This window comes from Paraburkholderia sp. SIMBA_053 (genome assembly GCF_046534895.1).
In the GTDB taxonomy this organism is placed as follows: Bacteria; Pseudomonadota; Gammaproteobacteria; order Burkholderiales; family Burkholderiaceae; genus Paraburkholderia; species Paraburkholderia caledonica.
The window spans coordinates 346,030-576,715 of the sequence record NZ_JAWRXU010000002.1; the positions used below are offsets into that span (position 1 = coordinate 346,030).

Below are 230,686 nucleotides of genomic sequence, written 5' to 3' on the forward strand. Positions count from 1 at the left end.
AAGCATATTCCGGGCAAACGCAGGCTCACACCGGCACACCCTGGCGCAGCAAACCCGTGCACACGTCCGCGACATGCACGGATAACTTCCCGCTGGTGCAGACGTCACTCTTCGAGTAGCGCGCGCATATCGGCGGTGCGTTCGTTGGCCGCGCTGCGCCGTTTCGCGAGCCACATCATGAACGTGATGAACGCGCCGAACACGACGATGATCCATTGCGCGGGCATCTTCGCGGTGAGCAGCAGCGCGTACGCGCCGAGCATCAGCAGCACGGCCAGGTTTTGATTGAAGTTCTGCACCGCAATCGAGTGGCCGGCAGACAGCAGCGTCGCGCCGCGATGCTGAAGAATCGCGTTCATCGGCACGATGAAAAAGCCGGACAGCGCGCCGAGCAGGATCATCAGCGGATAGGCGAGAAGGATATAGGCCGGTGCGACATATGACCCGATGTGGACGCCGGCGTCGGCGGGAAACAGGTTCTTGTTGTAGAACGCCATTGCAATCGCCACTGCGCCGGTGACGATGCCGACCGGCAGCACCTTGAGCGAACGGCGCAGCGGAATCAGCGCGGCCGCCGCTGCCGCGCCGACGGCAATGCCCAGACCGGTGACGCCCTGCATGACGGCCGCTTTCGAGAGCGACAAGCCGAGGTTCACATTGGCCCATTTCAGCACGAGCAATTGCAGCGTCACGGCTCCGCCCCACATGAGCGTCGTCACCCATAACGCGATCTGTGCGAGTTTGTCGGCCCACAGCACGTTAAAGCAATGATAGAAGTCGCCGACGAGCTTCGTCGGTTCTGACAGGCGGTTCGGATAACGGGCGCCGGTGTCGGGAATGAACACGTTGATGCCCGCGGCGATCGCATAGGTGAGCATCACGGCGAACATCGCAAGATCGGCCGATGAGCGGATCAGCGGCAGATGAGCATGTGCAACGAATTTATCGGCAAGTGTGCTGATGAGCGCACCGCCCACCATCGTGCCGACGATCGTCGACAGCACGGTCGCCGATTCCAGCCATGCGTTTGCCTTGACGAGTTTTTCGGCCGGCAGCAGCTCGGTGAGAATGCCGTACTTCGCGGGTGAATAGGCGGCCGCGCCGAAGCCGACCACGCCATAGGCGATCATCGGATGCACGCCTACGATCATCATCAGACAGCCGCTCGCCTTCAGCGCGTTCGAGATGAACATCACGTGGCGCTTTTGCATGGAGTCCGCAAACGCGCCGACGAAGGGCGCGAGCAGCACGTACGAGACGGTGAAAAAAATCTGCAGCAACGGCGTGACCCACGCGGCCGACCGGATCACCGACAACAATGCGATGGCGGCGATCAGCAGAGCATTGTCCGCCAGCGACGAAATGAACTGCGCCGCGATAATTGTGTAGAAGCCTTTTTTCATGAAGCGGATGGGAAGCTGCGCGCTAGCCTTAGGCGCAGAGAAAGGCGCAAACGAGGCGCGCATGCGGGCGCAGCGTGGAACGCGAAATGCAGCCGGCGAGAGAGGTGCGCCGGCGCGGCTTCCCGCTTTGTAGCACGAACGCTCGCACGATGCAGGCGCGCCAACGAAAAAGCGGCCGAAGCCGCTTGTCGTGATTCTGCTCGCTGCGATTTCTAGCTCGCTCGATTCGCTCCCTGCGTTGCCGCAGGATTCAAAGGACCGCGCGAGCCGGTTGCAACCTCTGTATGCCGCGAAACGGACAACGACCGAGCCTCGCTATGCGCTGTTAAGCCGCTTGCTGGCGCGTGCGGCTGTAGCGCGACAGGATCGGCACCATCTGCGCGTAGATCTTCGGATTGCCGGCGACAATTTCGCCAACGTGCAGGAATTCGGAGTCGCCGGTGTAATTGCCCACCAGACCGCCGGCTTCCGTAATCAGCAGGCTGCCCGCGGCGACGTCCCACGGGTTCAGGCCTTGCTCGAAGAAGCCGTCCATGCGGCCCGCGGCGACGTTCGCGAGATCGAGCGCGGCGGCGCCCGGACGGCGCAGGCCCGCGCACGCTTGCGTCATTTCCGCGAACTGGCGGCCATACGCTTCGAGGCCGTCGGTTTCGCGGAACGGAAAGCCGGTGCCGATCAGGCCGTCGGCCAGCCGGTCACGCTTGGCGACGCGAATGCGGCGGTCGTTCAGGAACGCGCCGCGGCCACGCGAAGCTGTGAAGAGGTCGTTGCGGGTCGGATCGTAGACCACGGCCTGCGTCACGATGCCCTTGTGAGCCAGCGCGATCGACACGCAGTAGTACGGGAAGCCGTGAATGAAGTTGGTGGTGCCGTCGAGCGGATCGATGATCCACTGGTACTCGGACTCGTTGTCCGACTTGCCGGATTCTTCGGCGAGGATCGCGTGATCGGGATAGGCGGTCTTCAGCGTGTCGATGATTGCAGCTTCAGACGCTTTGTCGATCTCCGTGACGAAATCGTTGTGCTGTTTCTTGCTGACCTGAATCAGATCGAGGTCGAGCGACGCGCGGTTGATGATTTGAGCTGCGCGGCGCGCGGCCTTGACAGCGATATTGAGCATGGGATGCATGGATTGATCCTTGTGCCGGGGCAGCACGGCTGCTTGCCGGTGAATGGCGCTACGCGCACACTAATTGACGCCCTCGATGAGGCGCAGAAACAGCACGGAATGCTCGCCCGGCACGTGACCGGTACGCATTCCGCCAACGGAGACGAATTGAATAAGAACGAAGCGCCCGGTTTTGCTGATTGCATGCACTGACCGTGCCGGACGCGAATCGCGATATTTTACCTCAGTCCGCAGGTCGCGGCAGCGTTCGAGGCGGGCAGGGCCGTCGTGCGCATTTCAATGGGCGAGCGGCGTGGGACGTGACAAGCGATGCGACGTGCCATATGACGGGCAACGCGGCGCATGCCATCACGTGCCATCGCGTGCAACATCGCAGGTATTTCGGTGTATCCCTGCGTTGGCGCTACCATACGCGTTCTTTCGTTAGCAGAATTTCACCGTGGACCACACCCACCATTCCTCCGATCCCGCCGTGGCAGACCTACGCGGCGGCTTCACCTCCACGCGCTTCGTGCTCGTCGAACCGAGCCATCCGGGCAACGTCGGTGCCGCCGCTCGGGCGCTCAAAACCATGGGTTTTTCGCGGCTCGTCCTGGTCTCGCCCCGTGTGCCGAATGTGCAGAGCGATCCGGAAGCCATCGCAATGGCAAGCGGCGCCGACGACGTGCTCGCCACGGCCCATGTCGTGCCGACGCTTGGCGATGCACTCTCCGGCGTGCATTGGTCGATCGCGCTGACCGCGCGGCAACGCGAATACGGTCCTCCACAATGGACGCCCCGCGCAGCCGCAAGTCTCGCGCGCGACGAGGCGTTGCACGGCGAGATCGCGCTCGTGTTCGGCAACGAGCGCACTGGCTTATCGAATGAAGACGTCGAGCGATGCAGCGCGCTTGCGCACATTCCCGCCAATCCCGCCTACAGTTCGCTCAACCTTGCACAAGCGGTGCAGGTGTTGGCGTACGAGTTACGCATGATCTATCTGACGAGCGGCGCCGACTCAACCGCGCCTGCCATGCGTGCGCCGCAAATGTCGGCCGCATCTGCCGAGCCGGCAGGCGCGCGTGCTGCGAGCAATGAAATTGAAAGCATGTTTGCGCACCTTGAAAGCGCGCTCGTCGCAATCGAGTTTCTCGACCCCGCGAATCCGAAGAAACTGATGTCGCGCTTGCGGCGGCTCTTTGCGCGCTCGGGCCTCGAGCGGGAGGAAGTCAATATCGTGCGCGGCATCGCCAAACACATCCTCCTGAAGACGGGCCACAAGGACGGTGGCTCGCAGTAGCGCGGCGCGCCAGCTGTACGAGCGGCAGGTTGGCGGCGCTCGACTAACACGACGACCTTTTGCGCTACATGGACTTCCGGCAGGTTTTCGGGAACCGTCCTACAATCCTCCAGACGTTCTAAGCAAAGCTGCCGCGCTGCTATGCGGCGCTCCTGCACGCGCAATGCGGTTAGCGCATGCGGTCTCTATCCCACACAACACAGTCCCTGCCATGTTCACGAGACTTCGCGAAGACATTGCCACGATCCGCGAGCGCGATCCCGCTGCCCGCAGTGCCTGGGAGGTGCTCACGTGTTATCCGGGCTTGCACGCGCTGGTGCTTCACAGGCTCGCGCACGCATGCTGGCAGGCGCGGCGCCGCTGGCTCGCGCGTTTCGTCTCGCAGATGGCGCGCTTCATGACGGGCATCGAAATTCATCCGGGGGCGACGGTCGGGCGTCGTGTGTTCATCGATCACGGCATGGGCGTGGTGATCGGCGAGACCGCACAGATCGGCGACGATTGCACGATCTATCAAGGCGTGACGCTCGGCGGCACATCGCTCACGCGCGGCGCAAAACGTCATCCCACGCTTGAGCGCGGCGTGATCGTCGGTGCGGGCGCGAAGGTTCTCGGCGGTTTTACGATCGGCGCGGACGCGAAGATTGGATCGAATGCAGTGGTGACTAAGCCCGTGCCGGCTGGCGGCACTGCTGTGGGCAATCCGGCGAGAGTCATCGTGCCTGCGGCGGCTTCGACTGCTGCCGCGGCCGCTGCGGCTTCGGTCGTCGCGAAAGCGGCCGCCAGTGCGGGGGGCAACGGGGTTGATAGCGCGGCTGTGAATGCGGCTGTCAATGCGCCTATCGACGGCGTCGCGAGTGCGGCTCTTGACCCTGCAACGAATGAACCTGCTTCCGCTAACGACACAACGCGTGAGAGCGGCAAGCTCGCTGTCGAGCGTAGCGGCTTCTGCGCATACGGGATCACGCCGAATGCCGACGATCCCGTGTCGCTGGCCATTCATGGGCTCATCGATCATGCGGCCACGCAAGCGAAACGCATCGACGAAATCGTGATGGCGCTCGAGCATCTCGGCACCAGTCTCGAAGGACTGCAAGGCGCCGACGCAGCACTGCTGGATTTGCGGCGCCTGTCCGCGGCCATTGCGGGCAAGCTTGATGGAGCAGTGGTGGGGCGTTGATCCGATCGGTGACGGATCAGTAGTGACGCCGCTGTGCGCAATGCGCGGCGGCCCTAATCTTGCATCGCGCTCAATCGAGCGGCAACGCGCGAATTCCCTCGGCGTCGATACGCAGATAGCCGCCGCGCCGTTCGCCATGATCCAGATCCCAGTCCGGCAGTACCCAGCGTATTCCGCCGGGCTCGCGATGACGAGCAGGGCGGTGCGTGTGCCCGTGAATCATCGTTGCCGCTTTCGACCATTTGAATAACGACGCGACGCCTTTCGGCGTCACGTCGTATTTCAGCGAGACAGGCCGCGAGCGGCCATGCTCGCTCTTCGACCGCATGTTTTCCGCGAGTGCCTGACGCCACGAAAACGGCGACGCGAGAAACAGCATCTGCGCGAGACGATTGCGCGCGAAGCCACGGAAGATCTGATAACCGCGATCGGCGGTGCACAGGCGATCGCCGTGCGCGAGCGCGATGCGCGTGCCGAATGCGGTGATTACGAAAGGATCGGGTAGCCAGATTGCGCCGGCCGCTCTCATGAAGCGCTTGCCGAGCAGAAAATCGCGATTGCCATGCATGATGTAAAGCGCAATACCGCGCTCGGTCAGCGTGTGCAAAAGAGCGGCCATGCGCGCGACGAACGGCTCGACGAGCATGTCGTCGCCTATCCAGTATTCGAACAGATCGCCGAGAATGAAAACGGAATCCGCCTGGTCGGCTGTGACCCGAATGAAGTGTTCGAACGCGGCGACCGTGCGCGGAATCGCCTCGCTCAAATGAATGTCGGAGAGAAACAAAAACGGGCGTGCGGCGTGCGGGCGTTTGCCCTCGCCAGGCACGCCCGCGGCGACGCTTCGCAGCGGCGTTTCTTGCAGCATTGAAGGTGCCTGAGTCTGGTCTTTATAGTGTGAGCGCGCCTGCGACCGGCAATCAGTCGACGATCACGGCCTTTTCGATCACGACGTCGTCAACCGGCACGTCCTGATGAAAACCCTTCGAACCCGTCTTGACCTTCTTGATCTTTTCGACGATGTCCATGCCTTCGACCACCTTGCCGAACACGGCATAGCCCCAGCCTTGCGGTGTGGGCGACGAGTGGTTCAGGAAGTCGTTGTCGTTCACGTTGATGAAGAATTGCGCGGTTGCCGAATGCGGGTCGTTGGTGCGAGCCATCGCGACGGAACCGTTCACGTTCTTCAGACCGTTGTTCGCTTCGTTGTTGATCGGCTCGGCCGTCGGCTTCTGCTTCATGCCCGGTTCGAAGCCGCCGCCCTGAATCATGAAGCCGTCGATCACGCGGTGGAACACCGTGTTGTCATAGTGGCCGGCCTTCACGTAGTTGAGGAAGTTCTCAACCGACTTCGGCGCTTTCTCGGCGTCCAGTTCGAGTTTGATGACGCCGTGGTTCGTATGCAGTTCAACCATGATGGAATCCTTTGATGAACAGGGTGGGTGAAAGAGGCGCGGTGAGCCGCCGTGTGCATTCATGCGCTTGCGTGCGTTTTGCGTACGTTTCATGCATTCGACTGCGGGCCGCGCCGGGGCGTGATCTGACGCTTGCGTGAGCGTACCGTGTTCCGTTAGTGCTGTTGTACTGTCGTTGTACTGCTATTTGCTGCTGACGACGCTAGCCGATTCGATCACCACCGGCTTCTGGGGTACGTCGCCCATCGGGCCGCGCGTGGTGGTCGGCGTGCCTTCGATCTTCTTCACGACCTCCATGCCGCTCGTGACCTTGCCGAACACTGCGTAGCCGTTGCCATCCGGATTCGGGTAGTCGAGGCCGGCGTTGTCCACCGTGTTGATGAAGAACTGCGCAGTGGCCGAATTCGGATCGCTGGTGCGCGCCATGGCCAGTGTGCCTGCCATGTTCTTCAGACCGTTGCGGCTTTCAAGCGGAATCGGCGCGCGCGTGGGCTTTTCAGCGAAGCTTTGCGTATAACCGCCGCCCTGAATCATGAAGCCGCGAATGACACGATGAAAGATCGTACCGCTGTACTGACCGGACTTCACATAGTCGAGAAAGTTAGCGACTGTCTTGGGCGCTTTCTCAGGATACAACTCGACGCGAATATCGCCTTCCGACGTCTTGAGGAGGACGGACGGATGCGCGGCTTGCGAACCGGACTGCGCAGACGCCGGTGCGTTTGCGATCAGGGCGGCGCTGCCGAGCGCCAACATCAACCATTTCATGAAGATCCTCAGGGTTGGAAAAAACGTATGGCCGCGAAGGTGGCGGCTTTATTGCGAGGGCGCCATGTAAGGCGGCATGGCGAGCGAGCCGTTTGCGCCGCCGTACTGGAAGCTCGGCGTTTGCGTCATGTTCGCGGTGGCCCGTTCCGTGTAGTTCTCTTGCACTGCAGCGGCTCGCTTGGTCGACTTGCCCGTTTTGGGCGGCGACACGATCTTCTGGATGTCGGCGAGGCGCTGCGTGGTCGTGGCGCTTGCCTTGCCGAGGCTCTGCGCGCGCCGGTACGCTTCGTTGGCCATGCGCAGGTAGAGGTCGCCCAGGTTCTCATAAGCGAGGCCGTAACCAGGGTTCACCTTGGTCGCGGTTTCGAGCGCCGCGCGCGCTTCCACATAACGGCCGTGCTTCGCGTACAGCGCGGCGAGATTGTTATACGGCTCGGGCAACTCGGGATACAGCTGCGTGAGCTCGGTGAACGCGGTGATCGCTTCTTCGTCGCGATTCAGATGCGCGAGCACCGTGGCGCGCTTGAACTTGGCCTGCGCGTCGCGCGGGTTCGTGGCGATGCGCGCGTCGAGCTGCGTCAGCGAGGCTTGCCAGTCTTTCTGTGCGATGGATGCGTCGATTTCCGGCGTGTTGTCGCGCACTGCGGGACCTTGCGACACGGTCGGCGTTTTCTGCGCGAACGCTGCGGCGCCCGGCACAATGCCGAGGGCGACAGCCACGGTAAAGCGCAGCGTGACGGCGCGTGCAAGGCTGCGTGCAACGTCACGCGCAATGCCGCGGCGGGCGCTGCCCACGGGGCTCTCGAAGGCCGTCGCGGCAAGGGTCGCAGCGCTGCGCGCGCGGCCGCTGGAAGGTTTCATAGGCTCGGGTCTGGATGTTATACTCCGAGCCATTCTAACAAAAGGTCTGCGCGTTCCGTCGAACCGCCGGCTGTCTTTTCACCACTCGTGGTCGTCTCCGCCTTGATAGCAGTCTGACCGCCGCACCAGGTGCACCGGTTTGCTGCCGTGCGTGTTTTAACAGTCGGGCGACAGCCGGACATAGCCAGACTCAGTCGGGTAATAGTCAAGCAGCAGTCAAGCAACAGCCCGGCTTGGAGTCAGGTAATAGTCAGGCAACAGTTCGTCCCGGCCGTCTTGTGTTTGCGGGACGGCACGCACGAAACACATTGCGGATTTCTTTCGGCCCACGCACCGTTCTCTATGGAATCACTGCGCATCTACAACACGCTCGCGCGTGACAAGCAAACTTTCGTGCCCCTGCAAGCAGGCGTCGTGCGGATGTACGTCTGCGGGATGACCGTGTACGACTATTGTCACATCGGTCATGCGCGCGTGATGGTCGTATTCGACATCGTGCAGCGGTGGTTGCGCACGCTCGGCTACGACGTAACGTACGTGCAAAATATCACGGACATCGACGACAAGATCATTCGCCGCGCCGTCGAAAACGGCGAGACGATCAAGTCGCTGACCGACCGCTTCATCCATGCATTGCATGAAGACGCGGACGCGCTCGGCATCGAGCGGCCCGACATCGAGCCACGCGCCACCGACTTCATTCCTCAGATGCTCGGCATGATCGAGAAGCTCGAAGCGAACGGCTACGCGTATCAGGCGAGCGATGGCGACGTGAATTACGCGGTGCGCAAGTTTGCGGGCTACGGCAAGCTTTCCGGCAAGTCGCTGGAAGATTTGCGCGCGGGCGAGCGCGTTGCCGCAAACGACGCGAAAGAAGACCCGCTCGACTTCGTGTTGTGGAAGCAGTCGAAGGCCGGCGAGCCCGCCGACACCGGCTGGGATTCGAAGTATGGCCGTGGCCGTCCCGGTTGGCATATCGAATGCTCGGCTATGGGTTGCACGTTGCTTGGCGAGCGCTTCGACATTCATGGCGGCGGGCAGGACTTGCAGTTTCCGCACCACGAAAACGAAATCGCGCAAAGCGAAGCGGCTACCGGTCAGACCTTCGTGAATTACTGGATGCACAACGGCTACGTGCAGATCGACAATGAGAAGATGTCGAAGTCGTTGAATAATTTCTTCACGATTCGCGAAGTATTGGCGCAGTACGATGCCGAGGTCGTGCGTTTTTTCATCGCACGCGCGCATTACCGCTCGCCGTTGAATTACAGCGACGTGCATATCGACGATGCCCGCAACGCCCTCGGCCGTTTGTACACCGCGCTCAAGGACGTCACGCCGGACGGCGCCGCGCTCGACTGGAACGAAATGCATGCCCAACGTTTCCAGGCAGCAATGAATGACGACTTCAACACGCCGGTTGCAGTGTCGGTGTTGTTCGAGTTGGCAACTGAAGTAAATCGCACGCGCGACCCCGCGCTGGCCCGTCAATTGCGCTCGCTCGGCGCGGTGCTCGGGTTGCTCGGGCGCGAGCCGCGTGCATACCTGCAGCAGGCAGCGGGCGCCGCGGTACAGGGCGCGCTGGACCCCGCCGCGATCGAAGCGAAGATCGCCGAGCGCGTGGCCGCCAAGCAGGCGAAAGACTATGCGGCAGCAGACCGGATCCGGGCCGAATTGCTCGAGGCCGGCGTTGCACTTGAAGACAAACCCGGCGGGTTGACCGAGTGGCGGCGCGTGTGAGCGCACCTCGTACTTCCCTCTGAACGACTCGCCAGGCAGGAGGCAGGATGGCAACGGCCACGAAGACGCCGGCTAAACGAGCCACGTCTCAAACAAACGCAGCAGCCGCACCGAAGTCGACTCGAACGTCGGCTCGCACGGCAAGCAGCGCGGTGAAAGCGGCATCGTCGAAAGGCGCGGCCGGCGCGTCGAAAAAGACCGCGGTCAAGCGTGCGCTCAACGGCACGTCCGCGCACGCGCCGGTTGCGAAACGCGGGAAAGCATCGTCCGGCAGAACGTCGCGCTCGAATAGCGGCAGCAGCAACGGCGCGTTGCCCGCAGAACTTGCAGGCGACGTGCAGGAAATCGCACGCGTCGCGAAGGCTCAAGAGGGTGAGGGAGGCGAGATCGTGCGCAAGACGCGTGCGTCGTCCGCGGCGGGCGGCGAAGCGGCGAGCGCAAGCGAAGTTGCGGTGCCGGTGCAGATCGGCGGCCTCGCGCCCGAAGTGACGCGTCCTGACTACTGGGACAAGGCGTGCGCCGATCTCGTCAAGCGCGATCGCATTTTGAAGAAGCTGATTCCGAAGTTCGGTCCGGTGCACCTTCTGAGTCGGGGCGACCCGTTCGTCACGCTCGCGCGCTCGGTCGTCGGTCAGCAGATTTCGGTGGCGTCCGCACAGGCCGTGTGGGCGAAAGTCGCGGCCGCATGTCCGAAGCTCGTGCCGCAGCAGTTCATCAAGCTGGGGCAGGAAAAGCTGACTGCCTGCGGCTTGTCGAGGCGCAAGGCGGAGTACGTGCTCGATCTCGCGCAGCACTTCGTTTCCGGTGCGCTGCACGTCGGCAAGTGGAGGTCGATGGAAGACGAGGCGGTGATCGCCGAACTCACGCAGATTCGCGGCATCGGCCGCTGGACCGCGGAGATGTTCCTGATCTTCAACCTGTCGCGTCCGGACGTTCTGCCGCTCGACGACCTCGGTCTGATTCGCGCGATCAGCGTCAATTATTTTAGCGGCGAGCCCGTCACGCGCAGTGAAGCGCGCGAGGTCGCAGCGAACTGGGAGCCGTGGCGCACCGTCGCCACCTGGTACATGTGGCGTAGTCTTGACCCATTGCCGGTCGACTACTGAAACAATAGAAGCGATGCCGCTTTGCAGCTATCAATTGTTGGATTTTGATAGTTGCGAAGTGGTTTAGACATCGGCGAGCGCGGTTAGAATACGCGCTGCCGGTAAGTCCAAGGATTAAAACCAATGAAGACCACCTTTCTGGATTTCGAACAGCCGATCGCTGAACTCGAAGCAAAGATCGAAGAATTGCGCTTCGTGCAGGACGATTCGGCCGTCGATATTTCGGAAGAGATCGAGCGGCTGTCCAAGAAAAGTCAGCAGCTCACCAAAGATCTGTACGCGAACCTCACGCCGTGGCAGGTTTCGCAAATCGCCCGACATCCGCAGCGCCCGTACACATTCGACTATGTGAACGAGCTCTTCACCGATTTCCACGAACTGCACGGCGACCGCCACTATGCGGACGACCTGTCGATCGTCGGCGGCCTCGCGCGTTTCAACGGCCAGGCCTGCATGGTGATCGGTCATCAGAAGGGTCGCGACACGAAAGAGCGCGCGCTGCGCAACTTCGGCATGCCGCGTCCTGAAGGCTATCGCAAGGCCGAGCGTCTGATGCGTCTCGCCGAAAAATTCAGCCTGCCGATCTTCACGTTCATCGATACGCCGGGCGCTTATCCTGGCATCGGTGCCGAGGAACGCGGGCAGTCGGAAGCCATCGGCCGCAACCTGTATGTGATGGCAGAACTGAAAACGCCGCTGATCGCCACGATCATCGGCGAAGGCGGTTCGGGCGGCGCACTTGCTATCGCGGTCGGCGACAGCGTGCTGATGCTGCAATTCTCGACCTATTCGGTGATCTCGCCGGAAGGCTGCGCGTCGATTCTGTGGAAGAGCGCGGCGAAAGCGCCGGAAGCAGCGGAAGCGCTCGGCCTCACCGCGCATCGTCTGAAAGCGCTCGGCCTGATCGACAAGATCGTCAACGAGCCGCTCGGCGGCGCGCATCGCGACCCGAAGGGCATGGCTGCCATGCTGCGCCGCGCGCTTGCCGATTCGCTGCGCCAGTTCCAGGGCATGAGCATCAACGACCTGCGTCAACGCCGTTTCGAACGCCTGATGTCATACGGCAAGTTCAAGGAAACGACGCCGGGCGCCTAAGCCCGCGCGTTCTCTCTTCGTCCATCGGCGCGTGACGCTTTAATACTGCGCTGAACGACGTGACTTCTCCCGCCGAATCGCCCGCTGATCGCCTCGTTTTCGAGGCGATCAGCGTTGCGCTTGCCGCTTTGCCTTCTCATGCCCGGATTGCGGTCGCGTTCAGCGGCGGCGTCGATTCGAGCGTGCTGCTCGATGCGGCCGTGCGTGTTGCGGGCGTGTCGCGTTGCGTGGCGCTTCATGTGCATCACGGCTTGAGTGCTAACGCCGATGCGTGGCTTGCGCATTGTGATGCATTCGCGCAGGAACGCGGCGTCGAGTTCGCGGTGCGGCGCGTCGAGGTGTCGCGCGATGCAGGTGTCAGCGTGGAGGCCGCCGCGCGCGATGCCCGCTATCGCGCGCTAGACGCGCTTTGCGCAGAGCATGACGTTCATTCGCTATGGCTCGCGCAGCACGCGGACGATCAGGCTGAAACCGTGCTGCTGCAACTGCTGCGCGGCGCCGGCCTCGCAGGTCTGGCGGCCATGGCGCGGGAGTCTTCGCCTTCGGGTTCAGCGGCGGTGCGCGTGCGGCCTTTGCTTCATCTGCTGCGCGCGCAACTCGAACAGTACGCGAGCGCACGCCATCTGCGCTGGATCGACGACGAATCGAACGCGGACACGCGCTACGCACGCAACGCGCTGCGCCACCACGTCACGCCTGCGTTGGCCGTGCACTTTCCCGGCTTCCGCGATGCGCTCGCCCGCACCGCGTCGCACGCCGCTGCAGCGCAACGCTTGCTGGACGAACTGGCGCGTATCGACCTCGCCATCGTCTCGCGCGACGACGGCCGTACGCTCTCTCACGACGCGCTCATCGCGCTCGATGACGACCGCGCGCTCAACCTGATGCGCTACTGGATGCGCGCGCAGGGCTTCGTCGCCGCATCGAGCGCGCGTCTTGGCGACGCGCTGCGTCAACTGCGTGAAGTAGGCGCGGGCGGCGACGGGCACCGCTTGCGTATCGACCACGCAGGGCACACGTTGCGCAGCTATCGAGGACTCGTGTACTGGGAAGCCGGCGATAGCGGCGACCCCGCCGACGAGTCTGCGCTTGTCGAACGCGAGGTTAGCGAACTTGCCTGGCACGGCGAAGCGACGTGGCGTTTGCCACAATGGCGCGGCACGTTCGTGTTCGAAGCGGTAGAGGCGGCTTCATCGGCTAGCACTGCTTCATCCGATGCGATTCCCGTTAATGTCTTACAGCGTGAGTTGCTCAGCGCGCGTGCGCGCAGCGGCGGCGAACGCATGCGCACGAGCGATGCGCCCGGCGCGCCCAGTCGGACGCTCAAAAACCTGTTCCAGGAACGCGGGATTCCCGCATGGAAGCGTGAAGTGCCGCTGCTGTATATTGGCGAAGAACTGCTCTTCGTGCCGTTGCTCGGCGTGAATCGCGCCGCGTTGTCGGCAACGTTGCCGCCCGGCGAGGCCTGCGTAACGATCGTCTGGCGCGAGGATCTGCTGATCGCCTGACCGGCCGGTCGGTCGCACGGTGATCAACTTTGAGTCTTCAAATAGGGCGCGAGTACCGGTTCGAACGAGGCGACGAAAAAAGGTGCTGAGGTGCGCGCTGCAAGCGTTTGCCGGCGGCGTTGCAAGCGGCGCCGCGGGCTGTGCGGCTTGTCTTTTTGCGTACGATCGGGTACGTTAACTTGTTTGCCCGACCCGCTTTTGCCGTCGCTTTTGTCGGTTTTCCGATCGTGATCCGAATTTTCCGGTAAGCCATTAGCGATCAATCACGGGCAAATCCGCGCGTGCTGCACGCGCGCTGCATTTACGCCGCCACACACTTTGCCGCCGTTCACGAGACGTTGCGCCCCTGTGCTTTTGTGCGGTCGTCGCGAGCGCGCCAGCGCGGTTTCTCCTCCAGTTCAGAACGACAATGGCACTCATCGTACATAAATACGGCGGCACTTCGATGGGCTCGGTCGAGCGCATCAAGAACGTCGCCAAGCGCGTCGCGAAATGGCATAAGGCCGGTCACAAGATGGTAGTCGTGCCGTCGGCAATGTCCGGCGAAACGAACCGTCTGCTCGGCCTCGCGAAAGAGATCACGACCCAGCCCAGCCCGCGCGAACTCGACATGATCGCCGCCACGGGCGAGCAGGTCAGTTCGGGTCTACTCGCCATCGCGTTGCAGGAAGCCGGCGTCGACGCGGTCAGTTACGCCGGCTGGCAAGTGCCGGTCAGGACAGACAGTGCGTTCACTAAAGCGCGCATCAGCGAGATCGACGGCGAACGCGTTCTGCGCGATCTCGACGCGGGCAAGGTGGTGGTGATCACGGGCTTCCAGGGTATCGATCCCGACGGCAACATCACCACGCTCGGCCGCGGCGGTTCCGACACCTCGGCGGTCGCGGTTGCGGCTGCGTTGAAGGCGGACGAGTGCCTGATTTATACGGACGTCGACGGCGTGTACACGACCGACCCGCGCGTGGTCGAAGAGGCGCGCCGCCTCGACCGCGTGACGTTCGAAGAAATGCTGGAAATGGCAAGCCTGGGTTCCAAGGTGTTGCAGATCCGCTCGGTGGAATTCGCCGGCAAATATCAGGTCAAGACGCGCGTGCTGTCGAGCCTGACCGATCCGCTCATCCCGCTCGACGCCGAAATGAAGTCGGGCACCCTGATTACTTTTGAAGAAGACGAGACCATGGAAAAAGCAGTCATCTCGGGTATCGCGTTTCAGCGCGACGAAGCTCGCATCGCCGTGATGGGTGTGCCCGACAAGCCGGGCATTGCGTATCAGATTCTCGGCCCGGTGGCGGACGCGAACATCGACGTCGACATGATCATCCAGAACCAGAGCGTCGAAGGCAAAACGGCTTTCACGTTCACGGTGGGCCGCGGCGATTATCAGCGCGCCATGGACATTCTCACGAACCAGGTGAAGGGCCACGTCCAGGCCGAGCAGGTGCTGGGCGATCCGAAGGTGTCGAAGGTCTCGGTGGTAGGCGTGGGTATGCGTTCGCACGTGGGCATCGCGAGCACGATGTTCCGCACGCTGTCGGAAGAGGGCATCAATATCCAGATGATCTCTACGTCCGAAATCAAGATCTCGGTGCTGATCGACGAGAAGTATATGGAGCTCGCGGTGCGCGCGCTGCATAAGGCGTTCGAACTGGATCAGGCGTAGCTCGACGCAAACGGCGGGCGTACACAAGCGCTACGGTCGTTGGTGTCTGTTTGTGCGGCTGCGCGAACAAAATGGCAATTCAATGACGAGATTGGCACAAAAAGCGTTCGTCAGACATTGACCTTGGCTGTTCGGCCCGCTATTATCTTGGCTTCGTCGCGCTGACTCCCTGCGCGACCGAAAGTTTGGGAGACGTGGCCGAGAGGTCGAAGGCACTCCCCTGCTAAGGGAGCATCTGGGCCAAAACCTGGATCGAGGGTTCGAATCCCTCCGTCTCCGCCAGTGATGGTGGCGAAACCCCGTAAGTCGGAAGACTTACGGGGTTTTTGTTTTGTCGGTCGCATAATGCGCGGCTTATCGTAAGAGACGTGCCCGTATGCGTTATGCCAACGTTTCGTAACCTCGTCCACGCCACGCCAGCGTGAAGAGCGCAGAATAAGCATCCACGGGTGCCTGCATTCCAGGTGTGAAGGTCCGCATCACTCGCCAGCGTATGGTCGGAGAAATCGCCCGACACAGTGGCGCGGACATAGCAGCCGGTGTAACGCCCGGCCGCCCGTGGCACGTTCCCAGCCCCACGTCGTCCAACCGCGCGAATACGGCGTCTAAGAGCCGCTTTTTTGCTAGGTGCGCCTGATTGGAGCCAGTTCAAAGGCAAGGCAGACGATCCGGCAAACCCGTCGAAACAAGGCACTGTCAATGCTCGTCAAGGTCAGTGGCACCGAAGGCTATGCGCAGGCAGCGGAAAGTCTTATCCGGCGATGGCAGAGCATCTCGTTCGCCGATCAGCACTCTCAGGTTGTACATCTGTTGCCGGACGCCCCGTCGCGCGTCCTCGACATCGGTGCGGGAATCGGAACGGATGCGGCTGCGCTAGCGGCGATGGGGCACACGGTGGTAGCCGTCGAACCGGTCGGCGAACTGCGGACTGCAGCCATCAATTTGCATCGGTCATCGCGCATCGAATGGATTGACGACAGTCTTCCCGATCTGCGCATTATTACTTCGATGAACGAAACGTTTGACGTGGTAATGCTGACCGCGGTGTGGATGCATCTCGATTATCAACAGCGGTGCCGCGCTATGCCCAACGTAAGTTCTCTTCTGCGAGACGATGGCGTGTTGATTATGTCGCTGCGTCATGGGCCCGTTCCACGCGGGCGACGCATGTTCGACGTGGCGCCAGAAGAAACCATCGAGCTTGCACGCGTTGCGGGTTTGCAAGCCGTGCTTTGTGTTGCCACTCCGTCGATCCAACAGACAAACCGCAATAGCGGAGTGACATGGACGCGACTCGCCTTCAGGAAGCGCATCACGCTTACGAAGTAGATGTGTGAGAGGTTTTTCTCCCTTACACCACGACCGCGCAGTTCATCGCGCTCAGCAAAGTCGCCGCATTGCAGGCCAATCGCCAAAGCGCCGGGTGGCAAGTCAACGCCTGCGCGCGCGTTCGCTCAATGCTGCACATAGAGCACCACAGGAACCCTTTTCGCGACACGCCGCAAGCGTTGCGGACAGCGCTTGTTCGCCCAGAGGATGCGTGTAGTTGGCTGTCAGAAGATCGTCGAATCGATGTGGTGATGGCAAGTAGTCGTCCGCAGTGGCCTGGTTGTCGGAGAGTCTGGTTGCAATCTGCAGAACCTCACGTTCGATCTCCTGAAGCAACGCTTCCGAACACTCAAGTTCAGGTGCATGACGCGAGAGCCAAAGCTGCACCGACTCTGTGAAATGCGCAAACGAGAGCCACTTCTGATCGATCTGCATGGACACCAGTTCGTGAGCGACGAGGTCGCTCAACAAAAACACTTTCATTGCCTGTCTCGTCGTTATGTGCGCCGGTGCGCCTGTCTGATCGACGAGTATCTGTGCACGAGTGCGTCGCAAAAATGGGAGGATTCTCATTTAACCGAGTGCGCACGCTATAGCGCTCTCGACTCCTGATGATCAGCCGCAGTCTGCTGATCCCTTGCGAGCCGCTTCAGATAAATCCACGGGAAGATTCCGCGCTCATGTCCGTCGTCGAACACCAGTTGCAGACCGTAGCCCGACGGCCGCGCGTCGACCAGCTTCACGTCGGGTGACGATAACGGCGTCTCTCCATCGAGCTTGCGCTTGCGACACTGTGCACACATGCACGCCGAGCGCAGCAACGCAAACGGCAACTCGCAGACCGCACCGTCCGGCCAGAGCATGAAAAGGCTCGCGCTAGCCGCGTCGATCGCCACCAGCTCAGGCGCGTTCATCATCGGCGCCCGGCGATCTGGGTCAGCGCGATACGCACTGCCTTGCGTACTTCCGGGTCCGCGTCGATTTCTGCGGCTTCAAGTGCGGTGAGCATCTGTGCATCGCTCATTTCGCCCATTTCACCGAGCGCAAGCGCGGCTTCCTTGCGCACGTTGCTAATCGGATGAGAGAGCAGGGCGGCGACGTGCGTCGCGCTCGCGGCGTCGCCGATCTGACCCAACGCGCGCAGTGCTCGCAAACGGACTTGCCAGTAGGCGTCGTCGAGTGTTTCGATCAGCGCATCGCGCGATTCGGCGGCACGCAGCTTGCCGAGCGTCGTGGCAGCTTCTTCGCGCACCTGCCAGGCGTCGTCGTGCAGGGCGGTGAGGAGCGCTGCGGTTGTCTCGGCGTGGGCCGGCGGCGCGAAGCCGAGCGCTCCTGTCGCAGCGCGCCGGATCGATGCATCCGCGTCGCCGGTCGCAATGGATGCCAACGGGCTAAGCGCAATGGAATTTTTCAACCATCCCAACACGCCGACGGCTTCGGCGCGCACGTTGGCGTCCGCGTCGGCGAGTGCCTGCAGCGCGGGTGCAAGCGCGTCCGTCACCCGGAGTTCGCGCAGCGCGCGCAACAACGCCGATCGCACGAATGGGTCCGGTTCCTTCAACCAGTCGAGCAGTATCGCGCCAGAGGACGCCTGCTTGAGTTCCGACAGGCTCTGCGCGGCGCTCGCGCGAACCTGTGTGTCACGATCGAGCAATGCGTTGCATAGGGCGTTCACCACGTCGTCGCGCTCCCATGAAGCGAGCAAACGGGCCGCCTCGGCGCGCACCTCGGGCGAGGTGTCGCGCTGCAATGCTGCGACGATGGGCGCTATCACGCAGGCATCCTCGAGATCAGCGAGTTCGATCAGCGCAATGCGGCGCACGACGGCATCGTTGTCGGCGAGCCGTGACAGCAGGGCGGCTGCTTCCCCGGCGATAGTATTCAGCGTATCGCCCAAGTGGATTGGGTCTGTCGGATTGGTCGCGTGGGACATGGATTGACGTGAATGAGGAGGAGGAACTTCGCGCATCGCTCAACGCAGAAGATACGGAATGGACACTTTCACGGCGCCCGTCGGACAATCCTGTTCGCAAGGCATGCAGTACCAGCACTCGTCGAACTGCATATACGCCTTGCCCTTTTTCATGTCGATTGCAAGCAGATCGAGTGGGCAAACATCGACGCATACAGTGCAGCCTTTTTCAGCAATGCACTTGCTTTCATCGATCGTGACGGGGGCTGAACTGCGCTGGAAAATATCGTGCGGCGTAAAAGACATCGGATTACTCCGTCAGGCGGTTGCGGGGTCGAGGGCGGGCTCGCCGATACGCAGGCTGCGATAGGCGTTGCGTTCGTTTTCGTCGAGCGCGACGATATACGGCTCGACCGCACGCTTTTCGCTCGTCATGCGGCCATTGGCGTCCTTGCGCAGATGCGTATGGCAGAACCATTGCTCATCGTCGCGCTGTGGATAGTCCACACGATGGTGGTAAAGACCCCAGCGGCTCTCGGTTCGAAAAAGCGACGCACGTGCGGCCATTTCCGCGCAATCCCGTATGGCGCGAACTTCTGCCGCGCGCATCAGTTCGTGCGGATGTGTGGCCGATATCGATTCGATATCCTCAGTGATTTCTGCAAAGCGTTGCAGGCCGATTTCCATCTTGCGTGTAACCTTCGGCGGTTGCAGGTAATCGTTGACCATGCGGCGCAACTTGTATTCGACCTGCGCTGGCGCAATACCTTTCTCGCACTTGAGCGGTGCATAAATGCGCGCGCGTTCGGCGTCGATCTGTTCTTCGTCGACGGTGCCGTGTTCGCGGCCCAATACGTACTCTGCCGCGTTGTGACCCGCGAACCATCCGTAGGTAAACGCACCGAGCATGTAGTTGTGCGGCACTGCGGCCATGTCGCCGGCTGCATAGAGGCCGGGCACGGTCGTCTCCGCGCGCGCGTTGACGTACACGCCCGACGCGCTGTGTCCGCTGCAAAAGCCGATTTCCGAAATGTGCATCTCGATCATCTGCGTGCGGTAATCGGTGCCTCGTCCTTCATGAAAGCGGCCGCGGCTCGGACGCTCGTTCGTGTGCAGAATCTCCTCGATCGTCTGGATCGTTTCTTCCGCAAGATGGTCGAGTTTCAGAAACACAGGCCCGTTGCCGCTTTGCAGTTCCTGATAGAACTCCCACATCATCTGGCCGCTCCAGTAATCGCATTCGATAAAGCGTTCGCCTTTGCCATTCGCGGTGAAGCCGCCGAGTGGGCCGGTCACATATGCGCAAGCGGGGCCGTTATAGTCCTTGATGAGCGGGTTGATCTGGAAGCACTCGAGGTTCGCGAGTGCGGCGCCCGCGTGATAGGCCATGGCGTAGCCGTCGCCGGCATTCGTCGGGTTTTCGTATGTGCCCATCAGATAGCCCGATGCCGGCAGCCCGAGCCTTCCGGCGGCGCCGCAACTCAGAATGACGGCTTTGGCACGCACCACGTAGAAGTCGGCCGTGCGGCAATCGAAGCCCAGCACGCCGCTAACGCGCCCTTGTGAGTCGGTTAATAGCCGCGTGGCGACAATGCGGTTGGTGATCGCCACGCGTGCGCGTTTAAGCTGCCTGTACAGCACTTTCTTGATGTCGTGACCCTCGGGCATCGGCAGCACGTACGAACCCATGTGATGCACTTTCTTCACCGCATAGTCGCCATTGCCGTCCCTTTCGAACTTGACGCCCCAGCGGTCCAGTTCCTCGATCGTCGTGAAACTATGGCGCGCATATGCGTACACGGCTTCCTGGTCCACGATGCCATCGTTTGCGATCGTGATCTCGCGTGTGTACTGTTCGGGCGTTGCGTGACCCGGAATCACGGCGTTGTTCAGACCGTCCATGCCCATCGAGATCGCGCCGCTGCGCTTCACGTTGGCCTTCTCGAGCAGCAAGACCTTTAACGACGGATCGCGCTCCTTCGCCTTGATCGCGGCCATCGGGCCCGCCGTTCCACCGCCGACCACTACGACGTCATAGTCGAGTACATGTGTGTTCATCGCGCCTCCATTGCGCTTTTGCTGCTCTTTTTCGGGTCTCTTTTCAGATCTTTTTTCAGGTCGTTTGCGCGGTCGATACGCAGCCGGTACTGGAAGGCGTCGCCGCGGAAGTACAGGTATTCGAAATCGACCGGCCGACCCGACGCGTCATGCGTAAGACGCTCGATACGCAACACGGGGCTGCCTTCTTCGACGCGCAATGCATCGACGATGTCGTCGTGGGCAAGTATTGCGTCGATGGACACATCGGCATGACCTAGCGGCACACCGCAGTCGTTCTCGAGGATCAGAAATATGTCGCGTGTCGTAAGGTCCGCGTTCGCGAGGCGCTTGCCGAGCGTCAGCGGAACCCAGGTCAGTTCGAGCGATACGGGCTCGCGATTGAGCAGCCGGACACGATGGATCTCGGTGACCGGCGCGCCCTCCGCGATGTTCAGGCGCGCGGCAATGTGGCGTCCGGCTTCGACGGTTCTGCAACTGCGCAGCTGGTTGACGATTTCATGGCCCATCGACGACATGGCTTCCGCAAAACCCTGCAGCGAAGCGACGTTCTGATACGCCTTGGGCTTCGAGACGAACGTGCCCTTGCCATGCACCTTGAACAGCAAGCCTTCCTTGTGCAGATCGCCGAGTGCCTGACGCACGGTGATGCGGCTCACGTCGAACATGCGGCACAGTTCGTGTTCCGACGGCATCTGCGAATGCGGCGCATAGCTGCCGTCGAGAATGCGTTCGCGCAGCACGTCCTTGATCTGCGCGTAAAGCGGACGAGGCGCGGCAGATAAGGTTGGCGAATCAGCTTGCACCGGCACGAGGGTCGTTTGCGACATTGCTCAACTTGTTATTACAAGACGATGTGCAGTCTAGTAAGACGTCGTCTCGCTTCAAACCAAGTTTTTCTGCTATGTATTTCTGGCCGCGCGGCCAGGTTATCGCGTTGGTGCGGCAGAGAAGGCGGGAAGCCGCAAAGGGCGAGGGCGCTCTGTGCTTCCGACATTTCGACATTTCGACCTTTATCGGCTCAGAAGCGTCTCGAATGTAACGACACGTAACGTCATGACGTGGCTGCGATCTTATGCATCAGTTATTACAAAGTTGAAATACGCCGCTGGCGAGCTTGCGTTATATTTCCGCCAACAACACATTCTTCCAAGGGTAATCCATGAAGTCCGCTCGTTTTGTTCCACTTGTGATCGGGGTTATCGCGTTGGGCGCGTCGAGTGCCGCCATGGCCGGCGGGGTCAACATCGGGGTCAATATCGGCATTCCCGCGCCGGTTTATGTGGCGCCGGCGCCTGTGTATGCGCCGCCGCCGCCCCCTCCGCCGCCCGTCGTGTATCAGCCCGCGCCCGTCTATTACGGCGCTCCGGCTGTCGTGATCGGCTGGCACGGGGACCGCTACTGGGACGGCCGTCGCTACTGGGCGCGCGACGACTGGTATCGTCATCATCCCCCCGGCCGTTACGACTACGGCCGCGATCACTACGATCATCGTCGCGGCTGGCATTGAACGCTGCAGGAACAGCAGTGACAACAGAAACCGCCCCAATGGGCGGTTTTTTCATGCTCGCGCGCATCGCTTGACCGGATCTGCGGAGTTGCCGTAAGCGCACAACGCTGCGCGTCAGAGGACGCTCTGAGAATGCGCCGCGCTTGCGCGGGAAAATACCGTCGCGAAGTAAATCGCGGCATATTCACAAATCGCGCGTCGGTCGCTCAAGGTGACGGTCGCGACGTCGGTTTGCTCAGGTTTATTGGGTAGAATTCCGTGACAACGCAATTGCCCACTGATCACCAAGGCGCTTATGACAACTGGCTCGCGACGGGTTTCATCGCCTCGTGCATATGAATGCGCGATTTTCAGGCCCTCGTGTGTCGGTCCCGCGCTCGCGTCCCGTTCTGTGCGCAAGGCCCGCGTCGCAATTCTGTGTGGCGCGCTGGCCGCTGCCGGCTGGTTCGCAGCGCCAGAGGCGCACGCGGTGTATGCGATCGCTCAGTACGGCGAGCCGAAATATCCAGCCGACTTCAAGCATTTCGACTACGTCAATCCGGATGCGCCGAAGGGCGGCACACTCGTGCTGGCCAATCCGAGCCGCCTCACCAGCTTCGACAAATTCAATCCGTTCACTTTGCGCGGCAACACCGCGCCCGGCGTCGACCTGCTGTTCGAGAGTCTGACGACCGGCAGCAGCGACGAAGTGGCTTCCGCGTATGGGCTGCTCGCCGACGATATCAAGGTCGCGCCGGACGGCTTGTCGACCACGTTCCATATCAATCCGCGCGCGCGGTTCGCGAACGGCGACCCGGTCACCGCGGACGACGTCAAGTATTCGCTCGACACACTGAAAAGCCCGCAGGCCGCGCCGCAATTCATGTCGATCTTCGGACAGATCGTCCGCGCGGTGGTTGTCGATCCGCACACCGTGCGGTTCGAGTTTCAGCACCGCAATCGCGAGTTGCCGTTGCTCGCCGGCGGCATGCCCGTGTTCTCGCACAAGTGGGGAATGAAGCCGGACGGCAGCCATATTCCGTTCGATCAGTTGGCGTTCGAAAAGCCGGTCACGAGCGGCCCGTATCTAATCGAGCGTTACGACAACGGACGCACGATCACATACCGGCGCAACCCGGAGTATTGGGGCGCGGCACTGCCGGTGCGTGCGGGCACATACAACTTCGATCGCATCGTCTACAAGCTGTATTCCGATAACGTCGCGCGGCTGGAGGCGTTCAAGGCCGGCGAATACGATGCCCTCGTCGAGTATGTCGCACGAAACTGGGTGCGGCGTGACGTCGGCAAGAAGTTCGACAGCGGCGAACTGATCAAGAAGGTGTTCGCGCAACACAACGGCACCGGCATGCAGGGCTTCATGTTGAACACGCGGCGACCGTTGTTCAAGGACGTGCGCGTGCGCAAAGCGCTCGATCTCGCACTCGACTTCCAATGGTTGAATCGGCAGTTGTTCTTCAATCAGTACACACGTATCGACAGTTTCTTTGCCAACACCGATCTGCAGGCCAAGGGCCTGCCGTCGCCAGGTGAACTGGCGCTGCTCGAACCGTGGCGCGCGAAGCTCGATCCGGCGGTTTTCGGACCGCCGCCGAAGCAGCCCGACACTGACCCGCCAGGCTCTCTACGTGCGAATCTGCTGCAAGCCCGCGCATTGTTGCAGCAAGCGGGATGGACGTACCGCGACGGTGCGCTGCGCAACGCAAAGGGCGAGCCGTTCGAGTTCGAGATACTCGACGACTCGGGATCGGCCGCGCAAATGGAGCCGATCGTCGCGACGTTCATTCGAAACCTGAAAAAGCTCGGCATTACCGCAACGTTTCGCGTCGCCGACTATGCCGTGTACCAGAAGCGGCTCGATGCATACGACTTCGACACGACGACGATCCGCATGCCCGACGTACAGGTGCCCGGCTCCGAGCAGATCGAGCGCTTCGGCAGCAAGGCGGCGGACACGAACGGCTCTGACAACATGATCGGACTGAAGTCACCCGCGGTCGACGCAATCCTGCGCGCGCTCGTGCAGGCGCAGACGCGCGAGCAACTGCTCGACGCGACGCATGCGCTCGATCGCGTTCTGATGCATGGCTACTACGTCGTGCCGCACTGGTACAGCGCGACGCATCGCGTGGCGTTCAAGCGCGGGCTTGCGTGGCCGTCCACGCTGCCCCTGTACTATGGAGCCGAAGGCTGGATTACGTCGACGTGGTGGTTCGCGCAACCGCAAGCAGCAACGCCGGCGCCACCGCAGTAACGCAGCCGGTCGATCTGGTCATCCGCTTCCGGCTATCGCTATTCATACCTCGCCCTCGCAACGGAAACACCCGCCATGTGGAGCTACATCCTCAAACGCCTGCTGCTGATGATCCCGACACTGCTCGGCGTGCTGACGCTCACTTTCGTCGTGATCCAGTTCGTGCCCGGCGGCCCCGTCGAACAGATGCAGCACGAACTGCGCAAGGGCGCAGAGGGCGCTGTGCCGTTCGGTCTGCGCGCGCATAACGGCGTCGACGCGCAGCAGGTCGCGCAACTGAAAGCCTTATACGGTTTCGACAAACCTCCGCTCGAGCGCTACGTGTTGATGCTCAAGCGTTTCTCGACGTTCGACCTTGGACAGAGCTATTTCCGCCATCAGAGCGTGTGGTCGCTGATCGTATCGAAGCTGCCGGTGTCCATCAGCATCGGCTTATGGACGTTCTTTCTCACGTATCTGATTTCGGTGCCGCTCGGCATCGCGAAAGCGGTGCGCAACGGCTCGCGCTTCGACATCGCGACGAGCCTCGTGGTGCTGATCGGTTACGCGATTCCGGGCTTTGTGCTCGGCGTGTTGCTGCTCGTGCTGTTTGGCGGCGGCACATTCCTGCAGCTCTTTCCGTTGCGCAATCTCACGTCGGATAACTGGGCGCAACTGAGCGTCGTGGGCAAGATCCTCGACTATTTATGGCATATCGCGTTGCCGATCACGGCATCTGTCGTCGGCAGTTTTGCGGTAATCACGATGCTCACGAAAAATGCGTTTCTGGACGAGATTCGAAAGCAGTATGTGCTGACCGCGCGGGCGAAGGGTCTCTCCGAAAAACGCGTGCTGTGGAAGCATGTGTTTCGCAACGCGATGCTGCCGCTGATCGTCGGCTTTCCGGCTGCGTTTATCGGCGCTTTTTTCACCGGCAGTCTGCTGATCGAAACGCTTTTTTCGCTCGACGGTCTCGGCTTGCTGTCGTATGAATCGGTCGTGCGGCGCGATTACCCGGTCGTACTCGGCACGCTGTACCTGTTCACGTTGATCGGTCTCGCGACGAAGCTGGTTTCCGATCTTTGCTATGTGTGGGTCGATCCCCGCATCCAATTCGAACAACTGGAGCGCTGATGAATCGAGCCCGCCTTTCAGCCGATGCAGCGGCGCGCGTCGAACCCGCGCGTGCATTCGTCTCGCCTTCGCCTGCGCGCCGTGTATGGCGGCGGTTCCGCCAGCAACGTCTGGGTTACTGGAGCCTCATCATCTTCGTGGTGGCCTTTGCCGCGAGCCTTGCGGGCCCGCTCTGGTCGAACGACAAGCCGCTCGTGGTGCGCTATGACGGCCACCTTTATTTCCCGCTCTTCAGGACCTACGCGGAGAGCACGTTCGGCGGCGATTTCCCAACGCCTGCCGACTATCTGGATCCGTACATCAAGCAGCGTTTCGACGCGCCGGGCAGCTTCGCCGTGTATCCGCCGAACCACTACTACTACGACACGCTGAACTATTTCTCAAAGGCGCCGAACCCGGCGCCGCCTTCGCGTGAAAACTGGCTCGGCACCGACGACCGCGGCCGCGATGTTTTCGCGCGACTGCTGTACGGTTTTCGCGTTTCCGTGGAGTTCGGTCTCGTGCTCACTTTCATTGGAACGATACTCGGCATTGCTGCCGGCGCCGTGCAAGGATATTTCGGAGGACGTACCGATATCGTGGGGCAGCGTCTGATCGAAATCTGGAGCGCGTTGCCGGAGCTCTATCTGCTGATCATTTTTTCATCGATCTTCGAGCCGGGTTTCATTCTGCTGATCGTGCTGCTTTCCCTGTTCGGCTGGATCGGCTTATCCGACTATGTGCGGGCGGAATTTCTACGTAACCGGCAGCAGGATTACGTGCGCGCGGCGAGGGCGATGGGTCTGTCGAACTGGCAAATTATGTGGCGGCATCTTTTGCCCAACAGCCTTACGCCGGTAATCACGTTCCTTCCGTTTCGCATGAGCGGTGCGATTCTCGCGCTAACCAGTCTCGACTTTCTCGGCCTCGGCGTGCCTTCGCCGACGCCGAGTCTCGGCGAGCTGCTCGTGCAGGGCAAGGCGAATCTCGACGCGTGGTGGATCTCGTTGTCCACTTTCGGCGTGCTGGTCGCGATGCTGTTGCTGCTCACGTTCATGGGCGACGCGCTGCGTAATGCGCTCGATACCCGCATCTCCGATGCAATGCGCGCTGGAGGCAATCAGTGACCGCTCAAACGCAAGCGCCAGGACAGCGCAAGGGGCGAGGGCACGATGGCGCCGAAGCACCGAATGCCGTGCCGTTGCTGGAACTCGATCATCTGCATGTAAGTTTCGGCGATACGGTGGCGGTGAACGACGTCACGCTGGCGATCCAGCGCGGCGAACGCGTTGCGCTCGTCGGCGAATCGGGCTCGGGAAAAAGCGTCACCGCGCTGTCGATCTTGCGTCTGCTGAGCGACGCGCAGGTCAGCGGCTCGATCCGGTTCGACGGTGAGGATCTGCTTGCGAAAAGCGAGCGTGAGATGCGCGGCATGCGCGGCTCGGACATCGCGATGATCTTTCAGGAGCCGATGACCGCGCTCAATCCGCTCTACACGGTCGGCGCGCAGATCGCGGAGACGATCGTCGTGCACGACGGCGTGTCGCCGGCGGAAGCCCGCAAGCGCGCGGTCGCGTTGCTGGGCCGCACGGGCATTCCCGAGCCGGGCAAGCGCGTGAACAGCTACCCGCACCAGCTTTCGGGCGGACAGCGCCAGCGGGCGATGATCGCGATGGCGCTGGCGTGCCGTCCGCGTCTGCTGCTTGCCGACGAACCGACTACCGCGCTCGACGTGACGATTCGCGCGCAGATCGTGGAACTGCTCCTTGAACTGCAACGCGACGAAGCGCAAAAGCGCGGCATGGCGGTGCTGCTGATCACGCACGACCTGAATCTCGTGCGCCATTTCGCCCAGCGCATCGCGGTGATGGAGAAGGGCGTGCTCGTGGAAAGCGGGCCGGTCGAGCAGGTTTTCGAGTCGCCGCAACATCCTTACACACAACGGCTGCTGGAAAGCCGGCCTCAGCGCACGGTCGTGCCGGTGCTGCCCATTTCGCCGGTGCTGCTGCAGGCCCGCGACGTTTCCGTCGATTTCAAAACCAAGGTGCCGGGGTTTGCGGGCTGGTTCCGGGCCGGGCGGTTCCGCGCGGTCGCAAACGCGAGCGTCTCGGTGCGTCAAGGCGAAACGCTCGGCATCGTTGGGGAATCGGGTTCGGGCAAGTCGACGCTCGCCATGGCCTTGCTCGGGCTGCAGCGGACCGCGCACGGCGAGATCGAGTTTCAGGGCAGGGCGCTCTCCACCTACCGCGGCGCGCAGCAGACCGCGTTGCGCTCGAACATGCAGGTTGTGTTTCAGGACCCGTTCAGTTCGCTTTCACCTCGTCAGACGATCGAGCGAATCGTCGGCGAAGGGCTGGCGCTGCACCGGCCGCAAATGACGCCGCAAGCGCGGCGCGACAGAGTGGTTGCGGTGCTGCGCGAGGTCGGAATCGACCGGACCGCGCTGCTGCGCTATCCGCATGAGTTTTCCGGTGGGCAGCGCCAGCGCATCGCCATCGCGCGGGCGCTCGTGGTCGAGCCCCAGATTCTGATCCTCGATGAACCGACCAGCGCACTCGACGTTTCGATCCAGCAGCAAGTCCTCAAACTGCTCGCCGGGTTGCAACAGAAATACAACTTGGGCTTCGTTTTCATCAGCCACGATCTGGCGGTGATCGGGGCGATGGCGCACCGCGTGGCGGTGATGCAAAACGGTTCTATCGTGGAAAGTGGAGAGGTTGAGAGAATCTTTGCGACGCCCGAGCACCCCTACACTCGAAAGCTCCTGAAAGCAGCATTGGACCGCTGATTTTTCACCCTTTCACCAATTGGGTGCGGGTCTCGATTGTATTTTTCTATTTGTTTTGACACGTGAATACTTACTGGCTAGTATCGACCAAACTTTTTTCCTTATCCCACTGATTCTTTAGCAAAAAATACCGACCAATGCAGCACAGAAATTTGACCCAGGCTTGCACGCGCGCCGTCGCCGGGATGTTCATTGGCGTCTTGATCGCAGCAGCTCCCGGCGCTTTCGCCGACGAAGTCAGCAGTTTCAATCAGAATGCCTCATTTTCGCCGAGCAACCCGGCGAATTCCTCGTCCTCCTCCAATTCGCAAACGCTCAGCAGCAACACTGACGGCGGCGCCCGTTCGTTCCTTTCCGGCATGGCCGGCAAGGCAGGCGACGTGGTTGTCGGCGCGCTGAACATGATCGGCGTTCGCTACCGCTGGGGCGGCAATACGCCTGACTCCGGGCTGGATTGCAGCGGTTTCGTGCGTTATGTGTTCCAGGACACGCTGGGCATGGCGCTGCCGCGCCGCGCTGAGGAAATGAGCCGTGTGGGCGAAAAGGTCCGCGTAAGCGACCTGAAGCCGGGCGATCTGGTGTTTTTTAACACCATGCGCCGCACGTTCTCGCATGTCGGCATCTATATCGGCGACAACAAGTTCGTGCATTCGCCGTCCACGGGCAGCACGATCCGCGTGGACGACATGGATAGCGGCTACTGGGAAAAGCGTTTCACCGGTGCACGCCGGATCGAAACGTCGTACCAGGAGGGCGAAGATCTGCGCAAACGTGTGAATGCCACGCTTGGCGGCAACAACTAATTCAGTTGCAGCGGCGCTTCAGGCAATAACAAAAAAGCCTGCTTCGTTTGAAGCAGGCTTTTGCGTTTTGGCGGGTCTGATCTCTGAGCTTACTGCGCGTGAGTAACCCTAAGCCTGCGCGCGGCTCGCGGCCAGCTTGCGTTGCAACTCCGGCATGATCTTGGAGACGGCTTCCTCACCGGCCAGAATTGCGGCATTGCGCTGCGAGAAGTCGCTGCCGCTCATGGCCGCGAGATTCGGCCGGATGACGATGTCGGCGTATTTGTCGAGCTCGTATGCCTTGATGGTCTGGCCCATGATCGTGAAGGTTTGCATGAGCACGTCGAACGAGCTGGCCGTCAGGCCGCTTTCGGGGCGCTGCGAGATATCCACGGCGATCACGAAGTCCGCACCCATCTTGCGTGCGAACGACGCCGGCACGGGGCTCACCAACCCGCCGTCCACATACTCATGCCCGCCGATTTTGACGGGCTCGAAGATCGACGGCACGCTGCACGACGCCCGCACTGCGACGCCGGTATTGCCGCGCTGAAAGAGGATCGGCTGGCCGGTTTTCAGGTCGGTCGCGACTACGCCGAGCGGCTTCGCCATCTTCTCGATCGGGCGATTGTTGAGCGTTGTGTTCAGATAATTCTGCAGCGCGATGCCTTGCAGAAAACCGCGCGTGCGAAACGGCATGGCCCAGTCGCTAATGGAGGCTTCGTCCATGTTCAGCGCCAGTTTGTTGAGCGCGAACCCGTTCATGCCTGACGCGTAGAGCGCGCCGACCACCGACCCGGCGCTCGTGCCGGCCACCAGATCGACCTGAACATTGCGCGCCTCTAGCGCCTTGATCACGCCGATATGCGCGAAGCCGCGCGCAGCGCCGCCGCCTAGCGCAAGGGCGACCCGAATGGGCCGTTGCGGCTTGTCGAGCGGCGGCGTGTTCGTGGTAGGCGTGGCGGTGGCCGGGCTCGACGACGACACGCCGTCGATTTTGCTGCCCGCGGTGGTACAGGCGGCGAGTACCGCGGAGGCGGCCGCAAACGAAAAATTGCGACGGCCGTAACGAGGCGACGAAGGTTTCAACGAGTTCTCCAGCAACGGCGCGTGGGGCACGCGGGGCGCGTACGGCGCGAGTAGCCACTTTTCGCCGCGCTCAGGCAAAGGTCAGGGCAAATGCAAATACCGGTTCAATGCGCGGATGGCGGCGTCTCCGCTCCAGCGCGCGCACATCATAAATCAAAGCGGCGCGCGCGCGGCGACCGGTAATGAAACGTTGCACAGCCACTGGCCGTGGCCGTCAATAGCCCGTTCGGACGAGGGCGGGCCCCGCGCTCACGAAAGGTATAATTCGACATTCGCTTCAATTCCTTCGTGTCCATGCACGGCAGCTGTCCTGCCGTATGGGCGCGGTTCGCTGCCGCGCTTTACGGGCGATGCTTGTCCTGCGTCGGCGCCAGTTTTCGAGTAACCGCTAATGACCACCTCCGTTCGTACCCGTTTCGCACCGAGTCCCACCGGCTTCATTCACCTCGGCAACATTCGCTCCGCGCTCTACCCGTGGGCGTTCGCGCGCAAGATGAAAGGGACCTTCGTGCTGCGGATCGAGGACACCGACGTGGAGCGTTCCACGAGCGAATCCGTGGATGCGATTCTCGAAGGCATGGAATGGCTCGGCCTCGATTTCGACGAAGGTCCGTACTACCAGATGCAGCGCATGGACCGTTATCGCGAAGTGCTGAAACAGATGCAGGACGCGGGGCTCGTCTACCCGTGCTACATGTCGACGGAAGAACTCGACGCGTTGCGTGAGCGTCAGCGCGAAGCCGGCGAAAAGCCGCGCTACGACGGCACATGGCGCCCGGAGCCGGGCAAGGTGTTGCCTGAGCCGCCGGCCGGCGTGCAGCCGGTGCTGCGCTTCCGTAATCCGCTCACTGGCGTGGTGGCCTGGGACGATGCGGTGAAAGGGCGCATCGAGATATCGAACGAGGAGCTGGACGACCTCGTCATCGCGCGGCCGGACGGCACGCCGACCTATAACTTCTGTGTGGTGGTCGACGATCTGGACATGCGCATTACGCATGTGATTCGCGGCGACGACCACGTGAATAACACGCCGCGGCAGATCAACATTCTGCGGGCGCTCGGCGGCGAAACGCCGGTGTACGCGCACTTGCCGACCGTGCTCAACGAGCAGGGCGAGAAGATGAGCAAGCGTCATGGCGCGATGAGCGTGATGGGTTACCGCGACGCCGGCTATCTGCCGGAGGCGGTGGTCAATTATCTGGCGCGCCTTGGCTGGTCGCATGGCGACGCTGAAATTTTCTCGCGCGAGCAGTTCGTCGAATGGTTCGATCTCGAGCATCTGGGCAAATCCCCGGCGCAATACGACCACGACAAGCTGAACTGGCTGAACGCGCATTACATCAAGGAAGCGGATAACGGGCGCCTCGCCGGACTTGCACGGCCGTTCCTCGCGGAACTGGGTATCGACGAGGCCACCATCGCTCAAGGCGCCGATCTGACGGCAGTCGTGGGCTTGTTGAAGGACCGCGCGTCGACAGTCAAGGAGATCGCGGAGAACGCGGCGATGTTCTATCGCACGCCCACTCCCGACGCCGACGCATTAGCGCAGCATGTGACGGACGCAGTGCGCCCGGCGCTCGCCGACCTCGCGGCCGCGCTGAAGACGGTGGAGTGGACCAAGGAGGCGATCGCCGCTGCGCTCAAAACGACGCTCGGCACGCACAAGCTGAAGATGCCCCAACTGGCAATGCCGGTCCGACTGCTCGTGGCCGGCACGACGCATACACCGTCGATTGACATGGTTCTGATGCTGTTCGGTCGCGACGTGGTCGTCAGTCGTATCGAAAAGGCGTTGGCATGAGGCGCGGTAGGGCCAACAAGTGGTCCTGAGTGCATTCGCGGATGCATTGAGATTGTTTGCATGCGACTTCGGAAAAAGTCGCATGCAATTGCTCAAAGGGTATTTACAAAGCGCAGAATGGCCTCTAGAATCTCGTTTCTGTTCTGCAAGGGGGTATAGCTCAGCTGGGAGAGCGCTTGCATGGCATGCAAGAGGTCAGCGGTTCGATCCCGCTTACCTCCACCATCAGAGCAGAAGAGCAGAGTGAAGTCGTTCCGAAGCGTGGAACCTGTAGCAAAAAAGACTTCACAAGCAGCAGTATCGTAGTTAAAATAGCGGTCTTCGCAGTTGACGGAACAACTATCTAGCAGTTAGCGTTGCGCTAGTTAGTCCGAATCAGCGGCGAGTAAAAGACATGTCTGAAAAGATTATGTCCCCTTCGTCTAGAGGCCTAGGACATCACCCTTTCACGGTGAGTACAGGGGTTCGAATCCCCTAGGGGACGCCAAACATCAGCGTCGCTTTAGTGTTCGGGTTAATCCCCGATTTGCAGTAAAGCAGCGCAGCTTGCAGAGAAATAACCGACGCTCGCAAGCCAGGGTGTGAAGACTGGAGTGGTAGTTCAGTCGGTTAGAATACCGGCCTGTCACGCCGGGGGTCGCGGGTTCGAGTCCCGTCCACTCCGCCAGACAAAGCCCGTTCATAAACACTTGAACGGGCTTTTTCATTAAAGGTGTAAGCAGTACGTTGTCCCCTTCGTCTAGAGGCCTAGGACATCACCCTTTCACGGTGAGTACAGGGGTTCGAATCCCCTAGGGGACGCCAAAAAATCGGCGTCGTTCGGTTAGAAGTTGAACGGTGCTGCCGGTAAGCGAGTGCAGCTTGTTTGCCTGGTGTCAAAATCTGGAGCGGTAGTTCAGTTGGTTAGAATACCGGCCTGTCACGCCGGGGGTCGCGGGTTCGAGTCCCGTCCGCTCCGCCAGATTTAAAAAGCCCACTTCGTAAGAAGTGGGCTTTTTTGTTTCCGCTGACGGTCCCGCCTGGATATGCTCGGGACAAACAGCCATTGCCAGCGTGCGCGGCCTGTTTTACCGTTGATCCGACTTCTCTTCGCCGTGCTGCCATGTTCGATCCAACCGAAGCTCCGTCATCGTTCCATCTGCGTAAAGCCAGCATGGATGATTTCGAGTTCGCCGAGGCGCTGACTCACAGCAACATGGGTGGCTATTATCAGCGCCATCATCTCGTCTGGCGCGGCGATCTGTTTCTGGGCAGTTGGCGCGAGTCGGAGAATTTCATCCTCGAAATGGACGGCAAGCCGATTGGCGTGCTGCGCATCACGCAGGAAGGCGATTCGCTTCATATCCGCGACGTGCAGATTGCCGAGGGATACCGGCGGCTCGGCGCGGGCACCTATCTGCTGGATATGTCGCACCAATGGGCGCGCGAGCGCGGCCTGCGCGAACTGCAATTGCGTGTGTTCGTCGACAATCCCGCGGCGCGGCTCTATCAGCGCAAAGGCTACAAGTTGGCCGGCCCGCGGCTTGCCCAGTTGGGCGCGATCCGTCATCTCGCTCGGCGAGTTTGAGCCGCCAGGCGGCGGTTTAGCGATCCGCGTCGCTCGCCGCGTCCGCGCGGTTCCGTGCGACCGGACCGTCTACGTCGTTGATTTGCGGATCGTCGCGGTCTCCTCCGTTTTCCAGCCGATGCTCCGAGCCCCGCTCGATAAACGCGCGCGGGCTTTCGCCAAACGCCCGCCTGAACATCGCGGAAAAGGCGCTCTGACTCTGATAGCCCAACTCCTGCGCGACATGCGACAGTGGCCGTCCCTGACTCAGCAGCGGAATCGCCCGCGCGAGAATCGCCTGTTGCCGCCATTGAGAGAAACTCACGCCAAGCTCCTGACGAAAGAGACGCGCGATCGTTCGCGTACTCGCTCCTACGCTCGCCGCCCACTGTTCGAGTGATTCGCCCGGCGCCGGATCCGCGATTACCGCCTCGCATAGCGCGCGCAGCCGCTTTTCGTTCGGCATTGGCACCGATAGCGGCAGTGGCTCCGAACGGGTTAGCTCATCAATCGCAAGCGCGCCGAGCAACTGCTCGCGCGCGGGCGAGATGCCGGGCGTGTCCAGCGCGGCAATCACTTCGCGCAGCAGATTCGAGACTTCGACCACGCGTGGGGCGTCGAGCCCGGCAGGCGCCGTGCTTTCGGTGATGTACAACGTGCGCAGGAACGCGTCTTCGACGGCCACGACTTCATGCGTGACATGCGGCGGCACCCAGATCGCGCGAGAGGGCGGCACCATCCACGTCGTGCCAGTTGTCGCCACCCGCAGCACGCCGCGCGATGCATACGCAACCTGCGCCCACGCATGCGTATGACGCGCGAAGTGAGAACCCATCGGCATGGGTCGCGAGCGCACGCGAATCGGATGCGTGTCGTTCGGCTGAAACTCTGGCGGAGTGTCGGTCAAGCTGACGAAGCTGGACCGGTCCGAGCCGGCGTACGGAGTCATGGCAAAAGTCGATCCACGGAACAAAACGCTGCGGGTACGAGGCCCGAACCCGAGCGGATTCTCATTGTAGAGCGTGCATGGTGTTGGACGTTGCATAATGTCCGATCGACCGACGACCTATTCGAGGAGCACCAACCACGATGCAAACCGTCTTTGTATATGGCACGCTGCGGGCGGGCGAAGTGAACGACATCCGCGAAGCCGCGGCTCGCAACGAAATAGCGGAGCCGAATCTGCTTGGCACGGCCACGGTTCGCGGCCATCTGTTCGACTTCGGTTCGTACCCGGGACTCGTTGTCGATGAACAGGGCGTAGACGTAACCGGCGATGTCTACGAAATTGACGACGAACTCGTCGCCGTGCTCGACGAGATCGAAGCGGTGTATCCCGGCGTCGAAGATCGCTTTCTGGCCCGGGAAGTGATGGTGAAAGTGGACGGCAACGTCGTGAACTGTCGCTTCTATCCGGTCACGCCTCACGCGGTGAAGGGCCTGCCGGAAATCAAGTCCGGCGATTGGGTCGAGTATCGCGCCACGCGCTGACGCGGCCGCCGCGCTCTCGCATGTGCTGATGCGCCCGTATGCGCGTTCCCGCGCATAAGAAACGGCCCGCCAGGCATGCGCCTGACGGGCCGTTCGCTCGATCAATCGTCGCACGCACTCGTCGTTACAACACGACAAGCGTTCGCGCTCAGATTTCTTCGTAAAGCGGCAGCGTCAGAAAGTCGGTGAACTGCTCGGACGTCGACATCTCTTCGAAGATCTGAGCCGCGCGTTCATACGGTTTCGTATCGCCACCGACCGCCTGCTTCACCTTGTCGAGTTCTTGCACGGCGAGTTCACGCACCAGCTCGGCCGTTACCTTGCGGCCATCGTCGAGCGTGCCCTTCGGCGAGCGAATCCACTGCCATACCTGCGAGCGCGAAATTTCCGCGGTAGCGGCATCTTCCATCAGATTGTGGATCGGCACGCAGCCGTTGCCAGCGAGCCACGAGCCGAGGTAGTGAATGCCGACGTTGATGTTGTTGCGCAGACCGGCTTCGGTGATCGGCGCTTCCGGACGGAAGTCCATCAGGTCCGTGGCAGTGACGAGCACGTCGACGCGTTGCTTGCCGATCTGGTTCGGCTTGTCGCCGAGCACCTTGACGAATTCTTCCATCGCGATCGGCACGAGACCCGGGTGAGCGACCCAGCCGCCGTCATAGCCGTCGCCAGCATCGCGCGCCTTGTCCGAGCGCACGCCGGCCATTGCCTTGTCGTTCGCGGCCGCATCGTTCTTGATCGGAATCAGCGCGCTCATGCCGCCAATGGCCGGCGCATTGCGGCGATGGCACGTCTTCAGCAGCAACAGCGCATACGCGCGCATGAACGGCGCGGTCATCGTGATCTGCGAGCGGTCTGCGAGACAGAAATCGCGGTCGGACTTGAACTTCTTGATCGCGGAGAAGATGTAGTCCCAGCGGCCTGCGTTCAGCCCCGAGCTATGTTCCCGCAGCTCGTACAGAATTTCGTCCATCTCGAACGCGGCAAGAATGGTTTCGATCAGCACCGTCGCGCGAATCGTGCCGCGCGGCACGCCGACCGCTTCCTGCGCCGCGACGAAGATGTCGTTCCACAGGCGCGCTTCGAGATGGCTTTCCATCTTCGGCAGATAAAAGTACGGGCCCGAGCCGCGCGCGACCAGCTCCTTTGCGTTGTGCACCATGAAGAGCGCGAAATCGAAGATGCCGCCCGACACGCGCTTGCCGTCCACCTTCACGTGCTTTTCGTCGAGATGCCAGCCGCGCGGACGCAGGATCAGCGTGGCAACCTTGTCGTTCAACTTATAGCTCTTGCCGTTCTGCTCGAGCGAGATGGTGCGGCGCACGGCATCTTTCAGGTTCACATGGCCGGTGATCTGGTTGTCCCAGCTGGGCGCGTTCGAATCCTCGAAATCGGTCATGTACGAATCCGCGCCCGAGTTCAGCGCGTTGATGATCATCTTGCGCTCGACCGGACCGGTGATCTCCACGCGGCGGCATTTCAGATCTTCAGGCAGCGGCGCAATGGTCCAGTCGCCGTCGCGTACGCTCTTCGTCGCGGCGAGAAAGTCGGGACGCTCGCCGGCGTCGAGCCGTTTCGTGCGTTCCGTCCGCGCCTGCAACAACTGCTGACGACGCGGCTCGAACGTGCGATGCAATGCGGCGACGAGTTCGAGCGCTTCGCGTGTGAGGATCGTTTCATAGCCCGGCTTGATTTCAGCGGTGATTTCCATGCCCTGCGGCAGCGACAACGATGACAGCGGATTCGCCATGTTTTCTCCTTGGTCGGTCAGATTGCAAGATGCAAAGTTGAAATGCAGCGGTAGTTGATTCAGTAGATTCAGTTGATTCAATGAGTTGCGACAGGGGAGCTTCATGCGCCGGGGCTGTGGCGTATGCGGCTCGCTGTGGTGTGGGCGCGTCCGGCAGATGTGACGGTCTTCAAAAAAGCCAATAGATCGCTCATGCCCGCGCCCGTGCCGTGCGGCGTCACGCCCAGTTCTTCGAGGGGAGCGTTTTGCCGGTTGAGCCAGAACGTCGTGAAGCCGAACCACGTTGCGCCGGCGACGTCCCAGCCATTCGACGACACGAAGACGATCTCGCGCGGAAGCACGTCGAAGGCCTGAGGGCCGAGCGCATAGGCGGCGGGCGCGGGTTTGTATGCGCGTACGGCATCGACGGAAAGCACATGGTCGAACAGGCCGCTCATGCCCGCGCTCTTCACCGCGACGTCGAGCATTTGAGGGTTACCGTTCGACAGAATCGCGAGGCCGGGGCGCGAACCGCCTGACGTGCCTACTGCAGAGGCCGGCCCGCGTGAGGCTCGGGATGCGGATGCCGGCGACAGCCCGGAGGTAGTGGCAGACGTAGACACAGACGCCGAGTCCCTTAGCAAACGCAGCGTTGGCACCGCGTCGGGGAACGCGGACAGGCACGCGTACTCATCCATCAGACGCTTTTCAGCAGTACGGCCGAGCGTGAGTTGAAGTTTTTTCGCAGAGAAGCGCAGCGCGTCGAGCGTGATGTCCCAGAACGGCCGGTAGTGCGCAGCGTCGCCGCCGGCATCGGCCAGCGTGCGCAACTGCGTGTATTCGATCTGTTTCTGACGCCACAACTGCGAGAGTGCGTCGCCGTGTCCGGGGAACAACTGCTCCGCGGCAGCGATCACCGAATGCACGTCGAAAAGCGTGCCGTAGGCGTCGAAAATCACTGCTTTGGGAGAGAGTGTCGTTGTGGCCGACATTGCCGTGCGCTCCTGTCAGAGGTCAGGACGGATTGTATTAGGGCTGCTGTGCGCTAAAAAAGAGGGCAAAGATCACTTGATCTTTTACTTTCATCCACCTAATCTGACGCGCTCCGGCCAACTTCGCCGCGCTAGCGGCGTCCTTCCATGGACCGTTTCAAGCAGATCGAGACCTTCGTCACTGTCGCCGCGAAAGGCAGCCTGTCTGCCGCGGCGCTTGCAGAAGGCGTGGCGCCCGCGATCATCGGACGGCGAATCGATGCGCTCGAAGAACGCCTTGGCGTCAAATTGCTGGTGCGCACGACACGCAAGATCACGCTGACCTTCGAAGGCTCGGCATTTCTCGAAGATTGTCAGCGCATCATTCATGACATGCAGAACGCCGAGGCGAGCGTGTCGGCGGGCGGCGTCAAGGCGAGCGGCCACTTGCGGCTCTCCGCGCCGGCCGGTTTCGGGCGCCGCCACGTCGCGCCGCTGGTGCCGGCGTTCACGGTCGCGCATCCGGATGTTTCGATCACGCTCGATCTGTCGGACCGGCTCGTCGATCTGGTCAACGAAGGTTTCGATTGCGCAGTGCGGCTCGGCGAATTGCCCGATTCGTCGCTGGTGTCGCTCAAACTCGGCGAAAACCGGCGTGTGTGCGTGGCATCGCCTTCGTATCTGAGCCGGCGCGGCGCGCCGCATAGCCTTGCGGATCTTGCTCGGCACAATTGTCTCGCGCTCGGTGCAAGCGCCAACCAGCAGCGCGGCTGGATGTTCCAGCAGGCCGATAAGGTCGTATCGATCAAGGTGTCCGGCACGATGGAATGCTCGGACGGCGCCGTGCTGCACGAGTGGTGTCTCGAAGGCCACGGCCTCGCATGGCGTTCGTGGTGGGAAGTGGGCGCGGACATCGCGGCAGGGCGCCTCGTAAGCGTGCTCGACGAGTTTGCCGCGCCGCCCATTGGCATTCATGCGGTGTTTCCTCAGCGCCGCCATTTGCCGTTGCGAGTGCGGCTTTTCCTGGATTTTCTCAAGCATACGTATGGCCTTCCGGAGTACTGGGGCTGACGCGTCGCAACGGGTTTTCCATACTCGGACAGACCCTCAATAACGGTTGGCGACAGGTATCCACGACCTACAATTCTTTTGAGGCCAGCACGCGAAGCCTCGGCCGGCGCTGACGCATGGTCCATTCACGAGCCTGAAAAGTGTGGCAATGCCGCGCCGAACGAAGGCGAGAGGGCAGCCGGACACGGATACGGAGGGCACATGTTCAAGCACATTCTCGTTCCGACCGATGGTTCAGATCTCTCGCGCAAGGCGATGGCCGGCGCGATCGACCTCGCGCAGGCGGTCGGCGCGCGCATCACCGCCTACGCATGTCTGCCGCAATATCCGTATGCGCCGTTCTCCGACATCGTTGTCGAACCGCCGTCCGAGTTTCTCGAACGCAGCGAACGCGAAGCGCAACAACATCTGCGCGAAGTGGAGCTTGCCGCGAGCCGTGTCGGAGTAGTCGTCGACAGGCGCACCAGCGTGCATCCGGCGCCTTATCTCGGCATAATCGAAGCGGCGGAGCGGGGCGCATGCGACGTGATCTTCATGGCCTCCCACGGACGTCGCGGTCTCGGCAGCCTGCTGATCGGCAGTGAAACGCAACGGGTGCTCACGCATACCAAAATCCCGGTGCTGGTGTACCGCTGAACTTCGGAGACGTTACGGTTTCGCAGCCTTGCGGCTCGCAGCTCCAGCGGAAAACGCGCCGGCAGTCAGCCGGCGCGTCGTCCCATTCGCCGCACAATGATTTGTGCTGGCTTTCTGTCTAGCCCCCGCCTTGCGAGAACCCGCCATCGCCCCGCATTGATATGCGGATACGGCGATGGCGAGACTCCTCCCTGTCGACGGCGACCCCCCGGCAAAACCGCTTCGCCGTTGTTCCGCCGTCTGTCTGCCTTACGTTTCGCGATCGGGCCGCGAGGCCGTTACGCGACTTTCTTGTCGAAGAACTGTTCGTCTTCCGTCGAGCCGTGCAACGCGGTGGTCGATGCTTCGCGCTCGACCGTTTGCGTGACCGCGTCGAAGTAGCCGGTGCCCACTTCGCGCTGATGCTTGACCGCGGTGAAGCCCTTTTCCGCTGCCGCGAATTCGGCCTGCTGCATCTCGACGAACGCCGTCATCTGATTGCGGGCATAGCCGTGCGCGAGGTTGAACATCGAGTAGTTCAGCGCGTGGAAGCCGGCCAGCGTGATGAACTGGAACTTGTAGCCCATCGCGCCCAGTTCGCGCTGGAACTTGGCGATGGTCGCGTCGTCCAGGTTCTTCTTCCAGTTGAACGACGGCGAGCAGTTGTACGACAGGAGTTGATCCGGGTACTCCTTGTGGATGGCGTCGGCGAATTTCTTCGCGAACTCGAGGTCCGGCTTGCCCGTCTCGCACCAGATCATGTCGGCGTAAGGAGCGTAAGCGAGGCCACGCGAAATGGCCTGTTCGAGGCCCGGCTTCGTGCGGTAGAAACCTTCGACAGTGCGCTCGCCGGTCAGGAACGGCTTGTCGTTTTCGTCGACGTCCGACGTAATCAGGTCGGCTGCTTCCGCGTCAGTGCGAGCGAGCAGCACGGTCGGCACGCCCGACACGTCCGCGGCGAGACGCGCAGCTGTCAGCTTGGCGACGTTTTCGCGCGTCGGCACCAGCACCTTGCCGCCCATGTGACCGCACTTCTTGACCGACGCGAGCTGATCTTCGAAGTGCACACCTGCCGCACCGGCTTCGATCATCGCCTTCATCAGTTCAAACGCGTTCAGCACGCCGCCGAAACCGGCTTCGGCGTCCGCGACGATCGGCGCGAAGTAGTCGATGTAGCCTTCGTCGCCCGGGTTCTTGCCTTCCGACCACTGGATCTGATCGGCACGCGTCAACGTGTTGTTGATGCGCTTGACGACGAGCGGCACGGAGTTCGCCGGGTAAAGCGACTGATCCGGGTACATTTCGCCGGCCACGTTCGCATCGCCCGCGACCTGCCAGCCCGACAGGTAGATGGCTTTCAGACCCGCCTTCACCTGCTGCATTGCCTGGTTGCCGGTCAGCGCGCCGAGGGAATTGACGAACGGCTCCGTATTCACGCTATGCCAGAGCTTTTCCGCGCCGCGCTTGGCGAGCGTGTGCTCGACCTGCACCGAGCCGCGCAGACGGATCACGTCCTCGGCGGTGTAGCTGCGCTTGACGCCTTTCCAGCGCGGATCGGTTTCCCATTGCTGCTGAAGTTGGCGGGCTTGTTCTTCGCGCGTCGTCATAATATTCTCCTTGGTTGCCTGAAATGGATGATCAAATCTGTCTTCGTCGAAGCGGTTGGCCTTGAAGGCGTTCCGTTTCCCGAACTCTTATATAAGAGTCTAGGCAAATCCATGGAGACACAACAGCGGCCTGCGCGCGATTTTCCGATATTTATTCCTTATAAAAATCAAAAACTTATATGTTTCGTTCCGCATTAAGAAACGATTTTTCCCATCTTGCAATTGCCATGTTGTGCCGTGCAGCACGATTTTTTACGACGCAAAAAATTTTTGCACATCGTGAAATTTGGGAGGTGATGGGAGTGCGGGCGAAAAAAAACCGGTGCATGAGCACCGGTTTTTCGTTTGACCCGACGACAGCGCAAGGCTGCGGGGTCTGTAAAACTAGGTCTAGCTGCTGCCAGACAGGCGCGCCCGTCGCATTGAAGCGGCCAAAGGAGCTTGCTGGCCGCGCGCGCTAGCGCGCTTTAGCTGCCGCGACGCGCGGTACGCGGGCCGTCGCTGCGGCGTGCGCCGTAGCCGCCGTCACGGGAGCCGCCGTAGCCTTCACGCGAACCGCCGCCGAAGCCGCCGTCACGCGAACCGCCGCCAGCCGACTTGCCGGCCCAACCGCCGCCGGTGCCGCTGCGCGAGCTGCTGCCGTTACCGGCCGGCTTGCCCGAGCCGCTGCCAAAGCGGCGTCCGCCGCCATTGCCGCCGCCCGGACGGCCACGGCCGCCAAAGCCAGGACGGCCGTTACCAGACGGAGCCGACTTGCGCGGCTCGAAGCCAGCGACGACGTTGACCGGCAGCGGAGTACGGACGAAGCGCTCGATGCGCTTCAGTGCGCCCTGTTCGGCGTGATGCACGAGGCTCACGGCGATACCCGAGCGACCGGCACGGCCAGTGCGGCCGATACGGTGCACGTAGTCTTCGGCGAACTTCGGCAGGTCGTAATTGAACACGTGCGTGATGCCCGGAATGTCGATACCGCGAGCGGCGACGTCCGTTGCGACCAGCACGCGAACGCGACGCTCGCGCAGTGCCTTGATCGTGCGATTACGCGCGCCTTGCGGCAGATCGCCGTGCAGTGCCGCCGATTCGAAACCAGCGTCAGCAAGACGGCCGGCCAGTTGGTCCGCGTCCATCTTGGTCGCCGTGAAGACGATAGCCTGGTCGAGGCCCGCGTCGCGCAGCAGATGGTCGAGCAGACGGTCCTTGTGATCGCGGTCGTCGACGTAATGAACGGTTTGCGCGATGTTGGTGCGCTGTTCGAGGCGCTGGACGATCTCGATACGCTCCGGATCCTTCAACAGGCGGCCGGTCAGCGAACCGATCTTGCCGTCGAGCGTGGCCGAGAAGAGCATGGTCTGACGCGTGGCCGGCGTGGCCGCGACGATCGTCTCGATGTCTTCGATGAAGCCCATGTCGAGCATGCGGTCAGCTTCGTCGAGCACGAGAATCTGCAATTGCGACAGATCGATACGGCCGCGTTCCAGGTGGTCGATCAGACGGCCCGGCGTGGCAACCAGGATTTCCGGGTTCTTTGCAAGCAGCATCAGCTGCTGGCCATAGGCGACGCCGCCCAGAATGCTGACGGTGCGCAGGCGCTTCAGATGCTTGCCGTACGTAGCAGCGGCGGTGGTGACCTGCATCGCGAGTTCGCGGGTCGGCGTCAGAACCAGCATGGTCGGACGGGCAACCGGTTGCGGGCGGCGCGTGCGTGCGCCGTCGGCCGGACGCGGTTCGCGCGGCTGGCTGGCTTGCGCCTTCTGCAATTGCGAGAAACGTTCGATGGCCGGCAGCATGAAAGCGGCGGTCTTGCCCGAACCGGTCGGGCTCGAAACCAGCAGGTCGCGACCGGCGATGCCAGCAGGAACTGCGCGTTGCTGAACCGGCGTCGGGTTCTGGTAGCCAGCGGCGGTCAGCGCGGAGACGACATCCGCGGACAGGCCGAGCGACGCGAACGTCGGACCGGCGGGCGCGGCGGCTTCAGCGGCGACGGCCGGCGCGGCAGCGACGGCTTGCACGGGTGCGTCGGCGAGACCGAGGGCTTGGTCGGCGATGGCGTTCAACGGGCTGCTGGGGGTATTGCTCGAAGTCATGAGAATCCTTGAAACACAGGGAATTAAAACGTCGGCGCCAATCGGCATACCCAAGTCGTCGGATTCAGCGAGCAAAGAAGCAGCGAGCAAATCGAAAAACGGGGGCAACTCGCAACAATAAAGGCGAGTTTTTCGTTAGAAGCTGTATCGGATGCGACAGGCCAACATTGGCTTGCCGCCAGCCTGGGACATGATCGCCCGTAGGGGGCTAGGCAGGAGGGGACAGGTTCTAAACTGGATTGGAGCTAAACGCTACGAGGCGCTGCGCCGCAAAGGCCGATAATGAAAAACCGGGCAAAGCAGTGAAGCGCAGGCAACATTGTATAGGTATTTGTTGCACTGCGCCACTGTTAAGACATTTCCTGGCGCGACTCTCGCGCTTGAGATCGCGCGACGCTCCGCTGCGAGCGGCTCGGCGTCAATTGCACTTTACGCGGACGCGCCGCTCTTCAGCGATTCGACCAGTTCCACGTACTGTTGCTTGGCGGCGTCCTGCGCAGTGCCCTTGAGCGCCGCCCACGCGTCGTACTTGTATTTGCCGACGATATCCGTGAAACCCGGCTTGTCGCCTTGAACGTCGCCTTCGCTGGCTTGCTTGTAGAGGGCGTAGAGGCGCAGCAGTGTGAGGTTGCCCGGACGCTCCGGCAGTTGTTTGACGTCTTCCTGGGCTTGGGTGAATTGCGTGTCGAGGTCCGTCATCGTCGTGCTCTCCGGCGGGATGGTTAGGTGGCCGACGATCATAGCAATTGCATGCCACGGCGTGGCCGAGGGCTTATTCCAAACGCGAGCCACGTGCGAGCAGAGGGAGTGCGCACCAGTTTTGTATCGGTGGTCGCGCTAGCGTGGACCTCGTCATCACAACGCGCGTTGCAGCCGAGCCCAAACCGCATCCGCGCGCGGCGCCGATTACAATACGGTCCATGACTCAAACAGTGCTTCTTGCCCTCGATACTTCCACCGAATTCTGCTCGGTAGCGCTTCTGTCTGCCGCCGACGCCGGTGCAGCGGGCCACGCGCGCGCCGAGTCGCGTGTGTGGGTCCGTCACGAGCAGACGGGCGCCGTGTCCACCACCCGCCTGCTGCCTGCAATCCGCGAACTTTTCGACGAAGCCCGCCTGACCCTCGCCGACTGCAACGCCATTGCGTTCGGTTCAGGTCCCGGCTCGTTCACCGGCCTTCGCACGGCGACTGGCGCCGCGCAGGGGCTGTCGTTCGGCCTCGATCTGCCGGTGGTGCCGGTCAGCACGCTGCTGGTTTGCGCGGAGAGTGCGCGGCGCCGCAATCCGGCCGCTACGCGCGTGCTGGCGGCGCTCGACGCCCGCATGGACGAAATCTACTGGGCCGACTACGCGTGGGACGAGGTTGACGGCGAATGGCGCACCGTTCAACCTGCCTCGCTCGATACGCCCGAGCGGCTCGTGTTGCCCGACGAACCGTTCACGCTCGCAGGCAACGCCGCCGCGGCCTTCGGCGCGCGGCTGCCGGCGCTCGCAGCCGCCCGGACCGTCGATCATGAAGCATTGCCGCATGCGCTGCCGCTCGCGTACGCCGCGTTGCGTGCGTTCCACGCGGGCCGCACGGTCCCGGCCGATCAGGCCGCGCCCGAGTACATCCGCAACAAGGTCGCGCAAACAACGGCCGAGCGCACCGCGGAAAAGGCCGCCAAGGCGGAGCAGGCCGCGGCGCTCGCTCATCACGCCGAGCCTCGCGAGGGACGGCAATGAGCGGCGTGCTGCTGGCGGACCGCTACATGTCGCCCATGACCGAAGGCGACCTCGACGAAGTGGCCGCCATTGAAAAGCTCGCCTATGAATCCCCCTGGAGCCGCGTCAATTTCGGCGACTCCCTGCGCAACGGCTATTTCGGTGTCTGTCTGCGGCATGTGACGGGTACGCTGATCGGCTATTGCGTGCTGATGCCGGTCGTCGACGAAATGCATCTGCTGAATCTGTGCGTGACGCCCGCCGCTCAAGGGGCGGGCGCAGGACTCGCGCTACTGCGGGAAGCCGTGCGCATTACCCGCGCCGAGAAACTCGACGGTTTGCTGCTGGAGGTGAGGCCGTCGAATCATCGCGCCATCCGGCTCTATGAGCGTTTCGGCTTCGCGTCGATCGGCCGGCGCAAAAACTATTATCCGGCGCGGCATCGCAGCCGGGAGGACGCCATCGTGATGCGTTTATCGTTTGTCAGGGAGGGCGCGGATGGCGCTGCATGAATCAGTACTGGAAGAGTTCGGGCTCGCGCCGCGCTGGGTGCGTCGCGGGATGGCCGCGACGCCGGAAGCCGCTGACGAACCCGGCGCGGAGCAGGGCGCCGACGCGCCGCGCCCGCACGGTGCAAGCGACCTCACGCGGCTCGATGCGCGCGAGCCTTCTTCGGTCGGATTGACGCCGCAGACGTCGCACACGCCGGCTATGCGCGCGGCAGAGCCGTCGCGACAAGCCGACGACGAGCAGATGCAGACGCCGACGCAGACGCGGATTGGAAACGATGCGCGAGGTCTCGAAACACAGCGGTCCCAGCCGGAAGCGCAACTGAATGATTCGCAGCAGGCCGAGCCGCTTGAGCGTGCTGAACAGTCCGCGCGCCGCTCAGATCAATCGGCAAATGGCGCGGAGCCGGCGCAGCAGCGCGCGCCACGTGCCGCCGAAAGCCGCAATCCGGCTAGCGCGAGCGCCGAGCCGCACATGCCGGAGTCGTCGTCATTCGACGCTCCTCCCGCCGACGACTTCGCCTGGTTCGACGATCTCCCTCTTCATCCGCCGGGCGACGCTGGCGCACCGATGCACGCGCTCGGCGACACGCCTCAACCTCCCGCGATCCACACGCTCGACTGGGACGCGCTGAGCGAGCGGGTGTCAACCTGCGAGCGTTGCCGGCTGTGCGAGAAACGCACCAGGACGGTTTTCGGCGTAGGCGATCGGAACGCCGACTGGATGCTGATCGGCGAAGCGCCCGGCGAGAACGAAGACCGCGTGGGCGAGCCGTTCGTCGGCCAGGCCGGCAAGCTGCTCGACAACATGCTGCGCTCACTCACGCTGGCGCGCGACGCGAACGTATATATCGCGAACGTCATCAAGTGCCGGCCGCCCGGCAACCGCAATCCCGAGCCTGATGAAGTCGCGCGCTGCGAACCCTATCTGCAACGCCAGGTGGGGCTCGTAAAGCCGAAGCTGATCGTAGCGCTCGGTCGCTTCGCCGCGCAAAGCCTGCTCAAGACCGACGCGAGCATTTCGTCGTTGCGCGGCCGCGTCCACGAGTACGAGGGTGTGCCGGTGATCGTCACCTATCACCCGGCCTATCTGCTGCGTAGCCTGCCGGACAAGGCCAAAGCATGGGCCGATTTGTGCCTCGCGCGAGATACGTGGCGTGCGGCCGGCGGCGCAGCGTCGAACGCGGCAAAACAGTGAGCGCGGATGAGCCGGCGGCGCGCAAAAACGTCGCCGGCGCTTACTCTGTCGGAGTGGCTGTTGGGAGCGGAGATTCCGTCCCAGCCGATGCCGCCAGCGCGCACGCCGTTCTTCCCACATTGCTCGACAAGCTGCGCGACTGCGCAGTTCGCGATCTCGCCTGGCTGTTGTTGAGCGCCGATTTGTTGCGTCCGCAACCGCCGATGGGCGAACTCGCTACTCCATTCGCGTCCTTGCGGCAACTCGACGACATCGTCGACTGGCTGTGCGCGCTCGATGCAGCGCCCGCTCCGCTGCATGACGATCTCGCCGCAACGCGCACGACTCGCCTCGGCCGCTACGCCGAACGCTTGCTCGGCTGGTTCCTGCAACATGGCCCCACGGCCAGGTTGGTCGCGGCGGGCGTGCCGCTGCGGCGTGCGGGGGTGACGCTGGGCGAATGCGATTTCCTGCTGCACACGCAAGAGGGTGCGCGGCTTCATTGGGAGCTTGCGGTGAAATGCTATCTGCATGCCGGCAATGTCGACGCGCGAACCGCGCCGCTATCACCGTCCGCATCATCGCTCACGTCATCGCTCACGTCATCGCAGTTATCGGACTATGTCGGCCCGAACCTCAAGGACCGCTTCGACCTCAAGCTCGCCCATCTGCTCAGTCATCAATTGCCCTTGAGCGCGCGCGAAGATTTTGCATCGACGGGTTATCCGGGACCGTGGACGCCGCAAATGTTCGTCAAAGGATGGTTGTTCTATCGGCATGGCGAGACGCCGGCAGATGCGGCCGAACTCGACCCCGCGCATGGCCGCGGCTGGTGGGTGACACGCAGTGAGTGGCCGGACTTTGCAGCGGCGCACGCGCAGCATTGGCGCGTCTTGCCGCGGCTCGAATGGCTGGCGCCGCGACGTTATGCTCAAGACGCGGAGCAGACCGCCAGCAGGGCGTTGATCGATCCGCTAACGCTCACCGCTCGAAGCGCCCAGCCAACCGGCCCGACCATGATCGCCGCATTGGCAGAAGACGCGGCGGGCAGCCTGGTTGAACGCTCGCGTGGCTTCGTCGTACCCGACGAGTGGCCTGAGCAGGCTCAGGCCTACGCAAAGCAGTAGCGCGGCCGCGTTACCACCATCGATAAAAATGATGCACGGGGCCGACGCCGTTGCCGACGTCGAGCCGATCGCTCGCCTGCAATGCGCCGGTCAGGTACTCCTTGGCATCCGCGACCGCGCTCGCCAGATCGTCGCGTTGCGGCATCAGTGCTGCGATCGCCGACGACAGCGTGCAGCCCGTTCCATGCGTGTTTTTCACCGGCACACGTGGGCCACCCAGCCGCAGCGTGCCGCTTTCCTGGATCAGCCAGTCCGGACTGTCGGTTGCGCTCAAATGACCGCCTTTCATCAGCACCGCGCGGGCGCCGAGCGCGCGCAGCGCTTCGCCTTGCTCGACCATGCCCGCTTCGTCGGCAGCCGGTTGCACGCCGTCGAGCAGTGCGGCGGCTTCGGGAAGATTGGGCGTCAGCAGATCGGCAAGCGGCAGTAGTTCTTCGCGCAATGCGGCGACCGCATCCGGCAGCAAGAGCGCGTGGTTGCTCTTCGAAATCATCACCGTATCGAGCACGATGTACGTGGGCTTGTGCCGCCGCAACGCGTCGGCAACTGCACGGACAATCGACGCGTTGGCGAGCATGCCGATCTTCACCGCGTCGATGCGGATGTCGTCGAACACGGCGTCGAGTTGCGCGGTAATGAAGCCCGCGTCCGGCGCGTGGATCGCGGTGACTCCGCGCGTGTTCTGCGCGGTGAGCGCGGTAATCGCGCTCGCGCCGTAAGCGCCGAGCGCCGAGAAAGCCTTCAGATCGGCCTGAATGCCGGCGCCGCCGCCCGAATCGGAACCGGCGATGGTCAGCACATTGGGAATCGGTTGAGTCATCGCAAAGCGGGAAAAGGTGAAGGCGCGAGGGCGGCGGCAGAAGCGGACGCGCCCCGGCGCGTTAGTGCTTGACTTCGCCGATCAGCGCGACGGAGTCGAACGCACGCTGGTTCGCCTGGTGACGCCGCATCACGAGCCACATCATCAGGCAGACGAAGGTGCCGAACAGCACGATGACCGCCGTGACCGGCACGTCGAGCCAGACGAGCACCGCGTACAGGCACAGCATGACGAGCACGGAGAGGTTCTCGTTGAAGTTCTGCACGGCGATCGAGTGACCCGCCGACAGCAACACGTGGCCGCGATGCTGGAGCAGCGCATTCATCGGTACGACGAAGAAGCCCGACAGGCCGCCGACGATCATCAGGAAGACATAAGCGACGATCAGATAACCCGGCACGTGCATCCGGCCGAAGTACAGCCCCCAGTGCGAAGGGAACAGGTTGCGCGTATAGAAGGCCATGAGCATGACGGCAAGCCCCATCATGATGCCCACCGGCAGCACCGACAGCGACTTCTTCAGCGGCACGCGCGAGGCCGCGAAGATCGCGCCGCCCGCGACGCCGACGGCCACCACCGCCTGCAGGATTGCCGCTTCCGAGAGCGACATGTTGAGCGACACTTCGGCCCACTTCAGCACGATGAATTGCAGTGTCGCGCCCGCGCCCCAGAACAGCGTTGTGACCGCGAGCGAGATTTGCCCGAGCTTGTCGCGCCACAGCACGAGAAAACAGTCGGCGAAATCGGTGACGAGTTTGATCGGGCCGCGTTCCTGCTTCGGGTAGCGCGCGCCGGTGTCGGGAATGCGCAGATTGAAGAGCGCAGCGATGACGTAGATCACCATGATGACCAGCATCGCCGCTTCAGCGGGCGTGTTGACCGTGGGGATATGGTGCCGCAGGATCGGCGCAGCAATATGCGGACTGATCAGCGCTCCACCGAGCACCGTACCGAGAATGATCGAGCCGACCGTGGTGCCTTCAATCCAGCCGTTTGCGGCGACGAGCCTGTCAGGCGGCAGCAGTTCGGTCAGAATTCCGTATTTGGCGGGCGAATACGCAGCCGCGCCAAAACCCACGATTCCATACGCAAGAAGCGGATGCGCGCCGACCAGCATCGTGATGCAGCCGAGCACCTTGATAGTGTTCGTGATGAACATCACGCGTCCTTTGGGACGCGAATCGGCGAAGGCGCCCACGAAGGCGGCTAGAACGACGTACGACAGCACAAAGAACAACTTGAGCAGCGGCGTCATCCAGTTCGGGGCGTGTAGATCTTTCAGCAGTGCGATAGCAGCGATCAGAAGCGCATTGTCGGCCAGCGACGAAAAAAACTGCGCGGCCATGATGGTGTAAAAACCTTTTTTCATCTGATGCGATGCTGTCCTCGCTGCGGTCTGTCCGCCCCGGCCGTTTGTTATGCGTCCGGGCTTATGCCGTTCGAAATGGGTTGTGCGCACGGCTTTATATCATGAAAATAGCTGCATTCAGACTAGCAGAATCCTTGATCGCACCGCCCAGCGGGCTGCCGCGCGTTGAAAACGCCCTGTAAGCCGCTGATTCGCAAGCGTCTTTACGAAAATACTCCATGCCGCGCCCCCTCTCAGCCACGATTCACACCTCCGCCCTCGCCAATAACCTCGCCGTCGCGCGCCGCTATGCGCCTAAATCGAAGATCTGGGCGGTCGTGAAGGCCAATGCGTACGGCCATGGCCTCGCGCGCGCTTTCCCAGGTTTGCGTGCAACGGACGGCTTTGGGTTGCTGGACCTCGAAGAAGCCGTGAAGTTGCGTGAATTGGGTTGGGCCGGCCCGATTCTTTTGCTCGAGGGCTTTTTTCGTCCGACGGATATCGACGTCATCGACCGCTATAGCCTGACCACGGCGCTCCACTCGGACGAGCAGTTGCGCATGCTGGAAATGGCGCGGCTTTCGAAGCCTGTGAACATCCAGTTGAAGATGAATAGCGGCATGAACCGGCTCGGCTACACGCCGGAGAAATTCCGCGCGGCGTGGGAGCGGGCGCGCGCCTGTCAGGGCGTCGGTCAGATCACGCTAATGACCCATTTTTCCGACGCCGACAGCGAGCGTGGCGTGGCTCACCAGATGGAAGCGTTCGAGCGCGGTGCGCAGGGCATCGCCGGCATGCGCAGCCTTGCCAATTCGGCGGCCACGCTGTGGCATCCGCAATCGCACTTCGACTGGGTGCGCCCGGGCATCATTCTGTACGGCGCGTCGCCGTCGGGCATGTCCGCGGCAATCCAGGGCACCGGCTTGCAGCCTGCCATGACGCTCACGTCCGAACTGATCGCCGTGCAGAACATCGCGGAAGGCCACACGGTCGGATACGGTTCGCTCTTCAAGGCGCGCGGGCCGATGCGCATCGGCGTGGTGGCGTGCGGTTACGCGGACGGTTATCCGCGAGTCGCGCCGGAAGGCACGCCGGTGATCGTCGAGGGCGTGCGCACGCGGGTCGTGGGACGCGTGTCCATGGACATGCTCACCGTCGACCTCACGCCGGTTCCCACTGCGAACGTGGGCTCGCGCGTCGAGTTGTGGGGTGCGTCGCTGCCGATTGACGACGTTGCGCGCGCCTGCGGCACGATCGGCTACGAGCTGATGTGCGCGGTCGCGCCGCGCGTGCCGGTGCGTGCCGAGTAGTGTCCGGCAATGCGTATTGACGCGGGGCAATAGCGGAGCGCGCTGCTTCATCGAACGGCGCGCTCGAGACAGGAACACCAAACAACAGTAACCAGGCAAGAACGCGTGGCAAAAGCAAAAACGTTGTACGTATGCAGTGAATGCGGCGGTCAAACGCCAAAGTGGGCGGGTCAGTGCCCGTCCTGTCAGGCTTGGAACACACTCGTCGAATCGGTCGCCGAAACACCTTCCACCCATCGTTTCCAGTCGCTCGCAAAGAGTGCGCCGGTGCGGCGTCTCGCCGATATCGAAGCCTCCGACGTGCCGCGCTTTTCCACCGGCGTGGGCGAATTCGACCGGGTGCTCGGCGGCGGCCTCGTACCGGGCGGCGTGGTGCTGATCGGCGGCGATCCAGGCATCGGCAAATCGACGCTTCTTCTGCAGTCGCTCGCCGAGATTGCCGCCGACAAACGCGCGCTTTACATCAGCGGTGAAGAGTCGGCCGCGCAGATTGCGTTGCGCGCGCAACGGTTGTCGCTGCTGGAACCAGGCTCGAAAGCGAGCGAACTGCAATTGCTCGCCGAAATCCAGCTTGAGAAAATTCAGGCGACGATTGCGGAGCAGCAGCCCGACGTCGCGGTCATCGACTCGATCCAGACCGTCTATTCCGACGCGCTGACGTCGGCGCCGGGCTCGGTCGCGCAGGTGCGCGAGTGCGCCGCGCAATTGACGCGCATCGCGAAGCAGTCGGGCACCACGATCATCATGGTCGGCCACGTGACCAAGGAAGGCGCCCTCGCGGGACCGCGCGTGCTGGAGCACATTGTCGATACGGTGTTGTACTTCGAGGGCGACACGCACTCGTCGTTTCGCCTCGTACGCGCGATCAAGAACCGCTTCGGCGCGGTCAACGAACTCGGCGTGTTCGCAATGACCGAGCGCGGCTTGCGCGGCGTCGCGAACCCGTCGGCGCTCTTTCTGTCGCAGCACGAGCAGTCGGTGCCGGGCTCGTGCGTGCTGGTCACGCAGGAAGGTACGCGGCCGTTGCTGGTGGAAGTTCAGGCGCTGGTGGATTCCGCCAATGCGCCGAATCCACGGCGCCTCGCCGTCGGCCTGGAGCAGAACCGGCTCGCGATGCTGCTCGCCGTGCTGCATCGGCACGCGGGCATCGCATGTTTCGATCAGGATGTGTTCCTGAACGCGGTGGGCGGCGTGAAAATCACCGAGCCGGCCGCGGATCTCGCGGTGCTGCTCGCCATTCATTCGTCGATGCGCAACAAGCCGCTGCCGAAAGGGCTCGTGGTATTCGGCGAAGTAGGTCTTGCCGGCGAAATCCGGCCGTCGCCGCGCGGCCAGGAGCGCTTGAAGGAAGCCGCCAAGCTCGGCTTCTCGGTCGCCGTCATTCCAAAGGCCAACGCGCCCAAGCAGCCGATAGAAGGCTTACAGGTTGTTGCGGTCGAACGTATCGAACAGGCTATCGACCGGGTCCGCACCCTTGAATAGACGCCGATAGCGCGCGTGGTGCGCCACGCGCGCGCCGTAATGCGCCGTAAATATCTCCAGGTTGGTTGTAACCAACAAGCCCTTCCTTTTTCCTTAAGCTGCAAAGCTATTGCATCCCTTCCGATGCCCGAAAAAGGATCGCGCCTTGAAACACTCACATGAAACCATCGCCGAAGGGCCGATACAGGTGCGCGGCTGCCGGGTCTCAGCGCCCATTCACCAGCCGTGGGGCGGCACTTGCCGGATTGTCGAGTGGATCGACAGAACGGGGCAGATTTCGCGCCGCGTGGTAGCCGGCGACGCGACCGCCGCCGAGGTGCGCGCCACCATCAATCGCCATGTGGAAGGCCGCAAGCATCTGCTGTACGACGACGAAAAGACGCCGCGTCAGACGTTGCCGCGGCAGACGGTGGCGCGCCGGTGAAGCTGCGGGCCGGCGCGAGGTGTTGAAGAGCGTTGCGCCTGGCTCGGGCTTCGATTGCGCTTTGCCGGCGCTCTGGTCACGTTTCGCGCAGGTGTTGAGGTGCGGTTCAATCGTGCTCCGGTCGCGCTTTAGGGCGCGCGTCGCTTCGGGTCTTCAGATCCGTTTATGAGTTCATCCGGCTCGTCGTGCTCGTCAAGCTCGTCGTGCTCGTCCTGCGCTTGCGGATTGAACAGTGGATGCTGGGCCGCTTCGGCCGCCGTCAAGACTGGCGAGACGCAGCAATCGAGCGGCTCCAGCAACGCGACCCATTCATCGAGCGCACGCGAACCGATGACGTCGGCGAGTTCCCGTGTGATCGCAACGGCGTCCGGTCCACCGATCGCCTGGCCGAGACTCCAGTGGCGCGTGGCCCATTCGGGGCGGTCGAGCGCCATGCACAGGCTTTCCCAGAACTTCAGCTCCAGCGCGCCCACCGCGAGCCAGCGGCCGTCCAGCGTACGGTACAAGTTGTAGCAGGGCACGCCGCCGTTCAGCAGGCCCGCGCCTGGCCCTGTGTGTTCCGTTGCGTTTCGCGCCGTGTTCCCGGCGGCGCTGGCCGCGCTATCTCTCGCGGCATCTCCCGCGGAATCGCCATTAGCGAGCGCGACCTGCGCGATCACGTTGTGCGCGTGAGTGGCGTGTGTCATCGAAACGTCGACGAAACGGCCTTCGCCGCCGCGCGACACATGCCATAACGCAGCAAGGATCTGCGTAACCGCGCTGAGCGCGCCGCCGAGCAGGTCGGCAATCTGGAAATTCGGCACGATCGGCGCGCCGTCGCGGTCGGTGAGTTGATCGAGAACGCCCGCGTAGCCGATGTAATTCAGATCGTGCCCGGCATGATCGGCGAACGGGCCGCGTGCGCCGTAGCCGCTGATCGCGCAGTACACAAGCCGCGGATTGGCCGCACGCAGCGTCGCGTAGCCCACGCCGAGCCGATCCATCACCCCCGGCCGGAAGCTTTCGATCAACACGTCCGCTTCGGCCGCGAGCGCTCGCAGCACGTTGCGTCCTGCTTCCGACTTGAGGTCGAGCCGCGTCTCGCGCTTACCGCGATTCACCAGCCGGTAAAACGCGCCGGGCCGTCCGGCCACGCGGTCGCTCGACGATTGCATCATTGTTCGCGTCGGGTCTCCGGCGCCCGGCGCTTCGATTTTCAGCACTTCGGCGCCGAGTTCGGCAAGCCGCAGCGCGGCGACCGGTCCGGGCAACAGACGCGTGAGGTCGAGCACGCGCAGGCCTCTTAACGGAGGCGGGGCGGACGCCGCGTTCGAAGCCGAGTTGGCGGCGGATACGGAAGATGCAGCGGAGGACATCGCAGATGACAAAGCCAACCTCTCGTCGATGCCGGCGCGGATCGCGGACAGCGTCCCGCTAGCCGATTTGTTCGAGTTCCTCGTGTGTCTCTAGCCATTCGGCTTCGAGTGCTTCAAGGCGCGCGTTCACGTCTGCCTGACGGCGAATTGCGTCCGTCAGTTTGCTCTTTTGAGCCGGCTCGTAGCTGGCAGGATCGGCGACGAATGCATCGAGCGTCGCTTTTTCCGCGTTGAGCGCGTCCATCTCCTTCTCGATCTTCGTGATACGGCTTTGCAGCGGCTTTTTCAGGTGCGCTAGCTTCTGACGGGTTTCCGCTTCCAGCCGGCGCTGTTCCTTGCGATTCACGCCGCCGTCCGCGCCGTTGTCGCCATTGAACGCGCCGTTCGCCGCATTGCCCGCTTTCAACGCTGCGCGTTGCTCGGCCGCATGTTGCAGCAGCCAGTCGCGGTAATCGTCGAGATCGCCGTCGAATTCCTGCAAACGGTGCTTTGCGACCAGCATGAACTGATCTGTCGTGGCGCGCAGCAAATGCCGGTCGTGCGACACGAGGATCAGTGTGCCTTCGAACTGAGCGAGCGCCATGGTCAGCGCGTGCCGTGTTTCGAGATCCAGGTGGTTGGTTGGCTCGTCGAGCAGGAGCAGGTTCGGCTTCTGCCAGATGATCAGCGCAAGTGCCAGCCGCGCCTTTTCGCCGCCGGAGAAAGGAGCGATCTTCGACGTCGCCATTTCGCCGGAAAAGTTGAAGCTGCCGAGGAAGTCGCGCAATTCCTGCTCGCGCGTATCCGGCGCAAGGCGCGCGAGGTGCTGCAACGGCGTGTCGTCCGCGCGCAGCGTTTCGAGCTGATGCTGCGCGAAGTAGCCGATGCGCAGACCTTTGCCTTCGCGCACGTGCCCGCCGAGCGGCGCGAGCGTGCCGGCCAGCGTCTTGATCAGCGTGGACTTGCCCTGGCCGTTTGCGCCGAGCAGCCCGATGCGCTGGCCGTTCTGGATAGACAGCATCACGCGCTCGACGATCGGAATTTCAACGCCTTCTTCGCTGTGATAGCCGCAGCGCACGTCCTCCATCACCATCATCGGGTTCGGCGCGGAATCGGGCGTGCGAAATTCGAAGGTGAACGGCGACGCAGCGTGCGCCGGCGCGATCAGTTCCATCTTCTCGAGCGCCTTCACGCGGCTTTGCGCCTGGCGCGCCTTGGTGGCCTGTGCCTTGAAGCGGTTGATGTAGCTCTGCAGATGCTCGACCGTGCGCTGCTGCTTTTCGTACGCGCTCTGTTGCAACGCGATCTGCTGCGCCCGCAGCACTTCGAACTGCGAGTAGTTGCCGCCGTAACGCTTGATCTGCTGCTGTTCGAGATGCAGCGTAACGTTGCAGACCGAATCGAGAAATTCGCGGTCATGCGAGATCACGATCAAGGTGCCCGGATAACGGTGCAGCCAGTCTTCGAGCCAGACGATTGCGTCGAGATCCAGGTGGTTGGTCGGTTCGTCGAGCAGCAGCAGATCCGAACGGCACATGAGCGCCTGCGCGAGATTGAGTCGCATGCGCCAGCCGCCCGAGAAACTGCTCACCGGTTCGCGGGTCTGGTCGAGCGTGAAACCGAGACCGAGCAGCAGCGCTTCAGCGCGCGCGGGCGCGGTGTAGCCGTCGGCGTCTGCAAAGGCTGCATGCGCGTTGGCTTCGGCCGCGCCGTCGTGCGCGGCGGAGGCGGCCGCGATCTGCGCTTCGATTGCGCGCAATGCCGCGTCGCCGTCGAGCGTATAGGCGAGGGCGGTCTTGTCCGCAGCGGGTGTTTCCTGCGCGACGTGCGCGATCTGCCACGTTGGCGGGATCGAAAAATCGCCGCCGTCCGCATGCAGTTCGCCGAGCAGCACGGCGAACAGTGTCGACTTGCCAGCGCCGTTTGCTCCCACGAGGCCCGCCTTTTCGCCGGGATTCAGGGTGAACGTGGTGTTGTCGAAGAGCGGCTTGGTGCCGCGCGCGAGGCTGAACTGGTTAAAGCGGATCACGAAGAGGCCGGCTTGAGAAAAACGCTATTTTAGACTGCCGGGGATGACACCGGGCGCTCAGCCGGCATCAGCCATTCGGCCGACTGTATCCGCCGCGCTTTTGGCATAGACTGACGGCTTTCCTGGGGAGAGCACATGACATCGATTTATTCTTTTTCGGCCCGCACGCTAGGCGGCGAGGAAGTGAGCCTCGGGCAGTACGAAGGCAAGGTCTTGCTGATCGTCAATACGGCGAGCGAATGCGGTTTCACGCCGCAGTATGCGGGCTTGCAGAAGCTGTATGAGGGCTACGCCGCGCGCGGGCTTGCGGTGCTGGGCTTCCCATGCAACCAGTTCGGCAAGCAGGAGCCGGGCGACGCGGCGCAAATCGGCAGCTTCTGCGAAAAGAACTACGGCGTTACTTTCCCGATGTTCGACAAGGTCGACGTGAACGGTGCCAACGCGCATCCGCTGTTCCGCTATCTGACCGGCGAGGCGCCCGGTCTGCTGGGTCTCGAAGCGATCAAGTGGAACTTCACGAAGTTTCTTATTGGCCGTGACGGCAACGTGGTCAAGCGCTACGCGCCTTTGACCAAGCCCGAGGCGATTGTCGAAGACATTGAAAAACTGCTGTAACCGCGCCGCGCGTGCCGCGACGGCTCACAGAATTGGCGAAAACAGTCGGGCCACATGCATCAGCACGCGCCGTAATGCGCTCGCGTGGCGGTACTCGTTACGATCTATCTCACGAGATTCGGCGAAATCGGCGAGCAGCATTGCCTCGACTTCTTTCGCAAAATCGCGGTCGACCGTCATCACCATGATCTCGAAGTTCAGGCGGAACGAACGGTTGTCGAGATTGGCGCTGCCGACCGCCGCCGCCACGCTGTCGATCAGCACGACCTTCTGATGCAGGAAGCCCGGCTGATAGCGAAAAATGCGGATGCCCGCGCGCAGGGAATCGTACGCATATAGTTTCGACGCTTCGAACACCACCACGTGATCGCGCCGGCTGGGAATCAGAATGCGGACGTCCACGCCGCGCAGCGCTGCGAGCCGTAGCGCCGAGAACACGGCTTCGTCGGGCACCAGGTAGGGCGTCGTGATCCAGATGCGCTCGCGCGCGGCATTGATCGCTTCGACGAAAAAGAGCGAGCAGGTTTCCTGCTTGTCGGCCGGGCCGCTCGGCACGACGAGGCAGTGCATGTCGTGGCCCGTTGCCGGGTGCGCGGAGTTGGCCTCGTCCGACGGCGCCGTCGGCAGATGGAGTTCAGGCAACTGCTGCGTTGCCCAGTACCAGTCTTCGGTGAACACGAACTGGATGCTGGCGACCGCCGGTCCGCGCACTTCGATATGAGTGTCGCGCCACGGCGAGAGCGGCGGCTTGCCGCCAAGATATTCCACGCCGACATTGTGGCCGCCGACAAACGCGCGTTCGCCGTCGACAGAAACGATCTTGCGATGGTTGCGAAAGTTCAGTTGCAGCCGGTTGACGAACCGCCGATTGGTGGCGAACGGATGCGTGTCCACGCCGCCCGCGCGCAGCGACGCGACATAGCGGTGCGGCAGATCGAAGCTGCCGATGCTGTCGTAGAGGAAATACACGCGCACGCCTTGCTTGGCTTTCGCTATCAGTGCGTCTTTGAACATTTCGCCGAGCGCATCGTCGCGCACGATGAAGAACTGCACGATCACGTAATGGCGTGCGTTTTCGATGGCCTGGAAAATTGCCTCGAATGTCGCAGTGCCGTTCACCAGCGTGCGCACGGAATTGCCCGGCAGAAACGGCATGCCGCCCAGCCGTGTGAGCGAGTGGACGAGCCTGCCGCCAAGTGCATGCGCGGGGAGTTGCGCCGAGGAAGCGAGCCTGTCCCACTCTGGAGGATGCGCGTGCGCGCGCAGCAATTCGTTTTCGACGCGGCGCGCGTCGGCGTAACCCGCAAACTTGCTGCGCCCGAGAAAGAGGTATGGGACGAGCGTGAGATACGGCATCGTGACCAGCGACACGGCCCACGCTATCGCGCCTTGTGACGTGCGGGTATTGAGAATCGCGTGACATGCCGCGACCACGCCGAGTATGTGGGCGAGGGCCACCAGCGTGCCGACGTGAAGCAGGTCGAATTGCATAGGCAAGCGAAGGGATGGGCGAAGCGCTGCACGGCTCGCTGGACGAACACAGGCAGCTAAGCTAACAAGCTAAGGAACTAACGAGCTAACGAGCTAACGGCGCCCATCTTACAGAACGCGCGCGGGTTGGGGGCGGGTTGGTATTGCCTGAAACGACGGCAAGTGCTTGCACGGCGTCGCAACGACTGCGGGGAAGCTAACCGTGACCGACGGCTCAGGCATCCGATGTAATCGAGTTTTTTACCGGATCAGAGCAAGCACTTTGCATGAAGTCGCAGTGAGCAGCGGAATCACTCACTGCGACTTCACAACCACGCCTCGACTCCGGCCCGGTATCTACCCGGTTCAGACAGGCAGGTCGGCGGCCTGGATCAGGAACACGTTGTCGTCGCCGGCGCTCGTGGACAGCCACACGAGATTCAACCCGCCGAATGCCGCTTCGACATGCTGACGTTCGTTGCCGATTTCGATCACGAGCACGCCGTCTTCGGTCAGCCAGTTGCGCGCCTCGGCAATGATCCGCCGCACGATGTCCATGCCGTCGCTGCCGCCCGCGAGTGCCATTTCCGGCTCGTGCTTATATTCGGCGGGCAACTCCTGCATCGACGCGGCGTTCACATACGGAGGGTTGCTGATGATCACGTCGTAGCGGCGCTCCGCGAGCGGCGCATACAGGTCGCCTTCGAAGAGAGCGATGCGCTCTTCGAGTTTGTAGTCGTCCACGTTGCGCGCGGCGACTTCGAGAGCCGGCGCGGACAGGTCGACCGCGTCGATATCGGCATTCGGAAACGCATGCGCCGCAAGAATCGCGAGGCAGCCCGAGCCCGTGCAAAGTTCGAGCACGGCGCTGACCTGTTCGGGATCTTCAACGTAAGGTTGCAGCCCGTCCTGCAGCAACTCGCCGATGAACGAACGCGGCACGATCGCGCGTTCGTCGACGTAGAAGCGAAAGCCGTGCATCCACGCTTCCTGGGTGATGTACGCAGCCGGCACCCGCTCGGTGGCGCGACGTTCGATCACGTTGAGAACCGCGTCGATCTCAGCCGCGCTCAAGCGTGCGTCCATGAACGGATCGAGCAGGTCGAGCGGCAGATGCAGCGTGTGCAGCACCAGATAGGCGGCTTCGTCGTACGCATTGGCCGAGCCGTGGCCGAACGAGAGCCCGGACTGGTTAAAGCGCGACACCGCGAAACGCAGCAGGTCGCGGACAGTGGAAAAGGGCAGCGTCATCGCAATAGTCCTTGGATATTTCCCGGTTAAGCGATCAGTTGTTCGAGCACGCGGCGGTACACGTTTTTAAGCGGCTCGATGTGGGCGACGTCGATATGTTCGTCGATCTTATGAATGCTGGCGTTCAGCGGGCCGAACTCGACCACCTGTTGGCAGATCCGCGCGATGAAGCGGCCGTCCGAGGTGCCGCCGGTCGTCGACAGTTCGGTGCTCACGCCGGTTTCGTCCTTGATCGCTTTGGCCAGCGCGTTCGACAGATCGCCGTGGGGCGTGAGGAACGGCAAGCCGCTCACGGTCCACTGCAGGTCGTATTCGAGACCATGCCGGTCGAGGATCGCATGCACGCGTTGCTGCAACCCTTCCACGGTGCTGGCTGTCGAGAAGCGGAAGTTGAACATCACGTCCGCGTGGCCGGGAATCACGTTGGTGGCGCCCGTGCCGCTATGGATATTCGACACCTGCCACGTGGTGGGCGGGAAGTATTCGTTGCCGTCGTCCCAGCGCTCGGCGACGAGTTCTGCGAGCGCGGGCGCGAGCAGATGCACTGGATTCCTGGCCAGATGCGGATAAGCGATATGGCCTTGCACGCCCTTGACGATGAGCTTGCCCGACATCGAACCGCGCCGGCCGTTTTTCACCGTGTCGCCGAACTGCGTGCTCGAAGTCGGTTCGCCGACGATGCAATAGTCCATGCGCTCGCCGCGCGCTTGCAGCGCCTCGACGACTTTGACGGTGCCGTCGGTGGCGGGGCCTTCTTCGTCGCTGGTGATCAGAAACGCGATCGAGCCGCGATGCCGCGGGTGCGCCGCGACGAACTCCTCGCTCGCGACCACGAAGCCGGCGATCGAGGTTTTCATGTCGGCTGCGCCGCGACCGTACAGCTTGCCGTCGCGATGCGTCGGTTCGAACGGCGCGGACTGCCATTGCTCCAGCGGGCCGGTGGGCACCACGTCGGTGTGACCGGCAAACGCGAGCAGCTTGCCCGCGCGGCCGTCAACGCCGCGTTTGACGGCCCACAGGTTCGTCACGCCGTTGGATTCAATGGTTTCGTGCTCGAAGCCGAGCGCGGACAGGCGTTCGATCAGGAGGCGCTGGCAATGCTGATCGTCGGGCGTGACGGAGGCGCGCGCGATCAGTTGTTCGGTAAGGGCGAGGGTGCCGGACATGGATTCGATACAAGCCACTTTGGGATGAAAAAATGCCGGCTGGCGGTGACGCACCGCAGCCGGCAACAGCTTTGACGCAACGCGGCGACGCCGCGTTCAAGTAACACAATGCAGCAGCAGGGCACGCGGCGCAGCGCTCACGCGAACGCCGCCATGCTCACGCAAACAGCGCTGCATATTCTTCGGGCGAAAAACCAAGCGACTTCACGCGCCCATTGATCACCAGCACGGGCCGCTTGATGACCGACGGCTTGTGGATCATCAACGCGATCGCTCCCGGCTGGGTGTCCGCCGCCGCCTTCATGTCGTCGGACAGACCACGCCACGTCGTGCCGCGGCGGTTCAGCAATGCGTCGAGCTTGACGTCTTTCAACCAGTCCTGCACGAGCGGCTCGGTCACGCCGGCTTTCTTGAAGTCATGAAACTCGAACTCCACGCCGTGCTCTTCGAGCCACACACGCGCTTTCTTCACGGTGTCGCAGTTCGGAATTCCGTAGACGACAGTCTTGGTGCCGCGCGCCATTAGTCGCCTCGCAGGAGCTCATTCAAGCCGACCTTCGCACGTGTCTTTGCGTCGACCTTCTTGACGATCACGGCGCAATAGAGGCTGTGCGAGCCGTCCTTCGACGGCAGGTTGCCCGCCACCACGACCGAGCCGGCCGGAATGCGACCGTATGTGACTTCGCCGGTTTCGCGGTCGTAGATCTTGGTGCTCTGCCCCAGGTACACGCCCATCGAAATCACCGAATTCTCTTCGACGATCACGCCTTCCACCACTTCCGAACGCGCGCCGATAAAGCAGTTGTCTTCGATGATGACCGGGTTCGCCTGCAGCGGCTCCAGCACGCCGCCGATGCCTACGCCGCCCGACAGGTGCACGTTCTTGCCGATCTGCGCGCAGGAACCGACGGTGGCCCACGTGTCGACCATCGAGCCTTCGTCGACATAGGCGCCGATGTTGGTGTACGACGGCATCAGCACGACGTTTTTCGCGATGAACGAGCCGCGGCGCGCGATGGCGGGCGGCACGACGCGAAAGCCGCCGGCGGCGAAGTCTTCAGCGGTGTAGTTGGCGAACTTCGACGGCACCTTGTCGTAGAACTGGCTGTAGCCGCCCGCCGGCATCGGCGCGTTGTCTTCGAGGCGGAACGACAGCAGCACGGCTTTCTTCAACCATTGATTGACGACCCAGTCGCCGTCTTTCTTCTCGGCGACGCGCAGCGCGCCCTTGTCCAGTTGCTCGATGGCGTGGGCGACGGCTTCACGCACGTCGGCCGGCGCGGCTTTGGGCGACAGCTCGGCGCGGTTGTCCCAGGCGGTGTCGATGATTTGCTGAAGTTGTTGCGACATATGCGTGCTTTCTGAAGAGTTGAAGTCTGAAGAAGGGAGGCGGTGCGCAAGGCGTTCGCCGGGAAAACGGAACAGGAACAATCAGCGGCAGGCCGCGCGACGAATCTGACGACGTGCCGGCCTGGGACCCGGCAAACTCAGCCCGCCAGCCCGCGGCAAAAATCGACGATGCGTTGCGCGCCCTGCGTGCATTCGTCGACGTCGGCGACGAGCGCGAGGCGCACGAAATTGCGGCCGGGGTTCACACCATGCGCGGTGCGCGCGAGGAACGAGCCCGGCAGAACCGTCACATTATAGTCGGCGTAAAGACGCTGGGCGAACTCCGTGTCCGTGAGGCCGGTGCGCGAGACGTCGGCCCACAGATAGAACGCGGCGTCGGGCAGGCGCACGTCGAGCACCGCGGCAAGCATCGGCGTGACGGTGGAAAACTTCTGCACGTATTTCGCGCGGTTCTCGCGCACGTGCGCTTCGTCGTTCCAGGCTGCGATGCTCGCGCTTTGAAACACCGTCGACAACGCCGCGCCGTGGTAAGTCCGGTACAACAGGAAGTCTTTGAGAATCGCCGCGTCGCCCGCGACGAAGCCCGAGCGCATGCCGGGCACATTCGAGCGCTTCGACAGGCTCGACAGCATGATGAGTCTGTCATAGCCGCGGCCGAGCTTGTGCGCGGCTTCGAGGCCGCCGAGCGGCGCGTTGGCTTCGTCGAAATAGATCTCGGAGTAGCACTCGTCGGAGGCGATCACGAAGCCGTGGCGGTCCGAGAGCGCGAAGAGTTCGCGCCAGTCTTCGAGCGTCAGCACCGCGCCGGTCGGGTTGCCCGGCGAGCAGACATAGAGCAGTTGCGTGCGAGCCCAGACGTCGGCCGGCACCGCCGAGTAATCGCACGCGAAGTTGCGCGCCGGGTCGCTATTGACGAAATAGGGCTCTGCTCCCGCGAGAATCGCCGCGCCTTCGTAGATTTGGTAGAACGGGTTCGGACAGAGTACGATCGCAGGCTCGCCTTTCGCGTTGCGCTTCGGGTCGATGACCGTTTGTGCGAGCGCAAACAGCGCCTCGCGCGAACCCGAGACCGGCAGCACCTGGGTCGCGGGATCCACCGGCGGCAGGCCGTAGCGCTGCGTAACCCACTTCGCGATCGACTCGCGCAACGGCAGCGACCCTACGGTGGCCGGATACGCGGACAGACCGCCGAGCGAAGCGATCACGGCGTCGGTTATCAACGTGGGCGTCGGATGTTTCGGCTCGCCAATGCCGAAGCTGATATGCGGGAAGCCGGCGGCCGGCGCGACGTCTTTGAAAAGCGCGCGCAGCTTTTCGAACGGATAGGGCTGGAGGGAGTCGAGTAGCGGATTCACTGGGCGGATCGAGCCTGATCGAAGAGGGCGCGGAAAGATGCACGACGGCGCATGCGCTGGGTCGCGCCGCGCGAAAATAGCAGCGGCGGCGAGCAGGGGATTATAGCGTGCGTGAGGGCTGGCGTTGGGCGGCTGGCGGGCCGTGGTCCACGGTTGAGCCTGCGGCAAGCGGGCATTGGCCACGCCGACCGGACGCCAACGAATCTTCAACTAGAAGTAACCTGGCATCAACCAAAACACCACCACCCGCCAGGCGGGGCAGTTAATGCGCTGCAGCGGGAACGACGCGGAACGTAACAGTCAGCGCAGAAACAAGGCAGGAGCAGCAATGTACGCAGCAATTGAGGAGACGTCCGGACGAGGAGCGCGCGAAAACGCCGCAGTCCGTGACACGAACAGCACCGTCTCGCGGAGAGCGTCGCCATGACAAACTGGCTTCGCACAGGGTGGCCGACACTCGCGATCATGCTGGGCGCGTCGGTGTGGGGAATGATCTGGTATCCGCTGCGGATGCTCGCATCGCTCGGCGTGACCGGCACGGCCGCGAGCGCGCTCACGAGCGGCGCCGGTTGCCTGTTCGTGCTGCTGGTGCGTCATCGGGCGCTGAAAACCGTGCGCTGGCACTGGCTGCTGCCGGCGCTCGCGCTCGCCGCGGGCATCACGAATCTCGGCTTCGTGTGGGGATCGATCCACGGGCAGGTGATGCGCGTGCTTCTGCTCTTCTATCTGACACCTGCATGGACCGCGCTCTTCGCGCACTTCATCCTGCATGAACGCCTGACGTGGGCCGGCGCGGGGCTCGCCGCGCTGTCGCTGGCCGGCGCGATGACGATGCTGTGGTCGCCGCAGCTCGGCATTCCGCTGCCGGGCAACCTCGCAGAATGGGCGGGCCTCGCGGGCGGCATGGGTTTCGCAATGAGCAACGTGCTGATCCTCAAGACAAGCCGTGTATTGCCGCAGATGAAACCGGAGATGCGCACCGCGACCATCTTCGGCGGCGCGGCGATTTTTGGCGCCTGCGCGTCGCTATTCGAAGCGATGCCCGCGCCGCCCACCGGCGCACATCTGGCTACTGCCGCCTGGCTGGTGCTCGGCCTCGGTTTTCTGCTCGCGTCCAACAACATGCTCGTGCAATACGGGCTGTCGCGCGTGCCGGCCAACCGGGCGTCGATCATCATGCTGTTCGAACTCGTGGTCACGGCAATGTCCGCGTGGCTCTTTGCCGGCGAGACGCCCGGTCCGCGCGAATGGGCGGGCGGCGCGTGCATCGTGCTCGCTTCGGCGCTGTCGAGCTGGATGCATCGCACGAAGGCAATGCCGCCCGATCCCGCCAATCAGGACGCAGGCGAGGACCCGGGCGACGACCCGGGCGTCAGGAGCGCCGCGAGCACATGCTCGGCCGACATCCACCAGCGCGACGGCCATAAGGACGGCAAGAACCGCCCACGCGCGATGGTATGATTGCCCCTCATTAGCCGGCGCATGCGCGGTACGCGTGCAGCCGGCGCCCATGTCTCGAGGGCTGGCAAGGAGCGCGGGCCGCATCGCTGCAGCGGCACACGGCTCATGCGGCCTTCGTGAGCCACCTATTTTTTCTCCCTTTCAAACAGCGAAATCGCCGTGCGTCTGACCTCGATCAAACTCGCTGGATTCAAGTCATTCGTCGATCCCACGCATTTCCAGGTTCCGGGCCAGCTAGTCGGCGTGGTCGGACCCAACGGATGCGGCAAGTCCAACATCATCGACGCCGTGCGCTGGGTGCTCGGCGAGTCGCGCGCCTCGGAGCTGCGCGGCGAGTCGATGCAGGACGTGATCTTCAACGGCTCGACTGCGCGCAAACCGGGCAGCCGCGCCAGCGTCGAACTCGTGTTCGACAACGCCGACGGGCGTGCCGCCGGGCAGTGGGGCCAGTATGCCGAGATCGCCGTCAAGCGCGTGCTCACGCGCGACGGCACATCTAGCTACTACATCAACAACCTGCCGGCGCGTCGCCGCGACATTCAGGACATTTTCCTCGGCACCGGTCTCGGCCCGCGCGCCTACGCGATCATCGGGCAGGGCATGATCGCGCGCCTGATCGAAGCGAAGCCCGAAGAACTGCGCGTCTTTCTCGAAGAAGCCGCGGGTGTCTCCAAGTACAAGGAACGCCGCCGCGAGACGGAGAACCGCCTGCACGACACGCGTGAGAATCTGACGCGGGTCGAAGACATCGTCCGTGAACTGGGCACGAACCTCGAGAAGCTCGAAGCGCAAGCGGTCGTTGCCACGCGCTACAAGGAATTGCAAACCGACGGCGAAGAGAAGCAACGCCTGTTGTGGCTGCTGCGCAAGAACGAGGCGGGCAGCGAGCAGGAACGTCAGCAGCGCGCCATCGAACAGGCGCAAATCGACCTCGAAGCGCAGACCGCCAAGCTGCGCGAAGTCGAAGCGCAACTCGAAACGCTGCGCGTCGCGCATTACTCGGCGAGCGACGCGATGCAGGGCGCACAAGGCGCGCTATACGAAGCGAACGCCGAAGTGAGCCGGCTCGAAGCCGAAATCAAGTTCATCGTCGAATCGCGCAACCGCGTGCAGGCGCAAATCGCTGCGCTGACCGCGCAGCGTGAACAGTGGCAATCGCAGGCTGAAAAAGCGCAAGGCGATCTCGAAGACGCCGAAGAGCAACTCGCCGTCGCCGAAGAAAAGGCCGCGCTCGCCGAAGAAGAAGCCGCCGCGAAGCACGACGCAATGCCCGCCCTCGAAGCGCGCTGGCGCGATGCGCAAGCCGAACTGAATGCGGAGCGCGGCGGCATTGCGCAGACCGAACAGGCGCTCAAGCTCGAAGCCGCGCATCAGCGCAATGCCGATCAGCAATTGCAGCAGTTGCAGCAGCGTCACGAGCGGCTGAAGGCGGAAGCAGGCGGCCTCGACGCACCCGACGAAGCACAGCTCGAAGAGCTGCGCATGCAACTCGCCGAACACGAAGAGATTCTGCACGACGCGCAGACGCGTCTTGCCGATGCGCAGGAAACCCTGCCGCGTCTGGATTCCGAGCGCCGTGCCGCACAGGAGCGCGTGCAGGCGGAAAGCGCGCAGATTCATCAGCTCGACGCACGCCTTGCCGCGCTCAAGCAGTTGCAGGAAAACGTCCAGACCGAAGGCAAGATTCAGCCGTGGCTCGAAAAGCACGAACTCGGCGGCCTGCCGCGACTCTGGAAGAAGCTGCACGTCGAGTCCGGTTGGGAAGCCGCGCTCGAAGCCGTGCTGCGCGAGCGGCTCGCCGCGCTCGAAGTATCGAATCTCGACTGGGTCAAGGCGTTCGCTACCGACGCGCCGCCCGCCAAGCTCGCGTTTTACGCACCGCCCGTCGCCGGTCAGCCGGCCGCGGCGTCGTCCGCGCTTCGGCCGCTGCTGTCGCTGGTTCGTATCGACGACGCGGGCATCCGCGCGGTGTTGAACGACTGGCTCGGCCTTGCGTTCGTCGCCGACGATCTGCAGCAGGCGCTCAGTTTGCGCTCGCAATTGCCCGAAGGCGGCTCGTTCGTCGTGAAGGCGGGGCACGTGGTGACGCGCGTCGGCGTGCAGTTGTATGCCGCCGATTCGGAACAGGCCGGCATGCTGGCCCGTCAGCAGGAAATCGAAAATCTCGCGCGTCAGGTGCGCGCGCAGGCCCTGCTCGCCGACGAAGCGAAGGCCGCCGCGATCCGCGCCGAAGCCGCGCACACGCAAGCGGCGCAGGCGCTGACCGACGTGCGTCAGCAGGCCGAGCGGGCGACCCAGCGCGTGCACGCGTTGCAACTCGACGTGCTCAAACTCACGCAGGCGCACGAGCGTTACACGCAGCGCAGCACGCAGATTCGTGAAGAACTCGAAGAGATCAACGCACAGATCGAAGAGCAGCGCGCGATGCGTGCGGAATCCGAAGCGAACTTCGAGCGTTACGACGGCGAACTCGCGGAATTGCAGGCGCGATTCGAAGATCACCAACTGGCTTTCGAGGCGCTCGACGAAGCGCTTACCGCTGCACGCGGCGAGGCACGCGATCTCGACCGCGCCGCGACCGACGCGCGCTTCGCCGCGCGCAACATGGCGAACCGCATCGACGAATTGAAGCGCAGCATTCAGGTGGCGCACGAGCAGAGCGAGCGGGTCGCGGCGTCGCTCGAAGATGCACGCGCCGAACTCGAAACCATCAACGAGCAGACCGCTCATACGGGCTTGCAGGACGCGCTCGACATTCGCGCGGTCAAGGAAGAGGCGTTGCACGCCGCGCGTCTCGAACTGGACGACCTGACTGCGAAGCTGCGCGCCGCGGACGAAACGCGTCTCACCGCCGAGCGCGCGCTGCAACCGCTGCGCGACCGCATCAACGAATTGCAACTGAAAGAACAGGCCGCGCGGCTGAACGGCGAGCAGTTCATCGAGCAACTGGCGGCAGCGGGCGTCGACGAGGCGGAGCTGCAGGCCAAGCTCACGCCGGACATGAAGCCGTCGTATCTGCAGGGCGAAGTCACGCGCATCAACAACGCGATCACCGCGCTCGGTCCGGTCAACATGGCCGCGCTCGACGAACTCAAGGCGGCCACCGAGCGCAAGTCGTTCCTCGACTCGCAATCGGCCGACTTGACGAGCGCGATCGAGACGCTCGAAGACGCAATCCGCAAGATCGACGCGGAAACGCGCACGCTGTTGCAAGGCACGTTCGACGAAGTGAACCGTCATTTCGGCGAACTGTTCCCGCGTCTCTTCGGCGGCGGCCAGGCGAAGCTGATCATGACCGGCGACGAGATTCTCGACGCCGGCGTACAGGTGATGGCGCAGCCTCCGGGCAAGAAAAATTCGACGATCCACTTGCTGTCGGGCGGCGAAAAAGCGCTGACCGCAACCGCGCTCGTGTTCGCGATGTTCCAGTTGAATCCGGCGCCCTTCTGTCTGCTCGACGAAGTGGACGCGCCGCTAGACGACGCGAACACCGAACGTTTCGCCAACCTGGTACGCGCGATGTCGGACAAAACCCAGTTCCTTTTCATCTCGCACAACAAGATCGCGATGGAAATGGCGCAGCAACTGATCGGCGTGACAATGCAGGAGCAGGGCGTGTCGCGCATCGTTGCCGTCGACATGGAAACGGCTGCGGGTTTCGCCCAGAATATCGTTTAAGTTTTCGTTTGAATCAAGGAAGCGCGGGCGCCCGCGTTCAGCGCTGCGGCACTCGCCGCGCGATACGTGGGGCGGGCGTCAGGACGCGCAGATAAAGAATTGCTGATGGAGCATGCATGGACGAGTTGACACTCGGTTTGATCGGCGCGGGTGCCGTGGTGGTCGGGGGCGTGGTGGTGTACAACGCGTGGCAGGGCGCCAAGGTGCGCCGCAAGATGCCGCGGCCCATGCCCGCGGACGCCGCGGAGAATTTCGCGCGCGACGACCATCAGGAACAGAGCCCGTTTATCGAACCGGCTCGGCCCACAACGCGTCGCGAGCCGGTAGTGGGTGCAGAGGCATCCGCCGACACGGCGTCGGCCCGCGTCGAACCGACTTTTGGCGCGCCGGTAGGCGCGGCACCGCTTGATACGCCGGCCGACATTCAGGCAGAGACGACCACACCGAACGGCTATCTGTCGGACGGCGATGATGCCGAGGCCGAGGGTGGCGCAAAGGCGAGCTCCGGTGCCGACGCCGGCAAGGACGCGGCGGCGGCTGGTCAACAACCCGCGAGCAACGCGTCGCGCGAAGCGGACGAACAGATCGAGCCGATTCTGCCGGCTGCCACGACGATCTCGTCCGCGCCGCCGGCTATCGTCGATCGCCGCATCGACTGCATCGTGCCGATTCGTCTGAACGGACCGGTTGCGGGCGACAAGGTGATTCCGCTCGCGCAGCGTCCGCGCCGCGCCGGCAGCAAGCCGGTACATATCGAAGGCAAACTCGAGGGCGGCGCGTGGGAGTTGCTGCAAAACGGCGCGCGTTATGAAGAGCTGCGCGCGGCCGCGCAACTGGCCAATCGCAGCGGTGCGTTGAACGAACTTGAGTTCTCCGAGTTCGTGACGGGCGTACAGCAGTTCGCCGATGCAATCGACGCATCGCCGGAATTTCCCGACATGCTCGAAACAGTTGCGATGGCGCGTGAGCTCGACGGTTTCGCCGCGCAGTGCGACGCGCAGTTGTCGATCAACGTGCTCTCCGACGGCGCGCCTTGGTCGGCCAACTACGTGCAAGCGGTGGCCTCGCAAGATGGCTTGCTGCTTTCGCGCGACGGCACGCGCTTCGTCAAGCTCGACGCGCGCCAGAGCCCGGTGTTCATGCTGCAGTTCGGCGACACGAACTTCCTGCGCGACGACCTCACGTACAAGGGCGGTCAGATGATCACGCTGGTGCTCGACGTGCCGGTGGCCGACGAAGACATCTTGCCGTTCCGTCTGATGTGCGACTACGCGAAGTCGCTGGCCGAGCGCATTGGCGGGCGGGTGGTGGACGACGGCCGTCGCCCGTTGCCGGAGACCGCTTTGCTCGCAATCGAAAAGCAGTTGATGACGCTTTACGCGAAGCTCGAACAGGCCGGCATTCCGGCAGGATCGCCGGCCACTCGGCGTCTGTTCAGTCAATAACCCGCCGCGTTTCAAAACGCCTCGAACGGCCGCGCAATGCGCGGCCGTTATCGTTTTGAAGAGCGACGCCGCCGACTTTCGCATACTCGCGTTCAGGTCTGCAAGCTGGCCATTCGGCCGATGTAAAGGGGCACGCTTCCTGCGATAATCCAGTGTCCAATTTCACTGAAGAAGCGCCTACAGCATGGCTCGAACTCCCGCCTCAGATCCAGCAACCAGCGCTCCGGCCGAGCGGGCCGCGTGGCTGCGCGCGGAACTCGAACGCGCCAATTACGCGTACTACGTTCTCGACCAGCCGGACTTGCCGGACGCGGAATACGACAAGCTGTTCAAGGAACTGGAGAGCATCGAGGCGCGGCATCCCGATCTGATCGTCCCTGATTCGCCTACGCAGCGCGTTGGTGGCGAGGCGGCAAGCGGGTTTGAGCCGGTCGTTCACGACCAGCCCATGCTGTCACTGAATAACGGTTTCGCAGACGAAGACATCCTCGCGTTCGACAAGCGCGTGGGCGATGCACTCGGCAACAATGCGAAGGAACCGCCGGTGCCGGTCGACTACGCGGCCGAGTTGAAGTTCGACGGCCTCGCGATCTCGCTGCGCTATGTCGACGGCGTCTTCGTGCAGGCCGCCACGCGCGGCGACGGCACGACTGGCGAGAACGTCACGGAGAACGTCCGCACGATCCGCTCTATTCCTCTCAAGCTGAAGGGCAAGCGCGTGCCGCACATACTCGACGTGCGCGGCGAAGTGCTGATGTTCAAGCGCGACTTCGAGCGTCTCAACGAACGTCAGCGCGCCGCGGGTCACAAGGAGTTTGCCAATCCGCGCAACGCCGCAGCGGGCAGCTTGCGTCAGCTCGATTCGAAAATCACCGCGCAAAGGCCGCTGTCGTTTTTTGCGTATGGCATCGGCGTGCTCGAAGGCGTCGAGATGCCGGCCACGCATAGCGAACTGCTCGACTGGTACAAGGAACTCGGCTTGCCCGTCAATGCGGAGCGCGCGGTCGTGAAGGGTGCCGAAGGTCTGCTTGCGTTTTTTCATGCGGTCGGCGAGAAGCGCGACAAGTTGCCGTACGACATCGACGGCGTCGTGTACAAGGTCAACCGGCGCGACGAGCAGGACGCGCTCGGCTTCGTGTCGCGTGCGCCCCGTTTCGCGCTCGCGCACAAGTTCCCGGCGCAGGAAGCGTTGACTAAACTGGTCGCGATCGACGTGCAAGTGGGGCGCACCGGCGCGATCACGCCCGTGGCGCGCCTTGAGCCCGTGTTCGTCGGCGGCGCGACTGTCACGAACGCCACGCTGCATAACGAAGACGAAGTGCGTCGCAAGGACATCCGTATTGGCGACACGGTGATCGTGCGGCGCGCGGGCGATGTCATTCCGGAAGTGGTGAGCGCGCTCATCGACCGCCGCCCGGCTGACGCGCATGAATTCGTGATGCCCACGCATTGTCCGGTGTGCGGCTCGAACATCGAGCGCCTACCCGACGAGGCGATTGCGCGTTGCACCGGCGGCCTGTTCTGTCCGGCCCAGCGCAAGCAGGCGCTGTGGCATTTCGCGCAGCGGCGCGCGTTGGACATCGACGGGCTGGGCGAGAAGATCATCGACCAACTGGTAGAACAGAACCTGGTGCGCACGCCCGCCGATCTGTTCAACCTCGGCTTCTCGACGCTCGCCGAGCTCGACCGTTTCGCAGACAAGTCCGCGCAGAACCTGCTCGACTCGCTTGAAAAGGCCAAGCACACTACGCTTGCCCGTTTTATTTACGCGCTCGGCATTCGCCATGTCGGCGAATCCACGGCGAAAGATCTGGCGAAGCACTTCGGCTCGCTTGATCCGATCATGGAGGCCTCGGTGGAAGCATTGCTCGAGGTCAACGACGTCGGGCCGGTCGTCGCCGAATCCATTCACCAGTTTTTCGCCGAAGAGCATAACCGCACGGTGATCGAGCAACTGCGCGCGCCGGGCAAGGTCACGTGGCCTGAGGGCCCGCCCGCGCCGAAGGCGCCGCAGGGCGTGCTGGCCGGCAAGACCGTTGTGTTGACGGGCACCTTGCCGAGCCTCGCTCGCGAGGAGGCGAAGGAAATGCTCGAAGCGGCCGGCGCGAAAGTGGCCGGCTCGGTGTCCAAGAAAACAGACTATGTGGTGGCGGGGGCCGAAGCAGGCAGCAAGTTAGCGAAGGCCGAGGAACTCGGCATTCCCGTACTCGACGAAGATGGTATGCGTAAGCTCCTGGAGGGGCAGTTATGATCCGCGAAATTCTCAAGATGGGCGATCCGCGCCTGCTGCGCATTGCCGATCCGGTCGATCACTTCGACACGCCGCAATTGCATGAGCTCGTGAAAGACATGTTCGAGACCATGCACCATGCGAACGGAGCGGGGCTGGCCGCGCCGCAGATCGGCGTCAATCTGCAGGTGGTGATCTTCGGGTTCGGCAGCAACGAACGGTATCCGGATGCACCGCCGGTGCCGGAAACGGTGTTGATCAATCCGACTATCACGCCGGTTTCGCTGGATATGGAAGAGGGCTGGGAGGGTTGCCTTTCCGTTCCGGGCCTGCGCGGCGCGGTCAGCCGCTTTTCGATGATCAAGTATCACGGCTTCGACCAGTACGGCACGCCGATCGACCGCGTCGCCGAAGGTTTTCATGCGCGCGTCGTACAGCACGAATGCGATCACCTGATCGGCAAGCTGTATCCAATGCGGATTACCGACTTCGCCAAGTTTGGCTTTACAGAAGTGCTGTTTCCGGACATGGATCCGAATAGCGACGATTGATGCGGCCCGTTGGCCGTTGGCCCTTGGCCGGCACCGCGCGTTGATAATAAAAAACCCACGCAAATGCGTGGGTTTTTTATCGGGCTGCTGCGGCGCTCGATGCGCTTCAAGATCCCATGAAGCGGTCGATCTCGCAGCCTCTGAGCTTGCCGGATGACGTCAGAACGACTCGTCCGGTGCGAGGTAACGCCACTGGCCAGGCGGTAGCGCGCCAAGCATCACACGGCCCATCCGCACGCGTTTCAGGCCAAGAACCTCGAGGCCGACCAGTTCGCACATCCGGCGAATCTGGCGCTTCTTTCCTTCGCGCAGCACGAAGCGCAACTGCTCGCCGTTTTGCCAGTTGACTTGCGCCGGCTTGAGCGGAACGTCGTCGAGCGAGAGACCGTGACACAAGAGCGCGAGGCTTTCCGGCGGGAAGTGACTTTCGACGTCGACCGTGTGCTCGCCGTAGGCGACGCGCACCAGATATTCCTTGTCGATGTCGGAATGGCCGCCGATCAGCTGCTTCGCGATGCGGCCGTCCTGCGTCAACACCAGCAAGCCTGTTGAATCGATGTCGAGACGCCCGGCCGGCGCGAGTTGCCGCAAATGTGCGACGGAGAAGCGAATGTCCGAGCGGTCGCCTTCCCAGCGATTCTCCGGCGTGACGAGCGTGATGGCCGGCTGGTAGCCGTCTTCCGCCTGGCCCGACACGTAGCCGACAGTCTTATGGATCAGCACGGTGACCTGGCTTGCTTGCACGGCCTCGGCAGCAGGATCGATCTCGATCCGCTGATCGGGGCGAACCTTCGTGCCTAACGTGTCGATCCGCTCGCCGTCGACGAGCACCCAGCCTTTCTCGATCCATTCGTCGGCTTCGCGGCGCGAGCACAGGCCCAGTTCGGACATGAGCTTGGAGAGGCGCAGGGTGCCGGGCGCGTCCTCGATATCCCGACGCGGCGTGCGCGGGGCAGCCTCAGCGTGCGGGCGATGTTCGGCCGGAGCGGCGCCGCGCGCCTTGCTGGCTCGCGCGGGGCGGTCGTCGGTGAAACGGCGTTCGGCCGCCGGCGCCTTGTCGAAGCTGCGTGCCGGGCGTTCCGCACGGTCGGTGCGCGGGGCCGCGCGGTCACCGAATTCGCGGCGAGCCGGTGCGCGGTCGCCTCGGTCGCCTCGGTCCCCTCGTGCGTCGCCAGTTGCGCGGGCCGGGCGATCGGCGCGGTCGCCATAGCTGCTCTTGACGGGCTTGGCAAAGCTGCGCTCGCCGCGCTCGCTTTCTGCGCGTCGAGGCGCGCTGTCGCTGCGCGGTCCGCGCTCGCCGCCGCGGCGGTCTTGCGAGGCGCCGCGGTCTGCGCTGATGCGGGGGCGGTCGGAAGCGTCGCGTTCACCGCGCGTCGGACGCTCGCCACGCTGGCCGCCTTCCGCGGGACGGCTTGCTCCCGTCCGCGGGCCGCTGGTCGGACGGCGTTCGCCGTCGAAGCCGCGCGAGGCGCCGCGGTCTGCGTTTCCTTCGAAACGGCGAGGCGCGCGGTCGGTGCTGCTGGTGCGGTCTTCGAAACGGCGTGGGGCGCGTTCGTCGCGTTCAGCACTTGGGCCACGGGGCGACCGCTCGCTGTTACCAGCACGGTCTTCGAAACGGCGGGGCGCACGGTCGGTGCTGCCCGAGCGATCTTCAACGCGGCGCGGTGTGCGTTCGCCGCGTTCAGTATTTGGGCCACGCGGCGACCGTTCGCTGTTACCAGCACGGTCTTCGAAGCGGCGGGGCGCACGGTCGGTGCTGCCCGCGCGATCCTCGAAACGGCGTGGGGCGCGTTCAGCACTTGGCCCACGCGGCGGCCGCTCGCTGTTACCAGCACGGTCTTCAAAGCGGCGGGGCGCACGGTCGGTGCTGCCCGTGCGATCCTCAAAACGGCGCGGTGCGCGTTCACCGCCAGGGCCACGAGGTGCACGCTCGCCACCACCTGTCCTATCCTCAAACCGACGCGGTGCGCGCTCGCTGCGTTCACGGCCAGCGCCGCGCGGCGCCCGCTCGTCGCCAGCCGCGCGATTTTCAAACCTGCGCGGCGCGCGCTCACCACCCTCACGCCGCGGACCACGCTCGCCGCTTCCTTCGAAACGCCGCGCCGGTGCGCCCGCACTCTCGCTGCGCGGCGGCCGGTCAGACGTCGCACGTCGTGCGCCGCCGGCTCCGCCCGCTTCGCGTTCGCGCGAGAACGAGCCTTCCGCGCGGGGCGCACGCGGTCCGCGCGCGCCTGCGCCAGCCGGACGCTTCCCACCGGACGACGTGCCCGCGCCTTCGCCTCGCGGGCCACTCGGGTCCGCCATCGACGATTTCGGTCCTGCCGGCCGTGTCGGCTTACGTGCCGACGTGCTGCCGCTACGGACAGGGGCGCGTTCGGACGAAGCCGGCCGCGGGTGCTTGGCTGTTAATTTGTCTCGCATGAAATCTCACACTGCGATCGCGCGCAGCAGTTCGGTCTCGACCTGAATTTGCAGGCGGCTGTCCGACAGACCGTGTCCGTCCAGCAGAAACACGTCCTCGACGCGTTCGCCGAGCGTGTTGATCCGCGCCGACGCGACGCCGACCCGATGTTCGGCCAGCACGCGCGCGATCGAATAAAGAAGGCCTGGCCGGTCGTTCGCCGACACGGACAGGATGTAGTACTGGCCGCGCTCGTCGGCCCGAAGATCGACGCGCGGTGTAACAGGGAAGGTTCGCGAAAGCCGCGACAAGCGGCCCTTCGACGGCCCCGGGAGCCAGGTGCCGTCGCCGGTTAGGCGCGCGGTCAGTTCCTGCTCGACGAGATTGGCAATGTCGCGATAATGCACGTCTTCTTCGGTATGCGCGACGAGGAAATTATCCAGCGCATAGCCGTGACGCGTGGTGCTGACCCGGGCATCGAGCACCGACAGGCCGTTGCGGTCGAAATACGCACAAATGCCGGCGAACAGATCCGGCTGGTCCTTCACATACACGAGCACCTGAAGCGCTTCGCCGATCGGAGACGGGCGGGCGCGAACGATCGGCGTGGGCGTCTCGACGTAACGGTAGAGCACGCGCGTTTGCCATGCGATGTCCGCCGCGTCGTGGCGTAGGAAGTAGCCGACGTCGAGCTTGTCCCACAGCGCTTTCTGCGCGCCTTCAGGCACCGTTTCGAGGCGCAGGAGCGCGAGCGCCTCTTCCTGACGCGACTCCAGTTCCGAATGCGCGTCCGGACGCGCGCCGCCGAGCACTGCGAGCGTCGCGCGGTACAGGTCTTCCAGCAGCTTGCCCTTCCACGTGTTCCAGACTTTAGGACTGGTCCCGCGGATGTCGGCCACGGTCAGCAGATACAGCGCGGTCAAACGGCGTTCGTTGCCGACCAGTTCGGCGAAACGCTTGATGACCTCCGGGTCGCTCGTGTCCTGCTTCTGCGCGACCTGGCTCATGGTCAGGTGCTGCTGCACGAGCCAGACCACCAGGTCGCCGTCTTCGCCCTCGATGCCATGATTGCGGCAGAAGCGCCGCGCGTCGGCCATACCGAGCGTGGAATGGTCGCCGCCGCGGCCCTTGGCGATATCGTGAAACAGCGCCGCGACGTACAGCACCCATGGCCGGTCGAAGCCGACGATCAACTGGCTGCAGAACGGATACTCATGCGCGTGTTCCGCGACCGCGAAGCGCCGCAGATTGCGCAGCACCATCAGAATGTGCTGGTCGACCGTGTAGACGTGATACAGGTCGTGCTGCATCTGTCCGACGATGCGCCGGAAGTTGAGCAGATAGCGCCCGAGCACGCTCGTCTGGTTCATCAGGCGCAACGCGTGCGTGATGCCGGCTGGCTGCTTCAGGATGTCCATGAAGAGGCGCCGGTTTTCCGGATCGCGCCGCCAGTGCTGGTCCATCACCTCGCGCGCGTTGTAGATGGCGCGCAGCGTGCGCGCCGACAGGCCTTTGACGCCCGGCGTCTGCTCGTACAGCAGGAACGCTTCGAGGATCGCGTTCGGCTCGCGCTGAAACACATCGTCGCTCGCAATTTCGAGCATGCCCTGCTTTTCGACGAAGCGGTCCGACAGCACCCGCGTGATGCCGCTCGTGCTCGGGAAAAGCTGCGCCTCGATGTTCTGGATCAGGATGGTGGCAAGCTGCGTGACCGCCTTGGCGGCCCAGTAATAACGGCGCATCAGCTGTTCGCTTGCGCGCTTGGTGGCGGTGGGCTTGTAGCCGAAACTTTCCGCCACCGCAGTTTGCAGGTCGAACACCAGAATGTCCTGACGACGGCCGGCGGTGACGTGCAACCGGGCGCGCAGCGACTTCAGGAAGCCTTCGTTGCGCCGCAGTTCCTGCGCTTCGCGCTCTGTAATGAGACCGCGCGCTTCGAGTTCGCGCCAACTGCTGCCGAACCCGGCCGCCTGGGTGATCCATAGAATCAGCTGCAGATCCCGCAGCCCGCCCGGGCTTTCCTTGATGTTCGGCTCGAGCGCGTAAGGCGTGTCCTGAAATTTGGCGTGGCGCTGGCGCATTTCCAGTACTTTGGCCTGGAAAAACGCTTTCGGGTCGAGCGCCTCGCGATAACGCTTTGCGAAGTCGTCGAACAGCGCCGCGCTGCCCGTAATGCGCCGCGCTTCCAGCAGCGACGTGCGCACGGTCACGTCGTTCGCGGCTTCTTCGAGACACTGCGAAACGCTGCGTACGCTGCTGCCGAGTTCCAGTCCCAGATCCCATGCCAGGCTGATGAAACGCTCGACACGCGCTTCGAGGTGCTCGAGCGGCGCATCGGGCAGCAGCACCAGAATGTCGATGTCGGAGTGCGGCGCCAGTTCGCCACGGCCATAACCGCCCACTGCGAGGAGCGCAAGATCCGCGGGCAGTTCGCAGGTGTTCCAGGCGGCGCGCAGCGAGTCGTCGGTGGTGCGCGAAAGCGCCGCCATCAACGCTTCCACGTTGGTGGCGGTCTTGAAGCGTTCCAGCAACTGGGCTTTGGCCACTTTGTAGTCCGCCTTGAGCGACTTGGCATGGGACGGGGCGACGGCTGGAACACTACTCATGGGCGGCTGAAGGTCGGGGAGCGAAATCGGTCAGGCCGTGGCGGCGACCATCGGCGGGCGCGCGGGCGTGCCGGCGGAAACGGTCAGTACGTCGTGGCCGGATTCCGTCACGAGCACTGTGTGCTCCCATTGCGCCGAGAGGCTGCGGTCTTTGGTCTTGACCGTCCACTGATCAGGCATGGTGCGGATGTCGCGGCGGCCGGCGTTGATCATCGGCTCGATCGTGAAAATCATGCCGGCTTGCAGTTCGAGCCCTGTGCCGGGACGGCCATAGTGCAGAATCTGCGGATCTTCATGAAACACCGTGCCGATGCCGTGGCCGCAATACTCGCGCACCACGCTGTAGCCTTGCGCCTCGGCGTGTTTCTGGATTGCGTAGCCGATGTCACCCAGATGCGCGCCCGGGCGCACCTGGTCGATGCCGAGCCACATGCATTCGAAAGTGGTCTGAACGAGCCGTTTGGCAAGAATCGAACCCTCGCCCACGATGAACATCCGGCTCGTATCGCCGAAATAGCCGTTCTTGATCACCGTTATGTCGATGTTCAGCGCATCGCCATTCTTGAGTGTCTTGTCGCCGGGAATGCCGTGGCAGATCACGTCGTTGACAGAAATGCAGGTGGCCTTGGGGTAGGGCGGATAGCCGGGCGGCTGATAGTTCAGCGGCGCGGGGACCGTGCCCTGTTCCTTCAGCATGTATTCGTGACACAGGCGGTCGAGTTCGCCGGTCGTGACGCCGGCGGTGACGAACGGCGTGATGTAATCGAGCACTTCGCTCGCCAGTTTGCAGGCGACGCGCATTTGCGCGATATCGTGTTCGTTTTTTAGCGTGATAGCCATGAGTCGGGCCTGAAATGCGATTTATCCCGGGATTATCGCACCATATTCCCGGTGCCGCAGCGTTTTGGCGGTCGCCGGACGGCTTTTGCGCTGGGACCGGTGCCCCGTCCTTCATGGCCTTGCGGTGGGACGCGAAGCGGCGGGAAGCGTCGGGGTGCAACCAGCGGCAGCAAAGACGGGCAACCGGGCAGGTTGAGTCGGCCGATAGTCGCATGCTATAATCTTTGGCTAAGTCGGTCCTTCTCTTGTCGCCGCTGGCTACCCGTCTGGGCAGTCAGTAGTGTCAGGCAGATGTGAGCGACGCTTCCCGTGGCGCTGGCTGCCCGAGCCATGGGAAAAGCTGTACCGGGCAGCAGACTCGCAAGCCGGCGCACCCAGGGTGTCCGCGGCGCGTAGCCAGGCAAGACTTGACCTGGCAGCGCGGCGGATACGGCAGCCGGCTTAAGACCCAACCCTCGCGGAGATTTTCATGGCAGTTACCATGCGTCAAATGCTGGAAGCCGGTGTCCACTTCGGTCACCAAACGCGCTTCTGGAACCCGAAGATGGCCCCCTTCATTTTCGGTCATCGCAACAAGATTCACATCATCAACCTCGAAAAGACGCTGCCGATGTACAACGACGCGCTGAAGTACGCGCGTCAGCTGGCAGCAAACCGCGGCACGATCCTGTTCGTCGGCACGAAGCGTCAATCGCGCGACACGATCGCTCAGGAAGCGCAGCGTGCGGGTATGCCGTACGTCAACGCGCGCTGGCTCGGCGGCATGCTGACCAACTTCAAGACGCTGAAGGTTTCGATCAAGCGCCTGAAGGACATGGAAGCAGCGCTGGAAGCAGGTGAAACGGAACGCATGAGCAAGAAGGAAGCGCTCCTGTTCGAACGCGAAATGGCCAAGCTGCAAAAGTCGATTGGCGGCGTGAAGGACATGGGCGGAATTCCGGACGCGATTTTCGTGGTCGACGTCGGCTATCACAAGATCGCTGTTACCGAAGCTAACAAGCTCGGCGTGCCGGTCATCGCAGTGGTCGATACGAACCACTCGCCGGAAGGCATCGACTACGTGATCCCGGGTAACGACGACGCCAGCAAGGCCGTCGCTCTGTACGCGGCTGGCGTGGCTGACGCGATCCTCGAAGGCCGCGCCAACGCGGTCAACGAAGTGGTGCAGGCGGCACGCGGCGACGACGGCGACGAGTTCGTCGAGGTCAACGCGGAAGCGTAAAGCTGCCCTGTGTCCGGCAAAAAAGGGGGCTTTCTACAGGCCCCCTTTTTTTAAGCCGCGACGCCGTAGTGGGGCGCTGTCTCCGGCTGGGGCTGTGTCCGACGCGTTATCCGTAAAAAATGCGCATAACGCTGAAACGAATTCTTGCCGCCGGTATCGAAGTCCGGGCGGCGTGTGACAGATCGAACTCAAGGAGCAAATGATGGCGGCAATTACCGCAAGCATGGTTGCAGAACTGCGCGCAAAGACCGACGCGCCGATGATGGAATGCAAGAAAGCGCTGACGGAAGCCGACGGCGACATGGCGCGCGCTGAAGAGCTGCTGCGCGTGAAGCTGGGCAACAAGGCTAGCAAGGCTGCATCGCGCGTCACGGCTGAAGGCGTGGTTGCCTCGTTCATTGGCGGCAATGCGGGTTCGTTGGTCGAACTGAACTGCGAAACCGACTTCGTCTCGAAGAACGACGACTTCCTGGCTTTCTCGAAGAAGATCGCCGAGCTGGTCGCAACACAAAACCCGGCTGACGTCGCCGCGCTGTCGGCTCTGCCGCTCGACGGCCAGACCGTCGACGCAGTGCGTCTCGCGCTGGTCGGCAAGATCGGTGAAAACCTGTCGATCCGCCGTTTCGTGCGTTTCGAGACGTCGAACAAGCTGGCTGCGTATCTGCACGGCACGCGCATCGGCGTGCTGGTCGAGTACACGGGTGCAGACGAGCAGGTCGGCAAGGACGTGGCTATGCACATCGCCGCCATGAAGCCGGTCTCGCTGTCGTCGGACGACGTGCCGGCGGATCTGATCGCCAAGGAACGCAGCATCGCTGAGCAGAAGGCCGCCGAATCGGGCAAGCCGGCTGAAATCGTCGCCAAGATGGTCGACGGCAGCGTGCAGAAGTACCTGAAGGAGGTGTCGCTGCTGAACCAGACGTTCGTTAAGAACGACAAGCAGACGATCGAGCAGATGCTGAAGGCTGGCAACGCGAGCGTCCAGAAGTTCGCGCTGTTCGTGGTCGGCGAAGGCATTGAGAAGAAGCAGGACGACTTCGCTGCTGAAGTCGCCGCTCAAGTGGCTGCTGCAAAGCAACAATAAGCTTCACCTAAGCTTCAGCTAGTACCGTTGTACCCGCGGCAGAGCAAGACTGTGCCGCGGTCGGCAGCGCCGCAAGGCTGCGCGCGGGTCGACCCCCGCTGTGCAGCCGCCATTGACGAGCCTCATGTGTCGATCAATTTGGCGGCGCTTGCCCGAATCAGCATTTCACCCCTACATTAGTCCCTTGTTGTTGCCCTGTTCTGCGCGATCTGGATACCCCTATGCCCACTGCCTACAAACGCGTTCTGCTCAAACTCTCCGGTGAAGCTCTGATGGGCGATGATGCCTTCGGCATCAATCGCGCGACCATCGAACGAATGGTGGCGGACGTGGCCGAAGTGGTCCGTCTCGGAACGCAGTTGGCCGTGGTGATCGGCGGCGGCAATATTTTTCGCGGCGTAGCAGGCGGCGCGGCCGGTATGGACCGCGCCACGGCCGACTACATGGGCATGCTGGCCACCATGATGAACGCGCTGGCACTGCAGGACGCCATGCGGCATGCAGGCATCGAGGCGCGTGTGCAGTCCGCGCTGCGTATGGACCAGGTGGTCGAGCCGTATATCCGCCCGCGGGCGATTCGCCAGCTCGAAGAAGGTAAAGTCGTGATTTTCGCGGCCGGAACGGGCAACCCGTTCTTCACGACCGACACGGCCGCCGCGCTGCGCGGCTCGGAAATCGGCGCTGAAGTCGTGCTGAAAGCCACCAAGGTGGACGGCGTCTACTCCGCCGACCCGAAGAAAGATCCGAGCGCGACGCGCTACACGACGATCAGCTTCGACGAGGCAATCGGCCGCAATCTGCAGGTCATGGACGCCACCGCGTTCGCGCTGTGCCGCGACCAGAAGCTGCCGATCCGCGTGTTTTCGATCGTCAAGCCGGGCGCGCTCAAGCGTATCGTGCTCGGCGAGGACGAGGGCACCCTCGTCCACGTGTAAACTCTCGTTCACATAACGTGGGCTTCGACGCGGGCCCGGGCCGCCGCATATCGCGCGTGCTGGCCGGCTCGCACAGTTTTGAAGGTTCGGAGGTTTAAAAATGTCTGTGGCTGATATCAGGAAGGGCGCTGAGCAAAAGATGCAGCGTTCCATCGACGCGTTCAAGAACGATCTGTCGAAAATCCGTACGGGCCGTGCGCACACGGGCCTGCTCGATCACATCCAGTGCGACTACTACGGCTCGCCGGTGCCTATTTCTCAGGTCGCGAACCTGACGCTGATCGACGCACGCACGATCGGCGTTCAGCCGTGGGAAAAGAAGATGGTTCAAGTCGTCGAAAAGGCGATCCGCGAGTCGGACCTCGGTCTGAACCCGGCTACGCAGGGCGATGTGATCCGCGTACCGATGCCCGCGCTGACCGAAGAACGCCGCCGCGAGCTGACGAAAGTGGTCAAGAGCGAAGCCGAAACGGCCAAGATCGCCGTCCGCAATCTGCGCCGCGACGCTAACGAGCAACTGAAAAAGCTCGTCAAAGACAAAGAAATTTCGGAAGACGACGAGCGCCGTGCAGGTGACGACATTCAGAAGCTGACGGACAAATTCGTCGCTGAAATCGACAAGCTCGTCGTGACCAAAGAAGCAGAGATCATGACGGTGTGATGTTGCTCGGCTCCGTGCAGACACGGAGCCGGCACGGGTTTTCCTGCCCCTACAGGGGCCGGCGCGAAATGTCAGTCATGCAGCGCCAGGTCTGGGAGCATTCACCAATTCAAGGTTTGCACTTCTTCATTTGCAGTTATTGTCCCGACGGCCATGACCTACACCAGTTCAACCGTGCGCGTGCCTGATGTCGCTGCGGTGCCGCGACACATCGCGATCATCATGGACGGCAATGGCCGTTGGGCCACCCAGCGCCGCTTGCCGCGCGTGGCCGGTCATACGCGCGGCGTCGACGCTGTGCGTGCAGCCGTCGAGGCGTGCGCCCGTCAGGGCGTCGAATATCTGACGCTGTTTGCCTTCAGTTCCGAAAACTGGCGTCGGCCGAACGAGGAAGTGTCGTTCCTCATGCGCCTGTTCGTCACCGCGCTCGAGCGCGAAATCGGCAAGCTGCACGCGAACGGCATCCGTTTGCGGGTGGTCGGCGATCTCGAACGTTTCGATACGCGCATCCGCGATCTGATCAAGCGCGCCGAGACCAAGACCGCGCGCAATACGCGCCTCACGCTGACCATCGCAGCCAATTACGGCGGTCGCTGGGACATCATGCAGGCCACCCGCAAGCTCGCCGAGCAGTCGGCGCTGGCAGGCAAGGCGGTCGAGGTGAACGAGGAATCGTTCGCCGAACATCTGTCCATGGCATATGCGCCCGAGCCCGATCTGTTCATCCGCACGGGCGGCGAGCGGCGCGTCAGCAATTTCCTGCTGTGGCAACTCGCCTACACCGAGTTCTACTTCACCGACATCTTCTGGCCGGATTTCGACGCCGACGCCCTCGGCCACGCAATCGCGTCATATGCGGAGCGCGAGCGCCGTTTCGGCCGCACGAGTGCTCAGCTCGAGCCGCAATCGCAAAACGTCGATTCGCTTCCATGCTAAAAACCCGTGTCATCACGGCGGTCGTCCTCCTGGCGGTGTTCCTGCCCGTCACGTTGTTCGCGCCGGTCGGCGCGTTCGGCGCGCTGATTGCGTTCGTCGTCGTGTTCGCTGCGTGGGAGTGGGCGCGCCTGCTCAAGCTGGGCGGCGCGGGCCCGGTCATTTACGCGCTGGTGGCGGCAGTGGCGCTAGTGGCCAGCACGCGTCTCGGCACCGGCGTCGACGATGCGCGGCCGTTTTACAAAGCGGCCGCCATTTTCTGGGTGATCGCCGGCCCGTTCGTGCTGCTGCGCAAACCGACGCTCGCGCAGGGCGCGTGGCGTAACTTCCTGTTTCTTGCCGGGATTGTGATATTCGTCGCGTGCTGGCATGCTCTCGTCGCCGCGCGCATGCAGGGTGTGCCGTTTGTGCTGTCACTGCTGCTATTGGTATGGCTCGCCGATATCGGCGCATACTTCTCGGGGAAGGCGTTCGGCAAGCACAAGCTCGCGCCCGCCATCAGCCCGGGCAAGACGTGGGAGGGCGCGATCGGCGGCTGGCTCGTCGTCATGATTGTCGCGCTGGCGGCGGTCGTTTTGCATGCGTTCGAGCCGACCCTGTATTCCAGCTTGTGGGCGCATTGGGGCGCCCCGCGTGCGCTGCTTGCGCTGACCCTGCTGGTGGTGTTCAGCGTGGTGGGCGACCTTTTTGAATCCATGATGAAGCGCCAGGCCGGCGTGAAAGATTCGAGCGGCCTGTTGCCGGGGCACGGTGGCGTGCTCGACCGCATCGACGCATTGTTGCCGGTGCTGCCGCTTGCCATGCTGCTGCTCGGCTAGAGAAAGAGATATGCAAAAACGTCTGACATTGCTCGGTTCCACGGGCTCGATTGGAGACAGCACGCTCGACGTCGTCGCGCGTCATCCGGAGCGTTTTTCGGTTTATGCGCTCACTGCACACCGCAACGGCGACAAACTCGTCGAGCAATGCCTGCGCTTCCGGCCGGAAGTCGCGGTGGTCGGCGACGCCGACACGGCAGCGCGCGTCGCGGCCAGGTTGCGCGAGGCGGGCTGCAAGACCGAGGTGACTTACGGCGCTCAGGCGCTCGTCGACGTGTCGAAGGCGAGTGGCTGCGACACGGTCGTGGCGGCCATCGTGGGCGCGGCAGGCCTCGCGCCGAGCCTCGCCGCCGCGCGCGCCGGCAAACGGATTCTGCTTGCCAACAAGGAAGCGCTGGTCATGTCGGGCGCGATCTTCATGGACGCGGTCCACGACAACGGCGCGGTTCTGCTGCCGGTCGACAGCGAACACAACGCTATTTTCCAGTGCTTGCCGCGCGAAGCCGCGCTGCATGGCGGCGTGTCCAAGATCATTCTGACCGCGTCGGGCGGCCCGTTCCGTACGCGCGAACCGGCCACACTCGCGGGCGTCACGCCCGAAGAAGCCTGCAAGCACCCGAACTGGGTGATGGGCCGCAAGATTTCGGTCGACTCCGCCACGATGATGAACAAAGGCCTCGAAGTGATCGAGGCTCATTGGCTGTTCGGCTTGCCGGGCGAGCGCATCGACGTGCTGATTCATCCGCAAAGCGTGATCCATTCGCTGGTTTCGTACGCCGACGGCTCGGTGCTCGCGCAACTCGGCAACCCGGACATGCGTACGCCCATCGCTCATGCGCTCGCGTTCCCGGATCGTGTCGATTCGGGCGTCGCGCAACTGGACCTCGCGGAAATCGCGTCGCTGTCGTTCGAGAAACCGGACTACGCGCGTTTCCCCTGTCTGGCTCTGGCGATGAAGGCACTTGCCGAAGGCGGCCTCGCCAGTGCGGCGCTCAACGCCGCTAACGAAATTGCTGTTGAAGCGTTCCTGTCGCGCCAGATCGGTTTCATGGCGATCGCGCAAGTGGTCGACTCGGTGCTCAACGGGTTGCCGAACGGCAGCGCGCACGCGCTTGAAGACGTGATCGAAGCAGACGCCGCAGCGCGTCGCGCCGCTGCCGAATTCATCGCGCGTCTGCCTGACGCCGCCCGCCGCACGGAACGCGCCGTCCAGTGAGGCGCTTATGAATCTGCTGATCGAAGTGCTCGCCTTCGCGGTTGCGATTGGCGTGCTCGTGGTCGTCCACGAATATGGGCATTACAGCGTGGCGCGGCTGTGCGGCGTCAAGGTGCTGCGCTTTTCGATCGGCTTCGGCAAGCCGCTCTTCCAGTGGGTCAGTCCTAAGAGCGGCACTGAATGGACCGTGGCCGCGCTGCCGCTCGGCGGCTATGTGAAGATGCTCGACGAGCGCGAGACCGGCAGCGCTCCGATCCCTGCCGAAGCGTTGCCGCATGCGTTCAACCGGCAGTCGGTGTGGCGGCGTATCGCGATCGTGGCGGCCGGGCCGGTCGCCAATTTCCTGCTCGCCATCGTGCTGTTCGGCCTCGTGTTCGCCACCGGCGTCACAGAGCCTGCGGCCATTCTGGCCGTGCCCGCGCCGAACACGGCCGCTGCCGTCGCCGGGTTCGAAGGTGGCGAGACGGTGGTGGCGGTGCGCACGGAGAACGCCGCCGACTCCGAGCCGGTGCGGTCCTGGTCTGACTTGCGCTGGAAGTTGCTCGGCGCAGCTTTCGATCACAAGCGCGTCGTGCTGAGCGCGAAAGGCCCGGGCGGCACGTCGGACTTCCAACTCGATCTGCGCGGTGTCGGTGAAAAGGACGTAGACGACGACTTCATGTCGCGCCTCGGCTTCGAGCCCGGCGGCGGCAAGCTGACCGTTGCAGGTGTGCAGCCGGGCAGCGCGGCGCAGAAAGCCGGGCTTGTTCCGGGCGACCGTTTGCGCGCGATCAACGGCATGGCAACCGACAACGCCACGGCCTTCATCGCGTATGTAAAATCGCACGCCGGCAAACCTTTGACGCTGCAAGTGGAGCGCGCGGCCGGCGGCAAAGTGCAGGATCAAACGCAGGGCAAGCTCGAAGACATCACCATTGTTCCGCAGGCACAGCGCGACGCGGCAACGGGACAGCAGGTCGGCCGCATCGGCGCGGAACTCGCGACCCAGGTGCCGTCGATCAACGTGCGCTATGGACCTTTCGAAAGCCTTCAACTTGGCGCACGCCGTACGTGGGACCTGGCGGTTTATTCGGTGCGGATGTTCGGCCGCATGATCGTCGGCGACGCTTCGCTGAAAAATCTTTCGGGTCCGGTGACGATCGCCGATTACGCGGGAAAGAGTGCACGTCTCGGTCCTTCTGCATTTCTGTCGTTCCTTGCCCTCGTCAGTATTAGCCTCGGTGTACTGAACCTGCTACCAATTCCGGTATTGGACGGGGGTCATCTGTTATATTATTTGGTTGAAGCTGTGACCGGTAAAGTTGTCTCCGATCGCTGGCAACTCGTTTTTCAGAGGGCGGGTCTCGCCTGCATCGTCGCTTTGTCGGCGATTGCACTGTTCAACGATCTCGCTCGTTTAATCCACTTTTAAAGTGTCCGGCGGCGCTAACAATGGCGACCGTCCGACCTGATGCAGCTATACACACTGGGGAAGCACGTTGTTTAAACCTCATCGCTTTGTTCCGAAGACGGTTATAACCGCGGCATTCGCCGCGCATGGGCTGGTCGCCCACGCAACCACGCCCTTCGTGGTGCAAGACATCCGGATCGAGGGATTGCAACGCGTCGAACCTGGTACCGTGTTCGCCTATCTGCCTATCAAGCAGGGCGACACGTTCAGCGACGACAAGGCATCGGAAGCCATTCGCGCACTGTACGCAACGGGCTTCTTCAACGACGTCAAGATCGCGACCGAAGGCAATGTGGTCATCGTGCAGGTGCTGGAGCGTCCGGCCATTGGCACGATCGACTTCGCGGGCATTCACGAGTTCGACAAGGAAAACCTGACCAAGGCGCTGCGCGCCGTGGGTTTGTCGCAAGGCCGTTACTACGACAAGGCACTCGTCGACAAGGCCGAACAGGAGCTGAAGCGTCAGTACCTGACGCGCGGTTACTATGCAGCCGAGGTCACGACCACGATCACGCCGATCGACCGCAATCGCGTCTCGGTGCTGTTCTCGGTGGCCGAAGGGCCGAGCGCCAAGATCCGCCAGATCAACTTCATCGGCAACAAGGCGTTCAGCACGGGCACGCTGCGCGACGAAATGCAGCTGTCCACGCCGAACTGGTTCTCGTGGTACACGAAGAACGACCTGTACGCGAAAGACAAGCTCACCGGCGACCTCGAAAATGTCCGCTCGTATTACCTGAACCGCGGCTACCTCGAGTTCAATATCGAGTCGACTCAGGTGTCGATCACGCCGGACAAGAAGGACATGTATTTGACGGTCACGCTGCATGAAGGCGAGCCGTACACGATCTCGAGCATCAAGCTGGCCGGTAATCTACTCGACCGCGAGCCGGAGCTCGCCAAGCTCATCAAGATCAAACCGGGCGATCGTTTTTCGGCCGAAAAGCTGCAGGCCACCACGAAGTCGATCGTCGACAAACTGGGCGAATACGGTTATGCGTTCGCGACCGTCAACGCGCAGCCGCAGATCGATCAGTCGAACCACAAGGTCGACCTGACGTTGCAGGTGGACCCGAGCCGCCGCGTCTATGTGCGCCGTATCAATGTGGTCGGCAATACACGCACGCGCGACGAAGTGGTGCGCCGCGAAATGCGTCAGCTCGAAAGCTCGTGGTTCGACTCTAACCGCCTCGCACTGTCGAAAGACCGTATCAACCGTCTTGGCTATTTCACAGACGTCGACGTGACCACCATTCCTGTGGAAGGCACGCCTGACCAGGTCGATGTGGACGTCAAGGTCGCTGAAAAGCCGACGGGCGCGATCACGCTGGGCGCGGGCTTTTCGTCGACCGACAAGGTGGTGCTGTCGGCCGGTGTCTCGCAAGACAACGTGTTCGGCTCGGGCACGAGCCTCGCGGTGAACGTCAATACCGCGAAGACCTACCGGACGTTGACGGTTACGCAGGTCGATCCGTACTTCACGGTCGACGGCATCAAGCGTATTACCGACGTCTATTACCGTACGTATCAGCCGCTATATTACTCGACCGACTCGAGCTTCAAGATCGTTACGATCGGTGGCGACCTGAAGTTCGGTATTCCGTTCTCCGAAGTGGATACGGTGTACTTCGGCGCGGGTCTCGAGCAGAACCAGCTGGACGTCGACGCGAACACGCCTGCGTCGTATAAGCAATACGTTCAGGACTTTGGCCGCGTGTCGAACAACGTACCGCTTACTGTCGGCTGGTCGCGCGATGCGCGAGATAGCGCGCTGGTACCAAGCCGCGGTTACTTCACGCAGGCAAACGCCGAATACGGCACGCCGATCGGCGGCACCCAGTATTACAAGGCCGACATCAACGCGCAGTACTATTACTCGTTCTCGCGTGGCTTCGTGCTCGGTTTCAACTTCCAGGGCGGCTACGGCAAGGGCATGGGCGGCAAGCCGTACCCGATTTTCAAGAACTACTACGCGGGCGGTATCGGTTCGGTCCGTGGCTACGAGCCGAGTTCGCTTGGTCCTCGCGACGCCACCACGGGCGACCCGATCGGCGGCTCGAAGCTGCTCGTCGGCAATATCGAGTTGACGTTCCCGTTGCCGGGCACCGGCTATGATCGAACCCTGCGCGTGTTCACGTTCCTCGACGCAGGTAACGTGTGGGCGGACGCGAGCAGCGCCGCCACGTCGAATGGCGCTAACGGTCTGCGTTACGGCTACGGTGTCGGCCTCGCATGGATTTCGCCAATCGGACCGCTCAAGCTGAGCTTGGGCTTCCCGCTGACCAAGCATACGGGCGACCAGTATCAGAAGTTCCAGTTCCAGATCGGAACGGCGTTCTGATCCGCGTTGCGGACAGCTCGCCAAACAACAGTATCGAGAGGATCACTTTGCTAACCGGTATGTTTTCGAAACGTGTGGCTTGCGCGCTGGCGCTGGCAATGACGCTGGGCGTCGGAGTAGCGCACGCGCAGGAAGCCAGGATTGCCGCGGTGAATTCGGACCGGATTCTGCGGGAATCGGCTGCGGCAAAGGCGGCCCAGGTCAAGCTCGAGGCCGAGTTCGCGAAGCGCGACAAGGACCTCGCGGACATGGCCCAGAAGCTGAAGTCGATGTCCGATTCGCTCGACAAGAGCGGTGCGTCGATGTCGTCGGCGGATCGCGCGCAAAAGCAGCGAGATCTGTCACAACTCGACACGGACTTTCAGCGCAAGCAACGCGAGTTTCGCGAGGACCTGAACCAGCGCCGCAATGAAGAACTGGCGGCGGTGCTGGACCGCGCGAACAAGGTGATCAAGCAGATCGCCGAGGCGCAGCATTACGACCTGATCGTTCAGGAAGCGGTGTATGTGAGCCCGCGCATCGACATCACGGATCAGGTGCTCAAGGCTCTCGCGGCCTCGGGCAACTAAGAGCACAGGCAGGAGCGTTGCAAGCAGCGGTTGAAGGGCGGCCTCGGCCTGGGCGTTGATTGCAAACGCCGCGCACGACGCGCGCCGTCTGGTGAGCTGCAGATCAGCTTTACGCGAACCGAAGTACGCCGCCGCGCTTGAACTGCGGAAGGCGAGCCGGGGCGGGGCTCTCACCGGCGACTCTGACAAGACGCACTGAACAGCAGGAGACAGGACAGGCATGGCATTTACGCTCGAGGACATCGTCCAACGGTTCGGCGGTGAAGTAGTAGGAGACGGTTCGCAGCGCGTCGGCAGCCTCGCGCCGCTCGACCAGGCAGGTCCGGACCAGCTGGCGTTCCTCGCGAACCCCAAGTACCTGTCGCAAGTGGAAACGACCCAGGCTGGCGCCGTGCTGATCAATGTCGACGACCTGGCGAAGCTCACGTCCCGCAGCGCCCGTAACTTCATCGTCACGCCGAATCCGTACGCTTACTTCGCGCGCGTCGCGCAAACTTTCATCGACCTCGCTACGCCAAAGGTCGCGCCCGGCATTCATCCGAGCGCGACGATCGACCCGTCTGCGCAGATCGCTGCGAGCGCGGTGATCGGACCGCACGTTACGGTCGAAGCCGGCGCTGTCATCGGCGAAAACGTGCGGCTCGACGCGAATGTCGTCATTGGCCGCGGCACGCGCATCGGCGCGGGTTCGCATCTGTATCCGAATGTGGCCGTGTATCACGGCTGCAAGCTCGCCGAGCGCGTGATCGTGCACGCGGGCGCGGTAATCGGCTCCGACGGTTTCGGATTCGCGCCGGATTTCGTCGGCGAAGGCGAGGCGCGTACCGGTAGCTGGGTGAAGATTCCGCAAGTTGGCGGCGTATCGATTGCAGCGGATGTCGAAATCGGCGCGAACACCACGATCGATCGTGGCGCAATGGCCGATACGATCATTGAAGAGTGCGTGAAGATCGACAACCTCGTGCAGATCGGCCACAACTGCAAGGTGGGCGCTTACACGGTAATCGCCGGTTGCGCGGGTATCGCGGGCAGCACCACCATCGGCCGTCATTGCATGATCGGCGGCGCTGTGGGGATTGCCGGGCACGTGACGCTCGCCGATTACGTGATCGTCACCGCGAAGTCCGGCGTGTCGAAGTCGCTGCTCAAGCCCGGCATGTACACGAGCGCATTCCCGGCCGTGAACCACGCTGACTGGAACAAAAGCGCAGCTTTGCTGCGCAATATCGACAAGCTCCGCGACCGTATCAAAGCGCTGGAAACTGCCTCGGCTGACCGGACGGACGCGAAGCCGGCCAACACGCCAGCGCCTTTGGCATCGGGCGCGACGGGCAATTCACAGAGCGACAAAAGCTAGATTTCTGGGCGGCCCGCCAGTACCGCGTAAAATGGCGGGCGAATATCAGGAAGCAAAGACGGTTGCCGTGACCCGGTGGCACGGCAATCAGGTCACGGCGAGCGCCGGCAGCATGCGTTACCAACCCACCTGCACCAGCATCCGCAGTCATCATCGCGCAGTCAATGCGTGAGCAGAAACACCATGAGCACCGAAAAAATCAATCTCGACATTCATAAGATTCTCACGCTGCTGCCACATCGTTACCCGATCCTGCTGGTCGACCGGGTGCTCGAACTCGAGCCGCACAAAAGCATCAAAGCGTTGAAGAACGTGTCGATCAATGAGCCGTATTTCCAGGGGCACTTCCCGACGCGTCCCGTCATGCCTGGCGTGCTGATCCTCGAAGCGCTCGCACAAACGGCAGCGCTCCTCACGTTCTCGGAAGAGCCGAGCGACCCGTCGAACACGCTGTACCTGTTCGTCGGTATCGACAACGCGCGCTTCAAGCGCGTCGTGGAGCCCGGCGATCAGCTCATCCTGAACTGCACGTTCGAGCGGCATATGCGCGGCATCTGGAAGTTCAAGGCGCGTGCCGAAGTGGACGGCGCGGTGGCGGCGGAAGCAGACCTGATGTGCGCGGTGCGTCACACGGACAAGGACGCCTGAGTCAATGTTCGGGCAGCCGGCGCCTCATGACGCTGCCGGCTCGACCCAGCCCATCCAGACAACGCAACAGAATCAGAAGCGAGGACGCATGAGCAGGATTCATCCCACTGCGATCGTCGAACCGGGCGCTCAACTCGACGAATCCGTCGAAGTCGGACCGTATGCGGTGATCGGCGCCCACGTGACGATCGGCGCCCGGACCACCGTCGGTTCGCATAGCGTGATCGAAGGCCACACCACGATCGGCGAAGACAACCGGATCGGCCACTATGCATCGGTCGGCGGCCGTCCGCAGGACATGAAGTACAAAGACGAGCCCACCCGGCTCGAAATCGGCAACCGCAACACGATCCGCGAGTTCACGACGATCCACACCGGCACGGTGCAGGACGCGGGCGTGACTACGCTCGGCGACGACAACTGGATCATGGCGTACGTGCACATCGGGCACGACTGCCACGTCGGCAACAACATAATTCTTTCGAGCAACGCACAGATGGCGGGCCACGTGACGATCGGCGACCATGCGATCGTCGGCGGCATGTCGGGCGTGCATCAGTTCGTGCGCATCGGCGCTCATTCCATGTTGGGCGGCGCTTCCGCGCTCGTGCAGGACATTCCGCCGTTCGTGATCGCGGCCGGCAACAAGGCCGAGCCGCACGGCATCAACGTCGAAGGTCTGCGCCGCCGCGGTTTTTCGCCGGACGCGATTTCGGCGCTGCGCTCCGCATACCGCCTGCTGTACAAGAACAGCCTGTCGCTCGAAGAAGCGAAAGTGCAGTTGCGTGAACTGGCGTCGGCCGGCGGCGACGGCGACGAGCCGGTGCGAACGCTGCTGGCATTTGTCGAAGCGTCGCAGCGCGGCATCATCCGCTAAACGATGGCATTGCAACCCAGTCCGCTACGCATCGCGATGGTGGCCGGCGAGCCGTCCGGCGACCTGCTGGCGTCATCGCTGCTGAACGGCCTCGCGAGCCGCCTGCCTGCCGCCACGCACTATTACGGAATCGGCGGCCCGCGCATGATTGCCACGGGTTTCGACGCGCACTGGCCAATGGAAAAGCTGTCCGTGCGCGGCTATGTCGAAGCGCTGCGGCACATTCCCGAGATCCTGCGTGTTCGCAACGACCTCAAGCGCCAGCTGCTGGCCGAGCCGCCAGCGGTGTTCGTAGGCGTCGACGCGCCCGACTTCAACTTCGGGCTCGAGCATCCGTTGCGCGAGGCGGGCATTCCGACGATTCACTTCGTGTGCCCGTCGATCTGGGCGTGGCGCGGTGGGCGCATCAAAAAGATCGCGAAGGCCGTCGACCATATGCTGTGCGTGTTCCCGTTCGAAACGGCGCTGCTTGAAAAAGCGGGCGTCGCGGCTTCGTACGTGGGTCATCCGCTAGCGGACGAAATTCCGCTCGAACCCGACACGCTCGGCGCGCGCCGGACGCTCGGTCTCGCGGAAAGCGGTCCTGTCATCGCGGTGCTGCCGGGTAGCCGCCGCTCGGAGATCGACCTGATCGGGCCGACGTTCTTCGCGGCGATGGAAATGATGCAGCATCAGGAGCCCGGTCTTCGCTTCGTGATGCCGGCGGCGACGCCCGCGTTGCGAGAGATGCTGCGCCCGCTGGTCGACTCGCACCCCGGCCTCGCGCTGACCATTACCGACGGCCAGTCCCAACTCGCCATGACGGCCGCCGACGCGATCCTCGTGAAAAGCGGCACCGTCACGCTCGAGGCGGCGCTCCTGAAAAAGCCGATGGTCATCTCGTACAAGGTGCCGTGGCTGACCGGCCAGATCATGCGCCGGCAGGGCTATCTGCCGTATGTCGGTTTGCCGAACATTCTGGCGGGGCGCTTCGTGGTACCGGAAATCCTCCAGCATTTCGCGACGCCGCAGGCGCTGGCCGAAGCCACGCTGAAACAGTTGCGCGATGAAGCCAACCGGCGCACGCTGACGGAAATCTTCACGGAGATGCACCACGTGCTGAAGCAAAACACTGCGCAGCGTGCGGCGGAAGTCGTCGCGAGCGTTGTCGAAAAACGCAAGGCGCGGCCGTGAAGAACGGACGCACCGACGGACGCACCATCGCACCCGCGCCTCGCCGCAAGACCGCGGCCGTCGCAGGCGCGGCGGGGTCGGCCGGCCTGCAGGTCGGCTTGAACTTCGAGACGCCCGACGACATTATTTGCGGCGTCGACGAAGCAGGGCGCGGACCGCTGGCCGGTCCGGTCGTGGCTGCGGCGGTGATTTTCGATCCGTCGAAGCCGATGATTCGCGGCCTCGACGATTCCAAAGCGCTGAGCGCCAAAAAGCGTGACGAGCTGTACGACAAGATCGTCGACCGCGCGCTCGCGTACTGCATTGCATCGGCAACCGTCGAAGAGATCGATTCGCTGAACATCCTCCATGCAACCATGCTGGCGATGAAGCGCGCGGTGGAAGGGCTGTCCGTCACGCCCACGCTGGTGAAGATCGACGGTAATCGCTGCCCCACATTGAGCGTGCGTAGCGAAGCAGTGATTGGTGGCGACGCGCTCGTGAAATGCATTTCGGCGGCGTCGATTCTTGCCAAGGTCACGCGCGACCGGATGCTGCTGGAACTGCACCAGACGTATCCGCTTTACGGCTTCAATGCGCATGCGGGCTACGGCACGCCGCAACACCTCGCGGCGTTGCGGGAGCACGGTCCCTGCGAACATCATCGGCGATCGTTCGCGCCCGTGCGCGAGGCCCATTTGCGATTTGGCACCGGCGTGCCGCTGCCCGCGGGCGAAGTCATCGTCGTGCCGGATATGCTGGCGAACGGCATGCTGGACGACGCAATGCTCGATCGCGACGCGTTCGGCGAACACAGCGGCGCTTGAATATCGCGCGGATTTGGCGGGCGGCCCGATCTACACCCGGTGCGTGATTGCATCCAGCATGACGCTTTACCCCCGCTAACCTTTTTCCTTACCTCACCGTCTTCGCTGCCTGTGAAAGCCATCACCTCGCGGGACAATCCGCTCTATAAACGCCTGAAGGCGCTCGCCGGTTCGACGCATCAACAGCGCCGCAGCGGCCATGCGCTGCTGGAAGGTTTCCATCTCGCGAGCGCTTATCTCGATGTAGCCGGGCAGCCGGAAATGTGCGTCGTCACCGACGGCGCACTGCGTCACGACGAAGCTCAGGCGATCGTTTCGCGCATCGACGAACATCGCATCGTCACGTTGCCGGATGCGCTTTTCGGACAGCTGTCGAATGTCGTGCACGGCGTCGGGATTCTGCTGCTCGTGGAAAAGCTGGCCATGCCGCTGCCGGAGAAGGTCGCGCAGACATGCGTCGTGCTCGACGGCGTGCAGGACGCAGGCAACGTCGGCTCGATCTTGCGCAGCGCAGCCGCGGCGGGTATCCAGCATGTGTTCTGCTCGCCGGGCACCGCCTACGCGTGGTCATCCAAGGTGTTGCGCTCCGGCATGGGCGCACACTTCCTGCTGCGGATCTACGAAGACGTCGAAGCGCAGACGTTGATCGATCGCCTCGCGGTGCCTGTCGTGATCACCGACTCGCACGGCGCGGCGGCGATCTACGACTGTGACCTGAGCGGACAACTTGCGTGGGTGTTCGGCAACGAGGGGGCCGGCGTATCGCAAATCTGGCGTGAGGCCGTCTCATTGCGGGTGACGATTCCCCAGCCGGGCGGCATGGAGTCGCTCAATGTCGCGGCCGCGGCCGCTGTATGCGTCTTCGAGCAATGCAGACAACAGCGCGCCGCAAACATGCTCAGCGACGCGCGTTCGTCTGCACGTTTCCCCGCTCAATAAGACGGACGATCCAGCTTGATCTCCTGCAGGATCGTGGTCGCAATCTCTTCGATCGACTTGTGCGTCGACGACAACCACTTGATCCCTTCGCGACGCATCATCGTTTCGGCTTCGTTGATCTCGTAACGGCAGTTCTCCGGTGCGGCGTACTTGCTGCCCGGCCGGCGCTCGTTACGGATCTCCGATAACCGCTGAGGATCGATCGACAACCCAAACATTTTCTGCCGATGCGCCAATAACGGCGTAGGCAGTTTGCCTCGCTCGAAATCTTCCGGAATCAGCGGATAGTTGGCCGCTTTGACGCCGTACTGCATGGCCAGATACAGGCTCGTCGGCGTTTTTCCGCTGCGCGACACGCCAACCAGTATCACGTCCGCATCGGCGAGATTGCGGTTCGACTGGCCGTCGTCGTGCGCAAGCGAGAAGTTGATCGCCTCGATCCGGTTCTTGTATTCCTCGGTGTCCGCGTTCTGGTGACCGCGCCCCATCGCGTGGCTCGACTTCAGTTCCAGTTCCTGTTCCAGCGGCTCGACGAAGGTCTGGAACATGTCCAGCACGAGCGCATTCGAGCCCTTGACGATCTGATTCGAGGCGCTGTCCACGAGCGTCGTGAACACGATCGGACGGCGGCCGTCCTGCTGGATCGCTTCGTTGATCTTTTCGAGCGTGGCGTAGGCCTTTTCCGTCGAGTCGACGAAAGGCACGCGAACCAGGCGGAATTTCTGGTCGAACTGGGAGAGGATCGAATGCGCGAAGGTTTCGGCAGTGATCCCGGTACCGTCGGAGACGATGAATACGGTGGGCGGCATCAGTGGGGCAGGGAACGTGAGCGGCAAAAAGCGCTCGAATGGAACATCGCTGCGTTGATTTCGCTGCGCGGTGGCTGACCGCAAAGCAGCGGCGTCAAACAACGCGCCGTGGGCACCGCTACTGCGCCGGGAAGCACCTGCAGACTCTTCGGAAAAGATTGAAAGAGCCGCGCAGGCGGTCCGGGCGCGGTTGGAGGCGCAATTCTCGTCCGACAGTCACATTTCGAGAGTCGGCACGGTAGAATAGCGGCAACCTGTTGGATAAGCAATTGCAGGCGATTGGCGCCTAACTCGCCGCGAACGGTCGTTCAACGCTCCGCTATCGGACGTCAAACGCCACGGAACGCGGCGCATCGATCGCTAAATCCGGGCATTCGCGCTCTTCGTCGCCCTGGTTGGCTTCGTTGGCTTCGTTGGCGTTGCCGGCGTGATGCATTGCACAAGCGCGTTGCATCGGCGTGGTACGCAAGCGCCGGAAGCTCCGTAAGCGATTGCTTCTCCAACAGGTTGTGCAAGACGCGAGGTCACGCTCCCAATGGGCGTCTCGCGTTCGAGCCCACTTGCACAGCCGTGAATTTCTTTCACACTTAGGGGCTTGTATGATTAACGCAGTTACCGTCGCAAAGGATAGGGCATATGTAGTTCCGTTCGAGCAGTTGCGGATGACCGATGTGGAGATTGTCGGCGGCAAGAACGCGTCGCTAGGCGAGATGATCAGTCAGCTCGCTGAAGCAGGCGTGCGCGTGCCGACCGGTTTCGCCACGACGGCGCTGGCTTTCCGCGACTTCCTGCATCACAACAACCTGACCGAACGCATCGCCAAACGTCTGGAGACGCTCGACGTCGACGACGTGAAGGCGCTCGCCGAAGCGGGCAAGGAGATCCGTCAATGGATCGTCGAAGCGCCGTTGCAGCCGCAACTCGAGGCTGACATCCGCGCAGGTTTCGAGACCTTGCAAAACAGCTCGCCTGAAGAGCTTTCCTTTGCCGTGCGTTCGTCGGCAACGGCGGAAGACTTGCCGGACGCATCGTTCGCGGGTCAGCAGGAAAGCTATCTCAACGTGGTCGGCATCGAGGAAGTGCTCGATCGCATGAAGCACGTGTTCGCGTCGCTGTATAACGACCGCGCTATTTCCTATCGCGTACACAAGGGCTTCACGCACGCTGAAGTCGCGTTGTCGGCTGGTGTGCAGCGCATGGTGCGCTCGGACGTCGGCGCGGCCGGCGTGATGTTCACGCTCGATACCGAGTCCGGCTTCAAAGACGCGGTCTTCATCACGTCGAGCTATGGTCTGGGCGAAACCGTCGTGCAAGGCGCGGTGAATCCGGACGAGTTCTACGTCTACAAGACCACGCTGGCGCAAGGCAAGTATCCGATCATCCGCCGTTCGATCGGCTCCAAGCTGATCAAGATGGAATTCACGAAGGCCGGCGAAGAAGGCCGCGTGAAGACTGTCGACGTGCCGCACGAACAGCGCAACCGCTTCTCGATTACTGACGAAGACGTGATCGAACTCGCGAAGTACGCGGTCATCATCGAAAAACACTACGAGCGTCCGATGGACATCGAGTGGGGCAAAGACGGCCGCGACGGCAAGATCTTTATCCTGCAGGCACGTCCCGAAACGGTGAAGAGCCAGGCGACCGGCAAGGCGGAGCAGCGCTTCAAGCTGAAGGGACAATCGAACGTGCTGGCCACCGGCCGGGCGATCGGCCAGAAGATCGGCGCGGGTCCGGTGCGCGTGATTCACGATCCGTCGGAAATGGACCGTGTGCAGCCGGGCGACGTGCTGGTCGCCGACATGACCGACCCGAACTGGGAGCCGGTGATGAAGCGCGCATCCGCGATCGTTACGAACCGGGGCGGGCGCACCTGCCACGCGGCGATCATCGCGCGCGAACTGGGCGTGCCGGCCGTGGTGGGCTGCGGCGACGCGACCGACGTGCTGAAAGAGGGCTCGCTCGTCACCGTCTCGTGTGCTGAGGGCGACGAAGGCAAGATCTACGACGGCCTGCTCGAAACCGAAATCACCGAAGTGCAGCGCGGCGACCTGCCGCCGATTCCGGTGAAGATCATGATGAACGTCGGCAACCCGCAACTGGCTTTCGACTTCTCGCAACTGCCGAATGCCGGCGTGGGTCTCGCGCGGCTCGAGTTCATCATCAACAACAACATCGGCGTTCATCCGAAGGCGATTCTCGAATATCCGAACATCGATCAGGACCTGAAGAAGGCCGTGGAAAGCGTCGCTCGCGGTCACGCCTCGCCGCGCGCGTTCTACGTCGACAAGCTGACCGAAGGTATCGCGACGATCGCTGCAGCGTTCTATCCGAAGCCCGTGATCGTGCGTCTGTCGGACTTCAAGTCGAACGAGTACAAGAAGCTGATTGGCGGTTCGCGTTACGAGCCGGACGAAGAAAACCCGATGCTGGGCTTCCGCGGCGCGTCGCGCTACATCGCTGAAGACTTCGCCGAAGCGTTCCAGATGGAATGCGTCGCGCTGAAGAAGGTGCGCGAAGAGATGGGCCTCGACAACGTCGAGATCATGGTGCCGTTCGTGCGTACGCTCAAGCAGGCCGAGCGCGTGGTCGGGCTGCTCGAAAAGTTCGGCCTGAAGCGCGGCGAGAACGGCCTGCGTCTCATCATGATGTGCGAAGTGCCGTCGAACGCGATTCTGGCGGAGGAATTCCTCCAGTTCTTCGACGGTTTCTCGATTGGCTCGAACGACCTGACGCAACTCACGCTCGGCCTCGACCGCGACTCCGGTATGGAGTTGCTGGCCGTCGATTTCGACGAACGCGACCCGGCGGTCAAGTTCATGCTCAAGCGCGCGATCGAAACGTGCCTGCGCCTCGACAAGTATGTCGGTATCTGCGGTCAGGGTCCTTCGGATCATCCGGACTTTGCTCAATGGCTGACGGACGAAGGCATCAAGTCGATCTCGCTGAACCCGGACACGATCATCGAGACCTGGCAACAGCTGGCAAAGACGTCGACGAAGTAAGCGTTGCGCGTGCCGCGTCGTAAGCGGCACGCATGACGAAAGGCGTGGGATATCAGAGGCACATCGAACGCGCATCAAAGGCAGGCTCAACCGCACGTTCGATGCCGGTAATCCGCATCCGCTTCGTGCTATAAACACCCCGGTAGATCCGGGGTGTTTTGCTTTGTGGAGGTCGAAGTGGCGCCAGGTGGACTGTTCTGGTGGGTCGGGGCCGGTGTGCTGGTCGTGCTGGAGTTGCTCAGCGGCACTTTCTATTTGCTGATGATCGCGCTCGGTTGCGTCGCTGCAGCCATTGCGCATATCGCGGGCGCTGCAGCAGACATGCAGTTCGCGGTCGCGGCGATCGTCGCGCTCGCCGCGGTGCTCGTGCTGAGGCGTTCGCGTTTCGGCCGCAGAACGCGCAAGGAGGCGTCCAGGAATCCGGACGTCAATCTCGACATCGGTCAGACGGTGAGCGTGCCGGCATGGCACGAGCGTCGTGCGCGAGTGAGTTATCGCGGTGCGGAATGGGACGTCGAACTCGCGCCCGGAGAGCCGGACGATGCGCGCATTTACGAGATCAAAGAGTTGCGCGGCAGTTGCCTCGTGGTGGCCGCGGCGCAGCACGCACGGTCCAATGCGGCGCATCTTTGATATTGACCGGTAGGCTCGCAGCAATTAATTAAACCAACTAACGGTTCTGGAGTGCAGATATGGATTCGACCATCATCGGGGCGGTGTTCCTGGTCATCGTGATCGTGCTGGCGGCGCAGACCATCAAGATCGTGCCGCAGCAGCACGCGTGGGTGCTCGAGCGCCTTGGCCGCTATCACAGCACGTTGACGCCGGGTTTGAGCTTCGTGTTTCCTTTCGTCGACCGGATCGCTTACAAGCACATTCTCAAGGAGATCCCGCTCGAAGTGCCGAGCCAGGTCTGTATCACGCGCGACAATACGCAGTTGCAGGTCGATGGCGTGCTGTACTTCCAGGTCACGGATCCAATGAAGGCGTCATACGGGTCGAGCAACTTCGTGTTTGCGATCACGCAGTTATCGCAGACCACGCTGCGCTCTGTGATCGGCAAGCTCGAACTCGACAAGACTTTCGAAGAGCGCGATTTCATCAATCACAGCATTGTTTCCGCGCTCGACGAAGCTGCGGCGAACTGGGGCGTCAAGGTCTTACGCTACGAGATTAAAGATCTGACGCCGCCAAAGGAAATTCTTCACGCGATGCAGGCGCAGATCACCGCGGAGCGTGAGAAGCGCGCGTTGATCGCGGCGTCGGAAGGGCGCAAGCAGGAGCAGATCAATATCGCGTCGGGCGGCCGCGAAGCGGCGATCCAGAAATCGGAAGGCGAGCGGCAGGCGGCGATCAACCAGGCGCAAGGTCAGGCCGCGGCGATTCTTGCCGTTGCGGACGCAAATTCGCAGGCTATCCAGAAGATTGCCGCTGCGATTCAGTCGAACGGCGGCATGGAGGCGGTGAATCTGAAGGTCGCCGAGCAATACGTGAACGCGTTCGGCAATCTGGCAAAGCAGGGCACCACGCTGATCGTGCCGGGCAATCTGTCGGACATGAGTTCGATGATCGCGTCGGCGCTCGCCATCGTGAACAAAGGCAAGGGTGTGGCGGACGCGCGCTGACCAATCCGGGCGAGGCGCGGGCGAGTCGGCCGTGAGCGCCTTCCGATATTGGCTCAGCAAAAAACAATGGCCCGCATCAGTGCGGGCCATTTTTGTTAGATCAGGTGAAAAAAGATGCGGCGGCCTCGGGGGCAAGGTGCGGCATATCCGCGCGATAGTTCTTTCGCGTCGCGTAAAGCGAACGACGCAGACCGTGCAAGAGCTCAGCCCGGCGAGCGCATCAGACGCGCCTTTTCGCGCTCCCAATCGCGCTTTTTCTCGGTTTCGCGTTTGTCGTGCTGCTTCTTGCCCTTGGCGAGACCGATTTCGCATTTGACGCGGCCGCCCTTGTAATGGAAGTTCAACGGCACGAGCGTATAGCCGCGCTGCTCGACCTTGCCGATCAGTTTGCTGATTTCCTCGCTATGCAAGAGAAGTTTGCGTGTGCGGACCGGATCGGGCGTGATGTGGGTCGAGGCCTCGGGCAGCGGGCTGATATGCGTGCCGATCAGGAACAGTTCGTTGTTACGGATTACGACGTAACCTTCCTTGATCTGACCACGGCCGGCGCGCAAGGCCTTGACCTCCCATCCTTCGAGCACGAGCCCTGCTTCGTAGCGTTCTTCGACCGAATAGTCGTAGAAGGCTTTTCTGTTGTCGATAATGCTCATGAATGGAAAGTGCCCAACTCGTTTAAAATCACGATTTTAGCAAAGCGGGGCAAGGAAAGCCCGCCGCGCTTGTCCACCCTCGCCGCGCGCTGTTCAATTTATGGCAGATGTCCAGAAAACCGTGTTGATCCGCCATTCGGCGGAACAGATGTTCGACCTCGTCACCGACGTCGCCGATTACCCCAACTTCCTGCCCTGGTGCGGAGGAGTGGAGGTCCGCCACCGGGACGACACCAGCATGGAGGCGAAGATCGACATCAACTTCAAGGGTATCAAGCAGCACTTTGCCACGCGCAACAGCATGGAGCGGCCCACACGTATCGACATGGAGTTCGCTGACGGCCCGTTTCGCAAATTCACCGGTTTCTGGCGCTTCACGCCGTTGCGCGCGGACGCCTGCAAGATCGAATTCGCGCTGCACTACGAGTTCACCAACATCATTCTCGAGAAGATCATTGGGCCGGTGTTCAATCACATCGCCAATACTTTCGTCGAATCGTTCGTGAAGCGCGCCGATCAGCGCTACGGCAAGGCATGAGCGAACGTCTGTCCGTTCAGGTCTGTTATGCGCTCGCCACCGAGCAGGCGCTGATCGACGTCGAACTGCCCGCGGGCGCCACACTCATGCAGGCGATCGAGGCTAGCGGCGTTTTGCAGCGTTATCCTCAGATCGATCTGCGCACGCAGAAGGTCGGTGTGTTCGGCAAGCTCAAGCCACTCGATACGGCGCTGGCCGATCACGACCGCGTCGAGATCTACCGGCCGCTGCTGGTGGACCCGAAGGTTTCTCGCCAACGCCGCGTCGAAAAAACCCGGAAGGCGGGCTCCATTGAAGGCCGCCGCTGGCAGAACAAGGATTCGCGGTAGGCGCCGGCTCACAGGCGCATCGCCCACTTCAAGGTGCCGAACCGTGCGCCTTTTTCCCGATAGGCGTGGCGCCCCCGGAATCGTCATCCGCATGTTGACGCACCGACCAGCACACACCCGCCACCAGTAACAGGATTGCCGCGATCTCCAGCGGCCGGGGCAGCCGTTCGTCGTAAATGAACGCGTAGAGCAGCGCGAACAGCGTTTCGAAGACGATCAACTGGCCGGAAAGCGTGAGGGGCAGCCGCTTCGACGCCGCGTTCCACAGCCCGTTGCCGAGCCACGACGCGCCAATCGCGAGACCGAGGTTGAGCATCCAGAAGCTGTGCCAGCGGCCTGACGCCAGTTCGCCTTGCGGGCCGCCCGGCGGCAGCGCGGCGGCCGCGAGCCAGAGCGCGGCGCCGAGCATGCCCGTCACCACGCCCCACAACACGGACCACTCGTTGCCGGTGAAACGCGTCTGCCGCTGAAGGTAGCGAGCGTTTTCGACTGCGAACCACGTCCAGCAGCCGAGCGCGCCGACCGCGCAGGCGAGGCCGAGCATTTTGGTGAGAACGCTGACCGGCGTGCCTTCGGCGACCGTGAAGACGTCGATATTGATGCAGGCGATGCCGGCCATCACCATCGCGAGCGGCCAGCCCAAGCGGGAAAGCGGCACCGCGCCGTGGTCGCCGCGGCCCATCAGCGTCACCGTGACGGGCAGCACGCCGACGATCAGCGACGCCGGCGCAATGCCGACCAGATGCACAGCGGCCGTCAGCAGCAGGTAATACAGCAGATTGCCGGCCAGCGCGAGCTTGACGAGCGCGACCAGGTCCTCGCGAGTCAGGCGTTTGAGGAGCGAGCGCGCCATTGGCAGCGCCGCTGCCAGCGAGACGACGCCGTACATGGTGTACCGGCCGGCGGACAGCAGAAGCGGTGAAAAGTCCGGCAGCACCCGCGGGACCAGAAAAACCATGCCCCACAAGGCTCCAGCTATCACTCCATATGCGACACCGCGCTGCATCGACTGCTCCTGCAAGAAAACCGGGATGGGCCGCAGATTAGCCGTTGGGCGCCGCGCGCGTCTTGTTTGATTCTGCATTCGAGGCGAGCAAACGAAACGCGATCGAACCCGAGGCGAAAGACGAAGCGAAATAGCGGACGCGAAGCCACGAAAAAAAGCACCCGAAATTCGCTAAGCTGCTGTTCGCGCAGTGAAAAGCGGGGAGGTATCGCGTATAATTCGCTTTTGCGCCTATAGGATTTGCCATGCGTCTGATCCAAACAGCACTCACGTTCGATGACGTGCTCCTCGTCCCGGCCTTCTCCGATGTTCTGCCGCGCGACACCAGCCTCAAGACCCGGCTGACCCGCAATATTTCCCTGAATATGCCGCTCGTGTCCGCCGCTATGGACACGGTCACCGAAGCCCGCCTCGCTATCGCCATGGCGCAAATGGGCGGCGTCGGCATCATCCACAAGAACCTCACGGCGGCCGAGCAGGCCCGTGAAGTGGCCAAGGTCAAGCGTTTCGAGTCGGGCGTCGTCCGCGATCCGATCACGGTGCCGCCGCAAATGAAGGTGCGCGACGTCATTGCACTGTCGCAACAGCATGGCATCTCCGGTTTCCCGGTTGTGGAAGGCGCGCAGCTGATCGGCATCGTCACCAATCGCGACCTGCGCTTCGAAGAGCGTCTGGACGAGCCGGTGCGCAACATCATGACGCCGCGTGAACGGCTCGTGACCGTCAAGGAAGGCACCTCGCTCGCCGAGGCCAAGGCGCTGATGCACAGCCACCGGCTGGAGCGCGTGCTCGTCATCAACGACGCATTCGAACTGCGCGGCCTGATGACGGTGAAAGACATCACCAAGCAGACCGAGCACCCGGACGCCTGTAAAGACGAACACGGCAAGCTGCGCGCGGGCGCGGCGGTCGGCGTCGGCGCGGACAATGAAGAGCGCGTCGAACTGCTGGTTCAGGCGGGCGTAGACGTGATCGTCGTCGACACCGCGCACGGTCACAGCAAGGGCGTGCTCGAGCGCGTGCGCTGGGTCAAGCAGAACTTCCCGCACGTCGAGGTGATCGGCGGCAACATCGCCACCGCGGCGGCGGCCAAGGCGCTCGTCGAATACGGCGCAGACGGCGTGAAGGTCGGTATCGGCCCGGGCTCGATCTGCACGACGCGAATCGTCGCGGGCGTCGGGGTGCCGCAAGTCACCGCGATCTCGAACGTATCTGAAGCGCTGAAGGGCACCGGCGTGCCGGTTATCGCAGACGGCGGCGTGCGTTTTTCGGGCGACGTCAGCAAGGCGCTTGCAGCGGGCGCAAATGCCGTGATGATGGGCAGCATGTTCGCGGGCACCGAAGAAGCACCGGGCGACGTGTTCCTGTATCAGGGCCGCCAGTACAAGTCCTACCGTGGCATGGGTTCGGTCGGCGCGATGAAGGACGGCGCGGCGGACCGCTACTTCCAGGACAACTCGGCAAACATCGACAAGCTCGTGCCGGAAGGTATCGAAGGCCGTGTCGCCTACAAGGGCTCGGTCAACGCGATCCTGTTCCAGCTGATCGGCGGCGTGCGTGCCAGCATGGGCTACTGCGGTTGCCGCACGATTGCCGAGATGAACGACAAGGCCGAGTTCGTGCAGATCACGGGCGCGGGCTTGCGCGAGTCGCATGTGCACGACGTGCAAATCACCAAGGAAGCGCCCAACTACCACGTGGACTAAACGCCAATGAAGCCATTGCTGCGCGCTGTACTGATCGTCGACGCGTTGTTGCTGCTCGCGTTCGGCCTGTTGTTCCTGCTGACGCCGTGGACTTCGTTGTACAACGCGCTGCTGCTGGTGCAAACGCAGCCGGCGCTGGTCGGCCAGGCGTTTGGCATTGCGTTGATCGGGCTCGCGTGGCTCGCGTTGCATGCGTCGATCGACGGCGGGCTGACATCTTCGGTTGCAAGGGCTGTGGGCCACGTGAACTGGTTGACCGGCGTGCTGATGCTGGTCTGGCTGCTCGGTTTGCACACGCCGGCGCTGACCGGCTTCGGGCAGATCGTCGCGGTGCTCACGGGTGTGGTTTTGCTGGTGCTGGGTCTGGGCGGCGTGCGGTTGTCGGGCGCGGTGCGGCGGCGCGAGAAGTTGCGCCTCGCTGAAGCCACTGCCGCGGAGCGTGCCGAAAGGCAGGCTGCGAAAGACGCCGCCAAAAACGCAGCCAACAGGGCGGCGAACGAAGCGGCAATCAACACTGCAACCAACACGGCAAGCACGGACGGCCGGCGCGAGCCCGTGGTGCCTGCTACGGCGGGCTTCCCGGGGTATCGCGCGGAGCCGCTCGTCGAGCCGGCCATGCCTGCTGCGACGGTTGTACCTGCGACGGCCGTGCCTGCTGCTCCGGACACGCGGCCGCTCGGCTCGGCATCTACCGCGCCGTTGCATCCGGCGGTCGACGAGCCCGGCCTGAGCGCATCCGAACGCGCTGCACGCGTGCAAGCTGCTGCCGCTCGCGACGAGGCCCGCAATGCCGCTGCCGATGCGCCCAATGCGCCCCGGCCCCCGTTTCATGGCTGACGCGCCGCGCGCCACTGCATTCGCCGAAGCAACCGCAATCCGTACGCGCGCGCCGCAGGCAGTTCTCTGCAGCAGTGGCGGACCAGGCGCACACAGGCTTCATCATCGCGTTTCGCCATCGCATCCGCGGGCCCGCATGTCCGCGTGGACCGCTTTGAATTCAACGCCGCGCTTCGTGCGCGGCATTCCGTATCCGCTCACTTTTGACTCCGTCCGCTGCCATGCATGACAAGATCCTGATCCTCGACTTCGGTTCGCAAGTCACCCAACTGATTGCACGTCGCGTTCGCGAAGCCAACGTGTATTCGGAAATCCATCCCTACGACGTCGATGCTTCGTTCATCCGCGACTTCGCGCCGAAGGGCGTGATCCTGTCCGGCGGCCCGAGCTCCGTCACCGAAACGGACACGCCGCGCGTGCCGCAAGCGGTGTTCGAACTCGGCGTGCCGGTGCTCGGCATCTGCTACGGCATGCAGGCCATGGCCGAGCAACTGGGCGGCAAGGTCGACATCGGCCATCTGCGCGAATTCGGCTATGCCGAAGTGCGCGCGCGCAATCACACGAGCCTGCTCGAAGGCATCAGCGACTTCACTACGCCGGAAGGTCACGGCATGCTGAAGGTGTGGATGAGCCACGGCGACAAGGTGCTCGAAATGCCGCCCGGCTTCGCGCTGATGGCATCGACGGAATCGTGCCCGATCGCCGCAATGGCCGACGAGACGCGCCGCTTCTACGGCCTGCAATGGCACCCGGAAGTCACGCATACCGTGCAAGGCCGTGCGATGCTCGAGCGCTTCGTGCTGCAGATTTGCGGCGCGCGGCCCGACTGGGAAATGGGCCACTATATCGACGAAGCAGTCGCGAAGATTCGCGAGCAGGTCGGCAACGAACATGTGATTCTCGGCTTGTCGGGCGGCGTGGATTCGTCGGTGGCGGCGGCGCTGCTGCACCGCGCGATCGGCGATCAGCTCACCTGCGTATTCGTCGATCATGGCCTTTTGCGCCTGAACGAAGCCGAGCAGGTCATGGCTACGTTCGCGGATCACCTGGGCGTCAAGGTGATTCATGTCGACGCAAGCGACGTGTTCCTGCGCAAGCTGGAAGGCGTGACCGACCCGGAGGCGAAGCGCAAGATCATCGGCGCGGAGTTCGTCGAGGTGTTCCAGACGGAAGCCGGCAAGCTCACCGACGCGAAGTGGCTCGCGCAAGGCACGATCTATCCAGACGTGATCGAATCGGCGGGCAAGGGCAAGAAGGCGACGCAGACTATCAAGAGCCACCACAACGTGGGCGGCCTGCCTGAGACGTTGAATCTGAAGCTGCTCGAACCGCTGCGCGAACTGTTCAAGGACGAAGTGCGCGAGCTCGGCGTGAAGCTCGGTCTGCCGCCGGCTATGGTATATCGCCATCCGTTCCCGGGCCCGGGTTTGGGCGTGCGGATTCTCGGCGAAGTGAAGCGCGATTTCGCGGACCTGCTGCGTCGCGCAGACGCCATTTTCATCGAGACGCTGCGCACGTTCATCGACAAGGAAACCGGCAAGTCCTGGTACGACCTGACGAGCCAGGCGTTCGCGGTGTTTCTGCCGGTGAAGAGCGTCGGTGTGATGGGCGACGGCCGCACTTACGAGTACGTGGTCGCGTTGCGCGCCGTGCAGACGCTGGACTTCATGACCGCGCACTGGGCGCATCTGCCGCATGAGCTGCTCGGTCATGTGTCGAACCGCATCATCAATGAAGTGCGCGGGATCAACCGGGTGGTGTATGACATCTCGGGCAAGCCGCCGGCGACAATCGAGTGGGAGTAAGCGGTAACAACCGGCGTGCAGATCGAGCACGTCCGGTCCATTAACCGACGCAAAAGACCAAAGCCGACTAGCTGCTACCAAGCGCGACCCAAGCCATCGTCGACGTAAAAAGTCTCCCAAAGGAACGCTGCTCCCGCAGCCTTCCCGCCGTCAGCATCTCGCAAGGCCCGCTTCCCCGCGGGCCTTTTTCTTGTCGGTGCCACATCTAGCTGCTAAACCCAGCGGCATCACCACGCCGCATAGGCCCGGACTTTGCTGCGCCTACAAGCATGACCCATTCGACGCATCGCGAGACTCGTCCCACCGCATCGCCGATACTTATCGGCTGTGCAGGCTGGGCGCTGTCATCCAATGTCGCGGCGCAATTTCCCACGGATGGCAGCCATCTCGAGCGGTATGCGCGGGTGTTCCCGGCAGTAGAAATCAACTCGTCGTTCTATCGCCCGCATCAGCCGAAAACCTACGCCCGCTGGGCGGAAACCGTACCCGAAGCATTCCGGTTTTCCGTGAAGATTCCGAAGGCGGTCTCGCACGAACTCAGGTTGCGCGACGCCGATGCCGCCATAAGCGCATTTCTCGCGCAGGTCGCGCCCCTAGGCGAGAAAATGGCCTGCCTGTTGCTGCAGTTGCCTCCGAGCCTCGCATTCGATAAATCCGTCGCAAGCGACTTCTTTGCGCTGCTGCGCGACCTCACAAACGTGCGCGTTGTGTGCGAACCGCGTCATGCATCGTGGTTCACCGACGAAGCCGCGCAAACGCTAATAGATGGCAGGGTCGCCTGCGTGCGCGCGCATCCACCGCCCGTCGCCGGCGCCGAGCCGGTGGGCGATCCGCGCACCTTGTACATCCGTTTGCACGGCTCGCCTCGAATCTACTATTCGGCCTACGACGAGCCGTTCATCGAAGCGGTCGCGGCGCGCATTGTCGAAGCCCGCGAATCCGGAGCCGACGTCTGGTGTATTTTCGACAACACCGCGCACGGCGAGGCGGTGCCGAACGCCTTGATGCTGGTGGAAAAACTGCAAGAAGCGGCTGCTTAGGCGGCCCTTCACAAGATACATATCGTTCGAAAGCTTAGCCGGCTGCCCCGACCAGGTGTTGCAACTCGTTAGGCGCACTCTTGAGCCAAAGCCTCGCAGCATCTCGACACATTGCTACTCGCGCTCTCATTGCGCCGCTATGATTGGTGCAGGGTGCAGCACGCGAAACGCCCTTGCATTGTGTCGAAGATGCGGAAAATGGCTTCGCCGTGCTGGCGGTGCCACGGTTGAAGAAACACTTGTCGCAGGTCCTGAAAAACTTGAACAAAGGGGAATGCCGTGGCCAGATGCAACCGCAATAACGAGGGACTTTCCAGCGAAGGGCGGCGGCAGTTTCTCGGCTACACGGGCGCCGGGGTGCTCGCGGCCGTGCTGCCCGGCTGCGGCAACGACGAGCTCCATTCGACGCCTTATCAGCAGACCATTGCACTTGGTCAACAGGTGATCCAGCAGGCCGTCAGTGATCCGTCGAATGGCGTCGCCGCGATTTCAGTCGCGATGGTCAAAGGCAACGCGGTGGTCTGGCAGCAGGCCTTCGGGTTGGCATCGGTGCCGGGGCAGATCAAGGCGACGCCGCAGACGCGCTTCAACATCGGCTCGGTCAGTAAGTTGTTCCCGGCGCTGGCGGCGACGATCCTCGTCGATCGTGGGCTAATCGCGCTCGACACGCCGATCGTCAAATATCTGCCGGCCTTCACGATGCTGTCGCCGCAATACGCGCAGATCACCATGCGTCATCTGCTGTCGCATGCATCCGGTCTGCCCGGCACAAATGGGCGCAATCTCTTCACGTTCGAGCCGGTTGCCGGCTACGCCGCTGACACGCAAGCCGAACTCGCCAACTCGCACCTGAAGCATTTGCCCGGTGAACTGGCCGTGTATTGCAACGACGGCTTCACGATGGTCGAGCAGGTCGTGCTCGCGGTGACGGGGCAGAGCTTCGTGAGCTTCGTCCAGTCGGAGATTCTCGCGCCGCTGAAGATGACGAACTCCAGCTATCTGACGAGCGTGCCTTCCAGCGGATCGTTCTCGCTGCCCTACGTGAACGGCACGCAGCGCCAGGAATTCGTCAATGCGTACGCGACCGGAGGACTAAGCTCCACGCCCGCCGACATGATGAACCTCGCGCAGATGATCTACGGCGGCGGCGTGTTCGAAGGACGGCGCATCGTCTCCGCGGCAGGCATCGCGGAGATGGGCGCGGACCAGACGAAAAGCCTGACGATCAACCCATCGCCCGAATGGCGCTGGGGTCTTGGCTGGGACACCGTGGTGCAGCCGGCGCTCAACGCTGCAGGCGTGCTCGGGTGGGAAAAAGACGGCGGCACTGCGTTCTATTCGACCGAATTTTTCGTTGTGCCCAACTCGCATTTCGCGCTGCTGGTGACCGGCAATGCGGGATACGACGCTCGCGGGATTGCTGAAACGCTGGTGCTGTCGGCGTTGAAAGAAGACGGCACGATTTCGTCGCTGCCGGCGAGGATCGGTACGACGCCCGCGCCGGTTGCATCGGGGCCGGACATTGCGAGCGGCGCGGGCATCTACGGCAATTCGGATTCGCCGTATCAGGTGCTTGCCAACGCGGACGGTAGTCTGCAGATCAACCAGTGGGACGCCCACACGCGAGGCTGGGCGCAGATTGGCGCATACCGGTATCGCAGCGACGGCTGGTGGGCAAGCGATACCGACACGGCGTCGTACCGCTTCGCAGTCGTGTCGGGCAGCGACAGCGGGGGAAATGCGTTCAACTATCGCTATCTGATGAAGCGCGTCGTGCCGGGCGCGGGCTATGCCTATCTGACGTTGCCGGTCGGTCAGCAAATGACACCGCTGGCGGCGCTCGACAGCGCGTGGCAGCAACGCGTCGGTACGCAATGGACGTTGACCAACGATTCGCCGAGCGCCGTGCCGATCGTCGTTCTTGGCAATCCGCCGGGATTTTTCGCGACACTGAACGAACTTCCGGGCTACGTGCTATACGGCAACGAAGACCTTCGCTACCAGCTATTCGTGCCGTTGAGCGACACGCTCGGTGGCATGTCGGTCAAGGTGCCGGGCAATTTCGGGCGCGACCTCTACGAGATCCGTTTCGCGTCGACCAGTGCGACGACGCTCACAATCGGCAGTTCGATTTACGCGCGGATCTGAAGGTAAAGCTTTTCATGCACTCGGGTCGCGTGAGTTCCCGCTAACAGTATCTGCGTTCGAAGAGCACATTAACGTTCGCAGTACTGCCATTCAATCGCAGGCACAGGGCTTTGGAAACGCGCTCACCGCCGCAGTTCGCCAGGCCCTTTTCCTGTCCACCGCTTCAAGGCGCGGCGAAAGTTTGCAGCGTCGCTGAAGCCTAAAAGCATCGCGACATCTTCGGTGCTCATTCTTGTCGACTGCAGATATTCGATAGCGAGCGAGCAGCGCACATCGTCGACGATTGCCACGAACGAGGTTCCCTCTGTTTCAAGGTGGCGCCGCAAGGTCCGGCTCGTAAGGTTCAGCCTTGTCGCCACTTCCTCCATGCCTGGAAAAACACCGGGCGTGCTCATCAGAATCTGGTACACCTCGCCGGATGTGCCCACCGAGGTCTTCGCCTGCCCGATCAGGCGATCGCACGTTTCCTGCAGCAGCGTTGCCGTGAGCTTGTGCGCGAGTTGCGGCTTCTGGTTCAGAATCGCGCTGTCGTAGATGAGCTCGCATTGCGGCGCGTCGAAAAAGCACGGGCAGCCGAGGTACTGCGAATAGATGCCGGCATGCGGCGGAGCAGGGTACGAAAAACAGGCCTTGAGCGGCGGGCAGCTATGGCCGGCCACGTCCTGCAGATGCGTGACATGCTGCGTGAACTGCTGCTCGATGATGAACTCGCGCAGTTCGCGCGACGGGCTCGAAACGAACGCGTCCGGAAACGACCAGACAGCCTTGTCCGGATACTCCGTCCAGTCGATTGTCACCGTAGGTGTTGCGAGGCGATGGTACTTCACGCCGAGACGGAAGTAATCGCGCAACGACAGGCACGACATCAACGCATAGCCGTACATGCCGTACGCCGACAGGTGCAGACGCGAGCCGACCTTGAACGGCGTCGCCGGGTCGCGCGAGAGCAGCACCGCGTTGCGGGCCACCACTGCATATTGACGCACCGAGGTCATCACGGACGCGTCGTTGAGTTGATCCACTGTCAGGCCGCTTCCCTTCAGACTGGTTTCGGCCGCAATGCCTTGCTCCGCGAGGACTTCGACCAGCGCGGCGATTTTGTACGGCGCGTAGATACGCTCGTTAAGCAATGGGCGGGTCGATGCCAAAGAAAGCTCCGCAAATTGTCCTCGGGGGACATCTCCATGTCCGGAAATGACCTTACCACTGCGATCGTATCGAAATAAGATTGACTACACAAGACGATGCGCCCGCACAGCGGTCGCGGCATCTGCAGACAATGGGGACAACGTGGACGTGTGATCCGGTCGGGTACGACAGTGCGCCGGATCATGTCCGCAATCGAGGATATTTCAATGAGCGACACCAGCCGAAAGGTCATCATTTCATGCGCCATCACGGGGGCAACGCATGTCCCGTCGATGTCCGAATTCCTGCCGATCACGCCTGGGCAAATCAGGGATCAGGCGATCGAAGCGGCTCAGGCGGGCGCCGCGATCATCCACTTGCATGCTCGCGATCCGGTTGACGGCCGCCCGACACCGAGTCCGGAAATCTTCAAGGCCTTCGTACCTGCGATCGCCGAAGCGACCGACGCCGTCATCAACATCACGACAGGCGGCAGCACGCGCATGACGCTCGAAGAACGTCTCGCGTATCCGCGACTGGCGAGACCTGAGATGTGTTCGCTCAATATGGGCTCGATGAACTTTTCGATCCATCCGGTCGCCGCAAAAATCTCATCGTGGCGCTACGGCTGGGAGAAGGACTACATCGAAGGAATGGAAGACATGATCTTCCGCAACACCTTCAGGGACATCCGCAACATTCTTCTGGAACTGGGCGAAAGCGGCACGCGTTTCGAATTCGAATGCTACGACGTGGGCCACCTCTATAACCTTGCGCATTTCGTCGATCAGGGCCTCGTTAAACCGCCGTTCTTCATCCAATCGGTGTTCGGGATTCTGGGCGGTCTGGGCGCCGACCCTGAAAACATGCTGCTGATGCGTTCCACGGCAGACCGGCTGTTCGGCCGCGAGAATTATCACTTCTCGGTGCTCGGCGCAGGTCGGCATCAAATGCCGCTCGTGACCATGAGCGCGATCATGGGCGGCAATGTGCGCGTGGGTCTGGAAGACAGTGTGTATCTCGCGAAGGGCGTGAAGGCGGAGACCAACGCGCAACAGGTCCGCAAAATCCGGCGCATTCTGGAAGAGCTGTCTCTGGAAATCGCCACGCCCGCCGACGCGCGAAAAATGCTGGGCCTCAAGGGCGCCGATCAGGTCAATCTGTAGCCGCTCTGTACCTGCTACGGGACTCATCACCCGATGAGTCCTGGTTTGCCTCGCAACAACAAAAAAATAGAGCTGTTTCAAATATTGGAGACAACGTTATGGATACCGCTTCCGCCGATCAGCGGGTCGGGCAGTTGCATCGCATCGCCACGCGCAAAGCAATGGCCAGACTCATCCCGTTGATGTGCGCCATCTACTTCATGTCCTTCCTCGATCGCACCAACGTGGCGCTCGCGAAGCTTCAGCTTGCGGCGGATGTAGGCATCAGCGCCGCCGCATACGGTTTCGGCTCGGGCATTTTCTTTCTCGGCTATGCATTGCTCGAAGTTCCGAGCAACCTCGCAGCCCACAAGGTCGGGCCGCGCCGCTGGATCGCACGCATCGCGGTGACGTGGGGCATTCTGTCGACGGCGATGATGTTCGTGCAGGGAACGTCCTCGTTCTACGTGTTGCGTGTTCTGTTGGGCATTGCGGAAGCGGGCCTTTTCCCCGCGCTGATGTATATGGTGACGCTCTGGTTCGCACCGCACGACCGGCCTGTCGTGGTCGGCTGGATCTACATTGCGCCGGCGCTCGCGCTCATGCTCGGCAATCCGTTGGGCGGCGCGCTGATGCAACTCGACGGCTTCGGCGGCCTGCACGGCTGGCAATGGATGTTCATGCTCGAAGGCATTCCGAGCGTGATCGTCGGCATCGTATTGTTCTTCAAGATGCCCGAGCGGCCGCGCGACGCACGATGGCTTTCGGCCGCCGAGCGCGATGTGCTTGAGACGCATGCGGTGATCGACGGGCACGGCCGCGCCGACTATTCGTCCGCGAACTGGATCGCCGCTCTGAAACGGCCGACGACGGTGCTGATTGGCCTCATCTACTTTCTGAATCAGGTCGCGTTCGTCGGACTCTATTTCTTTACGCCCGCCATCATTCATCAGATGCATGTCGATTCGTCGCTCGTGGTAGGTTTTCTCTCGGCGAGCGTCGGTCTCGGCTTTCTGCTTGGCGTGCTGGTTCTTCCGCGTATTCACCGCCGCACGGATCGCGACTGTGTGTTTCTCGGTATCCTGACCGCAGGGCTTATCCTGGGTGCTTGTGCGTACCTTGCAGTGACGAATCCCGCCGCGCGCATTGCGCTGCTCACGGTGACTGCGTTCTTCGCGGGCGGTGTGCTGCCTTCTTACTGGGCGATCGCGATGAAGCGTCTGCAAGGCATTCAGGCAGCCGCCGGCCTTGCGTTCGTCAACACGATCGGTTTGGTTGGCGGCTTCGTCGGACCGTATCTGTTCGGTATTGCAGAAACATCCTCCGGTCGAAGCGATGCCGGTTTCACGGTGATCCTGATTGCCGGGGTGCTCGGTCTCGCACTGGTTCCTGTGCTGGCGCGAGCAATGCGCAGCGAGGCCGGTGTGCTTGCGTCGTCGGGGCCGGCTGCACAGATGAAACCATAGCGGGCATGTTCGAGCTTGGGCTTTTACAGTAAGGATATTCAACGATGAAGCTGAACGGAAAAGTCGCGATTATTACCGGCGCGGGGCAGGGGATCGGCGCGGCAACAGCATTGAAGTTCGCACGCGAAGGGGCGGTCGTGATCGCGTGCGACATGAATCTCGATGCGGTGGCGACGGTCGCGCACCTGTGTCGCGAAGCGGGCGGGAAGGCGGACGCATTTGCCGTCGATGTCACCAATCGCACGCAGGTCGATGAAATGGTCGCCAAAGTGCGCGGCACATATGGGCGCATCGATGTGGTGGTGAACAACGCGGGCATCACGCGCGACGCCCGTTTGCAAAAAATGACGCTGCAGCAATTCGACGACGTGATAGACGTGAACCTTCGCGGCGTTTTCCATACCGCCCAGGCCGTTGTCGATACCATGATCGAACAGGGTTCCGGCGTCATCCTGAACGCGAGTTCCGTGGTGGGCGTCTACGGCAACTACGGACAGACGAACTATGCCGCAGCCAAGTTCGGCGTGATTGGCTTCACGAAGACATGGAGTCGCGAGCTGGGTCCGAAAGGCATTCGCGTCAATGCGGTTGCGCCGGGTTTCATCGACACGCCTATCCTCAAAACGATCCCTGAAGATGTATTGACGAAGATGCGCGACCAGGTGCCGCTGCGCCGTCTCGGCAAGCCCGAGGAAATCGCCAGCATCTACGCGTTCCTCGCGAGCGACGAAGCAAGCTATGTCAACGGCGCGGTTATCGAGGCCACCGGAGGACTCACGCTGTGAGCGGCTTTATTAGCCACGCTACTAGCCGCGCTACAGGCCGCAAAACGAGCCATATCAAGAACATCGGAGAGACACGAGCATGAGCATCATTGATCTTTTGAAGCCGAGGCCCGGGCTGCGGGTATTCGTATCAGCAGGTGCTGCGGGAATCGGCCTGGCGATCGCCGAAGCCTTCATCGAGGCGCAAGCAGAGGTTTATATCTGCGATGTGAACCAGCCCGCCATCGATGCGGCCACGTCGCGATTCCCCAAACTGCACGCGGGCATCGCCGACGTGTCGAAGCAGGCACAGGTCGATCAGATCATCGACGATGCGCGGCGCAAGCTCGGCGGACTCGATGTTCTGGTCAATAACGCCGGCATAGCGGGACCTACGGGTGCCGTGGAGGAACTCGATCCCGCGCAATGGGAGAGTACTGTCTCCACTAATCTCAACAGTCAGTTCTATTTCTTGCGCAAGGCGGTGCCGGTACTCAAGGAGACATCGGACTGCGCGAGCATCATCGCGATGTCTTCTGTTGCGGGACGCCTTGGGTATCCGTTCCGAACGCCATACGCGTCGACGAAATGGGCGATCGTGGGGCTGGTCAAATCGCTCGCTGCGGAGCTCGGACCGAGCAATGTGCGCGTCAACGCGATTCTGCCCGGCGTGGTGGAAGGCGAACGAATGGACCGCGTGATCTCCGCTCGTGCCGACGCCCTTGGAATCCCGTTTAACGCGATGCGCGAAGAGTATCTGAAGAAGATCTCGCTGCGCCGCATGGTGACTGTCGACGACATCGCGGCAATGGCACTGTTTCTCGCGTCGCCGGCGGGCAGCAACGTGACGGGGCAGGCAATCAGTGTGGATGGCAACGTCGAGTACTTATGAAGCGGTGCCGGTTCGCTACGTGCGGGACGGCGAGGCGGCGAGGCGGCCAAGCGGCACCGGACACGCCGACGCGATTACCTTGCTCTCGAAGCCGCGTTGGACGGACTCAGCTGCGCCGCCGCCGCGAACATCTGCGTGAACTGATCCAACGCGGGCAGCGTATCGCGGCCGCTGCGCGTGATCCGATAGAACGAAAATTCGACTTCCGGCCGGATCACGTCGATGCGTACCTCGTAGTGACGGCAGATGTGTTCGCAGAACGACGGCATGATCGCGACGCCAAGTCCTTCGTGAGCCATGGCGACGGCGGTCTGCAGATGACCCACGACCGTCCGCCGTCCCGCGGTGACTTCTTCTTTCGACAGCGAAGCTTCTATCAGCCGCTGCAGGGGGTTGTCCTTCGGCAAGGTGATGAGCGGCAGCCCTTCGAGCGCGCGCCATTGCACACCGTCGCGCGGCACCTTGCCGATTCCGTGCGCGCCTTCCATTGTCGACGACACGACGACGAGCCGCGTCGGAAAGATAGGCACGCGATCTATACCCGACAGTTGCGAAAAGAAGATGCCGAACGCCGCGTCGAGATCGCCTTCCTCGACCATCTTCAGAAGCTCGCCCGGAGGTCGATCGACCAGTTCGAGTTGTGCTTGCGGACTCGTCTCGGCGAAACGCGCAAGCACTTGCGGCATGAGGCTCGCTGCGATCATCGGCGTGCAGCCGAGCAGCAACGACGCCTTCTTCTGCCGGCCAAGCTCGTTCAGTTCGATAACGGACTTCTCGAGCGTGTCGACGATTTTCATGGCCGTCGGATAGAACAGGCGGCCGGCTTCCGTTAATGCGACCGTGCGCGTGGTGCGCTCGAACAGCCGACAATTGAGTTGCGTCTCCAGCTCGCGGATGATCGCGCTCAGCGCTGCCTGACTCAGGTGCATGCTCTGTGCGGTCTTTGTAAAGCTCGACGCGTTGGCGACGCCAAGAAACACCTTGAGTTGCTTCAGGGACAGATTCATCTGCGACGATCCTTGGTGGCAGGGCACGAGAGGGCTGCCTGGATTCTATCGCCGTGCACGGATGTCCGCGACCGGGACAACACCCGATCGCGGCTCATGTGCGGAGTGACGCGGATCTCACGCGACCTGTCATGCAAATCCGTATCGTCCCTCGTCGTCGCGAACAATGGCGCGGCGCGCGGCCGTATCTTCGAGCCAGCGCACCACTTCGCGCCCGTCGCGCGTTCCTGCCGCCGACATCAGTTCCGTGAATCGCTTGGGGCCGTGTTCGAGCGCGGCTTCCAGCGAGTCGAAACGCGCGCCGATGAGTGCGGGCGGTGTCGGCACACGATGTTCGAGATCGCGCTCTTCGCCCGGACGCAGCAGCGGCAGCGTAAGGTCGAAGCCGAGCTTCGCCGTGACCGTCGCACCGGCAAGGGAAGGGTCGAGCGGCATCGCACGCATGCCGCTATGCATCACCAGGTCGCGGTCGGCCTGGAAGCGAGTGGCGAGTGCCCAATCCATCTGTTCGTCGGAAAAGATATCGATGTCTGGGTCGGCCACGAACACGTGTTTGACGTTGGCGAGCGACGCGAACACGGCCGCGATCGCGTTGCGCGCTTCGCCTGGCACGCGCTGTTGCATCGCGATACGCACGTTGAACATGCCGCCCGTTGCCGGGCTCGCATACACCGCCTTGATTTCGCGCACAGCCGTTTCGAGCGCACGCCATACGGTCACTTCCGTGCGCAGCGCGGCCAGTTGGGCCGTATCGGTGCGCGCCATCGTGCGGCCTCCAATCGTGCACGTCTGAAACACGGCGTCCTTGCGGTGCGTGATCGCAGTCAGATGAAACACGGGGTTGGTTTTGATGCCGCCGTAATAGCCCAGGAATTCGCCATAGGGCCCTTCGGGTTCCGCGTGGCCGCGCTCGTCGAGATAGCCTTCGAGGATGAACTCCGCGTCGGCAGGCACGAGCAGGTCGTTGGTGACGCATTTGACGACACCCATCGGCGCGCCGCGCAACGCTGCAACGAGTTCGAGTTCGTCGGCGGGAATCCGCATCGTCGCGCCGACGTGATCGATTGGATGCGAGCCCACGGCGAACGCTATCGGCAAGCGCTCGCCGCGCTTCGAATGCGCAATGGAGATCGCGCGCAAATCGGACGGCGCCACCAGATCAACGCCGGCAATGCGCCGCCCCCGCAGCATCAGCCGGCGAATGCCGACATTGGTCCAGCCGGTGTCGGGATCGACAGCGAAATCGATCGACGCCGAGATATACGGCGCGCCGTCCAGATCGTGCTGCAAATGCACGGGGAGCGCGGTGAAGTCGCAATCGTCGCCGGTCAGCACGACCTGTTGCACGGGCGCCTGCTCGCGGCTCACTTCGACGAGCTTGCCTTTCGTGCGCAGACGTTCGCGCACGACTTCGAGCAGTTGCTCAGGCGTCGTGTCGAATGCCCGAGCAAGGCGCGAGCGGCTGGCCGCCACGCTGCCCGCGAGCGACACGTTGCCGCCCGCCGGTTTCGCGAACCACACGGCGCGCGGGTTGCCTTCCATGATGCCGGCGATATCCGCGAGATCGACAGGCTCGTTGCGCCGCTCGAGTTCGGTCTCGTCGAGCGATTCGAGAAAGCGCCGCAGCCGGAAACGCTCCAGGTCGGGCAATTGCGCGCCTTGCGCGGTGGAAGTAATGGTGGTCTTGGGTCTCAATGTAGTGTCCATGTGCAAAGGGCGGCGCGCGGCCCTCAGAAGCGTGCTGACAGCGCGGTGGCTGCAAGATGAGCGGCAAAGCCGCTCGAAGCCGCGGCGGGCATCTCCGGAGCGAGGTGCAGGAACTGCTTGACCGCGCGCAGCGTGACCGCACTGCAACCGAGCAGCATTTCAGTGAGCGCATCGGCTTCGGCGTCGAGGGACGCGGCGGCAACGACGCGGCTCACGAGTCCCGCTACCAGGGCTTCATGAGCAGTAAGCCGCGCGCGGCTCAGCACCATATGCGCAACCGTCTTCAGCGGCACGCGTCCGAGCAGTGCCGACATGACGAGCGTCGGGGGAATATCGCGTTCCATCTCCGGAATCTGGAACACCGCGTCGTCGGCGGCGAGCGCGACGTCACACACTCCCGCGAGCGCGCAACCCACGCCGATCGCCTCGCCGCGCACGACGGACAGCACCGGCACGCGCACGGCCTTCAGCGCATCGTACAGCGCGAGCGGCGGTGCGGCGACCACGCGGCGCAGCGTTTCCGCGGACGGCTTGGCGCCGGCCGGCGGCATCGGCGATTGACGTCCTTTGCAGAAGTCCTTGCCGCTCGTGACAATGCGCACGAGCTTCGTGTCGTCGTCGATCGTGGTGACGGCGGCGATGATCGCATCGCTCATCGGCTGGTCGATCAGGTTGCCGTTTTCCGGCCGGTCGAGCAACACTTCGAGCAACGCGCCCTGACGGCGAATAGTCACGGAATCAGTTGACATGAGCGCCTCCTTGCGCGCGGTGAATGTATTCCCAGACGACCTTCGGCGTGGCCGGCATCGCCAGTTCGTCGTTGCCGTACTCGCGCAGCGCGTCGGCCAGCGCGTTGAAAATGGTGGCCGTGGCAGGCGTGATGCCGCTTTCGCCGCCGCCTTTTACGCGCAGCGGATTGCCGTGCGTCGGATCTTCCGTCAACTCGACGTTAAGCGGTGGAATCGCGCCGGCGCGCGGCATGCCGTAGTCCATGTAAGAGCCGGTCAACACCTGTCCGGTCTCGCGGTCCATATAAAAGCCCTCGGACAGCGCCTGGCCGATGCCTTGCGCGAGGCCGCCGTGCACCTGGCCTTCGACGATCAATGGATTGATCGGCTGGCCCACGTCGTCCACCGATGTGTAGTTCACGAGTTCCACCATGCCGGTGTCCGGGTCGATCTCGAGCTCGCAGACGGCTGCGCCCGTCGGATGCGCTGGCACGCGTGTGCTGACCTCCGCGTGGGCGCGCAGCGTCTTCGTGGAGGGATCGCCGGGCAGTCCGTCTTTCGAGACGTGTAGCGCGATGTCGGCTAGACTCGCTTGCTGGCCGCTAGCCGGCGCCGTGAACTGCGCATCGGCGAATTCGACGCTTTGCGGGTCAACGTCGAACAGCGCCGCGGCCACGCGCTTGCCCGTTGCGATGATCTGGTTTGCCGTATCGACAAGCAGCATACCGCCGAGGCGCATGGTGCGATCCGAGTGGCTGCCGCCTCCCACGCTCACGAACGCGGTGTCGCCCGTGCGCAGCTTCACGGCTTCCATCGGCACGCCGAGGTGATGCGCGATCACCTGCGCAAACGTCGTTTCGTGGCCCTGACCGGTCGATTGAGTGCCCGAAACGATATCGACACTGCCGTCCACGCGCACCGTGAGTTCGATGCGCTCGCGTGGCGCACCGACCGGCGACTCGATGTAGTTGGCGAGACCGATGCCGCGCAACCGCCCATTGGCGCGGGACTGCGCCCGGCGCTCCTCGAAGGTGTCCCATTGGGCAAGCGTCAGGGCGCGCGCCATGTTGCGCCCAAAGTCGCCGCTGTCGTACGTGAGGCCCATGGGGCTCCGGTAGGGCAGCTTGTCGCGCGGCACGAGATTGCGTCGGCGAATCTCCGCGCGATCGATGTGCAGTTCCGCCGCGGCGAGGTCGAGCATGCGTTCGATCACATGGGTCGCCTCGGGACGGCCCGCGCCGCGATAAGGTGCCGTCGGCACCGTGTTGGTCAGTACCGCACTCACGTGCACGGCGGCCACGGGCACATCGTAGACGGTCGTCATGATGCGCGTGCCGTTGGACATCGGCACATACGAGACCGTGTGCGCGCCGACGTTGCCGATCCACTCGTTGTCGATTGCGAGAATACGGCCGTCTTTCGAAAAGCCGATGGTCGAGCGGATGATCGCATCGCGCCCCTGATAATCCGAGAGAAACGCTTCGCTGCGATCGCTCGTCCATTTCACGGGCCGGCCGATGCGTCGGGCGGCCCATACAACGGCCAGCTGTTCGACGTAGATGAAAGAGCGCGGCCCGAAGCCGCCGCCGGTGTCCGGGCACACAACGCGCATGCGCGCGGGCGGCACCTTCAGCGCGAGCGCGAGGCAAAGCTGCTGGCGCACGGCGCCCTGGCTGCCGGAGATCAGTGTGTAGACGTCGGTTGCCGCGTCATAAACGCCTATTGCGCTTCGCGGCTCCATCTGGCAATTGACTAGCCGGCTGTGATGGAACTCGCGGCGCACCACATGATCGGCTCCCGCGATGATCTTGCGCGCTGCTTCGCGCTCGCCGATCTGCGTCTGGAAGCACAGGTTGCCGTGCGCGCCGTCCCACAATTGCGGCGCATCGGGCTGCATCGCGTCGTCGCCATTGACGACCGCGTCGAGCACCTCGAGATCGACCTCGATCAGCTCTGTTGCGTTGCGTGCTTGCAGCGGCGTCTGTGCGATCACCATGGCGATCGCCTCGCCCACGTAGCGCACGCGATCTGTCGGCAGAGGGATATGCGGCTGATTGAAAATCGAGCCGGTTAGCGACGTGAGGAAGGCCTTCCTGGTCGCGTCGACCGCGTCGACCGGGTTCGGCACATGATCCACGCCCTGGAAGCCGTCGTCGAGATAATCCTGGCCGACGAGCACTGCAATGACGCCGGGCGCTTCACGCGCGGCGGCGATGTCGACCGAACGCAATACGGCGTGTGCATGCGGCGAGCGCAAAAAGGCCGCGTGCAACTGTCCGTCGACGTGGATATCGTCCGTGTACTGGCCGCGGCCAGTCACGAAGCGCCGGTCTTCGACGCGAGGTATCGGTTTGCCGATCATGACGTGGGCGCCTCCGTCTTCGCGAACGGTGCATCGGGGTACATTTCGCGCGCCGCATGACGAACCGCTTCGATAATGTTCACATAGCCCGTGCAACGGCAGATGTTGCCCTCCAGCGCATGACTGATGCTCGCCTCGTCGAGCGCCGGCTCCTCGCGCAGATAGAACGCGCTCGACATGATCATGCCCGGCGTGCAGAAGCCGCATTGCAACCCGTGGCATTGAACGAAGGCATCCTGCACCGGGTGCAGCTTGCCGCCGCACTTCGCATTGAGACCTTCTACCGTGACGACCTGGCCTCCGCTCGCCTGCGCCGCGAGCACGGTGCAGGATTTGACGGCCTGACCGTCGAGATGCACCGTGCACGCGCCGCACTGGCTCGTATCGCAACCGACGTGCGTGCCCGTCAGGCGTAAATGCTCGCGCAGGAACTCGACGAGCAGTGTGTTATCCGGTACGTCGCGCGTGACGTCCGCGCCGTTCACCTGCAATTGGACTTCAACCATGTTTCACCCGTGTTTCCCGTTCTTGCGGTTCATTGCGCGGTGCTCTGGCTCGCTGCAGTGAGCGTCGCGTTAAAGCGCTTGAAGAATTCAGCGGCGAGTTTATTGGCCACCGAAGAGACAAGACGCGAGCCGATCTGCGCAAGCTTGCCGCCGACCTGCGCTTGTGCCACATAGGTGAGCAGCGTGCCGTCTTCGGCGTCGGCGAGCGTCACGGTTGCCGTCATCTTGCCGAACCCGGCAATGCCGCCTTCGCCCTGGCCGACGATCCGGTAGCCGTTCGGCGCGTCGCGATCGGACAGATCGAGCGTGCCCTTGAAGCGCGCTTTCACGGGTCCGACCGAAGCCACCACGACCGCCATGAAGCGGTCTTCGCTTTCTGCCTCGAAGGATTCGCATCCAGGCACGCAGCCCTGCAGCACGGATGCGTCGTTGAGTCCTTGCCATACCTGTTCGCGCGACGCGGCGATGGTTTGCGATCCAGTGAATTCCATTCTTTGTCTCCTCGATGAGCGCGCGCCGTTACGTTGCGAGCAACGCGTGCAACGCGCGGCGGGTATAGGTTTCGATCAGATGGGCGCGATAGGCCGCCGACGCATGGTCGTCGTCGGGAAGCGTATCGCGGTCGATGCACAGCGACGCGAGCGCCGCATGCGAAAGGTCGTCGTGTAATGCGTTTTCCGCATCGAACCAGCGGAACACCGACGCGCCCGCGCCCGTCACCGCGACGCGAACCGCGTCGTCGTACTGGGCGATGAATACGCCGGCCACCGCATAGCCGGACGCCGGATGCCGGTACTTCGCATAGGCCGCACGCGCCGGAATCGCGAACTCGATCGCGGTAATGAGTTCGTCCGTGCTGAGCGCGGTCTCGAACGTGTCGACGAAAAATTCGTCGGCCGCAATGCGGCGTTGCGACGACGTGACGACGTGCGCGTTCAGGCCGAGCACGGCGGCGGGGTAGTCAGCGGCGGGATCGTTGTTCGCGACCGAGCCGCCCAGCGTGCCGCGGTTGCGTACCTGCGGATCGGCGATGACACCCGCCAGATACGCGAGCGCGGGAATCGCGCCGCGCACGATCGTGGAGGCCGCGACTTCCGCGTGTTTCGTCAGCGCGCCAATGCGCAAAACGCCGCCGCGCACTTCGATGCCGCGAAGTGCGTCGATCCGCGTGAGATCGACCAGGTGCGACGGTGCGGCGAGGCGCTGCTTGAGTGTGGGAATGAGCGTCATGCCGCCCGATAGCGGACGCGCCTCTTCATGCTCGCGCAGCCAGCCGACAGCCTCGTCCAGCGATGCCGCGCGCAAATAAGTGGTTTCGTACATGGTGTCTCCTGCGGCATGTGCGTCGTCCTCGCGCGCATGCCCGACTGCTGGATGCGGTCCGTTACGGCTTCGAGAGCCAGTTTTCGAGTGCGGTGGCAAGCGCCACCGGCACTTCGTACATTGCATAGTGCCCAGCATTGGGCAACGTTTCCATCGCGGCATTGGGATACCACTTTAGCCACGTGCCCGTTGTCAGATCCGCGGTGATAGCCGGATCATGTTCGCCTATGAAGAGCTTGACCGGCGTCGGCTTGCCTGCCACCTGCGCAGCGAAATCGCCCGTTGCCCAATGCGGCAGATACGCTGCGAACGCTTCGCGCCGCGACTCGCGCTGCGATTGCTGCGCGAGGTGCGCGCTCCATCGCGCAGCAAGCCGGCTACCCGTCGAAAAGTGAATGATGCCTGCGCGCTTCGCCACGTCGTCGATTGCGGCGGAAAACATCGCGAGACGCGCTTCGTCCATTCGCGAGCCGCATGCGGGCACAGCCGATATGCCTGCCATTTTCACGATGCGCTCCGGTGCCGCGAGCAGCACGCATTGCATCGCCATGCCGCCCATCGAATGGCCGACCAGGCTGAAGCGCCGCCAGTCGAGATGGTCAGCGAGGGCGAGCACATCGCTTGCCACTTCGTCGAACGTGAATGCGCCTTGAATGTCGCGCGAAAGCCCGTAGCCGCGATAGTCGAAGAACGCGTAGGTGAAGCGGTCAGGATCGAGCGCCGGCGTGAGCGCGCTCCAGTCGGCAGAGCTGCCGAACCAGCCGTTCAACACGAAGACCTTGTGCGGACCGTTTCCGAACTGCGAGAAGCCGTTGAGGGTCGTCATGGTTCACTGCTCTCCGTGCGCTGATGCATTGAACGGTGGCGGGTACGGCAAAGCGGGCGCGATGTATCCACGGCATTCGCCGAAGCCGATCGAGACGGCGCCCGGCGCGCTCGCTCGCGCGCTCAGCACGACTTCGTCGCCGTCTTCGAGCGCGATGCGCGATTCGCCGCCTGGCAGCGTCAGCGGATTCTTGCCGGCATGGGTCAATTCGGTCAGACACGCGCGCGATTCATCGCTCGCACCGGAAATCGTGCCGCTGCCGAGCAGGTCGCCCGTGCGCAGATTGCAACCGTTGCTCGTGTGATGCGCGACCATCTGCGCGAACGTCCAGTACAGATTGTCGAGATGCGTATACGTGATCCGCACCGGATCGATGCGCACGCGCCGCATCGCGGCCGTGGACAGATGGGCGAAAAGCTGCAGATTCAGACCACCGTTTCGCTGGTCTTCTTTGCCGAACAGATGCGGGAGGATGGAAGGATCGGTCGCCTCGCGCTGAGGTGCTGGCTTGCGAAACGGTGCGAGCGCTTCCTCGGTGACGATCCACGGCGAGATGCTCGAGTGAAAGCTTTTTCCAAGGAACGGCCCGAGCACCTGCTCGAACCATTGAATGCTTTTCGCCGACCAGTCGTTGAGCAAACAATAGCCGAAGATATGTGCACGAGCGTGCTCGATTGGAACGGCTTGCGTGAGTTCATTGCCGCGACCGATCACGGCAGCGAGTTCGAGTTCGAAATCCAGCATCGGCGCGGGGCCGAAGCAGACGTTGCCCTCCGCGTCGCGATATTGACCGTGGGGACGCCGCACTGCGCCGCCACTCACGCGAAGCGATGAAGCGCGCCCATGGTATGCGATCGGCAGCGACTTGAACGCGGGGGGAAGCGGGTCGGCGAGACCCTTGTAGCGCCCATGCCGCTCGGTGTGATGGAGCGACGTCAGAAAGTCGGTGTAATCGCCGATCGTGCAGGGCAGTGTGAGTTCCACATCGCTCATGCGTGGCAGCACGGCGTCGATTGACGACTCGAGCCGCGAACGTGCGGGCGCGTCGCATTGGAGCAGCGCCGACAGCGCGGCGCGCAAGGCGCTCACATGGCGCGTGTCGAGCGCCATCAACGCGTTCAGCGTGCCGTCGCGGGCCGCCGCGCACGCAAGCGCCGCGTCGCCGTCGAGCAGCGCCATGTCGTGCAGCGCGCGCAGATCCACAATGCGATCGCCAATTGCGACGCCGCTGCGCGCCTCGCCGTCGCGCACGAATGCGCCGAACGGCAGGTTCTGAATGGGGAAATCCGCGTTACCGGCGTTCGCCGATTCGATCCAGCTGCGCCGCGCCGGATCGTGCGTGGAATTGAGCGCGCTCATGCGGGGCGTGTCTCCGATGCTTTGCCTTTTTCTGCGGTCCACGCGTCGAGTGCCGGCCGGGCCTGCTTCTTATAACCCGCGAGTTCTTCGGCGGGTGCAACGGGAACCGTCAATTCGACTCGCAAGCCATTCGGGTCGAAGAAGTAGATCGAGCGCACGAAGTGATGATCCGTGACGCCGAGCACTTCGACGCCGTTGCCGATCAGACGTGCTTTCATCGATTCGAGTTGATCGACTGTTCCCAGGCGCAGCGCAATGTGATTGACCCACGCGGGCGTGTTCGGCGACGCAAGCGCGGCCGTGGCGTCACCCAGATCGAAGAACGCGATATTCGAACCGTCGGCCATTTCAAAGAACAGGTGCACGTAAGGGCAGTATTCGCCGGTGCTCGGCACGCGGTCGAGCCGGATCACGTGCACGAGCGGCAGCCCCAGAATGTCTTCATAGAAGTGACGCGTTTCTTCCGCGTCGCGGCAGCGCCACGCAAAGTGATGCAGGCCTAGCACCGGCGCCGCAGGGTTAAGAGCGATGGACACAGTGTCTCCTTGTATTGCTGGGTCGTACGGGGGCGTCGAATGAGGGGTCGGTGCGAATCAGACCTCGACCGCGTCGACGTTGTATTCGAAAAGCCAGTTGTAGCGCTCTTTCACGCGTTCCTCGCTCCATTCCCGATCCACGTAGGCGGCGGCGCCTTCCGCATGGGCCAGTTGCGGGTTGTGAAAGCGCGTTGCGTTGGCCGCCGATCCGCGCACAACCTTCGAGGTGCGTTCGAGCCGCAGCGCTTCATAGCGCTGCAGCGCACGGGGCACGTCGTGCGCATGGCGTTCGACGCAGCGCGCGAGCAGATAGCCGTCTTCGATCGCCATGCCGGCGCCTTGCGCGAGAAACGGCAGAGTAGGGTGGCATGCATCGCCGAGCAGTGTGGCGTGGCCGTGGCTCCAGCGGGTCATCGGCTCGCGCACCATCAGCGCCCACTTGTAAGGGATATCGATCGCGGAAATCAGCGTGCGCACGTCTTCGTGCCAACCTTCGAAATCGGCGAGACATTCTTCGAGCGTGCCACGTTCGGACCATGATTCGACCTGCCAGCCCGACTTTTCGATCGCGCCGACAAAGTTGATCAGGCCGTTACCGCGCAGCGGATAGTGGATCACGTGCGCGCCCGGGCCGACCCAGTTCGCGCCATACGGCGAACGCAAATGCTCGGGAAGCCTGCTCGCGTCGATCACGCCGCGCCACGCCATCACGCCCGAGAACACCGGCTCGTCGGGACCGAAGAGCGCGTGCCGCACACGCGAATGGACACCGTCCGCACCGATCAGAAGATCGCCTTCGCACGTTTCGCCGTTGACGGCCTGCACCAGCACCTTGCCGTTGTGCTGCGAAAAGCTCTCCACCTTATGGTTGAGACGAATCGCGTCCGGCTTCATCGCGCGCACTACGTCGGCGAGTTTTTCATGCAGATCCGCACGATGCAGCGTGAAGTAAGGGTAACCGTACGTTTCCCGCGATTCGGCGCCCAGATCGAACAGCCGCCAGGTCTGCCCCGTGTTCCAAAGACGCACGCGCTTGCCGAGCGGTTCGCACGCGAGACCCTGGAGCGCGTCTCCCACGCCGAGCTGATAGAGCACGCGAGTTGCGTTCGGACTCAGTTGCACGCCGGCTCCGATTTCCTTGAGCGCCTGCGCCTGCTCGAAGACCGTGACATCGAAACCTTTTTTCAACAACGCGGCAGCGGCCGTCAATCCGCCGATACCGGCGCCTGCAATAACTATCTTCATTCGACGATTCGACCTCTTTCGTAATGGGCGCTTTTATCGATCCTGTTTATCAATCAATCGATAATATTTGTCAGTGGTAAACCCGGTGAAATCGGGAATTACTTTAATTCAGCGCGTCATGCGAAAGAAGCAAATTAATCCGAATGGCTTATCACTGAATTTTGATAATCGGGAAAGAGTTGGGAGAAACCCTCGGTTGTAGAAACGTGATGGATAATTGAAAGGCAATTCAAGGCCAATGTGAGGAAACCTCAAAGGTAACCGCGGCGTGGCGGCGGGCTTACATGCCCCAGCGCTGCACGGTCGCCGTGTCGAGCCCAAAGAGGTCGAGCACGCGGCCAAGCGTGTGGTCGACCATGTCGGTCAGCGACTCGGGGTTGGCATAGAAGGCGGGTACCGGCGGGTAGACGATTGCGCCCGCTTCGGTAACGGCTGCCATGGTGCGCAGATGTCCGAGATGCAGCGGCGTCTCGCGCACCATCAGCACGAGCCGGCGGCGCTCTTTCAGCGTAACGTCGGCGGCGCGCGAGAGCAGGCCGCTCGTCATGCCAGTGGAGATTTCCGAGAGCGTCTTGATCGAACAGGGCGCGACGATCATGCCCATGGTCGGAAACGAGCCGCTCGAAATCGACGCTCCGATGTCGGTGTTCGAGTGACAGACGCTGGCCATCGCGCGGATGTCGGCGACGCTGTAGTCCGACTCGTGCGCGAGCGTGACTTGCGCCGAGCGGCTCATCACCAGGTGCGTTTCAATCTCCAGCTTGCGCAGCAACTGCAGCAGCCGCACGCCGTAAATGACGCCCGACGCGCCGCTAATACCGACCACCATGCGTCGCGGCGGCATGCCTCTCATATCCATATGGTTCTCCCGAATGCAAATCCATAATCTCGACGCGGCGGATGTTAGCACCGGGTTCCCGCTAATAGAAGCGCGGCTGCCAATTAATCCCGTCTACCTGGTGTTTTTACCGATCATTGAGGACTTTATTCGTTTTGTTCGATGGGTTGATAAATAATTTCCGATTCAAAACGCTAAATCCATTGGCTACACTCTCGCCAACATCTGGCAAAAGCGCAGCGAAACGCGAAGCGAAGTCGCTCGCATCCGCCACATGCGGATCGGCACGTGCACATGCGGCCGGCGAAAAAAAACATTGGAGACATTTGTTGAGAACGACGAGTCTGTTATTAGGCGGCTGCGCCTTTGTACTGGGGAGTCCCGCGTTCGCGCAGTCATCGGTGACGCTCTACGGGAGCGTCGACGTGGGTGTCGATCTGGTTTCGAACTCGCGCGGGGCGCATCTGTATCAGGAGTCGGCAGGCAAGCGCACGCCAGACCGCTTCGGCTTCCTGATCAAGGAGGACATCGGCGGGGGCAACACGGTTTTTGCGCGGCTCGAATCGGGCTTCTTGACGAACACCGGCGCACAGATCAATCCGACGAGCTTCTTCAACCGTGACGCGTACGTGGGCATTGCGAACAGCCGGTTCGGCTCGCTGAGTCTCGGCCACATTCCCGACTACGTGTACGAATACGTGGGTGCATTGAACAACTCGGTGCCGGGCATCTCGTCGTTCTACACCGTGGGTAACCTGGACGGACTGGCCAACACGCGAGCGCTCGACAACTCGGTGAAGTACGAGTCGATCGATTATCGCGGCTTTCAGGCCGGTGCGATGAACAGCTTCGGCAACCAGACGAATTTCAGCGAAGGACGGCAGTACAGCGTCGGTGCGCGTTATCAGAACGGCATGGTGAAGCTGGGCGCGGCGTACTCGATGTCGCACAACCGCACCGCCGACCTGTTCGGTGTCTTCGGCGTGACCTCGGTGCTCGGTCAGCAGCTCAAACAGGGCACCCTGTTCAACGCCGACCGCTATAGCACCATTGCGGTTGGCGGCTCCGTTACGGCGGGCAACTTCATTCCGCACGCGACGTTTACCGACGTGAAGCTCGAAGACACGCATGGCTCGGTGACGGAGCGCAACTACCAGGTCGGCGTCAACATCGACTTGAGCGGGGGCGCGCGCTTCTACGTGATGGGCATTTCGTACAACCGTTCGATGTTCGAAGGTCTGACGTACAACCAGTACAACCTGTTCCTCACGCACTATCTGTCCAAACGCACGCAGATTTACGCAGGTGTCGGTTTGCAGCGCGCTTCGGGCACGAATGCGAAAGCGGAGCAGTTCGGTTATCAGCCGTCGAGTTCCAGCGCGCAGACGGTTGCGCGCATCGGTATCAATCAGATGTTTTGACGCGACGCGCCTGCCGGGACATAAGGCGCGAAGACGGCGGGCGGACATGAACCACGCAGCGGATTTGCAGCAGGGCACGCACAGCAGGCTTTCTTCACCTTTTTCGATTTCATGATCGGGATTTTTTGATTCTGTAGCACGCTGGCCAGCCGTATATTGAGGCTCCTCCGGCGGCGCCAACGGCAAGTAGAAAGAAGCGGGGCGCGCAGCCACAGCACGCCACCGTCTGATCGGCACTTTGGGACGCATATGCAAGCAGACCGCACATTCGACATCTCGACACTCATAGAAGAGCAGAAGACAGGACGTTTCGCCATTGGCCTGCTGTTCTGGTGCTTCCTCATCATGCTGATGGACGGCTACGATCAGACGGCGGTTTCCTTCGCTGCGCCCGCGATCATCAAGGAGTGGCATGTCGCGCGCGGCGGCTTTGGGCCGGTGTTCGGCGCAGGGCTCTTCGGCACGCTGATCGGCTCCTTCATCTTCGGCTATCTCGGCGACCGGTTCGGCCGCAAGCGCGCGATCGTGTCGGGCAGCCTGTTTTTTGGCCTGCTCACGCTTGTATCGGTGTGGGCTACTTCGTTGCATGAACTGATGCTGCTGCGGTTCATCGCCGGTCTCGGCATGGGCGGCGTGGTGCCGAATTCGGTGGCGCTGGTCGCCGAATACGCGCCCAAACGGCTGCGCGCGACGTGGGTGACCTTGATGTTTTCAGGGTTTTCCATTGGCGCGGGTTCGGGTGGACTCGTTTCGTCGGCCCTTATTCACCGCTATGGCTGGCCGGTGATGTTCGTCGTAGGCGGCATCGGCTCGCTCGCGGTCGCGATCGTGCTGATGCTGACGCTGCCGGAATCCGCGAAGCTGCTGGTGGTGCGCCAACGCAGTGTCGAAACGGTGCGCAAGCTGGTTGCGCGCCTGCGTCCGGAACTTGCAATTCCGGCCGACGCGCAATTCGTGCCCGGCGAAGTCCAGGAGAAGAAGCGCTTCGTCCTCAAGCTGATTTTTTCCGACGGCCTGCGTGGCATTACGCCGTTGCTGTGGATTGTGTTCATCGTGAACTCAATGGCGCTGTACTTCCTGCAGAACTGGCTACCCATTCTGATGGAAGGCGTCGGTATCAATCCGCAGAGCGCCGGGCTCATCACCACCATGTTCTCCGTAGGCGGCGTGCTGGGCGGACTGGTTCTGTGCCGCTTCGTCGATCGTCACGGCGTGCTCGCGATCATCTCGCTGCCGGCGATTGGCTGCCCCGTCGTTGCTTTCCTCGGGCATGGCATGTCCGAGGCGTGGCTGATGTTTGCCGTGTTCGCAACCGGCTTCTGCGTGGTCGGTGCGCAGTACGGGCTCTACGCCGTCGCGGGCATGATCTACCCGACGTCGTTCCGCTCGGCCGGGGTGGGCAGCGCGATCTCGGTCGGCAAGATCGGCTCAGTGTCGGGGCCGGTGGTCGGCGGGATTCTGCTGTCGATGCATCTGCCTTTCTCACAGATGTTCTATGCGGCGTCCGGTCTCTTCCTGCTCGCCACTATCTTCTCGACGGTGCTCGCGGTACTGTACAAGGCGCGATTCGGCGACCAGCACAAACAGGACGACGCCCGCCTCAAGGAGATGCGCTCGGCGTTGGGCGATTCGTGAGGTGCACGCGATGAATGTGCTCCCTAAGGACGATCGCGCCGTTGCACCCGCAGTCGACATAACCGCGTTGATCGAGGGGCAAAAGCTGCGCGGCTTTTCTTTGTGTCTGATTGCATGGTGCTTTGTGATCGTGCTGATCGACGGCTACGATCAGGTTGCCGCTGCGTATGCGGCGCCAACCCTGATACACGCGTGGCACGTCAAGGCCACTGACTTCGGCCATGTGTTCGGCTACGGCCTTCTCGGCGTGCTGGTGGGTTCGTTGCTGCTCGGCTTTATGGGCGATCGCATCGGACGGCGTTTGACGATTATTTATGGCGTCTTCTGGTTCGGAATACTAACGTTCGTCTGCAGCCTTGCAACGTCACTGGATCAATTGACAACGCTCCGTTTTCTCGCCGGAATTGGCATGGGCGGGGTGGTGCCCAACACCGTCGCGCTCGTCTCCGAATATGCGCCGAAGGCGCGCCGCGCGACGTGGATCACGCTGATGTTCTCGGGCTTTTCGATTGGCGCCGGCGGTGGCGGCGCGATCGCGTCGTGGATGCTGCCGCGCTTCGGGTGGCCCGTCCTTTTTCAGGTGGGCGGCGTGGCGGCCGTCGCGGTAGCCATTGTGTCGTTGGCCGTGTTGCCCGAATCTGTCCGTTTCCTGATCCTCAAAGGGCGTGCGCCAGAGCAGATCGCGCGCATCGCGAGCCGCCTGGGGGCGGCAGCGCGATTCGGAGGCGCTTCGGTGGCCGCCGGTAATCAGCAAGCCGTTCGCTATATCGTCGACGACGAACAGCGTGTCCGCGCCACGCCATTCGCGTTGTTCGGCAACGGCCTTGTCCGCGTGACGCCTTTGCTGTGGGCGCTTTTCGTGCTGAATTCGCTGGCGCTTCACTTCCTGCAGAACTGGCTTCCTATTCTGTTCAACATGAGCGCGCTGCCACCGGCGCAAGCGGCAAAAGCCGCCATGATGTTTCCGGTTGGCGGAACAGTCGGCGCACTCGCGCTATGCCGCTGCGTGGACCGTTATGGCGTCGCGGTGATCCTGTTGCTCGCATTGCTCGGCCTCCCGGTTTGCGTCTCGCTCGGCATGCCGATGCCGGCACTGTGGCTTTATGGCGCGTCGTTCATGAGCGGCGTATGCGTGATCGGCAGTCAGTTCGCGCTCTATGCGGTGGCCGGCATGCTCTATCCGACCATTTTGCGCTCCGCGGGAGTCGGCTCGGCTATCGGCGTCGGCAAGCTTGGCTCGGTGGTCGGCTCGGTGCTGGGTGGCGTGTTGCTGGCGATGCATTTGCCGGTTGCGGACCTTTTCACGAACGTGTCGAGCGTCTTCGTTTTCATCGCGCTGTTATCGGTCTGGCTGGGCTGGAACCGGCGGCGAGAGGCACGCGAGTCGATGGCGCGAACGCATACCGCGTAAGCAGGGCAGCACTTCGGCGCGAGCCGTCGCAGCAGGCGTTCGTCGGGTCGGATTCGAATGAGACAGGCACTGCACGACAAGATCCATGTATTCACAAAGCAAAAGGTTTGAATCATGCTGTCCATTTCCACCGTCGGGGCCGTCGCACCGGCTCCTGATTCACAGCGCGTGAACGAGGCCGATGAGTCCGGTGCTGGTGATCCCGTGGCTGCAGTTGTCGGGCGGCGCAAAGCTATCTCGTTGCAGCAGCGCATTGCGCTGACCATGGCGTTGCTCGCCGCGCTGATGACGGCCATCGGCGTGCTTGGCCTCGCAGGCACATGGCGCGCGAACGAGGCGACACGCGATACCTATGAGAACAAGCTGACAGCGGCGGTGCACATCGGCAACGCAGAGCTGCTGATCGCCCGCACCCGCCTTGTGCTCGGCGGTGCGATGGCGAGCGCCGACAGCGCCCACGCACGGGAGCAGATCGGCCACGCGGGTGAGTTCTTTGCCCAGTCGGACGATGAGTGGCGCAATTTCGTTGCCGAGCCGCACGAAGCGGGCGAAGCCGCGCTCATCGCCGCCGCTGGGCAGCGCCGCGACGCAATGCGTGCCGCCATGCGGACGTTCATCGACGCTCTCAAGGCGGGCGACCGGTCCGCCGCCGAGCGGATCGGTACATCGCAGCTAAGCAAGCTGTTTAATGACATGAGCAGCGCAAACGACACGCTCAAGCGCGCGCTCTATGCCAACGCAAAGCGCAGCTACGACCAGGCGGAACGCTATTTCAGGCTGTTTTTTGCGGGATCGACGGCGATGCTCGCGTTCGGCATTGCCGCGGCGGCGTTCAGTTGGCTAGCGCTACGCCGTGCGATCGTTGCGCCGCTTCGCGATGCGCTCGCGCACTTCGATGCCATTGCGGCGGGCGATCTGAGCCGTCCCGTTGCCCGTCATCGTGCCGATGAAATGGGACAACTGCTCGACGGACTGCAACAGATGCAGGCGCGGCTCGCGCGAACGGTCACGACGGTGCGTGAGAGTTGCGAGTCGATCGGCTCCGCCGCCGGTGAGATCGCTGCCGGTACGCTCGACCTGTCCTCGCGTACCGAGGAGCAGGCTGCCTCGCTCGAAGAGACAGCCGCGAGCATGCGCGGGCTGACCGAGACGGTCCGGCGCAACGCGCTGCGCGCGCAAGAAGCGCATACCGTCGCGCACGAGGCGGCGTCCGCCGCAAACGAAGGCAACCGTGCCGTCGACGAGGTGAGCAGCACGATGGCGCGCATCGACGCGAGTTCGCGAAAGATCGCGGACATCACCGGGATCATTGAAGGCATCGCGTTCCAGACCAACATCCTCGCATTGAATGCCGCCGTCGAGGCGGCGCGGGCTGGCGTGCACGGGCGAGGCTTCGCGGTCGTTGCCGCAGAGGTGCGTTCTCTCGCGCAACATGCGTCGACGGCGGCGAAGGAAATCGGTGTGCTGGTAGCGGATTCCGTGGGGGCCGCCGCCGACGGCTCGACGCTGGTCATACACGCCGAACGGGCGATCCGGGTTGTACTGGACGCAGCGGGACGCTTTCGGGAAGTGATGAGCGAAATGGCCACCGCAGCCGAAGAGCAGCGCACCGGCATCGAGCAGGTGGACGCGGCACTCACCATGATGGATTCGATCACGCAGCAAAACGCGGCGCTTGTCGAGCAGGCGAGCGCGTGCGCGCAACTGCTCGACGAGCAGTCCCGGCAGTTGAGCCGGCAGGTCGCGGTGTTTCGTATTGGCTGAGGGCGGCGCGCGTGGTCCTCCCGGTGCCCGGCGCTCGCGCCGACTCACGAGTGCAATTTCAGCCCTTTCACCGTTTTGTCGATGGCCTTTTTGGACCCATGCAGCGCGAGACCCACGAGGTCCAGGTTCGCCACATCCTGCGCACGAAATGCCTCGCGGTTCGCCGCGTCGTGGCCGGTTGAAAACATTGCGTGCACGTAGGGCACGATCGTGAGTTCGCGCGTGACGGCTTGCCGATGCGCAGCTTGCAGCCCGGAAAGATCGGTGGCGAACACCAGCATCGGTTGACCTAGCATGCGGCCATATCGGCGCCCGGCGGCATCCTCGTAAGGCTCGCCCAGCGCGTCCGGTATCGCGGCGGCGACACCCGTCGCGAGAAACGCGGCTACATTGAGTTTTTGCCAGACTGCGAGATCGTCGCGCACGATCAGCGCTACTTTCGTATCGAACATGTTTGCTCCTCGGTGAGGCGCTCATGATCGGCGAGCCTGCGCAATCAGTCTGGAACGTTCGTGCACATGCGCCGGTACGCGGCTGGGGTCATCCGGTACGCACGGCGAAACCAGCGGCCAAGATGGCTTTGATCCGCGAATCCGACTTCCGCGGCAACCTCCGCGGGTGTGCGGCCGATTGCGAGCAGCCTGCGCGCCGCGCGCAGGCGCAGGCGGACCAGATACGCGTGCGGCGACGTGCCGAACGCCTGCTGAAACAGACGCGTCAGCCGGAACCTGTCGATCCCCGCAATACTGGCCAGTTCATCGAGTCCGACGTTGCCGTCCATGTGGTCGTGCAAGAAGTCGCGGACTCGGGCGATCGTCGCCGACATAGCCATGCTATCCGTCATCGGCATATCGCCCAGGTGACCGCCGAGCCGCCTGACGAGGCGATCCAACGTCTGGTCGCGCGCCAGTCGACCTTCGTTGCCGTAGATCGCGAGAAACGCTTGCCGGATGGCGTCGACAAGGCCGCTGTCGTCGACCAGCGTATGCGCGAAAGCCGCGTCGACCCGCTGGAGACCGGGAACGTTCAGGCGGCGCGTCGCGCGTTCGACCCAGGTCTGCGGCAGATACAACATTGCGTAAGTGAACCCGCCTGCTTCCGGCGCATGGCCGTCGTGCAACGCGCCTGGCTCGATCAGGATCGCGCGGCCCGGGACGCTCGTATGCAGCGAGCGGCGGCACCGGAAGCGCTGTACACCTTGTTCCGTGTAGCCGACCAGCATGTCGTCGTGGTCGTGTGGATCGTAGGCGTGGCCGCTGAAATGCGCGCGCAGGCTTTCGATTCCCGTCTCCGGATCGCGCCGCGCCTCTAGCCAGTTGTCAGAACCTGCAGGGGAGAACGCCGCGCTCGTCATTGCTTACCTCGCTCCTTTTGATTGCCGTTGCTGACCGCAGTGTACGTGGTCAGCATAGGTTTCGCGCCGTCGGCGCGGGCAGTTCCAGCTGGTTAGCGAGATGCGCAACAACGCGTTGGGCGCGCGCGCCGGGTCTCTGTCTGCTCACATCGATCACACAAATGATTGATTTGCGCAAGTTTCGCGGAAGAAGTACACTGCAATCTGATTGTTTCAATCAAATCAGTGACCAAATCAATCAGGTCGGATCAGACTGGAGACTCGTATGGCCCAAATACACATAAAGCGCGGCATTGAACGCGTACCCGGCGGCATGATGATCGTCCCGTTGCTGCTAGGCGCGCTCGTCGCGACCTTCCTGCCGGGCATGCCGAAATTCTTCGGCTCGTTCACAAACGCGTTGTTCACCGGCGCGCTGCCGATTCTCGCGGTGTTTTACGTCTGCATGGGCGCGAGCATCGACGTCAAAGCCACGCCTTATCTGCTGAAAAAAGGCGGCGCGCTGTTCGTCACCAAGGTTGGCGCCGCGATCGTAATTGGCGTCGTGATGGGGCATTTCCTCGGCGAACAGCCCATTTCGTCCGGACTCTTCGCCGGTCTGTCGACGCTTGCCGTCGTCGCGGCGATGAACGACACCAACGGCGGGCTCTACATGGCGTTGATGGGCCAATACGGCCGCTCGGAAGACGTGGGCGCCTACACCATCATGTCGCTCGAATCCGGCCCCTTCCTGACCATGGTCACGCTCGGCGTCGCCGGTCTGTCGGCGTTCCCGTGGCCTACGCTCGTCGGCAGCATCCTGCCGCTGGTTTTCGGCATGCTGCTGGGTAACCTGGACCGCGAAATGCGCGCGTTCCTCGGCAAAGCCGTACCAGTCATGATTCCATTCTTCGCTCTGGCGCTCGGCGCGAGCCTCGATCTGCACAAGGTGTGGCAGGCCGGCATCCTCGGCATCGGGCTCGGCATTGCGGTTGTGATCGTCACAGGCATTCCGCTTTATCTGGCCGATCGTCTGACGGGCGGCACCGGTGTGGCGGGCGTCGCGGCAGCGAATACCGCAGGTAATGCGGCCGCTGTGCCGGCGCTGATCGCCGCGGCGAACCCGGTCTACTCAGAGGCTGCTAAAAGCGCGACACTGCTCGTGGCTGCGTGCGTCGTGGTGACCGCGATCCTTTCTCCGATCCTCACTGCCGCCGTCGCGAAACGCGTGCAGCTTCGCCGCGAAGCAGGAGAGCTGGCGCGATGAGCATACTGATCATCGCCGACGATCTGTCCGGCGCCGCAGATTGCGCGATCGGCTTTGCAAGCGCCGGCCACCGCACCATCGTGACGCTCGACGTGCCGGCGCATGGGCTCGACGCACAGGCGGCTGACGTGATCGCCGCGGACACCGACACCCGCCGTCTCACGCCAGCCGAGGCCGCGCAACGCAGCGCGGCGGCGTGGCAGACATTGCGCGGTCCGGGCCGGCGTCTGTACAAGAAAATCGACTCGACGCTGCGCGGCAACTGGTCGGCCGAGGTCGCCGCGTTGCAGCCGCTAGCCGGCCTCGCGATCGTCGCGCCTGCGTTCCCGGCGACGGGTCGCACGTTGCGCGGCGGCCGCGTGTTCGTGCACGGCGAACCGCTCGAATCGACGGACACCTGGCAGCTCGACAATCCCGGTCGCGCCGCCGACCTGCACGCGATGCTGGCGGAAGCCGGCTTGTCGACTGCGCAACTCGAAGTCGACGCGTTGCGCGAAGGTGCTGACACGCTCGCCGCGCGGATCGCGGCCGTGGCAGCGAGCGGCACGCAGGCACTGGTGGTGGACGCCGAGACAAGGCAGGATTTAGCGACGCTCGCTCAGGTCACGACGCAGATGAGCGAGGCGCTGTTCTGGGTCGGCTCAGGCGGCCTCGCGCGCGAGATCGCGGGCCTCGCTGGTCTGTTCGACGCCCGACCCGCGGCACAGACTCAATGCCCACCGCAATCGCGCGATGAAAACGCGCCGGTGCTGGTCCTCGTGGGCAGTCTTTCGGCGGTGTCGGAGCGGCAGTGTGCGATGCTGCGCGAACGCGCGGGCATGGCGGAACTGACCGTACCGCCCGCGATGCTGCGCGACGGAGAGCGTCATCCCGACTGGCCCGCATGGCGGGCACGGATCGGCGAGGTGATCGCGACGCGCGCGGATCTGTTGCTGCGCATCGGCCGCGACGACGCGTTCGATCCCGCCGAAGGCGCGCTGCTGTCCACGGCACTTGCGGCGCTCGTCGAGCCGCACTTCGATGCGCTCGGCGGACTGATCGCAACGGGCGGCGAGACCGCGCGCGCGATGCTGAGTGCCGTCGGTGTCAGCGGTGTAGAACTGATTGCGGAGATCGAACCGGGCGTGGCGATAGGCAAGCCCGTCGAAGCCCGCGCGTCGCAACCGCATTTGCGTATCGTCACGAAGGCGGGCGCCTTCGGCACGGATCACGCGCTGTTCGCCGCGTGGCGCTATCTGCACGAAGCGCCGGCAACGTCGGCGGTCGCGGGAACCGGCTCACACGCTCCAGCCTGAGCGCCGCATCGGCGCAATCAGGCGGGCAGGTTAGGCAGACATCAAGGACCAGGCAAAACATCATGAGCAATTACCTTCCAGTCATCGGTATCACGATGGGCGACGCAGCGGGCGTCGGCCCGGAGATCATCGTCAAGAGCCTTGCGCACGACATCGTCTACAAGCAGTGCCGTCCGCTCGTGATCGGCGACGCGCGGCGGCTGGAGCGCGCGAACGAGATCGTCGGCGGCAACGCCCGGATCCGCCGTATCAAGGAAGCGGCCGAGGCGCGCTACGAGCCGGGCACGATCGACTGCATCGACCTCGACCTGATTCCCGCCGACATGCCGTTCGGCCAGTTGTCGGCAGTCGCGGGCGACGCCGCCTATCAGTTCATCGCGCGCGCGGTTCAACTCGCCGAGGCGAAGCAGATCGACGCGATCTGCACGGCGCCGCTGAATAAAGAAGCGCTGCACGCGGGCGGCCACAAGTTTCCCGGCCACACGGAAATGCTCGCTTATCTCACGGGTGTGGACGAGGTGTCGATGATGCTGGTCGCGCCGCAACTGCGCGTGATTCACGTGACCACGCATATCGGCATCATCGACGCGATCCGCAAGATCGAGCCGGGTCTCGTACAACGCACCATCGAACGGGGTAACGCGACGCTCGTGAAGGCCGGCATTGCGAAGCCGCGCATCGGCGTGTGCGGCATCAATCCGCACGCCGGCGAAAACGGCCTGTTCGGTTACGGCGAGGAAGAAGAGAAGATCGTGCCGGCGGTGAAAGTGCTGCAGGAACGCGGGCTCGATGTGACGGGGCCGCTGCCCGCCGACACGCTGTTTTTCCGCGCCGGCCGCGGCGATTTCGACCTCGTGGTCGCGATGTATCACGATCAGGGCCACGGCCCCGTGAAGGTGCTCGGCCTCGAAGCCGGCGTGAACGTGACCGTGGGCCTCGAAGTGATCCGCACGTCGGTCGATCACGGCACCGCATTCGACATCGCGGGCAAGGGCATCGCCGACGAGCGCAGCTTGCTCGAGGCACTTCGCCAGGGCGCGGAACTCGCCACGCGGCGCGGCTGAAGCAGGGCAAATAGCGGGCGGCCGTGGTGTAAGATCGGCAGCCTCTTTACTGCAGATGACAGCCATGAAAGCGTCCGAGCGCCATCGCGCGATTCTCGATCTCGTTGTGACCGGCGACGCCAATGTCGAACAGCTCAGCGCCGCGCTCGGCGTGTCCGAGGCAACGGTCCGGCGCGATCTCACGACGCTTGCGAATCAGCGCCGTCTCGTGCGCACCTATGGCGGCGCGACCGCGCTGATCGGCTCGCATGAGCCGGAGGCGTCGCTGGAGGAACGCAAGGCGACGCAGCGCGAGCAGAAGGAAGCGATTGCGCGGGCGGCTGCCGCGCATGTGCACGACGGCGATACGGTGCTGCTCGACGGCGGCACGACTTGCGCCGCGCTCGCGCGGCATCTCGGCTCGCGCGTCGATCTTCACGTGGTCACCAATAATCTGCTTGCCGTGATGACACTCGCGAACGCTCCGGGTGTGCATCTGACGCTGATCGGCGGCGACTTGCGCAGTTCGAGCATGAGCACGCTCGGGCCGCTTGCCGAACTTTCGCTGAGCCGTTTGAGCGTCGACAAGGCGTTTCTCGGCGCGGATGGCGTGGTCGCCGAATTCGGGCTGTGCGAAGCCAGCGCGCAGCAGGCATATCTGAAAGACTGCATCATCCGGCGCGCGGCGCAGGTTCTCGTGCTTGCCGACGCCGACAAACTCGGCCGCTCGCGGCAACAACACTGGACTCCTCTCGAACGCGACTGGCGGCTCATTACATCGAGCGTCGCGGACGAGGCGCTACTCGCGCCGTTCAGAGCGCTGGAACGCGTGGTCGTGGAAACAGCGGATGTGGATAGTTCGCCGCTTGCGGCGACGCCCGTCGAAGCCGCGCTTCGACGTACGGCCGCTGCCTCGGACTGAAGTACGAATCGCAGTGACGCGTGTCGCGCATGGCGTGGGTAGAACAACCAACGAGCATCGCGCGAATCGCCAGGTAGCCTGGCCTACGGCTTTATTCGCCGAGTCGTGCTGATTGGCCCCGGTCACCGCTTTGTTCGCGCGGCTTGTCGGCGCCCGTATTGGGCGACGTCGTGGGCGGCGTCGAGCCGGCGCAGGCTTCGAGCGCGACGACTGCCCGTTTCGCAAGTTCAACCGTTTCCTCGCATGCGGCCACGTCTCGGAGCATGCTGCAGCGGCTTCCCCAGCCGAGCTTCGACAACACCGAGCGCAGCTTCGCGAGCGCCGCTGCCGGCGAACCGTTGTCCGAAATGAGCGAGGCCATGTCGAATGCGCTGCCGCCCGGCGTCGTGATCACTGTCGGACAGCTCGACGCCGCGCCCGCGGTGGAAACGACGAAAGCCAGAGTCAGCCCGACGGTGCCCGTGCGCAAGCCGCCGGGAACGTCGAAATACGTATTCATCGATCCGATCATACGAAACTCCCGGTCGGCAGGGTGCGATCCTGGGCAGATCGCACGGTTCAGTGTGGGCGGCGGCTTTTCATTCTGCTCTCACGCGCCGATAGAAAAAAGCATCTCAACGATTTGCATTGAGTTGCACGAGCGCTTTGCGATACTTTCGCCGCGTATAGGACGAAGCGTAAAGCGCGAGGGTTAGGCCGATGCGACCGTCGCGGACATTGCCTTTGCGGATGTACCACTTCAGGAATGCGCCCAAAGGGCTGAACCAGCTTTTGAGCCACAGAACGCGAGCCGGGTCTCTTCTGTCCAGCAGGTCGGTTGCGGCGAGGTCCGTGTACAGATCGAGCTTGGTCTTCATCTCACTCGCGGTCTCAAACGTACGATGAACCACCGGCGATTCGATTCGCCCACAGTTCTCGTAACCGGTCAGCGTTTCGTGAACGCTATGGTCGGTGAAACGCAGCGTGGCGCGCCGATAGATGCGGATCGGGTAGTCCGGCGACGAGATCGGCATCAGCGCGTGAATGACCTTGCCCATGACAACCCAATCGCGCCTGACGGCATACGCTTCGTGATCGAAACCGCGGGCTTTCAGTGCGAGTACTTCGTCGATTAACGCGTCGCTCGCGATTTCGTCGCTATCGAAAAACATCACGGTTTCGTGCAGGCAAAGCCCGTTGGCGAACTGCCGTTGCGTTCGAAAATTATCGAACGGCCGATGCACGGTTCGTGCGCCGTGTCTGGCCGCAATCGACAGCGTCGCGTCGGTGCTGCCGCTATCCACGACCAGCAGGTCATCCGCGACACGCTTCGCGGCCGCCAGAACCTTGTCCAGATAACGCTCGCTGTTGTATGTGAGAACGTAGACGGAAAGTGGAGTCAAATTGAAACCTGAGTAATAAGTTGAACCGGCTGGCGTTTTACCAACCGGTGCGAGCACGTTGGTCGTCGCGCCGAATCAATTTCGTGCTGAACTCGGAATCGTCCGCAGTCTTGCGAACGGGATGGAAGCCAAAGACGCCACGCGGGAACCGTGCTGCACGTTCGCACAGCGTGGCCTGGTGACGAAGCGATACACGCGCATCGCGGTGACTGCGCGAATAAGGGTTGCAGCGGGGTTGCAGCATTCGACCGGCGTGTGATTTTACATTGTTGCGCGGACGTCCACCGGCGATCGCTTCCATCGCCTGCCATGTATGGGGCGGACCGTCGTGCGCTTCGCGTTGTTTTTTCGCGACTTGACGAAGAGCCAGTTGCGCCGACACGCACGTGCCACAAGCTTCTGACGCGCGCAGCGCATGCTTTCATACAAAACACCCGATGTTCATGCCCCGCAAACGTGGCTACGATTCAACAGGCGTCAGCGTTCCCAAACGTTCGGCGTGTGTGTTTGTTCGCCGCAGCTTGTCTGCGGCTTTTTTCTGCGCGTCGATTTTGTCATCGATGCGGGCCTCTGTTGTTCCGTGCTCCGCGATCCGCGATCTGTCGTGATCGTTTCCAGCGACGCAATGCCGTTCGGTGTCAGCGCCGCGGTTCCAATCCTCCCTCTAAAGAACCGGGCTTGACCGCGCACCTCGACGCGGTTGTGTCCGATCGTCCAACTAACTATTAAGCGCTCGAAACCCGCAGAGCGTGCGCTAGGAGCTTCACCGATCATCTCTCTGGTAAACCCGCTTGCACCTTAATTTTGATGCGCCTATATTGCATTACACCATCAACTATTGCGATGCGATAACCCATGAGCAATGACGTGCTGTTCTCGAATCACGGCCGCGTCGCGGTCATCACTCTCAATCGTCCTGAGCGTTTGAACGCGTGGACCACGCCGATGCGCGAAATGATCATCGAGGCGTTGGAGCGCTTTAACAACGATCCCGACGTCGCCGCGATCATCATGACGGGGGCGGGCAACCGGGCGTTCTCTGCGGGCCAGGACCTGTCGGAAGCACATGATTTCGACGGCGAACGCGCGGTGGCGTGGGTCAAGGAATGGCAGCGCTACTACACGGCGCTGCGCAGCCTTGCGAAGCCGCTCGTCATGGCGCTGAACGGCACAGCCGCGGGCTCGGCATTTCAGGTGGCGCTGCTCGGCGATATTCGCGTCGCACATAGAGGTGTGCGCATGGGCCAGCCGGAAATCAATGCGGGCATTGCCAGCACGACCGGCCCCTGGATCATGAACTCGATGCTCGGCATGTCGCGCACCATCGAACTTACGCTGACGGGTCGTCTGATGGACGCGGACGAGTGTCATCGCATCGGCCTCATCCATCATCTGGTCGACGAAGACAAGGTGTTCGACAAGGCGCTGGAAATCGCCACCGAACTCGCCGCGAAGCCGCCCGTCGCGATGCGTCTGGACAAGCAGCGCTTTCGTGAGATGACAGAGCCGGGGTTCGTCGACTGCATCGAAGCGGGGGAGCGCATTCAGCGCGAAGCGTACGACTCGGGCGAACCCGCTCGCATGATGGAAGAGTTCTTCCGTAAGCGCGGAAAGTAGCCGGCCGCGAGCGGGGCCGAATGCGGAGCCCGAGGCCGCCAGAATCGAGTCAAAGTCGCACCGTTCCAATCTCAACCCATGTGCGGGAGACCTGAACAATGACGCAAGACTTCAACGCAACGCGCCGTCGCATTCTTCATGGCGCGGGCGCGCTTGCCGTCGCGAGCGCGATGCCGCTCGCCGCGCGAGCCCAATCGAAGCAGATCGTGGTGTCGGACCCGGGCGGCCCCTATACGACCGCTTATCGCGAAGCGTTCTACGACCCGTTCGAGAAAGCAACCGGTATCAAGGTCGTGAGCGTCGCGCGTGAATCGCAGCCGGTCGCACAGTTCGCGGCGATGGTTCAGACGAAGAACTATGTGTGGGACGTCACCACGCTCACGCTGTCGGCCGATATTCCGTACCTTGAATCGAAAGGGCTGCTGGAACCCATCGGCCTGAAGACGAGCGACTATCCGGACATCATGCCCGACGCGATCACGCCGAACTGGCTCGGCGTCGACGTGTATTCGACGGTGCTCGCGTATCGCGCGGACAAGTTCAAGGACAACGGCCCGAAATCGTGGGCGGACTTCTGGGACGTAAAGAAATTCCCCGGCCGCCGCTGCCTGCGGCGCAGTCCGCTCGACACGCTCGAACAGGCGCTGCTCGCCGACGGCGTGCCGCTCGACAAGCTCTATCCGCTCGACGTGGACCGCGCGTTCAGGAGCCTCGACAAGATCAAACCGCACGTCAACATCTGGTGGACCTCGGGCGCGCAAGCCATGCAGGCGATCCAGAGCGGCGACGTCGACATGATCTCGGCGTGGAACGGCCGCGCGCAAGCCGCGAAGGACGGCGGCGCGCCGGTCACGATCGTATGGAACCAGGGTCTTTATTCGATCGAAGGGTGGGGCATTCCGAAGGGCACGCCGCGCGCGGACGCCGCAAAGCAGTTCGTGCGCTTTTGCGCCGACGCGAAGCGTCAGGCGCTGCTCACACGCACGCTCGCCTACGGTCCGACCAACAAGAAAGCGTTCGAGACGATCTCCAAAGACCGCGCGACGTTGTTGCCCACGGCGCCCGACAACATTCGCGATATGCGGCTGCCGAGCCCTCAATGGTGGGAAGCGAACCGTCAGAAAGTCACTGAGCGGTTCAATTCGTGGATCATTTCGTAAGGACCGCATCATGAGTTCGAAGCTCGAGGCGATCGGCATTGCAAAGCGCTACGGCGATGCGGTCGCGCTGGAACCGACGGACCTCGCCGTGCAGGCCGGCGAGTTCCTGACGCTGCTCGGTCCGTCGGGCTCGGGCAAGACCACGCTGTTGCAGATGATCTCGGGCCTCGTCGCGCCGAGCGCGGGCCGTATCGAGATCGACGGGCGCGACGTCACGCATGTCGAGCCCGGCAAGCGCGGCATCGGCATGGTGTTTCAGAGCTACGCGCTCTTTCCGCACATGAGCGTGTGGGACAACGTCGCGTACGGTTTGCGCATGCGACGCAAGTCGCGCGACGAAGTGCGCGGGGCCGTCGACGACGCGCTCGCGATGGTTCGCATGACCGAATACGCCAAGCGCTTTCCCAAGGAGTTGTCGGGCGGGCAACAGCAGCGGATCGCGCTTGCGCGCTGCTTTGCGTACCGGCCTTCGGTAATCCTGCTTGACGAGCCGCTCGGCGCGCTCGACAAGAAACTGCGCGAGCATATGCAGTCGGAGATTCGCCGCTTGCATAAGGAACTCGGCGCAACGTTCGTATATGTCACGCACGATCAGGACGAAGCCCTCACGCTGTCCGACCGCATCTGCCTGATGAATCAGGCGCGCATCGAGCAGGTGGGCACGCCTGCCGATCTGTACGACCGTCCCGCGACGCGCTTCGCGGCCGGCTTCATCGGTCATTCGAACCTCCTCGAAGGCGCGCTCGACGACACGCGCGGCGCAAGCGGCGAGGCGATTCTGCTCGCGGCGGGCGGCCGCATTCCGCTGCCAATGAACGCAATGAACGCATCCGCTGCATCCGGCGCGGCCGGCACCCGTCACACGCTGCTGGTCCGCCCGGAAGCGCCGCGACTTGTCGAACCCGAACGCGGCTTTGTCGACGGCACGATTGCGGACATCGTGTTCTTCGGCAGCGATACGCGCGTGCAACTCGCGATGAACGACGGCAGCGAACTCACCGTGCGCTGCGAGCGCAGCCTCTCGCCGCGCATCGGCGACAAGGTCGGCCTCGTGTGGGACCCATATCGCACGACGCTTCTGCAGGCCTGAGAGGACCACGATGACCATCGCTCTTCATGCGCACCGCGAGAACGAAGCCTCGCGCCGCGGCCGCTCCGTGTGGCTCGCGCGCTGCATGCGCTTTTTGCCGATCGTGCCGACGCTAGTGTTCCTGCTGGTGTTCTTCATCGTGCCGGTCGGCGAAATCCTGCAAGGCGGACTTGTCAGCGCCGAAGGGCAGGTCGGCTTCGCGCAGTTCGAGCGCATTGCACGCACGCCGGTCTACGCCAAGGTGTTGTGGATCACCTTCGCCATTTCGTTCATGACGGCGGCGCTATCCATTCTGCTCGGCTATCCGGTTGCCTACATGCTGAGCCGCCTGTCTGAGCGAGCACGAGAACGCTGGCTGCTGTGGATCATGCTGCCGTTCTGGACCAGTTATCTGGTGAAGACTTACGCATGGATGCTGCTGCTTTCGAAGACCGGCGTGCTGTCGACCATCGCGTTATCGCTCGGCCTCGTGCGCGAGACGAGCGGCACGATTCCATCGCTCACCGGCGTGCTGATCGGCATGGTGCATTCGATGCTGCCGCTCGCCGTGATGACCATGCTGCCTGTCATGCGCGGCATCGACGATCGGCTCACGCAAGCCGCCGAAACGCTCGGCGCCGAACGCAGCACGAGCTTTTTCACGGTGTTTCTGCCGCTGTCCTCGCCGGGTGTCGCGGCGGCCGGCCTGCTCGTGTTTATCTCGAGCCTCGGCTTCTTCATCGTGCCGGCGCTGCTCGGCTCGCCGAAGGAAACGATGATCGCGCAACTCGTGATCTCGTCGGTGCTGGAGCTTTTCGACATGCGCTTTGCCGGCGCGTTGTCGACCGTGTTGCTGGTCTGCTCGATCGTGATCTTTTTGGTGTACGACCGCATGGTAGGTCTCACGTCGCTCACCGGCGAAGTTGCGGAACGCCAGCGCGGTTCACGTGCGCAAGGCATCAAACTCGCGCTTCTGATCGCGGCGGGCCGGGTGTTCGCGCCGTTCATGATGCGCCGCAAGACGCACGCCGAAGAGGGCGCGCGCGCGGTGAGTCCGCTCGGTTTCTATACGTGCGCGATCATGATCGTGCTCGTCGTGCCGGTACTTTCCGTGATCCCCTATGCGTTCACGAAGAGCGACTACATTTCTTTTCCGCCGAAGCTTTTCAGCGTGCGCTGGTTCGGCACGTTCATGGATTCGCCGGTGTGGCAAAGTGCGATCGTCCGCTCGTTCGAAGTCGGTCTCGGCACCGCGCTGCTGTCGCTGCTGCTCGGCTTCGGCGCCACACTCGCGATGACGCGCATGCCGCGCCGCGCGAGCAAGCCGATTTTCGCGCTGCTGGTCGCACCGCTTATCGTGCCGCGTATCGTGGTGGCAGTCGGCCTGCTCTATCTGTTCGGACGTTTCGGCCTCACCGGCACCAACCTCGGCCTCGTGATCGGCCATACGGTGTTGGCGATTCCGTATGTGGTCGTCACGCTCGCTGCCGGCTTCCAGCGCTTCGACTGGCGTCTTGACGACGCTGCGCGCGTGATGGGCGCGTCGCCATTGCGGCGCATCACCTCGGTCGTGTTGCCGCTTCTCATGGCAAGCGTGACGGCCGCGTTCCTGTTCGCATTCCTCGTTTCGTTCGACGACCTCACGATTGCGATCTTCGTTTCCGGCGGCATCAACTCGACGTTGCCCAAGCAGATGTGGGACGACATCCAGCTTGCGATTACGCCGACACTTGCAGCCGTGTCGACAACACTCGTCATTCTGATCGCGCTCGTCGTCGCGGTTTCCTCCTGGCTCAAGCACAAGACGCGCTGAGTCTTCGTATTTCGACCGGTTCACACATGCATCGTTATCCAGAATATTTCGCTCACCGGCACACCAACGACGAACTCGACTGCGTACCGCTGCTCGCGGCGGGATTGCGCCGCGACCCCGCGCGCACCATCGTGCACTTCGAGGATCGCGCGATTTCGTGCGAAGACGCCGCGCGCCACGTCGTGCAATTGCAGCGCTGGTTTGCCGCGCAAGGTCTGAAGCAGGGCGACCGTGTTGCCGTGATGCTCGGCAACAGTCCTGAGCATATCCATCTGATCTACGCGCTGCATCTGAGCGGTCTGGTGTGGGTGCCTGTCAACACGAAGCTGCGCGCGGCGGGCCTCGAATATCTGCTGCAGCATGCAGAGCCCGAGCTCTTCGTTGTCGACGATGAATTCGACGCGGTGACGGCGCAGCTCGATTGCGGCGCGGCGCGCCGCACGCATCTGCCGGCATTCGAAGCGCACGATACGAGCGCGGAATTCGCGACGCCGGCTATCGGCGTGCACGATCCGCTGTGCGTCATCTACACGTCCGGTACGACCGGCGCGCCGAAAGGTGTCGTCTTCACGCACCGGATGATGCGTATCGCGAGCGAGGCGGCACTTCGCGTGGCGGACGTGCGCGACAGCGACAGGCTCTTTCTGTGGGAGCCGTTGTGCCACATCGGCGGTGCTCAGATGCTGCTGCTGCCGTTTCTTGCAAACGTGACGCTGCACGCCGTGCCGCGCTTCTCCGCATCGCAGTTTTGGACGCAGATCGAGCGCGCGGGCGCGACGCAACTCCATTATCTCGGCGGCGTGCTCGATATCCTGATGCAGTTGCCCGAGAGGGAACAACCCGTAAAGCACACGTTGCGCGTTGCGTGGGGCGCGGGCGTGAGCGCATCATCGTGGGAGCCGATTCAGACGCGGTTGAAGGTGTCGCTGCGCGAGTGCTACGGCATGACCGAATGTTCGAGCTTCGCTACGGCGAACGTGACGGGCAAGGCCGGTTCGATCGGCCGTGCGTTGCCGTGGATCGACATCGCATTGCTCGATGAAAATGGCCGTCCGGTGAAAGAGGGCGAGGCGGGCGAGATCGTGCTGACAAGCAAGGTAGAGGGCACGTTTTTGCCGGCGTATCTAAAGAATCCCGATGCAACCGAAGCCGCTTTGCGCAACGGCCGGCTTCATACCGGCGACCGCGCGCGGCGCGATGCGGACGGCGATCTGTTTTTTATCGGCCGGCAGACGGACAGCATGCGCGTGCGCGGCGAGAACGTGTCCGCCTGGGAAATCGAACGCATTTTTGCGGCGCATCCGGCGATCCGCGCGAGCGCGGCAATTGGTGTCGCGTCGGCGATCGGCGAGCAGGACATCCTGCTTGACGTGCAGTTCAAGGACGAACCGGTGGAGTGGCCAGCATTGCACGCGTGGGCGTGCGAGCGCCTCGCAAGTTTCCAGTTGCCGCGCTATTACCGCGCGGTGGCCGGCTTCGAGATGACGGCGAGCGAGCGCGTGAAGAAACACCTGCTGTCCCGCGACACTGGGAACGCGTGGGACCGGCTCGCCACCGCAAAGCAGTAGCTATCGTATATAGATAGCGTTTTAGGGCTATGCGATAATTCTCCGTTCAAACCGGATATGAACTGACCTGATGAGCGACGAGCCCAAAGCCCCGCGCAAGCGCAAGACTTCTGCGGCAAAGCCGTCGGCCGAAGCCGTCGACCCGACCGCGTCTTCGCTTTACGTGCAGTCCGTGGAAAAGGCGATGAAGGTGCTCACCGCGTTCGACGGCAGCAAGCGTCAGTTGTCGCTCTCGGAAATCTCGTCGTTCACGGGTTTCGACATGAGCGCGACGCAGCGCTTCACTTATACGCTCGCTGCGCTCGGTTATCTCTTCAAGGACCCGGACAGTCGCAAGTACGAATTGTCGCCGCGGCTTCTCGACTTCACGTATCACTATCTCACGTCGAACGATCTCGTGAGCCGTGCGACGCCTTATCTGCAGCAACTCGGCTCCGAGACGGAAGAGGCAACCAACCTCACCGTGCTGGACGATACGGACATCGTGTTCGTGCTGCGGATCGTGAGCCGCAACGTGTTCAACGCACACGTCATCACGGGCTCGCGGCTGCCCGCCTATTGCACGGCGCCCGGCCTCGCTATTCTGGCGACGCTCGCCGACGGCGAGATCGACGACATTCTGTCGCGCACGAATCTCGTGGCGTACACGGCGTCCACCGTCTACCAGCCGCGCAAGATCAGGGAGCGGATCGCGCAGATCCGCAAGCAGGGCTACGCGCATACCGAAGACGAATACTTCGTGAGCGATATTTCGACGGCGGCGGCGATCACGAACGCGCACGGGCGCGGCATCGGCGCGGTCAATATTGCGGTGGCCCGCTCGCGCTGGCAGGCGGATCGCGACGAAAAGCGCTTCGCCGATCTGGTCATTTCAACGGCCTCTGCAATTTCCACACGGCGGCGCGTCGAATAGCGGCGCTGCCCTTAGTTCCCCCGGTTGTGCCGGGCTTTGCGCGCCGTAATCCGGTTCGCGGCACGCGCCATGCTGGATTCCTTGAAAACGGCAAGCGCCGTGAAATCGGGAGACAGTCATGAGTATGCTGAAAGTGGCAGGTGTCGCGTTGGTGCTGTGCGTGAGTAGCACGGTCTATGCGCAACAAAGCGGTAACGCGCCGGCGAACAGTGGCACGCAGAGCGGCACGCAGGCGCAGCCTGGACAGGCCGGGCACACCGTCGACGAGCCCGCGGCGATGGGCGCGCCCGGCAACAAACCGGGAACGCTGATGGATAAGCGCGCAAACGCGCTGTCGCCGCAAGGAGCGTCCGGGACGGGCCGAACGGGTGAGGTCAAGCAGTAAAGGCTGAGAACGCTGGCGCGCCCCCCATGACAAGGCACGCGACGATCGCAGTCAGCGTCGTCATGTAGCTGCGCGCGCGGTCGCCGATGCTTCCGGTCCCGGAGGCCGTTGGCGCATACAGAGTCGCGTGAGCGAGGGCGCTGCGTCAGCGCGGCACGAGGTGTCTGCTCTCGTTGGCTTCTTTCCGATTGCCACGCGCGCCGTGAGTCGGTAGTTCGCGGTGGCAGCGCCTTGGTGCCTGACCGAGCGCGCGGGGACGTATCGGACGGATAGCGAAGCGCTTGATTGCCGCTTGATTGCCCGCTTGATTGCCTATAATCGGCTCCGGTGGAGCGGCGGAGTCGATGCGTTATCCGGGGGCGGCTCGCGAGCCGTATTTTTCTTCCCGGCGTGTCGATTTTGATGGTCTTCTTTCGTCGTCCCCATAGCGGCATGCGGCCTCGCCGCTCATCTGGCCGATACTGACAGGAGACGCTCAATGACGATTCAGAAGATCACCCCCTTTCTCTGGTATTCCACCGAAGCCGAGGAGGCTGCGGCCTTCTACACAAGCATCTTCCCGGACTCGCGCATAGTCCGCGTCACGCCGGTGCCGAGCGCCGGTTCGACGAAGGTCGTCGAGTTCGTTCTGTTCGGACAGCCGTTCATTGCCATGAGCTCCCCCGGCAACGAACCGTTCAACCATGCCGTTTCGCTCCTTGTGAATTGCGCCGATCAGGCGGAAGTCGACCGCTACTGGGACGCGCTTCTCGAAGGCGGCGGCTCGCCCGACGCGTGCGGCTGGCTGAAAGACCGCTTCGGCGTGTCGTGGCAGATTGCGCCGGCCGATGTCATCGCCATGATGGCCGATCCGGATCCGGAAAAAGCGCGGCGCACCGCCGAGGCCATGATGAAGATGGTGAAGTTCGACGTCGCCGCGCTAAAGGCGGCGTACGCAGGCACTGCGGGCTAGCACGTGGCACCGAGTCGGGCGCGAGTCGGGGCGCGAACCGGGCGCGAACTGGGCGCGAACCGAGCGGACCGAGCGGACCGAGCCGGGGCTCGCGCGGTGCTGGCCTGTCTACGGTCCTGGCGGGCGCGTGTAGCCAGCGAACGCAATTCAAGTGGCGGCGCGTTGAACGATGGCGCGACCGTCCGCGTCAATGCGAAGAGACAAACTCCGAACCGGCGTGCGCGGGCGGTATGGCAAAACTTGCCCGCATGCGCCGCGCTTCCGCGGCAGGCGTGAGCCCGAAAAGCCGCTTGAACTCGCGATTGAACTGCGACGTGCTCGCATAACCGACCGCATTGCTTGCGGCCTCGGCCGTCATGTCCTGTCGCAACATCAGCAAGCGGGCCTGGTGCAGGCGCGTCGACTTCACGTACTGCATCGGCGATGTACGCGTGATCGCCTTGAAGTGCGTATGAAACGTGGGAACGCTCATGCCGGCTTCGCTCGCGAGTTCCGCGAGGTCGAGCGCGCCGGCGTAGTCGGAATGAATGCGGCGCAGCGCTTTGCCAATCTTGCCGAACTGCCCGTTCATGCCGAGCGCGGCGCGCATCACGCTGCCCTGCGCACCTGTGAGAACCCGAAAGTACAGCTCGCGCAATAACCCTGGGCCAAGAACCGCTGCATCGAGCGGGCGGTTCATCGCTTCCAGGAAGCGCAGCACCGAGTCTCGCAGCGCCTCGTCCATTGGGCTCGACATCATGCTCTGCGGCGCTTGCACGTGGTTGGGCATTTCATGACGCTCGATCTGGGCCATCAGTTCGGCGGCCAGCTTGAAGTCGAGGTGCATGTAGATAGCGAGGAGCGGGTGCTCCGGCGTCGCGTCGGTCTCCATTGTGAAGGGCACAGGCACCGACACCGCGAGATAGTGCTGCTCGTCGTACACGTAAAGCTGATCGCCGAAATAGCCGCGCTTGCGTCCCTGGCAGACGATCACGATGCCGGGGTCGTACAGCACGGGCGTGGACGACAACGGCCGATCGGAGCGCAGGATGCGAACGCCGGGCAGCGCAGTCAGGTTGTAGCCCTCCTGGGGCGCCAGTGCGCGCAGTAGGGCCGCCATTTTCTGCTGCTCCTGACCAGCAGGTCGGCGAGCAGGTCGGCTGGCAGCGCGCGCCTCCGGGGGCGTTTTTTCGGTCGTCATAAGAATAGGCAAGAAAAATCGACGATTCGGCCTCAAACCGGCGGGTTGAAGAGAATAGTATGCACTTTCTGTTCAACTTGAGAAAGGAGGCATCATGGCATCGACCAAGACTTTGCTGATCACCGGCGTGAGCAGCGGCTTCGGCCGCGCGCTCGCTCAGGAAGCGCTTGCGGCGGGTCATCGTGTGATTGGCACGGTGCGCAGCGAAGCGTCGAAAAGAGAGTTCGAGGCGCTTGCACCTGACAGCGCATGGGGCCGCGTGCTGGACGTGACTGACTTCGACGCCATCGACGGCGTCGTGGCTGAAGTGGAGGCCAATGTCGGCCCAGTGGATGTCCTCGTGAACAATGCCGGTTATGGCCACGAAGGCGTCCTGGAAGAGTCGCCGCTCGGCGAAATGCGGCGGCAGTTCGACGTGAACGTGTTCGGCGCAGTGGCAATGATCAAAGCAGTACTGCCGTACATGCGCAAACGCCGCCGTGGCCACATCCTCAACATCACGTCGATGGGCGGCTACATCACGATGCCGGGCATCGCCTATTACTGCGGCAGCAAATTTGCGCTCGAGGGCATTTCGGAAGCGCTCGGCAAGGAAGTCGAGCCGTTCGGCATCGCGGTGACTGCCGTGGCGCCGGGCTCGTTCCGCACCGACTGGGCAGGCCGTTCGATGGCGCGCACGCCGCGCTCCATCCCGGATTACGACGCCTTGTTCGATCCGGTGCGCAAGGCTCGCGAAGAGAAGAGCGGCAAGCAGACCGGCGACCCGGTCAAGGCTGCACGCGCCATGCTGGCCGCGATCTCTGCCGAGCGGCCGCCCGCGCACCTGCTGTTGGGCAGCGATGCGCTCAGCCTCGTGCGCGCGAAACTGTCGGCATTGTCCGATGAAATCGCCGCGTGGGAATCCGTCACGCTGTCTACCGACGTCTGAACGTAGTGCTGGATGAGGAGTGTGATCGCCTTGTGCCTAACAAAGAAGCAAGGCGGTCCTTTCTGATTGCGCTTCATGGCAGCACCGTCACAAGCACGGCGACACCCGGCAGACGCCGGGGCGCTGTGCGCGTGGGCCATGCGCTTTAGCGGCGAACATAAGGCTCGCCAAGCGGCCCTCGGACAGCCCGCGCTCGCCGCCGCAATCAGGCAGAGCGTCGTCAGTCAGCACACGCGTCCCGCGTGCGGCTCGTTGCACCTCGCCACGATGCGCTGCACGCAGACGGTGCTGCGTCGCACCATTGTTGCGCGTTCATGCCTTGCAATGCGTCTGCTCCGGTCGAGCGGTCCGGCGCGGCGACTTGTGCGGTGGCTTAACCGGCGGGCGTTGCGCGCCGTGACTGTGTTGCTGTTCTCCGATGGCATGGGCTTTGCATTAAGAAGGCAGCGGATCAATGACGATCCGGCCCGCACGCAGCAAGAAGTCCCTTCGTAGATTACTGGTTCGGACAACGGCGTCCCACGAATACAGTCGCTCTGGCGATTGCATCCGCGGGACGTTTTTTATTTGCCGTCCGGATTGTGTCGCGAACCGCGTCGCGAGCGGATGAAACCGAATGACGCCGTATGAACCGCCTGACAACTACCTACATGAGTGAGGAACCCAGCATGAGCAACGAACAGACTTCGGCTTCCTGGATGCCCGTATGCGCGCTCGATGACATCGTTCCGAATACGGGCGTCTGCGCGCTCGTCAACGGCGAGCAGGTAGCGGTATTTCACGTCGCGGACGGCGAGGGCGGCGTGTTCGCAATCGACAATTTCGATCCGGGCTCGCGCGCGGCGGTACTTTCGCGCGGGCTGATCGGTAGCCTCGGGGAGCGCATCGTGGTCGCTTCGCCGATCTACAAGCATCACTTCGACCTGCGCACCGGCGAGTGCCTCGAAGCACCCGAGAATTCGGTGAGTGCGTATCCCGTGCGCGTCGAGGGCGGCAAGGTGTGGGTCGCGGCATGAAAGCGGAAATCGATGCGCGCTTGCCGCGAGGCATACCGTTGGCAACGCCCTCACGCTCGCGTCTCGTCGTGATCGGCAACGGCATGGCCGGCATGCGCACGGTCGAGGAACTGCTCAAGCTCGCGCCGGATCTCTACGACATCACCGTGTTCGGTGCGGAGCCATACGGCAACTACAACCGCATCATGCTTTCGCCGGTGCTGGCGGGCGAGAAGAGCGTCGACGACATCATTCTCAATTCGCGTAGCTGGTATGAAGAGAACGGGATTCGTCTGCATGCCGGCGATCCGGTGGTTGCAATCGACCGCACGCGCCGCATCGTGCGCTCCAGGAATGGCGTCGAAGCGGATTATGACCGGCTGCTGATCGCAACCGGATCGAAGCCGTTTCTCATTCCCGTGCCCGGTCACACTCTGCCTGGCGTAATCGCGTTCCGCGATATTCAGGATGTCGAAACGATGCTCGACGCGGCACGCAGTCATCGTCACGCGGTCGTGATCGGCGGAGGTTTGCTCGGTCTCGAAGCGGCGAACGGGCTCATGCGCCAGGGCATGTCGGTCACGGTCGTGCACGTCACGGACAGCCTGATGGACCGCCAGCTCGACCGAAGCGCGTCGGCCTTGTTGCAGCAGGCGCTGGAGCGCAAGGGTTTGCGTTTCCTGCTGAAGGCGAATACTGCGGAAATCGTCGGACCGGATCGCGTCACCGCGGTGCGTTTTGACGACGGCACGGAGGTCCCCGCGGATCTCGTGGTGATGACGGCCGGTGTGCGGCCGAACATCGACCTCGCGAAACAGGCGGGGCTGCATTGCGAGCGCGCGATCGTCGTCGACGACACGTTGCAGACCTACGATCCGCGCATCTATGCGGTCGGCGAATGTGTGCAGCATCGCACCGCGACGTTCGGCCTCGTCGCGCCGATCTGGGACCAGGCGCGCGTGTGCGGCGCACATCTCGCCGGCGCGGGTCATCGCCGTTATGTGCAACGTGCGACGGCGACGAAGCTGAAGGTCACCGGCGTCGAACTGTATTCGGCCGGCGATTTCATCGGCGGTCCGGACAGCGAAGACCTCGTGCTGCGCGATCCGCGCCGCGGCGTCTATAAGCGTCTGGTGATCGAAGATAACCGCGTGATAGGCGCGGTGCTATACGGCGACGTGAAAGAAGGCGCGTGGTATTTCGACCTGATCCAGAGCCGCACCGACATCTCTTCGCTGCGCAGCCATTTGCTGTTCGGCAAAACGCTCTGCGAAACGCAGGCTGCCTGACCTGGAAGACACCGTGAGTTTCCCCATCGCTATTTCGAGCGCGGCTGACGACAGCCGTAACACTGTCAGGACCACCTGCCCGTATTGCGGCGTCGGTTGCGGCGTGCGCGTCAGCGCGCGGCCAGACGGCGGACATGACATGGCAGGCGACGAACTGCATCCCGCGAACTTCGGCCGCCTGTGCGTGAAAGGCTCGGCGCTCGGCGAAACGATCGGACTCGACGGACGGTTGCTTCATCCGAAGATGCGCGAGCCCGGGAGCGGCGTCTTGCGCGACGTCTCGTGGGACGATGCGCTCGATGCGGTGGCCGACGGCTTTCGCAAGGTCGTTGAAGAGCACGGGCCGGATGCGGTCGCGCTTTACGTATCGGGGCAGTTGCTGACCGAGGACTACTACGTCGCGAACAAGCTGATGAAGGGCTATGTCGGCAGCGCGAACATCGACACCAATTCGCGGCTGTGCATGTCGTCATCGGTTGCCGGACACAAGCGGGCTTTCGGCGAGGACATCGTGCCGGTCTGCTACGAAGATCTCGAACTGGCCGATCTCGTCGTGCTGGTGGGTTCGAACACGGCGTGGTGTCATCCGATCCTGTTCCAGCGGATTGTCAAGATCAAGGAAGCGCGGCCCGACATGAAGATCGTCGTGATCGATCCGCGCTACACCGCGACCTGCGAGATGGCCGATCTGCATCTGCCGCTGGGCGCGGGCACCGACGTGCGGCTCTTCAACGGCTTGCTTGGCTTTCTCGCGGAACACGGCGCGACAGATGCGCAGTTCGTCGATGCGCATACGAGCGGATTTGCCGACGCGTTAGCCGCCGCTTCAGCCAGTGATGTGAACGATGATTCGAACGGCGCGGCGACCCGCTTCGACCCCGCCCAATGCGCGAAAGCATGCAAGCTCGATCCTCACGATCTGCTCGAGTTCTACCGCCTGTTCGCGCGGACCGAGCGCGTGGTGACCGTGTATTCGCAAGGCGTGAACCAGTCGAGCGCCGGCACTGACAAGGTTAATAGCATCATCAATTGCCATTTGCTGACGGGGCGCATCGGCAAGCCCGGAATGGGTCCGTTCTCGTTCACCGGACAGCCAAATGCAATGGGCGGGCGCGAGGTGGGCGGTCTCGCAAACACGCTCGCCGCGCACCTGGAACTCGACAACGCGAAGCATCGCGAAATCGTTCAGCAGTTCTGGGACGCACCTGCGATTGCATCGCGGCCTGGACTCAAAGCGGTCGAACTGTTCGAGGCGATCGAGCAAGGCCGGATCAAGGCGGTCTGGATCATGGGTACCAACCCCGTGGTGAGCCTGCCCGACAGCGACCAGGCGAAACGCGCGCTCGCCCGCTGCGATCTCGTGGTCTGCTCCGACATTGTGGAGCGCACGGACACCAATGCGTTTGCTCACGTTCTTCTGCCCGCGCTCGGCTGGGGAGAGAAGGACGGCACCGTCACCAATTCCGAGCGCAGGATTTCGCGGCAGCGCGCATTTCTGCCCGCGCCGGGAGAAGCGCGCGCGGACTGGAAAATCATCTGCGACGTGGCGCGGCGCATGGGCTATGCAGGTTTCGAGTTCGCGAGCCAGCAGGAGATCTTCGACGAGCATGCGCGGTTAAGTGCATGGCGTAACGGGAGCAGCACGGGCCGTGAAGATGCAGGCGTTGAAGACGAAGGTGTTGATGAAGGCGGCGTGCATCGCGCGTTCAATCTCGCTGGGCTAGTGGGTCTCGGTAGCGACGGCTATGCCGGTTTGCAACCCGTGCAGTGGCCTGTGCGCGCGGACAACCATCCTGCCGCTCCGGGCACCGTGCGTCTGTTCGACGATCGCCGCTTCAGCCATGCGGACGGCAAGGCGCGCTTCATTGCTACGCCGCCGCGCGCGCCGGCTAACGCGCCCGACGACGACTATCCGCTGACGCTGAACACGGGCCGCGTGCGCGACCAGTGGCACACCATGACCCGCACGGGCAAGTCGGAGAAACTCGCGGGTCATGTCACGGAGGCATTCGTCGACATGCATCCGCAGGACGCGCTGTTGTGCGGCGTGCGCGAAGGCGACCTTGCACGCGTATCGAGCCGCTGGGGTGCGATGGTCGCGCGCGTGCAATATGGCGGCGGCATGGCGCGCGGCAGTGTGTTCGTGCCGATTCACTGGAACGATCAGGTGGCTTCCGACGCGCGTGTGGGCGCCGTGGTCAATCCATCGGTCGATCCGTTATCCGGCGAGCCCGAGTTCAAACATACGCCGGTGCGGGTCGACAAGTTTCACGTCGCGTGGCACGGCTTCTCGCTGAGCCGCCGCGCTCCGGCGCTCACCGGCATCACGTACTGGACCCGCATTCACGGCACGCAGTTCGTGCGCTATGAACTCGCGGGCCGCAACCCGCTCTCGGAGCAGGGCGATCGCGGCGCCTGGGCGCGGGCGCTGTTCGAAGTCGACGATGCACATGCCGACTGGCTCGAATACGAGGACCGCACCGCCGGTGTTTATCGCGCGGTTCATGTGGTTGACGACCGCATCGAGAACTGTGTTTTCCTGTCGGCGCGTCCCGACTTGCCGGCGCGCGAATGGCTTGCAAGCCTGTTTGCGAAGGACAAGCTCGTCGAAGCCGACCGGATTGCCGTGCTAGCGGGCCAACCCATAGGCAAGGGCGCCGATACCGGGCCGACGGTCTGCTCGTGCTTCGGCGTGGGGCGCAATACGATCTGTACGGCGATACGCGAGCAGGGCTTGAAGACCGCCGCGCAGATCACCGCGTGTCTGAAGGCCGGCGGCAACTGCGGGTCGTGCGTGCCGGAGTTGAAGAAGCTGCTGGTCGATACGGAACTGGCGCGCTTGAGTGCGGCTTGAATCGCCGTTGCGCGTGAGGCGTTACGCGTGACTGGCAACACTGCGTCACGATGAGCTGGCCGCGAGTGCGATGCCTGATGAGGACTCTGTGCTGTGATGCTGAAAAAACTTCAAGCGATGCTTCGTGCAATCGAGCTGAACGGTGTATTCAACGACGATCATAACGCCGGCGTCGTTGTGTCTCCCGGTCCCAACGGCGAAGCTGCCGATGGTGGCGCAGCGCAGCGGCATGCGGCGAATCCGCGGCCGGCGCGCTTGCGTGGCCCATGGCGCGCCGAGCGTTCGCGGCGGCGCAGAACCATGCAAGCGACAACGCGTGCCGCTGCTGTCTTCAGGTGATCACGCCTAACTGCCAGGGCACGAACTCGCTTTGCCCGTAGCCGTTCACTTCGCTTTTCGAAGGCACACCCGACGCGCATTCGAGCATCTGCGCGAAAATAGCTTCCCCGAGTTCTTCGATCGAAGCGGACCCGTCTATCACCCCGCCGCAGTTAATGTCCATGTCGTCTTCCTGCCGTTCCCACAGCGCGGTATTCGTCGCCAGCTTTAACGAAGGAGAGGGCGCGCAGCCGTAGGCCGAACCGCGCCCTGTCGTGAAGCAGATCAGGTTGGCACCCGCCGCGACCTGGCCCGTTGCGGACACCGGGTCGTAACCGGGCGAATCCATGAAGACGAATCCCTTCGCGTCGATGCGCTCGGCGTACTGATACACGTCGACGAGATTTGTTGTACCGCCTTTGGCCACCGCGCCGAGCGACTTCTCGAGTATCGTCGTCAGGCCGCCGACCTTGTTTCCCGCAGAGGGATTGTTGTCGAGCGCCGCACCGTTTCTCGCGCAATACTCTTCCCACCACGCAATACGTGCCAGCAGTTTTTCGCCGACCGCGCGACTGACGGCGCGCCGCGTGAGCAGATGTTCCGCGCCGTACACTTCCGGCGTCTCCGAGAGAATCGCCGTGCCGCCATGCTGCACCAGACGATCGACCGCAGCACCCAGCGCGGGATTGGCCGAAATGCCGGAATATCCGTCGGACCCGCCGCATTGCAGACCCACGATCAGATGCGATGCCGGCAACGGCTCGCGCATCACACGGTTAGCGTCGGCAAGCATCTCGTTGACCATCGCGATGCCGCGCTCGATTGTCTTCTTCGACCCGCCGGAATCCTGAATCGTGAAGCTGCGCAACTGTTCCGTATCCTTCAATCCCGCAGACTCGAGCACGCCTGCAATCTGGTTCGTCTCGCAGCCAAGCCCGACGAACAGCACCGAGTGGAAGTTCGGATGAACCGCATATCCTGCGAGCGTGCGGCGCAGAACCGCAAGCCCTTCGCCAAGTGTGTCGATGCCGCAGCCTAGCCCGTGCGTCAATGCGACGACGCCGTCGACATTGGGATAGTCGGCGAGCGCATGCGGATTCACGTCGCGCCGGAAGTGATCGGCGATGGCACGCGCGACGGTGGCCGAACAGTTCACACTCGTCAACACGCCGATGTAGTTGCGTGTTGCAACTCGTCCATCGGCGCGACGAATGCCCATGAAGGTCGCGGGCTCGGCGGCGTATTGCGTTGCATGCACCGCCACGCCGAACTCGTGAGCGCGTGAAAACTCGGCCATGCCGAGATTCTGAACGTGGACGTGCTGGCCGCGCTGGATCGGCTGCGTTGCTACTCCGATGATCTGGTTGTAGCGTTTGACCGGCTCGCCTGCAGCGATAGCGCGTGTCGCGATCTTGTGGCCGGGCGGAATCAGTCCGGCGATGACGAGATCTTCCGACGCGATGCGCGCGCCCGACATCAACTGCCGGGTTGCGATGACGACGTCGTCGTTTGCATGCAGGCGAATGACTGCAGGATCGGATTGCGTTGATTGACTGGACATGATGTTCATACCGTTGAATGAGCGTGGCTGCGTTCGGCGTCGTAAGCATCGCCTTCGACGGGCAACGGCTCGATTTTTTGCACAATGACGAGGTAGCTGAACGCGCCGAGTACGCAAAATCCTCCCGCCACGCACAGTGGGATCGTGAACGAGCCGTGCGTCAACGAAACCATCAGGCCCGTGAACGTGGTGATCACAATGCCGGCGCAATTAGACGCGAAATTCTGGATGCCGCCGATAGAGGCGACGTGATCGGGCGTAGGAGCGACGTCGGCGGGCAGCGACCAGATGCTCGCAGCGGCAAAAGCGAGGCTTCCATAAGCAATGCCGAAGAAGGCGAGCATCAGGTAGATGTTCGTCGTGAACGCGCATAGCGTGATGACCGACGACAGCAGCATACCCGCGACCATGCAGGTCTTGCGGGCCTTGGTGAGGCTCCAGCCGCGGCGATACAGCGCGTCGGATACGAAGCCGCCGAGCCAGCCGCTAGGAATCGCCATCAACGCCGGAATCATGCCGAGCGTGCCGAGCGACTTCAGCGAAAAACCGCGCGTCTGGACGAGATAGCTGGGAAACCAGGTAATGAAGAAATAGATGACGAAGTTCAGGCAGAAGAAGCCAAGCATCATGCCCCACAGCGTGCGGTGCCTGAAGAGCGAGAGCCACGGAACCTTCCGCCCGGGGACTGCGGTTTGCGGGACATCTCCATCGGACTCGCCGGTCAGATCGCCGCGCGAAGGATTCCGGTAAACCAGGAACCATCCGAGAACCCACACGAAGCCGACCACGCCCGTGATGACGAACGACGCTTCCCATCCAAGCCCACTGATGATGAGCGCCACCACCGGAATGGACAGTGCGGACCCGACCCGCGATCCGCTGTCGAAGATGCTTGTTGCGAGCGCGCGTTGTGCGGGCTTGAACCATTGACTCACGAGCTTCGCGCACGAAGGATAGGCGCCGGCTTCGCCGATGCCTAGCAGCAGACGGCAACCGAACATGGCGCCGACGCTGGTCGCTGCCGCGGTCAGCGCCGTGAACAGCGACCACCAGCCCACCGCGAGCGGCAATGCGATGCGCGCACCAATGCGATCGACGAACCAGCCGAACGGCATCTGCATCAACGCGTAGGTCCAGAAGAAGCCGCTCAGGATAAGACCCATTTGAGCGGGGCCGATATCCAGAGCCTTCTGGATGGCGGGCGCCGCCACGGCCATGTTCGCGCGGTCGATGTAGTTGATCGCGATCGCAAGAAAGCACAGCAGTATCACTATCCAACGCATGTTGCGCATATTGTCTCCTTTACTTCTTCATGACGGCCTCGTGCGTGGAACCGGGCCGCCTGTTTTGATCAAGACCAGTGCCAACGATTATGAACGACTATGCACCGGCTAGTGCGGCCTTGAGATGCTTTTGCTCGACCCGCACGCCGAGTTCGCTGGCGAGTTCGACAACGGGTTTGAGCCGGCGCTGCTTCTTTTCCTGGTGGTTGTTGGCGATATCGGCAAGACGGTGCGCCAGAAACGGATTGCTGAAGCGGTCTCGCACATCGTCGAGATACTTCGTTGCAATCTCACTTTGGCCCAGTGCTTCGAACACGGGAAGCACCTCGTCGGTCCATGTCGATTCGAGCGTTGCGCGCCACGATTCGTTTCGCATGCCGTCGAGGACGGTGGTGGCCGGATCGCCTTGCGAATCGAGCCAGCATTGCGCCAGCATCGTATGACCGAGGTTCAGCAGGAAAAGCTTCAGGCGTTCATAGTGCGCCAGATTGTCGGTCACCACGATGCTTTCATGACGGCAGGGCAAGACCATGCCTTCCTGCTGTTCGATCGCCCATAATGCGTACGGCTCGGCCACGGCGCCGACGGGCTCGATGGCTTCGGAGACGATCCGGTCGACGAGCGAATTGACCCAGATGCAATCGTTCGTCAGATAGCGCAGAAAGTCAGCGTCCATTTGCCAGCCGCGCGCGACCGAAAGCACCAGATCTCGCAACACGTCGCCATTGCGCGAAACCAGTTCGCACGGCAGCAGCGTGATTGCCTTGCCGCCCGCGCGATAGCGTTCATGCAACAGAACGGCCAGCTTCGCCGCAAAGCCGCGTGGCGCTGTGCGGCCGTCAAGTACCGAGGCGGTGTCTTCAGCAAAGAGCGCATAGCCGTTGTCCGCGGTATTCGAAACGATCACTTTTACTTCGTCGCGAATGGATTCGAGCAACATCGGCCAGTCGTCGTCGGCATGCAGCGCTTGCGCAACGCTGTCGCACTCGATGGTCAGATCGACGGTCTCCTTGCGATGCAAGCCGCGAATGCGGACAGGGTAGCGCGCGTTTGCGCGGATTGCGTCGATGCGCGCGCGACTTTGCGTGCTCGCAGTGGTCTGCACCATCGCGATCTTTCCGAGCGCGTCATCCGGATTGCGACGCGCAGCTTCGCAGACGAACAGATCGACGTGTGCCTGCAAGAATCGGCTGGTCCCGAACTGAAGGATTGGACAGGGCGTGTTGGTCATGCGCGGTTTCCGTTCGTTAGCATTCGACGATGGCTTTCACGACGCCTGCTGACGGATCGAGCAGCTTCGAGAAATCGGCGGGAAGCGACGACAACTGCAAGCGATGCGTGTTCAAAGCGGCGTCGGGGATTTTGCCCGCACGCATCGCATCGAGAACCGTGTCGAAATCTTCGAGCGTCGCGTTGCGGCTTCCCAGCAGCGTTGCTTCGCGCTTATGGAATTCCGGATCGGAAAACGATATGACGTCCTTCACGACGGAGATCAGCACATATTTTCCGCCGTGCGCAATGAATTCGAAGCCGCGGCGCATGGCGTCCGGATTGCCGGTTGCGTCGAACACCACATCGAAGAACTCGCCGTCCGTCAGCTCGCTCAGCGCTTCAATGTCGCCGTTACCGACAGTGACCGACGCTGCCACGCCTAGCTTCGCGGAACAGAACTTCAAGCGGTCTGCTCTCGAGTCGAGCGCGGTGACCGTTGCGCCCCGAAGGCCCGCGAAGATCATCGCAGCCATGCCGATGGGTCCCGCGCCGACGACCAGCACGCGCTGACCGGCGCTCACGTCCGCGCGTCGGACAGCGTGCGCGCCAATGGCGAGGAATTCGACCATCGCGGCCTGATCGAGCGTAACGCCTTCCGCTTTGCGAACGAATTGAGCGGGTACGCTCAGATATTCGGTCATTGCGCCGTCACGATGCACGCCGAGTACTTTGATGTTCACGCAACAATTGGTTTTGCCGTTGCGGCAGGCAATACATGTGCCGCAGGACAGATAAGGCATGACGTAGACCGCATCGCCGGCAGCGAGGCCGGACTCCGCGTCGGCTGCCTCGACAGTGGCCGACAGTTCGTGGCCCATTACGCGTGGGTATTCAAGGTACGGTTGATTGCCCGTGAAGATGTGCATGTCGGTCCCGCACACACCGACGCGCCTGACCCTCAGCAATACTTCGCCCGGCCCGCGTTCGGGAATCGAGCGCGTTTCGGATCGAAGAGTGCCGGGCTTCTCGCAGACAACTGTAAGCATGACTAAATGACCTATGTGGGCTTTTTTATCGAAGAGTTGGGGCAGCACGGAAACATCGTGTGCAAGGGCGGGGATGGCTGCCCTGACAGCGGCGCCGTTGCCGCGTGATGTCATCGGAGCCGGGACAGAAGCTGAACTAGCCTTGTATTCGCTGAACGTAGAATAACTTTCCCTGTCAGAATTGGTCAAGCCACTTTGACGATTTGCGGGTAAATACGGAGTTGACGGGTCGCCAATACGCACGGCCTCAAGCCAGCCCCGCGCTTTTCCCCGTGATTTCACCGTACTTGGTCAGGCCAGTTAGATATGTCAGGGATTCGGGCCATGGAACTCAAATTGATACAGCCGCGTCGGCTCTATCACCTGATCGGGGATCAGATCCGGGCCTATATCGCGACAACCAACTGTCGACGGGCGACCGGCTTCCGCCCGAGCGCGACCTTGCGCTGCAGCTGAATGTTACAGGCAGATAAGGCTGTTATGCGGTGACAGCCACGCAAGCTGATGAATGTCTTTTACGGGAATTCGCGAGTCGCAAAAATTAGCGTCCGGCGGATTATTAATTGTTTGGACTAATTCGAACATCGTCGGACATTTTGCCAGGTAATTAAGTGTCGATTTATGTTTTGCTCTTTTAATTTGGCCGTTGACACGTAATTGACATCTGGCGAATTGCTGTGGATTATTCATGTCCACTGACTGCAGCGCACGCTCAGGTAGGCGTGCGGATGAATCCAAGATGCATCGGGCGTTTCATAAAGCCGCATATCATATGTTTATATAACGGCTATCGTCTGTACGCGTCGATGGTTTATTCGATTGATAACCACCGTACCTTTCAGTTTAGAATGTTCACCCGACGCATCTCCGCCTCGCATTAGTGAAAAGCCGAGATAAATGTCGAAATTTACCGGAGTGGAACGGCCCGCAGGTAATTCGTTCTTCCGTCTTTATTAATACAAAATTTGTGAGAGACAACCCATGCTGAGTCCAAAAGAGTTCGCCACGCTGATGCTGGTCAAGGCCGCGCCCGACCAGATCGACATGTGCAGGCAAGAACTCGACACGCTGCTCGAACGTCAACTGGTCGCCCTCGAGGAACTCGCTTGCGGGCACCAGCGCCTGCATGTGACCGGCGCTGGCCATTCCATGCTCAACGCGGTGGCGCGAAAGCGCTGAGCGCGCAGCAGTCACGGTCAGAACTCTGTACTGAACGAAGGGCGGTAATGAACGAAGAATTGATTAGCATCGTCATGGGTGTAACGGTCCTCCTGATCGCGGTCGTCTTCACTGTAGGTCACTATCGGCGGGAACATCGCCGCAGCAAGCTGTTAAGCGAACTGCATCAGGTACCCGGGTGGTACTGGCAGCGCCATCAGCCGCGCAACTGACGTAACTGACACAACTGCCGCAACTGCTGCAGCTCAAGCAATTGACGCAACGCGTGCCCCCGCCGGCTGCTTCGCTCAGCCCGTGAGGGAATAACGCTATTTGCCGCAGGCGCTCGCGAGCCGATAATCGACGGTTTCGACCGCTCCACAGCTCGACATGCGCGACCGAATCGACGACGAGATTACCTTCCGCAAACTGGAAGTGCTGCTCGCATTCATGCAGACCGGCAGTCTTGCGAAGGCGGCCGAGGCGTTGAACGTAAGTACTGTCAGCGTGCATCGCGCGCTGCACTCGCTCGAACAGGGTGTGCGCTGCGCACTGTTTCGCCATGAAGGCCGCAATCTGAAGTCCACCGATGCGGCGCAAATGCTCGCCGACGTCGCGCAAGAAGTCATCACGCTGATGTCCGACGGCATCCGGGCGACGCGCGAGGCCGCCGGGTATTCGTCGGATCGCCTGAAGATCGGCTCGCTGTATTCGCTGACTATCAGGACCGTGCCGGGCATCGTTGTCGACCTCAAGGTGCGGCGGCCGGCACTTCAGGTCGAACTGGTGCTCGGTCCGAATGCGGAACTGATCGAGAAGCTCAAGCAGGGCGCGATCGATGCGGCACTGATGGCGTTGCCCGATGCCGAGCCCGAAGTCGAGTCGATCCCGCTTTTCGAAGACGATATTTTCTTCGCCGCGCCCGCGGATTCGCCGTATGCAAACCTCGATGCCGTCGATCTGCGCGACTGCCGCGACGAAACCTTCGTTTCGCTAGGCGAGGGGTTTGCGACTTATCACGGCTTCCAGGAAGCTTTTCGCGTCGCGGAATTCTCGCCCAACGTGACCATGCGGGTAGGCGACATCTATTCGCTAATGAACCTGGTAAGCGGAGGTGTCGGCTATACGCTGTTGCCCGGCCGCGTGCGAGGCGTATTCGGCGACAAGGTGCAGTTCATCCCGCTTAAACCGCAATACATGATGCGTCAGACGATCGGCGTCAGCTTCCTGCGAGCACGCGAGCGCGATCCGAATCTGCTCGCGCTCATGGCCGTGTGCCGCCTTCGGACGAGAAACGCCGGCTGAGGTTTTGGACCGCGGCTTTGTCGTGCGCAAAACAGTGAGTGCCCGTGATCGTGGCCGCTTGCGATTGTCCCGCGCGGCGGTGCATGACGGCGCACAAGAGTCACGACGCCACCCGCGAAACCGCTGCGATCAAGTCAGCCGCCGACCAGTGCGCGCGTCGTGAAGAACAGCAGCGAGGGTCCGAGCAGGCAGCCCACGCCCGTATGAAACGTGGCGATCAGCGCGCCATAAGGAACGAGCCGCCGGTCGGTGGCCGCCAGTCCCGCGCTCACGCCGCTCACCGTGCCCGCAAGGCCGCCGAAGATCATTGCGGAGCGGGGCGTCCTGAGTCCCATGAAGCCGGCCGCGAGCGGCGTGCCTATCATGACGATAATCGCCTTGATGAGGCCCGTCGCGATGCTGAGGGCGATCACGTCCGAGCTTGCACCGATCGCCGCGCCCGTCACGGGTCCGACGATGTAGGTCACCGCACCCGCGCCGATGGTCGTCATGCTGACCGCATCGGTATAGCCAAACGCGTGAGCGACGCTTGCGCCCACAATGAACGGCAGCACCGTGCCGAGCAGCAGCGAGACGACGCCGATGAGCCCCGCCTTGCGCGCTTCGGTGGCCTGCACCTCGAAGGCCGTCGCGACGATTGCGAAGTCCCGCAGCATCGCGCCGCCCATCAGGCCCACGCCGGCGAAGAGCGGCAGGTCCGCCAGACCTTTCTGGCCCGCGGTGAAGACTCCGCCGAAGTAAGCGAGCACGAGTCCGATCACGATAGCGATCGCGGAGCCGTGCACGCGCCCGAACGTGAGCTTGCGCGAAATTACCGACGAGACCCACATGATGAGCCCGACCAGCGCGAACGCCGTGACGAGGCCGTTGTGTATCAGTACTTTGTCGAGCATCTGGATCATGGCTGGCTCCTGCTTCAGATTTCTTCGGGTTGCGGGCTGCCGATGAACGACGTGCTGTCGCGACCGGTGCGTGAGAGCACAGCGATACAAATGGCGCACAAGGCTGCGGCGCCCAGTGCCGAAAGCAGCGCGACAGGGCCGCCTTTGAGCGCGGCGACGACGTTCTGGTTGGCCGCCATCGCGACGACGACGGGGATGTACATTGCGCCCCAGAAGCCAACGCCTGCTTCTGTCTCCTTGGGCAGCAAACCCTTGCCGTGCAGATAGAGCCGCAGGAAGATCAGCAGCAGCATCGCGATGCCGACCCCGCCAACGTTCGTCTTCACGCCGATGGCGACCCCGAGCAGGTCGCCGAGAAACAGACCGGCGAGGTGGCAGAAAGCAAGCAGCGCAGTTCCATAAATGATCATTCGTGTCTCCTGTCCCGTGTCTCATGCAAAAGCTGTCGGCTCGAGCTCGCCATGTGCTTGCTCTGACCTCATGCCAGGCGGTTGCTAATTCTTTTGATATGGCGCGAGTCTATGGGAGCGCGAGATGACCGTTCAATGACGTTTGCCAGGCGTTCGTTATCGTGAGGGTAACGATTCGAGGCATGCGATGCCGGGGCCCATGCGTGGCGGGGGCGGACGAGCCCGCTTCACGGTTTAGGGGTTTTCCCTCGCGCGGCGTGCAACGAGCAGATTCGCGGCTGTCGAGTCGCGATGACAAATGGGTCGGGCGTCTCGTGTTATCGCGCGTCGAACTTCGACGCAAGCCTCTGCTCCCGGAAAGCAGCGACCACGAAGTCGATAAACACACGCGTTTTTTCGGGGAGGAGTTTCTTGTTCGAATAGTAGATCGAAATCGGTCCGTGGTCCGCGTACCAGCCGGGTAGCAGGCGCACCAGCGCCCCGCTCGCGAGCCAGCGCGCCGCATGCGGCATCGGAAGGAATGCGACACCGTGGCCTAGCATGGCCGCGTGAGCCATCGCCTCGGGGTCGTCGAAAATCATCCTCGGACGGCACTCGGCCTCGGCCTGCTCGCCGACCTGGTTACGCAGCGTCCATGAACGCAGACGTCCCGAGGTCGCCGAGCGCCGTACGATGCCGTCGAAGTCGGCCAGATCGCCGGGATGACGCGGCATTGCCCGTGTCGCCATGTACGAAGGGGATGCTGCCACGATGACGTGAGTCCGCGCGAGTTCGCGTGCGACGACTCCCGGCGTGAGTTCGATGCCGCCGCCGATCGCCGCGTCGAAACCGCCCGCGACCAGATCGACCGGGCGATTGTCGAAGTGCCAGTCGGGAATGATCGCCGGGTAGCGTTGAAGAAACTCGCCGAGCAACGGCAGCAGATACTCGCGACCGAATGCCAGCGCCATGCTGACCTTCAGCGCGCCGGACGGCTTGCCCTCATGCGTGGCTGCATTTGCAATGGCATCGCGAACCGCGGAGAACGGATCGGCCACGTCCCGCAGGAAACGTTCGCCGGCCGCCGTGAGCGTGAGGTTCCGCGTGGTGCGCTGAAACAGACGCAGCCCGAGCGACGCCTCGAGGCGAGCCACGTTCTTGCTGACCGCCGCGGGCGTGAGGCCGAGTCGCCGGGCGGCTTCCGAAAAGCTGCCCGACTCCGCGCTAAGGACGAACGACTCGATCGAGTTCAACGCTTCCATCGCGATTTGATACAAATGGTTGAAAGACCAACTCTACATCAGACGCTACCGGTAACCAGGTGTCGAGCCCATACTTCATGCACTCAATTCAACAAGGAACGACATCATGAACTCAACCCTCAACGGCAAAGTGGCGTTTGTGACCGGCGGCGGTCGCGGAATCGGAGCCGCCATCGTGCGACGGTTAGCGCGCGACGGTGCGGCTGTCGCGTTCACCTACAAAGGCTCGGCGGCGATTGCGAACGATCTCGCGGAAAGCATCACGGCTGAGGGCGGCCGTGCCATCGCGCTGCAGGCCGACGCAGGCGACCCAGCGGCACTGACGCGCGCCGTCGACGAAGCAGCGGCGGCGCTCGGCAAGATCGACATTCTGGTCAATAACGCCGGTGTGCTGTTGATGGGCCCTGTCGACACCTTCTCGCTGGAAGACTTCGACAAGACGCTGGAAGTCAACGTGCGCGGGGTGTTCGTCGCCATCAAGGCGGTGCTTCCGCACATGGGGAATGGCGGGCGCATCGTCAACATCGGCAGTTGCAATGCGGAGCGTATGCCTTTTGCGGGCGGCGCTGCTTATGCGATGAGCAAGTCGGCGTTGCAAGGACTGGTTCAAGGCCTTGCACGCGACCTTGGCCCGCGCGGGATCACAGTCAACAACGTGCAGCCTGGCCCGACCGACACCGACATGAATCCGGAAAGCGGCGACTTTGCATCGGCATTGCATGGCCTCATGGCACTGCCGCGTCATGCACATCCTGACGAGATCGCCGGCATGGTGGCTTATGTTGTCGGACCGGACGCCGGGTTCGTCACGGGTGCGAGCCTGACGATCGACGGTGGCTTCAACGCGTAGTCAATTCACAAAGCGCCTGCGTGATCTTTTGCGTTTCACCTCCTAGACTCGATTTTTGTCCGCAAGCGGTTGATGGCCGTGTGGAATCGTCTGCACATTTGCCGGACCGCTTGCGCCTGTTCGTCGACGAGAAAAGGAGATCCGATGGAATGCATCGAGATATACGCGGGCGCCGACGGACATTCGAACTTCAGGACTATCCAGGACTTCGAGACGAGTCCGGTGTTGTTCAAGGGCGTTGCCGTCTCGCTGTCTTCTCCGCTGCCATGCGAAAGCGTGCTCATGCATGAATTCGACGGCGATTACTTTCTCGGCTGGCACAACCCGCCATCACGGCAATATGTCGTGGTGCTCGAAGGGGAACTGGAAATCAGCGTGCAAGGGCGGGACACAGCGCAGCGTTTTGCAGCGGGTGCGGTTTTCATTGCGAACGATCTGCAGGGCACCGGCCACACGACGCGCGCAATTCGGCCAGGCCGTGCGTTAGTCGTCAACTTGCGGGGATAACGCGATGCAACTCGACCATGCTCTGGCAGTGGTGACGGGCGGCAGCAGCGGCATAGGCTTCGCAACCGCTGAACGGTTTATAGCCGAAGGCGCGCGCGTGGTGATCAGCGGGCGTAACGCGGAAAAACTCCAGCAGGCCGCGGACAAACTCGGCGAGAACGCATTGCCGGTCATGGCGAATGCCGCGAACCCGGAAGACATGCAACGGCTATATCAGACAGCGGTCGGCCGTTTCAAATGCAATGTCGATGTGGTGGTCGCGAACGCAGGCATCTCCCGGCAAACTCCGCTGCGCGAGACGACGCTGGAGCAATTTTCCGAACTGCTCGACATCAATGTCGGCGGCGTGTTCTCGACGGTACGAGAGGCGTTGCCGTTCCTCGCCCGACCTGCGTCGATCGTCCTCGTGGCATCGCTCGCGGCCAGTCAGGGCACGAAGAATTTTTCCGCATATTGCGCTTCGAAAGCGGCGGTGGTCTCGCTGGCAAAATGCTTTGCAGCTGATCTGGTCGAACTCGGCGTGCGCGTGAACAGCATTTCACCGGGAGTGGCCCATACGCCGATCTTCGATACGCTGGGCATATCCGACGCGCAACTGTTGGAATGGTCGAATGTGATTCCCATGAAGCGGCCGGCCAAACCCGCCGAGGTTGCTGCGGCAATCCTCTTTCTTGCGTCGAATGCATCCGGATACGTGACCGGCGCCGACCTCGCAGTCGACGGCGGCATGTCCGGCATCAGTCCGTTCTGAAGGGAGATTGCTCCATTTTTTTCGCGGCAATGCATAGCGACGCGAAAGATCAGCGCGCTAGTTCGCCGCCCATGAGACGAGCGTATCGCCAAAACCGCCGCGTGCGCGTACTGCCGTTCGGGCGCTCGTCACGACGCGCGGTGCTGCGCTCCATGCGATCTGTGCGCCCGTAGCGATCAGCCGATCGACAAGCCCCACGTCTTCGCTGCACGCACAGGGCGGGAAACCGCCCGCGCGAAGATACGCCTGCGCACTGACGCCGAGATTGGCGCCATGCACATGCCGGTGGCCGTCCGCATCCATGTAGGTTGCGCGAAAGAAGTCGCGCACGCTCTGCGGATGCTCGCTCCAGTCGTCCACGGCGATCGAGCCGCAAACAGCGTCGGCGCCCAGCGCGAGCTGCGCGGCGAGCCAGCCCGGCGAGACGCGACTGTCGGCGTCGGTGAAGGCCAGCCAGCGCGCTCCCTCGGCCAGCAGCAGATCGGCGCCGGCCGCGCGTGCTATGCCGACGTTGCGCGCGCTTACGCTCAGCGTCTGTGCGCCATGCGCATGTGCAATGACGCCGGTGCGGTCGTCGCACGCGTCGAGCACGACGACGATTCGCACAGCTTCGCCGTCAAGCAGGGGATGGCACGACGCCTCGGCGAGCGCTATCAGGCAGGGCTTGAGCAGCGCCTCTTCGTTGTGTGCGGGAACGACGACGCCGATCATAGAAGGCTCTCATGTTGCGCTACCGAGCGCGCATCGCGCGACCAGACATCGATGATGAAATCGGCTTCCTCGTGATGCACAAGCCGCGTCAAGCCACAACGCGTATCGAGTAGCGCATGCACCTTGGTAGTCTCCTGCAACGCCTCGGCGAAGGGCCAGCGCCAGTGACACGCGAGCAGTGTGCCGTCGGACGAGAGCGTGTCGGCGATCTGTGCGGCGAGCGTTTCCAGTTCGCTGTCGTCGAGGTAATAGGCCAGTTCGCTCACGACGATGAGGTCAAACGGTCCGCTCTGCGTCGGCCACTCTCGGGGCACCGCGCATTGCTCGACGCGCACTTGCGGCGCGTGCGCCACCCGCTCGCGTGCGGCATGCACCGCGCGCTCGTGCAGGTCGACGGCAAGTAGCGTGTCGCAGCGCGTCGCAAGTTCGGCGGTCAATTCGCCGTTTGCGCATCCGGGCTCAAACGCATTGCGGTAACGTTCGCGTGGCAAAGCCGCAATCGTGAGCGAGCGCTTGCGGCGTTCGTACCAGCCGTTGCGCAGGTTCCACGGATCGTCGCTGTGCTTGTACAGGTCATCGAAATAGCGGTCGGCGTCGCGCGTCATAGCGTCCACGGGGAGTTCTCCGGTTCGCAGGTGTGCGCGCTGCCGCCACCTTCTTGAAGGAGCGTTTCGCCGAGCGCCGCCAGATCGCGCTCCGCGTGACTTTGTCGAATGAACACGGGCAGGTCGGCCATCGCGCGGGCGAAACGGCCGTTGCGGCATAGCGGTCCCGCGCCGAGTGCGCGCGTGGTGTGACGCATCACAGCAGTCGCTGCGTCTTCGACGACCAGCCGCGCACGCAGTGCCTCGCCTTGCACGATGACGTGAGGATGCGCGTCGATATGCGTGGCCGTCTCCCGCAGCACTGACGCTGCGCCTGCCAGCGCGCAATCGACCGCTCCCAGATGTGCGAGGCGGTGCGGGTCTGCGTGCTGACGGCAGGCGTCACGCAGCACTTCGCCGATGCGCGCCGCAGCTCCGTACCAGCACGCCGCGATGCCGGCGCCGCCATGCCAGAAGCCGGGCCGATCCACGTAGGCGTGGGCGTCGCCAACGAGCGTCGCGGGTGTGCCGCGAAAAGTCACGTCTGCGCTTGCCGTGGCCTGCATACCGACGGCCTGCCAGTCCGAGGTGTCGATCGAAACGGAAGGGTGATTCATGGCGACGGCAGCGAGCACTGGCTGATCGTCGAGCCACGCGGTCACGAGTGCATGGCTGAGAACGCCTGCCCCCGAACACCACGCTTTGATGCCTTCAAGGACCACGTCGGCACCATTGCTTCCGGTTGTTTGTCGCGTTGCGCGGACGCGCGCGTTGGGTGATTCGGCCGCCCAGACGCCCCATTTGCTCCCACTCGGCGGCGTGGGGCCATGGAGTTCCGCAAGGATCGCCAGGGCGTCGGTGTGGCCCTCGTACAGTTTGACGAGCCCCAGATCGTGCGCCGCGACATCGGCGAGAACACGCCAACGCGAAAGAGTCTCGCCCTGACCGGGCAGCGGCATGCGGGGCGCGCGATCGAACTCGTGTTCGATGAGGTCCGCCAATACAGCGCCGAGGGCGAGCGGATCGTCGGCAGCGAAACGCGTCTTGCCGAGGAATGTTGCTACCGGGTGCGCTGGGTGAGATGTCTGCATCGGCTCCGTGAACTCCGCAAATTATCGTTTTTCGATGGACTGCCGGGTCGTGCAATTTCAGAACGACACAAGCCGCACGCCGTCATTGCAGCGTCAATCCCGCCACGAGGCGGGCGGTACGGAGGGCGACTAGTGGGACGTCGAGGGTTTTGAAGTCGTAGCAAGCCGCATGCCGCGGCTATTTCGAAAGCGCTGGCCGATCAGAGGGAGCCGTGGATCAGAACAAAACGATGGCGATACAAACCGGTGCGCGGCACCCGGGCTTCAAACCATGCCGCTAAGCGTGCCTTCGGACCGGTTGGACAGGATGTATTCCAGTTTGTCCAGCGAAAGTGGCTTCGTCAGGTGGAAGTCGAAACCAGCGGCAAGCGCTCGCGACTTGTCGGATTCCGCTGCGTAGCCGGTGAGTGCCACCAGCACGATGCCGTTAAGTTCTGGATTTAACCGGACGAGGCGTGCGACCTCGAATCCGTCCATCACCGGCATGCCGATATCGATCAGTGCGATGTCCGGGCGGCGCTCTGACATCAGCTTGATTGCGTCGGTGCCGTTGTCCGACGTGGTGACTTCATGTCCTTCCACTTCGAGCAGAAGCCCGAGTGCCTCCAGCGCGTCGCGATTGTCGTCGACCACCATCAGCCGCGCCCGTTTCGTCTCCGCACGCGCTTGCACCTGTTGAGCGACGTGCGTATCAGCGACCGGCCTCAGTATCGGTAGTCGTAGGCGTACCGTCGTACCGCTTCCTGGACCGTCGCTGCGCAACAAGATTTCGCCGTCATGGAGTTCCACCATGCGTTTGGCAACGGCGAGTCCGATGCCGAGGCCGCCGTCTGCCCGCGCTGCGCCTCTCGCTCCTTGGGCAAACAGTTCGAATATCTGTTGCTGAGCGACGCTTTCGATACCGATGCCATTGTCCTGAATCTCGACGAGCACCGAGTCAGAGACGCCGTCAGTGGAATTCGAAGGCTCGATGCTCACGCTCATCCGGATATCGCCGCCGACTGCGGTGTACTTTGCGGCGTTCGACAGCAAATTGCCGAGAGCCTGACTCAACCGCACATGATCGGCACGGACAGGAAGCTGCTCGTCGAGGCCGGTGACCGTCAGCTTATGCTTGCGCGCTTCAATGTGATGCCTGATTGCCGACAGCGCATCGAACGCAATGTCGTTGAACGATGTGTCGCTGAGCTTGATGGTGAGCTTTCCGTGCTGCAGGCGCGCGGCGTCTAGCAGGTCGTCTACGAGAGTGCGCAGGTGGCGCATCTGCCTGTGTGCGATATCCAGCACGCGGGCCGCTCGCTGGTTGTCGGCGCACAGATGCCTGGCCGCGCCAATCGCACTGTCGATCGGCGCCATCGGATTTCGCAGTTCGTGCCCGAGCATCGCGATAAATTCGTTTTGCCTGCGCTCGCTTTCCTCGCTGATATCGCGTGCGTCAACGATTGTCAGCGAAGAGCCCGCGAAGACGGCAAGATTCGATAACAGCCGGGCGTCTTCGAGGTCGAATCGGCGGTCGTCACGGTGGGACATGACCCATATCGCACCGAGGTCCTTGCCTCCTACATTGATAGGAACAACGACACCTTCCGGGACGCTTATGCCAGGGAATGACAAACACGGGAATTGCGTCTGTGGCTCGACAAACAACTGGGCGGTGCCGGCCCGCAAAGTTACTCCGCAGGGGCAGTCTTCCCATGCGGTCGTTTTTCCCTGAAGGCCCGCACAGAGTCCTGATACGGCAAGCCAGCGGAACACCTGCTCGCCTTGTTGCTGCTCGATGAGGCTGATGCCTGCGCTGCCCGCCGAGCACAGCAACAGCGCGGTGTCTGCAATTGCCTGGAGAAGTTCTTCGCGCGAACCAGCCTGGGCCCGGGCTAGAGCGACGAGGGCCCGATTTTCGGCTGCGTAATCGGGTGCCCGGGCAGGCCGTCGGGCAAGCTCGCCAGTGTAACCAGGCATGCTGCTATCCAAAGATGATGGGGACCGGAGAGTGCCACAAAGCAAGGCTGGTTGCATATGTGCGAGCGGTTGACGCAGGCACACCTCTCACTCCAAGGGTCCATTTAACAATACGGGACGAAGCACGCCAAGTCAACGACGCCGGCTCCTCCCGGGGGCGCGGCAGGCCCGCGTCCAGAGTCTCCAACCGCAACGGCGATGGGCCTTCGCGGCACGGCAAACCGATCGGCGACGATGCGACATGATACTGGGTCGAGACGGTCAAGGACCGATTCTTCGCCGCCCCAGACGATGTGCAGGTGTGAGCGGCGGGACTGGAAGGGGGGCATACGCAACCGGCGCCGAAGTCACGAAGCGCGCGGCGCACGCGGCACATCCATAGACCACTTATCGACCACTTCCCAGAGAAATAACCGTATATACTGTTTATACCGTTACTCTTAAAAAAGGATCAGCCATGGCCGCACCGACTCTACGACAGCCAACAAAAAAGGCGTTTCATTTCCCCAAGAATTCGAAAGGTCAGCAAAGCGATAACGTATCGCAGGCCGTACCTGCCGAGCAGCCTGCAACCAACAATCCTGTCCCGACGAAAACGGCACCGAAAGCAAAGCGCGCCGCTGCTTCGAAGCAGGAAGAAGTAAAGGCGCAGGCTGAACAGAAGCCCCGTCGTGCCAGAAAGGAAAAGGTGGTGCGAGACAGCTTTACGATGCCGAAATCCGACTACGAAAAAATCGCGGCCTTGAAGCAGAAATGTCTGGACGCGGGCGTATCCGTCAAAAAGAGTGAGCTGTTGCGAGCGGGGCTGATCATGCTCGAGGCCGCGGCGTTGAAACGTCTTCTGGCAGCCGTGACCGCGGTAGAGGCGGTGAAGACGGGGCGCCCCGCGAAAGGATGAAAGCAGGCGGTCGCGGCGCTCCGCTCGCGCGCCTTCTGACTTGTTAGCAGCGCGCAAGGGACTGAGACGTGTTCCTTGCGCCACCCGCACGATGTTCCTCTAAATCAAGGGGCGATTAGATCATCTGCGGTCCGCCGCGACCTGGAAAGCCCGCGTTGCGACCTCGCCAGCGATGCTTTCGCGAAGTTGTCACATGGGTCATCCAACCTGAATGCGAACGTGCGAAGTGGACAGTTTCTCGTCCCACGACGCGCATCCTAACCGGCCGCTCCTGGTCGAACTCGCGAAGGTGATGAGATGAGCCCACTGTCCACGCAGCAGAATTTCCAGAGCCTCTCACTGAAGGACTTGCTCGAAGCCAGAGAGCTTTACCACTGGCATCTGTCGAACAAGGCGAACGTCGTAGGCACTGCTGTGGGTCTCTACCTGATCCGGAAAGACGACCCGTGGCCCGGGGACAATGCCGATTCCGACGGAAGCCGTTCGCCGCTCGAGAAAGGCATTCGTACGTTCGACAATTCGGAAGTGCGTCCGTATTCGTGGCCTGCAGTCATCGTGCTCGTGCGCAACTGGGTAGATGCGACGGAATTCGGATTTGGCAAGGTCGACCCAGACCATATGGTGCCGCGTACGCTTTATATGCCGGACGGCCGCGCAGTTCCGGTTTGCGTCGTGGCAGTGCAGGAAACCGAGCCGTCAACAAACGCTCCGACCGATACCCGCTGGCCCTCGACCTATATCGGCGGCGGATGCCCGCTGCTTGCGCAGGCGCAGGGTGTCGAACGCACCGCGAGCGTGGGATGTCTCGTGACCGACGGCCATACAACCTATGCGCTCACGAATCGGCACGTGTGCGGAGAGCCTGGAAGTCCCGTCAAAGCGCGTCTGCGTGGTGCAGTTGCCGAAATCGGCATCGCCTCTGAGCGGCAACTGACGCGCGAACCGTTCACCTCCGTCTTTCCGGAGTTTCCTGGGAGTCGCAGTTATTTGACGCTAGACATTGGTCTCGTCGAAGTCCACGACGTCAACGACTGGTCGAGCCAGCCCTTCGGCATCGAAGGGACGCCTGAGGAAATCGCTGACCTGAATGAACTGAGCCTGAGCCTTCGACTTGTCGATCAGCCCGTGACTGCGTTCGGTAGCGCTTCGGGACTGCTCGACGGAACCATCAAGGCACTTTTCTACCGCCACAAATCGTTGGCGGGCTATGACTATGTTTCGCAGTTTCTCATCGCGCCGACATCGGGATCGACGCAAACACAGGCCGGCGATTCCGGCACGGTGTGGTACCTGAAGTCTGGAGACAAGGAAAAGCCCAAGCTGCATCCGTTGGCGGTGGAGTGGGGCGGCCAGACGTTACTTGAGGGCGACATGCGTCTGAACTATGCGCTGGCTACCGGACTCAGCACTGCATGTCAGTTGCTCGACGTCGACCTGGTTCGCGACCACAATCAAGGCGCTAACCCGTACTGGGGACAAACGGGTCATTACAGCATCGCGACCGCTGCAATCGAATCGGTAGCGAACGGTCCACTGCGGGAGTTCATGAAGGCGAATATCGAGCGCATCAGTTTTCGTCCTGATGAGCTGACGCCGCAGCAGATCCACGCGAAACTCGCCAACGGCGAATTCGTCGAACTTGCCGATGTGCCCGACCTCGTGTGGAAGAAAACGCCAGCGCGTGTGCCTGGCGGACGGGACTACGCGCAGAACGCCGGGCCCGAACATCCGACCCATTATGCCGATATCGACGAGCCCAATGCCAACGGCAAGACCTTGCGCGACGTCACGTTAAGCAGCATCGACAACATGAGTGTTTCTGTATGGCTGAAGTGGTATGCAGACGAAGGCCAGGCGGACAGTCGCTCAGAGGGACTGCTGCCGTTCCGCGTGTGGCAGATCTTTGACGATATGGTTCGGCAGTTGAAGGCCCGAGACGATACGCGATTCCTGTGCGCCGCAGGCGTATTGGCTCACTACGTTGGCGATGCGTGCCAGCCGCTTCACGGGTCCTATCATGCCGACGGATACCGCGATGCCCCGGGCGCAACCAGCAAAACGTGGCCGGGCAAGGGAGTCCATTCGACGTACGAAGACAAGATGGTGGACCGGCACTCGACTGAGTTGCTGCCCAAGATTGCTCCGCAAGCGAAACGCTTCGAAGGTACGATCCCCGCCATTTCTAACGGACGCGATGCCGCTTTCGCCACCGTAACGCTGATGGCGCAGGCGGCAGACATTCTCCCTCCCAGCAAGCTGATCGACGAATATATTCGCCTCGGTGGCGGCAGTTCCGCGAAGGTAGTCGATGGTCTCTGGAATGCTTTTGGAGACGATACGGCGAGGCTGATGGGCGCAGGAGCGCGATATCTTGCGGCCATCTGGGAAGCAGCATTCGCGAAGGCTGACACGTCGCTGCCATCAGGCGCACGGGTAATACCAGAAGCGGAATTGGCGAAGGTTTATCAGAACAAGGAGTTTGTGCCTTCTGTGACGCTGGACAAGATTGCCCCGTTGCTCGAATGACGCCAGGTTGTTAGCTCGCCGCACGGCGGCGCTAACCACACACAACGAACACACAACGGGCCAGTACACCATAGCGCCTTGCGAGGCGGGTGTGGTGTGCTGGCCCGAGCATTTAACCAAGCAGTTTTGACGCCGCTTTAATCTGGCGCTGCTGTTCTTTCTTCAATGCACGAAAGACTGACGTTGCATCGACATCTGCAGGCAACGAAGAACGATTCGCGTCGAGCAGGTCACGGCTCGCAACGGCGTCGTTTAGTGCGCCGAAATGCTTCTGTAGCCGCTTCAGTCCCTTCAGTCCGTTGCGCTGTTTTTTTCCCAGCAACGGCTCGAAGAACTCGATGAGATAGCGCACCTTCTTTCCAGCTTTGCGCACGTCGTGATACGAGTTGTAGTCAGAGCTGCCCGCTTTCGACGCGTGGCGCATCCGTTTTTTCAATTGTTGCTGCGCCGTCTTTACCCGCTTTTGCGCGAATTTCCGCAGCGGTGTTCGTGTCGGCGATGTGTTCAACTCCCGGTTCGCTTCGCTCACTGCATTGCGCAGTGTTTTGTCGAGATGTGCGTTACTTAGAGTTTCGGCGTTTTTTTCGGCCGTCTCGTTTCGACTTCTTCGGAATGCATCCAGAAGAGCCTGGTCACTGTCTTTCTCAACGAGCTTGATCAATATGTCCCAATCGCGCGTGTTGCCCGCTGCGTTGGCCATGAACTTGAAAAGTGCGCGCTGCTCGTTGTCGAATTTCTCGTCGAGAATCGGCCGATACGCCCAGAGCAAAGTACGCAAGCGGCGCAGGGCGATGCGAAGTTTGTGGAGCTTCTCGGCATCTGCATTGTCCCGCAGAGCCGACACCTGTCCGATGGCCTCGGTGACCAACGGGCTGGCATAGATCGCGAAGCTGGATTCCGCCAGCGCGTCACGGTCGGGTAAGGGTTTGCTGCCGTCCGAAGTCATGATGGTTCCTCATATTGCGCGATGCACCAGTATGGGCAAAAACCATTCCTCCTGGCTTCATGACCCGCGCGTGACGCTGCGCGCTATCGAAGGGCGGGCGAACGCCGTCTTTATTAGAGAAAATCGTCGCCGGCCGGTTTATGAAGGTTTTGTGAAGGCAATGTCGCGCTCCGCTTTGTACAAAGTTTGCCTGCGGTGACGCCGGATTTGCATCCCTTATGGTGCTTGGGTTATGCGGCAATAAGCCCATGTTTCAGACCGGCGCCGCTACATAGGCGCCGGTGCGGTCGCTGGAGTCGAGCGCGCATAGCGGTGCTGCGTTGCACAAAAATTGCTAGCGTTGTGGAGTGGAACACCGCCCCCGGCGGCGTTCGCCACGACTCTCCAACGGGGTACAAGATGCACGACGCCGAAGCTGCAACAACCTTACTAAATAGATGCCGATTAGCGAAGGACGAACTCGACGGAGAGCCATCGGCTCTCGATATGCTGCGAGAAGGAGGGCTCCCGTTCAAGCACTTTCGCGGCGTCTGTCGCAATGCATCGGAACCGGTTGGCGATTGCATGGAGATAGAATGCCTCGAGTTTTGCGACGGCTCCCACGCACTGCGTCTGGTGCGGCCCGGCTCAAGACTCGACTCGGCATTATGGACTGCCGTTGCTCCCCAACAGTGCAACGTTGCGACGACTCGATCGAAACCCGCGAAAGAAGAACAGGATGCTCAAACGCAGTGAATGTTCTTTTACCGAGCAGCATGAGCCGGACGACGGTTTGCCGGTTTCGGTGCAGAGCATGGATGGAGCCAACTTTCCAATCAGCACCGTCACGATCTAAAGTGAGACGCGCCAAAGTGGCTACGCGCTGCGATGCAGTCAAGGCCAGCATCGCGAATCGATAGCTGTCCATCGCACCACAATAGGGTACTCGGCGCGCTGCGATGCGCGCGCGTAAGTCAGCCGTGCAGCGATGAACGTGTCGATGGTATCGAGCAACACTTCAATCGGGGCCGGCTTCCGGAGGAACGCATTCCAGGAGCGCATTCCTTCTTCTTCAGGTTCCGGCATAGCCGACAGCAACACGACCGGTATGTCGGAAAATACCGGCCGGCACTTGAGACGCTGGCAAAGCTCTCGGCCGCTCATCTCAGGCATCTCCAGATCGGTGAGAACGAGTTCCGGAAAGTCGGCTTGTGCCTTGTGCAGCGCGTCCCATCCGTTCCCGGCTAGCACGACCCGGTGGCCGCGACTTTCCAGCGCCAGTTGCAGCGCCCATCTGTTTTCAAGGTCATCGTCGACGAGCAGTACGGTGGACATCACGCGATAGTGGTAGAGAGAACTCCACCAACTTTCGCAAGCGGCGTACCTGCCGAGCGCTCGGCGCCTGTCCGCCTCCGGTTGCGTCGAACCCCCGAAACGGTTCTTCCAGATGGGTGTTGCAGCGTACATTCAGGGCGATTGCTGCCCTGTGTCGCAATGTCCCAGTGTCAGGTCCACGGAACATGGGTTCCATCGAGGTCGCGGTCTAACCGGTAAGCAGCACTGATCAGGGCGAGGTGAGTCAGCGCTTGCGGAAAGTTGCCGAGGGATTCTCCCGTCGTGGCGACTTCCTCTGAGAACAGGCCGACGTGGTTCGCGTAAGCCAGCATCTTTTCGAATACGAGGCGCGCCTCGTCGACTCTCCCGGAGCGTGCGAGGGCCTCGGCATACCAGAAAGAGCACGCGCTGAATCCGCCCTCCATACCGGGCAGGCCGTCGAGCGTCGAACCGCGCGTGTAGCGGAATATCAGCGGGTCAACCTTCAGTTCTGCGCCGATCGCGTCAAGCGTTCCGATCCAGCGAGGGTCCTGCGGACCGATGAACCGTACCAGTGGCATCATCAGCACGGAGGCGTCGAGCGTGGTCGAGCCCGGAGTCTGAACGAAGCTGTTGCGCTCCGGGTTCCAGAAATTTTCGTGGATGTCGCGATATATCTCGTCCCTTGCGGCGAACCAGTCGCTAAACGGTGCCGGTAAAGAACGCTTCTCAGCAAGCCGTAGAGCGCGGTCAATGGTCACCCAGCACATGAGGCGAGAATGCAGCAGCGGGCGGGTACCATTGCGCAGTTCCCAGATTCCGCTATCCGCCTCCCGCCAGTGCGCGACCACGTACTGAACAGTTCGCGCTACATGGCGCCAGCCTTCGTACGAAATGCTGACGCCATATTTGTTGTACAGGTACACGGCATCGAGGAGCGCCCCATAGACATCCAGTTGCTTCTGGTCCCGTGCGGCGTTGCCTATCAGGAAGCTACCGGTTGAGCCGCCAAACGGTTCGAGGGCTTCTTCTTCTGGCACGGGCCGGCCGTCGACGGCATACATCACCTGGAGAGAGCCGTCCGAAGCGCAGTCCCGGTTCCGGTTCGCAATCCATTGCATGAAATGCTCCGCTTCCTGCGTGTAGCCGAGCCGCAATAGCGCATAGACGGAAAATGCGGCATCGCGTATCCATGTGAAGCGGTAATCCCATCTACGTGAGCCGTCCTGCGATTCAGCAAGTCCGAAGGTGGGCGCCGCGATAATCGCGCCGTGCTCACTCGAACTGAGTAGCTTGAGGGTAAGCGCCGAGCGAAGAACCATCTCCCGGTAACGGCCGCGGTAAGACGACTGGGAAGACCAGCGCTTCCAGAAGTCGGTGGTATCGCTGAGCAGCGCCTCACCATCAATCTTCTGTTCCACGAGCTCGGCCTCGGCGCCGAGCACGATGCAAAGGGTGTCGCCTTCGCTAAGCTTCACTGTGGCTTCAACCGTGCCGCGGTCGCATGCAAGTGATGTTGACGCATAAAGGAGAAGAGGTGCGGCACCGTCATCGGGCACGAACCGGAAGCCCCCCGTTGTCTGCTCGACAGTGTGGCCGGCGCGCCCGTAATTGAAGCGCGGTGTGCAGGAGATTGAAAGGTGCATTGAGCCAAACAGAACCTTGACCGCCCGGATCACGCAGTTTGCAGTCGACTGCGAGAGTTTGCCCTTGGAGTCATTGACGACCGGCATGAAATCGACAAGCTCGCAAACGCCATCGCCTGTCATGAAGCGGGTCAGGAGGACGTTGGTCTCCGGCAAATACATCTGCTTCGAGGTGAAATCGGCAGAGCATGGAGTGATTGAAAACTGGCCACCTTCTTTGTCCAGCAACGCGGCGAAGATGGTGGGCGAATCCATGCGCGGATAACACATGAAATCAATGGACCCATGGGTGGAAACGAGCGCCGTCGTCTTCATGTTGCCGATAAGGCCACGGCAATCAGTCGCGAGGACTGGCCGTTGACACTCTGTGCGTTGCGAGCCCATTAGCTCTCCCTCAAGCGGAAGCCCCGTGACTGGACGAGCTCCCGCATTCGTTTGATGAGCGCTGGATGCAGCACTTTCTGTTCCATGTCAGAACCGATGACTCGATTCTGGCGCTTTTGCAAGCCAGCGGCGGTAGAGGAAAGGCTGCGATAGCAGAGGCTGTAGCCCGCGTGAGCCGATGAACGGACGACCGAACGCGGCTCGCGAAGGGCACTTTCATCGCCCGCGACGAGCCTGATCCAGGCCAGGAGCCGGCTCCGGCGCCCCGGACGCATCGGCGAGCGTCCGGTCTGCACCGAACTCACTCGGCGACATTCCCAGTTCTCGCCGGAACATGTCACTGAAGCTGCTTGGCTGATATCCGAGCGCCCGAGCGATGGTACTGACCGACTGACCTTCGGCGAGCCTGGAAACCGCAATCGCAAGTTGTACCTGCCGCCTCCATTCAGCGAAGCCGATGCCTAGCGAGCGGGAAAACAGTCGCGCCAAGGTGCGCACGCTCGCGCCCACGGACGCCGCATGTTGCTCGAAGCTGATGTCGACCGACGGATTTTCTATGACCGCTCGACAAAGGACTTCGAGCCGACGGTCGGTGCCATCCGGCAATGGGATTCGTAGCGAGTAGCGATTCGCGTGTGCGAGTTCCAGCGCGGCGAACCGGTATGCGAGGTCCAGGTATTCGTCGTCTCGCTCCGCTTCGCGCTCTGCAATGGTCGTGATGAGCTCGCGCAAAAGGCCATTGATTTCGAACACGTCCGGGCGTTTGGTTAGATGCTCGACGTCGCGTTTTCTCAGGTAGAGATTTCGCATCTCGACCGCACTCATCATTCGAATCGAATGTACGGTACCAGGAGGCAGCCAGACCGCCCGCTGAGGCGGGACCACCAACGCCTGGCGTCCGACCTCGACCCACATGACGCCCGCCACCGCATAGAGAACTTGCGCCCAGTCATGTGAATGCGGCTCGATGTGCAGTCCACGGGGGTACGTCCGGGCCAAGGACTTTCCGGGCTCCGTGCTATCCGACAGGTCAGGAGGAACTGCTTTGGACATGGCATCGATTCGTGTGTTGTTGCGCGAAAGGGTAGAGCCAGACAGTCGGTAAATCAATCGGACGCTCCTTTGCATTTGTCCGAAACACAGAAGTCATTGTCGCAACGCCCGCCGCATCGCGCACTACACTTTGACTCGTGAATGCATGCACTGACTCCAGTGCAGCCAGAACCGTCAAAGGACCAGGCCATGAAAGCAATTCAATTCCGCTCGTTTGGTGACCCGGGCGTACTCGAGTATCTCGATCTGGAGACCCCGCATGCCGATGCAGAGCAGGCGGTGGTTCAGGTCAAGGCGGCCTCGGTCAATCCCAGTGACGTCAAGAATCTTTCGGGTCACTTCTCGCACACCGTACCGCCGCGAATTCCTGGCCGCGATTTCAGCGGCGTTGTCGTCGAAGGGCCTGCCGAATGGATCGGAGCAGAAGTTTGGGGCACGGGAGGCGACATTGGTTTCACGCGCGACGGGACTCACGCTGAATTTCTGCGAATTCCCGTGAAAGCGCTGTCGCGCAAGCCGGCCAATCTTTCACACGCCGAAGCCGCTTCCATTGGCGTCAATTTCGTCGTTGCATGGCTCGGCGCAGTCGAGTACGGACGACTTTCCGCGGGCGAAACCATCGCTGTGATTGGTGCGTCGGGAGGCGTTGGCGGTGCCGTGACGCAAATTGCAAAAGCACGCGGCGCGCGAGTGATTGCAGTGGACCGTCATGAACCGCTTCCAGATTCACCAGCCGGCCGCCTCATCGACCATTACGTGCCCATATCGGAGGACGCAGCACTGCGTGTGCGCGAGCTGGCAAACGGTGGTGTCGACCTCGTCTACGATGCGGTAGGAGGCGTGACGTTCGAGCTTGCGCTTTCGCTTGCGAAGCGGCGCGGGCGCGTGGTTGAAATCAGTGCCACGGGCAAGCGGCGCGTCGAATTCGATCTGATCGACTTTTATCACAACGAGACACAGCTATACGGGGCAGACAGCGCGAAGCTTGGCGTTGCCGACTCTGCGCCCTTCATGGATGCGTTAAGAGCCGAGTTCGAGAAAGGAAGTTTCGAGCCGCCGGTGATCGCGCAACGATACGCGCTGGAAAATGCAAAAGCTGCGTACGAGGCGGTCCAGGCTGGGACCCGTGGGCGTGTTGTGCTCGAAATGTGAGCGTTGTTTCCCTGCTCGGAACTGGAAAGCTTCATGAAACCTTACCTCGTGTCGCTCGCTGCCGGAGTGTTGGTCGGGCTCGTCTATAGCGTTATCAATGTGAAGTCGCCGGCGCCGCCGACGATCGCGCTTGTGGGTCTGCTCGGCATGCTGGCAGGGGAGAGCGTGCTGCCTTTCGTACGTCACGTGCTGGCGCATGGAATCGGCTAGGTCGCGAACGCAGCTTCAAGCGTGACAGGCAGGATATTGAAGGCGGGCGGCGAGCTTATCGCCGTCCGCATAAGTGCCGCAAGCAAGTCATATGCGACCGGCAATGCCGCGCTGACGGCGCACGCTCAGACGGACCTCCACTGTCCCTCCCAGAACCGCGCGCGTATTTCCCGTTTGAGTATCTTGCCCACCGCACTACGCGGCAGGTCCGTCCAGAACTCCACCGATTTGGGCGCCTTGACGCTCCCCAGCGCCTGCTTGCATAGATCGATCAGGTGCGCCTCCGAGATTTCCTGGCCCGCCTTGAGTTGCACGATCGCCTTCACGGCCTCGCCCCACTTTTCGTCCGGCACGCCAACCACCGCACAATCCAATACGGCCGGATGCGCGTTGATCGCAGCCTCGACTTCGGCGGGAAAGATGTTGAAGCCACCGCTGACAATCATGTCCTTCATGCGGTCCACGATGGTAATGAACCCCCGCGCATCCCGTATGCCGATGTCGGTCGTGTGATGCCATCCGCGGGCCGAGACCGCGCTCGAATCCTCGGGTTTTTTGTAGTAGCCGGCCATCACCATGGCCGAGCGCACCACAATCTCTCCGCGCACACCGGGGCCGACAAGGGCGCCATCGTCGCCCATGATCTCGACACGCGCGAACGGTACGGCACGCCCTGCCGAGCGCAGCGCGCTTTCGTCGAACTCGCCCGATTCCAGCAGGTAGTCCGCAGGTTGTTTGGCGACGACGGGGAACAGGCATTCGCTCTGCCCGTAAACCTCGTAGATGACTGGGCCAATGCGACGTACAGCTTCCTTCAGCTTCTCCGGCGCAATCGGGGCGGCACCTACGGCAATGCATCGCAGAGACGACGTGTCCGTATGGTCCAACGCCGGACAGCTCAGCAACGCGTAGACAATCGTCGGCGGCAGGAATAAGTGCGTGATGCGCTCGCGGGCGATGGTATCGAGTACGTTGTAGGCATCGAAGCTCGGTAACACCACCGTCGCGCCGCCACGAACCGCCGCAGCGAGCGTCACGAAGCAGGCCGCGTGGGTGAGGGGAGCGACGGCCAGCACGCGGGTCTCGTGGTCCATGTCGAGTGCGGAAAACACCGAGATCAGACTCATCTCGACCGCCCGGTTCGTCAGCAGCGCACCCTTCGAAGGACCTGTGGTGCCCCCGGTGGGCTGGAGCACCGCCAGGCGGTCCTCGTCCACCTCGCTTTCCGGCAAGGTCACGTTCTGATGCGACGAAATCCATTCGGCGAAATTCGCCCCATGCTCTGAAGCGCGGTCGAGACAAATGAATGTCTTCGTGCGCGGCAGACCAGTTTTCATTGCCGGAACAAACGCCTCATAGCTGCTGTGGAAGAAAACGAGATCGCAGTCCGCATAGTCGAGAACGGCAATATTGGTTTCAACCGCATTGCGCGTATGGATCGAAACCCAGACCATGCTTGCCCGGTTTATCGCAATCTGCAGCAGGCTGATGCGGTAATCGTTTGGCGAGTAGATGGCGATGTGGGCGCCGAGCCCCAGCGAATCGTCGGTACGCAGTGCATGAGCCACGGCATAGACGAGCTTCTGCGCTTCGGCGAAGTCGATACGGATCGTGCCGTCGCCGTCCACAAAAGCCTCCCGGTTCGGGTAGCGCGATGCGGCGGCGTCGAAATAGTCGGACAGTTGCATCCTGGTCTCCTCTGGTTGGCGAGTTCAGCGCGTACCGCAGTCGATGTCTAGTGTTTGCGCGTTCAGATACGCGTTCTCGATCACGTGACGGACCAAACCAGCGAACTCCTCCGCCTTACCCATGCGTCGCGGGAACAGCATTTTGTCGATGAGACCGTCGGACACTTTCGCCGGCATGCCGGCCGACATGCCGGATTCAAACAATCCAGGCGAAATGGCCATGACACGGATGCCGTGTTCCGCAAGATCGCGAGCGATCGGCAACGTCATGCCAACCACGCCGGCCTTGCTGGCGCTGTACGCCGCTTGTCCCATTTGACCCGCCTTGGCCGCACCCGACGCGGTGTTGATAATGACGCCGCGCTCGCCGCTGGCATCCGGTGAATTTGCCGTCATGGCCAACGCCGCGTGTCGAACCACGTTGAAGGTGCCGGTCAGGTTGACGCCGAGCACGCGGTTCCACAATTCAGCTGGAAACAGCTCGCTTTTCGAAATCGTCTTGCAGGGACCGAGAATGCCCGCGCAGTTGACCGCGATATGCACCGCACCATGCACGTCGCGGACCCTCTGCACGGCGGCCATCACGCTACGCTCGTCGGCAACATCGACGGCCAAGCCCGTCATGTCGGGCCCTAGCACCTCGGCCACCTTTGCGCCATCGAGATCGAATCCCACCACTTTTGCACCGGCAGCATGCAATGTTTTGCAGGTTGCCAGCCCGAGGCCGGATGCCGCGCCGGTCACGATGGCGACTTTGTCATTCAGGTTCATTTGATCCTTTCCCATGCTGCCGAACAGGCGTCGGCCGTTCCATCAACGCCCCACGAACCGGGGGGCACGTTTTTCTGCAAACGCTGCTAAACCTTCGTGCATGTCATGGCTTTGCTCATGCAGCGCGCTCATCAGCAGTTCCTGCCGCAACGCCGTTTCAAGCGGCTGCTGGAGACCGTCGTCGACCAGTGCCTTCATGCGAGCGAGGCCAAGCGGGCTCTTCGCGGCAATCGACGCAACCAGCGCGCCGACCGCTTCCAGGAGCGCCGGGTCATCGACGACCTCATTGACGAGGCCAGCCAACTTCATATGCTCGGCGGACACGAACTCGCCTGTGAACATCAGGTACTTCGCGCGCGTCGGTCCGATCTTGCGAGGCAGCCGTACTGACCCGCCACCGCCTGGCAACAGGCCGTAGTTAGCGTGTGCGTCGCCGAACTGCGCCGAGCGTGCGGCCACGACCAGGTCGCAGCACAAGACCATCTCCAGGCCGCCTGCCAGTGCCATGCCGTTGACCGCGGCGATTACCGGCTTGGGGAACGCTTCGAGCCGGTTCAGCAACACCAGAAAGTCGCCGAGAAAACTTCCGACGCCGTCTGCGTCGCCGGTGCTGCGCACGAACTTCAAATCGGCGCCCGCACAAAAAGCGCGCCCTGTGCCGCAGAGGACAACGGCACGGACCTCGTTAGACGTTGCTGCAAGGTCGAGCCCGTGCATCAGCCCTTGAACCACCGCGGGCGAAATGGAGTTCATGGCTTCGGGGCGATTCAGCGTGAGCCAGATTGCACCGTCGCGAACCTCCGTGAGAACAGCTGCTGCGTGCATAAGTAGAGGCTCCATTGGCGGGTCACTCGATACATAGATCTTAGAAGCCTCTCGTCAAATCGCGATGGCGTATCCATTCATCTTCTTTGCGGATCCGCTCAACTCATCTGCGTAAGCGCGGTAAATCTGATTAAATGACATGCATGTCTGGTCAAACGCATACCGTTCCCGTCAGTCTGGTGCATGGCTCGCTTGTGGGAGCCAGGGAACAGGCCGCCATGTCGGACGCGAAGATTGCCGCGTTGCTGGAAGGCTGCGGGATTTCCCCTGCCGTGCTCGACGATCCTCGTTCGCGGATCACGCCGAAGCAGTACGGAGCGCTACTGAGGCAACTGATCGTGGCGCTCGACGACGAGTGCATCGGTTTTCTGTCACATCCCATGCGGCCCGGCGGCTTTGCACTGATCATTCGCTCCGCGCTCGGCGCGCCCAGCCTGGAAGTTGCCATGCGCCGCGCGGCACACACATTCCGGCTGCTGCAACACGACGTAGCCCTGCACTACGCACGCGAAGACGCGCTTGCCGGATTCACGCTGCAGTTCTCCGACGCCGGGGTTGCCCATCGCCACATTGCGCACGACGTATTGATGCGCGTGTTCTGGCATATGCTCGCTTGGCTCAAAGGCGATCGCCTGCCGCCACGCAGAGTCGACTTCAGTTACGACGTGCCGCAGTGGGGCACTTTTCACACCATCATGTTTCCGTGCCAGGTTCAGTTCGGCCAGACGCGCTCGGCGGTCTGGTTCGATGCGGCAGCGTTGAACGCGCCGGTGCGGCGTGACGAAGCCGCACTGCGCGCGCTGATCGAAAACGCGCCTGGCAATTTCGTCTTGCCGCATCCCTGCGACTACGCGACGCGCGCGCAGGTGCGGGCGGTGCTGCTGCAAAGAGAGCCGGAGTGGCCCGACATGGACGCGGTAGCGGGGCGCCTTTACATGTCGATCAGTACGCTGCAGCGCCGCCTCGCTGCAGAAGGCATCACGTTCCAGACACTGAAAGATCAAATACGCAAAGAGCTGGCCATTGAGCGGTTGAATACCGGCACATTGCCGATCGCGGAATTGGCGGCCCAGCTTGGATTCGCCGATACCACCGCTTTTAACCGCGCCTTCAAGGCGTGGACCGGCACCACGCCTGGGTCATATCGGCGCTGACCTGCCGATGGTCTGGATGCGGCAGAAATCTGCAGGGCTCAGCGCCCGAGAATGGTCACACAGGCAACAGCCTCTTCCACCCCATAGAGTCCGCCACCGTTCTCAGCCACAGCGATGCTTGCCCCATCGACCTGACGGGGTCCAGCCTCGCCGCGCAACTGCGTCACCAGTTCATGCATCTGGGCAATGCCCGTTGCGCCTACCGGGTGTCCCTTCGACTCCAACCCGCCCGACGGATTGACCGGAATGCGGCCACCGATCGAGGTGTCGCCGCGTTCGGAAGCCGGGCCGCCTTCGCCGAACTCAAAGAATCCCAGGTTCTCGATCTGGATGATTTCGCCCATTGCGGTCGCGTCATGCACTTCCGCCACCGATACATCGCGCGGGCCGACGCCAGCCGCCTCATACGCCCGCCGTGCCGCATGTACGGTGAGGTGGTTGCGCACGTCGGTATAGTTTCGATCGCTGCCGGTCTGAATCACCGACGACAGCACGCGCACCGCGCGGTGCGTATCGAGGCCCAGCCGGCGCAATGCGGCGCCCGTGCACAGAATCGCGGCTGCGGCGCCATCCGACACTGGCGAACACATCGGCACCGTGAGCGGGTAGGTGATTGGCGCCGCCGCGAGCACCTCGTCAATGGTGTATGACGTGCGGTATTGCGACAGCGGGTTGTGCACCGAATGCGCGTGATTCTTCGCAGCGACCGCTGCAATCTGGCGCTGCGTGGTGCCAAAGCGTTTCATGTGAGCGCGAGCGAAGGCTGCATAGACGTCCATGAACACGCTGTACGGTTTCGGCGAGGTCGTGCCCGGCGGCACCTCGACGCCTTCACCCATGCGAAGCAGATCGGCGTGCACGTCGGCCGCGCATGAGATGTCCAGTGCGCTGTCGAAAACGGAGAACATGCGGCTGCGATCCGCTGAAAACATCTTCTCGGCACCCACCGCCAGCGCAATATCGCCCGCACGTGCCTTCAAGTGGTTGACCGCCAGCGTGAACGCGCTGCTTCCACTGGCGCAGGCGTTCTCGACGTTGACCACGGGAATCCGGCTGATGCCCATGTCGCGCAGGGCAATCTGGCCGCGGATCATCTGCTGGCCCTCCATGTGCCCTTGCGATGCATTGCCGAAGAATGCCGCTTCGATGGAATCCTTCTGCAGGCCCGCATCGTTCAGCGCAGCTTCTGTCGCCTGACGAACCATGGCCTTGAGGCTCACTTCCGTCAGACGTCCGAACGGCGTCATGCCAACGCCCACAACATAAATTTCGCTCATGCTCCTGCTCCTGAAGTTCTTCCGGGATCGCTGTGATTGCGTTTGGTGTGGGTCACGATTGACGCTGCAACAGCGCTACGTTGTCTTCTCCGACGACGGGCACGCCGCTCACCGGCCCGGAACGCACACCATCGAATATCAACGGCTGCGCTACGTGCCAGCGCCGCCTGCCATCGGCATCCATGGCCTGCGTGAACATGCCGCGCGCCCGGAAATGCGGGTCGTCCGCCACTTCGTCGAGCGTATTGACGGCCCCCCATGGAATACCGGCGCCGTCCAGCAAGGCAGCCCATTCAGCGCGCGGCAGACCTGAAATGGCTTGCCCGATTCGCGCCCGCAATTCGGCCTCACGCCGGACGCGCTCGTCATGCCTAGCGTTGGCAACATCGGGCATTTCCAGCAATCCGCAAAGCGGCTTCCAGAACCAGTCTTCGTAAGCAATCGAGAGCGACAGCAGCCGGCCATCCGCGCAGCGGTAGATTCCGTAGCCCGGTTCCGCATTGATTTGCGCGAGTCCGGGCGGGCCGCCGTTCATCAGCGGGCTGAGCGATACCGCCATCCAGGACACGAGGCCATCGGTCATCGACACGTCCACATGGCGGCCCTTGTTCGTCTTCGTGCGCTCCAGCAACGCCGAGAGGCATCCGGTTATCGCGAACATGGCGGCAGTCAGGTCACCGATCGCCAACTCCGGCAGTGGCTCGATCCTGCCGGTCTCGGCCTGCCGGAACAGCAAACCCGAGATCGCCTGGTACGACAGGTCGTGCGCCGGCCGATCGCGATACGGGCCATGCTGGCCGAAACCGGAGATCGACACATACACGCAGCGCGGGTTGATCGCGGCTACGTCGTTGTAGCCGAAGCCCAACCCATCCATCGTGCCGGGGCGGAAACCTTCCATGAGCACGTCGGCGGTGGCGATCAAGCTGCGCAGCGCGTCCCGGCCTGCCGTGGTCTTCAGGTCCAACGCAACAGAGCGCTTGTTGCGGTTCAACGCGGCGTGGAAATCCGGCTGCATGCGAGCGGGGTCGCCTTCGGGTGGGCGTTCCACCAGAATGACCTCTGCTCCCAGATCTGCCATCACCAGCGTTGCAAACGGGCCAGGATACTGTTGCGCGAGCGAAAGCACGCGAATACCCTCGAGCGGCAATGTCATGTCGTCTCCGTCAAAGCTTGTTGTGCGGACAACCTCCGGTGCTCAAGCCAGCGAGCGTGCGATGATCAGCTTCTGGATGTGACTGGTGCCTTCGTAGATACTCGTCACGCGCACGTCGCGGTAATAGCGCTCAACCGGGAAATCCGTGAGGTAGCCGTAGCCGCCATGAATCTGCAGCGCCTGCGAGCAGACCTTCTCCGCCATCTCGCTGGCGAACAGCTTCGCAATGGAGGCTTCCTTGCCGCATTCCATGCCGGCTTCGCAAAGCCGTGCCGCGTGCAGGCAATACTGAAAGGCCACGTCGACTTGCGCAGCCATGTCGGCCAGGTCGAATGCGACGCCCTGCAGTTCGATGATTGTCTTTCCGGAAACCTCGCGCTCGTTCGCATACTGAAGCGCAGCCTCGAGGGCAGCCCGTGCAGCACCGGCCGCTATGAAGGCGATGCCGATGCGGCCATCCGACAGGCTTCCGAGGATGGTGGAATATCCGCAGCCTTCTTCGGCCAGCAGGCTCGTCGCCGGAGCGCGGTAATTGTCGAACACGATCTGTGCGGTGTGTGCCGTATGCTGGCCGAGCTTGCTTTCGATACGGCTGACCTGGTAGCCCGCCTGCCTGGGGTCGATAACGAAGGTGCTCCAGCCCTTCTTGCCTTTGGACTTGTCTGTCTGGGCCAGAACAACGGCCACACCGGCTTCGCTCCCGTTGGAGACGAATTGCTTGGTACCGTTGAGCACGAAGCAATCACCGTCGCGCTGTGCGGTGGCACGCAAGGCCGCGGTATCTGAGCCGGCTTGCGGCTCGGAAATCAGCGTCGCACCAATCGCCTCGCCACGCGCCATCGCCGGCAGGTAGTCGCGCTTCTGCGTTTCCGTGCCGTTGGCTGCGAGGCACATTGCAGTGATGTTGTGCACATGCAGGATGGTCGCGAGGCCCGCATCGACAGCGGCGAACTCGTGTTGTGCGAGACAGAACTCGACAAATCCAGCCCCGACGCCGCCATACTCTTCGGGAATCAACATGCCGAGGAAGCCGCCATCGGCCAGCGTTTTCAGTTCTGCATGCGGCCAGGCTGAGGTCAGATCCCGCTCTGCCGCCGTGGGTGCGACGACGCCGGCGGCCAAACGACGTGCCGCGTCGCGAATCATGATCTGCTGCTCAGTGAGAAAGGCGGTGGACCGGTCTGCCATGGTGTGCCCTTGCTGAAGCGACATCGACGGATGCCAATACGTGAGGTGTTTCCGTGTGCGCCGAGCAACGCTGGCTAATCCCACGCTGTCGGTGTAGAGGCATCTTAGGCGGGTGACCGGTCCCTTAGCGAGTGCGGATCTGTGCAAGTTCATTGCAGATCTGAGCAAGGCGGAAAACGCGCGGTCGTTTCTGAACTACGCTATCGTCGATCGAGAACGACACCGCGACGGGTCAATTTACTTGGGTCTACGAACCATACGCTAGCAGCAAACTCGAAATCCGCTTTTCAGCTAACTGAATACAGGTTAGCGCGACGGGCAAGACAGGATTCGCCGACGAGTGGTTATAGAACAGCTGCACCGTCTCCAGAAAACGGGTTCCTTCTAACGGAAGAATCACGAGTTTCTCGCGATGCACGCCTTGCCGCGCGACTGCGAGCGGCATCAACGCGAGAAAGGGATACGACGCGATCATTGCTTCGTTCGCTTGCAACGAAATGGATTGCACGCAGCCATCGGGAAACTCGAGTTCGTGTTCATGCATCCACGCTTGCAGCGAGAGAAAGGTCGGCGCTTCGCGCGGCGGCAGGATCCACGGCAGCCCGGCGAGATCTGACGCGCCGATCGTGCGGCGCCCGGCGAGCGGATGCTCGCGCCCGCAGACCACGACGATCGGATCATTGAGCACAGCATGCGAAGCGAATGCCGCCGTGTCGGCGCGCGGCGGCCCCGTGCGACTCAGGACGAAATCGAGCGCGCCGGCGGCGAGCATCGGAAACAGGCGGTCGCTGGTGGCCTCGTAAAAGCTTACGTTCACATGCGGCGCGTGTTTTTTCAGTTCGACCACGAGTTCGGGGGCGAACACAGGCATTACGGTTGCGACCGCGCCGACGGAAATCTTGCCCGAGATGCCGCTCGTCAACGCATCGACCTCGAAGCGCGCCTGCTCAAGCTGATGAAATACCTCGCGAGCGCGCTTCATCAGCGTCTCGCCGACCGGCGTGAAAAACAGCCGGTTGCCCACACGCGTCAGCACGGGCACGCCGAGACCCGCTTCAAGTTCTGCCAGCTGCTTCGATATGGCAGGTTGCGTCACGTTGAGCTTTTCGGCGACGAGCCGGATTTGCCCAAGGCTGTCGAACATTGTGAGCAGACGCAGATGACTGAGCTTTAACCCAGCTTGAAAGAAGCGTTCGATTGGATCCATAAGCAATGGCCGGGCGTGAAAAGCGAATAACCAATAGTTATTCGCTTTTCACAAAATGTCAATTGCACGTCATGCGGCGTTGGACCACTATTAACTGCAGGAGACGCGGCAATACCCAATACAAGCCGCAGAGACAGCGCCATGAAGCCCACCAACGTCCTTTTCATTCTGTCCGACGAACATCAGCACAACCTGATGGGGTGCGCCGGACACCCGCTCATCAAGACGCCGGCGCTCGATGCGCTCGCGCAGCGCGGCACGCGCTTCAGCAACGCATACACGCCGTCGCCGATCTGCGTGCCGGCGCGCGCGAGTCTCGCGACGGGGCGCTATGTTCACGACATCCGCTGCTGGGACAACGCAATCGCATACGACGGCAGCACGCCTGGCTGGGCGCAGCATTTGTCGGCGAGCGGCGTGCTGACAGAGTCGATCGGCAAGCTGCACTACAAGACGGAGGCGTCGCCCGTTGGCTTTCGCAAGCAGCATCACGCGGTGCACATTCTCGATGGCATCGGCCAGGTGTGGGGCTCGGTGCGCAATCCGATGCCCGAGACGATGGGCCGCTCTCCGCTCTACGACAAGATCGGTCCGGGCATGTCCGACTACAACCGCTTCGACATGCGCGTGGCCGATACGGCGTGCGACTGGCTCGGCGCGCACAGCCGCGACGACAAACCGTGGGTGCTGTTCGTCGGCCTCGTTGCGCCGCATTTTCCGCTCGTCGTGCCGCAGGAATTCTTCGATCTTTATGATCCAGACGGGATCGATCTCCCGGCGCTGCATCCGTCGACGGGTTACGTGCGGCATCCATGGGTCGAACGTCAGGCGCGGCATATGGATCACGACGCCGCGATCGGCAGCGACGAGCGTCGGCGCCTCGCCGTCGCGTGCTATTACGCGCTCGTGTCGTTTCTCGACGCGCAGGTCGGCAAGGTGCTCGCCGCGCTGCGCGAGAACGGGCTCGACGAATCGACGACGATCATCTACAGCAGCGATCACGGCGACAACCTCGGCAAGCGCGGCATGTGGAACAAGTGCCTGATGTACCGCGAGTCGACGGGTGTGCCGATGATCGTCGCCGGTCCGGACATTCCGGCGGGGAAGGTGAGCGGCACGCCGGTGTCGCTGGTCGATATCCAGAATACGCTGCTCGACTGCACGGGCTGCGATGCGGAGATGATCGACGGCCCGGGCGAGTCGCTCGTTAAACTCGCCCGCGCGGAAGACGTGCCTGAGCGCCGCGCGTTCAGCGAATATCACGCCGTGGGATCGGAGAGCGCCGCCTACATGGTCGCGGACAGCCGCTACAAGTATCACCATTACGTCGGCTTGCGGCCGGAACTGTTCGATCTGGAAAACGACCCGGAAGAGCTGCATGATCTTGCGCCGTTGCCGGAATACGCCGACGTGCTGGCGTGCTTCGAACGGCAGCTTCGGACGCTGGTCGATCCCGAGGCCGCCGATGCTGCCGCCAAGGCCGATCAGGACAGACTGGTGCAAGCATTTGGCGGCCGGGACGCGGCGTTGAGAACAGGCACGCCCGCGGCGACACCCGTACCGGTCGAATAGCGCGTGCCGTAGACATTCCGATAAAAAACCATGACGGAGACAACTCGATGGCCTCAGCAGACATTGCGGCGGTTGCACGCCAGCCAGCGGTCAGGCAGAAGTGGAAGACGGTGATACTCGCGAGCCTCGGGGGCTCGCTGGAGATTTACGACTTCATCATCTACGGCGTGTTCGCGCGTGAAATCGCGCGGCAGTTCTTTCCCGCAACGGATCCGCTGGCGTCGCTGATCAGCACGTTCGGCGTGTTCGCGATCGGCTACGTGTCGCGTCCGTTGGGCGGCATCGTGTTGAGCAGTCTCGGCGACCGCTTCGGGCGGCGCATAATTTTTCTGGTGTCCGTGCTGGCGATGTCGGCGGCGACCATCGGCATCGGGCTGATTCCAGGCTATGCGTCGATCGGCGTGCTGGCGCCCGTGCTGCTAGTGCTGCTGCGTCTTGCACAAGGCTTTTTCCTCGCGGGCGAATTGCCTTGCTCGATCACGTACGTCGTTGAAGAGATTCCGGTTCGAGCGAGTCTCGTCAGCGGACTCGTGATCTTCTGCCTGAATTCCGGCGTACTGACGGCGACGCTGATCAGCCTCGCGCTGCATTCGCTTCTCAACGCCGCCGATGTGCTCGCGTTCGGCTGGCGCATTGCTTTCATCTTCGGCGGCGTAATCGGACTGGTCTCGTACTGGCTGCGCACTTCGCTCGAAGAATCGAACGAGTATCAGCGGCTCAAGAGTCACAAGGTTAAGCGTCCGTTCAGGAAAGTGTTGACCGATTACCCGAAGCAGGTTGCGATCGGGGTCGGCGTGGCGGGGATTGTGAATGCATCGAACAGTCTCCTTTTCGTCGTGCTGCCGTCGTACCTGACGACCGTTCTGCACTACGCGCCTACGGCAGTCAGCGCCGGACAGAACCTCGGCATCGCGACGATGTCTGCGTCGCTGCTGTTATTCGCGTGGCTCGGCGATTCGGTGCCTTCGCGGCATTGGCATCGCATCGGTTCGCTTTTGATGCTGTTCGGCAGCTATCCGTTTTACCGTCTCGTGGCCGCGCATGGCATTGATCCGCTGTTTGCGTTCGTGATCATCGGCATAGTCGGCGGTTTTGTGAACGGCGCGTACGCGTATCTGCTCGCCGATCTTTTTCCGACCAACGTGCGTTTCAGCGGCATCGCGCTGTCGCTCAACCTCGCGACCGTGCTCTTCACAGGCATTACGCCGCTGGTCGTCACGCAACTGCTGCATCACACCGGCGCATTGACCGCGCCTGGCATCTTCCTGACGGTCGTCGCGCTGATCGCGTTGATCGCAGGCAGTTTCGTCGGCCGCTTCGGCGGACAGATCGAACGCGTGGCGACCTGAGCGGGGGATCGGAACATGCATGCACAGCATCCGGACGCACTCCAGCTCTCACTTGTCGAAACACTGGGCGCGGGATTGCGTGTCGCTCGATGCGTCCGTTGCCGATGCACACGCCGGTGACTGGAGCGCCGCGCCGCGTGTCCGGCCACGAATGACCTTGTTTCCACGCACGCCCGCCGATGTTGCACGCGCATTGCGCGTGCTGGCGAAGCATCGACAACCGGTCGTCGTACAGGGCGGACTGACCGGACTGGCGGGCGGTGCGACGCCGCAGGCGGGTGAAGTCGCATTGTCGCTCGCGCGCGTCAATGCGATCGAATCGTTCGACAGGATCGGCGGAACGCTGACGGTGCAAGCCGGTGTGCCGCTCGAACAGTTGCAAACGTTCGTCGAAGCGGAAGGCTGGTTCTTTCCACTCGATCTCGGTGCCCGCGGCACGTGTCAGATCGGCGGGAACGCGGCGACGAATGCGGGCGGCAATCGCGTAATCCGCTTCGGCACGATGCGCGATCGGATTCTCGGACTGGAAGTTGCATTGCCCGACGGCACGGTGCTGTCGATGATGAACCGGGTGACGAAGAACACCACAGGTATCGATCTGAAGCAGCTTTTTATCGGTTCCGAAGGCTCGCTCGGCGTGATCACGCGCCTCGTGCTCAAGCTGGAGCCGAAGCCTTCAGCGGCGAATACGGCGTTGTGCGCGGTCGCGTCGTTCGAAGACGCGACGCGTCTGCTCAAGTACCTGCGCGCGCGGCTCGCGAGTCTCTCCTCGTTCGAACTGATGTGGCAGGACTTCATGAGCGCGGCGATGCACATTGCTCATTTGAAGGCACCGTTCGACGAGCGGTTTCCCGTGTATGTGCTGGTTGAAACGCTGGGCGAATCCTACGATGACGACAGGCTCGCGCTTGAACAGTCGCTCGAACGGATGCTCGAAGAAGGCGTCGTTCAGGACGTGATCATTGCGCAGACCATCGAGCACGCGAAGCAGTTGTGGGCATACCGCGAGACGGTCGGCGAATTGCTGTCGAAGCTCAAACCTCATGCGGCGTTCGACATCGGGATACCGATGGACAGAATGGAGCGCTTTGTCGACGATGCACGCTCGTCTTTGAGCGAACGCTTCCCGCAGCAGACGCATTTGTTCTTTGGCCATCTCGGCGATGGAAACCTGCATCTGCTTTCCGGCCCGTATGCGGACGCCTCAAACCTGCTGGAAGTCGAAGAGCTGATCTATGCCGCCGTTAGCGAGGCCGAAGGCTGTATTTCTGCCGAACATGGCATCGGGGTGATTAAAGAGCCGTTCCTGCATTACAGCCGCTCGGAACCGGAAATCGAACTGATGAACAAACTCAAGGCGCTGCTCGACCCCACGGGAATGCTCAACGCGGGCCGTGTTTTCAAGCAACGTGCAGCGTGCACGTAACGCCATGAGACAGGGCTATTCCACGGTTCTTTTTTAGTCGATTGCCGTCACGCGATCAGTTCGCTACTTCTCGTTCCTTGAACCACCACGGTTCTTGGGTTCAACAGCGAGATGTCGGCCGCGCGTAGCCTTTTCAGTATGGCGAACAGCAGTTCTCGCCACCGCAGGGGTTTCCGAACCGGTGGCCGCGGCGGGCATCGCACCCAGGACCTCGAGCTGCGCATGTGTTCTCGCGAGATCGGGCTGCAGAGAGCTTGCTATCAATCTGTCGACATCGTCGGCTGCACGGCGGCTCAGTGCGTCCAGTTCGAATAGCTGGGCGTCGCTGGTTGCCGCAGATGCACGCTGCCTGATCAGAAGAGAGTAAGACACGGCCTGGCGGTTCCTCAAAAACATTGCTGGCTTTGGAGCGGCGCCGGCAGCGGACGCCGGGCGATCTTCTCTGCCTCCGCGCGTTTCAGGCCGAACGCCTGCAGGACGATGGCCGCCGTGCTTTCTGCGAGCTTCTCCTGTTTCGATCGAAGCGTTTTGCGCATACGAACCACACGTTTCGACGACGCGGCGGAATTGAGTTCGACGGCCACCCCTGCGAGCACTGTGCCGATGACGGAAATCACGCACATCAACTCGTCGGCCACCACGAAGCGTTGCTCGGAAATGCCTCTCTCCGTATCGCGCAGGAGTCGCAGGCCGAGCCCTCGGCTGAGCGCGCGCATAGACAGGCCTTCGCGTATCAGGAGTTCTCCCCAGACCGGCTCACGGCAAGCGCGCAAAAGCGTATGACGAATCGACACCGCGATCACTTCCGCGGGGTCCGACAAGCCGCTTGCAAGTCGATCCAGCGTATTGGCGAATTCCTCGAACAGCCATTCGACCAGCGCGGTGAAGATGCCTTCCTTCGAGTCGAAGTGGTTGTAGAAGGAGCCGAATCCCACATCGGCTGCGTCTGTGATTTCGCTGATCGTCACACCGTCCATTCCATTTTTCGCGATCAGTCCGAACGCGGCGTCGAGCAGACGGGCGCGGGTTTCGCTCTTGCGCCGGGCAAGACGCGGCGAATCTCCGGCGAGCGGCTCGCGCGCCGGAATCGGGGCCATGACTGCGTGTCGGCGGCTCACGCGCGGGTTGGAGCCATCAGACATTGTTGCCTCCTCGGTCATTGTCTGTTCCGATTTTAGATTTAAACGTCATAGTTGACAATATCATCAGTAATGGGTCTAATCTCATCCGTGCGGCTGACATGCGGAAACGTGGGCTAGCAGGACTGAACGAGCAGGGTGGATACAGCGGCGGCGTCTCAGGCGTTGACGGACACCAGGCCGGAATCCGCAGATGCCGTGCAGAGCAACGCGTGCGCGTACGCAATCGCGCGGCTCCGTCAATGCTGATCTGCAACACACATGTGTTGCGTGCCAGGTTCGATAGGCGGCCAGAAACCGGAGCCATCGTTTGCCGCGGCGCTCGAGAGGATCAGTAGCGCATCAGAGGGCTTTCCTGTTTTCGCGCCAATGGCAACGCGTGCTTCCGGGCACGGCGGCCTTTCATCAGCGCGGACGACTTTTCTACCTGGACTCACCACCTGTCTTGTGAACATCGTGAAACATTCCGTTCCTGTCGCGCTGAAGCGGGCGCGTTCGTTGTTACCTTCCATCATCCGGTCGACGCATCGGGCGCCCGTCATCCTCATGGCGTGCAGCGCAATCCTCCTTTCCGCATGTCACCAACGCGAGGTCGTGGCGCCCGAGGCCAAGCCGGTCGTTGCACGTGTGGTTCGCCCCGACGGACGCATCCCGGGCGAGTCGCTGCCCGCGCAGGTAGATGCGCGCTATTCCACGACGCTTTCGTTTCGCGTCGGCGGCAAGATCACTGAGCGGCGAGTGCGTATCGGCGATACCGTCAAGGCGGGACAGACGGTGGCGCTGCTCGACCCAACCGATCTGCAGAACAACCTTGTCAGCGCGCGAGCGCAGCTCGACGCCGCAGAACATCGCCTCGTGTTTGCCAAACAGCAGCTCGACCGCGACGAGGCGCAGGCGCACGCGAACCTGATTGCGTCCGCACAGCTCGAACAGACCCAGGACGCCTACGCGACCGCGCTGGCGCAGCGCAATTCCTCGCTGGCGCAGATGGCGCTCGCCTCCGATCACCTGCGCTATGCAACGCTTGCCGCGGATCACGACGGCGTGGTGACTTCCGAAGATGCCAACACCGGGCAGAACGTTCAGGCCACGCAGGCCGTGTATCACATCGACTGGACGGGTGATGTGGATATCGTCTGCGATGCCCCGGAGCGCGTGGTCAACTCGCTGAAGGCCGGCAGCAAGGCGCGTGTGACGCTGCCCGCGTTGCCGGGCAAGTCGTTCGAAGCAAGCGTGCGCGAATTGTCGGCCGCCGCCGATCAGGAAAGCCGCACCTGGCGGGTCAAGCTGACGCTCGCGGCAGCGAGCCCGGAAGTGCGCCTTGGCATGACGGCCAACGTCGCGTTCGATTCGGTTCAGGGCAACGTAGCCGGACAGGCCTTCACGGTGCCGGTGACTGCGCTTTTCCATCGTGGCGAGAATCCCGCGGTGTGGGTCGTGCGTAGCGGAAGCGACACGCTCGAGTTGCGCCCGGTCACGATCCAGCGATACGAAGAACGTACGGTGTCGATCGGTTCGGGCCTGCATGACGGCGACCGCGTGATCCTGCAAGGCGTGCACGCCGTGAGTTCGGGACAGCATGTGCAAGTCGTGCCGCCGCTGCATCCGGAGGACTTCCCGTTATGAACGCACGCGACCATGAGAACGGGCCGGACATGCCGCCCGTGAATGCTTCCGACAAAGACACGGCCGACACAGGCGGTTTCAATCTCTCCTCCTGGGCACTGCGTCACCAGCAGCTCGTGATCTTCCTGATCGGACTGGCGACGCTCTTCGGCGTGATCGGCTATACGCGCCTCGCGCAATCGGAAGATCCGCCATTCACGTTTCGCACGATGGTCATTCAGACCTACTGGCCGGGCGCGACCGCGCGCGAAGTGCAGGAGCAGATCACGGATCGCATCGGCCGCCAGTTGCAGGCGGCGCCGTATGTGGACAACATCAAGAGCTACTCGCGCCCCGGCGAGTCGATGATTTTCTTCGCGATGAAGGACTCGGCGCCCGTCAAGGAAGTGCCCGAGACCTGGTACCAGGTTCGCAAGAAGGTGGGCGATATCCGGGCAACGCTGCCGAAGGGTACGGTCGGGCCATTCTTTAACGACGAGTTCGGCGACGTCTACACCAACATCTACGCGCTCGAGGGCGACGGCTTCACGCCCGCGCAGCTGCACGACTACGCCGACAAGCTGCGCACGGTGCTGCTGCGCGTGCCCGGCGTGGCGAAGGTGGACTACTTCGGCGATCCCGACCAGCACATTTTCGTCGAGGTCTCGAATGCGCAGCTCACGCGGCTTTCGATCACGCCGCAGCAGCTGGCTCAAGCCATCGACGCGCAGAATACCGTCGCGCCCGTCGGCACGGTCACCACGGCTGATGACCGCGTGTTCGTGCGGCCAAGCGGCGCGATCAAGGACGAGCAGGCGTTGGCGGACGTGCTAATCACGATCAACAAGCGCACGTTCCGGCTCGGCGACATCGCCACCATCAGGCGCGGCTATGACGATCCGCCCGTGACGCAGATGCGCGTCGGCGGACAGGCGGTGCTCGGCATTGGCGTGACGATGCAAAAGGGCGGCGACGTCATCGACTTGGGCAAGGCGCTCGACGCAAAGGCGTCCGAACTGCAGGCCACGCTGCCCGCGGGTCTGAAGCTCGCCCCCGTTTCGAGCATGCCGCATGCGGTCAAGCACTCGGTCGACGAGTTCGTGCGCTCGGTCGGCGAGGCTGTGGCGATCGTGCTCGTCGTGAGTCTCGTTTCGCTCGGCCTGCGAACGGGCATGGTGGTCGTGATCACCATTCCGATCGTGCTCGCGGTGACGGCGCTGTGCATGCATCTGTTCGGTATCGGCCTCGACAAGGTGTCGCTCGGCACGCTCGTGCTCGCGCTCGGCCTGCTCGTCGACGACGCGATCATCGCGGTCGAAATGATGGCGGTGAAACTGGAGCAGGGCTGGAGCCGAACGCGCGCTGCGGCGTTTGCCTACACCAGCACCGCATTTCCGATGCTGACCGGCACGCTCGTGACCGTCTGCGGTTTCCTGCCGATCGCACTCGCGAAATCGAGCACGGGCGAGTACACGCGCTCCATTTTCGAAGTGTCGGCAATCGCGCTCGTCGTTTCGTGGTTCGCGGCCGTCGTGCTGGTGCCGCTGCTGGGTTTTCACATGTTGCCGGAGCGCAAGGGTCATGCGGGCAGCGGTCATGGACACCAGCACGGGCACGAGCACGAGCACGATGTCTACAACACGGGCTTCTACAAGCGTCTGGCAGGCTGGGTGACGTGGTGCATCGAGCGGCGCTGGGTCGTGCTCGGGGTGACCGCCGTGCTGTTTGCGATCGCCATGGGCGCGTTCACGCGCGTGCCGCAGCAGTTTTTCCCGAACTCCGAACGGCCTGAGCTGCTCGTGGACCTGAGGTTGCCCGAAGGCGCTTCGTTCGAGGCAACGCTGCGTGAGGCGAAGCGCCTCGAGAAAGTGCTCGACGGCAAGGCGGAGATCCAGCATTTCGTCGACTTCGTCGGCACGGGCGCGCCGCGCTTCTATCTGCCGCTCGACCAGCAGCTTCAGCAGCCGAACTTCGCGCAATTCGTGATTACGGCCAGGGACGTCGAGACGCGTGAGGAGCTGATGCATTGGCTCGACGCGAAACTCGAGAAAGACTTCTCCGGAGTTCGTACCCGTGTTGCACGACTTGAGAACGGGCCGCCCGTGGGCTTCCCGATCAAGTTCCGCGTGAGCGGCGACGACATCGCGACGGTGCGCTCGCTCGCCGAGACGGTCGCGGAGAAGGTCCGTGGCGACTCGCGCACGCGCAACGTCCAGTTCGACTGGGACGAACCGGCCGAACGCTCCATCTCGTTCGAGATCGACCAGAACAGGGCGCGCCAGTTGGGCGTCAGTTCGGAAGACGTATCGAGCTTTCTCGCCATGACGCTATCGGGATATACGGTCACGCAGTATCGCGAACGCGACAAGCTTATCAACGTGGATCTGCGCGCGCCGAAGAGCGAGCGCGTCGATCCGGCAAAGCTCACGAGCCTCGCGATTCCGACACCGAATGGCCCAGTGCCGCTCGGCTCGCTTGGACATGTACGCGATACGCTCGAGTACGGCGTGATCTGGGAACGCGACCGGCAGCCGACCATTACGGTGCAGGCCGATGTACGCGGCGACGCACAGGGCATCGACGTCACGCGCGCCATCGACCACGCACTGACCTCGGTGCGCGCCACGCTGCCTGTCGGCTATCGGATCGACGTGGGCGGTGCGGTCGAAGAAAGCGTGAAGGGGCAAACGTCGATCAATGCGGAAATGCCGCTGATGATCATTGCGGTGCTCACGCTGCTGATGATTCAGCTCAAGAACTTTGCGCGCACGTTCATCGTGGTGCTGACGGCGCCGCTGGGTCTGATCGGCGTGGTGACTGCGCTGCTGCTGTTCGGCAAGCCATTCGGATTCGTCGCGCTGCTCGGCGTGATCGCGATGTTCGGCATCATCATGCGCAACTCGGTGATCCTGGTCGATCAGATCGATCAGGACATCGCGGCGGGGCATGCGCGCTTCGACGCCATCATCGGCGCAACGGTGCGGCGCTTCAGGCCGATCATGCTGACGGCGGCCGCCGCCGTGCTCGCGCTGATTCCGCTGCTTCGCTCGGGCTTCTTCGGACCCATGGCAACCGCGCTGATGGGCGGCATCACGATCGCCACGGTGCTGACCGTGTTCTTTCTGCCGGCGCTGTACGCGACGTGCTTCAGGGTCCGCCATGACGAGCGCGGCACGCAACCGGTCGTCGTCGAGCATACGGAGGTTTGATCATGAGCTTCAACCACAGGACATTGGTGCTGGCGGTGGCTGCGGCACTCGCTGTGAGCGCGTGCTCGTTCGGGCCGGGCGGCGAGCCGCCGGCCATGCCTTCGCCCGAGCATTACGGCGCGCAGGCGCAGCCTTCGAAGACAGTGGCGGCGGCCGGCGTTACGCAGACCTTCGAGGTAGGCGCGACCTCGGCGCCGCAATGGTGGCGCCTTTATCGCTCCGATGCGCTCGACGCTCTCGTCGACGAGGGCTTGCGCAACAGTCCTACGCTCGCGTCGGCACAGCGCACGCTCGCGTCGGCGCAACAGCAACTGCGGGCGCAGATCGGCGAAACGACGCTTCCGTCGATCGACGGTGTCGCACAGGTCCAGCGCGCCCGGTCACCGGTCGTGCCCGGACTGGGTCCCGAGCAGGTGCAATACAACTTCTTTGCAGGTCAGCTTGCGGCGCACTACACGTTCGATTTGTTCGGCCAGACGCGTTACATGAACTCGGCAAGCGCGGCTCGCGTGAACGTACAGGCGTATGAGCTGGAAGCGTCGCGGCGTGCGCTGGCCGCGAACATCGTGGGTACTTCGATCAATGTCGCGGCGCTCGACCGGCAGATCGCGCTCACCGAACGGCTCGTTGCCGTATCCAACGACACGGCAAGCGACGACCAGCAGCGCTATGCGCTCGGCTCGGTCTCGCGCGTGCAGGCGCTTGGGTCGAAACAGGATGCCGCGTCGGTCGCGGCGACTTTGCCGGCGCTGCGTCAGCAGCGAGCGTCTGCGATTCATGCACTCGCTGTGCTGCTCGGCCGTACGCCCGACAACCCGCCGAGCGTGCCGGCACTCGACACCTTGTCACTGCCCGAGCATGTGCCCGTCGCTGTCCCGTCGGACCTGCTGCGTGCGCGTCCTGACATTCAGGCCGCCGACGCCGCCGTCAAGGCTGCAGCCGCCGATGTCGGCTCTGCAACGGCGCAGATGTTCCCGAGCCTGTCGCTGACTGCCTCGATGGGCCGCGGCGGCTTCAGCTGGCCGGCGCTGCTTTCGGGCACAGGCGGCCTATGGGCAATCGGCGCCAGCCTGTCGCAGCCGATCTTCCATGGCGGCGCGCTCGTTGCACAGCGCCGCGCGTCGATCGATGCCTACGACGCCTCAGTGCTGCACTACAAGGCGACGGTGCTTTCCGCGTTCCAGGACGTGGCGAATTCGCTGGCCGCACTCGATAACGATGCGCAGACGCTGGCGTCGAACGAAGTAGCCGCTCAGGCCGCGCGCGCAGCATTCGACGACACCGCGTCGCGCCACCGGATGGGGTCGCTGCCTGCCACGGCGCAGTACGCGAGCGAAGCGCGCTATCTGAACGCACAAATGGGCGCGGTGCGGGCGGCCAGTCAGCGCATGAGCGACACGGCGGCGCTTTTCCAGGCGATGGGCGAGCTGCCAGTGAACCAGCAGACGGCGGCGTCGGGGCAATGACGAGTGAAAACGGGGAAGGCGGCGCTGGCATGTCCCCGTTTGTCCGATAGCGCTGCAACGATCGCTGACCGATTGGTCCCGCGCGGCGAGAAGCAAAGCAGCTCCGCGAGTCGAGTATCACGCTCTATGAGCGAGGTGCGAGCGGCACCGGGGGACATTCCGGCAGACATTCCGGCGGACATTCTGGGCGCGATGGCAAACGCACCCGGACCGCTCGCGTCAGTCATCCCTCTCACTACTCCTCTGCGGCCTCGTTCACGACGGGCAGCGGACGTGCCGCAATCTTTTCCGCCTCCGCGCGCTTCAGACCCAGCGTTTGCAGCAGCATGGCCGCCGTGCGCTCGGGAAAATGCTCGCCGCTGAAACCGAGTTCTGCGAGCACTGCCGGTGCGGTTGCGCCCGGTGCGGCAAAGTTCAGATCGGCTGCAATCACTGAGAGGACCGTGCCTCCCACTGCCAGAAACGCGACAAACGGATCTGCGACGATGAAACGCTTCGCAGCGATGCCGTTGCCGATGTCGCGCAGCAGTCGCTGGCCCAGCCCGCGGCTCACGACACGAGCGGAGAACCCTTCGCGAATCAGGAAACGTCCCCAAACCGGGTCGCGCCGTGCGCGCAGCACCGTATGGCGCACTGAGACCGAGACCACTTCGGCCGGATCGGAAATGCCGCCCGCGAGACGATCGAGCATGTCCGCAAATTCCTCGAACACGTTGTCGATCAGCGTCGCGTAGATCGCCTCTTTCGACTCGAAGTGGTTGTAAAACGAGCCGAAACCGACGTCTGCCGCCTCGGTGATCTCGTTGATCGCCACGCCCTCCATGCCTTTTTCGGCCATCAACCTGAGCGCCGCGTCCAGCAGCCGCGCGCGTGTCTCACGTTTGCGGCGCGCGCCGCGAGGCTCGCGTTCTTCGACGGCGGGCGCCGACGAGACCGGCGCCTTACGCGCCGGACGCTGGGCTGTCCGACGATTTGTCGTGTTCGTCATGTTCAATCCTGATCTGGTTATGTCCACAGTATAGATTCGAACGTCTACATTGACAAAACCATCAGCGATGAGTTTAATGTCATCAACGGCGCAACGGCCGGTCTAACGAAAACAGATGGAGTGACTGTGGAGACAGCAACCCGAAAGGGTGTCGCGCCGACCGGCCGGCACTACCTTATTCTTCCGCACATGGCGGCGTCGTCATGCGTCGTTCATGCCGTGGCGGCGAAATGCCCGCCAGCGGAGACAGCGATTGCCCGGCGACCCGTGAGCCGTCGCGTGACAGGTCTGTTCCGCTGCTGTCCAGGCACCTCTCAGATTCACGGTTCCGTCGGCAACCTCGGTGGGCGCCGACATCTTCCACCGTATGCGAGCGCTGCCGGTTCGCCGGCTTTCGAAGCCGCATTGGTCACTACGATCGCCTGATCACATCCCGCCATGAAAATCACTACCGCACAGCCTGCTCGTCACGCCAACCCGACGGCGAAAGCAACGGCATTGAGTTATCTGATGTTAGAGCGGCCAGACCTCGAGCAAGCCGAACGATTCCTCAACGACTTCGGGCTCCTAACCGTGTCGCGGGACGAAGCACTTCTGCTTCTTCGCGGTACCGGTGCTTCGCATTTCTGCTATGCGGTGCGCAAGGCGCAGAAAGTTCGCTTTGCCGGTTTCGGTTTGCAGGTCGGCAGCCTGGCGGAACTCGATGCATTGGCCAACCTGCCGGGCGCGTCCCAGGTGCAAGCGTCTGCGCTCGTGGGCGGCGGCTACGTCGTTCAGCTAACCGATCCGTCGGGTTTCCGAGTCGATGCGATATGGGGCCAGTCGCCAGCGGAGGCTTTGCCCCATCGGCAGCCGTTGCCTTTCAATTCCGTCGATGCGGCAGTTCGCATCAACGATACACAGCGGCCGCCGGAGCAGCCGCCGGAGGTCATCCGGCTCGGGCATGTCGTGCTCGAACTCGCCGACTATCAGGAAACCTGTGCGTGGTACACGCGCCACTTCGGCTTCATTCCGAGCGACGTGCAGGTGCTTCCCGACGGTTCGCCCGCAGTTGCATTCCTGCGGCTGGATCTCGGTGACGAGCCGGCCGATCATCACACGCTCGCGCTCGCACAGGGCTTCGTGGCGACCTACAGCCATAGTGCCTACGAAGTCGTAGACGCCGACGCGGTCGGTATGGGCCAACGCGTTCTGCGCGACAAAGGCTGGACGCACGCGTGGGGCATCGGCCGCCATATTCTCGGCAGCCAGATATTCGACTACTGGCAGGACCCGTGGGGCGACAAGCATGAGCACTACTGCGACGGCGATCTGTTCACGTCCGCCGCGCCAACGGGCATTCATGCCGTGAGCCGCGAGGCGATGGCTCAGTGGGGTCCCACGATGCCACGCAGTTTCACGAGGCCCCGATTCACTCCCGCGAGCATTGCCGCATTGATTTCGAATTTGCGACGCTGCCCAGATCTCACGCTGAGCAAGCTGAGGACGCTGGCCAGAATTTTCGCGTGACACCACACCTTTTATTTGAATCCGGAGATCGACCTATGCCAGTTCACGTTCTGCATTACCTGCATGAGGGCCGCGCACATTGGGGCGTCGCGGCCGATGGCGCTATTACGCCCATCCCCGGTGAGTTCAAGTCCACCGCGGAGTTCATCGAGGCCAATCCTGTTGAGCAGTTGCTGTACCTCGACGGCCAGAAGATCTCGGAGTCCGACGTGCAGTGGCTCTCGCCCGTTACGGCCGATCAGCAGTTCATCTGCCAGGGCGCCAATTACCGTCAGCATATGATCGAGTCCGGCTTGGACCCCGATGTGAAGAAGTTCAACATGATCTTCACGAAGGCGTCTAGCTGTATCGTTGCCGCCGATTCCCGGTTGGTAAAGCCCAAAGAGGTGCAGTTTCTCGACTACGAGATCGAACTCGGCCTTGTTCTCAAGCGCAACGTCACATGCCGCCAAACGGTTACCGACGAGAATCTCCACGACTTCGTCGCGGGCATCGTCATCGTGAATGACTATTCGGCGCGCGATATCCAGATTCCGCAAATGCAGTTCTATAAGGGCAAGAGCTACCGCACGTTTGGCCCTGTCGGTCCATACCTCTGTCTGCTTCAACAGCAGGACATTCCCAAGCTGAAGGAGCTCGAGCTGACGTTGACTGTCAACGGCGCGGTTCGCCAGAGCGACTCGACGGCGGGACTCGTCTACGGTCCGGCGGAGACTCTGAGTGAACTCTCGGGAGTGCATGACCTGTACGCAGGCGACCTGCTCGCGACCGGGACGCCGTCCGGCTGCGCGCTCGTCGTTCCATCGCCCGAGAAGCAGCGCGCCGCGGCGCAACTTCCAGAAGCGGAAAAGTGGCGCATGTTCCTCAAGATGCAGTCCGAGCGGCCGCAGTACCTGAGCATGGGAGACGTGGTGGAAGCGCGTATCGCCAGCCCCGACGGTTCGATCGACCTCGGGGTGCAGCGTAACCTGGTCGTCGCAGAGGCAGCATGAAAGGCGTCGCCAACCTACAGGACGTTCTTGCTATCGAAGCGCAAGGACAACCGGCCGATCTGCCGTCAAACACCTACGAGATGATCTGCCGGGGTGCCGCGAACGATCCATCGGCACCGGCGCTTTCGTATTTCGCGACTGCCGACGATTACGCGAACGCGAAGCACTGGACGTACAGCGAACTGCTGCGCGATATCACGCGCACGGCGAACATGCTGTCGCGCCTCGGCGTACAGCGCGGTACCGTCGTCGCCTATGTGCTGCCCAATTTGCCCGAGACGCATTGTGTGATCTGGGGCGGCGAGGCGGTGGGGATAGTCTGTGCGATCAACCCGATGCTCGAGGGCGAGGCGATCGGTCAATTGCTGAAGGCGTCGAGCGCTGCCGTGCTTGTCACGCTGGCACCGTTCCCAGGCACTGACGTCTGGCAGAAGGTGAAGCCGGTTCTGCATAAGGTGCCTTAGGTCAGGCATGTCGTGCTCGTCGATCTCGCCGGCGAATGCTCGCCGCAGCACGAACCTGTCGGCGAGAGTCGCGCCGTGGCCTCGCAGATTGAGTTCCACGATTTCGCGGCGGCAGTTGCGCGCGAGTCGGGCGAGGCGCTTTGCACCGCGCAGCAGATGAATGCGGACGACGTGTCCTCCTACTTTTGCACGGGCGGCACGACCGGCCTGCCCAAGATCGCGATGCGCCGACACGGCAACGAAGTGGCCAACGCGTGGAGCGCCGGCCGGTTCCTTGGGGAAAGCGTCGGACCCGGTAAGACGATTTTCTGCGGACTACCGCTCTTTCACGTCAACGCCGTGACGGTGACGGGTCTGCTGCCATTTTCGCGCGGCGCGCATGTCGTGCTCGGTACTGCACAGGGCTATCGGGGCGAGGGCGTCGTCAAGCGTTTCTGGGAAATCGTCGAGCACTACCGGATCAACTTTTTCAGCGGCGTGCCGACCCTCTATGGTTCATTGATGGAGGTTCCAGTCGAAGGCCGGGATATCGGTTCACTCGAATACGCACTATGCGGCGCCGCACCCATGCCAGTTGAGTTGCTCCGCGCATTTCAGGCTCGCACGGGAATAAGAATTCTCGAAGGTTACGGTCTCACTGAAGGCAGTTGCGTCAGCAGCGTCAACCCGCCGCTCGGCGAACGCCGGGCCGGCTCGATCGGTCTGCGTCTGCCCGGTCAGGCGATGAAAGCAGTGGTGGTCGACGAAGCCGGAAGCTACGTCCGGGACTGCGCTGCAGATGAAGTCGGACAGTTGCTGATCTCCGGCCCGAATGTATTCGTCGGCTATGCGAGAGCAGAACAGAACAGCGGCATCTGGATGGATACGGGAGACGGCGGCCGTTGGCTTAACACGGGCGACCTCGGCCGTTGTGACGCCGACGGTTACTTCTGGCTCACCGGCCGCAAGAAAGAGCTGATTATCCGGGGTGGACACAACATCGATCCCGCGGCAATCGAAGAACCGCTGCATCGTCATCCGGCGGTACGCCTCGCCGCCGCAGTGGGCCGCCCGGATACACACGCAGTCGAGCTGCCCGTCGCCTATGTTGAAATGAAGCGGGGCATGAGCGCAACAGAGGCGGATTTGTTCGATTTCCTGCGTGGCGAGATTCAGGAGCGCGCCGCGCTGCCGAAGGCGATCCGCATTGTCGACTCCATGCCGTTGACCGCTGTGGGCAAGATTTTCAAGCCCTCGCTCAAACGGCGCGAGACGGTAGACGCAGTTGATTGCGCTCTTGCAGCGGTCGGCATCGAAGGCGCCAGCATTAGCGTCGTTGAAGACGCAACAACGGGTCTTGCGCTGCGCGTTGAACTGCCCGATCTCGCGCTGGAGGCTTTGGCCGCCTCGGCACTCGCACGCTTTCCGTTCGCCATTTCGTTTTCTTGTGTGCGCCAGCAGCAGGAGCAATGAAGCCGCCATAGCAGGGACGCGACGATAGGGTATCGCCGCAAGCAAGGACGTTTGCGTGCATTGCCTTTTCATCGCACGTGCAACGACTCAATTAATTTAGTACGACTATTAAAAAGTTAGAAGAATGCCTCACTAATGGCATGGACAAGCCCAATTCGTAACAGTTGCGGCAACTGGAGACAGGAGAAAACAATGATGAAGCAGAGGAGAACCGGCATTGCCGGAGCGGTGGCGTGCGTCTGCGGGATCGCGCTGACTGATGCGGCCCACGCGCAGAGCGCAGGCAGCTTGACGCTGTCGCTCGGATGGTTGCATGTGGCGCCACAAGGCCACGCAACGCCGCTCACGGTCGAGAGCGTCGGCGGGCAGCCAGTGAATCAGACGCTCACAGGCACGGGGGCGCATGCGTCGTCGTCGGATACCGTGGGGATCACAACCGAATACTACGTGACGGACAACATCGGCGTTGCGGCGCTTCTGGGTTTTCCTGTGAAGGTCGATCTGATTGGGGAAGGGACGCTCGCGAAGTACGGCAATCTCGGCACGACGAAGCCCATGCCGCCGGCGATTGAACTTCGCTATCACCTGTTTTCGGCCGGCTCGGCGTTCCGGCCATTCGTAGGGCTCGGCGTGAACTATACGTGGTTCACACAGGTACGGGCTACTAACAAAGCGTTCGTCGAAGGAAGCTTTGGGCCCGGCGGATCGGCGCACGCAACGCTTAGTTCGTCGTGGAATCCGGTATTCGAGCTGGGCGCAAGTTACGCGCTCACAAAGCACTGGTCTGTTGGAAGCAATGTCAACTACATGCCGGTCAGGACCAACCTGACCTTGCACGGGCAGACCGCCACGGGAACCCAGGTCGTGTCGAAATCCACGCTCAGGCTGGATCCCGTCAGCGTTTTCGTGAACGTGGCGTACACGTTCTAGCGCAAGTCCGCCCGCTGCGCTTCCAACACAAAGCTCACATAGGATCGAATGATGAAACGACAGGTCCTCAAGACCATTCTTTTTGCGCTGCCCAAAGTTCTCGAACTGACGGCGCGCCGCTTTCCGGCTTATCGACATCGTTTGAAAGAGCACGACCTGGTCGCCTCGATCGGACTGATGGATGAAAGCATGGGGCGCGCAATCCAGATAAAGAACGGGCGAGTCCGTTCTCTCGCTGACACGCGCCGAAAGCCGGACGTACGCATCGCATTCAAGGATGTCGCCACCGCGCTCAAATTCCTCTCTCCACGTCCCGATCAGGCCGAGATCGTGCATGCGGCGAAGAATTTCAAGGTCGTGACGGAAGGCGACGACGAACTGCTGGTCTGGCTCATGCAAACACTGAGCATGATGCAAACCGTCAGCCTGCCGATGGGTACGCCGATGCGCGATGGCACGCGGCGCTATGCGACCTGCACGAATGGCGGGCCGTTGTTCGTCTATGTTAAGGATGGCCGCATCGTCCGGGTCACGCCGATAGACCTGGATCGCTCCGATGCGGCAAGCTGGGAGATCGAGGCGCGCGGACGCCGTTTCAGCCCGCCACGACGAGGCATGGTCGCGCCGCATGCATTGGCGATCAAGTCACTCGTCTACTCGGACAAGCGCATTCTTCACCCGATGAAGCGGGTCGACTTCGACCCTGATGGTGAACGCAATCCCCAAAACCGTGGCACGTCCGGCTATGTGCCGATCAGTTGGGACGAGGCTCTCGACATCGTCTCGCGGGAGATCAACCGGCAAAAGCGCGTTCACGGTCCCGGTTCGATCACGTTTCCGATGTCTTCCCATCACCAATGGGGCAATGTCGGCTACTACCTGAGCGCGCTGACCCGGTTTGCGAACCTGATCGGGTTCACCCGCGTGGCCGCGAATCCGGACAGTTGGGAGGGATGGTATTGGGGGGCGATGCATCACTTCGGCAACTCGATGCGGGTCGGCGTGCCGTCCGGCTACGGCGGTGTCGAAGATTGCCTGAAGGAAGCGGAAATGATCGTGTTCTGGTCATGCGATCCGGAGAGCACCAATGGCGCATATGCCGGGTTCGAAGGAACGGCGAGGCGCCTGTGGGCGAAGGAGCTTGGTATCGAGTTCGTGCATATCGATCCGCACTGCAATCCGACCGCCCAACTGTTCGGCGGACGGTGGATTCCCGTGCGACCGCAAACCGATGCGGCGTTGGCTACTGCCATCATGCACGTATGGGCCGTGGAAGGCTTATATGACGAAGAGTACATTGCCACGCGCACGACCGGCTTCGACGAATGGCGTGCCTATCTGCTCGGCGAATCCGACGGTATGCCGAAGACGCCGGAATGGCAGGAGCCGGAAACCGGCGTTCCTGCAAAAGACGTTCGCGCGCTCGCGCGGCGGTGGGGGAACAGGAAGGTCTATCTCGCCGTCGGCATGACAGGGGCGGGATTTGGCGGTGCCGCACGCGGCGCCACGGGCGCGCAATGGGCGCGCTGCATGGTCATGATGATGGCGATGCAAGGCTGGGGCAAGCCGGGCGTCAATTTCGGCTGCCTGGAGATCGGGGTCCCGCACGATCTGCAGTTCTATTTTCCTGGCTATGCCGACGGCGGCATGTCCGGCGACCTCGCCTGGACCGCGAACGCGGTGAACAACTACCAGCGCATGCCGCACATTCTCACCATGAATCCGGTCAAGCAGATGGTGCCCCGCCAGCAACTGCCCGACGCGATCATCAACGGCCATGCGACCGGATACCTATGGGACGGCATCTCTCAGGAAGCGCAATTTGCGCCGTTCAGTTACCCGATGCCCGGTTACTCGCCCATCCACATGATCTACCGATATGGCGGCTCTGCCTTCAGCACGGTGACCCGATCCGGACGCTGGGCCGAGGCTTACCGGCACCCGAGCATCGAGTTCGTGGTGAACCAGTCGATCTGGATGGAAGGCGAGGCGCAGTTCTCCGACATCATCCTGCCCGCGTGCACGTCGCTCGAGCGATGGGACATCGGCGAATGGTCGAATTCCGGCGGCTACGCACATCATGGTTTCAGCACGGTCAATCATCGCATCATGACCATGCAGCACAAATGCATCGAGCCACTGGGCGAGTCGCGCTCCGACTACGACATCTTCACTGCCATCTTGAGCCGGCTCGGCCTCGGCGGCGTCTTCACCGAGGGATGCAGCGAACTCGACTGGGTCAAGCGCGTGTTCGAATCGTCGGATTTACCCGATCACGTTTCGTGGCGAGATTTCTGCCGCAAAGGCTATTTCGTCGTGCCACCCGAGAAAGCGGAATTACGTCAGCCGCCGGATATGCGCTGGTTCGCGCAGGGGCGTCGCAAGGACTTGCAGGAACCGCATCCGCTGCCGTCGCAGCATGCCGAAAGATTCGGCATGGGACTGCAAACGCCGAGCGGAAAGTTCGAGTTCATTCCCGAACTGCTCAAGCGCCATACCGCGGACAACCCTGAGCGGCCGCCGCTGAACCGCTATATCCCGTCGTGGGAAGGACTGCGCTCGGACCTGGCTCACCGGTACCCATTGCAGCTGATCGCCACGCACAGCCGTTACAGCTTTCATACGCATTGTGACGGCAAGAATTCATCCATCAACAGTGTCGAGGATCATCGCGCGCTCATCGGCGGTCACCGTTTCTGGCTCCTCAGGTTGAGCGCGGCCGATGCGGCGATGCGATGCATCGGTCATCGCGATCTCGTAAAGGTCTACAACGACCGCGGAGCCGTGATCTGCGCGGCCGACGTTTCGCCGCTGGTCGCCGCAGGGGTCGTCAAGTCATATGAGGCGAGCGCCGAGTTTCAATTGATCGAGGTCGACGGCGAGCGCGTCGAAATTGGTGGCTGCATGAATATGCTGACACCCGACCGGCCCCAAACGGCAGGAACGAGCAGCATGAGCCCGAATTCATGCCTCGTACAGGTCGAAAAATGGCGAGGCGCCGAAGCGTTTCTGCTCGCCCGCGCAGCATGAGGAGCACAGCGTGAAAAAATGGAATCTGATTATCAAGGTCGGACATTGCGAGAACTGCCAGAACTGCGTCATCGCCGCGCGCGACGAGCACGTCGGCAACGACTTCCCCGGTTACGCCGCGCCCGCTGCGGCCGGCGCCGCGAGCCCCATCAGGATCTTGCGCCGTGTGCAGGGCCGCTCGCACATGGTCGACACGACCTACCTGCCCGTGATGTGCAATCACTGCGACGACGCGCCATGCGTGCGAGCGGGTGACGGCGCCGTTCGCAAACGTGCCGACGGCATCGTCATCATCGATCCGGACAAGGCGCGCGGGCGGAAAGATATCGTTAAGTCTTGCCCTTACAAGGCGATTGTGTGGAACGAGGAACTGCAACTGCCGCAGACGTGGATCTTCGACGCCCACCTGCTCGACGGGGGTTGGCAGCGTCCCAGATGTGAACAGTCATGCCCGACTGGCGTGTTCGAAACGGTCAAGCTGGACGACGCAAAGATGGCGGAAAAAGCGAGGCAGGAAGGGCTGAAGGTCTTGCAACCGCGTCTCGGCACGAAACCTCGGGTCTGGTACAGCGGCCTTGAGCGCTGGGAAAGCTGCTTTATCGGTGGAAGCGTGAGTGCCGAGGTGAAAGGCATCGTCGAGTGTGTGGCCGATGCAGTGGTTGTGTTGTACGCGCGTGGCGAGAAGATTGCCGAAACGGTGTCGGACGCGTTCGGCGATTTCCGGTTCCTGGGCCTCGCAAAGGACAGCGGCCTCTACCGGGTGCAGATAGTTCACGCGCTCGGCAAGGCGTCGCGTGAATGTGAACTGGGCGAAAGCGTCTACCTCGGCGACGTCAACGTCGCGCAGCCGGCGACCGCAGCCGAGCCCGCGTAACGTCAGGATGAACGTGCTTGCCGGAACGGTTCGCTATTTCCATTCCTGTTTTGTAAATTGACAATATAATCAGTAGTGATTTATATATACAAACATGACCGGTGCGCCGCTCGGTGCACCTGTAGAGCTGTCGAGCAACCCGCCATCTGACACGTTCGCTGAGGCTCGGCGAGTCCAGACGGCAACGTCACCGGTGAGCTATGCGATGAAGCACGAACGCCTGACGCGCGCGCGGAGGAAACAGCAGACGCGAGAGCGTCTGTTCGAGGCTGCGCGGAGCGTTTTCCTTGAAAAGGGTTTGGCCGCGACGAGCGTAGAGGACATCGTCAAGGCGGCGGGTTATACGCGCGGCGCCGTCTACTCCAATTTCCATTGCAAAGAGGAGCTACTTCTAGAACTGCTCCGGCGCGATGTCGACGAGGCAAGTGCGCGTCTGCAGTCCATGGTCGCGGAGCGGGGCGACGATATGAGCTCGCGCGCGATCGCGTATTACAGCCGCTGCTTTTTGCCAAGCGACTCCTTTCCGCTTTGGCTGGAGGCGCATCTCATTGCGCGCCGCGACAGCGCATTCCGCGAGCGCGTGAATGCGCTCCGCCACGAACAACTGGAAGAAGTCAGCGCCTATTTGCGAGCGAATGTCATGCATGGTGGCTGCGAGCTGCCTTTGCCGCAGGACGCCGTCGCGTTGACGCTGATGGGCCTGTGCAATGGCTTGCACTTCTTGAAGATATGCACGCCGCAGGCAGTCGGCAAAGAGGCGATTCAATCCCAGGTCGGCGAGCTTATTTCAGATGCGCTGCGGCAACTGTCACCGGAAAAACGTCAGGACGTGAAGTGCACCGGCGTAACAGCGTCGTGCGTCTGAGCCATTGAGCGTGGCCGATCGTCTGTATTAACGAGCGTATATCGGGGTAGGGCAACAATCTTCGGCGTCAGTTGAGCGCAACGAATCTATAGACGACAAAAAACCCCGTAAGACGTTGACCTTACGGGGTTTCTCGAACTACTGCGGCTTGCGCCGGAACAACTGTGGTGCCCAGGAGAGGACTCGAACCTCCACGGTGTTGCCACCGCTAGGACCTGAACCTAGTGCGTCTACCAATTCCGCCACCTGGGCACGTCTTCAAGCTAGAACGCTATTTTAGCGGGCTGATGCAGCGTGTCAATCCCCGCTATAAACAAACTTCGCTTTTACAACTACGAGCAATGCATTGAATGCCGGCGACCGGCAATCAGACTGCATGACCATCGAACCAAACGCTTTGCACAAAACGCTTTGCACAAAACGCTTTGCACAAAAACTAAAGCCGCCCATACAACATGGCGGCTTTAGTTTTGAATCCTGGTGCCCAAGAGAGGACTCGAACCTCCACAGTGTTGCCACCGCTAGGACCTGAACCTAGTGCGTCTACCAATTTCGCCACCTGGGCAGGTGATGAACAGCAAAGACCGCCATTATAGCGGTAGGTTGGAGCCTGTCAAGCGTTTCTCAAAACTTGCTTAAACAACCCGCCGACGACGCTGCGCGGGCTTCCTGGCGACTATTGACGGCCCGCGTGGCGCGCCGCACGGGTGTTAGAATGCCTCGCAGTAGTTCGTTGGCACGGTGCACAAGCCCGTCGGACTCAGCCTTGAACGAGCCGGACCCGAGACAGTCTTTTTAGTGCAACGGCAGGCGCGGATCATGCGCGCTGCAAACGCTTCTTAAGCCGAGCCACATCGCCGACCGACGTCCATGCAACGAGAAAAAATCATCGACAAGCCCTTGAGCAAATTTCCGTATCCGATTCCGAGCCGCGAGGAAATCCTCGGCGTCCTGCGTACGAGCGAAGCGCCGCTCGCCGCCAACGACATCGCCGAAGCCTTGTCGATCAAGCGCCAGGAGCGCGAGGGATTCTTCAAGCGCCTCGGCGCGATGGAGCGCGACGGCCAGATCCGGCTCGATCAGCGCAATTTGTATCAACTGACTCATCCGTCGAACTTCGTCGCAGGGCGCGTTCAAGGCCATCGCGACGGCTACGGCTTCCTGATTCGCGACGACGGCCAGGACGACCTGTTCCTGCCCACCGCCGAAATGCAGAAGGTCATGCACAACGACCGCGTGCTCGCGCGCATCGTCGGCTATGACCGGCGTGGCCGGCCGGAAGGGCATATCGTCGAAGTCACCGACCGTGCGAACAAGCGCGTGATCGGGCGCCTGCTGAATGAGAACGGCGCGCTGATCGTCGCGCCCGAAGACAAGCGCATTGGCCACGACATCCTGATCACGCAGAACACCAAGAAGGCCAAGGTCGGTCAGGTGGTGGTCGTTGAGCTGACCGATTTTCCGAGTCGTCATTCGCAGCCGCTCGGCCGCGTGGCCGAAGTGCTCGGCGATATCGACGACCCCGGCATGGAAATCGAAATCGCCGTGCGCAAGTACGGCGTGCCGCACGAGTTCAGCCCCGACGCGCTTGCCGAAGCCTCGAAACTTCCCGATGAAGTCCGACCGGCCGACGTGCGTCACCGCGTCGACCTGCGCGACGTGCCGCTCGTCACGATCGACGGCGAAGACGCGCGCGACTTCGACGACGCCGTCTATTGCGAGCCGGTCAAGGTAGGCCGCGGCGATGGTTTCCGCCTGATCGTCGCGATCGCGGACGTGTCGCACTACGTGCATCCGAAGAGCGGGCTCGACGCGGACGCGATCGAACGCAGCACCTCCGTTTATTTCCCGCGCCGCGTCATTCCCATGCTGCCGGAAAAACTGTCGAACGGTTTGTGCTCGCTGAATCCGAGCGTCGACCGTTGCGTGCTGGTGTGCGACATGATCGTCACCGCGCGCGGCGAAGTGAAGGCGTATCAGTTCTATCCCGGCGTGATGCATTCGGCCGCGCGTCTGACTTATACCGAAGTCGCCGCGGTGCTGAAGAACACCAAGGGTCCGGAAGCCGCGCGCCGCGCCGCACTGCTGCCGCAACTGCAGAACCTGTACGGCGTCTACAAGTCGCTATTCGCCGCGCGCCAGAAGCGCGGCGCGATCGACTTCGACACGACCGAGACGTACATCGTCTGCAATGCGCAGGGCAAGATCGAACAGATCGTGCCGCGCACCCGCAACGACGCGCATAAGCTGATCGAGGAATGCATGCTGGCCGCGAACGTCTGCGCCGCCGACTTCCTCAAGCGCAACAAGCATCCGGGTCTGTTCCGCGTGCACGCCGGGCCGACTGCGGAGAAGCTCGAAAATCTGCGCACGTTCCTGCGCGGCATGGGCCTCACGCTCGGCGGCGGCGACAAGCCGCATGCAAGCGACTACGCCGCGCTGATGGCGCAAATCCGCGAACGGCCCGACGCGCAGATGCTGCAAACCATGCTGCTGCGCTCGATGCAGCAGGCCGTGTACAGCCCCGACAACATCGGCCACTTCGGTCTCGCCTACGAGGCGTATGCCCACTTCACGAGCCCGATCCGCCGTTATCCCGATCTGCTCACGCACCGTGCGATCTACGCGATTCTGCAGGGCCGCAAGTATCAGCCTGAGCCGCCGCAAGGCGTCACGCTGAACACGGCGCTGTCGCCACGCGCGCGCGCGATGCAGCAGGCCGACGAGGAAAAAAGCGGCCGCTCGCGCTCGAACAACGTGGCGATCTGGGAAGAACTGGGTCTGCATTGCTCGGCCAACGAACGCCGCGCCGACGAAGCGTCGCGCGACGTCGAGGCATGGCTCAAGTGCTATTTCATGCGCGACAAGCTCGGCGAAGAATATGGCGGCATGGTGAACGGTGTCACGTCGTTCGGCATTTTCGTGCAGCTCGACTCGCTTTTCATCGAAGGCCTCGTGCACGTGACAGAACTAGGCTCCGACTACTTCCAGTACGACGAGATCAAGAACGAACTGCGCGGCGAGCGCACGGGTATTCGCTACCGCCTGTCGGATCGCGTGCGCGTGCAGGTGAGCCGTGTGGATCTCGACGCGCGAAAGATCGACTTCCGTCTCGTGCGGGATACGCCGATCAAGCCGCATCCGGTGCGCGGCGCGGCGGCGGCCGACAAATCATCCGGTGAAAACGGCGGCGCGCGCGTGCGCGCATTGCCGCCGGTCGAAGGCGGCAATGCGGCGGGCGCGCGTCGCAAGAAAGCGGCTCCCGCACAAAGCGCTGCCGTCAAGGAAGCACGCGCCGCGCGCGGTGCCGCGAAGAAGCACGGCGCGGCGCCCAAACCGGCGTCCAAGCCGACGGCGCGCAAGAAGCGCTAAAGCCGCCTCATGGCTTGAACCGCGCGCAGCGGGTACGTCTTGACGTGCCGGTTGCGCGCGGTGTTCGTTTTATTTGCCTGGTTCAATCTGCGGTCAATCCCGGATTCACGCGCTGGCTGGATCGCGCACAGGCACATATATTCATCACAGCAGCGCGGCGATCCTGCCGGGCTCAATCAAAGGTTGTATCAGTCATGGCACGTCACAAGGTTCTATACGGTTTCCACGCAGTCACCGCGCGTATCAGGCACGACGCGTCCACCGTCGAAGATGTCTATTACGACGCCACGCGCAAGGACCGTCGCATGACCGAGTTTCTGCACGTGGCGAAAGAAGCGGGCGTGCGTCTCATCGCCGCCGACGAAACGCGCCTGTGGGGCCTCGCGCACACCGAGCGTCACCAGGGTGTCGTCGCGCGCGCGGGCGACATGCCGCTCGCGCAGAACCTGGCTGAATTGCTCGACGGCATCAATGGTTCGCCACTCATTCTGGTGCTGGACGGCGTGACGGACCCGCACAATCTGGGCGCCTGCCTGCGCGTCGCCGATGCTGCCGGCGCACACGCGGTGATCGCGCCGCGTGACCGGGCCGTCGGCCTGAACGCGACTGCCGCAAAGGTCGCGAGCGGTGCCGCCGACACCGTGCCGTACATCACCGTGACGAACCTCGCACGGGCGTTGCGCGAACTGAAGGACGCCGGCGTGTGGGTTGTCGGCACGGCCGGCGAGGCCAGCAAGAGCCTCTATGAGACGGAACTCGACGGTCCCGTTGCACTCGTAATGGGCGCCGAAGGCGAGGGCATGCGCCGTCTTACGCGCGATACCTGCGACGTCGTCATGCAGATTCCGATGGCCGGCACCGTGGAAAGCCTGAACGTATCCGTGGCGAGCGGCGTGTGTCTGTTCGAGGCGGTCAGGCAGCGGGCGGTGAAGAAGTAATTCCGGCCGGCCCGCGGCCTCCACTCCGGTAAACTAGTGTTTTTTACTGCTAGCCGGCATTCCCATGACTCAAGACGAACTCAAGCAACTGGTCGGCCAGGCCGCCGCCGACTACGTCCTCGCCAACGTGCCCGAAGGCTCGTTGATCGGCGTGGGCACAGGCTCCACCGCGAACTGCTTCATCGACGCGCTGGCCGCCAACAAGGCGCGCTATCGCGGCGCGGTGTCGAGTTCGCTTGCCACCACCGCGCGCCTGCAATCGCACGGCATCAAGGTGCTCGATCTGAACGAAATCGATTCGCTGCCGGTTTATGTGGACGGCGCCGACGAGATCGACCACAGCGGCGCGATGATCAAAGGCGGCGGCGGTGCGCTGACGCGCGAGAAAATCGTCGCTTCGGTATCGGACGTATTCGTCTGTATCGCGGATGCGAGCAAACTCGTCGACACGCTGGGCAATTTTCCTCTGCCGATCGAGGTGGTGCCGATGGCTCGCACCGCAATCGGCCGCCGCGTGACGGCGCTCGGCGGTGTGCCGGTGGTGCGCGTCACGAAAGAGGGCACGCCCTTCATCACCGACAACGGCAATGAGATCATCGACGTCAAAGGTCTGCGTATTAGCGACCCGCGCACGCTCGAAATGCATATCAACGCGTGGCCAGGCGTCGTCACGGTTGGACTGTTCGCGGCGCGCGGCGCAAATCTGTGTCTGCTCGGCACGGACACCGGCGTGCAAACCATCGAATACCGCAAGGACTGAGTCACGCGCGAGCCTGCTCACGCGGGCTCGCACGCATCCATCGTTTCAGCAGCGGCACACGTTCTAGCGGCTCGCCTGAGTATTCGTTCTGTCACCGGGGCGCTGCATGGCGGCCGTCAGCGCGTCCATCATTCGCTGCAAATACCGCTCGACCGAAAACTCCGCCTGTGCATCGGTCAGCGCCTGTTGCGCAAGGCGCTGTGCGAGCGCCGGATCTGCGCGCAACGCGACGATTGCCTCCGCGAGCGCCGCTGCATCGCCGGGCTTCACCAGCCAGCCGTTGCGGCCATGCCGCACGATCTCCGTTACGCCGCCTGCGGCCGCCGCGATCACCGGCCGGCCCGCCGCCATGCCCTCGACGATCACACGGCCAAACGGCTCGGGTTCCGTGGACGTGTGCAAGATCACATTCATCGCTTTCATCCACGTGGGTACGTCGTCCTGAAAGCCCGCGAAGTGCACGCGCTCGGCAATGCCGAGCGCGGCGGCCTGGTCGCGCAGACGCTGCGCATAGGCATCCTCACCAAATAGTGGTGCACCGACCAGAACGAGGTGCGCATCGGGCAATCGCGCCAACGCCTCGAGCGCGATGTGCTGACCTTTCCACGGAGCGAGGCGGCCGAACAGACCGGCGAGCCATGCGTTCTCCGGCAAGCCGAGGCGTTGCCTGAGCGAGCCGATGTCGGTGCCATCCACGCGATCGAACGCGCTCGCGTCGATGCCGTTGTAGACGACCGGTACCGAGTCTGCGGCGAGACCTGTGAGCGCTGCAAGCGACCTCGCCGATGCCTGCGAATTGACGATCACGTGGTCGACCGCAAGCCGCACCGCCCACTTGATGACGCTCAGTTGCACCCGGCCGAAATGCTCGCGCGTGAGAATGTCGTGCTGATACCAGACCACAGGCTTGCGATACAGCACCTTGCCAAGCGCGCCCAGCACAAGCGCTTTTTGTGTGTTGACGAACAATACGTCGAACGCTCGCGCGCGTGCCGCAAGAGCGCGGACCTGCCGCACGATGCCCGGCAGCACGCGCAAGCAGTTCAAAGCCGACGCTTGCCGCGCGATGCCCGAGACCTTCGCGTCGTTCATCACTTGCACGCGGGCGCCGAGCGCTTCCAGACGCATTCGAAACGGACCGTCGGCAAGCAACACGACTTCGCTATGCGATCTGCAATGTTCTGCCAATTGCAGCAACGCGAACTCGGCCCCGCCGAGTTGGCCGCTTTGGTCGACAAAGAGCACGCGCGGCAATGCGCTCGTTTGCCTGACCGTGGGTGCCGACATGCCGGAGCCGACCGGCGCGGCAGGCGCTGCAACTGGATCGATGAACACCGGCGACACGAGCGGCAGCGGGGTAGCGATTGGAGAGGCGTCGAGCGTAGGGCGCATAGGAAGGCGAATTAATTGGTTTTTGTTCGTTCGCAAGAGGCGAATGGCGATGATTAATTATTCGCGTCCCGTCGCGCGTCGAATGTGTGCACGCGCACACGCAGCAAACGAAGCGCCACATACACTCGTTGTTAAGCCCAGAGGCGTTGACTGAGGATAAGGAGATCATGAGAGTTGCGATCGTGCACGACTGGCTCGTCGCACCCGGCGGCGCGGAGAAAGTACTCGAGCAGATCATCGAATGCTTTCCCGACGCGGATCTTTTCAGTCTCGTCGACTTTCTCGAAGACCGCCGGCCGTTGCGCGGCAAACCGGTCACTACCTCATTCATTCAATCCCTGCCGCTCGCGCGGCGCCGCTACCGCGCTTACTTGCCGTTGATGCCGCTCGCGGTCGAGCAGTTCGACCTCTCGGGCTACGACCTCATTATCACGAGTTCCTATGCGGTTGCGAAGGGTGTGCTCGTCGGACCTGATCAAACGCATGTGAGTTACGTGCATTCGCCGATGCGTTATGCGTGGGACCTGCAGCATCAGTATCTGCGCGAAGCGGGATTGACGCACGGCCCCAGGTCATGGCTCGTGCGCCTGCTGCTGCATTACCTGCGTGGCTGGGATTCGCACTCGGCGAATAGCGTGGATCGTCTTATCGCCAATTCGCAATTCGTCGCGCGCCGCATGATGAAAACGTACCGTCGCGACGCGGCCGTCATTCCGCCTCCCGTCGACGTGCAGCAGTTCGAGTTATGCACACGCAAGGAAGACTTTTATCTGACGGCCTCGCGAATGGTGCCGTACAAACGCATCGACCTGATTGTCGAGACGTTCAGCGCAACACCGCACCGCCAGTTGGTCGTGATCGGCGACGGCCCCGAAATGGCTGCGATTCGCGCCAAGGCCGGGCCGAATGTAACGATCCTCGGCTACCAGCCGGCCGGCGTGCTCAAGGACTATTTGCAGCGCGCGAAGGCGTTTGTCTTCGCTGCCGAAGAGGACTTCGGCATCGTTCCGCTCGAAGCACAAGCCTGCGGCACGCCGGTCATTGCGTTCGGCAAGGGCGGAGCGCTCGAAACAGTTGTGCCTGTCGGTGAAGCGCATCCTACAGGCGTTTATTTCGGACGACAGACTGTCGTGTCGATGCTCGATGCCATCGACCGTTTCGAGCGGCAGCGCGAGCAGATCACGCCAGCCGCTTGCCGTGCGAACGCGGAGCGGTTCTCGTCGGCCGTGTTTCGCCGCGCGTTCATGGCTGAGGTGACGCGCACGATCGCCGCGGCGGGCTTGCGCAGTGAGGCGGCGGTAGTGGAGAGAACTGGCGCCGATCTCATCGCCGACGAGGTTGGCTGGCCTGCACAGCCGGCGTCGCGGAGCAGTTGGGGACGATGAGCCGAGGCTTTCGCGAGCTTCCTTGCTCGGCGATTCAAACCTGTTTCAGCAGGGGCAGCATATCGAACAAGCCGCCGGGCGATGCCACCCGAGCGGCTATCCGGGGGGAGGCGCCAGCGTGGGTCATGGCCGCCTCGATACACGGTCTTCGACGCGGCGACAGCCGGCACGGATTGTCGCGGCGATTTATTACAACAGGCAGTCGTTATTCGTTCGTCACGTGGTGACGCATGCGAGCACGACCTTTGGACGAGGATGAACCTACACTCATGAATGCCGATCGCCTTCCGGGATCCTTTCCCGACATTGCTCAAAGCTGGGCCGCGCTGCAGGCTCACGTGCCCATTACTCCCATTCGCAACGAGCATGATTACCAGACGATGGTCGAGCTCGCCAGCGCGCTTGCCGCCCATCTGAACGGCAAGGAAGACGATCCGCTTGCCGATCTTCATGCGATCGTTTCGGAGCTCGTCCGCGCCTGGAAAGCGCAGAATACGACGCTTCCGAAAGGCGAGCCGCGCGAGGTATTGCGGCACCTGCTGGAGACCCACGGTCTCAAGCAAAAGGATCTGATGGGCATCGCGTCGCCGACGGTGGTGAGCGATATCCTGGCGGGCCGCCGCTCGATCAGCAAGAAGGTCGCTAAAGCGCTTGCCCAGCGTTTCCAGACGGACGTCAGCGCATTTCTATAAGGCCGTAGCCGGGCGGCGCCGATCGTCCGCGGTCCGTTTGTGCGGCTGGTTTCACTCAAGACGTCTCACTCGTTCTGCGCCGGCGGTTTTCCGCTGTCGGCGCCCTGTCTGCTATCGCTCCAGCACTCTCACCATTGCATCATCGTGCGGCGACGCGGCAATAGAAAAAAGGGCCGCGTCTCCGTGGAGCGCGGCCCTCGATCGCTTGCCGTTTATCGCTTGCAGCGTGAATCAGCCCGTCTTGCCGGTGTCGTCAGGATGGGCAGTCGCGTACGTGTATGCATAAGCATAGTCGTACGTACCGTTTTTATTGTGGCTCTTCAGCGGTACGGCGTTCATCACGCCACCGACCACGCGCGCGCGAGCACGGCGCAGCTTCTTCAACGCTTCCGCGAGATGGCCTTCGGTGTGCGCGCCGGCGCGCATGACGAGCACCGTCGAGCCCGCGAGATTCGCGACCACTGCGGCGTCGGCGACCGCGAGCAGCGGCGGCGTATCGACGATGATCAGGTCGAACTGCTGTTCGAAACGCGCAAGGATTTCACTGAACCGCGACGAGGTGAGAATCTCCGACGGATTCGGCGGATAAGTGCCCGCGGCGATGAAGTGAAGACCCGCGACGCCCGTCGCGCGTGCCGCCGTTTCAAGGTCCACCTGGCCTGTCAGCAACTCGGTGAGCCCGCCTTCAGGGGAGCGGCCGAGATACTGTGCGAGACGACCGCGCCGCAAATCCGCGTCGATCAGCAGCACGCGCTTGCCGGATTCGGCGATCAGCGCCGCGAGGTTCGCGCTCAGGAAACTCTTGCCGTCGGACGGCGCCGGACTCGTAATCGCGATGATGCGGTTCGGCGCGTCGAGCAGGCCGAACTGCAACGTGGCGCGCAAGCCGCGCAAGCCTTCGACAGTCGTGTCGTACGGATGCGTCTTGACGAGCAGCGGGCGCACCGGTGTCCTGCCCGACGAGACCACCGTTTGTGTGCCGACCGGCTCGCTGCGCGCTTCGTCTGCCGCTGCAGTCGCGCGCGGGCGGGACGACAACAGTCTCGCGATGCCGCTCGGGGACGCAGTAGCATCCTCCACTTCGGTCGGCCGCGAGCGAGGCGCGGCGAGAGCGGCTCCGCGCGTCGCGCTCAACTGCCGGTCGCTGCGCGCCTGTTCCGGACTGAATGTGATCGCGCCGAAAATCGGCAACTGGAAGCGGCGTTCGACAAATTCCGGATCGGCCACACCGGTAAAGAACTTGCGCCTGCAATACGCGAACAGAATGCCGCCGATCACGCCGAGCAGCGTGCCCGCCGAGATCACCAGTGCCGACTTCGGCCGCACGGGCTTCGACGGCAGCAACGCTTCGTCGACGATGTGAACGTTGCCGATCGTGCCGGCTCGTGAGATCGACAACTCCTGAATCCTGTTGAGCAGCGCGACGTAAATCTCTTCGGCGACTTTCGCATCGCGTTGCAATGCGAGCGCGTTACGCTCGGAACTCGGCAGCGTCGTAAAGTGGTCTTCGAAACGCGCTTTCTCGCGAGCCATTGCGGCCAATTGCGAGTCTACCTGCAGCACTTCCGGACTCTCGGGAGTGAAACGCTGCAGCAATTGCGCGCGCTGAATGCGCAGGGCCGCGATCTGCTTTTCATAGTCGAGGCCACCGGCGAGATACACGCCCGCTTCCTGAGTCGGCTGGAACGAACCGACTTTCGACTGATACTCCGATAGTGCGGTTTCCGTCTTCTTTACCTCGTCGCGCAGCCGCGGCAGTTCGCTGTTGAGAAAGTCGAGCATGTGGCTCGCTTCTTCCTGTGCGCGTTCGGTGCGCTGCTTCAGATACGAGGCGGCCACCGCGTTCGTGATCGCGGTGATCGCATGGGCGTCGGTACCCGAATACGACAATTGCACGACGCCCGTGTCACGGCCTTTCTCGGTGACCTGCAACGCAGTGGACAGGCCCAATACTGCGTCAAGCTGATTGAATCGCGTGATGTAAAACTCGGTGCCGGGACGCGCTACCAGTCTTTTCACCAGCAGCGTGATGTCGTGGCCTTGCGCCTGCACGCCGGCCACGCCGGTCAACAGCGTTGCACCGCGCGCATCGGTCAGTACGTAGCGGCCTTTGTCGAGCGCGTGCAGCGTCAGTTGCGCGCCTTCGAGCGCCTTCGGCACGACGATCGAGGCAACCTCGAACTGCTCTCCGCCCCACGCATATTCGGTCAGTCCGAACGGTGCAGCGAATGGGTGCCCCGGGCTCGCGAACAGCGAAGCAATCTTGCCCAGCACCGGCACCGTGTTCGCCGATGTGCTGAAGTTCAGCTTGAACTGCTCTACCACCGGCTCGACCACCGCGCGGCTCTTGATGATTTCGATCTCGGCCTCGGTGCGCATCGGGCCCACGCTCGGCGTCAACGAAAGCAGCTTCTGACCTTGCGGGTTGTTGCCGCTGCTCTGCGCATCGACCTGAAGCAGCGCGTCGGCCGAATAGACCGGCGTGGCGATCTTCGTGTAGACGACTGCGGCGAGGATCACGCTGCCTGCAATGCCGATTACCCACCAGATCTGCTCCGTAACCGTGCGCAGCAGATCGCGCATTACAGCGTCTTCGTCGCCGCCCGGCGCCGGCCCGTGGTCCAGCATGTCATACGTACTCATGTCGATACTCCGTTGCAAGCAATTTATCTGGACAACTGGACGGTGTAGAACAGCGACTGGAGAGTCGGCGTGATCTGTTCGAGTGCGCGATTGAAGCGCGCGGCATTCGACACTTGCACGTACACCACATCCTTCGGTTGCAGATCGAACTTGGTCATTAGCATCAACGCGTCCACTTGCGTCATATCGAGTTGATAGACGTCCGGCGTCAGCGTTTTGTCGGCGCCACGCACCACATAGACGTAGCGCGGATCGCCGGTCTTCACATCGAGACTGCCTGCGCCGGTGAGGGCGTCGGCGAGCGTGAGACGGCCGCGGTTCATCGGCAGCGAAGTCGGCTTGTTGACTTCGCCGAGCACGAATACGCGGCTATTGGAGCGATCCGGCACATCGATGATGTCGCCGTCCTTCAGCAATACGTTCTGCTGCGGATCGCCGGTTTCGAGTAGCGCCGCTACGTCGACCGTATGGCGTTTGCCGTCGCGCGTGACGCCGACGTTTTGCAGATCGGCGTCGGGCAGCGCGCCTCCCGCGCGGTTGATCGCGTCGAGCACGGTGAGCGGCGCATCGGTGATTGCTTCGGACGCGGGCGTGCGCAGGTTGCCGGTCACCTGCACCGACTGACTGTTGAAGCCCGACACGCGCACGTCGAGTTGCGGGTCCCGAATCGTGCGCGCGAGACCTTTCGTCAGCGCTTCCTGAACCTGTTGCGCAGTCATGCCTTGCACCTTGATGCGGCCCACGCGCGGAAAGAAGATCGTGCCGTTGTTGGCGACACGCACCGTAAGACCGCCTTCGCCGCTGCTCATCGTGGTCGGCGCGATGGGCGTCGCGCCTTGCGTCTGTGTAGGGCCGGGCGAGGGCGCAGCGCTACCTCCGGGCAACGGCGGCGTGCCGGTTGCGAGGCCCACGCCGCCCGTCAGTTCAGGGTGATCCCAGACGATGATGGTCAGCTGGTCGCCTATCCCCAGCCGATACTCGTAAAGGCCGCGCGTTTGCGGTGTAAGGCACGTCAACGGGCAGACGGCGGGAACGGTGGCCGCGCGTTGCTCGCGGAAATAACCGACGTCGATTGCATGCACCGGAAACTTCTCGGCGGTCTGCTCGGGCGGTGCCGGCGGTTCCAGCCGTTTCGTGTCGAGGTATGGTCCGGGCGCCAGTGAACAGGCGCATAGAGATGCAGCCGCGAGCGTCGCGGCAATTGTTTTGATAGTCATTTTATGGTCCCTTCGCGTGTAGCCGGTACGTCGATGGTTAGCGCACC

194 protein-coding genes, 8 tRNA genes and 1 pseudogene (1 of these 203 cut by a window edge) are annotated in these 230,686 nt (G+C 62.5%); 118 read left to right on the plus strand and 85 right to left on the minus strand.

From position 1 onward, the window contains the following. Window positions 1-104: 104 nt before the first annotated feature. Both lplT (SB753_RS08080) and SB753_RS08085 read right to left on the minus strand, forming a co-directional pair. Window positions 105-1,403: a lysophospholipid transporter LplT gene (gene lplT / locus SB753_RS08080; RefSeq protein WP_410799898.1), complete on the minus strand. Its 1,299-nt coding sequence runs from the start codon at window positions 1,401-1,403 to the stop codon at window positions 105-107. 325 nt (window positions 1,404-1,728) lie between these two features. Further along, entirely contained in the window at window positions 1,729-2,532 is an 804-nt protein-coding gene (locus tag SB753_RS08085) for an inositol monophosphatase family protein (protein ID WP_020065563.1), read from the minus strand. Between SB753_RS08085 and SB753_RS08090 the strand changes: the two genes are divergently transcribed. The 3 genes from SB753_RS08090 to cysE all read left to right on the plus strand — a co-directional run bounded on the left by SB753_RS08090 (window position 2,527) and on the right by cysE (window position 4,991). Then, window positions 2,527-2,724, plus strand: coding sequence for a hypothetical protein (locus tag SB753_RS08090; RefSeq protein ID WP_410799899.1), 198 nt, complete (start codon window positions 2,527-2,529; stop codon window positions 2,722-2,724). The two genes, SB753_RS08085 and SB753_RS08090, sit on opposite strands and share 6 nt — an antisense overlap. Window positions 2,725-2,971: 247 nt before the next feature. Further along, window positions 2,972-3,811, plus strand: a complete 840-nt coding sequence (locus tag SB753_RS08095; RefSeq protein WP_410799901.1) for an RNA methyltransferase — start codon at window positions 2,972-2,974, stop codon at window positions 3,809-3,811. 211 nt (window positions 3,812-4,022) lie between these two features. Continuing rightward, a complete protein-coding gene (gene cysE, locus SB753_RS08100; RefSeq protein WP_410799903.1) occupies window positions 4,023-4,991 on the plus strand; it encodes a serine O-acetyltransferase in 969 nt (322 codons plus the stop codon). Window positions 4,992-5,061: 70 nt separating this feature from the next. Here cysE and SB753_RS08105 read toward each other — a convergent pair whose 3' ends face one another. The 4 genes from SB753_RS08105 to SB753_RS08120 form a co-directional block, all read right to left on the minus strand. Beyond that, the gene (locus SB753_RS08105; protein ID WP_087751088.1) at window positions 5,062-5,859 is read right to left on the minus strand and encodes a UDP-2,3-diacylglucosamine diphosphatase; all 798 of its coding nucleotides are present in this window, start codon (window positions 5,857-5,859) and stop codon (window positions 5,062-5,064) included. A gap of 52 nt (window positions 5,860-5,911) precedes the next feature. Further along, window positions 5,912-6,406, minus strand: coding sequence for a peptidylprolyl isomerase (locus SB753_RS08110; RefSeq protein WP_020065568.1), 495 nt, complete (start codon window positions 6,404-6,406; stop codon window positions 5,912-5,914). A gap of 183 nt (window positions 6,407-6,589) precedes the next feature. Further along, entirely contained in the window at window positions 6,590-7,174 is a 585-nt protein-coding gene (locus SB753_RS08115; RefSeq protein WP_027775382.1) for a peptidylprolyl isomerase, read from the minus strand. 48 nt (window positions 7,175-7,222) lie between these two features. Further along, on the minus strand, window positions 7,223-8,035 hold the full coding sequence (locus tag SB753_RS08120) for a tetratricopeptide repeat protein (protein WP_020065570.1): 813 nt from the start codon (window positions 8,033-8,035) through the stop codon (window positions 7,223-7,225). Between the two features lie 342 nt (window positions 8,036-8,377). Here SB753_RS08120 and cysS point away from each other — a divergent pair, with 342 nt between their 5' ends. From cysS to SB753_RS08155, 7 genes are all read left to right on the plus strand, one after another. After that, window positions 8,378-9,775 carry a cysteine--tRNA ligase gene (gene cysS, locus SB753_RS08125; protein ID WP_408164119.1) on the plus strand — a complete coding sequence of 466 codons (1,398 nt, stop codon included), beginning with the start codon at window positions 8,378-8,380 and terminating at the stop codon, window positions 9,773-9,775. A 47-nt stretch (window positions 9,776-9,822) separates the two neighbouring features. Next, window positions 9,823-10,881, plus strand: a complete 1,059-nt coding sequence (locus tag SB753_RS08130) for a DNA-3-methyladenine glycosylase family protein (RefSeq protein ID WP_410799905.1) — start codon at window positions 9,823-9,825, stop codon at window positions 10,879-10,881. Between the two features lie 123 nt (window positions 10,882-11,004). Then, window positions 11,005-11,976 (plus strand): acetyl-CoA carboxylase carboxyltransferase subunit alpha, encoded by a 972-nt coding sequence (locus SB753_RS08135; protein ID WP_020065573.1) that lies wholly within the window; start codon window positions 11,005-11,007, stop codon window positions 11,974-11,976. Between the two features lie 59 nt (window positions 11,977-12,035). Further along, window positions 12,036-13,484, plus strand: a complete 1,449-nt coding sequence (gene tilS / locus SB753_RS08140) for a tRNA lysidine(34) synthetase TilS (RefSeq protein WP_410799907.1) — start codon at window positions 12,036-12,038, stop codon at window positions 13,482-13,484. A gap of 409 nt (window positions 13,485-13,893) precedes the next feature. Beyond that, on the plus strand, window positions 13,894-15,144 hold the full coding sequence (locus SB753_RS08145; protein ID WP_020065575.1) for an aspartate kinase: 1,251 nt from the start codon (window positions 13,894-13,896) through the stop codon (window positions 15,142-15,144). A gap of 188 nt (window positions 15,145-15,332) precedes the next feature. Further along, window positions 15,333-15,426 (plus strand) — tRNA-Ser (locus SB753_RS08150). A gap of 417 nt (window positions 15,427-15,843) precedes the next feature. Beyond that, entirely contained in the window at window positions 15,844-16,473 is a 630-nt protein-coding gene (locus SB753_RS08155) for a class I SAM-dependent methyltransferase (protein ID WP_410799909.1), read from the plus strand. A 102-nt stretch (window positions 16,474-16,575) separates the two neighbouring features. Here SB753_RS08155 and SB753_RS08160 read toward each other — a convergent pair whose 3' ends face one another. The 6 genes from SB753_RS08160 to SB753_RS08185 form a co-directional block, all read right to left on the minus strand. Beyond that, on the minus strand, window positions 16,576-16,956 hold the full coding sequence (locus tag SB753_RS08160) for a hypothetical protein (RefSeq protein WP_410799911.1): 381 nt from the start codon (window positions 16,954-16,956) through the stop codon (window positions 16,576-16,578). A gap of 107 nt (window positions 16,957-17,063) precedes the next feature. Beyond that, complete coding sequence (locus SB753_RS08165; protein WP_410799913.1) at window positions 17,064-17,387, minus strand: gamma-butyrobetaine hydroxylase-like domain-containing protein; 324 nt, start codon at window positions 17,385-17,387, stop codon at window positions 17,064-17,066. Then, a complete protein-coding gene (locus tag SB753_RS08170; RefSeq protein WP_410799915.1) occupies window positions 17,387-18,406 on the minus strand; it encodes a HEAT repeat domain-containing protein in 1,020 nt (339 codons plus the stop codon). The genes SB753_RS08165 and SB753_RS08170 overlap by 1 nt, the downstream gene beginning before the upstream one ends. Window positions 18,407-18,445: 39 nt before the next feature. Next, window positions 18,446-18,691 carry a ferredoxin family protein gene (locus SB753_RS08175; RefSeq protein WP_020065580.1) on the minus strand — a complete coding sequence of 82 codons (246 nt, stop codon included), beginning with the start codon at window positions 18,689-18,691 and terminating at the stop codon, window positions 18,446-18,448. A gap of 12 nt (window positions 18,692-18,703) precedes the next feature. Further along, complete coding sequence (locus tag SB753_RS08180) at window positions 18,704-20,443, minus strand: fumarate reductase/succinate dehydrogenase flavoprotein subunit (RefSeq protein WP_410799917.1); 1,740 nt, start codon at window positions 20,441-20,443, stop codon at window positions 18,704-18,706. Beyond that, a complete protein-coding gene (locus tag SB753_RS08185; RefSeq protein WP_410799919.1) occupies window positions 20,440-21,273 on the minus strand; it encodes a GntR family transcriptional regulator in 834 nt (277 codons plus the stop codon). Before SB753_RS08185 ends, SB753_RS08180 begins: the two co-directional genes overlap by 4 nt. Before the next feature lie 332 nt (window positions 21,274-21,605). Here SB753_RS08185 and SB753_RS08190 point away from each other — a divergent pair, with 332 nt between their 5' ends. From SB753_RS08190 to SB753_RS08215, 6 genes are all read left to right on the plus strand, one after another. After that, complete coding sequence (locus SB753_RS08190) at window positions 21,606-21,953, plus strand: hypothetical protein (protein WP_027775371.1); 348 nt, start codon at window positions 21,606-21,608, stop codon at window positions 21,951-21,953. A gap of 295 nt (window positions 21,954-22,248) precedes the next feature. After that, complete coding sequence (locus SB753_RS08195; RefSeq protein ID WP_410799921.1) at window positions 22,249-24,204, plus strand: extracellular solute-binding protein; 1,956 nt, start codon at window positions 22,249-22,251, stop codon at window positions 24,202-24,204. A 75-nt stretch (window positions 24,205-24,279) separates the two neighbouring features. Then, entirely contained in the window at window positions 24,280-25,317 is a 1,038-nt protein-coding gene (locus SB753_RS08200) for a microcin C ABC transporter permease YejB (protein WP_020065585.1), read from the plus strand. Continuing rightward, on the plus strand, window positions 25,317-26,423 hold the full coding sequence (locus tag SB753_RS08205) for an ABC transporter permease (protein WP_410799923.1): 1,107 nt from the start codon (window positions 25,317-25,319) through the stop codon (window positions 26,421-26,423). The genes SB753_RS08200 and SB753_RS08205 overlap by 1 nt, the downstream gene beginning before the upstream one ends. 68 nt (window positions 26,424-26,491) lie before the next feature. Beyond that, window positions 26,492-28,084 carry an ABC transporter ATP-binding protein gene (locus SB753_RS08210; RefSeq protein WP_410800285.1) on the plus strand — a complete coding sequence of 531 codons (1,593 nt, stop codon included), beginning with the start codon at window positions 26,492-26,494 and terminating at the stop codon, window positions 28,082-28,084. A 137-nt stretch (window positions 28,085-28,221) separates the two neighbouring features. Further along, window positions 28,222-28,887: a C40 family peptidase gene (locus SB753_RS08215; protein ID WP_027775367.1), complete on the plus strand. Its 666-nt coding sequence runs from the start codon at window positions 28,222-28,224 to the stop codon at window positions 28,885-28,887. Between the two features lie 108 nt (window positions 28,888-28,995). Here the strand turns inward: SB753_RS08215 and SB753_RS08220 are convergent, their stop codons facing one another. Both SB753_RS08220 and SB753_RS08225 read right to left on the minus strand, forming a co-directional pair. Further along, window positions 28,996-29,955 carry a patatin-like phospholipase family protein gene (locus tag SB753_RS08220; protein ID WP_410799925.1) on the minus strand — a complete coding sequence of 320 codons (960 nt, stop codon included), beginning with the start codon at window positions 29,953-29,955 and terminating at the stop codon, window positions 28,996-28,998. 70 nt (window positions 29,956-30,025) lie between these two features. Next, window positions 30,026-30,151, minus strand: a complete 126-nt coding sequence (locus SB753_RS08225) for a hypothetical protein (RefSeq protein ID WP_256971933.1) — start codon at window positions 30,149-30,151, stop codon at window positions 30,026-30,028. A 195-nt stretch (window positions 30,152-30,346) separates the two neighbouring features. On the opposite strand from SB753_RS08225, the gene gltX reads away from it, so the two are divergent. The 7 genes from gltX (at window position 30,347) to SB753_RS08260 (ending at window position 33,323) form a co-directional block, all read left to right on the plus strand. Then, window positions 30,347-31,756, plus strand: a complete 1,410-nt coding sequence (gene gltX, locus SB753_RS08230; RefSeq protein ID WP_408484865.1) for a glutamate--tRNA ligase — start codon at window positions 30,347-30,349, stop codon at window positions 31,754-31,756. Between the two features lie 149 nt (window positions 31,757-31,905). Continuing rightward, window positions 31,906-31,981: transfer RNA gene (locus SB753_RS08235), tRNA-Ala, on the plus strand. 186 nt (window positions 31,982-32,167) lie between these two features. Further along, window positions 32,168-32,243: transfer RNA gene (locus tag SB753_RS08240), tRNA-Glu, on the plus strand. 103 nt (window positions 32,244-32,346) lie between these two features. Continuing rightward, window positions 32,347-32,423 (plus strand) — tRNA-Asp (locus SB753_RS08245). A 61-nt stretch (window positions 32,424-32,484) separates the two neighbouring features. Then, a tRNA-Glu gene (locus tag SB753_RS08250) sits at window positions 32,485-32,560 on the plus strand. 80 nt (window positions 32,561-32,640) lie between these two features. Then, window positions 32,641-32,717 (plus strand) — tRNA-Asp (locus tag SB753_RS08255). Window positions 32,718-32,858: 141 nt separating this feature from the next. Beyond that, window positions 32,859-33,323, plus strand: coding sequence for a GNAT family N-acetyltransferase (locus SB753_RS08260; protein ID WP_020065592.1), 465 nt, complete (start codon window positions 32,859-32,861; stop codon window positions 33,321-33,323). Window positions 33,324-33,339: 16 nt separating this feature from the next. Here SB753_RS08260 and SB753_RS08265 read toward each other — a convergent pair whose 3' ends face one another. Continuing rightward, a complete protein-coding gene (locus SB753_RS08265; RefSeq protein WP_088174720.1) occupies window positions 33,340-34,251 on the minus strand; it encodes an AraC family transcriptional regulator in 912 nt (303 codons plus the stop codon). 140 nt (window positions 34,252-34,391) lie between these two features. Here SB753_RS08265 and SB753_RS08270 point away from each other — a divergent pair, with 140 nt between their 5' ends. Continuing rightward, a complete protein-coding gene (locus SB753_RS08270; protein WP_088174719.1) occupies window positions 34,392-34,793 on the plus strand; it encodes a gamma-glutamylcyclotransferase in 402 nt (133 codons plus the stop codon). Between the two features lie 148 nt (window positions 34,794-34,941). Here the strand turns inward: SB753_RS08270 and aceB are convergent, their stop codons facing one another. Together aceB and SB753_RS08280 are read right to left on the minus strand one after the other, a co-directional pair. Then, window positions 34,942-36,543: a malate synthase A gene (gene aceB, locus SB753_RS08275; protein WP_410799928.1), complete on the minus strand. Its 1,602-nt coding sequence runs from the start codon at window positions 36,541-36,543 to the stop codon at window positions 34,942-34,944. A gap of 101 nt (window positions 36,544-36,644) precedes the next feature. Next, complete coding sequence (locus SB753_RS08280) at window positions 36,645-37,514, minus strand: (S)-2-haloacid dehalogenase (protein WP_410799930.1); 870 nt, start codon at window positions 37,512-37,514, stop codon at window positions 36,645-36,647. A gap of 147 nt (window positions 37,515-37,661) precedes the next feature. Between SB753_RS08280 and SB753_RS08285 the strand changes: the two genes are divergently transcribed. Together SB753_RS08285 and SB753_RS08290 are read left to right on the plus strand one after the other, a co-directional pair. Further along, window positions 37,662-38,564: a LysR family transcriptional regulator gene (locus SB753_RS08285; protein ID WP_020065597.1), complete on the plus strand. Its 903-nt coding sequence runs from the start codon at window positions 37,662-37,664 to the stop codon at window positions 38,562-38,564. Window positions 38,565-38,765: 201 nt separating this feature from the next. Next, window positions 38,766-39,200, plus strand: coding sequence for a universal stress protein (locus SB753_RS08290; protein WP_020065598.1), 435 nt, complete (start codon window positions 38,766-38,768; stop codon window positions 39,198-39,200). A gap of 278 nt (window positions 39,201-39,478) precedes the next feature. On the opposite strand, the gene aceA is transcribed toward SB753_RS08290, so the two are convergent. The 3 genes from aceA to SB753_RS08305 form a co-directional block, all read right to left on the minus strand. Next, entirely contained in the window at window positions 39,479-40,786 is a 1,308-nt protein-coding gene (aceA, locus tag SB753_RS08295; protein ID WP_027775357.1) for an isocitrate lyase, read from the minus strand. Between the two features lie 467 nt (window positions 40,787-41,253). Beyond that, on the minus strand, window positions 41,254-42,870 hold the full coding sequence (locus tag SB753_RS08300) for a DEAD/DEAH box helicase (RefSeq protein WP_410799933.1): 1,617 nt from the start codon (window positions 42,868-42,870) through the stop codon (window positions 41,254-41,256). Window positions 42,871-43,299: 429 nt separating this feature from the next. After that, the gene (locus SB753_RS08305; protein WP_027775355.1) at window positions 43,300-43,569 is read right to left on the minus strand and encodes an acyl-CoA-binding protein; all 270 of its coding nucleotides are present in this window, start codon (window positions 43,567-43,569) and stop codon (window positions 43,300-43,302) included. Between the two features lie 221 nt (window positions 43,570-43,790). On the opposite strand from SB753_RS08305, the gene tsaB reads away from it, so the two are divergent. The 4 genes from tsaB to SB753_RS08325 are packed head-to-tail and all read left to right on the plus strand — an operon-like array spanning window position 43,791 to window position 47,386. Next, window positions 43,791-44,594 (plus strand): tRNA (adenosine(37)-N6)-threonylcarbamoyltransferase complex dimerization subunit type 1 TsaB, encoded by an 804-nt coding sequence (tsaB, locus tag SB753_RS08310; RefSeq protein ID WP_410799935.1) that lies wholly within the window; start codon window positions 43,791-43,793, stop codon window positions 44,592-44,594. Further along, entirely contained in the window at window positions 44,591-45,085 is a 495-nt protein-coding gene (gene rimI / locus SB753_RS08315; protein WP_410799937.1) for a ribosomal protein S18-alanine N-acetyltransferase, read from the plus strand. The genes tsaB and rimI overlap by 4 nt, the downstream gene beginning before the upstream one ends. Then, window positions 45,072-46,280, plus strand: a complete 1,209-nt coding sequence (locus SB753_RS08320) for a uracil-DNA glycosylase family protein (RefSeq protein ID WP_410799938.1) — start codon at window positions 45,072-45,074, stop codon at window positions 46,278-46,280. Before rimI ends, SB753_RS08320 begins: the two co-directional genes overlap by 14 nt. Next, window positions 46,235-47,386: a DUF1853 family protein gene (locus SB753_RS08325; RefSeq protein WP_410800286.1), complete on the plus strand. Its 1,152-nt coding sequence runs from the start codon at window positions 46,235-46,237 to the stop codon at window positions 47,384-47,386. Before SB753_RS08320 ends, SB753_RS08325 begins: the two co-directional genes overlap by 46 nt. A 10-nt stretch (window positions 47,387-47,396) precedes the next feature. Here SB753_RS08325 and thiD read toward each other — a convergent pair whose 3' ends face one another. Then, window positions 47,397-48,206, minus strand: coding sequence for a bifunctional hydroxymethylpyrimidine kinase/phosphomethylpyrimidine kinase (gene thiD / locus SB753_RS08330; protein ID WP_410799939.1), 810 nt, complete (start codon window positions 48,204-48,206; stop codon window positions 47,397-47,399). Window positions 48,207-48,267: 61 nt separating this feature from the next. Continuing rightward, entirely contained in the window at window positions 48,268-49,575 is a 1,308-nt protein-coding gene (gene lplT, locus SB753_RS08335; protein WP_020065607.1) for a lysophospholipid transporter LplT, read from the minus strand. Window positions 49,576-49,793: 218 nt separating this feature from the next. Between lplT (SB753_RS08335) and alr the strand changes: the two genes are divergently transcribed. The 3 genes from alr to SB753_RS08350 all read left to right on the plus strand — a co-directional run bounded on the left by alr (window position 49,794) and on the right by SB753_RS08350 (window position 52,770). Further along, complete coding sequence (alr, locus tag SB753_RS08340; RefSeq protein ID WP_020065608.1) at window positions 49,794-50,864, plus strand: alanine racemase; 1,071 nt, start codon at window positions 49,794-49,796, stop codon at window positions 50,862-50,864. Between the two features lie 105 nt (window positions 50,865-50,969). Beyond that, on the plus strand, window positions 50,970-52,346 hold the full coding sequence (gene radA, locus SB753_RS08345) for a DNA repair protein RadA (protein WP_088174711.1): 1,377 nt from the start codon (window positions 50,970-50,972) through the stop codon (window positions 52,344-52,346). A gap of 145 nt (window positions 52,347-52,491) precedes the next feature. Continuing rightward, entirely contained in the window at window positions 52,492-52,770 is a 279-nt protein-coding gene (locus SB753_RS08350; protein WP_020065610.1) for a DUF2866 domain-containing protein, read from the plus strand. A 128-nt stretch (window positions 52,771-52,898) separates the two neighbouring features. Here SB753_RS08350 and SB753_RS08355 read toward each other — a convergent pair whose 3' ends face one another. Further along, a complete protein-coding gene (locus SB753_RS08355) occupies window positions 52,899-54,125 on the minus strand; it encodes a CaiB/BaiF CoA transferase family protein (RefSeq protein WP_410799940.1) in 1,227 nt (408 codons plus the stop codon). 58 nt (window positions 54,126-54,183) lie between these two features. Then, complete coding sequence (locus SB753_RS08360; RefSeq protein WP_088174709.1) at window positions 54,184-56,133, minus strand: ATP-binding cassette domain-containing protein; 1,950 nt, start codon at window positions 56,131-56,133, stop codon at window positions 54,184-54,186. A gap of 135 nt (window positions 56,134-56,268) precedes the next feature. Between SB753_RS08360 and SB753_RS08365 the strand changes: the two genes are divergently transcribed. Then, the gene (locus SB753_RS08365) at window positions 56,269-56,748 is read left to right on the plus strand and encodes a glutathione peroxidase (protein WP_020065613.1); all 480 of its coding nucleotides are present in this window, start codon (window positions 56,269-56,271) and stop codon (window positions 56,746-56,748) included. Between the two features lie 24 nt (window positions 56,749-56,772). Here the strand turns inward: SB753_RS08365 and cls are convergent, their stop codons facing one another. The 6 genes from cls to dapC form a co-directional block, all read right to left on the minus strand. Beyond that, on the minus strand, window positions 56,773-58,239 hold the full coding sequence (gene cls, locus SB753_RS08370; protein ID WP_410799941.1) for a cardiolipin synthase: 1,467 nt from the start codon (window positions 58,237-58,239) through the stop codon (window positions 56,773-56,775). 345 nt (window positions 58,240-58,584) lie between these two features. Continuing rightward, window positions 58,585-59,469, minus strand: coding sequence for a 50S ribosomal protein L3 N(5)-glutamine methyltransferase (prmB, locus tag SB753_RS08375; RefSeq protein ID WP_087751061.1), 885 nt, complete (start codon window positions 59,467-59,469; stop codon window positions 58,585-58,587). Window positions 59,470-59,495: 26 nt separating this feature from the next. After that, complete coding sequence (dapE, locus tag SB753_RS08380; protein ID WP_410799942.1) at window positions 59,496-60,635, minus strand: succinyl-diaminopimelate desuccinylase; 1,140 nt, start codon at window positions 60,633-60,635, stop codon at window positions 59,496-59,498. Between the two features lie 157 nt (window positions 60,636-60,792). Beyond that, a complete protein-coding gene (locus SB753_RS08385) occupies window positions 60,793-61,158 on the minus strand; it encodes an ArsC family reductase (protein ID WP_027775341.1) in 366 nt (121 codons plus the stop codon). Then, window positions 61,158-61,985 (minus strand): 2,3,4,5-tetrahydropyridine-2,6-dicarboxylate N-succinyltransferase, encoded by an 828-nt coding sequence (dapD, locus tag SB753_RS08390; RefSeq protein WP_027775340.1) that lies wholly within the window; start codon window positions 61,983-61,985, stop codon window positions 61,158-61,160. The genes SB753_RS08385 and dapD overlap by 1 nt, the downstream gene beginning before the upstream one ends. A gap of 137 nt (window positions 61,986-62,122) precedes the next feature. Next, window positions 62,123-63,340 carry a succinyldiaminopimelate transaminase gene (gene dapC / locus SB753_RS08395; protein ID WP_027775339.1) on the minus strand — a complete coding sequence of 406 codons (1,218 nt, stop codon included), beginning with the start codon at window positions 63,338-63,340 and terminating at the stop codon, window positions 62,123-62,125. 423 nt (window positions 63,341-63,763) lie between these two features. Between dapC and SB753_RS08400 the strand changes: the two genes are divergently transcribed. The 5 genes from SB753_RS08400 to def all read left to right on the plus strand — a co-directional run bounded on the left by SB753_RS08400 (window position 63,764) and on the right by def (window position 72,705). Then, window positions 63,764-64,801, plus strand: a complete 1,038-nt coding sequence (locus tag SB753_RS08400) for a DMT family transporter (RefSeq protein ID WP_410799943.1) — start codon at window positions 63,764-63,766, stop codon at window positions 64,799-64,801. A 159-nt stretch (window positions 64,802-64,960) separates the two neighbouring features. Then, window positions 64,961-68,479, plus strand: a complete 3,519-nt coding sequence (smc, locus tag SB753_RS08405) for a chromosome segregation protein SMC (RefSeq protein ID WP_410799944.1) — start codon at window positions 64,961-64,963, stop codon at window positions 68,477-68,479. A 116-nt stretch (window positions 68,480-68,595) separates the two neighbouring features. Continuing rightward, window positions 68,596-69,924 (plus strand): cell division protein ZipA C-terminal FtsZ-binding domain-containing protein, encoded by a 1,329-nt coding sequence (locus SB753_RS08410; RefSeq protein WP_410799945.1) that lies wholly within the window; start codon window positions 68,596-68,598, stop codon window positions 69,922-69,924. Window positions 69,925-70,108: 184 nt separating this feature from the next. After that, window positions 70,109-72,175 carry an NAD-dependent DNA ligase LigA gene (gene ligA / locus SB753_RS08415; RefSeq protein WP_410799946.1) on the plus strand — a complete coding sequence of 689 codons (2,067 nt, stop codon included), beginning with the start codon at window positions 70,109-70,111 and terminating at the stop codon, window positions 72,173-72,175. Next, entirely contained in the window at window positions 72,172-72,705 is a 534-nt protein-coding gene (def, locus tag SB753_RS08420; protein WP_020065624.1) for a peptide deformylase, read from the plus strand. The genes ligA and def overlap by 4 nt, the downstream gene beginning before the upstream one ends. A 159-nt stretch (window positions 72,706-72,864) precedes the next feature. Here the strand turns inward: def and SB753_RS08425 are convergent, their stop codons facing one another. The 3 genes from SB753_RS08425 to map all read right to left on the minus strand — a co-directional run bounded on the left by SB753_RS08425 (window position 72,865) and on the right by map (window position 78,552). Beyond that, complete coding sequence (locus SB753_RS08425) at window positions 72,865-75,009, minus strand: pseudouridine synthase (protein ID WP_410799947.1); 2,145 nt, start codon at window positions 75,007-75,009, stop codon at window positions 72,865-72,867. A 123-nt stretch (window positions 75,010-75,132) separates the two neighbouring features. After that, a complete protein-coding gene (locus SB753_RS08430; protein WP_410799948.1) occupies window positions 75,133-77,712 on the minus strand; it encodes a [protein-PII] uridylyltransferase in 2,580 nt (859 codons plus the stop codon). 30 nt (window positions 77,713-77,742) lie between these two features. Next, window positions 77,743-78,552, minus strand: coding sequence for a type I methionyl aminopeptidase (gene map / locus SB753_RS08435; protein WP_020065627.1), 810 nt, complete (start codon window positions 78,550-78,552; stop codon window positions 77,743-77,745). Between the two features lie 469 nt (window positions 78,553-79,021). On the opposite strand from map, the gene rpsB reads away from it, so the two are divergent. From rpsB to SB753_RS08515, 16 genes are all read left to right on the plus strand, one after another. After that, entirely contained in the window at window positions 79,022-79,774 is a 753-nt protein-coding gene (gene rpsB, locus SB753_RS08440; RefSeq protein ID WP_006048672.1) for a 30S ribosomal protein S2, read from the plus strand. A gap of 202 nt (window positions 79,775-79,976) precedes the next feature. After that, a complete protein-coding gene (gene tsf, locus SB753_RS08445) occupies window positions 79,977-80,858 on the plus strand; it encodes a translation elongation factor Ts (protein ID WP_027799521.1) in 882 nt (293 codons plus the stop codon). Between the two features lie 221 nt (window positions 80,859-81,079). Next, entirely contained in the window at window positions 81,080-81,793 is a 714-nt protein-coding gene (pyrH, locus tag SB753_RS08450; RefSeq protein WP_006048674.1) for a UMP kinase, read from the plus strand. 100 nt (window positions 81,794-81,893) lie between these two features. Continuing rightward, the gene (gene frr, locus SB753_RS08455) at window positions 81,894-82,454 is read left to right on the plus strand and encodes a ribosome recycling factor (RefSeq protein ID WP_027775328.1); all 561 of its coding nucleotides are present in this window, start codon (window positions 81,894-81,896) and stop codon (window positions 82,452-82,454) included. Between the two features lie 153 nt (window positions 82,455-82,607). Next, a complete protein-coding gene (gene uppS, locus SB753_RS08460; protein ID WP_027775327.1) occupies window positions 82,608-83,390 on the plus strand; it encodes a polyprenyl diphosphate synthase in 783 nt (260 codons plus the stop codon). Continuing rightward, window positions 83,384-84,205, plus strand: coding sequence for a phosphatidate cytidylyltransferase (locus SB753_RS08465; RefSeq protein ID WP_410799949.1), 822 nt, complete (start codon window positions 83,384-83,386; stop codon window positions 84,203-84,205). Before uppS ends, SB753_RS08465 begins: the two co-directional genes overlap by 7 nt. Before the next feature lie 10 nt (window positions 84,206-84,215). Further along, window positions 84,216-85,421, plus strand: coding sequence for a 1-deoxy-D-xylulose-5-phosphate reductoisomerase (locus SB753_RS08470; protein WP_087752220.1), 1,206 nt, complete (start codon window positions 84,216-84,218; stop codon window positions 85,419-85,421). A 7-nt stretch (window positions 85,422-85,428) separates the two neighbouring features. Beyond that, window positions 85,429-86,832, plus strand: a complete 1,404-nt coding sequence (gene rseP / locus SB753_RS08475) for an RIP metalloprotease RseP (RefSeq protein WP_410799950.1) — start codon at window positions 85,429-85,431, stop codon at window positions 86,830-86,832. A 67-nt stretch (window positions 86,833-86,899) separates the two neighbouring features. Continuing rightward, entirely contained in the window at window positions 86,900-89,212 is a 2,313-nt protein-coding gene (gene bamA, locus SB753_RS08480; RefSeq protein ID WP_027804250.1) for an outer membrane protein assembly factor BamA, read from the plus strand. 47 nt (window positions 89,213-89,259) lie between these two features. Further along, complete coding sequence (locus SB753_RS08485) at window positions 89,260-89,781, plus strand: OmpH family outer membrane protein (protein WP_027799514.1); 522 nt, start codon at window positions 89,260-89,262, stop codon at window positions 89,779-89,781. Window positions 89,782-90,001: 220 nt separating this feature from the next. Continuing rightward, on the plus strand, window positions 90,002-91,138 hold the full coding sequence (gene lpxD, locus SB753_RS08490) for a UDP-3-O-(3-hydroxymyristoyl)glucosamine N-acyltransferase (RefSeq protein WP_410799951.1): 1,137 nt from the start codon (window positions 90,002-90,004) through the stop codon (window positions 91,136-91,138). A 183-nt stretch (window positions 91,139-91,321) separates the two neighbouring features. Next, window positions 91,322-91,786, plus strand: coding sequence for a 3-hydroxyacyl-ACP dehydratase FabZ (gene fabZ, locus SB753_RS08495; protein WP_020065638.1), 465 nt, complete (start codon window positions 91,322-91,324; stop codon window positions 91,784-91,786). Window positions 91,787-91,874: 88 nt separating this feature from the next. Beyond that, window positions 91,875-92,663: an acyl-ACP--UDP-N-acetylglucosamine O-acyltransferase gene (lpxA, locus tag SB753_RS08500; RefSeq protein ID WP_410799952.1), complete on the plus strand. Its 789-nt coding sequence runs from the start codon at window positions 91,875-91,877 to the stop codon at window positions 92,661-92,663. A 3-nt stretch (window positions 92,664-92,666) separates the two neighbouring features. Beyond that, entirely contained in the window at window positions 92,667-93,836 is a 1,170-nt protein-coding gene (lpxB, locus tag SB753_RS08505; RefSeq protein ID WP_027804252.1) for a lipid-A-disaccharide synthase, read from the plus strand. Further along, complete coding sequence (gene rnhB / locus SB753_RS08510; protein ID WP_410799953.1) at window positions 93,833-94,642, plus strand: ribonuclease HII; 810 nt, start codon at window positions 93,833-93,835, stop codon at window positions 94,640-94,642. The genes lpxB and rnhB overlap by 4 nt, the downstream gene beginning before the upstream one ends. Before the next feature lie 111 nt (window positions 94,643-94,753). Further along, window positions 94,754-95,581 carry a TrmH family RNA methyltransferase gene (locus tag SB753_RS08515; protein ID WP_087752217.1) on the plus strand — a complete coding sequence of 276 codons (828 nt, stop codon included), beginning with the start codon at window positions 94,754-94,756 and terminating at the stop codon, window positions 95,579-95,581. Here the strand turns inward: SB753_RS08515 and SB753_RS08520 are convergent. Further along, window positions 95,575-96,390 (minus strand): pyruvate, water dikinase regulatory protein, encoded by an 816-nt coding sequence (locus tag SB753_RS08520; protein ID WP_020065643.1) that lies wholly within the window; start codon window positions 96,388-96,390, stop codon window positions 95,575-95,577. The genes SB753_RS08515 and SB753_RS08520 overlap by 7 nt on opposite strands. Before the next feature lie 599 nt (window positions 96,391-96,989). Between SB753_RS08520 and ppsA the strand changes: the two genes are divergently transcribed. From ppsA to SB753_RS08535, 3 genes are all read left to right on the plus strand, one after another. Next, complete coding sequence (ppsA, locus tag SB753_RS08525) at window positions 96,990-99,395, plus strand: phosphoenolpyruvate synthase (protein ID WP_410799954.1); 2,406 nt, start codon at window positions 96,990-96,992, stop codon at window positions 99,393-99,395. Window positions 99,396-99,572: 177 nt separating this feature from the next. Beyond that, complete coding sequence (locus SB753_RS08530; protein WP_087752215.1) at window positions 99,573-100,028, plus strand: NfeD family protein; 456 nt, start codon at window positions 99,573-99,575, stop codon at window positions 100,026-100,028. Between the two features lie 59 nt (window positions 100,029-100,087). Further along, window positions 100,088-101,020 carry an SPFH domain-containing protein gene (locus tag SB753_RS08535; protein ID WP_020065647.1) on the plus strand — a complete coding sequence of 311 codons (933 nt, stop codon included), beginning with the start codon at window positions 100,088-100,090 and terminating at the stop codon, window positions 101,018-101,020. Window positions 101,021-101,223: 203 nt separating this feature from the next. Here the strand turns inward: SB753_RS08535 and smpB are convergent, their stop codons facing one another. After that, entirely contained in the window at window positions 101,224-101,670 is a 447-nt protein-coding gene (gene smpB / locus SB753_RS08540; RefSeq protein ID WP_020065648.1) for an SsrA-binding protein SmpB, read from the minus strand. Window positions 101,671-101,770: 100 nt separating this feature from the next. Between smpB and SB753_RS08545 the strand changes: the two genes are divergently transcribed. Together SB753_RS08545 and SB753_RS08550 are read left to right on the plus strand one after the other, a co-directional pair. Then, entirely contained in the window at window positions 101,771-102,208 is a 438-nt protein-coding gene (locus SB753_RS08545; protein WP_006048694.1) for a type II toxin-antitoxin system RatA family toxin, read from the plus strand. Continuing rightward, window positions 102,205-102,537, plus strand: coding sequence for an RnfH family protein (locus SB753_RS08550; RefSeq protein WP_310355594.1), 333 nt, complete (start codon window positions 102,205-102,207; stop codon window positions 102,535-102,537). The genes SB753_RS08545 and SB753_RS08550 overlap by 4 nt, the downstream gene beginning before the upstream one ends. Before the next feature lie 28 nt (window positions 102,538-102,565). Here the strand turns inward: SB753_RS08550 and SB753_RS08555 are convergent, their stop codons facing one another. Further along, entirely contained in the window at window positions 102,566-103,543 is a 978-nt protein-coding gene (locus SB753_RS08555; protein WP_410799955.1) for a DMT family transporter, read from the minus strand. A gap of 245 nt (window positions 103,544-103,788) precedes the next feature. Between SB753_RS08555 and guaB the strand changes: the two genes are divergently transcribed. The 5 genes from guaB to SB753_RS08580 all read left to right on the plus strand — a co-directional run bounded on the left by guaB (window position 103,789) and on the right by SB753_RS08580 (window position 111,079). Next, entirely contained in the window at window positions 103,789-105,249 is a 1,461-nt protein-coding gene (guaB, locus tag SB753_RS08560) for an IMP dehydrogenase (protein WP_020065652.1), read from the plus strand. Window positions 105,250-105,255: 6 nt separating this feature from the next. Further along, complete coding sequence (locus tag SB753_RS08565) at window positions 105,256-106,086, plus strand: hypothetical protein (protein ID WP_410799956.1); 831 nt, start codon at window positions 105,256-105,258, stop codon at window positions 106,084-106,086. Window positions 106,087-106,307: 221 nt separating this feature from the next. Beyond that, on the plus strand, window positions 106,308-107,891 hold the full coding sequence (gene guaA / locus SB753_RS08570; protein ID WP_027775308.1) for a glutamine-hydrolyzing GMP synthase: 1,584 nt from the start codon (window positions 106,308-106,310) through the stop codon (window positions 107,889-107,891). 269 nt (window positions 107,892-108,160) lie between these two features. Continuing rightward, complete coding sequence (locus tag SB753_RS08575; RefSeq protein WP_410799957.1) at window positions 108,161-108,931, plus strand: DUF72 domain-containing protein; 771 nt, start codon at window positions 108,161-108,163, stop codon at window positions 108,929-108,931. Between the two features lie 279 nt (window positions 108,932-109,210). Next, window positions 109,211-111,079: a serine hydrolase domain-containing protein gene (locus tag SB753_RS08580; RefSeq protein ID WP_410799958.1), complete on the plus strand. Its 1,869-nt coding sequence runs from the start codon at window positions 109,211-109,213 to the stop codon at window positions 111,077-111,079. A 122-nt stretch (window positions 111,080-111,201) separates the two neighbouring features. On the opposite strand, the gene SB753_RS08585 is transcribed toward SB753_RS08580, so the two are convergent. Beyond that, entirely contained in the window at window positions 111,202-112,227 is a 1,026-nt protein-coding gene (locus tag SB753_RS08585) for an AraC family transcriptional regulator (RefSeq protein WP_027804256.1), read from the minus strand. A 207-nt stretch (window positions 112,228-112,434) separates the two neighbouring features. Here SB753_RS08585 and SB753_RS08590 point away from each other — a divergent pair, with 207 nt between their 5' ends. The 4 genes from SB753_RS08590 to SB753_RS08605 all read left to right on the plus strand — a co-directional run bounded on the left by SB753_RS08590 (window position 112,435) and on the right by SB753_RS08605 (window position 116,474). Then, window positions 112,435-113,373 (plus strand): 3-keto-5-aminohexanoate cleavage protein, encoded by a 939-nt coding sequence (locus SB753_RS08590; protein ID WP_410799959.1) that lies wholly within the window; start codon window positions 112,435-112,437, stop codon window positions 113,371-113,373. Between the two features lie 98 nt (window positions 113,374-113,471). Continuing rightward, window positions 113,472-114,818: an MFS transporter gene (locus SB753_RS08595; RefSeq protein ID WP_410799960.1), complete on the plus strand. Its 1,347-nt coding sequence runs from the start codon at window positions 113,472-113,474 to the stop codon at window positions 114,816-114,818. A gap of 44 nt (window positions 114,819-114,862) precedes the next feature. Beyond that, the gene (gene fabG / locus SB753_RS08600; RefSeq protein ID WP_288823969.1) at window positions 114,863-115,603 is read left to right on the plus strand and encodes a 3-oxoacyl-ACP reductase FabG; all 741 of its coding nucleotides are present in this window, start codon (window positions 114,863-114,865) and stop codon (window positions 115,601-115,603) included. Between the two features lie 79 nt (window positions 115,604-115,682). After that, on the plus strand, window positions 115,683-116,474 hold the full coding sequence (locus SB753_RS08605) for an SDR family oxidoreductase (protein WP_408484911.1): 792 nt from the start codon (window positions 115,683-115,685) through the stop codon (window positions 116,472-116,474). 74 nt (window positions 116,475-116,548) lie between these two features. On the opposite strand, the gene SB753_RS08610 is transcribed toward SB753_RS08605, so the two are convergent. The 12 genes from SB753_RS08610 to SB753_RS08665 all read right to left on the minus strand — a co-directional run bounded on the left by SB753_RS08610 (window position 116,549) and on the right by SB753_RS08665 (window position 128,932). Further along, window positions 116,549-117,481: a LysR family transcriptional regulator gene (locus tag SB753_RS08610; protein WP_087752207.1), complete on the minus strand. Its 933-nt coding sequence runs from the start codon at window positions 117,479-117,481 to the stop codon at window positions 116,549-116,551. Window positions 117,482-117,610: 129 nt separating this feature from the next. After that, window positions 117,611-119,176, minus strand: a complete 1,566-nt coding sequence (locus SB753_RS08615; RefSeq protein ID WP_410799961.1) for a UbiD family decarboxylase — start codon at window positions 119,174-119,176, stop codon at window positions 117,611-117,613. Window positions 119,177-119,211: 35 nt separating this feature from the next. Next, complete coding sequence (locus tag SB753_RS08620; RefSeq protein ID WP_410799962.1) at window positions 119,212-119,937, minus strand: enoyl-CoA hydratase/isomerase family protein; 726 nt, start codon at window positions 119,935-119,937, stop codon at window positions 119,212-119,214. Beyond that, window positions 119,927-122,278, minus strand: a complete 2,352-nt coding sequence (locus tag SB753_RS08625; RefSeq protein WP_410799963.1) for a xanthine dehydrogenase family protein molybdopterin-binding subunit — start codon at window positions 122,276-122,278, stop codon at window positions 119,927-119,929. The genes SB753_RS08620 and SB753_RS08625 overlap by 11 nt, the downstream gene beginning before the upstream one ends. Then, a complete protein-coding gene (locus tag SB753_RS08630; RefSeq protein ID WP_087752203.1) occupies window positions 122,275-122,784 on the minus strand; it encodes a (2Fe-2S)-binding protein in 510 nt (169 codons plus the stop codon). The genes SB753_RS08625 and SB753_RS08630 overlap by 4 nt, the downstream gene beginning before the upstream one ends. Before the next feature lie 29 nt (window positions 122,785-122,813). Next, window positions 122,814-123,275 (minus strand): CoxG family protein, encoded by a 462-nt coding sequence (locus SB753_RS08635; protein WP_087752202.1) that lies wholly within the window; start codon window positions 123,273-123,275, stop codon window positions 122,814-122,816. 28 nt (window positions 123,276-123,303) lie between these two features. Further along, a complete protein-coding gene (locus SB753_RS08640) occupies window positions 123,304-124,107 on the minus strand; it encodes an FAD binding domain-containing protein (protein ID WP_410799964.1) in 804 nt (267 codons plus the stop codon). Between the two features lie 61 nt (window positions 124,108-124,168). After that, window positions 124,169-124,933: an alpha/beta fold hydrolase gene (locus SB753_RS08645; RefSeq protein ID WP_410799965.1), complete on the minus strand. Its 765-nt coding sequence runs from the start codon at window positions 124,931-124,933 to the stop codon at window positions 124,169-124,171. Between the two features lie 3 nt (window positions 124,934-124,936). Then, window positions 124,937-126,292 (minus strand): fumarylacetoacetase, encoded by a 1,356-nt coding sequence (fahA, locus tag SB753_RS08650; RefSeq protein ID WP_410799966.1) that lies wholly within the window; start codon window positions 126,290-126,292, stop codon window positions 124,937-124,939. Next, entirely contained in the window at window positions 126,289-126,828 is a 540-nt protein-coding gene (locus SB753_RS08655; protein ID WP_410799967.1) for a VOC family protein, read from the minus strand. The genes fahA and SB753_RS08655 overlap by 4 nt, the downstream gene beginning before the upstream one ends. A gap of 57 nt (window positions 126,829-126,885) precedes the next feature. Beyond that, a complete protein-coding gene (locus SB753_RS08660) occupies window positions 126,886-128,073 on the minus strand; it encodes an FAD-dependent monooxygenase (RefSeq protein WP_087752198.1) in 1,188 nt (395 codons plus the stop codon). 280 nt (window positions 128,074-128,353) lie between these two features. Next, entirely contained in the window at window positions 128,354-128,932 is a 579-nt protein-coding gene (locus SB753_RS08665; RefSeq protein WP_410799968.1) for a UbiX family flavin prenyltransferase, read from the minus strand. A gap of 308 nt (window positions 128,933-129,240) precedes the next feature. Here SB753_RS08665 and SB753_RS08670 point away from each other — a divergent pair, with 308 nt between their 5' ends. The 4 genes from SB753_RS08670 to SB753_RS08685 all read left to right on the plus strand — a co-directional run bounded on the left by SB753_RS08670 (window position 129,241) and on the right by SB753_RS08685 (window position 135,142). Further along, window positions 129,241-130,332, plus strand: coding sequence for a porin (locus SB753_RS08670; RefSeq protein WP_204520611.1), 1,092 nt, complete (start codon window positions 129,241-129,243; stop codon window positions 130,330-130,332). A gap of 249 nt (window positions 130,333-130,581) precedes the next feature. Further along, entirely contained in the window at window positions 130,582-131,967 is a 1,386-nt protein-coding gene (locus SB753_RS08675) for an MFS transporter (RefSeq protein ID WP_204520612.1), read from the plus strand. Between the two features lie 10 nt (window positions 131,968-131,977). Beyond that, window positions 131,978-133,378, plus strand: a complete 1,401-nt coding sequence (locus SB753_RS08680) for an MFS transporter (RefSeq protein WP_410799969.1) — start codon at window positions 131,978-131,980, stop codon at window positions 133,376-133,378. A 114-nt stretch (window positions 133,379-133,492) separates the two neighbouring features. Next, entirely contained in the window at window positions 133,493-135,142 is a 1,650-nt protein-coding gene (locus SB753_RS08685; RefSeq protein WP_410799970.1) for a methyl-accepting chemotaxis protein, read from the plus strand. Window positions 135,143-135,186: 44 nt separating this feature from the next. On the opposite strand, the gene SB753_RS08690 is transcribed toward SB753_RS08685, so the two are convergent. Further along, entirely contained in the window at window positions 135,187-135,594 is a 408-nt protein-coding gene (locus SB753_RS08690) for a DUF2000 domain-containing protein (RefSeq protein ID WP_087752193.1), read from the minus strand. 44 nt (window positions 135,595-135,638) lie between these two features. Then, the gene (locus SB753_RS08695) at window positions 135,639-136,496 is read right to left on the minus strand and encodes an AraC family ligand binding domain-containing protein (protein ID WP_410799971.1); all 858 of its coding nucleotides are present in this window, start codon (window positions 136,494-136,496) and stop codon (window positions 135,639-135,641) included. Between the two features lie 265 nt (window positions 136,497-136,761). Between SB753_RS08695 and SB753_RS08700 the strand changes: the two genes are divergently transcribed. The 4 genes from SB753_RS08700 to SB753_RS08715 all read left to right on the plus strand — a co-directional run bounded on the left by SB753_RS08700 (window position 136,762) and on the right by SB753_RS08715 (window position 141,002). Beyond that, on the plus strand, window positions 136,762-137,742 hold the full coding sequence (locus tag SB753_RS08700; RefSeq protein WP_020065666.1) for a 2-keto-3-deoxygluconate permease: 981 nt from the start codon (window positions 136,762-136,764) through the stop codon (window positions 137,740-137,742). Then, on the plus strand, window positions 137,739-139,037 hold the full coding sequence (locus SB753_RS08705) for a four-carbon acid sugar kinase family protein (RefSeq protein ID WP_410799972.1): 1,299 nt from the start codon (window positions 137,739-137,741) through the stop codon (window positions 139,035-139,037). The genes SB753_RS08700 and SB753_RS08705 overlap by 4 nt, the downstream gene beginning before the upstream one ends. Window positions 139,038-139,099: 62 nt before the next feature. After that, entirely contained in the window at window positions 139,100-140,101 is a 1,002-nt protein-coding gene (gene pdxA / locus SB753_RS08710; protein WP_020065668.1) for a 4-hydroxythreonine-4-phosphate dehydrogenase PdxA, read from the plus strand. 64 nt (window positions 140,102-140,165) lie between these two features. After that, the gene (locus SB753_RS08715; protein WP_214875582.1) at window positions 140,166-141,002 is read left to right on the plus strand and encodes a DeoR/GlpR family DNA-binding transcription regulator; all 837 of its coding nucleotides are present in this window, start codon (window positions 140,166-140,168) and stop codon (window positions 141,000-141,002) included. A gap of 91 nt (window positions 141,003-141,093) precedes the next feature. Here SB753_RS08715 and SB753_RS08720 read toward each other — a convergent pair whose 3' ends face one another. From SB753_RS08720 to SB753_RS08730, 3 genes are all read right to left on the minus strand, one after another. Further along, window positions 141,094-141,513, minus strand: a complete 420-nt coding sequence (locus tag SB753_RS08720; RefSeq protein ID WP_410799973.1) for a hypothetical protein — start codon at window positions 141,511-141,513, stop codon at window positions 141,094-141,096. Window positions 141,514-141,616: 103 nt separating this feature from the next. Continuing rightward, complete coding sequence (locus SB753_RS08725) at window positions 141,617-142,384, minus strand: glycosyltransferase family 2 protein (RefSeq protein WP_027804257.1); 768 nt, start codon at window positions 142,382-142,384, stop codon at window positions 141,617-141,619. Window positions 142,385-142,421: 37 nt separating this feature from the next. Further along, window positions 142,422-142,766, minus strand: coding sequence for a hypothetical protein (locus tag SB753_RS08730; RefSeq protein ID WP_088174674.1), 345 nt, complete (start codon window positions 142,764-142,766; stop codon window positions 142,422-142,424). A gap of 473 nt (window positions 142,767-143,239) precedes the next feature. On the opposite strand from SB753_RS08730, the gene SB753_RS08735 reads away from it, so the two are divergent. The 8 genes from SB753_RS08735 (at window position 143,240) to SB753_RS08770 (ending at window position 151,861) form a co-directional block, all read left to right on the plus strand. Beyond that, window positions 143,240-144,001, plus strand: a complete 762-nt coding sequence (locus SB753_RS08735; protein ID WP_020065673.1) for an enoyl-CoA hydratase/isomerase family protein — start codon at window positions 143,240-143,242, stop codon at window positions 143,999-144,001. Between the two features lie 98 nt (window positions 144,002-144,099). Next, a complete protein-coding gene (locus tag SB753_RS08740; RefSeq protein WP_088174672.1) occupies window positions 144,100-145,161 on the plus strand; it encodes an ABC transporter substrate-binding protein in 1,062 nt (353 codons plus the stop codon). 10 nt (window positions 145,162-145,171) lie between these two features. Next, complete coding sequence (locus SB753_RS08745; protein ID WP_410799974.1) at window positions 145,172-146,251, plus strand: ABC transporter ATP-binding protein; 1,080 nt, start codon at window positions 145,172-145,174, stop codon at window positions 146,249-146,251. A 10-nt stretch (window positions 146,252-146,261) separates the two neighbouring features. Next, window positions 146,262-148,043: an ABC transporter permease subunit gene (locus tag SB753_RS08750; protein ID WP_410799975.1), complete on the plus strand. Its 1,782-nt coding sequence runs from the start codon at window positions 146,262-146,264 to the stop codon at window positions 148,041-148,043. 26 nt (window positions 148,044-148,069) lie between these two features. After that, the gene (locus SB753_RS08755; RefSeq protein ID WP_410799976.1) at window positions 148,070-149,611 is read left to right on the plus strand and encodes an AMP-binding protein; all 1,542 of its coding nucleotides are present in this window, start codon (window positions 148,070-148,072) and stop codon (window positions 149,609-149,611) included. Between the two features lie 70 nt (window positions 149,612-149,681). Then, entirely contained in the window at window positions 149,682-150,524 is an 843-nt protein-coding gene (locus SB753_RS08760; protein WP_020065678.1) for an IclR family transcriptional regulator, read from the plus strand. Between the two features lie 118 nt (window positions 150,525-150,642). Beyond that, window positions 150,643-150,909 (plus strand): hypothetical protein, encoded by a 267-nt coding sequence (locus SB753_RS08765; RefSeq protein ID WP_020065679.1) that lies wholly within the window; start codon window positions 150,643-150,645, stop codon window positions 150,907-150,909. A gap of 478 nt (window positions 150,910-151,387) precedes the next feature. Further along, a complete protein-coding gene (locus SB753_RS08770; RefSeq protein ID WP_087752184.1) occupies window positions 151,388-151,861 on the plus strand; it encodes a VOC family protein in 474 nt (157 codons plus the stop codon). Between the two features lie 187 nt (window positions 151,862-152,048). Here SB753_RS08770 and SB753_RS08775 read toward each other — a convergent pair whose 3' ends face one another. Further along, on the minus strand, window positions 152,049-152,960 hold the full coding sequence (locus SB753_RS08775; protein ID WP_410799977.1) for an AraC family transcriptional regulator N-terminal domain-containing protein: 912 nt from the start codon (window positions 152,958-152,960) through the stop codon (window positions 152,049-152,051). A gap of 175 nt (window positions 152,961-153,135) precedes the next feature. On the opposite strand from SB753_RS08775, the gene SB753_RS08780 reads away from it, so the two are divergent. From SB753_RS08780 to SB753_RS08795, 4 genes are all read left to right on the plus strand, one after another. Further along, on the plus strand, window positions 153,136-153,969 hold the full coding sequence (locus SB753_RS08780) for an oxidoreductase (protein ID WP_410799978.1): 834 nt from the start codon (window positions 153,136-153,138) through the stop codon (window positions 153,967-153,969). 668 nt (window positions 153,970-154,637) lie between these two features. After that, entirely contained in the window at window positions 154,638-154,985 is a 348-nt protein-coding gene (gene nirD / locus SB753_RS08785; RefSeq protein ID WP_310065368.1) for a nitrite reductase small subunit NirD, read from the plus strand. Further along, the gene (locus tag SB753_RS08790; protein ID WP_410799979.1) at window positions 154,982-156,253 is read left to right on the plus strand and encodes an NAD(P)/FAD-dependent oxidoreductase; all 1,272 of its coding nucleotides are present in this window, start codon (window positions 154,982-154,984) and stop codon (window positions 156,251-156,253) included. Before nirD ends, SB753_RS08790 begins: the two co-directional genes overlap by 4 nt. 13 nt (window positions 156,254-156,266) lie before the next feature. Next, a complete protein-coding gene (locus SB753_RS08795) occupies window positions 156,267-159,107 on the plus strand; it encodes a molybdopterin-dependent oxidoreductase (protein WP_410799980.1) in 2,841 nt (946 codons plus the stop codon). A 331-nt stretch (window positions 159,108-159,438) separates the two neighbouring features. On the opposite strand, the gene SB753_RS08800 is transcribed toward SB753_RS08795, so the two are convergent. From SB753_RS08800 to SB753_RS08815, 4 genes are all read right to left on the minus strand, one after another. After that, the gene (locus tag SB753_RS08800; protein ID WP_410799981.1) at window positions 159,439-160,995 is read right to left on the minus strand and encodes a UxaA family hydrolase; all 1,557 of its coding nucleotides are present in this window, start codon (window positions 160,993-160,995) and stop codon (window positions 159,439-159,441) included. Beyond that, window positions 160,992-162,278, minus strand: a complete 1,287-nt coding sequence (locus tag SB753_RS08805; RefSeq protein ID WP_087752178.1) for an MFS transporter — start codon at window positions 162,276-162,278, stop codon at window positions 160,992-160,994. Before SB753_RS08805 ends, SB753_RS08800 begins: the two co-directional genes overlap by 4 nt. Before the next feature lie 88 nt (window positions 162,279-162,366). Further along, on the minus strand, window positions 162,367-163,500 hold the full coding sequence (locus SB753_RS08810) for a mannitol dehydrogenase family protein (RefSeq protein WP_410799982.1): 1,134 nt from the start codon (window positions 163,498-163,500) through the stop codon (window positions 162,367-162,369). 16 nt (window positions 163,501-163,516) lie between these two features. After that, window positions 163,517-164,527 carry a zinc-binding alcohol dehydrogenase family protein gene (locus tag SB753_RS08815; protein WP_408484952.1) on the minus strand — a complete coding sequence of 337 codons (1,011 nt, stop codon included), beginning with the start codon at window positions 164,525-164,527 and terminating at the stop codon, window positions 163,517-163,519. Between the two features lie 981 nt (window positions 164,528-165,508). On the opposite strand from SB753_RS08815, the gene SB753_RS08820 reads away from it, so the two are divergent. The 3 genes from SB753_RS08820 (at window position 165,509) to SB753_RS08830 (ending at window position 166,990) form a co-directional block, all read left to right on the plus strand. Beyond that, the gene (locus SB753_RS08820; protein WP_027775273.1) at window positions 165,509-165,706 is read left to right on the plus strand and encodes a hypothetical protein; all 198 of its coding nucleotides are present in this window, start codon (window positions 165,509-165,511) and stop codon (window positions 165,704-165,706) included. Between the two features lie 47 nt (window positions 165,707-165,753). Beyond that, entirely contained in the window at window positions 165,754-165,918 is a 165-nt protein-coding gene (locus tag SB753_RS08825; protein ID WP_020065693.1) for a hypothetical protein, read from the plus strand. 157 nt (window positions 165,919-166,075) lie between these two features. After that, window positions 166,076-166,990: a LysR family transcriptional regulator gene (locus SB753_RS08830; RefSeq protein ID WP_410799983.1), complete on the plus strand. Its 915-nt coding sequence runs from the start codon at window positions 166,076-166,078 to the stop codon at window positions 166,988-166,990. A gap of 134 nt (window positions 166,991-167,124) precedes the next feature. Here SB753_RS08830 and madM read toward each other — a convergent pair whose 3' ends face one another. From madM to SB753_RS08845, 3 genes are all read right to left on the minus strand, one after another. Continuing rightward, window positions 167,125-167,892: a malonate transporter subunit MadM gene (gene madM, locus SB753_RS08835; protein ID WP_020065695.1), complete on the minus strand. Its 768-nt coding sequence runs from the start codon at window positions 167,890-167,892 to the stop codon at window positions 167,125-167,127. 14 nt (window positions 167,893-167,906) lie between these two features. Further along, on the minus strand, window positions 167,907-168,302 hold the full coding sequence (gene madL / locus SB753_RS08840) for a malonate transporter subunit MadL (RefSeq protein ID WP_020065696.1): 396 nt from the start codon (window positions 168,300-168,302) through the stop codon (window positions 167,907-167,909). A 317-nt stretch (window positions 168,303-168,619) separates the two neighbouring features. Next, window positions 168,620-169,543: a LysR family transcriptional regulator gene (locus tag SB753_RS08845; RefSeq protein WP_410799984.1), complete on the minus strand. Its 924-nt coding sequence runs from the start codon at window positions 169,541-169,543 to the stop codon at window positions 168,620-168,622. Window positions 169,544-169,649: 106 nt separating this feature from the next. On the opposite strand from SB753_RS08845, the gene SB753_RS08850 reads away from it, so the two are divergent. From SB753_RS08850 to SB753_RS08860, 3 genes are all read left to right on the plus strand, one after another. After that, window positions 169,650-170,393, plus strand: coding sequence for an SDR family oxidoreductase (locus SB753_RS08850; protein ID WP_087752172.1), 744 nt, complete (start codon window positions 169,650-169,652; stop codon window positions 170,391-170,393). 144 nt (window positions 170,394-170,537) lie between these two features. Then, window positions 170,538-170,900: a hypothetical protein gene (locus SB753_RS08855; RefSeq protein ID WP_288823938.1), complete on the plus strand. Its 363-nt coding sequence runs from the start codon at window positions 170,538-170,540 to the stop codon at window positions 170,898-170,900. 4 nt (window positions 170,901-170,904) lie between these two features. Next, the gene (locus tag SB753_RS08860; RefSeq protein ID WP_410799985.1) at window positions 170,905-171,651 is read left to right on the plus strand and encodes an SDR family NAD(P)-dependent oxidoreductase; all 747 of its coding nucleotides are present in this window, start codon (window positions 170,905-170,907) and stop codon (window positions 171,649-171,651) included. A gap of 57 nt (window positions 171,652-171,708) precedes the next feature. Here SB753_RS08860 and SB753_RS08865 read toward each other — a convergent pair whose 3' ends face one another. The 4 genes from SB753_RS08865 to SB753_RS08880 all read right to left on the minus strand — a co-directional run bounded on the left by SB753_RS08865 (window position 171,709) and on the right by SB753_RS08880 (window position 176,053). Next, complete coding sequence (locus SB753_RS08865) at window positions 171,709-172,362, minus strand: glycosyltransferase (RefSeq protein WP_204520633.1); 654 nt, start codon at window positions 172,360-172,362, stop codon at window positions 171,709-171,711. Then, complete coding sequence (locus SB753_RS08870; RefSeq protein ID WP_410800287.1) at window positions 172,359-172,967, minus strand: SAM-dependent methyltransferase; 609 nt, start codon at window positions 172,965-172,967, stop codon at window positions 172,359-172,361. The genes SB753_RS08865 and SB753_RS08870 overlap by 4 nt, the downstream gene beginning before the upstream one ends. Further along, window positions 172,964-174,037 carry an acyl-CoA dehydrogenase gene (locus SB753_RS08875; RefSeq protein WP_410799986.1) on the minus strand — a complete coding sequence of 358 codons (1,074 nt, stop codon included), beginning with the start codon at window positions 174,035-174,037 and terminating at the stop codon, window positions 172,964-172,966. The genes SB753_RS08870 and SB753_RS08875 overlap by 4 nt, the downstream gene beginning before the upstream one ends. A gap of 264 nt (window positions 174,038-174,301) precedes the next feature. Next, window positions 174,302-176,053: an ATP-binding protein gene (locus SB753_RS08880; protein ID WP_410799987.1), complete on the minus strand. Its 1,752-nt coding sequence runs from the start codon at window positions 176,051-176,053 to the stop codon at window positions 174,302-174,304. Between the two features lie 400 nt (window positions 176,054-176,453). On the opposite strand from SB753_RS08880, the gene SB753_RS08885 reads away from it, so the two are divergent. Both SB753_RS08885 and SB753_RS08890 read left to right on the plus strand, forming a co-directional pair. Beyond that, window positions 176,454-176,894 (plus strand): hypothetical protein, encoded by a 441-nt coding sequence (locus tag SB753_RS08885; protein ID WP_310354868.1) that lies wholly within the window; start codon window positions 176,454-176,456, stop codon window positions 176,892-176,894. A gap of 297 nt (window positions 176,895-177,191) precedes the next feature. Continuing rightward, a complete protein-coding gene (locus tag SB753_RS08890) occupies window positions 177,192-179,420 on the plus strand; it encodes a S1/P1 Nuclease (protein WP_410799988.1) in 2,229 nt (742 codons plus the stop codon). Between the two features lie 112 nt (window positions 179,421-179,532). Here SB753_RS08890 and SB753_RS08895 read toward each other — a convergent pair whose 3' ends face one another. The 4 genes from SB753_RS08895 to SB753_RS08910 form a co-directional block, all read right to left on the minus strand. Then, the gene (locus tag SB753_RS08895) at window positions 179,533-180,366 is read right to left on the minus strand and encodes a CHAD domain-containing protein (protein ID WP_410799989.1); all 834 of its coding nucleotides are present in this window, start codon (window positions 180,364-180,366) and stop codon (window positions 179,533-179,535) included. 873 nt (window positions 180,367-181,239) lie between these two features. Continuing rightward, window positions 181,240-181,680 carry a response regulator gene (locus SB753_RS08900; protein ID WP_410799990.1) on the minus strand — a complete coding sequence of 147 codons (441 nt, stop codon included), beginning with the start codon at window positions 181,678-181,680 and terminating at the stop codon, window positions 181,240-181,242. Window positions 181,681-181,850: 170 nt separating this feature from the next. Beyond that, window positions 181,851-183,689, minus strand: coding sequence for a glycoside hydrolase family 15 protein (locus SB753_RS08905; protein WP_410799991.1), 1,839 nt, complete (start codon window positions 183,687-183,689; stop codon window positions 181,851-181,853). A 216-nt stretch (window positions 183,690-183,905) separates the two neighbouring features. Then, a complete protein-coding gene (locus SB753_RS08910; RefSeq protein ID WP_410799992.1) occupies window positions 183,906-184,742 on the minus strand; it encodes an AraC family transcriptional regulator in 837 nt (278 codons plus the stop codon). Between the two features lie 189 nt (window positions 184,743-184,931). Between SB753_RS08910 and SB753_RS08915 the strand changes: the two genes are divergently transcribed. Beyond that, the gene (locus SB753_RS08915) at window positions 184,932-185,894 is read left to right on the plus strand and encodes a zinc-binding alcohol dehydrogenase family protein (RefSeq protein ID WP_131318107.1); all 963 of its coding nucleotides are present in this window, start codon (window positions 184,932-184,934) and stop codon (window positions 185,892-185,894) included. Between the two features lie 33 nt (window positions 185,895-185,927). Then, the gene (locus SB753_RS08920; protein ID WP_020065713.1) at window positions 185,928-186,104 is read left to right on the plus strand and encodes a DUF1427 family protein; all 177 of its coding nucleotides are present in this window, start codon (window positions 185,928-185,930) and stop codon (window positions 186,102-186,104) included. 125 nt (window positions 186,105-186,229) lie between these two features. On the opposite strand, the gene SB753_RS08925 is transcribed toward SB753_RS08920, so the two are convergent. The 3 genes from SB753_RS08925 to SB753_RS08935 are packed head-to-tail and all read right to left on the minus strand — an operon-like array spanning window position 186,230 to window position 189,388. Beyond that, entirely contained in the window at window positions 186,230-187,792 is a 1,563-nt protein-coding gene (locus SB753_RS08925) for a class I adenylate-forming enzyme family protein (RefSeq protein ID WP_410799993.1), read from the minus strand. Window positions 187,793-187,816: 24 nt separating this feature from the next. Next, a complete protein-coding gene (locus SB753_RS08930) occupies window positions 187,817-188,563 on the minus strand; it encodes an SDR family NAD(P)-dependent oxidoreductase (RefSeq protein WP_410799994.1) in 747 nt (248 codons plus the stop codon). 42 nt (window positions 188,564-188,605) lie between these two features. After that, window positions 188,606-189,388: an enoyl-CoA hydratase/isomerase family protein gene (locus SB753_RS08935; protein ID WP_410799995.1), complete on the minus strand. Its 783-nt coding sequence runs from the start codon at window positions 189,386-189,388 to the stop codon at window positions 188,606-188,608. Between the two features lie 218 nt (window positions 189,389-189,606). Here SB753_RS08935 and SB753_RS08940 point away from each other — a divergent pair, with 218 nt between their 5' ends. After that, complete coding sequence (locus SB753_RS08940; RefSeq protein WP_410799996.1) at window positions 189,607-190,542, plus strand: AraC family transcriptional regulator; 936 nt, start codon at window positions 189,607-189,609, stop codon at window positions 190,540-190,542. 38 nt (window positions 190,543-190,580) lie between these two features. On the opposite strand, the gene SB753_RS08945 is transcribed toward SB753_RS08940, so the two are convergent. The 4 genes from SB753_RS08945 to SB753_RS08960 form a co-directional block, all read right to left on the minus strand. After that, entirely contained in the window at window positions 190,581-191,819 is a 1,239-nt protein-coding gene (locus SB753_RS08945; protein WP_410799997.1) for a thiolase family protein, read from the minus strand. A gap of 52 nt (window positions 191,820-191,871) precedes the next feature. Continuing rightward, window positions 191,872-192,975 (minus strand): CaiB/BaiF CoA transferase family protein, encoded by a 1,104-nt coding sequence (locus SB753_RS08950; protein ID WP_410799998.1) that lies wholly within the window; start codon window positions 192,973-192,975, stop codon window positions 191,872-191,874. A gap of 42 nt (window positions 192,976-193,017) precedes the next feature. Further along, a complete protein-coding gene (locus SB753_RS08955) occupies window positions 193,018-194,163 on the minus strand; it encodes an acyl-CoA dehydrogenase family protein (RefSeq protein WP_410800288.1) in 1,146 nt (381 codons plus the stop codon). Between the two features lie 247 nt (window positions 194,164-194,410). Beyond that, a complete protein-coding gene (locus SB753_RS08960) occupies window positions 194,411-195,370 on the minus strand; it encodes a LysR family transcriptional regulator (protein WP_410799999.1) in 960 nt (319 codons plus the stop codon). A 141-nt stretch (window positions 195,371-195,511) separates the two neighbouring features. Between SB753_RS08960 and SB753_RS08965 the strand changes: the two genes are divergently transcribed. From SB753_RS08965 to SB753_RS08975, 3 genes are read left to right on the plus strand one after another with little or no spacing between them, the layout of a single operon-like run. Beyond that, entirely contained in the window at window positions 195,512-196,942 is a 1,431-nt protein-coding gene (locus tag SB753_RS08965) for a sulfatase-like hydrolase/transferase (protein WP_410800000.1), read from the plus strand. A 47-nt stretch (window positions 196,943-196,989) separates the two neighbouring features. Further along, complete coding sequence (locus SB753_RS08970; protein WP_410800001.1) at window positions 196,990-198,291, plus strand: MFS transporter; 1,302 nt, start codon at window positions 196,990-196,992, stop codon at window positions 198,289-198,291. Window positions 198,292-198,343: 52 nt separating this feature from the next. Next, entirely contained in the window at window positions 198,344-199,717 is a 1,374-nt protein-coding gene (locus tag SB753_RS08975) for an FAD-binding oxidoreductase (RefSeq protein ID WP_410800002.1), read from the plus strand. A 386-nt stretch (window positions 199,718-200,103) separates the two neighbouring features. Here SB753_RS08975 and SB753_RS08980 read toward each other — a convergent pair whose 3' ends face one another. Then, window positions 200,104-200,859, minus strand: a complete 756-nt coding sequence (locus SB753_RS08980; protein WP_410800003.1) for a TetR/AcrR family transcriptional regulator — start codon at window positions 200,857-200,859, stop codon at window positions 200,104-200,106. Between the two features lie 444 nt (window positions 200,860-201,303). On the opposite strand from SB753_RS08980, the gene SB753_RS08985 reads away from it, so the two are divergent. The 3 genes from SB753_RS08985 to SB753_RS08995 are packed head-to-tail and all read left to right on the plus strand — an operon-like array spanning window position 201,304 to window position 207,136. Next, window positions 201,304-202,482 carry an efflux RND transporter periplasmic adaptor subunit gene (locus SB753_RS08985; protein ID WP_410800004.1) on the plus strand — a complete coding sequence of 393 codons (1,179 nt, stop codon included), beginning with the start codon at window positions 201,304-201,306 and terminating at the stop codon, window positions 202,480-202,482. Next, a complete protein-coding gene (locus SB753_RS08990) occupies window positions 202,479-205,670 on the plus strand; it encodes an efflux RND transporter permease subunit (protein ID WP_410800005.1) in 3,192 nt (1,063 codons plus the stop codon). The genes SB753_RS08985 and SB753_RS08990 overlap by 4 nt, the downstream gene beginning before the upstream one ends. A 2-nt stretch (window positions 205,671-205,672) precedes the next feature. After that, window positions 205,673-207,136, plus strand: coding sequence for an efflux transporter outer membrane subunit (locus tag SB753_RS08995; RefSeq protein ID WP_410800006.1), 1,464 nt, complete (start codon window positions 205,673-205,675; stop codon window positions 207,134-207,136). A gap of 235 nt (window positions 207,137-207,371) precedes the next feature. Here SB753_RS08995 and SB753_RS09000 read toward each other — a convergent pair whose 3' ends face one another. Continuing rightward, window positions 207,372-208,124: a TetR/AcrR family transcriptional regulator gene (locus SB753_RS09000; RefSeq protein WP_410800007.1), complete on the minus strand. Its 753-nt coding sequence runs from the start codon at window positions 208,122-208,124 to the stop codon at window positions 207,372-207,374. Window positions 208,125-208,562: 438 nt separating this feature from the next. On the opposite strand from SB753_RS09000, the gene SB753_RS09005 reads away from it, so the two are divergent. From SB753_RS09005 to SB753_RS09035, 7 genes and pseudogenes are all read left to right on the plus strand, one after another. Then, window positions 208,563-209,633, plus strand: a complete 1,071-nt coding sequence (locus tag SB753_RS09005; RefSeq protein WP_392393056.1) for a VOC family protein — start codon at window positions 208,563-208,565, stop codon at window positions 209,631-209,633. A 35-nt stretch (window positions 209,634-209,668) separates the two neighbouring features. Beyond that, window positions 209,669-210,625, plus strand: coding sequence for a fumarylacetoacetate hydrolase family protein (locus tag SB753_RS09010; protein WP_410800008.1), 957 nt, complete (start codon window positions 209,669-209,671; stop codon window positions 210,623-210,625). Then, a pseudogene (locus SB753_RS09015) lies at window positions 210,622-212,541 on the plus strand (acyl-CoA synthetase). Before SB753_RS09010 ends, SB753_RS09015 begins: the two are co-directional and overlap by 4 nt. A gap of 192 nt (window positions 212,542-212,733) precedes the next feature. Next, complete coding sequence (locus SB753_RS09020) at window positions 212,734-213,471, plus strand: OmpW/AlkL family protein (RefSeq protein ID WP_408485003.1); 738 nt, start codon at window positions 212,734-212,736, stop codon at window positions 213,469-213,471. Between the two features lie 51 nt (window positions 213,472-213,522). Continuing rightward, window positions 213,523-216,501, plus strand: coding sequence for a molybdopterin-dependent oxidoreductase (locus SB753_RS09025; protein ID WP_410800009.1), 2,979 nt, complete (start codon window positions 213,523-213,525; stop codon window positions 216,499-216,501). Between the two features lie 10 nt (window positions 216,502-216,511). Beyond that, complete coding sequence (locus SB753_RS09030; protein WP_410800010.1) at window positions 216,512-217,375, plus strand: 4Fe-4S dicluster domain-containing protein; 864 nt, start codon at window positions 216,512-216,514, stop codon at window positions 217,373-217,375. Window positions 217,376-217,469: 94 nt separating this feature from the next. Further along, entirely contained in the window at window positions 217,470-218,240 is a 771-nt protein-coding gene (locus SB753_RS09035; protein ID WP_410800011.1) for a TetR/AcrR family transcriptional regulator, read from the plus strand. 165 nt (window positions 218,241-218,405) lie between these two features. Here the strand turns inward: SB753_RS09035 and SB753_RS09040 are convergent. Together SB753_RS09040 and SB753_RS09045 are read right to left on the minus strand one after the other, a co-directional pair. After that, window positions 218,406-218,492: transfer RNA gene (locus SB753_RS09040), tRNA-Leu, on the minus strand. A gap of 226 nt (window positions 218,493-218,718) precedes the next feature. Next, a tRNA-Leu gene (locus SB753_RS09045) sits at window positions 218,719-218,805 on the minus strand. A gap of 305 nt (window positions 218,806-219,110) precedes the next feature. On the opposite strand from SB753_RS09045, the gene rnr reads away from it, so the two are divergent. From rnr to rpiA, 3 genes are all read left to right on the plus strand, one after another. Beyond that, window positions 219,111-221,612 carry a ribonuclease R gene (gene rnr / locus SB753_RS09050; RefSeq protein ID WP_020065732.1) on the plus strand — a complete coding sequence of 834 codons (2,502 nt, stop codon included), beginning with the start codon at window positions 219,111-219,113 and terminating at the stop codon, window positions 221,610-221,612. 194 nt (window positions 221,613-221,806) lie between these two features. Continuing rightward, a complete protein-coding gene (rlmB, locus tag SB753_RS09055) occupies window positions 221,807-222,550 on the plus strand; it encodes a 23S rRNA (guanosine(2251)-2'-O)-methyltransferase RlmB (protein WP_020065733.1) in 744 nt (247 codons plus the stop codon). Window positions 222,551-222,614: 64 nt separating this feature from the next. Next, entirely contained in the window at window positions 222,615-223,310 is a 696-nt protein-coding gene (rpiA, locus tag SB753_RS09060; RefSeq protein ID WP_087750926.1) for a ribose-5-phosphate isomerase RpiA, read from the plus strand. Between the two features lie 63 nt (window positions 223,311-223,373). Here the strand turns inward: rpiA and SB753_RS09065 are convergent, their stop codons facing one another. After that, window positions 223,374-224,702, minus strand: a complete 1,329-nt coding sequence (locus SB753_RS09065; RefSeq protein ID WP_088174628.1) for a glycosyltransferase — start codon at window positions 224,700-224,702, stop codon at window positions 223,374-223,376. Between the two features lie 167 nt (window positions 224,703-224,869). On the opposite strand from SB753_RS09065, the gene SB753_RS09070 reads away from it, so the two are divergent. Further along, window positions 224,870-226,087 (plus strand): glycosyltransferase family 4 protein, encoded by a 1,218-nt coding sequence (locus SB753_RS09070; RefSeq protein ID WP_020065736.1) that lies wholly within the window; start codon window positions 224,870-224,872, stop codon window positions 226,085-226,087. A gap of 269 nt (window positions 226,088-226,356) precedes the next feature. Next, window positions 226,357-226,779 (plus strand): type II toxin-antitoxin system HigA family antitoxin, encoded by a 423-nt coding sequence (locus SB753_RS09075; protein WP_020065737.1) that lies wholly within the window; start codon window positions 226,357-226,359, stop codon window positions 226,777-226,779. 231 nt (window positions 226,780-227,010) lie between these two features. Here SB753_RS09075 and SB753_RS09080 read toward each other — a convergent pair whose 3' ends face one another. The 3 genes in view from SB753_RS09080 to SB753_RS09090 are tightly spaced (at most 37 nt apart) and all read right to left on the minus strand, a layout consistent with a single transcriptional unit that may run on beyond the window. Beyond that, window positions 227,011-229,422, minus strand: coding sequence for a polysaccharide biosynthesis tyrosine autokinase (locus tag SB753_RS09080; RefSeq protein WP_410800012.1), 2,412 nt, complete (start codon window positions 229,420-229,422; stop codon window positions 227,011-227,013). A 23-nt stretch (window positions 229,423-229,445) separates the two neighbouring features. Further along, window positions 229,446-230,639, minus strand: coding sequence for a polysaccharide biosynthesis/export family protein (locus SB753_RS09085; protein WP_288823917.1), 1,194 nt, complete (start codon window positions 230,637-230,639; stop codon window positions 229,446-229,448). Between the two features lie 37 nt (window positions 230,640-230,676). Continuing rightward, window positions 230,677-230,686: the 3' portion of a glycosyltransferase family 2 protein gene (locus tag SB753_RS09090; protein WP_020065740.1), read on the minus strand. The gene runs 944 nt beyond the window's last position; only the last 10 of its 954 coding nucleotides appear in the window; its start codon lies off the right edge, out of view; the stop codon is at window positions 230,677-230,679.

Coding starts and splice junctions, on each gene's coding strand:
- lplT (WP_410799898.1), bottom strand. CDS start 1,403: ATGAAAAAAGGCTTCTACACAATTATCGCGGCGCAGTTCATTTCGTCG.
- SB753_RS08090 (WP_410799899.1), top strand. CDS start 2,527: ATGCATGGATTGATCCTTGTGCCGGGGCAGCACGGCTGCTTGCCGGTG.
- SB753_RS08085 (WP_020065563.1), bottom strand. CDS start 2,532: ATGCATCCCATGCTCAATATCGCTGTCAAGGCCGCGCGCCGCGCAGCT.
- cysE (WP_410799903.1), top strand. CDS start 4,023: ATGTTCACGAGACTTCGCGAAGACATTGCCACGATCCGCGAGCGCGAT.
- SB753_RS08105 (WP_087751088.1), bottom strand. CDS start 5,859: ATGCTGCAAGAAACGCCGCTGCGAAGCGTCGCCGCGGGCGTGCCTGGC.
- SB753_RS08110 (WP_020065568.1), bottom strand. CDS start 6,406: ATGGTTGAACTGCATACGAACCACGGCGTCATCAAACTCGAACTGGAC.
- SB753_RS08115 (WP_027775382.1), bottom strand. CDS start 7,174: ATGAAATGGTTGATGTTGGCGCTCGGCAGCGCCGCCCTGATCGCAAAC.
- SB753_RS08120 (WP_020065570.1), bottom strand. CDS start 8,035: ATGAAACCTTCCAGCGGCCGCGCGCGCAGCGCTGCGACCCTTGCCGCG.
- cysS (WP_408164119.1), top strand. CDS start 8,378: ATGGAATCACTGCGCATCTACAACACGCTCGCGCGTGACAAGCAAACT.
- SB753_RS08130 (WP_410799905.1), top strand. CDS start 9,823: ATGGCAACGGCCACGAAGACGCCGGCTAAACGAGCCACGTCTCAAACA.
- SB753_RS08135 (WP_020065573.1), top strand. CDS start 11,005: ATGAAGACCACCTTTCTGGATTTCGAACAGCCGATCGCTGAACTCGAA.
- SB753_RS08145 (WP_020065575.1), top strand. CDS start 13,894: ATGGCACTCATCGTACATAAATACGGCGGCACTTCGATGGGCTCGGTC.
- SB753_RS08155 (WP_410799909.1), top strand. CDS start 15,844: ATGCTCGTCAAGGTCAGTGGCACCGAAGGCTATGCGCAGGCAGCGGAA.
- SB753_RS08160 (WP_410799911.1), bottom strand. CDS start 16,956: ATGAAAGTGTTTTTGTTGAGCGACCTCGTCGCTCACGAACTGGTGTCC.
- SB753_RS08165 (WP_410799913.1), bottom strand. CDS start 17,387: ATGAACGCGCCTGAGCTGGTGGCGATCGACGCGGCTAGCGCGAGCCTT.
- SB753_RS08170 (WP_410799915.1), bottom strand. CDS start 18,406: ATGTCCCACGCGACCAATCCGACAGACCCAATCCACTTGGGCGATACG.
- SB753_RS08175 (WP_020065580.1), bottom strand. CDS start 18,691: ATGTCTTTTACGCCGCACGATATTTTCCAGCGCAGTTCAGCCCCCGTC.
- SB753_RS08180 (WP_410799917.1), bottom strand. CDS start 20,443: ATGAACACACATGTACTCGACTATGACGTCGTAGTGGTCGGCGGTGGA.
- SB753_RS08185 (WP_410799919.1), bottom strand. CDS start 21,273: ATGTCGCAAACGACCCTCGTGCCGGTGCAAGCTGATTCGCCAACCTTA.
- SB753_RS08190 (WP_027775371.1), top strand. CDS start 21,606: ATGAAGTCCGCTCGTTTTGTTCCACTTGTGATCGGGGTTATCGCGTTG.
- SB753_RS08195 (WP_410799921.1), top strand. CDS start 22,249: ATGACAACTGGCTCGCGACGGGTTTCATCGCCTCGTGCATATGAATGC.
- SB753_RS08200 (WP_020065585.1), top strand. CDS start 24,280: ATGTGGAGCTACATCCTCAAACGCCTGCTGCTGATGATCCCGACACTG.
- SB753_RS08205 (WP_410799923.1), top strand. CDS start 25,317: ATGAATCGAGCCCGCCTTTCAGCCGATGCAGCGGCGCGCGTCGAACCC.
- SB753_RS08215 (WP_027775367.1), top strand. CDS start 28,222: ATGCAGCACAGAAATTTGACCCAGGCTTGCACGCGCGCCGTCGCCGGG.
- gltX (WP_408484865.1), top strand. CDS start 30,347: ATGACCACCTCCGTTCGTACCCGTTTCGCACCGAGTCCCACCGGCTTC.
- SB753_RS08260 (WP_020065592.1), top strand. CDS start 32,859: ATGTTCGATCCAACCGAAGCTCCGTCATCGTTCCATCTGCGTAAAGCC.
- SB753_RS08265 (WP_088174720.1), bottom strand. CDS start 34,251: ATGACTCCGTACGCCGGCTCGGACCGGTCCAGCTTCGTCAGCTTGACC.
- SB753_RS08270 (WP_088174719.1), top strand. CDS start 34,392: ATGCAAACCGTCTTTGTATATGGCACGCTGCGGGCGGGCGAAGTGAAC.
- aceB (WP_410799928.1), bottom strand. CDS start 36,543: ATGGCGAATCCGCTGTCATCGTTGTCGCTGCCGCAGGGCATGGAAATC.
- SB753_RS08280 (WP_410799930.1), bottom strand. CDS start 37,514: ATGTCGGCCACAACGACACTCTCTCCCAAAGCAGTGATTTTCGACGCC.
- SB753_RS08285 (WP_020065597.1), top strand. CDS start 37,662: ATGGACCGTTTCAAGCAGATCGAGACCTTCGTCACTGTCGCCGCGAAA.
- SB753_RS08290 (WP_020065598.1), top strand. CDS start 38,766: ATGTTCAAGCACATTCTCGTTCCGACCGATGGTTCAGATCTCTCGCGC.
- aceA (WP_027775357.1), bottom strand. CDS start 40,786: ATGACGACGCGCGAAGAACAAGCCCGCCAACTTCAGCAGCAATGGGAA.
- SB753_RS08300 (WP_410799933.1), bottom strand. CDS start 42,870: ATGACTTCGAGCAATACCCCCAGCAGCCCGTTGAACGCCATCGCCGAC.
- SB753_RS08305 (WP_027775355.1), bottom strand. CDS start 43,569: ATGACGGACCTCGACACGCAATTCACCCAAGCCCAGGAAGACGTCAAA.
- tsaB (WP_410799935.1), top strand. CDS start 43,791: ATGACTCAAACAGTGCTTCTTGCCCTCGATACTTCCACCGAATTCTGC.
- rimI (WP_410799937.1), top strand. CDS start 44,591: ATGAGCGGCGTGCTGCTGGCGGACCGCTACATGTCGCCCATGACCGAA.
- SB753_RS08320 (WP_410799938.1), top strand. CDS start 45,072: ATGGCGCTGCATGAATCAGTACTGGAAGAGTTCGGGCTCGCGCCGCGC.
- thiD (WP_410799939.1), bottom strand. CDS start 48,206: ATGACTCAACCGATTCCCAATGTGCTGACCATCGCCGGTTCCGATTCG.
- lplT (WP_020065607.1), bottom strand. CDS start 49,575: ATGAAAAAAGGTTTTTACACCATCATGGCCGCGCAGTTTTTTTCGTCG.
- alr (WP_020065608.1), top strand. CDS start 49,794: ATGCCGCGCCCCCTCTCAGCCACGATTCACACCTCCGCCCTCGCCAAT.
- SB753_RS08355 (WP_410799940.1), bottom strand. CDS start 54,125: ATGTCCTCCGCTGCATCTTCCGTATCCGCCGCCAACTCGGCTTCGAAC.
- SB753_RS08365 (WP_020065613.1), top strand. CDS start 56,269: ATGACATCGATTTATTCTTTTTCGGCCCGCACGCTAGGCGGCGAGGAA.
- cls (WP_410799941.1), bottom strand. CDS start 58,239: ATGCAATTCGACCTGCTTCACGTCGGCACGCTGGTGGCCCTCGCCCAC.
- prmB (WP_087751061.1), bottom strand. CDS start 59,469: ATGACGCTGCCCTTTTCCACTGTCCGCGACCTGCTGCGTTTCGCGGTG.
- dapE (WP_410799942.1), bottom strand. CDS start 60,635: ATGTCCGGCACCCTCGCCCTTACCGAACAACTGATCGCGCGCGCCTCC.
- SB753_RS08385 (WP_027775341.1), bottom strand. CDS start 61,158: ATGGCGCGCGGCACCAAGACTGTCGTCTACGGAATTCCGAACTGCGAC.
- dapD (WP_027775340.1), bottom strand. CDS start 61,985: ATGTCGCAACAACTTCAGCAAATCATCGACACCGCCTGGGACAACCGC.
- SB753_RS08400 (WP_410799943.1), top strand. CDS start 63,764: ATGACAAACTGGCTTCGCACAGGGTGGCCGACACTCGCGATCATGCTG.
- SB753_RS08410 (WP_410799945.1), top strand. CDS start 68,596: ATGGACGAGTTGACACTCGGTTTGATCGGCGCGGGTGCCGTGGTGGTC.
- ligA (WP_410799946.1), top strand. CDS start 70,109: ATGGCTCGAACTCCCGCCTCAGATCCAGCAACCAGCGCTCCGGCCGAG.
- def (WP_020065624.1), top strand. CDS start 72,172: ATGATCCGCGAAATTCTCAAGATGGGCGATCCGCGCCTGCTGCGCATT.
- SB753_RS08425 (WP_410799947.1), bottom strand. CDS start 75,009: ATGGCGGACCCGAGTGGCCCGCGAGGCGAAGGCGCGGGCACGTCGTCC.
- SB753_RS08430 (WP_410799948.1), bottom strand. CDS start 77,712: ATGAGTAGTGTTCCAGCCGTCGCCCCGTCCCATGCCAAGTCGCTCAAG.
- map (WP_020065627.1), bottom strand. CDS start 78,552: ATGGCTATCACGCTAAAAAACGAACACGATATCGCGCAAATGCGCGTC.
- rpsB (WP_006048672.1), top strand. CDS start 79,022: ATGGCAGTTACCATGCGTCAAATGCTGGAAGCCGGTGTCCACTTCGGT.
- tsf (WP_027799521.1), top strand. CDS start 79,977: ATGGCGGCAATTACCGCAAGCATGGTTGCAGAACTGCGCGCAAAGACC.
- pyrH (WP_006048674.1), top strand. CDS start 81,080: ATGCCCACTGCCTACAAACGCGTTCTGCTCAAACTCTCCGGTGAAGCT.
- frr (WP_027775328.1), top strand. CDS start 81,894: ATGTCTGTGGCTGATATCAGGAAGGGCGCTGAGCAAAAGATGCAGCGT.
- uppS (WP_027775327.1), top strand. CDS start 82,608: ATGACCTACACCAGTTCAACCGTGCGCGTGCCTGATGTCGCTGCGGTG.
- SB753_RS08465 (WP_410799949.1), top strand. CDS start 83,384: ATGCTAAAAACCCGTGTCATCACGGCGGTCGTCCTCCTGGCGGTGTTC.
- SB753_RS08470 (WP_087752220.1), top strand. CDS start 84,216: ATGCAAAAACGTCTGACATTGCTCGGTTCCACGGGCTCGATTGGAGAC.
- rseP (WP_410799950.1), top strand. CDS start 85,429: ATGAATCTGCTGATCGAAGTGCTCGCCTTCGCGGTTGCGATTGGCGTG.
- lpxD (WP_410799951.1), top strand. CDS start 90,002: ATGGCATTTACGCTCGAGGACATCGTCCAACGGTTCGGCGGTGAAGTA.
- fabZ (WP_020065638.1), top strand. CDS start 91,322: ATGAGCACCGAAAAAATCAATCTCGACATTCATAAGATTCTCACGCTG.
- lpxA (WP_410799952.1), top strand. CDS start 91,875: ATGAGCAGGATTCATCCCACTGCGATCGTCGAACCGGGCGCTCAACTC.
- lpxB (WP_027804252.1), top strand. CDS start 92,667: ATGGCATTGCAACCCAGTCCGCTACGCATCGCGATGGTGGCCGGCGAG.
- SB753_RS08520 (WP_020065643.1), bottom strand. CDS start 96,390: ATGCCGCCCACCGTATTCATCGTCTCCGACGGTACCGGGATCACTGCC.
- ppsA (WP_410799954.1), top strand. CDS start 96,990: ATGATTAACGCAGTTACCGTCGCAAAGGATAGGGCATATGTAGTTCCG.
- SB753_RS08535 (WP_020065647.1), top strand. CDS start 100,088: ATGGATTCGACCATCATCGGGGCGGTGTTCCTGGTCATCGTGATCGTG.
- smpB (WP_020065648.1), bottom strand. CDS start 101,670: ATGAGCATTATCGACAACAGAAAAGCCTTCTACGACTATTCGGTCGAA.
- SB753_RS08545 (WP_006048694.1), top strand. CDS start 101,771: ATGGCAGATGTCCAGAAAACCGTGTTGATCCGCCATTCGGCGGAACAG.
- SB753_RS08550 (WP_310355594.1), top strand. CDS start 102,205: ATGAGCGAACGTCTGTCCGTTCAGGTCTGTTATGCGCTCGCCACCGAG.
- SB753_RS08555 (WP_410799955.1), bottom strand. CDS start 103,543: ATGCAGCGCGGTGTCGCATATGGAGTGATAGCTGGAGCCTTGTGGGGC.
- guaB (WP_020065652.1), top strand. CDS start 103,789: ATGCGTCTGATCCAAACAGCACTCACGTTCGATGACGTGCTCCTCGTC.
- SB753_RS08565 (WP_410799956.1), top strand. CDS start 105,256: ATGAAGCCATTGCTGCGCGCTGTACTGATCGTCGACGCGTTGTTGCTG.
- guaA (WP_027775308.1), top strand. CDS start 106,308: ATGCATGACAAGATCCTGATCCTCGACTTCGGTTCGCAAGTCACCCAA.
- SB753_RS08575 (WP_410799957.1), top strand. CDS start 108,161: ATGACCCATTCGACGCATCGCGAGACTCGTCCCACCGCATCGCCGATA.
- SB753_RS08590 (WP_410799959.1), top strand. CDS start 112,435: ATGAGCGACACCAGCCGAAAGGTCATCATTTCATGCGCCATCACGGGG.
- SB753_RS08595 (WP_410799960.1), top strand. CDS start 113,472: ATGGATACCGCTTCCGCCGATCAGCGGGTCGGGCAGTTGCATCGCATC.
- fabG (WP_288823969.1), top strand. CDS start 114,863: ATGAAGCTGAACGGAAAAGTCGCGATTATTACCGGCGCGGGGCAGGGG.
- SB753_RS08605 (WP_408484911.1), top strand. CDS start 115,683: ATGAGCATCATTGATCTTTTGAAGCCGAGGCCCGGGCTGCGGGTATTC.
- SB753_RS08610 (WP_087752207.1), bottom strand. CDS start 117,481: ATGAATCTGTCCCTGAAGCAACTCAAGGTGTTTCTTGGCGTCGCCAAC.
- SB753_RS08620 (WP_410799962.1), bottom strand. CDS start 119,937: ATGTCAACTGATTCCGTGACTATTCGCCGTCAGGGCGCGTTGCTCGAA.
- SB753_RS08625 (WP_410799963.1), bottom strand. CDS start 122,278: ATGATCGGCAAACCGATACCTCGCGTCGAAGACCGGCGCTTCGTGACT.
- SB753_RS08630 (WP_087752203.1), bottom strand. CDS start 122,784: ATGGTTGAAGTCCAATTGCAGGTGAACGGCGCGGACGTCACGCGCGAC.
- SB753_RS08635 (WP_087752202.1), bottom strand. CDS start 123,275: ATGGAATTCACTGGATCGCAAACCATCGCCGCGTCGCGCGAACAGGTA.
- SB753_RS08640 (WP_410799964.1), bottom strand. CDS start 124,107: ATGTACGAAACCACTTATTTGCGCGCGGCATCGCTGGACGAGGCTGTC.
- SB753_RS08645 (WP_410799965.1), bottom strand. CDS start 124,933: ATGACGACCCTCAACGGCTTCTCGCAGTTCGGAAACGGTCCGCACAAG.
- fahA (WP_410799966.1), bottom strand. CDS start 126,292: ATGAGCGCGCTCAATTCCACGCACGATCCGGCGCGGCGCAGCTGGATC.
- SB753_RS08660 (WP_087752198.1), bottom strand. CDS start 128,073: ATGAAGATAGTTATTGCAGGCGCCGGTATCGGCGGATTGACGGCCGCT.
- SB753_RS08665 (WP_410799968.1), bottom strand. CDS start 128,932: ATGGATATGAGAGGCATGCCGCCGCGACGCATGGTGGTCGGTATTAGC.
- SB753_RS08675 (WP_204520612.1), top strand. CDS start 130,582: ATGCAAGCAGACCGCACATTCGACATCTCGACACTCATAGAAGAGCAG.
- SB753_RS08680 (WP_410799969.1), top strand. CDS start 131,978: ATGAATGTGCTCCCTAAGGACGATCGCGCCGTTGCACCCGCAGTCGAC.
- SB753_RS08685 (WP_410799970.1), top strand. CDS start 133,493: ATGCTGTCCATTTCCACCGTCGGGGCCGTCGCACCGGCTCCTGATTCA.
- SB753_RS08690 (WP_087752193.1), bottom strand. CDS start 135,594: ATGTTCGATACGAAAGTAGCGCTGATCGTGCGCGACGATCTCGCAGTC.
- SB753_RS08695 (WP_410799971.1), bottom strand. CDS start 136,496: ATGACGAGCGCGGCGTTCTCCCCTGCAGGTTCTGACAACTGGCTAGAG.
- SB753_RS08700 (WP_020065666.1), top strand. CDS start 136,762: ATGGCCCAAATACACATAAAGCGCGGCATTGAACGCGTACCCGGCGGC.
- SB753_RS08705 (WP_410799972.1), top strand. CDS start 137,739: ATGAGCATACTGATCATCGCCGACGATCTGTCCGGCGCCGCAGATTGC.
- pdxA (WP_020065668.1), top strand. CDS start 139,100: ATGAGCAATTACCTTCCAGTCATCGGTATCACGATGGGCGACGCAGCG.
- SB753_RS08715 (WP_214875582.1), top strand. CDS start 140,166: ATGAAAGCGTCCGAGCGCCATCGCGCGATTCTCGATCTCGTTGTGACC.
- SB753_RS08720 (WP_410799973.1), bottom strand. CDS start 141,513: ATGATCGGATCGATGAATACGTATTTCGACGTTCCCGGCGGCTTGCGC.
- SB753_RS08735 (WP_020065673.1), top strand. CDS start 143,240: ATGAGCAATGACGTGCTGTTCTCGAATCACGGCCGCGTCGCGGTCATC.
- SB753_RS08740 (WP_088174672.1), top strand. CDS start 144,100: ATGACGCAAGACTTCAACGCAACGCGCCGTCGCATTCTTCATGGCGCG.
- SB753_RS08745 (WP_410799974.1), top strand. CDS start 145,172: ATGAGTTCGAAGCTCGAGGCGATCGGCATTGCAAAGCGCTACGGCGAT.
- SB753_RS08750 (WP_410799975.1), top strand. CDS start 146,262: ATGACCATCGCTCTTCATGCGCACCGCGAGAACGAAGCCTCGCGCCGC.
- SB753_RS08755 (WP_410799976.1), top strand. CDS start 148,070: ATGCATCGTTATCCAGAATATTTCGCTCACCGGCACACCAACGACGAA.
- SB753_RS08760 (WP_020065678.1), top strand. CDS start 149,682: ATGAGCGACGAGCCCAAAGCCCCGCGCAAGCGCAAGACTTCTGCGGCA.
- SB753_RS08765 (WP_020065679.1), top strand. CDS start 150,643: ATGAGTATGCTGAAAGTGGCAGGTGTCGCGTTGGTGCTGTGCGTGAGT.
- SB753_RS08770 (WP_087752184.1), top strand. CDS start 151,388: ATGACGATTCAGAAGATCACCCCCTTTCTCTGGTATTCCACCGAAGCC.
- SB753_RS08775 (WP_410799977.1), bottom strand. CDS start 152,960: ATGGCGGCCCTACTGCGCGCACTGGCGCCCCAGGAGGGCTACAACCTG.
- SB753_RS08780 (WP_410799978.1), top strand. CDS start 153,136: ATGGCATCGACCAAGACTTTGCTGATCACCGGCGTGAGCAGCGGCTTC.
- nirD (WP_310065368.1), top strand. CDS start 154,638: ATGAGCAACGAACAGACTTCGGCTTCCTGGATGCCCGTATGCGCGCTC.
- SB753_RS08790 (WP_410799979.1), top strand. CDS start 154,982: ATGAAAGCGGAAATCGATGCGCGCTTGCCGCGAGGCATACCGTTGGCA.
- SB753_RS08800 (WP_410799981.1), bottom strand. CDS start 160,995: ATGAACATCATGTCCAGTCAATCAACGCAATCCGATCCTGCAGTCATT.
- SB753_RS08805 (WP_087752178.1), bottom strand. CDS start 162,278: ATGCGCAACATGCGTTGGATAGTGATACTGCTGTGCTTTCTTGCGATC.
- SB753_RS08810 (WP_410799982.1), bottom strand. CDS start 163,500: ATGACCAACACGCCCTGTCCAATCCTTCAGTTCGGGACCAGCCGATTC.
- SB753_RS08815 (WP_408484952.1), bottom strand. CDS start 164,527: ATGCTTACAGTTGTCTGCGAGAAGCCCGGCACTCTTCGATCCGAAACG.
- SB753_RS08820 (WP_027775273.1), top strand. CDS start 165,509: ATGCTGAGTCCAAAAGAGTTCGCCACGCTGATGCTGGTCAAGGCCGCG.
- SB753_RS08825 (WP_020065693.1), top strand. CDS start 165,754: ATGAACGAAGAATTGATTAGCATCGTCATGGGTGTAACGGTCCTCCTG.
- SB753_RS08830 (WP_410799983.1), top strand. CDS start 166,076: ATGCGCGACCGAATCGACGACGAGATTACCTTCCGCAAACTGGAAGTG.
- madM (WP_020065695.1), bottom strand. CDS start 167,892: ATGATCCAGATGCTCGACAAAGTACTGATACACAACGGCCTCGTCACG.
- madL (WP_020065696.1), bottom strand. CDS start 168,302: ATGATCATTTATGGAACTGCGCTGCTTGCTTTCTGCCACCTCGCCGGT.
- SB753_RS08845 (WP_410799984.1), bottom strand. CDS start 169,543: ATGGAAGCGTTGAACTCGATCGAGTCGTTCGTCCTTAGCGCGGAGTCG.
- SB753_RS08850 (WP_087752172.1), top strand. CDS start 169,650: ATGAACTCAACCCTCAACGGCAAAGTGGCGTTTGTGACCGGCGGCGGT.
- SB753_RS08855 (WP_288823938.1), top strand. CDS start 170,538: ATGGAATGCATCGAGATATACGCGGGCGCCGACGGACATTCGAACTTC.
- SB753_RS08860 (WP_410799985.1), top strand. CDS start 170,905: ATGCAACTCGACCATGCTCTGGCAGTGGTGACGGGCGGCAGCAGCGGC.
- SB753_RS08865 (WP_204520633.1), bottom strand. CDS start 172,362: ATGATCGGCGTCGTCGTTCCCGCACACAACGAAGAGGCGCTGCTCAAG.
- SB753_RS08870 (WP_410800287.1), bottom strand. CDS start 172,967: ATGACGCGCGACGCCGACCGCTATTTCGATGACCTGTACAAGCACAGC.
- SB753_RS08875 (WP_410799986.1), bottom strand. CDS start 174,037: ATGCAGACATCTCACCCAGCGCACCCGGTAGCAACATTCCTCGGCAAG.
- SB753_RS08880 (WP_410799987.1), bottom strand. CDS start 176,053: ATGCAACCAGCCTTGCTTTGTGGCACTCTCCGGTCCCCATCATCTTTG.
- SB753_RS08885 (WP_310354868.1), top strand. CDS start 176,454: ATGGCCGCACCGACTCTACGACAGCCAACAAAAAAGGCGTTTCATTTC.
- SB753_RS08890 (WP_410799988.1), top strand. CDS start 177,192: ATGAGCCCACTGTCCACGCAGCAGAATTTCCAGAGCCTCTCACTGAAG.
- SB753_RS08895 (WP_410799989.1), bottom strand. CDS start 180,366: ATGACTTCGGACGGCAGCAAACCCTTACCCGACCGTGACGCGCTGGCG.
- SB753_RS08900 (WP_410799990.1), bottom strand. CDS start 181,680: ATGTCCACCGTACTGCTCGTCGACGATGACCTTGAAAACAGATGGGCG.
- SB753_RS08905 (WP_410799991.1), bottom strand. CDS start 183,689: ATGGGCTCGCAACGCACAGAGTGTCAACGGCCAGTCCTCGCGACTGAT.
- SB753_RS08910 (WP_410799992.1), bottom strand. CDS start 184,742: ATGTCCAAAGCAGTTCCTCCTGACCTGTCGGATAGCACGGAGCCCGGA.
- SB753_RS08915 (WP_131318107.1), top strand. CDS start 184,932: ATGAAAGCAATTCAATTCCGCTCGTTTGGTGACCCGGGCGTACTCGAG.
- SB753_RS08920 (WP_020065713.1), top strand. CDS start 185,928: ATGAAACCTTACCTCGTGTCGCTCGCTGCCGGAGTGTTGGTCGGGCTC.
- SB753_RS08925 (WP_410799993.1), bottom strand. CDS start 187,792: ATGCAACTGTCCGACTATTTCGACGCCGCCGCATCGCGCTACCCGAAC.
- SB753_RS08930 (WP_410799994.1), bottom strand. CDS start 188,563: ATGAACCTGAATGACAAAGTCGCCATCGTGACCGGCGCGGCATCCGGC.
- SB753_RS08935 (WP_410799995.1), bottom strand. CDS start 189,388: ATGCACGCAGCAGCTGTTCTCACGGAGGTTCGCGACGGTGCAATCTGG.
- SB753_RS08940 (WP_410799996.1), top strand. CDS start 189,607: ATGTCGGACGCGAAGATTGCCGCGTTGCTGGAAGGCTGCGGGATTTCC.
- SB753_RS08945 (WP_410799997.1), bottom strand. CDS start 191,819: ATGAGCGAAATTTATGTTGTGGGCGTTGGCATGACGCCGTTCGGACGT.
- SB753_RS08950 (WP_410799998.1), bottom strand. CDS start 192,975: ATGACATTGCCGCTCGAGGGTATTCGCGTGCTTTCGCTCGCGCAACAG.
- SB753_RS08955 (WP_410800288.1), bottom strand. CDS start 194,163: ATGGCAGACCGGTCCACCGCCTTTCTCACTGAGCAGCAGATCATGATT.
- SB753_RS08960 (WP_410799999.1), bottom strand. CDS start 195,370: ATGGATCCAATCGAACGCTTCTTTCAAGCTGGGTTAAAGCTCAGTCAT.
- SB753_RS08965 (WP_410800000.1), top strand. CDS start 195,512: ATGAAGCCCACCAACGTCCTTTTCATTCTGTCCGACGAACATCAGCAC.
- SB753_RS08970 (WP_410800001.1), top strand. CDS start 196,990: ATGGCCTCAGCAGACATTGCGGCGGTTGCACGCCAGCCAGCGGTCAGG.
- SB753_RS08980 (WP_410800003.1), bottom strand. CDS start 200,859: ATGTCTGATGGCTCCAACCCGCGCGTGAGCCGCCGACACGCAGTCATG.
- SB753_RS08990 (WP_410800005.1), top strand. CDS start 202,479: ATGAACGCACGCGACCATGAGAACGGGCCGGACATGCCGCCCGTGAAT.
- SB753_RS08995 (WP_410800006.1), top strand. CDS start 205,673: ATGAGCTTCAACCACAGGACATTGGTGCTGGCGGTGGCTGCGGCACTC.
- SB753_RS09000 (WP_410800007.1), bottom strand. CDS start 208,124: ATGACGAACACGACAAATCGTCGGACAGCCCAGCGTCCGGCGCGTAAG.
- SB753_RS09005 (WP_392393056.1), top strand. CDS start 208,563: ATGAAAATCACTACCGCACAGCCTGCTCGTCACGCCAACCCGACGGCG.
- SB753_RS09010 (WP_410800008.1), top strand. CDS start 209,669: ATGCCAGTTCACGTTCTGCATTACCTGCATGAGGGCCGCGCACATTGG.
- SB753_RS09020 (WP_408485003.1), top strand. CDS start 212,734: ATGATGAAGCAGAGGAGAACCGGCATTGCCGGAGCGGTGGCGTGCGTC.
- SB753_RS09025 (WP_410800009.1), top strand. CDS start 213,523: ATGAAACGACAGGTCCTCAAGACCATTCTTTTTGCGCTGCCCAAAGTT.
- SB753_RS09035 (WP_410800011.1), top strand. CDS start 217,470: ATGACCGGTGCGCCGCTCGGTGCACCTGTAGAGCTGTCGAGCAACCCG.
- rnr (WP_020065732.1), top strand. CDS start 219,111: ATGCAACGAGAAAAAATCATCGACAAGCCCTTGAGCAAATTTCCGTAT.
- rlmB (WP_020065733.1), top strand. CDS start 221,807: ATGGCACGTCACAAGGTTCTATACGGTTTCCACGCAGTCACCGCGCGT.
- rpiA (WP_087750926.1), top strand. CDS start 222,615: ATGACTCAAGACGAACTCAAGCAACTGGTCGGCCAGGCCGCCGCCGAC.
- SB753_RS09065 (WP_088174628.1), bottom strand. CDS start 224,702: ATGCGCCCTACGCTCGACGCCTCTCCAATCGCTACCCCGCTGCCGCTC.
- SB753_RS09070 (WP_020065736.1), top strand. CDS start 224,870: ATGAGAGTTGCGATCGTGCACGACTGGCTCGTCGCACCCGGCGGCGCG.
- SB753_RS09075 (WP_020065737.1), top strand. CDS start 226,357: ATGAATGCCGATCGCCTTCCGGGATCCTTTCCCGACATTGCTCAAAGC.
- SB753_RS09080 (WP_410800012.1), bottom strand. CDS start 229,422: ATGAGTACGTATGACATGCTGGACCACGGGCCGGCGCCGGGCGGCGAC.
- SB753_RS09085 (WP_288823917.1), bottom strand. CDS start 230,639: ATGACTATCAAAACAATTGCCGCGACGCTCGCGGCTGCATCTCTATGC.